142 protein-coding genes and 3 pseudogenes are annotated in these 170,314 nt (G+C 65.5%); 60 read left to right on the top strand and 85 right to left on the bottom strand.

Annotated features, from left to right (window positions below; translation table 11 throughout):
• Nucleotides 1-877 (bottom strand): phytanoyl-CoA dioxygenase family protein (locus P8R42_19140; protein ID MDG2306724.1); only part of this gene is annotated, 877 nt, incomplete at its 3' end.
• A gap of 17 nt (nt 878-894) precedes the next feature.
• A complete protein-coding gene (locus P8R42_19135; GenBank protein MDG2306723.1) occupies nt 895-2,886 on the bottom strand; it encodes an alkyl sulfatase dimerization domain-containing protein in 1,992 nt (663 codons plus the stop codon).
• Between the two features lie 178 nt (nt 2,887-3,064).
• On the opposite strand from P8R42_19135, the gene P8R42_19130 reads away from it, so the two are divergent.
• Together P8R42_19130 and P8R42_19125 are read left to right on the top strand one after the other, a co-directional pair.
• Nucleotides 3,065-4,501 (top strand): hypothetical protein, encoded by a 1,437-nt coding sequence (locus tag P8R42_19130; protein MDG2306722.1) that lies wholly within the window; start codon nt 3,065-3,067, stop codon nt 4,499-4,501.
• 12 nt (nt 4,502-4,513) lie between these two features.
• Nucleotides 4,514-7,840: a hypothetical protein gene (locus tag P8R42_19125; GenBank protein MDG2306721.1), complete on the top strand. Its 3,327-nt coding sequence runs from the start codon at nt 4,514-4,516 to the stop codon at nt 7,838-7,840.
• Nucleotides 7,841-7,873: 33 nt separating this feature from the next.
• On the opposite strand, the gene P8R42_19120 is transcribed toward P8R42_19125, so the two are convergent.
• The 7 genes from P8R42_19120 to P8R42_19090 all read right to left on the bottom strand — a co-directional run bounded on the left by P8R42_19120 (nt 7,874) and on the right by P8R42_19090 (nt 13,319).
• Nucleotides 7,874-8,800, bottom strand: coding sequence for an NAD(P)-dependent oxidoreductase (locus P8R42_19120; GenBank protein MDG2306720.1), 927 nt, complete (start codon nt 8,798-8,800; stop codon nt 7,874-7,876).
• Nucleotides 8,797-10,275, bottom strand: a complete 1,479-nt coding sequence (locus P8R42_19115; protein ID MDG2306719.1) for an FAD-dependent oxidoreductase — start codon at nt 10,273-10,275, stop codon at nt 8,797-8,799. Before P8R42_19115 ends, P8R42_19120 begins: the two co-directional genes overlap by 4 nt.
• Before the next feature lie 225 nt (nt 10,276-10,500).
• The gene (locus P8R42_19110; GenBank protein MDG2306718.1) at nt 10,501-10,644 is read right to left on the bottom strand and encodes a hypothetical protein; all 144 of its coding nucleotides are present in this window, start codon (nt 10,642-10,644) and stop codon (nt 10,501-10,503) included.
• 64 nt (nt 10,645-10,708) lie between these two features.
• Nucleotides 10,709-10,951 (bottom strand): hypothetical protein, encoded by a 243-nt coding sequence (locus tag P8R42_19105; GenBank protein ID MDG2306717.1) that lies wholly within the window; start codon nt 10,949-10,951, stop codon nt 10,709-10,711.
• Between the two features lie 39 nt (nt 10,952-10,990).
• Nucleotides 10,991-11,371, bottom strand: coding sequence for a hypothetical protein (locus tag P8R42_19100; protein MDG2306716.1), 381 nt, complete (start codon nt 11,369-11,371; stop codon nt 10,991-10,993).
• Nucleotides 11,372-11,417: 46 nt separating this feature from the next.
• On the bottom strand, nt 11,418-12,386 hold the full coding sequence (locus P8R42_19095) for a phytanoyl-CoA dioxygenase family protein (GenBank protein ID MDG2306715.1): 969 nt from the start codon (nt 12,384-12,386) through the stop codon (nt 11,418-11,420).
• Nucleotides 12,387-12,569: 183 nt separating this feature from the next.
• Nucleotides 12,570-13,319, bottom strand: coding sequence for a lysophospholipid acyltransferase family protein (locus tag P8R42_19090; protein ID MDG2306714.1), 750 nt, complete (start codon nt 13,317-13,319; stop codon nt 12,570-12,572).
• A gap of 127 nt (nt 13,320-13,446) precedes the next feature.
• Between P8R42_19090 and P8R42_19085 the strand changes: the two genes are divergently transcribed.
• Nucleotides 13,447-14,550 carry an LLM class flavin-dependent oxidoreductase gene (locus P8R42_19085; GenBank protein MDG2306713.1) on the top strand — a complete coding sequence of 368 codons (1,104 nt, stop codon included), beginning with the start codon at nt 13,447-13,449 and terminating at the stop codon, nt 14,548-14,550.
• Nucleotides 14,551-14,616: 66 nt separating this feature from the next.
• Here the strand turns inward: P8R42_19085 and P8R42_19080 are convergent, their stop codons facing one another.
• The gene (locus P8R42_19080) at nt 14,617-15,285 is read right to left on the bottom strand and encodes a peptidylprolyl isomerase (GenBank protein ID MDG2306712.1); all 669 of its coding nucleotides are present in this window, start codon (nt 15,283-15,285) and stop codon (nt 14,617-14,619) included.
• A gap of 111 nt (nt 15,286-15,396) precedes the next feature.
• Between P8R42_19080 and P8R42_19075 the strand changes: the two genes are divergently transcribed.
• Together P8R42_19075 and P8R42_19070 are read left to right on the top strand one after the other, a co-directional pair.
• Complete coding sequence (locus P8R42_19075) at nt 15,397-17,175, top strand: AMP-dependent synthetase/ligase (GenBank protein ID MDG2306711.1); 1,779 nt, start codon at nt 15,397-15,399, stop codon at nt 17,173-17,175.
• A gap of 9 nt (nt 17,176-17,184) precedes the next feature.
• Nucleotides 17,185-18,450 (top strand): amidohydrolase family protein, encoded by a 1,266-nt coding sequence (locus tag P8R42_19070; GenBank protein ID MDG2306710.1) that lies wholly within the window; start codon nt 17,185-17,187, stop codon nt 18,448-18,450.
• A 15-nt stretch (nt 18,451-18,465) separates the two neighbouring features.
• Here the strand turns inward: P8R42_19070 and P8R42_19065 are convergent, their stop codons facing one another.
• Nucleotides 18,466-19,266: an enoyl-CoA hydratase/isomerase family protein gene (locus P8R42_19065; GenBank protein ID MDG2306709.1), complete on the bottom strand. Its 801-nt coding sequence runs from the start codon at nt 19,264-19,266 to the stop codon at nt 18,466-18,468.
• Between the two features lie 62 nt (nt 19,267-19,328).
• Here P8R42_19065 and P8R42_19060 point away from each other — a divergent pair, with 62 nt between their 5' ends.
• On the top strand, nt 19,329-20,012 hold the full coding sequence (locus tag P8R42_19060) for a YkgJ family cysteine cluster protein (protein ID MDG2306708.1): 684 nt from the start codon (nt 19,329-19,331) through the stop codon (nt 20,010-20,012).
• A 470-nt stretch (nt 20,013-20,482) separates the two neighbouring features.
• Here P8R42_19060 and P8R42_19055 read toward each other — a convergent pair whose 3' ends face one another.
• Together P8R42_19055 and P8R42_19050 are read right to left on the bottom strand one after the other, a co-directional pair.
• Nucleotides 20,483-22,813 carry an Ig-like domain-containing protein gene (locus P8R42_19055; protein ID MDG2306707.1) on the bottom strand — a complete coding sequence of 777 codons (2,331 nt, stop codon included), beginning with the start codon at nt 22,811-22,813 and terminating at the stop codon, nt 20,483-20,485.
• Between the two features lie 203 nt (nt 22,814-23,016).
• Nucleotides 23,017-23,385 carry a hypothetical protein gene (locus P8R42_19050; protein ID MDG2306706.1) on the bottom strand — a complete coding sequence of 123 codons (369 nt, stop codon included), beginning with the start codon at nt 23,383-23,385 and terminating at the stop codon, nt 23,017-23,019.
• A gap of 102 nt (nt 23,386-23,487) precedes the next feature.
• On the opposite strand from P8R42_19050, the gene P8R42_19045 reads away from it, so the two are divergent.
• Nucleotides 23,488-23,829 (top strand): nitroreductase/quinone reductase family protein, encoded by a 342-nt coding sequence (locus P8R42_19045; protein MDG2306705.1) that lies wholly within the window; start codon nt 23,488-23,490, stop codon nt 23,827-23,829.
• A gap of 4 nt (nt 23,830-23,833) precedes the next feature.
• Here the strand turns inward: P8R42_19045 and P8R42_19040 are convergent, their stop codons facing one another.
• The gene (locus P8R42_19040) at nt 23,834-24,571 is read right to left on the bottom strand and encodes an alpha/beta hydrolase (GenBank protein ID MDG2306704.1); all 738 of its coding nucleotides are present in this window, start codon (nt 24,569-24,571) and stop codon (nt 23,834-23,836) included.
• 175 nt (nt 24,572-24,746) lie between these two features.
• Here P8R42_19040 and P8R42_19035 point away from each other — a divergent pair, with 175 nt between their 5' ends.
• The 4 genes from P8R42_19035 (at nt 24,747) to P8R42_19020 (ending at nt 27,443) form a co-directional block, all read left to right on the top strand.
• On the top strand, nt 24,747-26,087 hold the full coding sequence (locus tag P8R42_19035; protein MDG2306703.1) for a CHRD domain-containing protein: 1,341 nt from the start codon (nt 24,747-24,749) through the stop codon (nt 26,085-26,087).
• A gap of 54 nt (nt 26,088-26,141) precedes the next feature.
• Nucleotides 26,142-26,375: a hypothetical protein gene (locus tag P8R42_19030; GenBank protein ID MDG2306702.1), complete on the top strand. Its 234-nt coding sequence runs from the start codon at nt 26,142-26,144 to the stop codon at nt 26,373-26,375.
• 303 nt (nt 26,376-26,678) lie between these two features.
• Nucleotides 26,679-26,831: a hypothetical protein gene (locus tag P8R42_19025; protein ID MDG2306701.1), complete on the top strand. Its 153-nt coding sequence runs from the start codon at nt 26,679-26,681 to the stop codon at nt 26,829-26,831.
• Between the two features lie 93 nt (nt 26,832-26,924).
• A complete protein-coding gene (locus tag P8R42_19020) occupies nt 26,925-27,443 on the top strand; it encodes a cyclic nucleotide-binding domain-containing protein (GenBank protein ID MDG2306700.1) in 519 nt (172 codons plus the stop codon).
• 51 nt (nt 27,444-27,494) lie between these two features.
• Here the strand turns inward: P8R42_19020 and P8R42_19015 are convergent, their stop codons facing one another.
• Nucleotides 27,495-28,718, bottom strand: coding sequence for an FAD-dependent monooxygenase (locus tag P8R42_19015; GenBank protein ID MDG2306699.1), 1,224 nt, complete (start codon nt 28,716-28,718; stop codon nt 27,495-27,497).
• Nucleotides 28,719-28,771: 53 nt separating this feature from the next.
• Between P8R42_19015 and P8R42_19010 the strand changes: the two genes are divergently transcribed.
• On the top strand, nt 28,772-30,001 hold the full coding sequence (locus tag P8R42_19010) for a CoA transferase (GenBank protein MDG2306698.1): 1,230 nt from the start codon (nt 28,772-28,774) through the stop codon (nt 29,999-30,001).
• Between the two features lie 60 nt (nt 30,002-30,061).
• Here P8R42_19010 and P8R42_19005 read toward each other — a convergent pair whose 3' ends face one another.
• Nucleotides 30,062-30,229, bottom strand: coding sequence for a hypothetical protein (locus tag P8R42_19005; protein ID MDG2306697.1), 168 nt, complete (start codon nt 30,227-30,229; stop codon nt 30,062-30,064).
• A 224-nt stretch (nt 30,230-30,453) separates the two neighbouring features.
• On the opposite strand from P8R42_19005, the gene P8R42_19000 reads away from it, so the two are divergent.
• Complete coding sequence (locus P8R42_19000) at nt 30,454-31,341, top strand: alpha/beta hydrolase (GenBank protein ID MDG2306696.1); 888 nt, start codon at nt 30,454-30,456, stop codon at nt 31,339-31,341.
• Nucleotides 31,342-31,472: 131 nt separating this feature from the next.
• Here P8R42_19000 and P8R42_18995 read toward each other — a convergent pair whose 3' ends face one another.
• The 7 genes from P8R42_18995 to P8R42_18965 form a co-directional block, all read right to left on the bottom strand.
• A complete protein-coding gene (locus P8R42_18995) occupies nt 31,473-32,015 on the bottom strand; it encodes a response regulator (protein MDG2306695.1) in 543 nt (180 codons plus the stop codon).
• Nucleotides 32,012-33,340 carry an ATP-binding protein gene (locus P8R42_18990; GenBank protein MDG2306694.1) on the bottom strand — a complete coding sequence of 443 codons (1,329 nt, stop codon included), beginning with the start codon at nt 33,338-33,340 and terminating at the stop codon, nt 32,012-32,014. Before P8R42_18990 ends, P8R42_18995 begins: the two co-directional genes overlap by 4 nt.
• Nucleotides 33,341-33,345: 5 nt before the next feature.
• Nucleotides 33,346-33,876 carry a TlpA disulfide reductase family protein gene (locus tag P8R42_18985; GenBank protein MDG2306693.1) on the bottom strand — a complete coding sequence of 177 codons (531 nt, stop codon included), beginning with the start codon at nt 33,874-33,876 and terminating at the stop codon, nt 33,346-33,348.
• Complete coding sequence (locus tag P8R42_18980; GenBank protein ID MDG2306692.1) at nt 33,864-34,916, bottom strand: hypothetical protein; 1,053 nt, start codon at nt 34,914-34,916, stop codon at nt 33,864-33,866. Before P8R42_18980 ends, P8R42_18985 begins: the two co-directional genes overlap by 13 nt.
• A 32-nt stretch (nt 34,917-34,948) precedes the next feature.
• Nucleotides 34,949-36,178: a di-heme enzyme gene (locus P8R42_18975; protein MDG2306691.1), complete on the bottom strand. Its 1,230-nt coding sequence runs from the start codon at nt 36,176-36,178 to the stop codon at nt 34,949-34,951.
• A 6-nt stretch (nt 36,179-36,184) separates the two neighbouring features.
• Nucleotides 36,185-37,900 (bottom strand): metallo-mystery pair system four-Cys motif protein, encoded by a 1,716-nt coding sequence (locus P8R42_18970; GenBank protein ID MDG2306690.1) that lies wholly within the window; start codon nt 37,898-37,900, stop codon nt 36,185-36,187.
• 125 nt (nt 37,901-38,025) lie between these two features.
• The gene (locus P8R42_18965; GenBank protein MDG2306689.1) at nt 38,026-39,090 is read right to left on the bottom strand and encodes a hypothetical protein; all 1,065 of its coding nucleotides are present in this window, start codon (nt 39,088-39,090) and stop codon (nt 38,026-38,028) included.
• Nucleotides 39,091-39,314: 224 nt separating this feature from the next.
• Here P8R42_18965 and P8R42_18960 point away from each other — a divergent pair.
• A pseudogene (locus tag P8R42_18960) lies at nt 39,315-40,028 on the top strand (SDR family oxidoreductase).
• A 379-nt stretch (nt 40,029-40,407) separates the two neighbouring features.
• Here P8R42_18960 and P8R42_18955 read toward each other — a convergent pair.
• The 10 genes from P8R42_18955 to P8R42_18910 form a co-directional block, all read right to left on the bottom strand.
• Nucleotides 40,408-41,418 (bottom strand): ABC transporter ATP-binding protein, encoded by a 1,011-nt coding sequence (locus P8R42_18955; protein MDG2306688.1) that lies wholly within the window; start codon nt 41,416-41,418, stop codon nt 40,408-40,410.
• Nucleotides 41,415-42,401: an ABC transporter ATP-binding protein gene (locus tag P8R42_18950; GenBank protein MDG2306687.1), complete on the bottom strand. Its 987-nt coding sequence runs from the start codon at nt 42,399-42,401 to the stop codon at nt 41,415-41,417. Before P8R42_18950 ends, P8R42_18955 begins: the two co-directional genes overlap by 4 nt.
• Nucleotides 42,398-43,429 carry an ABC transporter permease gene (locus tag P8R42_18945; protein MDG2306686.1) on the bottom strand — a complete coding sequence of 344 codons (1,032 nt, stop codon included), beginning with the start codon at nt 43,427-43,429 and terminating at the stop codon, nt 42,398-42,400. The genes P8R42_18950 and P8R42_18945 overlap by 4 nt, the downstream gene beginning before the upstream one ends.
• 4 nt (nt 43,430-43,433) lie before the next feature.
• Entirely contained in the window at nt 43,434-44,399 is a 966-nt protein-coding gene (locus tag P8R42_18940) for an ABC transporter permease (GenBank protein MDG2306685.1), read from the bottom strand.
• Complete coding sequence (locus P8R42_18935) at nt 44,396-46,414, bottom strand: ABC transporter substrate-binding protein (protein ID MDG2306684.1); 2,019 nt, start codon at nt 46,412-46,414, stop codon at nt 44,396-44,398. Before P8R42_18935 ends, P8R42_18940 begins: the two co-directional genes overlap by 4 nt.
• Nucleotides 46,415-46,431: 17 nt before the next feature.
• Nucleotides 46,432-48,063, bottom strand: coding sequence for a hypothetical protein (locus tag P8R42_18930; protein ID MDG2306683.1), 1,632 nt, complete (start codon nt 48,061-48,063; stop codon nt 46,432-46,434).
• 105 nt (nt 48,064-48,168) lie between these two features.
• Nucleotides 48,169-49,104, bottom strand: coding sequence for a hypothetical protein (locus P8R42_18925; protein MDG2306682.1), 936 nt, complete (start codon nt 49,102-49,104; stop codon nt 48,169-48,171).
• 33 nt (nt 49,105-49,137) lie between these two features.
• A complete protein-coding gene (locus P8R42_18920) occupies nt 49,138-50,106 on the bottom strand; it encodes a hypothetical protein (protein ID MDG2306681.1) in 969 nt (322 codons plus the stop codon).
• 117 nt (nt 50,107-50,223) lie between these two features.
• Nucleotides 50,224-50,493: a hypothetical protein gene (locus P8R42_18915; protein ID MDG2306680.1), complete on the bottom strand. Its 270-nt coding sequence runs from the start codon at nt 50,491-50,493 to the stop codon at nt 50,224-50,226.
• A gap of 59 nt (nt 50,494-50,552) precedes the next feature.
• A complete protein-coding gene (locus P8R42_18910; GenBank protein ID MDG2306679.1) occupies nt 50,553-52,187 on the bottom strand; it encodes a UDP binding domain-containing protein in 1,635 nt (544 codons plus the stop codon).
• 149 nt (nt 52,188-52,336) lie between these two features.
• Here P8R42_18910 and P8R42_18905 point away from each other — a divergent pair, with 149 nt between their 5' ends.
• Nucleotides 52,337-53,521 carry a CoA transferase gene (locus P8R42_18905; GenBank protein ID MDG2306678.1) on the top strand — a complete coding sequence of 395 codons (1,185 nt, stop codon included), beginning with the start codon at nt 52,337-52,339 and terminating at the stop codon, nt 53,519-53,521.
• A gap of 160 nt (nt 53,522-53,681) precedes the next feature.
• On the opposite strand, the gene P8R42_18900 is transcribed toward P8R42_18905, so the two are convergent.
• From P8R42_18900 to P8R42_18890, 3 genes are all read right to left on the bottom strand, one after another.
• Nucleotides 53,682-54,080 carry a hypothetical protein gene (locus tag P8R42_18900; GenBank protein ID MDG2306677.1) on the bottom strand — a complete coding sequence of 133 codons (399 nt, stop codon included), beginning with the start codon at nt 54,078-54,080 and terminating at the stop codon, nt 53,682-53,684.
• 240 nt (nt 54,081-54,320) lie between these two features.
• A complete protein-coding gene (locus tag P8R42_18895; protein ID MDG2306676.1) occupies nt 54,321-56,276 on the bottom strand; it encodes a zinc metalloprotease in 1,956 nt (651 codons plus the stop codon).
• Between the two features lie 187 nt (nt 56,277-56,463).
• Nucleotides 56,464-57,774, bottom strand: a complete 1,311-nt coding sequence (locus P8R42_18890) for an acetyl-CoA hydrolase/transferase C-terminal domain-containing protein (protein MDG2306675.1) — start codon at nt 57,772-57,774, stop codon at nt 56,464-56,466.
• Nucleotides 57,775-57,869: 95 nt separating this feature from the next.
• Here P8R42_18890 and P8R42_18885 point away from each other — a divergent pair, with 95 nt between their 5' ends.
• Entirely contained in the window at nt 57,870-59,042 is a 1,173-nt protein-coding gene (locus P8R42_18885; GenBank protein MDG2306674.1) for a DUF3089 domain-containing protein, read from the top strand.
• A gap of 5 nt (nt 59,043-59,047) precedes the next feature.
• Nucleotides 59,048-59,512 carry a DUF1499 domain-containing protein gene (locus P8R42_18880; protein ID MDG2306673.1) on the top strand — a complete coding sequence of 155 codons (465 nt, stop codon included), beginning with the start codon at nt 59,048-59,050 and terminating at the stop codon, nt 59,510-59,512.
• Nucleotides 59,513-59,519: 7 nt separating this feature from the next.
• On the opposite strand, the gene P8R42_18875 is transcribed toward P8R42_18880, so the two are convergent.
• Complete coding sequence (locus P8R42_18875) at nt 59,520-63,317, bottom strand: hypothetical protein (GenBank protein ID MDG2306672.1); 3,798 nt, start codon at nt 63,315-63,317, stop codon at nt 59,520-59,522.
• A 334-nt stretch (nt 63,318-63,651) separates the two neighbouring features.
• Between P8R42_18875 and P8R42_18870 the strand changes: the two genes are divergently transcribed.
• From P8R42_18870 to P8R42_18845, 6 genes are all read left to right on the top strand, one after another.
• Nucleotides 63,652-65,277 (top strand): peptide chain release factor 3, encoded by a 1,626-nt coding sequence (locus P8R42_18870; GenBank protein MDG2306671.1) that lies wholly within the window; start codon nt 63,652-63,654, stop codon nt 65,275-65,277.
• Between the two features lie 278 nt (nt 65,278-65,555).
• Nucleotides 65,556-67,256 (top strand): VWA domain-containing protein, encoded by a 1,701-nt coding sequence (locus tag P8R42_18865; GenBank protein ID MDG2306670.1) that lies wholly within the window; start codon nt 65,556-65,558, stop codon nt 67,254-67,256.
• A gap of 45 nt (nt 67,257-67,301) precedes the next feature.
• Entirely contained in the window at nt 67,302-67,826 is a 525-nt protein-coding gene (locus P8R42_18860) for a TerB family tellurite resistance protein (GenBank protein ID MDG2306669.1), read from the top strand.
• A 92-nt stretch (nt 67,827-67,918) separates the two neighbouring features.
• Nucleotides 67,919-69,565 carry a glycosyltransferase family 39 protein gene (locus P8R42_18855; protein ID MDG2306668.1) on the top strand — a complete coding sequence of 549 codons (1,647 nt, stop codon included), beginning with the start codon at nt 67,919-67,921 and terminating at the stop codon, nt 69,563-69,565.
• A 10-nt stretch (nt 69,566-69,575) separates the two neighbouring features.
• On the top strand, nt 69,576-71,030 hold the full coding sequence (locus P8R42_18850; protein MDG2306667.1) for a thioredoxin family protein: 1,455 nt from the start codon (nt 69,576-69,578) through the stop codon (nt 71,028-71,030).
• Nucleotides 71,027-71,548 (top strand): UGSC family (seleno)protein, encoded by a 522-nt coding sequence (locus P8R42_18845; GenBank protein ID MDG2306666.1) that lies wholly within the window; start codon nt 71,027-71,029, stop codon nt 71,546-71,548. Before P8R42_18850 ends, P8R42_18845 begins: the two co-directional genes overlap by 4 nt.
• Before the next feature lie 21 nt (nt 71,549-71,569).
• Here the strand turns inward: P8R42_18845 and P8R42_18840 are convergent, their stop codons facing one another.
• From P8R42_18840 to P8R42_18780, 13 genes and pseudogenes are all read right to left on the bottom strand, one after another.
• A complete protein-coding gene (locus P8R42_18840; protein MDG2306665.1) occupies nt 71,570-72,718 on the bottom strand; it encodes an acyl-CoA dehydrogenase family protein in 1,149 nt (382 codons plus the stop codon).
• On the bottom strand, nt 72,715-73,932 hold the full coding sequence (locus P8R42_18835; protein ID MDG2306664.1) for an acyl-CoA dehydrogenase family protein: 1,218 nt from the start codon (nt 73,930-73,932) through the stop codon (nt 72,715-72,717). The genes P8R42_18840 and P8R42_18835 overlap by 4 nt, the downstream gene beginning before the upstream one ends.
• 4 nt (nt 73,933-73,936) lie before the next feature.
• Entirely contained in the window at nt 73,937-75,004 is a 1,068-nt protein-coding gene (locus P8R42_18830; GenBank protein MDG2306663.1) for a DUF2855 family protein, read from the bottom strand.
• 54 nt (nt 75,005-75,058) lie between these two features.
• Entirely contained in the window at nt 75,059-75,937 is an 879-nt protein-coding gene (locus tag P8R42_18825) for a phytanoyl-CoA dioxygenase family protein (GenBank protein MDG2306662.1), read from the bottom strand.
• A 5-nt stretch (nt 75,938-75,942) separates the two neighbouring features.
• Entirely contained in the window at nt 75,943-76,602 is a 660-nt protein-coding gene (locus tag P8R42_18820) for a TetR/AcrR family transcriptional regulator (protein ID MDG2306661.1), read from the bottom strand.
• A 104-nt stretch (nt 76,603-76,706) separates the two neighbouring features.
• Nucleotides 76,707-77,390: a glutathione S-transferase N-terminal domain-containing protein gene (locus P8R42_18815; protein ID MDG2306660.1), complete on the bottom strand. Its 684-nt coding sequence runs from the start codon at nt 77,388-77,390 to the stop codon at nt 76,707-76,709.
• A gap of 3 nt (nt 77,391-77,393) precedes the next feature.
• Nucleotides 77,394-78,374, bottom strand: coding sequence for a glutathione S-transferase family protein (locus P8R42_18810; protein ID MDG2306659.1), 981 nt, complete (start codon nt 78,372-78,374; stop codon nt 77,394-77,396).
• Between the two features lie 33 nt (nt 78,375-78,407).
• Nucleotides 78,408-80,048: a CRTAC1 family protein gene (locus P8R42_18805; GenBank protein MDG2306658.1), complete on the bottom strand. Its 1,641-nt coding sequence runs from the start codon at nt 80,046-80,048 to the stop codon at nt 78,408-78,410.
• A 119-nt stretch (nt 80,049-80,167) separates the two neighbouring features.
• Nucleotides 80,168-81,193 (bottom strand): LLM class F420-dependent oxidoreductase, encoded by a 1,026-nt coding sequence (locus P8R42_18800; GenBank protein MDG2306657.1) that lies wholly within the window; start codon nt 81,191-81,193, stop codon nt 80,168-80,170.
• 28 nt (nt 81,194-81,221) lie between these two features.
• A pseudogene (locus P8R42_18795) lies at nt 81,222-81,314 on the bottom strand (thiolase).
• 172 nt (nt 81,315-81,486) lie between these two features.
• Nucleotides 81,487-82,803: a DsbA family protein gene (locus P8R42_18790; protein ID MDG2306656.1), complete on the bottom strand. Its 1,317-nt coding sequence runs from the start codon at nt 82,801-82,803 to the stop codon at nt 81,487-81,489.
• On the bottom strand, nt 82,803-83,876 hold the full coding sequence (locus P8R42_18785) for an MBL fold metallo-hydrolase (GenBank protein MDG2306655.1): 1,074 nt from the start codon (nt 83,874-83,876) through the stop codon (nt 82,803-82,805). The genes P8R42_18790 and P8R42_18785 overlap by 1 nt, the downstream gene beginning before the upstream one ends.
• Before the next feature lie 20 nt (nt 83,877-83,896).
• Nucleotides 83,897-84,514, bottom strand: a complete 618-nt coding sequence (locus P8R42_18780; protein MDG2306654.1) for a TetR/AcrR family transcriptional regulator — start codon at nt 84,512-84,514, stop codon at nt 83,897-83,899.
• Nucleotides 84,515-84,644: 130 nt separating this feature from the next.
• Between P8R42_18780 and P8R42_18775 the strand changes: the two genes are divergently transcribed.
• The 9 genes from P8R42_18775 (at nt 84,645) to P8R42_18735 (ending at nt 95,693) form a co-directional block, all read left to right on the top strand.
• On the top strand, nt 84,645-85,832 hold the full coding sequence (locus P8R42_18775; protein MDG2306653.1) for an acyl-CoA dehydrogenase family protein: 1,188 nt from the start codon (nt 84,645-84,647) through the stop codon (nt 85,830-85,832).
• Nucleotides 85,829-86,908: an acyl-CoA/acyl-ACP dehydrogenase gene (locus P8R42_18770; protein MDG2306652.1), complete on the top strand. Its 1,080-nt coding sequence runs from the start codon at nt 85,829-85,831 to the stop codon at nt 86,906-86,908. The genes P8R42_18775 and P8R42_18770 overlap by 4 nt, the downstream gene beginning before the upstream one ends.
• Nucleotides 86,909-86,921: 13 nt before the next feature.
• Nucleotides 86,922-87,788: an LLM class F420-dependent oxidoreductase gene (locus P8R42_18765; protein ID MDG2306651.1), complete on the top strand. Its 867-nt coding sequence runs from the start codon at nt 86,922-86,924 to the stop codon at nt 87,786-87,788.
• 26 nt (nt 87,789-87,814) lie between these two features.
• The gene (locus tag P8R42_18760; GenBank protein MDG2306650.1) at nt 87,815-88,096 is read left to right on the top strand and encodes an antibiotic biosynthesis monooxygenase; all 282 of its coding nucleotides are present in this window, start codon (nt 87,815-87,817) and stop codon (nt 88,094-88,096) included.
• 398 nt (nt 88,097-88,494) lie between these two features.
• Nucleotides 88,495-88,638 (top strand): hypothetical protein, encoded by a 144-nt coding sequence (locus tag P8R42_18755; GenBank protein ID MDG2306649.1) that lies wholly within the window; start codon nt 88,495-88,497, stop codon nt 88,636-88,638.
• Nucleotides 88,639-88,926: a hypothetical protein gene (locus P8R42_18750; GenBank protein ID MDG2306648.1), complete on the top strand. Its 288-nt coding sequence runs from the start codon at nt 88,639-88,641 to the stop codon at nt 88,924-88,926.
• Nucleotides 88,927-88,929: 3 nt separating this feature from the next.
• Nucleotides 88,930-90,936, top strand: coding sequence for a wax ester/triacylglycerol synthase family O-acyltransferase (locus P8R42_18745; GenBank protein MDG2306647.1), 2,007 nt, complete (start codon nt 88,930-88,932; stop codon nt 90,934-90,936).
• A gap of 81 nt (nt 90,937-91,017) precedes the next feature.
• A complete protein-coding gene (locus tag P8R42_18740) occupies nt 91,018-91,809 on the top strand; it encodes an SDR family NAD(P)-dependent oxidoreductase (GenBank protein ID MDG2306646.1) in 792 nt (263 codons plus the stop codon).
• 182 nt (nt 91,810-91,991) lie between these two features.
• Nucleotides 91,992-95,693, top strand: coding sequence for a DUF4215 domain-containing protein (locus P8R42_18735; GenBank protein MDG2306645.1), 3,702 nt, complete (start codon nt 91,992-91,994; stop codon nt 95,691-95,693).
• A 39-nt stretch (nt 95,694-95,732) separates the two neighbouring features.
• Here the strand turns inward: P8R42_18735 and P8R42_18730 are convergent, their stop codons facing one another.
• On the bottom strand, nt 95,733-99,131 hold the full coding sequence (locus P8R42_18730; protein MDG2306644.1) for a carboxyl transferase domain-containing protein: 3,399 nt from the start codon (nt 99,129-99,131) through the stop codon (nt 95,733-95,735).
• A 246-nt stretch (nt 99,132-99,377) separates the two neighbouring features.
• Between P8R42_18730 and P8R42_18725 the strand changes: the two genes are divergently transcribed.
• Nucleotides 99,378-99,680, top strand: coding sequence for a hypothetical protein (locus P8R42_18725; protein MDG2306643.1), 303 nt, complete (start codon nt 99,378-99,380; stop codon nt 99,678-99,680).
• A gap of 17 nt (nt 99,681-99,697) precedes the next feature.
• On the opposite strand, the gene P8R42_18720 is transcribed toward P8R42_18725, so the two are convergent.
• The 6 genes from P8R42_18720 to P8R42_18695 form a co-directional block, all read right to left on the bottom strand.
• The gene (locus P8R42_18720; protein ID MDG2306642.1) at nt 99,698-100,534 is read right to left on the bottom strand and encodes a thioesterase family protein; all 837 of its coding nucleotides are present in this window, start codon (nt 100,532-100,534) and stop codon (nt 99,698-99,700) included.
• A 71-nt stretch (nt 100,535-100,605) separates the two neighbouring features.
• The gene (locus tag P8R42_18715; protein ID MDG2306641.1) at nt 100,606-100,989 is read right to left on the bottom strand and encodes a Rap1a/Tai family immunity protein; all 384 of its coding nucleotides are present in this window, start codon (nt 100,987-100,989) and stop codon (nt 100,606-100,608) included.
• Nucleotides 100,990-101,024: 35 nt separating this feature from the next.
• Nucleotides 101,025-101,444: a MaoC/PaaZ C-terminal domain-containing protein gene (locus tag P8R42_18710; protein ID MDG2306640.1), complete on the bottom strand. Its 420-nt coding sequence runs from the start codon at nt 101,442-101,444 to the stop codon at nt 101,025-101,027.
• Nucleotides 101,441-101,929 carry a MaoC family dehydratase N-terminal domain-containing protein gene (locus tag P8R42_18705; GenBank protein MDG2306639.1) on the bottom strand — a complete coding sequence of 163 codons (489 nt, stop codon included), beginning with the start codon at nt 101,927-101,929 and terminating at the stop codon, nt 101,441-101,443. The genes P8R42_18710 and P8R42_18705 overlap by 4 nt, the downstream gene beginning before the upstream one ends.
• Nucleotides 101,926-102,630, bottom strand: coding sequence for an EthD domain-containing protein (locus P8R42_18700; GenBank protein ID MDG2306638.1), 705 nt, complete (start codon nt 102,628-102,630; stop codon nt 101,926-101,928). The genes P8R42_18705 and P8R42_18700 overlap by 4 nt, the downstream gene beginning before the upstream one ends.
• 18 nt (nt 102,631-102,648) lie before the next feature.
• Entirely contained in the window at nt 102,649-103,884 is a 1,236-nt protein-coding gene (locus P8R42_18695; protein ID MDG2306637.1) for an amidohydrolase family protein, read from the bottom strand.
• A 96-nt stretch (nt 103,885-103,980) separates the two neighbouring features.
• Between P8R42_18695 and P8R42_18690 the strand changes: the two genes are divergently transcribed.
• From P8R42_18690 to P8R42_18680, 3 genes are all read left to right on the top strand, one after another.
• Nucleotides 103,981-106,560: a glycoside hydrolase family 3 C-terminal domain-containing protein gene (locus P8R42_18690; GenBank protein MDG2306636.1), complete on the top strand. Its 2,580-nt coding sequence runs from the start codon at nt 103,981-103,983 to the stop codon at nt 106,558-106,560.
• Between the two features lie 198 nt (nt 106,561-106,758).
• Entirely contained in the window at nt 106,759-108,339 is a 1,581-nt protein-coding gene (locus tag P8R42_18685; GenBank protein ID MDG2306635.1) for a long-chain-fatty-acid--CoA ligase, read from the top strand.
• 84 nt (nt 108,340-108,423) lie between these two features.
• Entirely contained in the window at nt 108,424-108,924 is a 501-nt protein-coding gene (locus P8R42_18680; GenBank protein ID MDG2306634.1) for a cyclic nucleotide-binding domain-containing protein, read from the top strand.
• 69 nt (nt 108,925-108,993) lie between these two features.
• Here P8R42_18680 and P8R42_18675 read toward each other — a convergent pair whose 3' ends face one another.
• The 3 genes from P8R42_18675 to P8R42_18665 are packed head-to-tail and all read right to left on the bottom strand — an operon-like array spanning nt 108,994 to nt 113,088.
• Nucleotides 108,994-109,752: a metallophosphoesterase gene (locus tag P8R42_18675; protein MDG2306633.1), complete on the bottom strand. Its 759-nt coding sequence runs from the start codon at nt 109,750-109,752 to the stop codon at nt 108,994-108,996.
• A complete protein-coding gene (locus P8R42_18670; protein ID MDG2306632.1) occupies nt 109,749-110,552 on the bottom strand; it encodes an alpha/beta fold hydrolase in 804 nt (267 codons plus the stop codon). Before P8R42_18670 ends, P8R42_18675 begins: the two co-directional genes overlap by 4 nt.
• Before the next feature lie 19 nt (nt 110,553-110,571).
• Nucleotides 110,572-113,088 (bottom strand): TonB-dependent receptor, encoded by a 2,517-nt coding sequence (locus P8R42_18665; GenBank protein MDG2306631.1) that lies wholly within the window; start codon nt 113,086-113,088, stop codon nt 110,572-110,574.
• Between the two features lie 184 nt (nt 113,089-113,272).
• Here P8R42_18665 and P8R42_18660 point away from each other — a divergent pair, with 184 nt between their 5' ends.
• On the top strand, nt 113,273-114,043 hold the full coding sequence (locus P8R42_18660; protein MDG2306630.1) for an SDR family oxidoreductase: 771 nt from the start codon (nt 113,273-113,275) through the stop codon (nt 114,041-114,043).
• Nucleotides 114,044-114,399: 356 nt separating this feature from the next.
• Here the strand turns inward: P8R42_18660 and P8R42_18655 are convergent, their stop codons facing one another.
• Nucleotides 114,400-114,549, bottom strand: coding sequence for a hypothetical protein (locus P8R42_18655; GenBank protein MDG2306629.1), 150 nt, complete (start codon nt 114,547-114,549; stop codon nt 114,400-114,402).
• 189 nt (nt 114,550-114,738) lie between these two features.
• Between P8R42_18655 and P8R42_18650 the strand changes: the two genes are divergently transcribed.
• Entirely contained in the window at nt 114,739-116,322 is a 1,584-nt protein-coding gene (locus P8R42_18650) for a hypothetical protein (protein MDG2306628.1), read from the top strand.
• Between the two features lie 17 nt (nt 116,323-116,339).
• Here P8R42_18650 and P8R42_18645 read toward each other — a convergent pair whose 3' ends face one another.
• The 4 genes from P8R42_18645 to P8R42_18630 form a co-directional block, all read right to left on the bottom strand.
• Nucleotides 116,340-116,762, bottom strand: coding sequence for a hypothetical protein (locus tag P8R42_18645; protein ID MDG2306627.1), 423 nt, complete (start codon nt 116,760-116,762; stop codon nt 116,340-116,342).
• 94 nt (nt 116,763-116,856) lie between these two features.
• Complete coding sequence (locus P8R42_18640; GenBank protein MDG2306626.1) at nt 116,857-117,147, bottom strand: hypothetical protein; 291 nt, start codon at nt 117,145-117,147, stop codon at nt 116,857-116,859.
• Between the two features lie 160 nt (nt 117,148-117,307).
• Nucleotides 117,308-117,763, bottom strand: coding sequence for a hypothetical protein (locus tag P8R42_18635; protein ID MDG2306625.1), 456 nt, complete (start codon nt 117,761-117,763; stop codon nt 117,308-117,310).
• A gap of 528 nt (nt 117,764-118,291) precedes the next feature.
• Entirely contained in the window at nt 118,292-120,034 is a 1,743-nt protein-coding gene (locus P8R42_18630) for a hypothetical protein (protein MDG2306624.1), read from the bottom strand.
• Between the two features lie 156 nt (nt 120,035-120,190).
• Between P8R42_18630 and P8R42_18625 the strand changes: the two genes are divergently transcribed.
• The 11 genes and pseudogenes from P8R42_18625 (at nt 120,191) to P8R42_18575 (ending at nt 130,603) form a co-directional block, all read left to right on the top strand.
• Complete coding sequence (locus tag P8R42_18625) at nt 120,191-122,731, top strand: TonB-dependent receptor (GenBank protein MDG2306623.1); 2,541 nt, start codon at nt 120,191-120,193, stop codon at nt 122,729-122,731.
• A gap of 242 nt (nt 122,732-122,973) precedes the next feature.
• Nucleotides 122,974-123,093 (top strand): annotated as a pseudogene (locus tag P8R42_18620) (hypothetical protein).
• Between the two features lie 449 nt (nt 123,094-123,542).
• On the top strand, nt 123,543-125,990 hold the full coding sequence (locus P8R42_18615; protein ID MDG2306622.1) for a hypothetical protein: 2,448 nt from the start codon (nt 123,543-123,545) through the stop codon (nt 125,988-125,990).
• Between the two features lie 521 nt (nt 125,991-126,511).
• On the top strand, nt 126,512-126,862 hold the full coding sequence (locus P8R42_18610) for a sugar transferase (GenBank protein MDG2306621.1): 351 nt from the start codon (nt 126,512-126,514) through the stop codon (nt 126,860-126,862).
• Nucleotides 126,859-127,185, top strand: a complete 327-nt coding sequence (locus P8R42_18605) for a sugar transferase (protein ID MDG2306620.1) — start codon at nt 126,859-126,861, stop codon at nt 127,183-127,185. The genes P8R42_18610 and P8R42_18605 overlap by 4 nt, the downstream gene beginning before the upstream one ends.
• Nucleotides 127,186-127,228: 43 nt before the next feature.
• Nucleotides 127,229-127,504 (top strand): glycosyltransferase, encoded by a 276-nt coding sequence (locus P8R42_18600; protein MDG2306619.1) that lies wholly within the window; start codon nt 127,229-127,231, stop codon nt 127,502-127,504.
• Complete coding sequence (locus P8R42_18595) at nt 127,501-128,100, top strand: acyltransferase (protein ID MDG2306618.1); 600 nt, start codon at nt 127,501-127,503, stop codon at nt 128,098-128,100. Before P8R42_18600 ends, P8R42_18595 begins: the two co-directional genes overlap by 4 nt.
• Before the next feature lie 237 nt (nt 128,101-128,337).
• Nucleotides 128,338-128,661, top strand: coding sequence for a hypothetical protein (locus tag P8R42_18590; GenBank protein ID MDG2306617.1), 324 nt, complete (start codon nt 128,338-128,340; stop codon nt 128,659-128,661).
• A complete protein-coding gene (locus P8R42_18585; GenBank protein ID MDG2306616.1) occupies nt 128,658-129,542 on the top strand; it encodes a class I SAM-dependent methyltransferase in 885 nt (294 codons plus the stop codon). The genes P8R42_18590 and P8R42_18585 overlap by 4 nt, the downstream gene beginning before the upstream one ends.
• Nucleotides 129,543-129,689: 147 nt before the next feature.
• The gene (locus P8R42_18580) at nt 129,690-130,052 is read left to right on the top strand and encodes a hypothetical protein (GenBank protein ID MDG2306615.1); all 363 of its coding nucleotides are present in this window, start codon (nt 129,690-129,692) and stop codon (nt 130,050-130,052) included.
• 254 nt (nt 130,053-130,306) lie between these two features.
• A complete protein-coding gene (locus P8R42_18575; GenBank protein MDG2306614.1) occupies nt 130,307-130,603 on the top strand; it encodes a glutathione S-transferase family protein in 297 nt (98 codons plus the stop codon).
• Here P8R42_18575 and P8R42_18570 read toward each other — a convergent pair.
• The 5 genes from P8R42_18570 to P8R42_18550 all read right to left on the bottom strand — a co-directional run bounded on the left by P8R42_18570 (nt 130,594) and on the right by P8R42_18550 (nt 135,977).
• Nucleotides 130,594-131,769 (bottom strand): lipid-transfer protein, encoded by a 1,176-nt coding sequence (locus P8R42_18570; protein MDG2306613.1) that lies wholly within the window; start codon nt 131,767-131,769, stop codon nt 130,594-130,596. The genes P8R42_18575 and P8R42_18570 overlap by 10 nt on opposite strands.
• A gap of 1 nt (nt 131,770) precedes the next feature.
• Nucleotides 131,771-132,193 (bottom strand): Zn-ribbon domain-containing OB-fold protein, encoded by a 423-nt coding sequence (locus tag P8R42_18565; GenBank protein ID MDG2306612.1) that lies wholly within the window; start codon nt 132,191-132,193, stop codon nt 131,771-131,773.
• Nucleotides 132,194-132,478: 285 nt separating this feature from the next.
• Nucleotides 132,479-133,105 (bottom strand): hypothetical protein, encoded by a 627-nt coding sequence (locus tag P8R42_18560; GenBank protein MDG2306611.1) that lies wholly within the window; start codon nt 133,103-133,105, stop codon nt 132,479-132,481.
• Between the two features lie 39 nt (nt 133,106-133,144).
• On the bottom strand, nt 133,145-134,581 hold the full coding sequence (pyk, locus tag P8R42_18555; GenBank protein ID MDG2306610.1) for a pyruvate kinase: 1,437 nt from the start codon (nt 134,579-134,581) through the stop codon (nt 133,145-133,147).
• A 73-nt stretch (nt 134,582-134,654) separates the two neighbouring features.
• Nucleotides 134,655-135,977, bottom strand: coding sequence for a TIGR00366 family protein (locus P8R42_18550; protein ID MDG2306609.1), 1,323 nt, complete (start codon nt 135,975-135,977; stop codon nt 134,655-134,657).
• Between the two features lie 83 nt (nt 135,978-136,060).
• Here P8R42_18550 and P8R42_18545 point away from each other — a divergent pair, with 83 nt between their 5' ends.
• Nucleotides 136,061-136,333: a hypothetical protein gene (locus tag P8R42_18545; GenBank protein MDG2306608.1), complete on the top strand. Its 273-nt coding sequence runs from the start codon at nt 136,061-136,063 to the stop codon at nt 136,331-136,333.
• Nucleotide 136,334: 1 nt separating this feature from the next.
• Here the strand turns inward: P8R42_18545 and P8R42_18540 are convergent, their stop codons facing one another.
• Entirely contained in the window at nt 136,335-137,165 is an 831-nt protein-coding gene (locus tag P8R42_18540) for an LLM class F420-dependent oxidoreductase (protein ID MDG2306607.1), read from the bottom strand.
• 86 nt (nt 137,166-137,251) lie between these two features.
• Here P8R42_18540 and P8R42_18535 point away from each other — a divergent pair, with 86 nt between their 5' ends.
• From P8R42_18535 to P8R42_18525, 3 genes are read left to right on the top strand one after another with little or no spacing between them, the layout of a single operon-like run.
• Entirely contained in the window at nt 137,252-138,448 is a 1,197-nt protein-coding gene (locus tag P8R42_18535) for a DUF1214 domain-containing protein (protein MDG2306606.1), read from the top strand.
• Complete coding sequence (locus tag P8R42_18530; protein ID MDG2306605.1) at nt 138,445-139,680, top strand: sulfotransferase; 1,236 nt, start codon at nt 138,445-138,447, stop codon at nt 139,678-139,680. Before P8R42_18535 ends, P8R42_18530 begins: the two co-directional genes overlap by 4 nt.
• Nucleotides 139,680-140,699 (top strand): TIGR03617 family F420-dependent LLM class oxidoreductase, encoded by a 1,020-nt coding sequence (locus tag P8R42_18525; protein ID MDG2306604.1) that lies wholly within the window; start codon nt 139,680-139,682, stop codon nt 140,697-140,699. Before P8R42_18530 ends, P8R42_18525 begins: the two co-directional genes overlap by 1 nt.
• 17 nt (nt 140,700-140,716) lie before the next feature.
• On the opposite strand, the gene P8R42_18520 is transcribed toward P8R42_18525, so the two are convergent.
• Together P8R42_18520 and P8R42_18515 are read right to left on the bottom strand one after the other, a co-directional pair.
• The gene (locus tag P8R42_18520; protein ID MDG2306603.1) at nt 140,717-141,574 is read right to left on the bottom strand and encodes an NAD(P)-dependent oxidoreductase; all 858 of its coding nucleotides are present in this window, start codon (nt 141,572-141,574) and stop codon (nt 140,717-140,719) included.
• A complete protein-coding gene (locus P8R42_18515; protein MDG2306602.1) occupies nt 141,571-141,939 on the bottom strand; it encodes a carboxymuconolactone decarboxylase family protein in 369 nt (122 codons plus the stop codon). Before P8R42_18515 ends, P8R42_18520 begins: the two co-directional genes overlap by 4 nt.
• 172 nt (nt 141,940-142,111) lie before the next feature.
• Between P8R42_18515 and P8R42_18510 the strand changes: the two genes are divergently transcribed.
• The 3 genes from P8R42_18510 (at nt 142,112) to P8R42_18500 (ending at nt 147,239) form a co-directional block, all read left to right on the top strand.
• Nucleotides 142,112-143,308 carry an acyl-CoA dehydrogenase family protein gene (locus P8R42_18510; protein ID MDG2306601.1) on the top strand — a complete coding sequence of 399 codons (1,197 nt, stop codon included), beginning with the start codon at nt 142,112-142,114 and terminating at the stop codon, nt 143,306-143,308.
• 10 nt (nt 143,309-143,318) lie between these two features.
• Entirely contained in the window at nt 143,319-144,107 is a 789-nt protein-coding gene (locus P8R42_18505; GenBank protein ID MDG2306600.1) for an SDR family oxidoreductase, read from the top strand.
• Between the two features lie 363 nt (nt 144,108-144,470).
• Entirely contained in the window at nt 144,471-147,239 is a 2,769-nt protein-coding gene (locus tag P8R42_18500) for a sigma 54-interacting transcriptional regulator (GenBank protein ID MDG2306599.1), read from the top strand.
• A 479-nt stretch (nt 147,240-147,718) separates the two neighbouring features.
• On the opposite strand, the gene P8R42_18495 is transcribed toward P8R42_18500, so the two are convergent.
• Nucleotides 147,719-148,399, bottom strand: coding sequence for a TetR/AcrR family transcriptional regulator (locus P8R42_18495; GenBank protein MDG2306598.1), 681 nt, complete (start codon nt 148,397-148,399; stop codon nt 147,719-147,721).
• A gap of 219 nt (nt 148,400-148,618) precedes the next feature.
• On the opposite strand from P8R42_18495, the gene P8R42_18490 reads away from it, so the two are divergent.
• Nucleotides 148,619-149,590 (top strand): LLM class flavin-dependent oxidoreductase, encoded by a 972-nt coding sequence (locus P8R42_18490; GenBank protein ID MDG2306597.1) that lies wholly within the window; start codon nt 148,619-148,621, stop codon nt 149,588-149,590.
• 59 nt (nt 149,591-149,649) lie between these two features.
• On the opposite strand, the gene P8R42_18485 is transcribed toward P8R42_18490, so the two are convergent.
• The gene (locus P8R42_18485; GenBank protein MDG2306596.1) at nt 149,650-150,753 is read right to left on the bottom strand and encodes a Rieske 2Fe-2S domain-containing protein; all 1,104 of its coding nucleotides are present in this window, start codon (nt 150,751-150,753) and stop codon (nt 149,650-149,652) included.
• A 31-nt stretch (nt 150,754-150,784) separates the two neighbouring features.
• Here P8R42_18485 and P8R42_18480 point away from each other — a divergent pair, with 31 nt between their 5' ends.
• Complete coding sequence (locus P8R42_18480) at nt 150,785-152,824, top strand: DUF3604 domain-containing protein (GenBank protein MDG2306595.1); 2,040 nt, start codon at nt 150,785-150,787, stop codon at nt 152,822-152,824.
• Here P8R42_18480 and P8R42_18475 read toward each other — a convergent pair.
• The 3 genes from P8R42_18475 to P8R42_18465 form a co-directional block, all read right to left on the bottom strand.
• A complete protein-coding gene (locus tag P8R42_18475; GenBank protein MDG2306594.1) occupies nt 152,748-153,899 on the bottom strand; it encodes a hypothetical protein in 1,152 nt (383 codons plus the stop codon). The genes P8R42_18480 and P8R42_18475 overlap by 77 nt on opposite strands.
• Before the next feature lie 102 nt (nt 153,900-154,001).
• Nucleotides 154,002-155,858, bottom strand: a complete 1,857-nt coding sequence (locus P8R42_18470) for a metallophosphoesterase family protein (GenBank protein ID MDG2306593.1) — start codon at nt 155,856-155,858, stop codon at nt 154,002-154,004.
• Nucleotides 155,855-156,697: a tetratricopeptide repeat protein gene (locus P8R42_18465; protein ID MDG2306592.1), complete on the bottom strand. Its 843-nt coding sequence runs from the start codon at nt 156,695-156,697 to the stop codon at nt 155,855-155,857. Before P8R42_18465 ends, P8R42_18470 begins: the two co-directional genes overlap by 4 nt.
• An 84-nt stretch (nt 156,698-156,781) precedes the next feature.
• On the opposite strand from P8R42_18465, the gene P8R42_18460 reads away from it, so the two are divergent.
• Nucleotides 156,782-157,663 (top strand): zinc metallopeptidase, encoded by an 882-nt coding sequence (locus P8R42_18460; GenBank protein MDG2306591.1) that lies wholly within the window; start codon nt 156,782-156,784, stop codon nt 157,661-157,663.
• Between the two features lie 28 nt (nt 157,664-157,691).
• On the opposite strand, the gene P8R42_18455 is transcribed toward P8R42_18460, so the two are convergent.
• Complete coding sequence (locus P8R42_18455) at nt 157,692-160,100, bottom strand: glycosyltransferase (protein MDG2306590.1); 2,409 nt, start codon at nt 160,098-160,100, stop codon at nt 157,692-157,694.
• Between the two features lie 91 nt (nt 160,101-160,191).
• On the opposite strand from P8R42_18455, the gene P8R42_18450 reads away from it, so the two are divergent.
• A complete protein-coding gene (locus P8R42_18450) occupies nt 160,192-162,738 on the top strand; it encodes a glycosyltransferase (GenBank protein MDG2306589.1) in 2,547 nt (848 codons plus the stop codon).
• Here P8R42_18450 and P8R42_18445 read toward each other — a convergent pair.
• From P8R42_18445 to P8R42_18420, 6 genes are all read right to left on the bottom strand, one after another.
• On the bottom strand, nt 162,700-163,791 hold the full coding sequence (locus P8R42_18445) for a glycosyltransferase family 4 protein (GenBank protein ID MDG2306588.1): 1,092 nt from the start codon (nt 163,789-163,791) through the stop codon (nt 162,700-162,702). The genes P8R42_18450 and P8R42_18445 overlap by 39 nt on opposite strands.
• Before the next feature lie 11 nt (nt 163,792-163,802).
• Nucleotides 163,803-166,637, bottom strand: coding sequence for a glycosyltransferase (locus tag P8R42_18440; protein ID MDG2306587.1), 2,835 nt, complete (start codon nt 166,635-166,637; stop codon nt 163,803-163,805).
• A gap of 730 nt (nt 166,638-167,367) precedes the next feature.
• Complete coding sequence (locus tag P8R42_18435; GenBank protein MDG2306586.1) at nt 167,368-167,790, bottom strand: DnaJ domain-containing protein; 423 nt, start codon at nt 167,788-167,790, stop codon at nt 167,368-167,370.
• On the bottom strand, nt 167,787-168,665 hold the full coding sequence (hflC, locus tag P8R42_18430) for a protease modulator HflC (GenBank protein ID MDG2306585.1): 879 nt from the start codon (nt 168,663-168,665) through the stop codon (nt 167,787-167,789). The genes P8R42_18435 and hflC overlap by 4 nt, the downstream gene beginning before the upstream one ends.
• Nucleotides 168,665-169,744, bottom strand: coding sequence for an FtsH protease activity modulator HflK (gene hflK, locus P8R42_18425; protein ID MDG2306584.1), 1,080 nt, complete (start codon nt 169,742-169,744; stop codon nt 168,665-168,667). The genes hflC and hflK overlap by 1 nt, the downstream gene beginning before the upstream one ends.
• A 50-nt stretch (nt 169,745-169,794) precedes the next feature.
• Complete coding sequence (locus P8R42_18420) at nt 169,795-170,202, bottom strand: SCP2 sterol-binding domain-containing protein (protein MDG2306583.1); 408 nt, start codon at nt 170,200-170,202, stop codon at nt 169,795-169,797.
• Nucleotides 170,203-170,314: the final 112 nt, after the last annotated feature.

Here is a 170,314-nt window from a genome sequence, read left to right as displayed (position 1 = left end):
CCCACCGTGGCCATCTCACCCCCCACAAAAACACACACCCCCGCGACAACCCACCGTCCCCACCCCAGAGCAGCGGGTTTAGGGGAGTTGCGGCGAAGGTGCCGGGGGCGCAGCCCGGGAGCCACGTGTCGCGGTCGAATTTACGGTTGGGATGGTCGAGGGGGGCGACGCGGGTGCCGTCGGCGAAGTAAATGACGGTCATGACCTCGCGCATGGTTTCGGTGGCGTTGAGCGGGGCGCAGTGGAGGGTCCAGCCGGCGTGGAAGCTCGCGTCGCCGACGGCCAAAGCGCCGTCGCTGCGGCAGGGGAGCCTCCGGTCGTGGATCAGCCGGTCGAACTCGCGCTGCGAGTCGTCGCCGATGGGAAAGTCGCCGAGACTGCCGAGGAGGTGGGAGCCCGAAGCGAACGTCATCGGGCCCATCTCGGGGCGCACGTCTACCAGCGGCAGCCACAGTGTGATCGTGTGCCGCGTCTCGAGTGGCCAGTAGAACTGATCCTGATGCCACGGGGTGAAACCGCCGCCCGGCTCCTTGAAGAGCGCCTGGTCGTGATAGAGCCGCACGGCGTCGACTCCCATGAGGTCGGCCGCGACCTTCGCGAAACGCCGCGCGAAAACGAGCGCCCGAACCACCGGGTCATGCCGCCAAAGATTGAACATCTGGATGAACGCCTTGCCGTAGGTCTCACGTTCCTCGAGCGGACGGTGATCCACCCGCCCCTTCTCTCCCACCGCCAAAACAGCCGGGCGAAACGACTCGATCTCCTCGGCCTGCGCGAGGCCCCGAACGACGACGTGCCCGTCGCGCCGAAACGCCGCTACCGTGGAGCGTTCGACATCGACGACATTGGAGAGATTGGGGAGATTGGGGAGCGCCACGATTCTCTACCTCCCGGCTACGGCGTGACGATCGGGAAGTTCGCCTCTGGCGACTCCAACAATCCAAAGAAGCCCAGAAGTGTCATCCGACTTCCCTCGACGCTGAGGTCGTCGGAGAACACCAGCTCCTTCACGCCGGCCTGCCCCGTGGCCAGCTGAAGCCACAAGTCACGCGTGAGACTGAGGGTCGCGTCGGCGTCGGGATCCGGGTCGGCCTCGCGATAGTTCAGCACCCCGTTCTCCAACTCGAGGACGAACGAGCGGTCCAGGTCCGTGAACACGAAGTTGATCTTCATCTTCTTGCCGTCGGCCGCGGAGCCGTCGATGCGTGCGGCCATCGAGTCGAAAAAGCGATTCACCGGCATTTCCCGCAGCAGGTTTCCGGCCGTCTTCAGATCGATGGCACTCCCGCTCACCCCATTGCGGAGTTCGTACGCACCGGTCAGATACACGTCCCGCCAAGGCCCGGACTCCGCCTGGTATCCGAGTTGGTCGTACGTCTGCGCCAGAAGGGCCCGTGCCGCCGCGTTGCCCGGCTCGGCGAAGACGACCTTGTCGAGCGCGGTCGCAGTGAAGCGATACTCCCCGGCATCGTAGGCGACCTGCGCCTTCTGGAGCACCGCGTCCGCGCCCCCCATGAACTCGACGTACTTCTTCGCCTCCTCGACCGGCGGCAACGGATCCAGATTGGCCGGGTTTGCGTCGTACCACCCGAAGTAGAACTGATAGACAGCCTTCGAGTTGTGCCTGAGCGTGCCGTAGTAGCCCCGGTTCGGGAAGGACTTGGCCAGCGACGGCGGCATCTCGATCTGCTCGGCGATCTCGCGCGGGGTATTCCCCGCGTTCGCCAGCCGCAACGTCTGATCGTGGATGAACTTGTAGCCGTCGCGCTGCTTCTTCAGGTAGTCGATCGATTCCTCGTTGCCCCAGGTCGGCCAGTGGTGACTGGCGAACACGACCTCGGCATCGCCAAAGCGGTCGATCGCCTCGCCGATGTACCCGCTCCACAACAATGCGTCGCGGACCTTCGCGCCGCGCAGCGTGTAGAGGTTGTGCATGTTGCGCGAAACGACCTCGGCTCCGCAGAACGCCTTCCTCTCCGGGAGGTAGAACGTCAGCTCGGCGGGCGCCTCGGACTCCGGCGCATACTGAAAAATGAACTCGACCCCGTCGATCTCCATCTTCTGCGGCGTGTGGTCGATGATGTCGGTCGGCTGGAGGATGCCAAAGCTACCTCGAGCAGGAGACTTGCCGAGCCCCGAGTCGACGTGCCCGCGAGGGCCGCGCTCCAACGCGAAACCGTACATGAACGACGCGCGCCGCCCCATCGCGATGCCCGCGAGCACGTTCTCGCTCGTCGCCTCGTCGGCAAAGTCCTTCGGCGCGATGACGCGGATCTTGCCAGACGCGGCATCTTCCGCCGACACGACAGCGGGCATCCCTCCGAAATGATCGATGTGACTGTGCGTTAGAATCACCGCTTTGATCGGCGCTTCGCCGAGATGCTTCTTCGCAAGGTCCAACGCCGCCTTCGCAGTCTCGACGGTAGTGAGCGGGTCGACAATGATCCACCCTTCGTCGCCCACGATGATCGACATGTTCGAGAGATCGTAGCCGCGCACCTGGTAGACGCCGTCCGCGACTTCGTAGAGACCGTGCTTGTTGTTCAGCTGGGCTTGCCGCCACAAGCTCGGGTTCACGCTATCGGGCGCCTGCCCCTCTTCGAACGCGTAGGCCGACGTATCCCAGACGGTATTGCCGTTCACATCCTGGATCACCACCTGCGGCTCGCGAGCGATCAGGCCGCGCTCGGCATTCTCGAAGTCGGCCTGATCCGAGAGATCGATCGCCTTCGCCGCTGCTGTGTTGGCCCGGCGCGTGTGCTCGGTGGGCGCCACGTTGCCCTGCGTCCCAGATTCTCCTGGACTGCTCGGCCCAGACGAGTCCCCACTACAGGCCGACACGAGGAGAAGACCCGTCAGAAGCGCGGCAAGATTGCGTGATTTCATCCTGATGCGATAAGGCCGAGGTCGGGTCGACGCAAGGAGCCCAGCGGCCACCGAAAAGATCGACGCAACGCGACGTCAATTCCTTCATACGCAGACACCACTTTGTAGTCCGCCGCCGTTTGCCAGCGTCCATGCGGATAAAACAGCGACCGCAAAGCCATTAGGGAGGTTAGTCCCGATGCTCGCACGAACTACCGCACTCTTATCCGTCGCCGTACTCTTCTTCACGGCGTCATTTCCCGCGTACGCGCAGGAGACGCCAGACGAGCTGACTTCCAACGAATGGCGGTGCGAGCGTCAGACCGCCCGCTCGACGGTCGACGCGGCGGCCGGAACGACGGATTGCATCCTCGAATGCGAGCAAGCGGCGAAGACCAATCCCCTGCGGAACTGCCAGGGACCATTCGGCTTCGACACGACGACACAGCTCTGCCTCTCTCGCGCGCAAGCACAGCCCGAAATCCGAATGCTGCGGAAGTGCGCCGCCGAAGATTGCCCCGAGTGCTACAATGGCGGAGACTGCAGCTCGTTCCGCAACTTCTCGCTCTTCCAGGGCGTCTCCCACAGCTCGGAGCGGATGCGCCTGATCGCGTGCGACGACACCGCCTCGCCGGACGGTCTGAATCCGAAGGAGGAGCGCTGCCGACACCAGCTCGCGCAGGCGGCGGACCGACTGCAAGTCCAACTCCGCCGCTGTTTCGACGATTGCCAGGGACGCCGGCGCCGAGGGACGGCCACCGAGGAATCCTGTCGCACAGACGCCCTTCTCACGGGAGACGCCGACGACAAGCTCGAGCGCTGCGCCTACAAGGCTCGCGTCCGGTTCTTGCGCTCCTGCCTCGACTGCGACGACGAACCCGAGTGCTTCAGCCCGCAGTTCCCCCGCGGCAGCTGCCCCGACCTCCTCGCACTAGTCGAAGACCAGGCGCAGGAAGACGAAGAGGCGCTCTTTTGCGTCGACCAACCACGCTGCGGTGATGGGTTCGTCTCCGGAACGGAGCAGTGTGACTTCCTGTCCTTCCCGCACTCCTGCGGCCAGAACGAGGAGTGCAACTCATCTTGCGAGTGCGAAGCCTTCCCAGTCTGCGGAGACGGTCTGATCAGCGGCTTCGAGTTCTGCGACGCCAGCGCAACGCCGACCGGATGCCCCGCCGGCGACGCGTGCGTAAACTGCGACGGCTGCGCGCCGGATGTTTGCGGGTCAGCCACCACCGTCGGGCCAAACGGCGGCCGGTTCTTCGGCTCCACGTCCGGACAGAACTCCACAACCGGCTTCTGCGGCGGAAACGGCCCCGAAGACGCCTACCGCTGGACGCCGGACCGGAGCGGCCTCGCTCTCATGGATACCTGTGGCTCCAACTTCGACACCGTGCTGCACGTCCGCCAGGACCGGTGCGACCAGTTCGGCCCGCACCGAGCCTGCAACGATGACGCGTGCGGACTGAGTTCCCAGGTCGCCTTCAACGTCCAAGCGGGAACGACCTACTACGTCTTCGTCGACGCATTTAATTCGGACGGAGGCGGCTCGTACACGCTGCTGATCGATCCCCCAGGCGACATCTACGGCTCTCCGCAGCGGGCGTTCCTACAGAGCACAGCCTGTCTCCTGGACTAGGCGGGGAGCGACGTGCGAACCCGACGACCCCCCTCTCTCCGAATCCTCACGGCCACACTTTCGCTGGGCACCGCGCTCTGCCTCGTTACGAGCGCCGGCGCGACCTTCGAGAGTGGCCACGTGCGCCCCCTCGCCCTGTCGCCGGATGGCAGCCGACTCTTCGCCGTCAATACGCCGGATCATCGCCTCGAGATCTTCGACGTGACACCCGGCGGCCTCGTTCACGCCGGCTCCGTCTCGGTCGGGCTGGAGCCGGTGGCCGTAGCGGCCCGAACCGACGACGAAGTCTGGGTCGTGAACCACCTCTCCGACTCGGTCAGCATCCTCGACGTCGGCTCCACCCCGACGCGCGTGACGCGCACGCTTCTCGTCGGCGACGAACCCCGCGACCTCGTGTTCGCAGGTCCGACCGATGGTGCCGGCCACTTCGAGCGCGCCTTCATCACCACGGCCCGACGCGGACAGAACTCTCCCATCGACCCACTCCTCACCGCCGAAGGCACGCCGCGAGCACTCGTGTGGGTGTTCGACACGACCAATCTCGGAACGAGCCTGGAGGGAACGGCGGAAACAATCCTCGAACTCTTCGGCGACACCCCCCGGGCGCTCGCCGCTACCGCCGACGGCAGCACCGTCTACGCCGCCGTCTTCCACTCCGGCAATCAGACGACCGCGCTGTCGGAAGGCGCGGTCTGCAACGGCGGGAGCGGCGCAGGCGCATGCGCCCTCGATGGGATTCAGATTCCGGGCGGCCTCGGGGGCGCCCTAGTCCCCGGAGGGCTCCCCGCGCCGAACTTGAACACGCAAGGAATCAACGGTCCCGAGGTCGGCCTCATCGTAAAGCTCAACCGGAGCAACGGACTCTGGGAAGATGAGCTGGGTCGCAACTGGACAAACGCGGTGCGCTTCGACCTGCCGGATCTCGACGTCTTCTCGATCGACGCGGACGCGGGAACGCCCGTCGAGACCGCAAGCTTCGCGCACGTCGGAACGATTCTCTTCAACATGCTCGTGAACCCGGCGAACGGAAAACTCTACGTGACCAATACGGAAGCGCGGAACGAAGTGCGCTTCGAAGGCCCCGGCATTCTTGGCACGACGGTTCGTGGTCGACTTCACGAAGCCCGCATTACGGTGCTCGACGGCACAAACGTGGACGCGCGCCACCTCAACAAGCACATCACCGCTCTGCCTCTCGGCTACGCCACGAATCCGATGCCCGCTGCCGTAGAGGACAGTAGCCTCGCCACCCCGATGGGCATGGCCCTCTCGAGCGCAGGCACGCTGTACGTCGCGGCCTTCGGCTCCAGCAAGATCGGCATCCTCGACAGTGCGGCGATCGAGAACGACACGTTTGTTCCGAGCCCGGCGAGCCATATCGAACTGTCCGGCGGCGGCCCGTCCGGCCTGGTGCTGGACGAGGCCAACGGCAAGCTCTACGTCCTCACTCGATTCGACAACGCCGTGAAGGAAATCGATACAGCCAGCGCGACCGAGACCGCCGCCCACTCGCTACACAGCCCGGAGGCCGAGGTGGTGAAAGACGGTCGACGGATTCTGTACGACGCGCGCTTCACTTCGAGCAACGGCGAGTCGTCCTGCTCGAGTTGTCACGTGTTCGGCGACTTCGATAGCCTCGCGTGGGACCTGGGAAACCCCGACGATGTCGTCGCTCCCAACCCGAACCCCTTCTTCTCCATCGGCACCGGCGTGCCCTTCCACCCGATGAAGGGCCCGATGACCACGCAAACGCTGCGCGGCATGGACGACCACGGCCCGATGCACTGGCGCGGAGACCGCACCGGCGGCAACGCGACACCCGCCGGCGACCCACTCGACGAGAAGCTCGCCTTCGAGGCGTTCAACCTCGCATTCGAGGGCCTGATCGGGCGCGACGAGGGCGAGATCCCCGAAGCCGACATGTCGGACTTTGCCGACTTCATTCTGCACGTGAAGCTCCCGCCGAACCCGATCAAGAGTCTCGACAACCAGGATTCACCAGCCGAGGCCACCGCGCGCGCCCTCTGGTTCGGCCGAACCACGGACGTCGTGAACAACTGCAACGGGTGTCACGAGCTGAATGCCACGCAGGGATTCTTCGGCGGGAACGGCGGCTCGAGTTTCGAGAACGAAACGCAGGAGTTCAAAGTCCCGCACCTGCGCAACATCTACCAGAAGATCGGAATGTTCGGCATGCCCGGCATCCCGTTCCTGAGCGTCCCCGTCGCAGGCCGCCAACATCAGGGGCCGCAGGTGCGTGGCTTCGGTATGCTGCACGATGGCGCGATCGACACCGTCTTCCATTTCTTCCGCGCGACCGTGTTCAGCCTCAGCGAGACCGAGCAGCTTCAACTCGAGCAGTTCGCGCACGCCTTCGACACGACATACGCCCCGATCGTCGGCCAACAGGCCACGCTCACGAGCACGAATGGAGCGACGGTCGGGCCGAGAATCGATCTGATGATCGCCCGCGCGCTAGCCCCGTTCGACCTCGTGAACCAACCCGGGGCGACCGAGTGTGATCTCGTCGTGAAGGGCAACGTCGCCGGCGAGGCCCGCGGGTTCCTCATGAACCCCGTAGGGATGTTCGAAGCCGACAGACTCTTTGACCCGTCGCTCTCCGACGGTGCGCTTCGAGCTCTCGCCGTCGGCGGACAGGAACTGACCTACACCTGTGTCCCGCCGGGGGCGGGTCTCCAGATCGGCATCGATCGCGACGGCGACGGTTCGTTCGATCGCGACGAGACCGACGCCGGCACCGACCCAGCGGACCCGAGCAGCTTCCCGGGCGCCACGAACGACAGCATGCTCATCGGCGATCGGATCCAGATCCAGAACCGGGCACCGGACGACGAACAGAAGAACAAGATCGTCCTCGTATCGAAAGATCCGACGATCACGACCCCACCCCCGGGCGGGCCAAACGACCCGCGCTGCGGCGCCGACCCCATCGGCACCGTGAAGTCGCGCCTACAGGTTTCGAGCGCGACGAGCGGCCAGAGCCATCTCACCGACCTGCCCTGCCAGAACTGGGCACTCCTCGGCTCCACCGCGAACCCGCGCGGGTACCGCTACAAGGATCCGCAACTCGACGACGGCACCGTGAAGAGCGTGGTCTGGCGCAACGGCAAGGTGTGGAAGGCGGCCCTGCGCGGCAAAGGCCCGAGCGTACTCGACTACGATCTCAAAGTTGCCGTATCCGAAGGCGAAGTCACGGCGTCGTTCCGCAGCGGCCTCGAGCGCCTCTGCATCGCATGCACTGCACCTCTCGGACAAGACGGTATCCTCGGAAAGCTGTTCCGCGGCCGCACCTGCCCCGCACCACCAAGCTGTTCTTGAGCTATGGCGCGAGCGCGGAAGAGGGACACCTCTCTACGACGCTCTGCCCTTGATGAGTTCGGGATGGAAGGTCTCAGCCATCCGCTTGAACCCGTCCTTCCAACCGACCGTCGTCGCGCCGGCGATTTCCACCATCTTCGTCGTATCGACCGCCACACTTCCGATCGTGCGGTCCGTTACGACGAAGGACGCCTCGAGGCCCGTGAGCTTACCGAGATAGCCACACCAGTCCTCGATGCTCACGGTTTCGGTCCCCGCCCAGTTCACGATGGTCGCGGGCACGGCCGCCGCCTCGAGCAGCGCCGGCACCTGCGCGATGATGTCGTCTTCATGAATCGGGTTATAGACACACGGGCGCTCGGGGTGGAGCGGGATCGGCTGTCCCGCGATCATCATCTCGAGATGAAAGATCGGCCAGCCGCCGTTTTTCCCGTACGGAACGTTCAACCGAGCGATCGTCGTCGGCAGATTCCACTGCCGCGCCGAGAAACGAGCGACCGCTTCCGCCGAGATCTTCGCGATGCTGTACGTCGGGATCATCACCCGGTGATTGTCCCCGAGGGGATCCGTCTCCCGCAGCTTGTGAGCTCCGGCATGTTCGTAGACGCCCGTCGTCGAACAGTGGAGGAACGCTTTCGCGCCACGGCAGCGCGCCATCAGGAGTCCGACCCCCTCCGCATTCGCGGAGAGATCCGCATCGAAATCACCCTTGGGGCTCTTCGCCACCGCGAAGTGCGCCACGTAGTCGACGTCTTCCGGAACCGTATCGAGATCGCCCGATGCCAGATCCCCCTTCACGCAGGTGACTCCGACCGCTTCGAGCCGTTCCCGATCGGCGTCTTTCGCAAAGCGAGCGAGCCCGAACACCTGGTTGTTCTGCGCGAGTGCTTTCGCGACGGGGAAGCCGACCTGCCCCGTCGGCCCGGTCACGAGGATCTTCTTTCCTTCGAGCGTCGTCATTTCGTTCTCCCTGAGTCGTTTCCGTGTGCGCCGCGTGCCGCCGCCGTGGCTCCGGCGAGGCGACCGAACATCAATCCATCACCGAGCGAAACGCCGCTCACGTATCCATCGGCCGCGATCCCCGACGTCGTGCGGCCCGCGGCGTACACGCCTTCGACCGCGCTACCATCGGGGCGAAGCACCTCCCCGCTCGGCAGCGTGTGTAGCCCACCCAGCGTGAACGCGGCGTAGACGCAGCCGCGCGTCGTCACATTGATCGCTCCGAACGGCGGTTTATCGAGCGGGACCACCAAACTGTCTCGCTTGTGAAACACGGGGTCCTTTCCATCGCGCGCGTGCCGGTTATAGAGCTCCATCGTTGCGACGAGTGCCCCGGCGGGCAGATCGAGCGCCTGCTCCAGCGCTTCCCAGCTCTCCTCGACGACCTTGGCCTCCATGAAGGCCTCGTTCACCACGTAGGTCTCGGCATCGACCAGGTGCCAGCATCGCCCTTCCTGCTCCCGGAGAGCCCGCTGACCGATGAGGCCGGCGTAGGCATCCTCGTTGAGGAAGCGCTGGCCGCGCTGGTTCACGAGAACGCCTTTACAGATGTTCTTCGGCGGGTACAGAGGGATCGTGATGCTCGCGGCATCCATGCGAATCGCGTCGGCGCCAACCGCCATCGCCAACAGGATCCCGCTCCCGTCGTCGTTCTCCGTTCCGACCTTGTAGTTCGCCTTCGCGACCTGGGGTGCGTACCGCTCGATCATCTCGGGATTCGAGATGAACCCACCCGCCGTGAGGACGACACCGCCCGCCGCACGCACGCAGACGTCGCCTTCCACGCGATGGGCGACAAGTCCAACAACGCACCCTACCTCATCGACGACGAGCCGATCGACGCGCGCGTCTTCCAGAAGCTCCGCACTCGTGCGACCGAGCGCCTCGAGAAGCTTCTGCATGAGGAATCCGCCGCCCGCGCCCGGCGTCTGTGCCTTGTGCGCGCGCGGAGCCGGCTTCGCGATCTCCTCGTAGGGCCAGCCGTCTTCTCCGCCGGAGTATACGAGACAATCGTCGGTCGGCGGCTCCTTGCCCGGCTCCGGATAGGTGCTGCGCTTGAACGGCACGCCGTGGCTCTCGAGCCAGTCAAAGAGCTCGACGCTGCGGTCCGCGAAGATGCGAATCTTCGCTTCGTCCGGCCCCGGTCCGCAGGACGCCATGAGGAAACGGAACATGTCTTCCGCCGTATCCTCGATCCCGCACGCCTTCTGCACCGCGGTGCCGCCACCAAGGTAGATCAGGCCACCGGAGTTGGCCGACGTTCCGCCACCGCCGCTCGTGCGCTCGATCGCGAGGACACGAGCCCCGCTCTCGCTCGCCTCGATCGCAGCCGCAACGCCGGCGCACCCGAGCCCGACGACCGCCACATCGACCTCGTAGTCCCAAGAAGTGATGGACGAGGCGGCGACGGCCTCTCGGTCTCGAAGTTCTCTCAATGTCGGCTCTCCCTGGGGGCGTTCGTTGCTTTGCGTCGCGCCCTCGCGGCGGTCAGGCGCCGAGAGAGAGTGACAGGGGGGAAATCGCAACGAACGCCCCCGAAATCAACCCGGCCGAGTCGACGGGAGAGCCCCACCCCCAGGGCCGCGGGTGGGGTAGCGCTGCGCGGGGGCGTCCGGCGAAGCAGGCGGCCTCAATGGTGCGGTGGATCGAAGACCAGTTTCCTATACCGCCAGGCGCGCCGCCGGAGATGCTTGATGAGACAGGAGACCACCCCCGTCGTCGTTCGCGTCCTCGGCAGGGATCACGAGGGAGGCGCCTCGTACCGCGCCGACGTTGTCGAACCAGTCCTGATCGGTCGGGAGCACGGCGTCGCCTCCGAAACTCACATCCCAAGTCGACTTACCGGAGCCGTCCGGCGACGAAGACCAATTACCAAAAGCCGTGGATCGAACCGGGGACCGATCCACAAACCGGCTGGTCGCAGTCGGTAGGGATACCGCGCAGCTCTTCGACCGAGGGGACCCGCCAAACGCAATGCCCAGCGAAGCAGCCCGAGCTCTGGACGCCATTCTCGCCGCGGCTGGTGTTCAGTTGGCGCAGGAACAGGGTGAACGCAGAACCGTCGGGGTGGTACGGATTGTTCGGCAGCGACCACTGGTACCGGTTGGTCACCAGGTGCGGATCGTTGCAGGGCCCGCCGGTGCCCAGCTCTCACTGCACCGCCTGACCGGTGTGGTGCCCGGTCTTCAGCTCCCACATCAGCCCGGTCGTGTTGTCCGTCGCGGCGCTATCGCCATTGTCCTTCCAGCGATCGACTTCCTCGCAGAAGCTCGACTGCTCAAAGCCCGGCGACCCCTTGTCCCAAGTGAAGCGAACCTCGCCTTCGCAGAGCTCGGTGCTCGAATCCTCATTCAACCAGCGGCGCAGCTCTTCACCCCTGGCGAGGGTGATCTCGTAGATCTTTCGAACGCGACCGTCGATTACCTCGGTGTCGTGGACCAGGACGAACGCATCCTTGGAGAGCTCACATAGCGCATAGGCATGCATTGGGGCCCAATCCAGCAGACCGAGAAGCGTGTGGCGGATCGACATGCGCGGTCGACGACTCTCAGTTCGACCCCGGTTGTCACGGAAGAGCCTACTCGGAGCGCTCCGAGTCGAGGAGCGGCTTCTTCTCGAAGCCGGCACCGAAGCCGGTCTCTTCGAGATGTGCCAGGAATGCGGCGACCGCCCGGTCGCTAGGAGCCTCCGGCCCCGCCCAGCGCGTCGCGACTTCCGATTCGAGCACCTCGGGCAATACCTGCGGGAACAGCGGCCCTCCGAGCCGATCGCCCGGTTCCAGCCCATGGTCCCACAACAGCGGCATGGTTGCGTGGCGCGGCGCGAACGTGACGTCGTCTCCGCAGTACCGAAACGCCAACGCGCGGCGGTCGCGGTCCTGCGACGCGTTGCCCCCAGAGCCGTGCGCAACGAGCGGGCCGAAAACCAGTACGTCACCGGGCTCCATGTCCCAACCGAGCAGTTCGTGCTCCCGGCGCAACTGACTGAAGTCGGGCGCGGCCTCGAGATCCGTATCGGCCATGTACGGGTCGTGGTTCGGGGTGACCGCCTTGTAGCGCTTCTCCCACTTGTGCGACCCGCGGACGAACTCGAGCCCACTGGACGCGCGCGACACGGGGTCGAGAGTGATCCAGAACGACGCGACTTGCGTCCCGGCGACCGGCCAAAACGGCAAGTCCTGATGCCAAGGCGTGTCGATCGGGCTACCGGCTCTCTTCACGAAGAACTGCTCGTAGAAGAATTGGACCGAAGTCGAGCGCAAGATCTGATTGGCCAGCTCGGGCAGGCACGAGAAGAGGGCCAGATCGCGAAAGGCGTCGTGCAGCTTCCACACAAAGACGTCACCGTGGAAGCCGTCATCCGGCATGCTGAGCGGACCGCCGATGACCCCGGACTGAGCGAGAACGTCCTCCAACGCATCCCGCATGTGGTCTACCGTGGCCTTATCGAGCAATCCCCGGGCGCAGATGGCCCCGTCGGCCTCCAGCGCGGTCAATTCTTCGGGGCGGAGGCGTCGCCTCGGTGCCGCTCTATCCGGGAATTTCATCGCCAATTCGCCGCCCTCCTGCTTACCCCATATCTGCTTAGGGAAAGGCAGAGCAAGGTCCCGCGGCGCCGCAGGGTCTGGGGAAGGGGACGTTGGTTAGTCTCGTGATTTTTGTTTAGTCGCGATGGAACTTCGTCCGAGCCCAGAACGATGGTCGACCGCGACTAAACAAAAATCACGAGACTAACCAACGTCCCCTCGGATCGACTCGAACAACTGACCAATCACCGCCTGGGTCTGCACGCGCAGCTTTTCGACGCGCTCGGCATCATCGCTCTCGGCAGGCAACGAAATCGGCGTCCCGAGGCGGACTCGGACGACCTTATCCTGGTTGCCGGCGTTGAAGTCGCCCTTGCTCATCATCGCGAATGTCCCGTCGAGCGCGACCGGAACGATGGGTGCGTTGCCGCGAATCGCCGCTTTGAAGGCACCGGCCTTGAAGTCCTTCAGCTCGCCGTCGACGCTGCGGGTTCCCTCCGGGAAGATGAGGAGCGGCTTCCCCTTCCGTAGAACTTCCGCGAAGCGCTCGATCACGTCGTCGGCCGCCTTCGCGCCGCCGCCCCGATCGACCGGCACATGCCCGGCGAGTCGGAGATGCCAGCCCAGAAACGGAATGTTCAACACCGAACGCTTGGCCGCCCACTTGTAGTCGCCGGGCAGCGCCGCACCGAGCACGAGGATATCGACGAGACTCTGATGGTTCGAGCAGTAGACAAACGGACCGGCCACCGGAACGTTCTCCACGCCGGAGAGTTCGAGCCTGATGTCGAGATGCCCCAGGCTCGACACGCACCACTTCCGCATCGCCCAAAGACTCGCGGAATGCTCCTTCGTAAACGGGCCGATGAAGCACGAGACCGACCCGTAACCGATCGTTCGGATGGCAAAGGGCGTCCACTGCCGAATCGCCGTCCAGATCTCCCCCACGTTCATGGCGCGCTAGCTTACGAGACGAGAGGTCGCTGCGCGAGCCTCACAGTCTTGCGAAACGGCCGTTCACGGATGTCTCAAAGCCACCCTGCCTTGGCGTTGGGACGCCAGCGATGTTTTGCTCGTAACCATGAAATTCGCACTGTTCTACGAGATCCCGGTCGCGCGCCCCTGGGACGAGGACAAGGAATACCGCATCTACCAGGAGACCCTCGAGCAGGGGATCTTCGGCGACCAAATGGGCTTTCACGCCTTCTGGACCGTCGAGCATCACTTCCTGGAGGAATTCTCACACTGCTCGAACCCCGAGGTGCTCTACGGGGCGCTCGCGAGTCGGACCAAGAACATGCGGCTGGGCTACGGCGTGCGGCTCCTGCCCAAACCATACAATCACCCGGTCCGGTCCGCAGAGTCCGCAGCGGTGCTCGACCTCATCAGCAACGGGCGGGTCGACTTCGCGACGGGGCGCTCCGCCACGCGCAAAGAACTCGAAGGTTTCGGGGTCGATCCGCGCGAAACCCGAGAGATGTGGCAAGAGGCGCTCGGCCACATCGTCGGCTGCTGGACGAACGACGAGTACGAGTTCGAGGGCAAGCACTGGTCGATGCCGAAGCGGCGCGTGCTCCCCAAGCCTCGCCAGCGCCCTCACCCGCCCCTGTGGGGTGCCACTACGAGCGACGAGGGCCACGAACTCATGGGTCAGCTCGGGCTCGGACTCTGCTCGTTCGCGGTCGGAACGCCGCCGTCCGAGGTGAAGCGCAAGATCGACCTGTACCGCGCGTCGATCGCGAAGTGCGAGAAGCCAATCGGGGCCGAGATCCACGACGAGGCCGCAACCTTCACGATGATGTGCTGCGCCCCCACCCGCGAGGAGGCTCTCGAAGCCGCGAAGGAGTCCTTCGAGTGGTACCCGAGCTTCGGTGCGAAACAGATCGCCGAAGTCGCCGAGTGGATGGCCGAGGAGAACCGCGAGCTCGGCACCTACAGCTACGCGGCCGACATGAAGAAGCACTCGGATGAGGGCTCGCTCGACCTCATCACGATGGACTACCTGACCGAGGCCGGAGCCTGTGTCGTCGGCACCCCCGAGGAGTGCCTCGAGTCCTGCCGGGACTACGCCGGTGCCGGCGTCGATCTCCTTCTGTGTCTCGTGAACCCGTACAAGGTCCCGCACGAGAAGGTCATGCAAACGATCGAGCTCATCGGGAAGTACGTCATCCCGAATGTGAGCTAAAGCGGACGACCAGGGATGCCGCCGGCCCACGCTTCAAGCGGGGTCGGCGGCATCGGGTCGTGTGGATTACTGAACTTCGATCGTTGCCTTGGTCATCGACAGCGGCTTCTTGGTCTGGCCGCTGCGGCTTCCGTTGTCCTCAAGCTGCTTCACGACGTCCATGCCCTCGGTGACTTCACCGAAGATGGAGTGCTTGCCGTTGAGGTGCGGCGTCGGGACGAATGTGAGGAAGAACTGGCTCCCGTCGGTTCCCGGACCGGCGTTCGCCATACTGAGAAGACCCGGCTTGTCGTGCTTCACGCTCGGGTCGTACTCACCATCGTACTGGTAGCCCGGGCCACCGGTTCCGTTGCCGCGCGGGTCGCCGCCCTGCGCCATGAAGCCGTCGATCACGCGGTGGAACGCAAGGTCGTCGTAGAAGCCGAGTTTGGTCAGGTAGATCGTGCTCGTGACGTGCATCGGAGCGGTCTCCGGGAGCAACTTGATCTTGATCGGGCCACCAATGTTCGTGTCGATGACCCAGTAGTAGGTCTTCGACGGGTCGAACGAGGCGACGGGCGGCTTCGGCAAGCTGGTCTTCCAGTTGCCGCTCTTGTCGATTTTCTGCTCCGCGATGAACGCGTCGATCTGAGCGATGGGGTCGTTCTGACTCACCGGTTTCTTCTCCTCAGCTCGTGACGCAGGCGCGGCGAGCAGGCTGATCGCAAGGACGGATGCGAGTATTCTAATCATCATCCAGCCTACCTATCGGTGCACGGCGGGCGGGTCCAGTCCGGCCAGGCGACCCCGACTCCCGGCGCCGACCGGCCCGTTGCGCACAGCGCGAGGATGCTCCATATCCAGCCCATGCCCCTCGGAATGATCGAGTCCCCGACCTTCGCCCGAGGCTTCCGCGATGCGGTGGCTGACTCCCCTGAGGCTGTCGCGGTCAAGACGCTCGACGGGGCCGTCTCCCTCACCTACCGCGGGCTCGCAGCCCGGGCGGACGCGCTGGCCGGCGGCCTCGCGAAGCTGGGTCTCGAGAAGGGCAGCACAATCGCCCTCATGACGTCGAACCGTCCCGAGTTCCACATCGCAGACCTCGCCGCCGTCACCCTCGGCGCGGTTCCGTTCTCGATCTACCAAACGCTCTCGGCCGAGCAGATCACCTACGTCGTCGGGGACTCCGGAGCGCGCATCGCGATCGTCGAAGGTCCCTTCCTCGAAAGCTTCCTCACCGCCCGCGCGGATCTCCCCGCGCTCGAGCATCTCATCGTGCTCGACGGAGAGGCGGAAGGCGCACTCTCGTTCGCCGAGGTCGAGGCGTCGGGAGTAGGCTTCGACGGCGAGGCAGCGACGAAAAATGTCGCACCGAGCGATCTCCTCACGTTGATCTACACATCCGGCACGACCGGACCGCCCAAGGGCGTTCAACTCACGCACGCCAACCTCGAAGCCGTCGCTGGGATGCTCAATGCGACCGTCCCACTCCCGGCGAACGGTCGCGTGCTCTCGTGGCTCCCGACGGCGCACATCGCCGAGCGCGCACTCAACTACTACATCCCGATCCTCTGCCGCTCGACGATCACGACGATCCCCGACCCTCGGCAGATCGCGGCGGCGCTCCCCGACGTGCGGCCCGACTTCTTCTTCGCGGTGCCGCGCATCTGGGAAAAAATCAAAGCCGGCTTCGACGCGCGCCTGTCCTCGGGCCCCGCGGACGAGCGTCGAGCGATGGAGACCGCGCTCGCCGCCTCTGTAGAAAAGCTCCGACTCGAACAGGCGAGCCAGTCGGTCCCCGAGGCCCTCGCCGGCAAGGTCGCCGAGTTCGAAACGAACGTGTTCAGCCCTCTCCGCACGGCACTCGGATTCGACAAGCTCGCGTTCGCATCGGTCGGTGCCGCGCCGACTCCGCGCGAGGTACTCGAGTTCTTCCACGCCATCGGCATCGAGCTCGCGGAGGGCTGGGGCATGTCGGAGACGACGGCCATCGGCACGCTCAGCAAACCCGGGACCGTCCGAATCGGCACCGTCGGCAAGCCCGCTCCGGGGGTCGAGATCAAGCTCGCGGGCGACCGGGAGGTGCTCATCCGGGGCGCGAACATCATGCAGGGGTACCGCAATCTCCCCGACAAGACGGCCGAAACGATCGATGGCGACGGCTGGCTCGCCACCGGCGACGTCGGCGAATTCGACGACGACGGGTACTTGAAGATCGTCGACCGCAAGAAAGAACTCATCATCAACGCAGCCGGCAAGAACATGTCGCCAGCCAACATCGAAGCCGCTCTGAAAGGCGCGTGCTCCCTCATCGGCCAGGCCTACGTGATCGGCGACGGGCGACGCTACAACACCGCGCTGCTCGTACTCGATCCGGACTTCGCCGCGGCCTGGGCCGGAGAACAGGGCCTCGGCCACAAGAGCGCCGACGAACTCGCCAGCGAGCCTCGCGTCCATGCCGCCGTGAGCGAAGGCGTAGAGGCGGGAAACCAAAGGCTATCGCGCGTCGAACAGGTCAAGAAGTTCACGATCCTGCCGGAGGACTGGCTCCCCGGCGGGGACGAACTGACGCCCACCATGAAACTCAAACGCAAACCAATCGCCGCCAAGTACGCGACCCAGATCGATGCCATGTACGAAGAATAGGACGGACCGGTGAAAAAAGAAGAAATGATCCTCGTCAGCGTGGACGACCACATCATCGAACCGCGCGATCTCTTCGACCGTCACCTCGCCAAGAAGTGGGTCGGCCGGGCGCCCCGCCTCGCTTACGACAAGGAACGAAAGGCCGAGGCGTGGACGTGGGAGTACGGCGCCTCGTTCCAGTCCTTCATCAACGCTGTCGTGACTCTGCCCAACGAGGAGTGGGGCTTCGATCCCGGCACCCAGTCCGAGATCCGGCCCGGTTGCTACAACGTCGACCACCGCGTGCGCGACATGGACGCCAACGGAGTCCTCGCGTCGATGTGCTTCCCGTCGTTCCCCGGCATGGCCGGCGGTTTCTTCTCCAAGTCGGAGGACCGGGCCCTCGGGCTCGCGTGCTTGCAAGCCTACAACGACTGGCACATCGACGAGTGGTGCGCCGCGCACCCCGGCCGCTTCATCCCGAATCCCATCTCGCCGATCTGGGACGGCGAGGTCGCGGCGGACGAGGTCCGTCGCGTCGCCAAGAAGGGCGCAACGGCGATCACGTTCACCGAAGACCCCGAGGCCTTCGGGCTGCCGAGCATTCACTCGGGATTCTATGATTCCTTCTTCCGTGCCTGCGCGGAGGAGGGCGTCGTCGTGACGATCCACATCGGCTCCGCCGCACAGGGATTCCCCGGCAGAGAGACCGAGCCGGTCCACGTGCGCTACACGATGCCCACCTGGAACTCGCTGCCCTGCGCGGCGAACCTGATGTGGAGCCACGTCGTGCGCGACAACCCAACGCTCAAGATCGCACTCTCCGAAGGCGGCACCTCGTGGATCCCCGGCTTCCTCGACCGGATGGAGCGCCACTACCACGTACAGCGCTGGTCGAACCCCGATCTCGGCGGTCGCACGCCGACCGAGGTCTTCCGCGACCAGTTCCTCGCGTGCTTCATCTCGGACCCCTCCGGCCTTCTGCTGCGCGACCGCATCGGGATCGACAACATCGCGTACGAGGTCGACTACCCCCACTCCGACTGCACGTTCCCCGGATCGTCCGACGAACTGTGGGAGTGCATCGTCGAAGCGAAGTGCAACGACGCCGAGATCAACAAGATTACCTACGAGAACGCGATGCGTTGGCTGCGCTTCGACCCGTTCGCGCACACACCCAAGGCCGCGGCCACTGTCGGCGCGCTGCAGACACGCGCCGCCGACGTGGACCTCTCCACGCGCAGCAAAGCTGAGTACAAGGCCGAGTGGGAAGCCGCGAACGGCCCGCTCGGCTAAGCGAGAACCCCAGAACTAGAGACGCTTTCCGGTATCGATGCCCTTCGGCATCCACGCCGGAGAGCGCTTCTCGGCGAACGCCTTCATCCCCTCACGAGCTTCGCCCCCGCGGAAGATCGACCAGTACATCGACATGCGATCCGGGTGGCCGTAGTTGTCGTTGACGATGCGCTTCACGTGCATGCGGGCCTCGGGCGCGGTCTTGAGGATCGATTCAGCGACCGCAACGGCCTCCGTCTTCAAATCGTCGTGCGGAACGACACGGGTGATCAGACCCATCTTCAACGCCTCGTCGGCAGTGACCTTGCGACCGGTCAGAAGCATGTCGCGCGCCGCCGCGACTCCGATGTGCGGCGGAAGGTACGCCGCATACCCGGTATCGGCGATGCCCCGCAGCAACTCCGGGGCTCGGAAGGTGGCTCGCTCGCTGCACACAGCGACGTCCGCAAGCATAGCGATCAAAAGTCCGCCGCCCTGGCAGATCCCGTTCACCGCGGCGACGACCGGAGCGAAGCTGTGACGGACTTCTTCGAACGGCGTCACGTCGCCCGACACGACGTAGTCGAGCGCGGGGTTCGCGTCCTCGGTGTTGCCCCGGAGCTCACCTCCCGGCGCGAAGACATCGTCGACGCCGGTAAAGATCAGTGCCGTCGGCTCCTCGAAGGAGTTCACCAGATGAACCGCCTTCTTCACTCCGTAGTACATCGCCGACGTCAGCGCATTGCGAGACTTCGGCCGGTCGATCGTGCACCAGGCGATGTGCCCTTCGCGCTCGAAGCGCAGAAACTTGGTTCCGACGTCGTAGGTTTCGGCCATAACTGTTCCTCCGGGGTTGAATGGGGATCGCAGTTGGGAGCGCCAGATGCCAGTGTGAGGACGTGAGCCAAGATCCCGAAGAGCGAATGCGCGCGATGCTCCAGGCCGAGCTCGAAGACTTCGACCTCGACGAGGAGGACTTCGAGGCCGCCACCGACCTCGCGGAGCAGGTGCAGTCCATGTCGGAAGTCGTCGCTCGGGGGACGGACCGTTCCGTACCTCTCGCGGTGTCAGAGACGGCGCAGCTCCTCGCCACGGCGTCAATCGACGAAGAGATAGAAGAGGACGAAGAGGCCGGCCAGGGACCCGCGTGCGCTGCCGGCTGCTCCGCGTGCTGTCACATCCCCGTGTCCGCGACCGCCGCTGATGTCGCTTCTCTGCTGGATTGGCTCCAATCCCAACCCGCCGACGTCCGGGACGACGTCGCGCGTCGTGTCGACGAGGGTTTGCCGCGCGTGACCGGAGCGGCGCCGCGTGGGGTTCTCGCTTGCCCCATCCTGGACGTCGACGCGGGCACATGTCGCGCGTATGAAGTGCGCCCGCTCGCGTGCCGAGGCTGCTTCAGCGATGATGCGAGTCAGTGCGTGCCGGGCGGTGAGATCTCGGCGTTCGTGGTTCCGCAGGTGATTGCACGGAGCGCCGCGGTAGGTGTTCGGATGGCGCTCGGCACTGCAGGCGAGGACGACGGCTGCGACGACCTGATCGTGGCTCTGGCGCGGGGGCTTGGGCGCTCAGTCTCGGCCTAGGGGCTTTGGCTCTTCGAACCATCGGGATCTGATCTCTCTCAGGGGGCCGGGCTTCAGGCCTGTTCGCCGGGAACTCGATGCTCGAGGGCGGCGGCTCGTCTTGAAAGTGACAGCGCCGGGTTCGGAGGGGTACCGAAGGGGCGCGAGGTGTTCTCGTGCATCAGGTTTGAGGGGGCGCGGGGTCGGCGTTCAGATGCTGGTGGCGCGAGAAAGACGGGGCGTCTGTAGCCGCGCACGACTCAGCGGGGAGGTGCGAGGTCGTGGCGGGTGTGCCGGGAGTGGGTAGCCGTCGAGCGGTGCGATCGGCCGTGCGAACGAAACCCGTCGCCTCGGCAAACTGGACGCCGTCGTCGAAGAACCGCACCTAGTGCTGGCCCGTCCCGTCGAGGCATCAGAGGTCCCAGGTTCATGAGGAGAGGGCTCCTGGGAGCGGACCCGAGGAAGCGCCCACCGTCAAGCAGGCACCCACATCACTTGTCGACGGTGGCGGTACTCGTGCCGACATGACCGGTCGCGTCGACGGCGAAAATCAAAGCTTCCCCGAGTTCGTGGAACGTGACGCGGCCCTTCAAGACCTCGTTGTCGTTCTCGACAGTCGCGACATCCGGGTTCGTCGAAGACCAATCCACCTCGCGCGTCACGTCGTCAAAACCACCGCCGGAGAAGTTCACACGGGCGCGGAGTTGCTTCGTCTCACCGACGGCCCCGGTGAACCCATCAGGCTGGATCGTAACCCCGATGACGTCCCCGACGACCTCCACCAGACCCGAGGCCGTAAGACCATTGCAGTCGATGTGCACGGTCGTGCTTCCCAGACGAACACCGGTGACTCCACCCTTCTTCGGAAGCACGTTGTCCACTGTCGCGATCGACGTATCATCGATACGCCAATCGCACTTGTCGCTGATGTTCTTCTTGGAGCCATCGCTGCGCAGGGAGCGGGCCTTGTACGTCTCCGTCACGCCGGTCGCGACCTCGCCATCATTGCCCGGCTCGACGACCACCGAAAGATCGCGAACGGACGGCGGTTCGATCGGGGCCGGATTCGCGTTCGGGCTCGGCGGGTCTTCGGCGCGGCGCACGACGAGGTTTCCGGCCTGCTTCGATCCGAGGCCGGTGATCGGTTCCACTGCCGTGAGGCGCGTCGTGCCGATCTCCCGACCGAACACTTCACCGGAGTCCAACCGTCGCTCTCCCGCCACCGCCGGCCCTCCGTTGCCAACCTGCGCGACCATCGCATTCTTCACCGACCAATCGACGACCAAGCGGAGATCGCTCGTCTGAAGACCGCTCGAGAGATTGCCGTAAGCCTTCGCCTTCTTCTCGTCGCCTTCGTCGACTCGGACGGTCGGAACCGTGAGGGATGTCAAACGGCCGGCGACCGTGACTTCGGCCGAAGCCCCGAGCCCAGTCTTCGGATCGGTCGCAGTAACGGTCGTGACGCCGTTCACGAGGCCGGTCATTCGCCCGGCGTCATCGATCGAGACCACGCCGTCGGGGTCCGTCGACCAGTTCACACTCCCCGAGATGTTGCTGCGCGTCGAATCGTCGCGATTCCCATACGCGCGGAGGAGGTACTCGAGTTCGAGGCCGATAGTGGCCTCCGTCGGCTCGAGGGTGACGCTCTCGACACGTCCGCGGACCACGAGATTGTCGATCGCGGTCGAGACCACATCGAACTCGTCGTAGCGCGCCAAGAGCGTGGTGGTCCCGGCCTCTTTCCCCTTGACGGTACCGACATCATTCCCGCTCTTGCCGACGCTCGCGAGTTCCGGGTCCTCGACGAACCACTCGACGAGCTTTCGGAGATTGCCCGTTCGGAGCCCCGACGTGAGCAGACCGAAGACCGACGCGTTGCGCACATCAGCCGCGTTCACCTTGAGCGGATTCGGAAGAATCTCGAGCTCTTCGAGGACACCAGCCACGACGATGACGACGGCGCGGCTCTTCGGAGTCCCGATCTTGCGCGCACGGTCGTACACGCGAACGGTGGTGATGCCGTCTTTCAGCGCCGTGACCTGCCCGGCATCCTTACCGGTGGCCACGAGGTCGATCATCTCGCCGCCGTCGGTCGAGAACTCCAGATCCTCGGTCAGGCCTGTGCGAACGTCGAGGTCCCCGTGCTGGCCGAGCACGCGTAGATCGGTCGTCATCCCGCGACCGAGCACGATCGACTTCTCTTGGAACCGCACCCTCCCGATCGCCGGCAAGACCTGCGTCTTCCCGTCGGTATTCTTGAGACCCGTTGGGGGATGGCGCACACGGATGAACGTGGTGCCCAGCGATCGCGGAAGGACCCGCCCCGGAGTGCCTCCGTTCTTCACGCCCGCGACGTCAGGGTTCCTCGTGGTCCAACGGGCCTCGTCGGTCACATCGCGCTGGTAGCCGCTCTCGTGAACGAGCCGTGCCGTGAACGCCATCGGACGGTCGATCTCGACCCGTTTCGTGCCGGGCCGCGTGATCAACTCGACGACGTCGCCCGGGTCGATCGTGATCACCGCCGAGGCCGTCTTCCCGAGAACGGAGGCGGTGATCTGCACCACCCCGGGCCGACGCGTACGCAGCGCCCCCGGATCACCCGAAATGAAGCGCGCGAGGTCGGCGTCGTCGGTCTTCCAGGTCGCATCGGCCGTGACGTCCGAGACGGTCCCGTCGGCCATCGTGGCGACCGCTGCGATCCGGATCGTTCGCGCCGGCGCGACGGTCTGGTCGCTCCGGTCCAGCCGCAGGGAACTCAGCGTGGCGGCCTGGAGCAGCCCGGGGGCCGCCAGCGCACAGAGAGCCACCGCCACCCCGATCATCGGGGCGAGCCGACTCGCCCACGCACGACTTCCAGGACGCAGCCGCGCTCTCGTGCCTCCTTGCCTAATTGTAAAGATCCTCCTGCCGCCGAGTGAACCTTATAGCAAGAGCAGTGCCGCGAGGCCGCCGAACCTAAAGGGTAATCGGAGGCTTTCGGCGTGCGGCCGCGCAAGACGACCGCAGCCGTGCAAGAGGCGCGCGGTCAGGTCGCCCGAGATGCTGCGAATAGCAGCAGCGCCGTCGAGACGATCTCGCTCACGATGAAGACTACCGCGAAGTCGGCGCCGTGCATCGCCCAGGCGAGCATCCTCATGATCGCCGCGCCCCCGAAGAGGAGCGCTGCGGCCTGCAGCCAATGGGCCTGGGCCGTTATCGCCCCGAGCAGTATGAGAGTGCCCGCCGTGAGGAAGAAAGATCCGAGGTCCCCGATTAGCGTGCTGCGAGCGAGCCCTTCGGGAAGCGCCACTCCCAGCCCTTGCGCCGCGGCGGCCGGATCGATGATCCAGTTCAATCCACTCAGAAAAAAGAAGCCTCCCAGGACTCCGACCACGATCCGCAAGCTATTCGGCATGCGCAGCCCATATCCCATCCCCGACGACCTCTCCAGACCAACGAGGCTGCGCGGCCGACTCCTTGAGGCCTATCCCGGGGCAGGAGATACTGCCGGCAGACCATGGCCACGAAAAAGAAATCGAGCGTCGAGCTCACGCACTTCGGTCGCAAGAGCGGCAAGCCCTTCAAACTCACCGTCTGGTTCGTCGACCTCGACGGAGACGTCTGGATCGGGACGCGCGACACGGCGCGAAACTGGGTCCGGAACGTCCAGGCAACCGGACGCGCCGAACTCGATTTCGGCGACGGTGCGGTCGCCTACCGGGGCACGGTTGGAACGGACGCAGAGCTCGAGCGTTTCAATCGTGCGATTCTGTCCGCGCACCCGGTCGGCGCACGGATCATCAACTTCATGGCCCGCGGCAAGCCGCCCTGCTGCTTCCGACTCGTTCCGGAAGGCTAGCCTGCTAAGACACCGCTTCGAGGAACGTCCGCAGCCGACGGTTGAAGTCCTCAACTTCGCGGCGGAAGGGGTAGTGCCCCTGGCCCTCGATGATCTGTAGTTCCGCACCCGGAACGGCGCGACTCGCTTTCACCGATCCTCCGGGGCCGAAAGGATCCTTCTCCCCCACCACGAACGCCGTCGGACAGCGGATCTCACCGAGGCGCGGCGCGAGGGGCTCGCCCACCATCTGGCTGACCGCACGACAGCTCTGCGCGAACCCATCGCCGTGCTCCGGGCGAATCCCGGCGGGGATCGGAAGTCGGGCGTCCTCGAGCGCCGCCTCGAGCCCACTCTTCTGCGCGAGGCTCGCCCAGCGGAGGTAGCTCTTCTCAGCGATCTCCGGCTTGAGCTCGGCCGACGTCCCGACGAGGAAGAGGCTCTTCACCCGCGTGGGATGATCGAGCGCCATGCTCATCGCGAACACGCCGCCGGCGGAGTGCCCGACGACATGGGCCGAGTCGAGTCCGAGTTCGTCGAGCAGACCGACGAAGTCGCCTGCGAAGTCGGCGATCGTCCAGGGCCCGGGGGGCACCTCCGATTGGCCGTGCCCGCGGGCATCGACCCGCAGGGTCCGCCAACCTTGAGAGATGTCGAGCGTCTGGCGCTCGAAGACGCCGTGATCTCCGGCGAGGCCGTGGAGGAACAGGACGGGAGCGCCCTGCCCCTCGTCTGTATGGAAAAGCTTTGCCGTTGTGGTCACGGGCCCTTGATAGCGACCCCACCGGGGGATCTCACGCTCGGCCCCCTGTGCGAGGGGGAGTCCGTTTTCGCTGCGTAAAATCCCGAACGAACATTCACCGGAAGGCAGATCTTCTGTTGCCAGTCATCCCGCCACTGCGGCACAATAAGGCAACCGTCTGAGGAGATTTCCACCCATGTCCCGCGTTCGATTGCCCTTGCTTGCCGCCCTCTGTGGGCTCCTGCTCCTGCCCGCTACTTCCGGGGCAGAGACCTATGTCTGGGACATGGACGCCAGCGAGGATCAGGTGAACAACTCCGGCGTCGGGGACGGCTCGACCGAGAGCGCCGCCACCGGGCACGCGAACATTTCCTACGACCACACGACAGGCCTCATCTCGTACACGGTGGACTGGACCGCCCTCGAAGGCCAGCTTTCCGCCATCCACGTGCATGGACCGGCGACCCCCTCGCAGAGCGTGATGCCGCACCTCTGGAACGTCTTCAACGACGCGTCCGACGTCGTCATCGCCGGCGTAAACCGCACGACCGACTCCTACTCCGACACGGTTCTACTCACCTCTATCGTTCCGGGCACGCCGGGGCTCGTCGCACCGATCAACCTGCAGGCCATGGTGGATGAGCTCGGCTACGTGAACATCCACAGCGACATCTGGCCGACGGGTGAGATCCGAGCGAATTTAGTCCTCGTCACCGAGAACGTTCCTGTGACGGGCGACCACACAAAGTGCACACAGAAGCTCCAGAAGCAGTTCGAGAAGCTCTCGAAGTCGGTCGGGCGACGCGTGTACAACTGCGTGCGTCTGATCGCGAAGGGACTTCTACCCGGGCCGATCGAAACCTGTGTCGCCACCGAGGACCCGAAGACGACCGCCGCCGTCGTCAGCACCAACAAGGCGTGGGACGGAGCCTGCTCCGGTTTCGACGGCGTGGGCTATCTTCGCTTCCCCACCTTCGGCACCGGCCAGCCTACCGAACTACAGGAGGCCGCCGAGCAGCGCGACCTCGACCTCACGCATGCGATGTTCGGACCGGATCTCGACCTGGGCATCATCCTCGAGTCGGCCGATCGCGACGCAGCGAAGTGCCAGCAGCTCGTGATCCGGAAGGCTCAGAATTGCGAATCGGCGATGCTGAAGGAGTTCCGGCGTTGCTCGACTCTCGGCTTCAAGGGGACCGCAGGCCCGGCTGGCGCGGACGTCCCGTTCGACGACCCGACCGACCAGGCGCTCTGCGCGGGCGACGACCCCAACGGAAAGATCGCCAAGAAGTGCGATACGGCCGCGGGCAAGATCGACCCGATCCGCAAGGCGATCGCCAAGCCCTGCGTTGACGGCGGCGTCGACATCCTCTCGGCGTTTCCTGCCTGCGGCACGAGTGACGGTGAGGTCCTGCACGGCTGTGTGCTCGCCGCGTCGCGATGTGCGACCTGCAAGGCGATCAACACCGCGAGTGAAGACCTCGCAATCGATTGCGACGTCTTCGACGACGCCACCTCCAACGCCAGCTGCAGCTGAGGCGCTCACAGAACCCTTGTGGCTCTGAACCGGCGCGGTCGGTAGATTCCTCCCATGCCCCGATCCCCGTATCGCCCTGCCGACGCCGTCTCGGAGCAGAGGTGGGAGTTCATCTGGTGGGGATTCGGGAAGGCCGCCCGCCGGCAGCGCGGTTTCGAGGCCGACGCGCCGGTCCACAAGAGTTGGCGGCTCGGCCCGGCGGAGATCCGGATCTACCTCGAGGCCCGCAAGCCCAAGGCCTACGAAGAGTCCGACCGTCCGGCCCGCCGGCTCCGCGGACCGGAGTGACCGACGCGGAACCGCAGGAGTAACATGATCAGGTGATGGACCGCTCCCCGGCGGCGGCGGTAGGGGTCGGCATGGAGAACCTCGCAGCCCTTCGGAAGCATGTGCGCGACGACCTCGGCAAGACTGCGGTTCAGAAACTCGCCGAAAGACTCGGCGATGACGCAAAGGCCATTCGGTTCGTCGCAGGCAGGCGAAGTCGTCGCCGGGCTCTACTTGCGAATGTTCCGTGAACTCGGAGGAGAAACCGCTTCATGCGCCTGAGCGTCCTTCTCCCCAAACGAGGCCTGCGCGACGGGGGGCTTCATGCTGGATCCGAAGCTCCGTCACGGCACCGCGATCCTTCGACTCATGAAGACCGCCTTCGAGGCGGCGCACGAGCACGGCATCCGGCTGAACTACGGGGACTGCAGCCCGCATCTCCTCCCGTTCGACGAGCACCTCGGGTTCCGCCGCTAGGAAAGCGCGTTCAACCACGGCTCTTACGGCCTCAAGGTCCCGATCCTCATGCTACTTGGAGACCCACAGAGGCTCCAACATGTACGGTCGCTATTGGCGCGCGTCGCGAAGAACGGCCCGGACGACACCCAAGCGCGCGCATGGTTCGACAGGACGTACCCGCGCGCAGACTCCTTCGACAGCGCCCAACTTCTTCCCGAGGGCGTCTTTTTGGAACTTCTCGGCGAGCGAATCGCAAGCGACCCACTGCATTCGGTCGGTCTTCTTCACGGACTCGACAAGGGAGAATCTGAGCGCTTCCTCGCGAAGACCACGGTCGTCGAAGCACAGCCGGGCGGCCACATCGTCCGACAAGGAGAGCTCGGGGAGACCCTGTTCGTCGTCTCGAACGGCGCGTGCGAGGTCCTAGGGGACGAAGCCCCCGAGCATGCCCTCTCGTTTCTCGGTTCGGGCGACCCTTTCGGCAAGATCGGCTTTCTGACCGAGGGCCGGCGTACCGCGAATGTGATCGCGCGGACGCCGTGCGGGGTCGTGGTGCTGTCCGCGGGCTTCCTGCGCGCCTTTCTCAATCGCGAGCCGACCGTCGCGGCGAAGGTCCTGTTGAATCTCTAGCGCGTCCTGGCCTCCCGACTGTCGGAGACGAGCACGCGGGCGTGAGCAACCTCAGACGCGGAGTCGGACTTCGTCGACCCCGAAGAAGAACTGACGCATGATCCTCCCGGCCAGCGGCGGCGTCCATCCGTGGTTCACGAAGAAGGCGCCGATCCCCATCACGATCCCCGCTGCGCTGCGTTGACTGAAGAGGATCCTCGGGGGCAGCGCCTGGAGGCGCTGGATCGTGGAAATCTCCGGCGTCCGTTCCTGCTCGGCCGCGAAGGTTGCGGCGTCGACCGCGCCCCCGTCGAGCGGCCCTGCGCTCGTAAGGACGGGGACGAGGTGATTCGCGGCCACCGCAGCATCGCGAAGGGCGTGGTTCAGACCCTGCCCCCCTACGGGGCTCATCGTGTGCGCGGCATCGCCGATCACCATCATACCCGGACGAGTCCATTCGGAGGCGCAGTCCGAGACCGTGCTCAAGAGAAACGGCTCCATCGCACCCGCGCCGGTCTTCTTGAGATGATCGGAGAGGTCGGGCGACACGTGCCTGGCCATCGCATCCACGCAGGCTTCCATCCCGCGACCCCGTACACCGCCGAAACCGCCCTTCGGAATGATCCACGCGATCTGCAGCCGGTCTTCATTCACCGGTGCGGCGAGCAGGAGGTGCCCGTCCCCGACGTAGGCGCGCAAGTGCGGATCGTTCTCCAGGAACGCGGGACGAGGAACCTTGAACCACACGATGTCCATCGGCGCCGGGTCTTCGTGCACCGTTAGCCCCGCGCGCCGACGCACGACAGACGAGCGCCCGTCGGCACCGATGACGAGGTCCGCGCGAATGTCGTGCTCGCCGTCCGGCCCGACACAGCGAAGTCCGACGACGCGACCATCCTCGCGCAGAAGATCTCGCACGGTCATCCCGCGCTCTAGAGAGAAGGACGGATGCGCCGCGGCTTTGGCGACTAACATCTCGAGAAAGTGCGCCTGCGAAATCCACCGCGGGGCGATGTCGCCCATGACGGAAGGATCGAACTCGACTCGAACCCGCTGCCGACCGTTCACGAAGGCCGCGATCGAACGGAGCTCTACCTGCGGAACCGCCTCATAGGAGTCCCACAGTCCCATCTGCTGCAGGATCTCGAGGCCGCCAGGGAGCAGCAGCTCGCCGCGAAACTCGCGTGCAAAATCGGTGTGGCGCTCCAGGAGAGTCACGTCGATCCCACGGCGCGACAGCAGGAAAGCCAGCGCGGCCCCTCCCGGGCCCGCACCGGCGATCAGAACCCTCGGCATGTTTCCGCTCTATCCCATTTCGCTCAACGGTCGCCATCGGATAGGCGTCCAGCATGCTAGATATCCTCGAAGGAGTTCGCGTGCTGGAAGTAGCGGAACACGGCTTCGTGCCGTCCGCCGGCACCGCCCTCGCCGACTGGGGGGCCGACGTCGTGAAGGTCGAACACCCCGAGCGTGGGGACCCGACGCGTCAACTGGTCGGGTGGGGCGTGATCCCCGGAACCGACCCGGACGTGCCGAGTTTCATGACGGAATCGTTGTTCCGCAGTAAGCAGTGCATCGCGATCGACGTCACGAAGCCCGAGGGGCACGCCCTGCTGCTCCAGGTCGCCGCAAAGGCCGACGTCTTCCTGACGAACCTGCTGCCGGGGAGCCGGCAGCGACTGGGCATCGACGTCGACGACATTCGACGGGTAAACCCGAAGATCATCTACGCGCGCGGCCATGGCCAGGGAGCGAAGGGCGACGAGGCGGACGCCGGGGGCTTCGACGCCGTCTCGTTCTGGGCGCGCGGCTCCGTCCAGGAACGTCTCACCCCGCCGGGCCAGCACCTCATCGGCCAGCGACCGGCGACCGGCGATTTCACGAGCGGCCTCACACTGGCCGGTGGCATCGCGGGTGCGCTGTACAAGCGCGAGCGCACGGGACACGCGAGCGTGGTCGACGTTTCTCTACTCGGCGTCGCGACATGGATGATGTCGCCCGACATCAACGCCGCGATGCAATACGGCCGCGACCTCCCAAAGATGGAGGCCGGCGGCATGCCGCGTTCGGCCGTCGCGACGACCTACCTCACCGCAGACGAGAAGTACGTGACGTTGATGATGTGGCAGGACGAACCACGGTTCTTCCCGATCTTCGCACGGGCCGCCGGCTACGAAGATCTCCTCGACGACGCGAGGTTCGCTTCCCCTGAGAAGCGCGCCGAGAACCTCGCGGAGCTCGTCGGCGAGATTCAGCGACGATTCAAGGAGCGCCCCCGCGCGGAGTGGGTCGAGCGTCTCACCGGCACGGACTGCATCTGGGGTCTGAATCAGAGCCCGATTGACATTCCGGACGACCCACAGGTCCGCGCGAACGGCTACATCCTGAATATCGACCGCGACGACGGCACGACGTTCCGCGCCGTCGGTGCGCCGATCGTGTTCGACGGCGAGGCACCGCAAGCGCGGCATGCAGCCCAGTCCCTCGGACAAGCCACCGATGCGGTCTTGCGTGAATCGGGTGCCACCGAAGAGGAGATCCGGGCCGCCGAGGCGGCGAAGGCCATCCGGCGAAGCTGACGGTCAGGCGTCGCGCGGCGCTTGCAGCCAGGCGATCGCTTCGTCGTAATCGCAAAAGACCTAAAGAGCGCGCGGCGTCCGGTCCGCGAGTTGCTGGTACATCCGGCCCATGGCGAAGTCGGCTTCCGATCCGACCCGGATCGCGGTGCGGCCAGTTCGCATTCGCTCCCAGAAGGCCTCGGAATCCCCCGCGGCCGTCCGCATCTCCTCGATGGGCATCCCGCTCACGGTTCCGTCCCGCGCATCCCAGAGGACCGGAAGTGACGGATCGTGTTCCGAATCCAGATACAGCCCCTTCTACGCCTCGACGACGTCGGCTCCGCGTAGTTCCCCGGCCACCTTCTGGATGACGATATGCAGCGCGTGATCGATGCTGGGCCATGGCCTGGACAATGTGTGTGAGGCGTACAATTGGTGGCGATTCGGTCGAGGATCCGGCATTCCCATGGGCCATGGCGTTCGAAACCATCACTCTCGAAGCAAACGAGTTGCGCTTTCGGTGTCTCACGGCGGGAGACGGTGCACCCGTGCTCTGCCTCCACGGCTTCCCGGACCACTACGAGTCGTTCCGCCATCAACTCCCGGCCCTCGCGAACGCCGGCTACCGCGCCTTCGCCCCCATGATGCGGGGCTACGAACCGTCCTCCCAACCGGGCCGGGATGTGGCCGCCCACCACCCCATGCGGCTCGCGAGCGACGTGGTCCAATGGGCACGCACTCTGGGCGGGGGAGAACCGATCCATCTCGTGGGCCACGACTGGGGCGCGATCGCCGGCGCCCTCGCCTGCCTCGTCGAGCCGACCCTGTTTCGGTCGTTCACCTCCATCGCGATCGCGAACTTCCAATCCGTCGAAGACGGCATTCGCCACCACCCGATCCAGCTCCGCAACTCCTGGTACATCCTCTTCTTCCAACTCCGCGGCATCGCTGACACCATCGTCGCGCGAAACGATTTCGCATTCATCGAACGCCTCTGGCGCGACTGGTCCCCCGGTTGGGATTGGGAACCCGACGAAATGGAGCGCCTGAAACAGACGTTCCGGCAGCCCGGCGTCGCCTGGTCCGCCCTCGCCTACTACCGCGCGATGATGCATCCGTTCCTAGAGGACTCGAAACGAACACGGGAGCTGACACGCGCACCGACGCATGTTCCAACGCTCACGGTGACCGGCGCCGACGACGGTTGCATGGATACGCGGCTGTTCGACTACATCGACCCGGCGCAGTACCCCAAGGGGGTGCGGACGGAGCGGTTCGAAGGGGCCGGACACTTCGTGCACCAGGAAAAACCCGAAGCGTTCAACCCGATGTTGGTGGATTGGTTGCGGAGGTGTGAGTGAGAGGTCCGGCTTGCCAAGGCGTCCGGCGGCGATCCTGGTCTTGCGTTCTTCCGGGACCACGACGGCGCCCCGCCGAGATTAAAGAACGCCCCTGCCGATCCCCAGCCAGGGGACAACCAACTCCGCCTGTCTCACGTCTTCGGAGGCATCTTCGCCAGCTTCCGTTGCAGTGACCTGCGGTGCAGCCCCAATCGACGCGCCGCCTCTGAAACGTTTCCGTCGCAGTCGGTGAGGACACGGTTGATGTGTTCCCACTCCGCGCGGGCCAGAGACGGGGCCTCGAGGCCGGATTCGACCGGGTCGTCGGTGGGGGTGTCCGGGGCGTCGAAGGCGGCGACGACATCGTCCGCGTCCGCCGGTTTGGAGAGGTAGTTGGTGGCCCCGAGGCGCATGGCCTCGACCGCGCTCGCGATGCTGCCGTAGCCGGTGAGGACGACGATCCGGGCGTCGGGAGCGCGGTCGCGTAGGTCGCGGACGAGTTCGAGGCCTGAGCGGCCGGGCATGCGGAGGTCCACGACGGCGCGATCAGGGACACCCGTCGAGTCGACTACGGCCAAGGCCTCCTCCGCGTCGCCGGCCGCGACGACGTCGAAGCCGCGGTCGCGCAAAGCCCGCGCAAGGCGCTCACGCAGGACGCGGTCGTCATCGACCACCAGAACGCTTACGGCACTCACGCTGCGGCTCCATCCGTTTCACCCGGCGGCGTAACCGGCAGGCGAAGCTCCGCTGTCGTCCCGACGCCCGGCCACGATTTCATTTCGAGACCTCCGCCGAGGCCGGAAAGAACCGTTTGCGCGAGGAAGACGCCCAAACCCATGCCGCGGCCCGGCCCCTTCGTCGTGAAGAACGGCTCGCCGACGCGAGCGAGAACATCGTCCGACATCCCCGGCCCGCGGTCACGGACTTGGATGCGCCACTCCGCTCCCTCCAGGCCGGCGCGGATCTCGACCGACGTATCCTTGGACGAGGCCTCCAGCGCGTTCTTCGTGACCGCGCGAAGCGCTTGCACGACGGCCCTCTTCGGTACGTACAGCGAACGCTCCGGGTCGAGTTCCTCGACGAGGACGTCGAGGCGATCCACCTCGCGGAGTCCATCGGTCGACTCCGACACCAGCTCAGCAAGTCCGACCGCGACGAACGTGTCACCACGAACCTCTCCGGCATCCGCCGACATCTGATCGAGAATGTGACGACACCGGTCGACCTGCTCGCGGACCAGGCGCGCATCTTCCGCCGCTTCGTCCTGCCCCACCGTCACCCCGAGCTTTCGCTCGAGCTCACGGGCCACGACCGCAATGGTCGAGAGTGGCGTCGAGAGCTCGTGCGCCGCTCCGGCGGCGAGCGTGCCCAGCGACGCGAGCCGCTCCGCGCGCGTCCGGGCGTTCCGGGCGTCGGCGAGCTCTCCCTCTCTGCGCGCGAGTTCTCCGGTCACCCGCTGAACGAAGTACGCGATGAAAACCGCGCTCACGGCGAACGCAACGAACATTCCCTCGAAGTGCAGACCGAGACCACCATGGGCCATGTGCGACATCGCATCGTGCTCCGAGCCCGAGACCCGAAAGAGGAGCCCGAAGCATCCGATCGAGAGCACCACCAAGCCCCACGTCCACCGCGGCCGGAGAACGGCCGCCGCGAGCGCGATGTTCACGAGGTACAGGGTGCTGAACGGATTCGATGGCCCACCGGTCACCCACAAGAGACCGGTCAACACGGCGACGTCGATCAACATCACGGCCGCCGGCGCAGCCTCGGGAATCGACTCCGCGCGCCCCAGCCACAACGTCGCCGCCAGGTTCGACCCTGCCCCGATCGCGATCAGGCAGAAGAGCGGGCCCAGCGGGAGCTCGATGCCCAGCCATCCCCACACGATCAAGACCGTGAGGCTCTGCCCCGCCCCGGCGCCCCAGCGCAACAGCAAGAGCCACGAGAGGTTGATCCGATTGCGCTCGTCGGCGAGGGGATGAGCCTCGCCGGGTGCGCCGACGCCCCAGGGTTCCACGGAGATCAGTCTACGGGCCCCCGGGCGGGCGCGGAAGGGGGCGCCGCGAGGAGTGCCGAAAGCGTCTTCTCGAGATCATCGTCCCCACCCGGGCCGAAGTGGGTGTGACGGACGACGCCAGCTCGATCCAATACGTAGAGCGCCGGGATACCGTCCGCACCGAACGACGCGAGGGCATCGCCGCCCGGATCATGCGCGACCCGGAACTTCGCCTTCGGAAACTTCTCGACGAGAAACGCCTTTGGTGCGTCCACGTCGTCGTCGATGCTCGCGGCCACGACGACGAAGTCGCCCAAGGCCCCATCGCTCGAGACCCGCTGGAGACCCGTCAACTGATCGACGCACGGCGCACACCAGGTGGCCCAGAAATCCAGGACCACGACCTTCCCTCGGAACTCGGCGAGATCCATCGGCACACCGTCGAGCGCCGTCAGCTTCACCGTGGGCGCCGGATCCCCCTCGGACACCGCCGGCGCACTCGAAGCGAGGCCGACGAGCAATGCGAACGCGGCGAGCGCGCCCCTCAGAAACGCCACATCAACGCCCCGCGGATGCGGTAGTCAGGGACGATCTGGAGCGAGGTCTCGTTTCGAACGAAGGGAATGTCGCCCATGACCGCGGCCGAGAAATTCGCACCGAACGCCACGCGCAACGCGGGTCCGGCGAAGAGGTACGTCGCGGCCGTATCGCCCAGGCTCTCGCCGGCGAGCTCGTCCTGACCCTTCGTCTCGCCGGAAACCATTCCCTGCAGTCCGACGGACCAGCCGTGGTCGAGATAAGCGTAATAGCCCGGACCCGCGTTGAACGTGAGATCGTTGGCGAACCTGTAGTCGAACGAGCCTTCGGTCCGAATGGTGTACTGCGCCGACGTGGTCCAGAAGAACCGATCCCAGCTCATGAAGAGCTGTCCGCCCACGATCCCATCGTAGGACCCGGTTCCGAGGGCCAGATCATGCCCATGGATCGCGCTCGCGGCGCCGTGGCCGACATCCCCGTGTGCCACCGAACCGAGACTCGACACCGCGCCGACACCGTAGCGCTCGACAATGGCATTGTTCAGCGTGAAGGTGCCCTCGGCCGGTGGCTCGGATTCCTCCGCGAGTGGAGCCGAGTTCCCGGTCGGGAACTTCAGTCCGCCGAAGAGTGAGAGGCGGAACAGCCCGCGTTCGCTCACTGCACGAAACGGCGTGTAGCGACCGAGCAGCGCGAGATCGCCGAGCCCAGATTCGGAACCCGAAACCAACTCGTCGCTCTCTAGGCGCGTGTACGGCCGGTAGATGATCGGCAGGTTCACCTGCAGTCCCCACTCCGGACCGAAGTTGTACCCGAGCAGGATCTGAGTAATCGAGCTCTGCATCTTCTCACCGGGGTTCTCGACCTCGACCGAGTCCTCCATCCGCGTACCGAACCGCGTGTACTGTTGGGCGAGTCCGAGACGGAACCCACTGCGGCTCGGCCCGAGATCCACCGACGTATAGATCGCACAGATGTCGCACGCCTCGGCCGCCGGGACACCGACGCCGAGTACAAAGGTCACAGCGAGTGCCATGGCCGCGCGCGCTCTGCGGAGGGACATCGTCTACAAGGCCTCGAAGCTGGACGGGGGCGCTACTCTTGGTCCGGGAAAGGATTCGAGAACCGGGGATCGTTCAGGAACTCGTGGTCCGTCAGGCTCTTGAAGAACTCGATGACGTCGGCCCGCTGCCCATTGGTGAGCGGGAAGCCGGTCAGGAAGTCGCTCTTGTTCGGATTGATCCGACCATCGCCCGCGAGGGGACCCTCGGAGATCAGACGACCACCGCGCTCGTAGTGGCGCATGACGTCCTCGAGCGTCTCGATGCTGCCATCGTGCATGTAGGGTCCGGTCACCTCGATGTTGCGAAGCGTCGGGGGCTTCATCCGGCCGTGATCACGCACGCTCTGCGTGAACTCGAACAAGCCGCTATTCGGGTACGGATACTCGCCATCTTCGCGGAGGTTGTAGAGGCCGGTGTTCTCGAACGGCGCCGCGTCAACCGGGTTCCCGGCGTGCGCGAGGGAACTCGCGAAGTTCAATCCACCGTGACAGTGGTTGCACTCGAGGGTCTCCGAATCGAAGAGATCGAATCCGCGACGCGCCGCTTCCGACATGGCGTCGTCGTCGCCCTGGTACACGAACTTGTCGAAGGGCGAGTTGCCGGAGAGGAGCGTTCGCTCGAAGGAGGCGATCGCCTTGGTAGTGTTCCCGAGCGAGACCGGATCATCGTCATTCGGGAACGCGTCGCCGAACAGGACCTGGTACAGGGCCTCGCCGCGCAGACGCGCAAGCAGTTCGTCTTCGCGACCGGAGAAACCCAACTCGACCGGGTCCTCATCGAACAACGGTCCGAGGACCTGGTCTTCCAAAAGGTTCAGAAGCGGGTTCATCCACGTGAGCGTGGGATTGTACGTAACGTTCGTGAGGCTCGGAGAGTTGCGCGGCGTCTCCTCGCCCGTCGAGCCGATGGATCGTGCGCGCCCATCGGAGAACGCGAGTGCCTGCTCGTGACAGTCCCCGCAGGACTGCGTGCCGTTCTCGGAAAGTCGACGCTCGTAGAACAGGTGGCGGCCGAGTTCGACCCCCTCCACCGTCATAGGGTTGTCTTCGGGGACGAGCGGCTCGGGAAAGCCCGGCGGAAGATCCCAGACGTAGTCGGTCGTCTCACCCGGGGCCGAAGGCGGCGGGTCGACGGGATCGGTCGGTTCGCCCGGGCCCGGGTCGACCGGCCCCATTGCCGACCGAGAGTCCGATCCGCCACTGCCGCACGCGGCCAAGGCGGTTACAGCGATCAGAGCGAAAAATGTCCTCTTCGCCTGCATGAGTCCCTATTCTACGGTGAAGATCTGTTGCGAGCCACCGGGATTCCCGCCGTACGGAAGGCCCGCGCGGGCGAAAACACCAACACATTCGGGATCATCCGGCGCGGACATGCAGCCCGGGGGAGTCTCCGCCGTGTTCGCCTCGACGTTCGTTCCGACCAAGAAGGAAGCGAGGTCGATCAAAACCGTGTCGCTCGACGGGTCGAACGGGAGGTCCACATCGATGCGATTCGAGTTCCCACACGTCGCATTGCCGCGGCCGTCACCCTGACAGGCCGTGGCGCCGATGTGCACGCGGAACTCATTCCCGTTGCTCTCCACGATGTTGTCGTACCGAATGAACTTGTACCCGGCGTTCCAACTCCAGAAGAGCGCGGTCTTGTTGAGCGGTGCCAGCGCCGTCGCCGAGTCGGCGTGGTTCATGTTCTCAGGGACACCCATCTCGAAGCGGATGCGGGTATACGTGTCCCCTGGGACCATCCCGCGGATATTCGTGTTGGTCTCGGCGGTCCCGCGCTGCCCGCACAGGCCGGTCCCGTTCTCGAAGTCGAGGAGAGCCACGTCCTGCCGCTGCCAAGCGCCATCCTGATCGAGCGTCACCGGAACCTCACCCCCCTCGTCGTTCACGAGGCGGACGTTCTCGATGTACATGCGGCAATCCGTCGGCTCGACCGTCGCGTTGGTCGATCCGATGTTGGTGAAGGTGCGGTTACAGGCGAACTCCTCGCCGTTTACGCGGGCGTCGAAGTTCAGAGTCACGGGCACCGGTGCGGCCGTACCGTTCGGCACCATCGCAACCGACGGCATCCGCTGCCCCGCAGCAAACGTCGAAATCGACTGGCTGAAGAGGCCTAACACATTGCCGCCCTTCGCATCGATCTCGAAGAAGGCTTTGCCGCTCGATCCGTCGAGGTTCGATTCGCCGGCCATCGACTGCAGATCACTCAGGAGCACGCCGTTCACACCGACGGTGTTCTGGGCGATCCGAAGCCCGGTCGCGTTGAAGAAGCTGCCGACCGCATCCGTGCTGACGGGCAAGAGTCTGTACCCACCGTCGTAGTCGTCGGCGAACGCGGCGAGAAGGACACGATTGCCGTCGTCCTCGGGCCGCCCGAGATCCGCCGGATTGAAGTACACCGGGATCATGAGGATGCCGGGATCGAAGCGCTGGTAAACCGCATTGTTCCCGTCGACGGCCGTCCCCGGCGACGCCGGGCTATTGCCGTCCATCGCCAGCCGCGCGAACGGATTCTGCCCGAACCCCGCCATCAGCGTCAGGTTCGCGAGAGTGAAACCGCCGGAGATGGGCTGCCCCGGAACGACCGGCGTCGTGTCCGACATGCTCATGACCGGCGTGATCACGGCCAGTCCCGCACTACCGTTGGCGCCGCCACCGCCGAAGCTCGTCGGGTCGATGACCAGATTGGAAGCCGGGCCGAGCGAGACGGTCTGCCCGGCGATCTGGCTAGCGAGGTCCTGCCCGTAGAGGGCGATGTCGAGGAAGATCGTGTCGTCCGACGGATTAGCGACCGTGAGGAACGCCGTGCGATTCGTTCGCGCGTCGTAAAGGAAGATCAGCTGGTCACCGCTGACGTCGGGCGTGCCAATGGTCTGGCCGTGTGACATCGACGGGACGACGAGCATCGACGCGGCCGCCACAAGGGAAACGATCCATCTCGCGCGGGCTGCCGAACGTACACTGTCTACGAATCTCGTTGCCATCCAGGAGTTCTCCTCTTTCTACAGTGGCTTCCAGGGCTCTCTCCGGGGCCTTCCTACAACTCTAGCGGCCGGCTTCCGGGGCCTACAATGCGTCAAATCGTCGCGGGTCGGGGTGAACCGCGCGCCTATGCGTGGTCTTCGTCCTCACCGCCGTGTTCCTCGCCACCTTCCTCGTGGCCGCCCTCTTCCCCGCCGTGCTCCTCACCACCTTCTTCGTGACCGCCTTCGCCGTGGCCCTCGGCCTCGGAAACGATGTTGAACAACACCTCGCGAGGACCGGTCGGCCCGAGCTCGAGGACGAAGTCTCCGCCCGCGTGGATGTGCACGCGCGTGTCGACGAGGATGTCGTCCGGGCACACCGGGCTCGGAACCAGCGGTGAGATGCCGAAGATGCCCACGTCAGGGTGCGACAACGAGAACGCGACATCTTCCTCGCTAACGAAGACCGCCCAATCCGTGTGGTCAGTCGGCAGATGCACGCCGACGTAGCTCGAACCCTCCGGCAGCACCAGGTGGTAGAAGTGGCCGCCGGTCATGACGAAGTTTCCCGCAAGCGCTTCGTCCGCCGCCGAAGAGGCCATCACCGTCTGGATCTCGCCACCGAGCGCCTCACACGCACCCGCCGAAACCGGATCAGCATTCGGGTCCGCGTACTCGCCTTCTGGGAGAACCTGCAACGTAACCTCGCGCGCACCTTCTGCGGCGAACTCGATCGTGTAGTGCCCACCCGCGGGGATGTGGACGCGCGCGTCGACCTGCATGTCGTCCGGGCACGACTCGCTTGGCGAGTGCGGATTGATGTCGAAGCGCGTGCCGTCATGGGCGGTGACCGTCACCACGACATTCGGCTCGTCGACGAAGAATCCCCAGTCCCCATGGTCGTGCGGGATCATGATCCCCGCAAAGCCCGACGCGCCACTCGGAAGGTGCACGACGGTCGTCTCGCCCACCACGACGCGGGCGGACTCCGCACCCGCGTGATCTGCGGCAGCTTGGAGATCGACCGACTCGCCATGAAGCCCGTGGCACGCGCGCTGCGCCAGTTCATCCCCGCCGTCCGTTGGCGGCTCCGGCATGTGCTCGTGTTCGCCATCTCCGCCCTCGTGTTCGTGGCCCCTTCCGCTCGACGCGGAATCACCACAACCAATGGAGAAGGTGGCTAGGAGGCCGACCATGACGAGAGATTTCATGAGTTCTGGTTGCATGCGAGTAACCTCGAATTCAGTGCGCTGACTCCTGAACCGTAGGGGAACCTGGCGAACTGAGAAATGCGGCATAGTGTCGCAGGCCGATCGGCCCCCTACTCGACTCCCCCAATCGATGCTTCGATTCCCTTCCGGAATCGCTTTCTTCGCGTCATTGCAGGAGAATTCGGATGCCTCTATGAGCCCCGGACCTGGAAAGGGGAGTCCGAATGGCGACGTTTTTGACTGGAGGATCGGGGTTCTTGGGGAGTCATCTGCTGCGCGCAATGCTCGAACGAGATGAGGAGGTGGTCGCCCTGGTGCGCGCCCCCGATTTGGGCACGGGCAGAGCGCGGATCGAGCAGGCACTCGCGCGCGCCGGCCTGGAGTCCCCGCCTGAACCCGGCCGGCTTCAGGTCGCGGTCGGCGACCTGTCCAAACCCCGGCTCGGGCTCGGCACCCGCGGCTCCGACCGAGTCATCTCGGAATGCGATCAGTTTCTGCACTGCGGCGCGACCGTCCGCTTTAATGAACCCATCGAACGAGCGCGCGTCGTAAACCTCGGTGGAACAAAGTCGGTCATCGAACTCGCACACCTGCGAGAACGGCGGGGCGGCGTCGCTCGAGTCGATCACGTGAGCACCGCCTTCGTCGCCGGAAACCGAACGGATCTCGTCCACGAAGACGAACTCGATGCGCGCGAAGGCCACAAGAACTCCTACGAGCGGACGAAGTTCGAGGCGGAGATGGCGATGCGCGCGGCGGGCCAGAAGCTCCCGGTGGCGATTCATCGACCAAGCCTCGTCGTCGGCGAATCGGCGCGCGGTCGAACGTCGAGCTTCCGAACGATCTACGGCCCGATCCGCATCTACGCACGCGGACTCTGGCGCACCTGTCCGGCGAATCGCGGGATGACAGTCGACGTCGTCCCCGTGGACTTCGTACGGGACGCGATGATGACCTTGCGCTCCCGACCCGACACGATCGGAGGCTGCTTTCATCTCGCTGCCGGACCGGAGAACTCCGCGACGATCGGCGAACTCGCCGACGTGCTGCACCGGGTGTTTCCGGATCGCAAGCCAGTGCGCTTCGTCCATCCCGAGAGGTGGGCGCGGTACGCCCACCCGCTCCTCCGTCACCTTCGCTTCGGCCGGCTCGCGCCCGTCGTGACCGAAGGTGCCCTCTACCTGCCCTACCTCGCCCGCATGCCACGCTTCGACGTGACGCAGGCGGCCGCGTTCGCCGGGCGACCACCACGGGTGCAGGAGTACATCGAGAAGATCCTCGCCTACTGCGTCGACACCGATTTCGGACGTCGGCCGGTCACGTCGAGTCCGGCCGCTCCTCCCGAAGGAAACAGCGGCTCATCCCAACGTCGTCCCCCTCGGCACCCGCGGGGTACGTCTTGGGTGCCTCGACCGAGCAACGAGAAAAGGCCACCGGACAACGCGTATGAAACCGACAACCGGGAGGCGGGCGGGCGGGGGACGGCACGTCGCCGCGGACGATGACCGGGCGAGCGGCCCGATCGGGGTCCAGCGAGGGCGCCGCCGCGAGAAGGCCCTCCGTGTAGGGATGGGCCGGCGCATCGAACACCCTCTCCACCGGCCCGTCCTCGACGATCTGCCCGAGGTACATCACCGCCACGCGGTCGGCGATGTGACGCACGACGCCCAGGTCGTGCGTGATGAAGAGGTATGCGAGTCCACGCTCCTGCTGGAGGTCAGCGAGGAGGTTCAGGATTTGCGCCTGAATCGACACATCGAGCGCAGAGACCGACTCGTCACACACGATGAGGTCCGGATCGACCGCGAGAGCGCGCGCGATGCAGACCCGCTGGCGTTGTCCGCCCGAAAGCTCGTGGGGATAGCGCGACATGTAGCCGGGATCGAGCTTCACGCGCGTCAGAAGCGCCGCGATCCTCTCGGTCCGCTGGCCAGGAGTCGCGCCGACCCCAAACGCCCGCATGCCCTCCGCAATCGCGTCTCGAATCCGCATGCGCGGGTTCAGCGCGGCCGCCGGATCCTGGAAGACCATCTGGATTCGCTTTCGGCGCGTGCGGAGATCCGCGGGGGCCAGACGGAGAAGATCCTCGCCGTCGAACCAGATCTGGCCTGCGTGCGGCTTCTCGAGCCCGAGAATCGAACGCCCCACGGTCGTCTTGCCACAACCGGATTCGCCGACGAGCGCGAGGGTCTTCCCCGCCTCGACCTCGAGGTTCACACCATCGACGGCACGCACGGCGCCGGCCACACGCTGGAGCGGGCCCGAGCGAACGTCGAAATGGGTCGCGAGCCCCTCCACACGCAGCAACGCCTCCCGGGCACGATTCACGAATCGACTCCGCCGTCGCGCTTCAAAGCATGGCACCACGCGCCGTGGGTCTCGTTCAACGTGAAGCGCTCGGGCTCTGTGTCCGCACACGGATCGAAGACGATCGGACACCGGTTCGAGAACCGGCATCCTCGTGTCCATTCGCCCGGAGGCGGCACGACGCCTTCGATCTCGTCGAGCCGATCGCCCCGCTCGACGACCCCCGGCAACGACCGCAGGAGGCCGCGCGTATACGGATGCCCGGGCGCGGCGAGGACCTCGCGCCGTTGTCCCTCTTCCGCGATCCGGCCCGCGTACATAACGAGGACTCGGTCGGCGAGCTCGTTCACGACCCCGACGTCATGCGTTATGAGCAGGATCGCCATCCCGAGATCACGCTGTAGGGACCGAAGAAGATCGAGGATCTGCGCCTGGATCGTCACGTCGAGGGCCGTAGTCGGCTCGTCGGCGATCAAGAGCTTCGGCCGGGACGCAAGCGCCATCGCTATCATCACGCGTTGGCGCATCCCACCCGAAAGCTGGTGCGGGTAGGCGTCGAGGCGCTCGTCCGGATCGGGGATCCCGACTTCTCCGAAGAGGTCGCGTGCGCGCGTGCGCGCCTGCTCTTTCGATTCCGCGTGATGTAGTCGGATCGCCTCGACGATCTGACGTCCACACCGCTGAACCGGATTCAAGCTCGTCATCGGCTCCTGGAAGATCATCGAGACCTCGCCGCCGCGCACGCGACGCATCTCGGTGACGGGCAGAGCACGCACATCCTGATCGCCGACGTGGATCGTACCGGACGCCACCCGGCCCGGCTTCGGCACGAGCCGCATCACCGAGAGCGCGGTCATCGACTTTCCGCAGCCGGATTCCCCGACGAGCGCGAGAGTCTCACCCGCATTCACGTCGAACGAAACGCGATCCACCACGTTCAGGCGATTCCCGCCCTGGGGAAAGCTCGTGCACAGATCCCGAACGGTGAGAATCCGCTCGCTCACGAACGCTCTCCCATGGTTCGCGGGTCGAGAATATCGCGCACCGCGTCGGCCACTTGGTTCACCGCGAGTATGAGACCGAACAGAGCCACGGAGGCCGTCGAGAGATTCCACCAGATGATCGGCTCGCGCGAGAGTTCCGTACGCGACTGGTCGATCATCCGGCCCCACGATCCATCAATGCCGATCCCGAGCCAGGAGAGCACGACTTCGGAAAGCACTAGGCTCGAGAACAACAGCGCGAACGTGATCACGACCAGATGCATGAGGTTCGGCAGGACGTGCCTCCAGACGATCCGCAACTCCGACGTCCCAAGAACCCGCGCCGCATCGATGTAATCGAGTTCACGGATCTTGAAGGTCTCCGCCCGCACGAGACGCGCGAGCCCCACCCACCCGGTCACCCCCAGTGCCACGCAGACCTGTACGGTGCCGGAGCCGAGCACCATGATGAGCGCGATCAGCAGCAGCAGACTCGGCATCGACGCCAGCGTCGACACGAGGAAGAAGACAGCGTCGTCGAGTCGGCCCCCCACGTAGCCGGCAGACACTCCGACCAGCAGCGCCAATGGGAGCACGATCAGGCTCGTGAGGCCCCCGATGATCAGGGCGACCCGCGCCCCTTTCAGGGCGCGATGCAGGACGTCCCGCCCAATGATGTCGGTGCCGAGCAAGTGAGCGCCTGGATGGCGGAGCGGCTCACCGCCGTACAACTCGTGGTCGGCGAGCGGGGCCGAGTAGCTCGCTTCCTGGAAGTCCGTCGGAAAGAACCGGTCGAGCAACGTCCGCGCCGCTCCGAGGAGCGCCGTGTCATCCGCCGCCACCTCGCCATGCGGGTCCGTCCACGCAATGGAGTCGAGTCCCGCGACGAGCGCGTAGACCGCAACGACCGCCAGCGCCACCGGGCGCCGATGCACCAGTTCCCGACCGGCCTGACGCCACAAGAAGCTGCGACCCGCTGCCCAGAGAGCCAAGGCGAGCCCAAGCACGAGGACGGCGGTGACGAGATTCGAGAAGACGTACGGCTCCACCACGCTACTCCAGACGAACCCGAGGATCGGCGAGCGTGTAACAGATGTCCGTCACGATCTGGCCGACGATGAAGAGAACGGAGCCCAAGAAGACCATGACGCGCAAGGTTGCGAAGTCGTTCGCATGGATCGCATCGACGGTCATCGACCCCAGCCCGGGGATCGCGAAGAAGGACTCCAGGAGGATCGATCCAGTGAAGAGAAAGGGAATCGCCAGCACGACCCGCGTGATGACCGGAATCATCGCGTTGCGGAGCACGTGGTTCCACATGACCCGGCCGTCTCCGCAGCCCTTCGCCCGAGCCGTACGTACGTAGTCCTGGTTGGTCTCCTCGACGAAGACCGTCCGGTAGAAGCGCACCTGCTCCCCTACGCTCGCCGCGAGTCCCACCAGGACGGGCAAGACGAGAAACCGACCGATCACGGCGGGCGACGGGTCGAACCCCGAAACCGGGAACCATTTGAGCAACCTTCCGATCAGAAACTGCCCACCGATGATGTACAGGAGAATTGAAACACTCATGGCGAAGACGCACGCGGCGACGCCGGCCCGGTCGATGTAAGTCTCACGAAAGGTCGCGACGAAGAGCGCCAGGCTGATCGAAATGAACAGGCCACCCACGAAGAGCGGCACCGTGAGAGACAGGCTCGGTCCGACCCCCTTCCGGAGGCGCTGCGTCACGAGGACGTCGTCCGCGTCGCTTCGCCCGAAGTCGAAGGTCAGCATCCGTCGGAAATGGTCGGCGATCAGCGTCTTGCCCGGATCCTCCGGATTCCAGAACCGGGGATGGTGGTACTCGTGGTTCACGATCCACTGCTCGAGCGCTTGGGGCGGCGCCTTCTCGCCGAGCGCACGCCGCGCCATATCTTCGGGCGTGGCGTACAAGAAGAAGAGGACGAACAGGAAGGCGAGCACGCCCAGGATCGTCGCGAAGCCGTAAGCCAGACGGCGAAACACGAACGCGATCATTGGCGCTCCCGCAGGAACGTGACGACGGCGGGCACGACCGCCGCAACGACGAGCGCGGCGAGGACCCACGCCGGCCACTCCACTGGCTGATTCCACGCGACCCTGCGTTCGGCGCGACGCTCTTCTTCGACGTCGAGGTACTGCATCATCGGCACCGACATCCCGAAGGATTTCAGGTTCTGAAGCCAACCGTGCGAGAGCACGTACTCCTCGGGCGTGAAGATCTCGATCCACGGTCTCTCGACCCGCAGGATCTCGAGCATCCGCCGAATGACGGCGAGTCGCTCCGGCCCGTCCGGCATGTTGCGCATCTCGAGGAAGAGCCCGTTGTACTCCACGTTGTCGAAGTTCGCCGAGTTCGACCCGCCGCTCTTCGACTTCCCGAGTTCCCCCCAAAGCTGAACGAGGAAGTTCTCGGGATCGGGATAGTCCGCGGCCCACCCGAAAAAGAACACCTGGTAGGCGCCGCGCCGCAAGACGTCCTGGAACTGATTGTAGTTCGTCGACGAGATCTCGACGTCGACCCCGATCCGCCGCCACGAATCGACGAGGAACTGGTACCGGAGCCGGGATCGCGCGCTCGTGTCGCCCGTCGTGAGGACCAAGTGGAGCGGCCGAGCCGTCTCGGGGTCCAACCCACGCGGGTATCCCGCTTCAGCCAACACCTCCCGAGCGCCGGCGAGGTCGAACCGCCGAAACGGATTACCTAGACCATCCTCGTGACCAAAGATCCCTGGGGGCAAAGGGGACTCGGCCGGAATGCCCCGGTCGTTGAAGAAGAGACGGATGAACTCCTCGCTATCGATTGCGAGGCTCATCGCGTGGCGGAGGAGGCGCGACCGCGAATCGCCGTCACGCCCGACGACCGGATCGTCCATGTTGAAGCCGACGTAGTAGATGGACGGGCTCGGCGCCTTCGACAGGCGGACACCCATCGCCTCCATGCTCGGAGTGAGTCCGCCTTCCGACACGACCTGATCGAACGTCTCCTCGATGATGGCGGAGTAGTCGTAATAGCCCTGGAGGAACTTGTTGAAGCCGGGGATCTGCTCGTTCTCGAAGACCAGCTCGACCCCGTCGAGAAACGGGAGGGGCCGTCCTACGTAGCGCGGGTCGAGCAACCCGCGCGCGCGGTCTTCCGCGCTCCCACGCGTCGGATAGATCGCGCCGGGCGCACGCCACTCCGGATGTCGCACGCCGTACCAGTTCTCGTTTCGCACCAGAGAGATGCGTGCCCGCTTGTCGTACCGCGTGAGACGAAACGGCCCGGTCGAAACGGCGTGCTCCGAGAAAAGGTCCCGGCCGTCCTCCCCGTCGTAATACGCGACGGCCTCCCACGGCACCGGTGTCGTGAACTCCATCGCGAACCAATACGAGAGCTGGGGGAAGGACTCCGTCAGAACGATCTCGAGGTCGAGATCGGAGTGCACCCGAGCGCCATCGATCCCTCCCGCCTCGCGGTACTGCTCGTCGATGCGTCTCTGGGCAAACGCCGGATCGGCATCGCGCAAAGCCTGCAGGCGCGCCGTGAAGTCTTCGAAACCCCGAACCCGCGAGAAGACGGCCCCCACCGGGCTCCCCACGGAGGGATCCGCGATCCGCATTAGCTCGAACGCGACATCCGCAGCCAGAATGTTCCGCGTCGGTGCGCCCGGGCGGCCTGCCTCAAAGCACTCGTCATCGGAATACAGGAGATCCGGACGGAGGCGAAAGGACAGGGACCAGGTCCCATCATCATTCGCGACCTCGACCGGGATCTTCTCGACGAGACCCGGAATCAGCCGGTACGGGCGCGCGAGGTAGTCGTAGTCCAGCAGGGTGTCGTACACGGAGCCGGTGACGATGTGATCGACGACCGAGTAGGCCACGGCCGGATCGAGGGTCTTGGGCGGGCTCTTCCGCATGGTGCGGTAGAGCACCTTCCGACCAGAGTCCGCGTCGGGATACGGATTGTTGGTACACGCCAGGAGCGCCCCAAGGACGATGATCCCGACCGCCGCGACCGCCTTCCCCATCCCGCCTCGTCGTTAGCTCAGGGGAGAGCCTGAGGCGAACGAACGGGCAGCGGCTCCGCACCCATGAGCCGATCGAGCTCGGACCGGCTCAGCCGCGCCCAGCGGATTGCGCCCACCTCCCGTACGCGGAGAGCCTCGGCGTACGCGCCGACCCCCGGGCCATCGGGGTCGATCGAAACGAGCACAAAGGGCCCGGGATGGCCCGAATTCTCGGCCGCCCAGGCCTGCACGTCGCGCAGGGACGAGGCCACCCGAACCCGCTTCATCGTGTACGCGAGGAGGTGGGGCGGATGGCGACGGATCACGAAGTCCGGCGAGAAGACCGCATCCTCCCAGCCCACGTGCTCCTCGAAGAAGGCTGCGAGTTCCGGCAGGGCTTCCCACGGCTCAGGGAACGACGATCGACGATCGGCCGCGGAGAAATGCCAAAGAGCGACGGCCACCGGCAGGACCAGGACCCAGCGGAGTCTCGGCGCCGAGAACGACCGCTCGGCGAAACGGACGACCGCCGCCGGGATCAAGCAGAACGGCCCCAGCGCGAGCGTGGGGCCGAGCTTCAGTGCGCTGAAGTCGTGACCGACCGTGTGAATCGGAACGACCATCGCGTAGATCACGCACGGCAGAGTCGCGAGCACGAGGAGGCGAACCACGAGCGCCACCCCCGTAAGCCGGTCTGCACCCTCGCGTTCACCCGAAGCCTCGGCTGAAGAGGATCCAAGCAACCTCGTCACGAGAAACACCGCCAGCGCGATGCCGACAGCGATCGCCACCAGCGCACTCGAGCCGTACCCCGAATCGACCTGCGTCACGAACACGGCGTACGCCAGTTCACCAAACGACGGAGGCACCCCCCCTCCCAGGCCGGCGACCACACCGAAGCGGCCCGACAACGTATCCAGCTGACCCGCCGCGACCAGTTGAACGGCGAACAGTCCGAGAGCGAGGACGACCGGCGCGAACAGGATCGCGGACCGGCGCACGATCTGCGCGAGGCCACGACCGAGGTCCCCGCCGAACAGGCGCACGAGCCAGAGCGATGCCGCAATCGGCAGGAACAGCCAGTCGGTGAACGCGCCCCAGAACAGTGCCCCGGCCATCGCCACATCGGCGGCCGTCGACGTGCGCCCGGCCATCCGTCTCGCCTCGAGAAAGAGCACGAGCGCGAACGGCAGGATCACGGCCTGGTCTGCGAAGTAGACGTTCTGGTGAAAGTAGAACGGCGCCGGAGCGTACAAGTAGAGGAAGGGAGGAACGCCGCCCAGAACGAGTCTCCATACACCGGAGACCCCGAGGGCGCGCAGGCTGACGAGCGCCGTTGCCGCGAGCAGCAGCAAGATCCCCAGCTGATTCGCCAGACCGAGCGCCATGATCGACGATGCCGAGGGCTCCTGGCCCGTCACGCGCGCGAGCAGGTAAACGGGCACGACCGCACCGGGCGGGAACGACACATACGGAGAGCGGTCCGCGATCCCCTGCGCCTCTCCCGAGCGGGGCTCCTCGAGCATCATCATGCGCAGCGGCACGACGCCCTCGCGGTACCAGTTCTTGCTGAACAGGAGGGTCGACGCGGTCAGCCACTGGTGATGGTGGAGCCCGAGCTGACCACGCCACGGCGCGCGGAGCTGAACCGACCGTCGCGAACAGCCCAAGAACGAGCAGGAACAGCAGTATCGTTCCGCCCCGACCACGATCCCTCATGCCACGACCCCGTACCACGACTTCGGCGTGTGTCCGCAGCGGCGGAGCTCAGGAGATCAAGGCAATCGGCACTCGCCAGACGAAGTCGGGAACATCACCCAGCAGATCTCGCCGCACCCGGTGTCGTAGGTCGTGCCCGTCAAGCAGTCCTGGCTCACACAGTCCAGGAAGAACGTGTTCGGAACGCAGGCGCACAACGTGTTCATCTCGAACTGCTCGTCGGTACTGAGCGTCGCGGTTCCGTCGTGCGGGGGCAGCGTGTCGTACAAGGCCAGGTAGCAGTCGACCGCACTGGTCGTTTCAATTCCCGCATCGGCAAGCGCCTCACGGAGAGGCAGCGTCCCGCCGCACACCTGGCTGCAGAGGCTCAGCCGCTCGTCGGTCGCCTCACTCGACGCACAGCCTTCCTCCCACGCTGCGGTCACCTCCGCGACCTCGACTCCGTCGCGTTCCCAGAGAACCGGCTCCATCTCTTTCCCATTCAGGAAATTCTCGGACTGGGCGACCTCACTCGGACACGCCTTGGAGAGGCTGCGGGACGTGACGTCGATGCCATCGACGGTCACGGTGCCCGGTACCGCTGCGGCGAGCATCCAGGCATCCGACGCGTTGCAGTCGTACCGAAGGACGAACGTCGTGTCGTCGCCATCGGTTCGTCCCCCCACTTCGCAAAGCTCATCGGAATCGTAATTCGGGTCGGTGGCGTCGAGGAGGAGGCGCGGACAGCTGGACGTGTCGGCCTGCCAGAGGTCCGCACTGATCAGGTCAGTGTCGCGGCCCAACGTGCACTCGGGGTTGGGCGTGGCCGTCGGGGTAGGCGTCGGGGTGGCCGTCGCATCGACACACGGGCCCGGCCAGCAGGGCCCACACGCGGAGATCGTCGCGCTCGAGATGACGACGCTTACGATGACGAGCGCGGCGCCGGCGATTCCGACGGCTGCAACGACATACTCGTCGAAGCGCTTGGGACCCTCGATCTGATTGTGCTTCATCGATTTCCTTCGGGCCTCGGCTCGAGGCCGTGATCAGGGCGTCGTGCAGGAGCCGGACTCGGTGCCATTCGCCGACCAGCAGGTCGCCCCGCAAGATCCATCGTATTCTTCGGACCCCGTGAAGCACGGCGTCGAGTCCAGACAATCGACATACTCCGCATTCGGCCGACAACCGCAAACGGAGACTCCCGTCACGTTCCCATCGGTCGAGGGGATGTCCGCGTCGATCACGTCGGTAAAGCTGTCGAAGAGCTTCAGGTAGCAGTCGACTTCGGGCATCAGCGTATCCAGCATGCCCAGGCTCTCGAGCCCCTCGCGCACGGTCCGGTCGCCGGCACAGACCGCGGCGCACTCGGTGTACGCGTCGGTACCCTCGACGGCGTCGAAGCACATGTCTTCCCACGCGGCGACCGCGTCGCGGATGTCGTTCCGGTTCTCTTCGAAGAGGATCCCCTCCAGCACGATGCCATTCACGTAGTCCTGGTTCTGCGGGATCTCACCCTCGCAACTCAGGTCCAACGTGAGTTCGTCCGGGTTCTGGGTGTCGAAGACCGGCACGGCGAGCTTCCAGGGCCCTGAGGCATTGCACGTGTAGCGGAAGAACGGCGCGTCCCCTTCACCGCTGACGCGGAGGCCCGACTCGCAAAACGCGTCGGTGTCGAACCGCGTGGCGTCGGCGGAGAGCTGAATCCGGGGACACCCCTCGGCCCGGCTCTGCCAGACATCCTCATCCACGGGCTGCGTCGTTCGGGTGAGCTCACACTGCGTCTCGCCGACAGGCGTCGGCGTCGGGTCGTCGGTGGGGGTCGGAGTCGCGCTGTCGTCCGTCTCCGTCTCGGCGTCGGCGCAGGGCCCCGGCCAGCAGGGGCCACAGCCCGACATCGCCGTGCTCGAAAGGAGCACGCTGGCCATCACGAAGAGCGCGCCGGCAAGCGCAACGCCCGCACCCAGCAGTTCCTCGAAGGTTCTCGTTTTTCGGCTGGGCTGCTCGGGATCGCGCATCAGGGCCTCTGGGTTGACGGCGCGGAAAGCCGCACCATTCAAATCAAATGCATGCCCGATCGCTGCGGCGCAAGCTGAGGCGACCTGCGCACTGCCATGCGCCCTACGGGAGCCGGCCTACGGCTCCGGCCCCGGCTCTTCCCCCGAATCGTAACCGAGAAGCGCGCGAACGAGCCGGACGACACCGCCGATCGCTGCAATCACCACGAAGATGAGCAGCGTCACCGAGAGCGGCAGGAGGAGATGAGCGAGGAAGCTCGCCTCCTCGGACGCCTGCGTCGCGTCCGTGCCCGAGGGAAACAGGCTCAGCACGTGCTGCGTGGCGAAGATCGTCGCCACCGCGATGGCGGCGCCGGCAACCAGAATCTTGATCGTCGATCGCGTCATCGCCCCTCGAACGAAAAAAGGGGCCGCCGGTTTCCCGGCAGCCCCTTGAAACGGTGTCGCTAGCCGCGAACTTCGGCCTTGATGCGCTGAATGTGCCCGCGACCGAGGCCTTTGACCTCACAGCCGAGCTCGAAGTACTTCCGGATGTCGGCGTCGCTCAAGATGCCGAAGCAGTCGACGACCGCGATCGGTCCACCGGCCATCTTCACCACCTTCGCCGGCGTGAGCTTCAGGTACGGCTCATGCGGCACCGCCAGCACGACCGCCTCGACGCCCTTGAGCGCCTTCGCGATCGACGGCTCGACGCGAAGATCCGTCAGGCCGTCCTGGTTGCGGAAGAAACGCGAGAGCGAGTGGCCCGGTGCCGGGTAGGTGCTCTGCGACTCGAACTCGAACCAGTGGTCGACGTACGGGTCGTTCACGCGGACCTCGGCGCCCATCTCCACGAGGCGCCGAACGACGACCTCGGAGCCGGAGTACCGCGTATCTCCGACGTCCTGGCGATAACTCGCCCCGAGCACCGCGATCTCGGCGCCCGCGATGTACCGAGCCATGTTCCGCAGAGCGTCACGCGTCAGGGTTGCCACGTGCAGGCCGCGCGTATCGTTGATGTCGATGGCGGTCGTGCTCATCTTGAACACTTCATCGCCGTCGTCGAACCCGAGAATGTGCTTGTAGGCCCAGTAGCCGAGGCCACCGTCCTTCGGCAGGCAATACCCACCGATGCCCGGGCCGGGGAAGATCATGTTGTTGTGGGTCGGACGGACCTTGATCGCATCGATCACCTTCGTGAGATCGACCCCGTTCCGCTCCGAGAACAGGCTCCACTCGTGCATGAACGCAAGGGTCGTCGCCCGGTACGAGTTCTCCACGATCTTCGCGGTCTCGGACTCGATCGGCCGGTCCATGACGGTCAGCGGGAACTCATCCGTGTTGAGCACCTCGGTCAGGAACTTCACGACGCGCTTGCGGGCCGGCGGCGTGCAACCCGAGCACACGCGCCAGAAGTCACGGATACTCGCGACGTACTGCTTGCCCGGCATCACGCGCTCGTAGCTGTGGGAGAGGAGCGGCGTCGACGACATCTTTCGCTTCGCGAAGCACTTCTGAAGAATCGGCAGCGCGACGAACTCCGTCGTACCCGGAGCCACCGTCGTCTCGATCAGGGTGAGACACTTCGCGGGGATGCGTTCGCCGATTGTCTGGATCGTCGCCTCGAGCGCGGCCATCTCGACCTCGCCGGTACGCATGTTCCCGAGGTCGTTCTTCGAATAGTCGCACTGCACGTCGACGACGACGCAGTCCGCGAGCTTCAAACAGTCACTGTTGAAGGTCGCCGTCAGCGTCTTCTTCTTGAGAACCGTGCGCGCGATCATCGGATCGACTTCCGGATCCTCCGCTTTGACCGGCGATTCACCCTTGTTCAGCAGCGGGATCTTCCAGAAGCTGCGCGGGCTCGGGCGCTGGCAGCCGATCACGAACTTCGAGGGCTTGCCCTTCTTGTCCACCGTGTCCGCGACGATGGCCGCCATGACCGCGCCAACGAAGCCCACGCCCATCACGACGACGACTTCTTTTCCTTCTTTGCGAGCCTTGTCGGCCAGCTTCTTCAGACGTTGAAACTCGGCGGCATACTCGGACTGCTGCGGCAGGTCGAACTTCTCGCCTGCCGGGCTGATGGACTGGTCGGACATTCGGGACTCCTCCTGTTTGGAATTTGGCGAAGAATCCGCAGTGTCGCGCCTCCGGCAGGGTTAAATCAACAGGGGAACCCACGAATCCGAGCGGAATTCTTGTACCGAAGCGATTGGCCCACGGGTTCAGCGCGCGATAGGAACGGTGCATGCCAGGACCCCTCGAAGGCGTTCGCGTAATCGACCTGACCACGATGATTTCGGGCCCTGTATCGACTCGGATTCTCGGCGACCAGGGGGCCGACGTCATCAAGGTCGAAGCCCCGGGCCTCGGGGATCTCGTCCGCCATATGGGCGCCATGAAGAACGGGATGTCGTCGACATTCGCGACGTCGAACCGGAACAAGCGCTCGATCATCATCGACTTGAAACGTAAGGAAGGCCGCACCGTCCTCGCGGGTCTCGTTCGCCGGGCGGACGTGCTCGTGCAGAACTTCCGGCCGGGCGCCGTCGAGCGCATGGGGATCGGTGCGGACGTTCTGCGGGCCGCGAACCCCGAACTGATCTACGTCTCCATCAGCGGCTTCGGCGAATCCGGCCCCTACGCGCACAAGCGCGTTTACGACCCGGTCGTTCAGGCGCTGTCCGGCCTCGCCGCAATCCAGGCCGACCGCGCCACCGGGCGGCCGCGCATGATGCGACTCATCGTGCCCGACAAGCTCACGGCCATCACCGCGGCCCAGGCGATCACCGCCGCGCTCTTCGCAAGGACGCGCACCGGCAAGGGGCAGCACCTCCGCCTCTCAATGCTCGACGCGACGGTCGAGTTCCACTGGCCCGAGGGGATGGCTGGCTACACGTGGGTCGGCAACGACGTCAGCCACCCCGGCGCGCGCTACGCGCAGGATCTCGTTTTCGAGACGTCCGACGGCTTCATCACCGCCGGCGCCGTTTCCGATTCCGAGTGGAAGGGCCTCTGCCTGGCAATCGACAAGCTCGACTGGCTACAGGACGAGCGCTTCGCGACGCCGGGGGGGCGAGTGGCGCATGCCGGCGAACGACTCACGATGCTGCAGGACGTCCTTCAGACGAAGACGAGCGCGGACTGGCTCGAGCGGCTCGAAGCGGAAGACGTCCCCTGTGCGCCCGTTCTCGATCGCGCCGGACTCATCGCGCATCCCCAGATCGCAGAGAACGGCTTGGTCGTCGAAGCGGAGCACCCAATCGGCGGTCCGATGCGGCAGGCACGACCGGCCGCCCGGTTCGACGAGCAGAACACGGAGATCCGGCGACACGCTCCCGGGTTTGGCGAGCACACCGATGAGCTCCTCGCCGAAGCGGGCTTCGACACGAGCGAGATCGCGCGCCTACGCTCCGCCGGCGCGATCGCCTAAACGCCGCCACTGCGCCCCGACGAACAAACGTAGACTCGGCGTGAGCTGCTCCCCGTCCGCCAAAGCAGCGAAGACACTGACGAAGAAGACCACCCGACCGCTTCATGGCGCCCCCCCAGAAGTCGAGTCTTTCGGGAAGAGCATTGGGGAGACCTTGGGGCTACGATCTCCCGGCGGAACGTCCCTTTGCTAGGAGTGGCTCTTCTACCTCACGCTGTTCGAGCACGTGCATCAGGCGCTCCACCTCGGCCGACGAGTCGGCGGCCGGAGGCACCGGAGGATCCCCCATGGCGACCGCATCCGCTCCGGGGTTCTTCCGCGGCCGGCCCGGAGGGGGACGGCCGGGCGCCACAGGAAACGGCAGTGAGACCCCTGCGGAGCCCCGCTCCACCTCCAGATGATCGATCTCGCTCTCAACCGCCCGAAGAATGAGAGACTTCAGTGTCTCTCCCGGACGACCGTGCACTGCGGCATCGATCCGATCACTCAGCTCCTGCGGCACCGGAATCGTAATCCGACGCTCGGGCGAACCGCCCTGGCTTCCATACTTACGCGGCATATAGAGAACGCTACGCCAGAAACATGCCGAGCGACACCGCGCGCTTCGCCTCAAGCCGCGTCAAGCTTCTCGAGAAAACAGCAGTATTCGCGGGCACTTCGAACGCCGACCGCCGGGAACTGCTCCACGCGAAAGAACGAACATTTGACTGCGCACGTGCAATGAACTGCGTTCATGCACGATTCGGGGCCGAATATCCGCAGTAAAGAGCTTCGCCTGCACCGCCCCGCCGGCCGCGAATCACGGGCCCTTCGCCTTCACCTGGACCGCATCGTTCCTGAGAGCCGTGCTGAACTCGCTTTCCCAACAACTCGTCGTCACACCATCGTCGATCAGGAACTGGACCGTGACGGGGAACTGGAGCGGAAGCGCCGGCGTCTCGAGGAGAGTCCCCTTCGCCTTGGCCTGAACCTGCGCCTTCCCCGCCATGCCCTGCTTCAGCTGGAGGGTCGTGATGCCCGACGGGTCGCCGCTCTTGTTCACGTACTTGAAGCCGGTCGTCGACCTCGGCTTCCAACAGTCCTTGCCGGCGCAGACGCCGCCGCTCGCCACCGATGCCCCGAGCAGAGGCTGCGTTGTCGCAGAGCTGTCGTAGACACACAGGCTCGCCGTGCTCCCTGCGGTGAGTGGGTCGAGAAAGTCGGCAGTGGCCGTGGCGTCGCCTCGCTTGATCTTGAAGATCAGCTTGTCCTTCGCGTCGTTCGCGCTGTCCTTGATCGTGAGGGTGGCACCCAGGGGTGAGGTATCGCGACAGGGAGTCGTCGGGGTGCTGCCGCAGGTCGCGACGAGCGAACATCCGATGGTGCAGGCCGAACACGCGTCCGCACAGCAGTCTCCCAACCCGACGCAGCCCTCATCGCAGTAACAACCATCCGGGGCCTGTACACCACACGCGCCAGGTGCGGCACAGCCGCAGTCGGCGGCGCAGATGGTCGCATCCTCGCCCGCGTCGCAGACGCCGTTCCCACAGGTGGTCGGGCACTCGCAAGCGCCCGTGCATTCTCCAGGACACGCCGCGTCATCGGTCCCATCGCAGACCTCGCCGACCTCCAGGACGTTGTTGCCGCAGACCGGGTCCTCGCAGGTACAATCCGGATCGCAGACGCCCGTCGGGCAGTTGCCGGGGTCCGAACCATCACAGGCCTCGCCCGGCTCGATGACATCGTTCCCGCAGACCCCCGGATTCGAGATCGCGTACAGGTCCGAGCGGTAGTTCAGGAGGCTGCACCGGATGCGATGCGACTGCTCGTCGGTGAAACGATCCATGCAGGTGTCGTCGCTGTAGTCCATGTAGTTCTCGATCGGATCGAGGGAACTACAGCTGTTCGCGCCGACGGAACAGCCGAAGTTCGAGCTCGCCTCGGAGTTCGTGTCGCAGATGAGATCGCCGCTCGAGTAGCAGTTCGGCGGCGTCGCCGAAGCGCATCCCCCGCTGAACGTGTGCTCGAGGCCCAGGTAGTGACCGACCTCGTGCGTGAGCGTACGGCCCTGATCGTAGGGCGGGCCGCCGAGCGAGTTCCGACCGAAGGCACTCCAGAGAATGACAACACGGTCCACGTTGCTCCCCGCCAGACCACCCTGCGGCAGATTCGGAACGTAACCGAGATACCCTCCCGCGTCGTTCGTGTAGATGTTCATGTACTCGGCGGTGTTCCACGCGAGGGTGTCGTAATACGTGCCACTGTCGCCGAACCACGTGTTGTTCACCGTACGGGTGATGCCTGTCGTCGGGTTTCCGCTCGGATCCGTCGACGCCAATGCGAACTGAATGCCCACGTCGTAGCCCGGCGCGCCCGGCGTTCCGGCCAGTGCACGGAAGTCCTCGTTGAGAACATCGATCTGGCTGTTCACCAACGCATCGGAGATCTGCCCCTGACCGTTCGAGTGTTCGATGATGTGAACGACGACGGGAACCTCGTAGATGTCGACGGTGTCGTAGTCTGTCGACGGGATCGTAAGCGAGAACGTACAGTCCGACGGCGCCACCGACTGGGGGATTACCGACTTCGGCTTCCCGCAGCGCTTGCCGGTCTGCTCGAAGTAGTTCGAGGTGTAGTAATCGCGCCAAGTCGCGAAGGACTCGCCGCCGACCGCAAAGGCCGGCTCGCTGGGCGCCGCCTCAGCCCGAGTTATCAGCAAAAGGAGTGCGCAGACAATGAACACGGGCGTGACGCTCGAAACTCGGCAAAGGCTCATGGCCCCTCCAGGGGGAGTGGGTCGGCACCCGGCCCAGAAGACAGTCATTGTGGCCCCGCTAGCATTGCGAAGTCCACAGCAGGACGCCGATTACTCCCCATAATGTCGGGTCGGAGCGACTACCGCGCTCCGATCGTGCACGTCACCCCCTGTCTCGAAGCCGGGACCGGCCGAGTTGCAGGGGGCCCTAGCCCGCCAGGTAACCCATTTCCGCCGCCGATCGGGTCAGATCCTCTCGGAACTTGGGATGCGCGAGGGAGATCAGGGCCTCCGCGCGCTCCCGGGTCGAGCGGCCCTTGAGGCGGGCGACGCCATACTCCGAAACGACGTAGTGCACATCGGTCCGCGGCGTGGTCACGACCGCACCTTCGGTCAACCTCGGCACGACGCGCGATACGGCGCCGTTCTTCGCCGTCGAGTAGAACGCGATGATCGACTTCCCTCCGGCGTCGAAGGCGCCTCGAACGAAGTCGAGCTGACCGCCGGTCCCGCTGAACTGCGCGGCGCCCATGGATTCCGAGCAACACTGTCCGGTCAGATCGATCTGAATCGTCGCGTTGACCGAGATCAGACCGTCGTTCTTCGCGATGTTCGCCGGGTGATTCGTGTAGTCGACCGGGTGCGCTTCCAGGCAGGGATTGTCGTCCAGGAAATCGTACATTCGCTTCGATCCGGCGGCGAAGGCGAAAATCGCCTTGCCTACGTGGGTCGCCTTTCGCGAACCGTTCGCGACGCCCGACTCGATGAGATCCGCCATCGCGTCTACGAACATCTCCGTGTGGATGCCCAGATCGCGGTGCTGCATGAGGCTCTTGGCTACCGCGTTCGGGACGCCGCCGATCCCGAGCTGAATGGTCGCACCATTGGGGATCATCTCGGAGATGATCTTCCCCATCGCCGCATCCTCTTCACGCTCGGGCGGCACCGGGAGCTCCATCACCGGCTCATCGTGCTCGACGATCGCATCGAACTCGGAGACGTGAACCCAGCCCGAACCGTGAACCCGGGGCATGTGCCGATTGACTTCGGCGATCACGTAGCGGGCCTTCTCGATCGAGGCGAGGTTCGTGTCGACGTTCGTCCCGAGGCTCACGTAGCCCCACTTGTCGACGCGCGAAACGCAAACGACTGCGACGTCGACCTCGGTGTAATCGCGGATCACACGCGGCATCTGGTGGAACTGAACCGGGACGAACTGGGCGGCGCCGCTACCAATCCGCGCCCGATCGACGCCGCTCGAGAAGAAGGACGTCCACTCGATCACTTCCGCCAGGTCGGGCGCGAAGATCGTCTCGGCGCTGTGCTTCGTCGGCAAGAGCGATCCCATGCGGATCTTGCGCCAACCGCCAGCCCGGGCCCGGCCGGCGATGGCCCCCAGCACAGCTCGAGGCTCCCCTACGGCATTGCCCTGCAGGATCAGGGACCCGTCGGGGATGGCGGCAACCGCCTCCTCGGGACTCTGCAAATTGCTCTCGTAATGGTGGCGCCAGTCACTCATGGGATGAGTCCTGCCGGGCCGATCGCGGCAACGCAAGACCGTGAGCCGGCGACGCCCCGGATTGCCCAGTTCGGCCAGTGCTGGTAAGCGCGGGCATGCGCTCGATCGGGATTCTAACAGTATGCGCCCTCCTCGCCGCTTGCGGAGACGGGGCTTCGACCAACTCGGGCTTCGCGTCTGCACCGACCATCTTCTTCGCCGACCACGAAAGCGACATCTACGAGGTCGACGAGCACTGGCTGTGCCGCAAGGACCTGCCGGGTGACGTCTGCGACACCAATCTCGACTCCACCGAGGTCCAAGCCGACGGAACTCTGACCGCCGAACCGCACGTGCCCGCCAGCGATCCGACCTTCGACTGCTTCTACGTCTACCCAACGGTGCGACTCGGAGCCGAAGGCAACGCTCCGTTCGATGGCAACTACAAGGAAGAGATCTTCACGGTTCGCAACCAGGCCGCACGGTTCGGACGCTCCTGCGAGATGTACGCGCCGATCTACCGCCAACGGACGCTAACAGCGCCGGCGGGCAGCACCTCCGGACAGGCGTACGCCGATGTGATCGATTCGTTCCGATACTATCTGGGGCACTGGAACCAGGGGCGACCGTTCATGCTGATCGGACACTCCCAGGGCGCAGGCCATCTCCGGCGCTTGATCCAAGATGAGATCGACGGCAACGACGCCCTCCGCGCGCAGATGATCTCCGCGATGATCCTCGGCAGCACCGTCGTGGTCCCGGCCGGCGAAGACATCGGCGGTTCCTTCCAGAACATTCCCGCGTGCCGGTCCGTCGATCAGTTCAACTGCGTCCTCTCATACGCCTCGTTCCGCGCAACCGCGCCGCCTCCCGACAACTCGATCTTCGGCAGATCCCGCGAGGAAGGGACTCAAGCACTCTGCACGAATCCGGCCGGGCTCGGCGGTGGCCTCGGAGACCTGACGTCCTACTTCAATCTCTTCGAGAACTCCCAATTCGCGGTGGCCGACCCCGACCGCGCCTGGGCCGACGACGTCGTAGACCCTCCGGCGATCTCGACGCCGTTCATCTCCTTCCCCGGCCTCGTGAGTTCCGAGTGCGTCGCCGACGACCAGTTCTCCTACCTCTCTCTCGTCATCAACCCGGACCCGGGCCCGCGCGCCGACGACGTCGGCGGCGATCTCACACCCGACTGGGGGATGCACATCATCGATGCAAACGTGGCGCTCGGGAACCTGATCTCGATCGTCGAACGCCAGGCCGATGCCTGGCACGCGGCACGGCGGTAAAATTTATGACTTCACGCTGGCCGATCTGGGTACTCGCCATGGCTCTCTTCTCTTGTGCAGGAACACGCCCTACGGACATCGGCGTGATCGATGGCCATCTGGCCCCGTGCCCCTCTTCGCCGAACTGTGTGTCGAGCGACGCGGACGCCGACGACTCGACGCACTACGTGGCACCGTTCGTTCTGGCGACGGAGCCCGCCGCCGCGTGGAAGGCAGCCGAAACGGCCGTCGCGGCGATACCGCGCACCGAGGTCTTCACCCAGACTCCCGACTACCTCTACGCGGAGTGCACGAGCACGCTGATGGGCTTCGTCGACGACCTCGAACTGCAGCTCCGGGCCCACGACGGCATCATCGCCGTCCGCTCGGCCTCGCGAATCGGGTACGGCGACATGGGAGTGAACCGCACGCGCATCGAAGACTTGCGGAGCACCCTCCTCGCCAAGGGCGCGATCAAACCAGCGAAGTAGTCGCCGCTCAGAAAATCGGGCTGTCGATTGTCGCCGGGACGCAGAGCTCGGCTTCACGTCGCGTGTCGAGTTCCAATGTTCCGAACTCGTCGACGACGTGGATGCGTTTCCGTACCTTCTGGTGCTTCGCTTCGGAAGACAAACGCGACACACGATAACACATCAGGTGCGCGTTCGGGTTCATCACCCCCGCGCCGTCCGAATCGACGGCGAGGCAGAGACGGCCCGGCTTCAGAACCTGGTACGTCCGCTGCTCGAGAGACTCCGCCACCTCGACCGTCGTGCCCTTTGGATACTTCCCTTGCGACATGCGCGCCGTGTAGCACTCATGGTGGTCGATGATGCCCGTGCCAAGAGGCGCAGCCGGGCCGTCCAGCTGGTACCCGGCCGGGGAGAGCAACCCGGAAACCTTCAGAGGATCTACCACGATGGAGCCGAAGCGGTCCGTCACCACAATGGCCGGAGGACGCGGGCGGGACGTGCGCTCCTTCATCTTGTAACCGACGAGGTGCGCGGCCGAGGAGAACACCGGCTCCGATTCGACCGAGCCCGGAACACAGATCGATTGTGCGAGCCGGATGTCGGACTCGTTCGCGCCGAATGCGTCGGTCAGGGGATGCCTGGAGACCGGAAGGAACGGGAGCGTCCCTCGCGTCACGGCCGCCTTATAGCACATATAGGAGTCACCACAGCTCAACGGCGACCGGTCGGCCCCGATGCAGGATCCGGCAGCGCACGCGCTGTCTGAAGTACAGATGTCTCCGTCGTCGCACACGGCCCCGTCCGGCTCGAGCTGACACGTCCCCGAGCAGCAGTCGCCACTCACTCCGTTGCCATCGTCGCATTGTTCGCCGGCCTCGATGATCGCGTTGCCGCAGAACTCGCCATCCGCCGAGGTCAACGTGTAGGTCACGCGACCTTCCGCGTTGCAGGCGTCGTACACCGTGAACTCGACTTCATTCGGGCCTGCCTGGAGGGAAATGGTCGCTTCCCAATCCTGGAGCACGCCCGGATCCAAGTAGCCCCACTTGTCCGTCGTCTTGTTGTTCCAACGCGGCGTGTCCCCGCCGATCACGCCGGTCTGATCCAACGCGACGACGATCGTCGAGCCGATGGCCCCCTGGCTCGCGGGCTCCACGAGGTTGGCCTGCGGGGCAACGAGGTCGGGGCCGTAGAGAAGCAGGCGAGGTGCGCGCGCGAAGGCCTCGTCGGGCGGTGTCGACGGATCGCTCTCGGCGATGAAGCGTGCGCCGTCGCGTTGATAGAGCTTCACGGATCCGGAGCTGACGAGCGTCTCGTCGGTCACCTTCAGCAGCCAACTCACGGGACTTGCGCTCGCCACGAGGTCGTCGGTGACGTTCCACCCGAGCGTCCCCTGCGAGGGCGTGAGGTAGGGCGCGTCATCGGTTGCGGTCGTGGAGTAGCACGTGCCAGCTCCGCAAATATCGCCACCCGACCACATGTCTTCCGCGGCGCAATCGCTCGAGTTGCTCGCTGCCAGGTCCGTGTCCACGCGGCAGTTCCAGGTCGTACCCGAACCGCTGCCCGGGAACGATCCGAGACTTTGCCCCGACCAGCTGAAGCTATCGAACGCTTGATTCCCCTCGACCCAGTCGACGTTGAGTCGATACGCGGAGAATGTCGAGCCGGCTATGGTCGGTGTCCCATCGTGAATCGACGCACCCAGCAGACCGCAGTCGAGCGTTTCCATGGCGGCACCCTGGCAGCTCAGATCGAAGCCGATAAGGCCACGGACGTTGGGGGATCTCTTCAGCCAGAAGAGACCGGTCGCACCGTTGTTCGAACTGCGGTGCGTTTCCATCGTCCGCGCGTCTCGGGTCGCGCGCAGCGTAAGGCCGGCCTCGACCGGGAAGTTCACGTCGATCGGACACCACTCGTCCGGCCCACCCGTGCAGCGCTCACTCGCGTCACAGGTGAAGACCTCGCCGTCGAAGCTACCGGATCCGGCACGGCACACTTCGTCCGAGTCGGACAGAGCATCGGGAGGACAAACGCCCCCGGCGCCACCGGGGCACTGCTCGTCCGGGTCACACACGAAGCCGGAGCCGTTGGGGTCACCGCCGCCCGCGTTGCAGACGGTACCCGCAGGCGAGAACTCGTCGGTCGGACAGGCTTCACCGGCGACCGCGGTACAGACCTCATCGGGATCACACACGAAGCCGCCGCCGCTCGGATCGCCACCGCCGACGCGGCAAACCGTCGTATCGGGTGCGATGTCATCGGTCGCACAAGCGGCTCCCGCGGTTCCGGGACAAACCTCGTCGGGATCGCACACGTCGCCCGAACCAGTCCGACAGACGGTCGTCACCGGCTCGAACAGGTCGGTCGGGCATTCCTCGCCGGCCGCACCCGTGCACGTCTCGTCTGCGTCACAGACGATGCCCGAGCCGTTCGGGTCTCCCGAACCGGGGCGACACACCAAGGTGGCGGGCGAGACGACGTCCGATGGGCACTCCTCGCCGGCCGATCCGGTGCACAACTCATCGGGATCGCACGCATCGCCCGAGCCCGCACGGCACACCTGGGTCGCAGGAGAGATCGCATCCGAAGGACACTCTTCGCCCGCGCTTCCCGTGCACAACTCCTCGGGATCGCACGAGTCACCCGACCCGTCGCGGCAAACCTGGGTCGCGGGAGAGATCGTGTCGGTGGGGCAGGCCTCGCCGACGTTTCCGCTGCACAACTCGTCGGGGTCGCACGCATCACCCGAGCCGGAGCGACAGACCTCCGTCGCCGGAGAAACGGTGTCCGATGGACACGCCGCCCCCGCGCTTCCCGTGCACAGTTCGTCGGGGTCGCACGAATCACCCGAGCCGGTACGACAGACCTGCGTCACAGGGGAGATCGTATCGGACGGGCACGCCTGTCCGGCGCTTCCCGTGCACAGTTCGTCGGGGTCGCACGAATCACCGGAACCCGGGCGACAGACCAGCGTCGCCGGGGAGATCGTATCGGACGGACACGCTTGACCAGCAGCACCCGTGCACAGCTCGTTCGGATCGCAGGCGTCGCCGGAACCGGCGCGACACACCTGCGTCACCGGGGAGATCGTATCGGACGGACAAGCCAGACCGGCGGCACCCGTGCAGAATTCATCAGGATCGCACGAATCACCGGAGCCGAAGCGACATACGGTGACGGGCGGCGACACTTGGTCGGCGGGACACACTTCACCCGCGTTTCCGGTGCACAACTCGTCGGGGTCGCACAGATCACCGGAGCCTACCCCACAGACCGACGTTGTCGGTTCGGTCGTGGCAGCGGGGCAGGCTTCCGTGGCGACGCCCGTGCACTCCTTCGCAGGATCACACAGATCGCCGGAGCCCGCGTAGCACTGCGTCCCGACCGACAAGACGACGTCACCCGGACACGCTTCGAGGGCGTTCCCGGTGCACATCTCTCCGGGATCGCACAGGTCGCCCGAGCCGAATCGACAAACGGTCGTCAGCGGTTCGATCGTCGCTGCGGGACACGCCTCGGTTGCGACGCCCGTACACTCTTTCGCCGGATCGCAGAGGTCGCCCGAGCCCGCGTAACACCCGGTGCCATTCGGAAGGACGGTGTCGCTCGGACACGCGTCGGAACTCCCCGTACACATCTCGGCGGGATCACACGCATCCCCGGATCCCGCGAGACAAACGGTCGTCGCGGGCTCGAATAGACACGTCGCGGCATTGCAGCACGCGTCGAACGGAGCTTCGCACTCCTCGCCTGCATCGAGCATGGTATCCCCGCAGACCTGCGCGGACACTTCCGGAGCAAAACCTAGAAGAAAGATCGCCATGAGGACGATCATCCAGACCGTGCTCGCAGGCTCCGATTGGCTCTCGGGACAAACGCATGCCTGGTGGTCGGGGGAAGAGGGGGGGGGGCATTCGGGGGTTTCTCCGGAGTGTCGCGGCAGGGGGGGACAGGTGACAAAGTGTTAGCTTCTTGGCAGATGCTTGGGCAAGTCCGTTCTTGCGAAAATGCCTTATCTTCAGTCACTATGCCGCAAGGACACAGGTTGTCGCCCTGCCAGTTGAGACACAGTGGGCGCCCTGGCATCCCCTACCCCGACTGCGCGCAGGTCCCCTCGGGCGGCCGCAGCTACCGTCCGCTAAGCTCCCGCTTTCGCCATGGATTCCATCGCCCACCTAATTTCACAGGAGATCGACCGACGCCGGACGTTCGCGATCATCTCGCACCCCGACGCCGGCAAGACGACCCTCACTGAGAAGATCTTGCTCTTCGGGGGCGCCGTCCGAGAGGCCGGGGCGGTCCGAGCCCAGCGCGCGGCGCGACACGCCACGAGCGACTGGCTCGACATCGAAAAACAGCGCGGCATCTCAGTCTCGAGCTCGGTCATGCACGCCGAGTACGAGGGGATCCGGATCAACATCCTCGACACACCGGGGCACCGTGACTTCAGCGAGGACACGTACCGCACGCTCCTGGCGGCGGACAGCGTCGTCATGCTCATCGATGCCGCGAAGGGCGTCGAGCCGCAAACGAGGCGACTGTTCGAAGTCTGCCGCATGCGGGGCCTGCCGATCTTCACCTTCATCAACAAGATGGACCGTGCAGGACTCGACCCACTCGAGCTCCTCGGTGAGATCGAAGAGGTGCTCGGCATCGAGGCCATCCCGGTGAACTGGTCAGTCGGCTCCGGACGCGAATTCCGTGGTGTATACGACCGACTCGGCCGCAAGCTGCTTCTCTTCGGCGGCGGCAATCACGGCGCAACCGAACTCGACGAAACCGAGATCGCCGGTGAGGTCAGCGATGCCGCCGTGCGAGCCGGCATGGGCCCCGAGGCCGACGCGACCACCGAAGCTCTCGAGCTTCTCGACGGCGCCGGCACGGAATTCGACCTGGGACGCGTGCGTGCCGGCACGCAGACGCCGGTGTTTTTCGGAAGCGCACTCACCAACTATGGCGTGCGGCCCTTCATCGAAAGATTCCTCACGATGGCGCCGTGCCCCGGACCGCAGCTCGCGGCGAGCGGACCCATCGACCCGGTCGAGACCCCGTTCTCCGCGTTCGTCTTCAAGATCCAAGCGAACATGGATCCGGACCATCGAGACCGCATCGCGTTCGTCCGGATCTGCTCCGGACGCTACGTGCAGGGTCTGACCGCGAAGCATCAGCGAACGGGCAAGACCATCCGCCTCGCGAAGTCGACGCTCCTCATGGGTCGAAGCAGAGAGGGCGTCGCCGAGGCCTTCCCGGGAGACGTGGTGGGTCTCTTCGATCCAGGCATGCTCCGCATCGGCGACACGATCTGTGAGAGCGGCGACATCTCCTTCGTCGACTTCCCTGCGTTTGCCCCCGAGCACTTCATGCGAATCGAACTCGGGCTCGTCACCAAACGGAAAGCGCTCGCGAAGGGCCTCGAGCAGCTCACGCAGGAGGGAGCCGTGCAGTTGTTCCGTGATCAAGACGGCTCGTCCGCCACGATCGTGGGTGCGGTCGGCCCCCTGCAGTTCGACGTCCTGAAACACCGCATGGCGGCCGAGTACAAAGTCGAGCTGCGGCTGTCTCCTCTCACGTTCAAGGTCGCGCGCTGGCCGCAGGCCGGATTCGATGAGGACATGGTCCGCCACTCGACCATGACGAAGCTCGTCTTCGACCGGGACTCCCGGCCGGTCATCCTGGCCCAGAGCCAAGCATTCCTGGACAATCTGGTGCAGCGCCACCCGAAGCTCGAGCTGGCCGACACGCCCGACCCGAGCCTTTTCCAGCGCACGCAGAACGCGGCCTAGGCGGCACGCCTCACTCCGGGACAAGAAACCCGCCTTCGCCGAGGATCGCTCAGACCCGACAGCGACTCCCGCGCCCGGCCAAAGTCCGCAGGAGCCCCCGGGGAAAACCGCAGATCAAGACGAACGGCCAACGCCACCCCCGACGATCCGCGCCCACGAGTTTTTCGACGGGTTTTCGGTCGGGGGCGGTTCCACCCTCCGAAACCAGCGTTCCGCATTGGGCTTAGGGGAGGAAGCGGGACCGTCGATAGTTCCCAGACGGAACGGAGGATACGTCCATGAACTGGTCCCGACATGCCCGCGACTTGCCCCTCGCCATCGGCGTTGCGCTAGCGATCGCCCTCGCCCCGACACCCGTGCGCGCCGAAGCGCCCGCGCTCTACTACATCCTCGACGGATCCGGCTCGATGTGGGGGCGCGTCGACGGCCAAATGAAGATCCAGGTCGCGAAGGACGTGATGGGCAAGCTCATCGAGGGCACGCCAAACGAGCTTCACGCCGCCGTGTCCGTCTACGGCCATCGCCGCAAGGCCGACTGCACGGACATCGAAGAGATCGTGGCTCTCGGGCCACTCGACCGTCCCGATGCGATACGTGCAGTGAAGAAGATCACACCACGCGGCAAAACCCCGATCTCCGAGAGCATCAAGCGCGCCGCCGAGCGCGTGAAGGAGCGCGAGGAGCAGACGACCATCGTGCTCGTGAGCGATGGCATCGAGACATGCGACTCCGACCCCTGCGCCGTCACCCGGGCACTCAAGGAAAGCGGCGCGAAGTTCGTTCTCCACGTCGTCGGCTTCGCCGTGGACGATGCGACGCGCGAGCAACTCTCGTGCGTCGCCGAGGCGGGTGGCGGAAGCTACTGGTCGACCAGCGACGCGGACGAGCTTCTGTCCACTCTCTCCCGCATCCAGGAGAGCGCCGTGACGCAAGTCGCAATGGCCACACCCCAACCGGCTCCCGAGCCGACCGCGTCCCCCAAGCGCATCGTGCAGGAGTCCAGCGGCGGCTCAACGTCGATCAAGATCAAGGCCGCTCGACCGGGCCGGATTCGCTTCGCACACGACGAATGGGTCAAGCGCCCCTACTACTGGAAGCTCGTCGACGCGGAGACCGGTGAAGAGAAGTTCAAGGCGCACGATCTCTCCGAACAGATCGTCCCTCCCGGCACTTACCAACTCGTCTGGCGCGAGCGGGAACACGGCGCCGGCGAGGTCCTGCTCGGAGAAGTCATGACCGTGGCCCCCGGCGAGGTCGTCGAGGTGCCTCTTAGGACAGCAATTCGTCTCAACGTGCCGACGTGGGTCGACGATCCGTATTATTGGATGCTCCGCGATCCGGACACCGACGAAATCGTCGCGCGCTTCCGTTCTCTGGTGCCGCAGCTGGTGCCGCCGGGCGAATGGGATTTGATCTGGCGCCAGGTGGAACACGGCGCACAGGAGACGCGTCTCGGCAACATCAAGGTCGACCCGGACGTGACCAACCAGGTTGAGATCGCCACTTCGATCCAGCCCGCACGAGCCGATTGGGTCCACGAGGACACCTACTATTGGGGACTCCAGGACCCCGAGTCCGGGAAGTGGATCGCGCGGTTCGGTAAGAAGATCGCGCGCCAGCTGGTCGGCCCCGGCCAATACCGACTCGTGTACCGGCGGAGCGAACACGGCTCGTCCGAGTCGGACCTGGGCCTGGTCGAGATCTCGGAGGGCCAGTTGAACGAGCCGACGATCAACACCGGCGTGAAAATCGTGCCGAGTCCGGATCTCGCGCCTCCCTACCGCATCGAATACATTGAGCTCGACGAGGACGGGAAAGAGATCCGGATGGTCACGCAAGGCGGCCGCTGGGAGCCGATGCCCCTCAAGCCGGGCAAGTACCGCGTGAACTACCACCAAAAGGAACACCAGACCGAGAAGTTCACGTTGGTGGAGTCGTTCGACCTGCCGGCGGGCGCCCTGGTCGAGATCGACCTCTGACCGCTCGACTTCCGAACACTCCGCAGATCCTGTAGCTCTTCTCGGATGGTCAGCCTTCTCAGAAAAATCGGGTTCCAGGGCGACGGCCCTCCTACCAAGAAAGGCGAGGTGCACGACCGCATCCACGCCGAACTCTCGCGGCTCGGCGAGGAACGCGTCGAATACCTCGCCGCGTTCGCTGGCTTGCTCGCGCGAGCGGCCTTCGGCGACCTCGAGATCTCCGAGGAGGAAGAGCGCGCGATGAAGGACTGCCTTCGGAAGACCGCGGGCCTCGAAGACAAGGACGCAGAACTCGTCGCGCACATCGCGCGAAACGCCACCGAGGCATTGGCCGGAGTGGAGGACTACCTCCTCACTCGGACGTGCAACGACCGCGCGACGCCACAGGAAAAGGAAGTCCTCCTCGACTGCATGTACGAAGTCGCCGCCGCGGACGGAACCGTGTCGAATGCCGAGGACGAGGAGATCAAGCAGATCGGCTCCGCGCTGATGATCCAACATGCACGCATGATGGACGTCCGCGCGAAGTACCGGGACAAGCTCTCGATTCTGCGCAACCTCCCGTCCTGACGAGCGACCCTATGGACGTCGCTCACGAGCCGCGGCCTCCATTGAGCCCACGCTCGTGGCCGAGAGCCGCAGTCGGGCTCACCGCGGTACTCGTGCTCGGACTCTACGTAGGTGTCGGCGTGTTCGACCACGAGATCTGGGCGCCGGTCGAGCCCACGATCGCGGGCGTCGTCTGGAACATGGTCGACACCGGGAACCTCGCCGTCCCGTTCGTCAACCACGACGCCTGGGTCGAGAAGCCGCCTTTCTACTATTGGCTGGCCTGGGCCAGCGCGGGCTCCCTCGGAGGACTCGACGCGGGAACGCTGCGGCTACCGGCGGCGCTCCTCGGCCTCGGATGCCTAGGGTTCGTCTTTTGGACCTCCCGACGCACCTGGGGCACGGAGGTCGCTTGCATCACGACGCTCGCCGCCGCGGCATCGGTGATGCTTTGGGATACCGCGCACCGCGCGTCCTCGGACATCTCCGCGACCTTCTTTACGTTCCTGTGCTTCGCACTCTTTACGCGCAGCCTCCATCGGACTCAGGGAAGCACGCCGGACCGACGGCAGCCGTGGGACCTCGCGTTCTGCATCACGCTCGCCGCGTCGTTCTACGCGAAGAACGTCTTCACGTTCCTGCTCGTTCTTCCGCCCGTGGTGGTCTTCCTGTTATTGGCCCGGCAGCCGCGCCGACTGGCCACCCTCGGCATAATCACCGCGGTCGCCCTCGTCGTCCTCCTCACCCCGTGGATCGTGGCGGTCTACCTCGAAGGGGGCACGGAACCTCTGCGAATCATCTTCTACGACAACACCCTCGGGCGCTTCCTCCCGATGGACGAGGAGTATGCGCTCCAGTTCACGACCACGATGTCCGACGCAATGATCGCCGAGAAGGAACCCGCTCTCTTCTACGTCCCGAGATTGTTTGCCTACCCGCTTCCGTGGACGGCGATCTTCCTTGTCGCCCTCGTGGATCTGTTCCGAACCCGGCGCGCCCACGGAGACTTCGAGCGCTTCCTCCTCGTGGGCGTCCTAACCATGCCGATCGTTCTGACTCTCTCGAGCGCGAAGTCCACAGACTACATGGTCCCCATCCTGTTCTTCGACGTGCTGATCATCGGCCGTCTGGTCGCGAGCCTCATCCGGGGTCGGCCGCTCGAAGCGTGGGAGCGTGTCCTCGTGCTCGCCAACGTGCTCGTCGCGCTCGTGTTGATCGCCGTCTTTCCGATCGTGCTCGCGATCCTCTTCGGCAGCGCCACGACCCTCGTTTTCGCGCCACCCGCCGCGCTCACCGCGTGGTGGCTCTGGAGCCGGCTTCGCCAGGACGCACCGAACGCACGCTGGTGTTTCGACTTCGGGGCGAGCGCGGTCGTGGCCGCGACACTCGGTCTCGCGATTGCGATTCCCGCCGTCGACGTCGACAAGTCCTACGGCCCCTACTTCGACGACGTTCAACCACTCGCCGCCAATCGCCACCTCGTCACGACCTTTCACGAGATCAATCGCCTTCCGCTCATCAACTACTACCTCGAGCGACGCGCCGAGACGTTCGAGACGTTCGCGCCCGTCGCCACCCTGCTCGAAGGCAACGATCCCATAGCCGCGTTCGTCCGGTGCCACCGATACGCGGAGCACCGCGTACGCCTCGAAGCCACCCCGGGTATTTCGATGCTCGCCGAGCCCGAGCGGAAGGACATCTGCTTCGTCTGGAATCACGCGCGCGCTCCACGCTTGCCCCTGCGTCGCACGGGCAGCTAGACGGGAAGTCGTGGATAACGCGGAAACGAGAAGCGAATTGCCCTCCGGGCTCGTCGCGTTCGTGAAGCGAGATTGCCCGACGTGCGAGCTCATCGTTCCCGTGCTGCAGCAACTCGCTGCGGGCCAGGACCTCACGATCTTCACACAGGATGATCCGAGCTTTCCCGAAGGCCTGGAATCGCGAGACGATACCGACCTCGGGCTCTCCTACCAGCACGCCGTAGAAACCGTCCCGACGCTACTGCGGATCGAATCGGGCACGGAGAAAGCCCGCGCCGTCGGCTGGCATCGAGGCGACTGGGAGGCACTGACCGGCCTCACGGATCTCGGTTCGGCGTTGCCCCCGTTCCGCCCCGGATGCGGCTCTCTCTCGGTCGAGCCCGAGAACGAAGCCGAGCTCCGCGTCCGGTTCGAGGGGCACACTCTCGGCGCCCGGCGCGTCGAGATCGCCTCCCTCGAAGACGAGATGGAAGCCCTCTTCGACCGCGGCTGGACCGATGGGCTTCCCGTCGTGCCGCCGACCGAGCGTCGTGTGCTCGCGATGCTCGAAGGCACGACACGCGTTCCCGGCGAGGTCGTCGCAACGGTCGCACCCGACCTCGTAGAGTGCACCGTCGAGAAGGTCGCCATCAACGCGGTGCTGGCCGGGTGCAAACCGGAGTACCTGCCGGTCGTCCTCGCCGCCGTCGAAGCGACGTGCACCGACCGGTTCAACATCCACGGCGTCCTCGCAACGACGATGGGCGTCGGCCCGACGTTGATCGTGAACGGACCGATCCGCAAGGCACTCGGCATGAACGCGGGCATCAACGTGCTCGGCCAAGGAAACCGTGCCAACGCCACTATCGGACGCGCCCTGCAGCTCGTCATCCGAAACGTCGGCGGCGGTCGCCCCGGCGAGATCGATCGGGCGACGTACGGCAATCCCGGCAAGCTCGGACTGTGCTTCCCCGAGGACGAGGAAGGATCGCCCTGGGAGCCTCTGGCGGCAGACTTCGGCTTCGAGACAGGCACCAACACTGTGACTGTGTTCGCCGCCGAAAGCCCCCACAACATAGTGGACCAGCTCTCGCGCGAGCCCGAGTCACTCGCGCGATCGCTCGCCGGCTGTCTGCGCGCCGTGCATCATCCAAAGCTCATCATCGGCTTCGGCGCGATGTTGGTCATCGGCCCGGAGCACGCTCGCGTGTTCCGAGAGGGCGGGTGGTCGAAGGCGAAGCTGAAGGAGCGGCTCCACGAGATCCTCCGGTTCACGGGCGCCGACCTCATGCGCGACGCGGGCGGCATCACCGAGGGCATCTCTCTCCCACCCGAGATGAAGGATGCCCAGCTTCCGAAGTTCAAACCCGACGCGCTCCACATCGTTCATGCCGGCGGTGGCGCCGGCCTCTTTTCCGTCATCCTGAACGGCTGGCTCACCGGAACTGAGGGCAGCGAGCCCGTCACAAGGGAGATTCGACCATGAACCGACGACGCATCGTCCTCGATCCGACCAGCGAGCGAAACCTCGCCACCCGCGTGCGCCTTCCCCGGCTCGATACCCTCGAAGGGAAGAAGATCGGGCTGCTGGACATCTCGAAGGCGCGCGGGGACATCTTCCTCGACCAACTGCAGATTCGACTGCAGGAGCGCGGCGCCACAGTCGAACGATTCCGGAAGCCTACGTTCACCAAGCCCGCGCCCGAGGATCTTCGGCAGCAGATCACCGTCCAGTGCGAGGCGGTCGTCGAAGCCCTCGCCGATTGAGGAAGCTGTACGTCGTGCAGTGTGCACGACATCGTAGATCTGGAAGGACGCGGCATCCCCGGGGTGTACCTGGCAACGGTTCAGTTCGAGGACGCCGGGGCCGCGCAGGCAAAGGCGCTGGGTGCGGACCCGGCGGCCGTCTTTCTGCCGCACCCCATCCAGGACCGAACCGACGACGAGATGCGCGCCTTGGCCGATGAGGCCGTCGTGAAGATCGTCGCCGGGCTCGTCGCCTAGGAGCCTGACCCAAGAGGGCTCCTAGTCCAGCGCCGTCGCCCCGGCGGCCGACGGTCCGAGGACCAGGTCGGCGATCGCGGCTCGGTGATGGTCCGGGTCGCCGAGCGCGGGACGCGAGGCGAGCGCGCGACGGCGGAAGAGGTGTGCGTCGCATTCTTCTGTGAAGCCGAATCCGCCGTGGAATTGGATCGCCCGCGACGTGGCGAACCCGTACGCATCGCTCGACCGCGCCTTCGCCATCCGTGCGAGCAGGACGGCATCGTCGTTCGATTGATCGATTGCGCACGCCGCCGCGTACACGAGCGAGCGTGCTTGTTCCGTATCGATCAGAACGTTCACCAGAGGATGCTTGATCGCCTGAAAGCTCCCGATGGCCTTGCCGAACTGCTCGCGCGTGGCGGCGTAGGCCGCCGTCCTGTCGAGCGCGGCCGCCGCACCGCCGACCGACTCCGCTGCGATCGCCGTCCACGCGAGCGGCAAGAAGTCCTGCTCCACCTCCGCCGCAGGGCGCTCGAGGAGTCCGACCGGCTCGGCGTCCACCAACACGAGGCGGCCTTGTCGCCTCGTTCGATCCAGCGTCTGCTCGGATTCGACGCGCACCCCGGCCGCGTTGCTCGGAACGAGCGCGATTCGAACTTCTTCGTCGACCTGCACGGGGACGAGGAACACGTCCGCGGTGTTGCCGGCCCAGACGAAAGCCTTCGTACCGTGGAGCCGCCCACCGGCGGAGGCAACCGAAGTGTCGGCAACACGCCACGCGCCATTCGCTTCCACGTGAGCCCACGTGGCACGCAATTCCCCCGTGGCCAGACGCGGAAGCCACTCTGCCCGCTGGGAGGTCGAGCCGCCGCGTGCGAGCACCGCCGTCGCGAGCAAGTGAGCAAGGATCGGCGTGGGGAGCAGGGTGCGGCCTGCCTCCTCGGCGAGGATAGAGAGTTCCACCGCGCCTAGACCGGCGCCTCCGTACTCCGCCTCGGTGAGCAGGCCGAGCCAACCCATACGGCCGAGCTCCGCCCAGAGCGCCGGATCGTCCCCGCCGTCGTCGTCGAGCAGCGCACGCACCGCTTCGATCGAAACGCGCGCCGCCAGCAGACGCCGGGCTTCGTCGCGCAGGAGCGCCTGGTCCTCGGTGTACACGAGGCGTGTCGAAATCGATTCGAGAGCGCTCATTTCGTTTTGGGAAGGCCGAGGACCTTCTCTCCGAGGATGTTTCGTACGATCTCCGACGTCCCGCCCGCGATCGTGAGGCCGTAGCTATTCAAATAGGCGCGCTGCCATTCGCCCTCGTCAATCGCATGCCGATCCCCCTTTGTGAGGGTCCCCGCATAGCCCTGCAGCTCGCAACCGAAATCCGCGAGACGCTGCGCATGCTCGCTCCCGACGACCTTTCCCATGAGCGGGAGCGCGAGGGGCCGGTCCGCGACCAGCCCTGGAATGCGCGTCCGCACACGGTCGAACCGGATGGCCACCGCCTCGATCGCGAAGCGAGCCAGACGATCCCGCACACTCGGATCGTGGGTCGCCGGGCGGCCGTATCGCTGCGTCCGGCGCGCCAGCTCGATCGTCCGAGCCACGTCGAAATTCGAGCTGTTGCCTCCACCCGCCGCGCCCTCGGCGGCACCCCGCTCGAAGTTGAGCGTGGCCAGAGCGATCTCCCAGCCCTGCCCTTCCTGCCCGAGGAGACGATCCGCGGGGAACTTCGCGTCGGCGAAGAAGATCTGATTGAAGCCGCCCTCACCCGTGATCTTCGTGAGCGGCGCCACCTCGACTCCGTCGGTCTTCATCGGCGAGAGGAAGAAGGAAATGCCCGCATGCTTCTGCGCACCGGGGTCGGTTCGCGCGAGCAGGATCATCTGGTCGGCGAAGCGGCCGAGCGACGTCCACACCTTGTGGCCGTTCACGTTCCACTGATCACCGTTTCGCACCGCGCGCGTCTGCAGCGACGCGAGATCGCTGCCCGCGGACGGCTCGCTGAAACCCTGGCACCAAATCTCGTCGGCGCGCAGGATCTTCGCGATGAAGCGTTTCTTCTGCGCCTCCGTCCCGTAGGCGAGAATCACGGGGCCGGCCCACGCGAGCCCGACCAGGTTGATCAGAAACGGCACGCCGGCGCGGGCCATCTCCTGGTCGACGACACGCTGATGTCCGCGCGCCCGCCCTCCGCCTCCGTACTCGGACGGCCACTCGACCCCGACGAAGCCCGCGGCGTAGACCTTCGCCTGCCAATCGCGCAGGTATGTGAACTGCTCCTCCGTCGTGACGAAGAGCATCGTCTGCGGAAGCACGAAACCCGGTTGGGGCGGACGGTTCTGCTCCATCCACGTCCGCACCTCGGCACGAAACGCATCGAGGTCCTCCGCGGCTGAGGTCGTCTCCGGTGCCATCGGACTACTCGAGCGAGAGAATGTGGCCCTGCTTGGGCGAAATGCGACCTTCGACGGTATCGAGATAGACGCGCTCGACCGCTTCAGACCCGCGACCATGGACCATGTCGAGCCACCCACCCGTCGCACCGAGGAAGCCCTGCCAGGCATCCGCACTCCGCTTCTGGAAGCCCGCGGCGCCCCAGTCCTCGCGGCGCTTGTCGACCTGGGACGGTGCGAAGAAGAACTGCGGCTTCACGCCGGGGAGGTCGCCCCCGCCTCCGCCCTCTTCCCAGTGCGTCATGCCGACCTGGCAGCTGTACTTCACGGCGTCACCCAGATGTTCGTGTGCGGCCCGAAGGACCGTGGCGTTGCCCGCCATGTCCACGATCACCGTGGGGTCGGACGCCGGCAGGCTACCGATGTCGGCGTACGAGACGACCTGATCGTAGCAGCCGAGGCCCTCGACGAAGTCCACGTTGCCCGCAGACGTGAGACCGATGACGTTGCAGTCACGATTCTGGCTGAGAAGAAACGCAAGAGAGAATGCCGTCTTGCTCGAAGCGCTGAGCACCACCACGGTCTTCGCGCCGAAGAGGTCGTTGTCGTCGAGGAAATCGTCGATCAAGAACGAGGTCAGGAAGAGCGGGTGTAGGAGCATGCGGCGATCGTCTTGCGCCCGGTCGTAACCGGTCTCCGCAGCGAGGCGCGTGTACTGGTTGTAGACGACGGGCAACTCCGCACGGTGCGCCGAAGCATCGAAGAGGCCGTGACCGGTTACGCCACCCGGCTCGATCACGAGCTCGGTCGACATCGGGAGGTAGCCGTACAACCGCTCGCCTTCGGGAAGATCGGGGTTGCGCGACTCGTCGACGGCAGCGATGCCCCAAACGGGGATTCGCCCCCAGCCCTTTTCGGCCGGGAAGAAGTTCCAGTAGCCGATCATCTCACCGACGGCGCCGTAGGTGACGTTGTTCGCGGTGAAGGCGAACTTCTTGATCCGAAGACGCGCCTGGCCGTCCACCAGCTCTGGGGCCGCCTTCGTTTCGAATTTTCCCTCGCGCAGGTTCTGTCGGTTTACGATGAAATCCATACGGCACCCATGCCACGGGAACGGTCCGATGTGCCAATCGGGTGCCCGCGCCGGCTACGGGCCCGCGTTCGGGAGGCCGATGTCGAGGAACTCCAGCGGATCGATGTCGCCCCCGCCCTGCTCTCCGGCCCACAACGTACCGGCCCGATCACCTCGGACGATCCGGAACTTGCGGCCACCGAAGATCTCACCGGTCTTCCACACCCAGTCGAGGTCGACCGCGGCGTAGTGCGCCGAGATGGCACGGCGGAAGCCCTGAGTGCGGTTCCGGCCGGAACCGTGGAGGAGAATCGGGTGGAAAAAGACCGTATCCCCGGGCTCCATTTCCAGATGGACACGCTTTTCCTTCTGATCACCGATGTCGAGCACGCCCCAGTAGCCGCCGTTCAACCATTCGAGATCGGGCGGATTGCCGTGCGGCAGGAGCTCGCCCTTGTGGCTGCCGGGTACGACGACCAGGCATCCATTCTCACGCGTCACCTTCTCGAGCGCAGTCCAGCTTGCGACGAGCTTCTCGGCCGGGCGGAACGGAAAGTACAGCAGGTCCTGATGCAGCGGGTGATGCCCCTGCACGTTGGGGGGCTTGTTGATCAGCATCGTGTGGATCGCCTGCACGTCGTGGCCGACGAAGCGCTCGATACAATCGAGGATCTGGTCGTGGGTCGTATAGGAGTCGAGGACGGGGTCGTTCTCGTAGAACTGGATCTTTGCGACGGCTTCCATGTCGCCCCCCGGAATCACGGCGCCCTTTGCGACCATGACGTCCTTCATCACAACCATCCCGTCGGCACTCGGCACGGTGCCGGTCACGATGGCCTCCAAGCGTTCGGTCAGGCGGTCCAGATCGGACTGCGGGATCAAGTTGCGTGCGACGACGTAGCCATCGCGCTTGTACGACTCCACCATTTCATCGGTGATCTGATTTTCACCCATCGCATTCATCCTTTCGCCTTCTTGCGTGTCACCGCGGCGGTCGCCTTCGGCGCGAAGGTTTCGTTCACCATTCGCTCGACGACATCGAGCGCTAGCGGGCGACGTCCGTCGTCGCCAAAGACCAACCTCTGCAACGCGAGCCCCGTCATCATCGCCTGCAGCGACTCGAGCAGGCCGTCGGCATCGTGATGTGCGAGGTCGGGGAAGTACGTATTCGCTCTCTTGCGGACGTCCTTCTGATATCCGCCCGAGGTCTCCTGCAGCGCGGCACGAAGCTCGGGGTCGGTACGCGCCGCGAGAAGAAGCTCCAGAACCGCGGCGAACGCCGGGTCCTTGTAGGTGTCCCACAGAAGGCGGTAGCCCTCGTGGAATCGATCGCCGTCGGGATCGACGTGCTCGATTGCTTCCGCGTATCGAGCGGCAATCCGCCCATAGAGATGCGCGACCGCAGCGCTCAAGAGCCGCGCCTTCGTCGGGTAGTAGTGCAGCCGTGCGCCGCGCGATACGCCCGCACGGCCCTCGATTTCGGTGGTGGTCGTTCCGGAGTAGCCGCGCTCGATCAGGCACTCGAGCGTCGCGTCGAGAAGCCGCGCATTCGTCTCCGTCCGCCTCTGCGTCTGATTCCGCCGGACCCGCTTCGGGGTGCTTGCCGCTGCCTCGACCATGAGCTGAGGCTACCCGATCTCACACAAACCGGCAAGCCGGTTTGTTTGTGCAAGAGATCGATGGGGACTAAACGAAAAAGCCGAGACTAACCAACGTCCCTACCTCAGCGTTGGAGGATTTTTTGGGCGTTCTTGGCGAAGGCGGCCTGGGCTTTTTGGTCCTTGGCCATGCTGGGGACCTGAACGGGGATGTCGATTCCGCGGCGGAGGGCCGGGCGCTCCTTCAGGGTGTCCATCCAGCGCTTGAGATGGGGGAGGCCGTCGCGGGAGACGCCGGACCACTTGTAGGTTCGCATCCAGCACCAATTGGCAATGTCGGCGATCGAGAAGTCGTCGGCGAGCCACTCGTGGTCGGCGAGGTGGGTGTCGACGACCTCGAAGAGGCGGCGGCATTCATTCTGGTAGCGATCGATCGCGGGCTGAAGCTTCTCGGGGAAGTACCGGAAGAAGACATTCGCCTGGCCCATCATCGGGCCGACGCCACCGATCTGGAACATCACCCACTGGATGACCTTGGAGCGCCCCTTGGGATCGGTCGGCAGGAGCTTACCGGCCTTCTCCGCGAGGTAGATCATGAGCGCACCGGACTCGAAGACCGCGAAGTCGTCCGCATCGCGATCGACGATCGCTGGGATGCGGCCGTTCGGGCTGATCGCAAGGAACCAGTCTTCCTTCTGGACGTTCTTGCTCAGATCGATCGGATGCACCTCGTAGGGAAGCTCGAGCTCTTCGAGAGTACAGGAGGCTTTCCATCCGTTCGGCGTGGGCGAGGTGTAGAGATCGATCATCCTTCAGTCCTCCGGTCGGAAGCAGTCGGCGAGTCCACAGGAGTCAATCCAAGCGAGGACGTCCTTGCGCTGCGAGTCGTCGAGCTGCGTACGAATGCGTTCTATCACGTACTGACGGGATTGCTCCGGGTACGGACGCGCGAGGTAGCTCACCTCTTCTCCGTAGGTGTCGACCGTGAAGGCCTTGCGTCCCTCCGCCAGGGCCGCCCGGGTTCCCAGCACGAACGGGGCGTATTGATCACGCGCGATCCGCAGGATGTGCTCGGCAAACGGCGTCACTTCGGGCGGAGGAGCAATCGAACCCGTGCCGTCCCATCGATGGGCCCCCTCAGTGTCCCACGCGAGGATGCGGGGAAACGCGCTCAGGTCGGGGATCGGGTCATTGTTGGTATGCGCGCGCAGGCCGCCCAGAAGAATCGCGTCGGCGGCGGTCGGACGATCGCCGAGGGCGTAACGCGTCGACCCGAGCTGCTCTTCAAGCGCCGAGAGCATCGCGAGGTACTCCGTCTCGGCCGCCTTCTGTTGGTGCTCGCTTTCCGTGCCGGTGGCTCGGCACGCGCGCGGGCCCCACTGAGCAAGGGGAAACGCGCGCGCCTCTTCGACCGTGACCTCCTTACCAAGGAGCTCGCTCACCGTGTGCACCGTGTTCACCTCGTAGTGCCAACGGTAGTGCACCATCGTTCGCGCGAACCACTCGTCGAGGACCTCCTCTACGATGTGCGTGAGGACGCCTGCAGGCCCTGCGGGGAACAAGCGACGCGCCGGAAAGCGCGCATCGAGCGTGCCGAGAATCGGCGTCGTATCGGCGATCGCCCAGTTCTCCGGAGTCAGCAGAACCGGGACCTGGTGCGTCGCCGCCCGACCTCCGATGTCCTGGTCCGGCATCTCAGTGCGGAAGGGGACACCGTAGAATCGAAACGCCGCCTGGAGCTTCCGCGTAAAGAGGCTGATCGACGGTCCATAGATCACGTATTCGTTGGCCACGGACCGGAACCTGACATAATGGCAGGTTTTGTGTCAATTCCTCGCGGCGCGCGCCCACGCGATCCAACCGGCGCCCATCGACGCGAACAGGAGGATCAGAAGCCATGGCCCCGGCCCCGGAACGGCCGCCGGCGTCTCCTTCAAAATCACGATCTCCTGTCCAACCGCGACCGACATCTGCGTCGTGATCTGACCGTCGGGCCACTCGACCTGGATCGCATCGACCGTCGTGGCAGCACCCGTACCGAAGTGGGCAATTGCAGGGGACGCCGAGGCGAAGTTCGTCCCGGCGTGGATCTCCCGCATCTGCGTTACGGCGCCGATGGTCGCCCGCACGACCGCACCGATGCCCTCCGTATTCCCCGAAGCGCTCGTGAGCCGCACCCGCAGGTAATTCCCGGTCGGGTCGTCGTTGCGATAGAGCGTCGGTGCGCCCCCGTTGTTCGCCACGAACACGTCGAGATCACCGTCGCCGTCGTGGTCGAAGCAGAGTACGCCGCGCCCCTGGCCGGTGTCGACGATGCCGAGCGCGGCCGAGGTCTCGGAGAACGTGCCGTTCCCCTGCGCGTGAAAGAGCCGGGACGGATCCGCGACGAACTCGCCCGCCGCTCCCTCACCGAAGCCATTGGTGTGAAACACGTCCATGTGGCCGTCCTGGTCGAGGTCCTGCGCGCAGGCGCCCCAACCCCAGTAGCCCTCGCGCACACCGGCCGCGGTGGTCCTGTCTTCGAAAACGCCGTTGCCGAGATTCCGGTACAGGCGGTTCCCGCTGATGCCCCAATTCCCCTCGGAAGTCTGGTTCGGATCCCAGATGCTCGTCACGAGCCAATCAACGTCACCGTCGTTGTCGTAGTCGAACGCGGCCGCGCCCATTCCGTTCTCGTCGTCGATCATGGCCGTCGTGGTCTCCGTGAAGGTCCCGTTCGTCAGGTTGCGGAACACGCGACTGGTGCCGAAGTCCGCACCGACGAGAAGATCCACCCAACCGTCCCCGTCGATGTCGGAGAACGTCGGAGAGAAGCCATAGATCTGGCCGACCTGAAGCCCCGACGACGCCGTGATGTCGGTGAAGACGCCGGCGCCATCGTTCTGCCAAAGCGTGACGCGGAGATCGAAAAGCCAATGGACCGCGGCGATGTCGAGGTCGCCGTCATGGTCGAAGTCACCGAGCGACATCGAGAATACGGCGCCGAAGGGCGTGAAGCCGGCGGTGCCGGTCACGTTCTGGAACGTGCCGTTTCCGTTGTTGCGGTAGATCACCGACGCGGAGCCGTCGACGCCCCCGACCAGAAGATCCGGCCAGCCGTCGCCGTCGATGTCGGCGAACACGGGACCAGAGCCGGCCACAGGCGCCCCCGAGACGCCGGCCGCAGCTCCCACCTCGGTGAAGTTGCCATTGCCGTCGTTTTGGAAGAGCAGGTTCGCACCCACGTCCCCACGAACGGCGTACACGTCGATGTCTCCATCGCGGTCGTAGTCCGCGGCCGCCGCACCGCCCGAAATCGTCCAGGTCTGCGCCTGCGCGATGTCGATGGGAATGCCGGTGAAGCCGTGCTGGTAGACGAACCCGGAACTTGCCGCGACCTCTGTAAAGGTCCAGGCGGCTGCTGCCGGACGGACCGCCACGAGGACGACAACGGCGGTCAGGAGGGTCAGAATCCGGGGGAAGCGCATGCTCCCGACATTAAACCGCACCCCGGGGCATCCGCCTACTCCCTTTTTCCGGGGCGACCGAGCGAAGGCTGTAGCCCACGCGCCGCGGGGAAGGCGACGCGTGGGCCGAAGGGCCAGTATTACAGAACCATTTCAGCGAGGGTCTCGATCGAATTCGGATCGCCACCGACGAGCAGCGCGGTGGCCTTGCTCTCCTGCCACTCCGCGACCTTGTCGCGCACACGCTCTTTCGGACCGATGAGCGCAACACCATCGACGAGCGAATCCGGCACCGCCGCGGCGGCCTCCTTCTTCTTCCCGTCGAGGAACAAGTCCTGAATCTTCTTCGCGTCCTCAGGCCAACCCTGGCGCGTGACGTGATCGTTGTAGAAGTTCTTGTCCCGGGCACCCATGCCGCCGACGTAAAGCGCGAGATGCGGCTTCACCATCGAACGCACAGCCTCGAGGTCATCGTTGATGATGACGGTGACGGTCGGCATGATCTCGAAGTCGTCCCAGCTCTTGCCGTTGCCCGCCTTCTTGAAGCCCGCCTCAATGCTCTCGGTGAACGTGCCGAGGCCCGACGGCGTGGTCCAGATGGGGATGAACCCGTCGGCGACGCGCGCCGCCGTTTCGATGCCCTTCGGGGAGATCGTCGCCGTGTAGATCGGAATGTCGGCGCGACCGTGCAGGATGCTCTTCAAGGGCTTCCCCAAACCGGACGAGCCCGGACCGTTGTACGGCATCTGGTAGAACTCACCCTGGAACTCGACCGGCTTCTCGCGCTTGAAGATCTCGCGCATGATCGTGATGTACTCACGGGTGCGCTTGAGCGGCTTGCCGTACGCCTGGCCGTGCCACCCCTCGATGACCTGCGGGCCCGAAGGTCCGATCCCGACGAGCATGCGACCGCCCGAAAGCTGATCGACCGTCATCGCCTGCATCGCGGCCATCGCCGGCGTGCGGGCCTGCATCTGCATGATGGCCGTACCGAGCTTGATGGTCTTGGTCTGTGCCGCGATCCAGGCGAGCGGCGTTATCGCATCGTTGCCCCAGGCCTCCGCCGACCAGACGGAGTCGTAGCCGAGCTTCTCAGCCTTCTGGATGCGTTCGATGTCGATGCGAATCTGCGGGCCAAAGCCGCCCGCGTTGAGTCCGAGCTTCATGAAATGTCTCCTTCGTCGTGGAGGTCGCTCAAGCGACTTTGAAGAGGCCGGCCGCGCCCATACCGCCGCCGACACACATCGTGATCACAACATACTGGGCGTTTCGTCGCTTGCCATCGATCCTCCTGGGCACGGCGTCGATACGAGGACGACTTCTCTCAGGGGGGCTTCTTCTCGTTGACTGAGCCCAGGACTGGAGGGTCTCAGTATTGGCATTTCTTATGCTATTTGGCTGCGAGCCGTTCAAGTTCGAGCGGAGGCCCCTGCGACACAGAGCGCGCGTGGAGGAGTCTTCAGGCGAGGCGACGCTGGATCTCGCGCTCGACGAGCCAGATCCGGTCCTGCCCCCACGTGGCGAACTCGGCGTGCCCGCCGCCGGCCAGAAGCCGGAAGCTCGGGACGCCCCACAGGCCGGCCTCGAACATCGCGGCACGATTCTCCTCGAGCTCTTCCTTCCAACTTTCGTCGGAACGGCCCTCTTGCGCCGCATCCCAGTCGATCCCGGCGCGCTCGGCGATCCGACGCAGGCCATCTTCCGTCCCGGCATCGATCCCTTCGGCAAAGACGCCGCGCGCAAAGGACAGGAGGTACTCCCCGCCACGACCCAGGCGGCACGCGTGCGGGTACAGCGCGAACCCTCGCTCCACCGGCTCGCCGACCGGGTCGCAGACCCGACCAAAGGGCACGCCCTCGTCCTCGGCTTCTCGCTTGGTGTCCAGGGTGATGTACATCCGCTTGGGCACCGGCACGGTCATGCCCCGCATGACCATCGGAAGGACCGGCCGCAGCCGCAGCTCGATGCCGTACCGTCGAGGAAGGTCGTACACCCGCTCCATGGAGATGTACGTGTATGGGCTGCGTAGAGAGGGGAAGTACTCGAGCACGGGTGGCGCATCCGGCTCCGCGCCGGGGAGATACCCCGGGCCGGGACGACGAACGAGGTCCGACACGTCGGAAGCGTCGCGCGCCAAGCCGAGCAGACGAAGCCGTTCTTCGAGATGACCGAGACGATCTGCTCCCCAGTACCACTCCCCACCGTACGCAAACATCGCTCCGGAATAGTGGCCCATACGCTTTCGCAGCGCCGTTCCGGCCGTGACCGCAGCGCGCGCCGTGTCCGCGTCCGCGGCCTGCATCTCCTGCGAAAGCTTCTCGAGAGCGCCCCGGTCGCCCGACCACAGCGCCGTGCCGACAGACGCTGCACGCGCCACGAACACCTCCGGCGAAACGTCGGCCAGAAGTCGTGTAGCGGTGCGAACGACATCCGCCTCGGGGGGCGTCGCGTCCCCCGGAAACTCCATACCGTACCCCGGAGCGATGTCGGCGGCATCCTTGCGCGCGTACGCCACCAACATCTCGGGCTCGGGGACCGCGTCGGCATCGCCCACGAGGTGCGGCACGAGATCAACCTCGTACCGCGCGACGAGAGGCCCGAGAAGCTGCGCGGCCAGGTGGCTGTAAGGGTCGTCGACCTGGTGAAAGTAGTGAACCTGATGTGTCTTGCCGCCGATCCGCCGACGCGTCTCGGCGACACTCCGCCGGAAGTCGCGCAGCCCGCGACTGGTCAGCCCGGCCGCAAGCTCGGTCCCGATGCGACTACGAAGAGACACTACAAGAGGTCCTGGTGTGCGATCTCTTTCGAGCCGGTCGGCAGGCTCAGGAAGGTGCCGTCCTTTCCGACTCGGACCGGACCGCTGTAGGTCTCCGCGACGCCTTCCACGAAGATCTCTTCCATCGTGGGCAGAAGCAGCGGCGGCACGACGTGGTAGAAGAGCAGCTCCTGGGCACCCGAATCGCGTGCGATCTCGGCCACCTCGACCGGAGTCGCGTGGTACGTGAGGATGTCCTCCGTGATCTTCTTGATCTTCGGGCGCCCGGCGTTCGCGGCCCCGTCGCTGAGTAGGCCCACGAGTTGCGGCGCCAGAGCCTCGTGCACGAGGAGGTCGACCCCCTCGGCGAACTGCGCCAGGTTCTCGGACTTCGAAGTGTCGCCACTGATGAGAACCGACCGATCTTTGTAGTCGAACCGGTAACCGACGGCCGGACGCACCGGCTCGTGATCGACGGCGAACGCCGTGACGGTGAGATCGCCGTCTTCGATGATCTTCACACCCTGTCCGGGAGCCGGCAGAGGAAACGGATGGGCCATCGCCCCCGTGCCCGAGGGCGGAACGATGTCCTCGCCGTGATGAGCGGTGCGATACACGGCGTCCTGCGCGTACGCCTGGTTGAAGCCGGCCGCAATCGCTTCTACGCCGCGTGGTCCGTGAAGCGGGGTCGGGAGGGTGTGCGAACCGTTCACCCAGCGCTGCATCAGCAACTCACCGAGCCCATCGATGTGGTCGGAGTGGAAGTGCGTGAGGAGGATCCCGTCGATCTGCCCCTGCGCCATACCCATCTGATTCAGGTTCCGGCTGCTTCCGGTACCGCTATCGACGACGAAGAACCGATCGCCGGCAACGACTGCAACGCACGGCCCCGAACGGATCGGGTCCGGCAAGGGCGAACCCGCACCGCAGAGCCCCACATGCAGACCATCCGGGAGCTTACCGATGAAATCGACCGCCATCCGGCCCGCAACCACCCGCGAGATTGCGACCATGGTGAGCGGCCGGCGAAAGGCGTATGCGAGCGCGCCCACGACGAGGATGAGAGCCAGCAGGCCGAAGAAGATCTTCTTCATGAATTCCTCCTTGGGGTCGACTAAGCGCGTGGCTTCAGAGATGCCGCAACCACCGCACCCACCGCAGTTTCCATCGCTTCGCGCGTATCCTTCTGATTGAGCTTCTGATCGGTACGAAGCCGATCCCAACATTCGAACGAAACCATCGCCTCGATCGCATTCGCGACTCGCGGCGTCGCGGCTCCGACCTCGGGCAGCCAGCGTTCGAGATCGATCCGGAAGTCGCGAATCGTCGCCCGGTGGGCCTTGCGCAGATAGGGCGAGCTGAACCGTTGCAGATTCCCCGAACGCTTGTACGGCCCAATGCGCTCGTAGATGTCGCAGCGAACCGCCACGAGTCCGCTCGCGCGCCTGGCCACCGAACCCGTCGGCACCTCGACCGACAGAAGGGGAGCGATGGTGGCCCGCAGCCGTTCGCTCATCTCGGCGAAGAGCCGATCCATCTCATCGAAGTGGCGGAACACTGTCCGGATGCCGACGCCCGCGCGGTCTGCGATTCGCTGCGCAGAAGGCCGTAGATCGCCCTCGCCGATCAGCTCGAACATCGCGCTCACGATCGCCTCACGGCTGTGCTGAGAGCGACGACGCCGGCCGTCGGCCTCCTCGCCTTCGTGCCCGTTCTTCTGCGATACCGTCACTGTTCCTCTTTCACGCTCGTCCGCTAAACCGAGCCCACCCGGGCCGCAAGCGCGGCCAGTTGCGAACCCCATATATTGGCAGTACGCCCGCCATAAAGGATCTGTCCCACAGAATCAAAAGGAGCACGCATTGGACCTGACTTACGACAGTGAGCTCGAGAGTTTTCGCGAGCAGGTAAAGGCCTTTCTCGCCGAGAACTGGCCCCGCAAGGGCGACGACGCGGTGCAGAAGTTCCGGCAACTCGCGATCGAGGCCGGTTACCTCTACCGCCACTTCCCGAAGCAATACGGCGGCTCCGGGCAGGACGCCCACCCTTTGAAGGCGCAGATCATCCGCGAGGAATTCGGCCGCGCCCGCGCCCCGGGGGAGCCCCTGGGAATCGGGCCCTCGATGCTCGCACCGACGCTGCTCGAGCGAGGCACCGAGGCGCAGAAAGAGAAGTTCATCCCGTCGACGCTCACGGGAGAGCTGATCTGGTGCCAGGGCTACAGCGAGCCCGGCTCGGGGAGTGATCTCGCCTCGCTTCGAACCAAGGGCGATCTCGACGGCGACGAGTGGGTCATCAACGGCCAGAAGGTGTGGACCAGCGGCGCACACCTCGCCGACTACATGTTCTGTCTCGTACGCACCGAGCCCGACGCGCCAAAGCACAAGGGCATCTCCTACCTGCTGATCGACATGAAGCAGCCGGGCGTCGAAGTCCGGCCGCTGCGCACTATGACCGGCACGGCGGACTTCAACGAAGTCTTCCTGACCGACGTTCGTACTCCCCGCGACTGGATCGTCGGCGAGCGAGGCGAAGGCTGGCTCGTATCGCGCACGACGCTGAAGCACGAGCGCAACTCGATCGGCGGCGCGCGTCGCACGGAGGAGTCCCTGAACGCACTCGCGCGGCTCGCGAAGGGCACACTGCGCAACGGACGACCCGCGATCGAAGACCCGGGAATCCGGCAGCGCCTGGCGACGCTCGAAGGCTACGTGCAGGCCCATAAGTACTCCGGCTTCCGTCAGCTGACGAAGGACGCGAAGGGTGAGGCCGTCGGGATCCTGCAGCTCATGATGAAGCTCTTCTCGACCAACATTCAGCACGACGTCTCGCGGCTCTCGATGGACCTCCTCGGTGCAGACGGCATGCTCTCGGCCGGCGGGGCCCACCTCGGCACGCCCGCGAAGGACAGCCAGAGCTGGATCGGCGCCTATATGTATTCGCTCGGCATCGCCGTCGCCGGCGGGACCGCGAACATCCAACGCAACGTCATCGCGGAACGCGGCCTCGGCCTGCCCCGGGACGCCGCCGCCACGAGGAGCTCCAAGTGAACTTCGATCTGACCGACGAGCAGCGAATGCTGCAGGAAACCGTGGGGCAGCTCGCGGAGAAGCAGTGCCCCGTGACGGAAATCCACAAGAGCCTCGAATCGGGCGAACACGATGCCACCCTCTGGAAGGCGCTCTCCGATCTCGGCATCCCTGGCCTCGCCATCAGCGCCGACTACGGCGGTGCCGCGCTCGAAGTCCTCGACCTGGCGGTCGTAGCCGAGACTCTCGGCTACCACGCCACACCCGGGCCGTACCTGGGCCACGTGCTCGCCGCCCACGCCATCTCGCTCGGCGGTAGCGACGAGCAAAAGAAGCGTTGGCTCCCCGGACTCGCTTCCGGCGAGCGGATCGGCACGGTCGCTCTCGCCGAAGCCGGTAGCGTGTGGGAGCCCGATCAATGGGCCCTGTCGGGCGAGGGTCCGCTCTCGGGCACGAAGGAGTTCGTAACGTCCGCGGATGCCGCCGACGTGATCGTCGTCGGCCTCGCCGGCGGACAACTCGGTGTCGTGGAGAAGGGCGCCGCCGGCCTGACGCTCGAGCCCGTGGATTGCGCGGACCTCACGCGGCGGGCGAATCACGTCCGCTTCGAGAACACCCCGTGCGAGATCCTGGCCTCCGGTGCCGCCGCCTCGAGCGCGGTCCGCGACGTCGGCCTCTCTCTTCTCGCCGCCGATGCCTTCGGCGGCTCCCAACGTCTCCTCGATATGTGCGTCGAGTACGCAAAGACCCGTGAACAGTTCGGCGTGACCATCGGCAGCTTCCAGGGTCTGAAACACCAACTTGCCAACATGGCGGTCGAAGTAGAACCCAACCGCGGGCTGTACTGGTTCGCCGCCTACGCCCAGGACCACGTTCCGGGCGAAGCCGAGCGCGTCGCCGCGATCGCGAAGGCGCACATCACCGATCGCTACATGCAGATCGCACGCGACAGCGTCGAAGCGCATGGCGGCATCGGATTCACCTGGGAGTGTGACGTCCAGATCTGGTTCAAGCGCGCCATGTTCGACCGCGCTTTCCTGGGCACCCCCTCCGACCACCGCGAACGCTCGGTCCAACTCGCCGCCTGGGCGTCTTGAAGGAGACCACCCCATGAAGATCGGACTCATCCCCTGCAACGTCGGCGTCACGAACGTCGACATGATGATCAAAATGGCACAGACCGCCGAAGAGGTCGGCCTCGAGTCCATCTGGACGTTCGAGCATGCTCTCGTTCCCGAGAACTACGAATCGGCCTATCCCTACAGCGCGGATGGGAAGATGGGCGCGACACCGGAGACCAACTTCGTCGATCCGCTGATCGCGCTGTCGGCCATAGCGCAGCACACCAAGAAGCTCCGCCTCGGCACCGGCGTGAACATCCTCCCGCAATCGAACCCGCTCATGCTCGCCAAGCAGGCGGCCAGTCTCGACTTCGTGTCGGGCGGCAGGTTCATGCTGGGGATCGGGATCGGCTGGCTCAAAGAAGAGTTCGAGGCGCTCGGCGTGCCCTTCGAGCGTCGCGGTGCGCGGTTCGCCGACTACGTCGAGGCCATGCGCAAGGTCTGGTCCGGCGACACCGTCGAGCACGAGAGCGACTTCATCAAGTGGACCGGCTTCAAGAGCTACCCCGTGCCCGTCCAGAGTCCCCTCCCGCTCATCATCGGCGGATCGAAGAAGAACGCCCTGAAGCGCGTCGCGCGCTACGGGCAAGGTTGGTACGCACCCGCTGCATCGGCCGACCAGGTGGCCGCGCTCCTGCCGGCGCTCGACGAAGCGTGCGCAGCCGAAGGTCGCGATCGCTCGACGATCGAGATCAGCACGATGTACATCCCGGTGATGGAGCCGGTCGAAGAGGCCCTTCCCCGCTACCGCGATCTCGGCGTCGAGCGCCTCATCATCCCTCTGCAAGCACTCGGCGAGAAGCCCATGGAAGGCCTCGCCCGCCTCGGCGACGACGTGCTCGCAAAGATCAACTGACCCCAGGACAACGAAAGGAACTCGTCATGCCCAGCATCATCGCGAACATCAAAGTGAAGGAAGACAAGGTCGACGAAGCGAAGACGTTCTTCAGCAAACTCGCGACCGACACGCTTGCCAACGAGGAAGGCACGCTCGCCTACGTCGCGCACCAGCGCAAAGACGATCCGACGATGTTCGTCTTCTATGAGAAGTACGCCGACGACGCCGCCTTCGCGAAGCACGGCGAGAATCTCGGCGCTCACGGGAAGGCGTTCGTTGCTGTCATGGCCGGCCCGCCCGAGATCATCTTCATCAACGAGATCTAGGCGCGCCCGCCCACATCGCCGAGCCGGTGCCTTCCCCGCAGAGTGCGTAAGAGCCACGCACTCGCGAGCCCGAAGGCACCGGCAAGTGCGATCACCAAACAGATCCTCCAACCCCAGGGGGGACCCGGACCGAGTTCGGCAGGGTGAGCCAGAAGAACGAGCCCATCGTTGTTGGTCCGTACGATGGCGCATGCGACACACCCCACCGAGATTGCATCGCCCGTGCCATTGCGAACCCCGATGAAAGAGCCAGGAGTTTCCTCCTCGAGCACTCGCCCGAGCACGGTGCGGCCCTACACCTGTGCCACCTTTGGCGCACTGCTGTGTCAGCCCGGCCCGCACGGACGCGACGCGGCACCCCAAAAGCCGCGCCCCAAAGCCGCACCCAGTGCAGTGAGATGCCCACGCAACCGACACAGGAACAGATCGAGGCTCTAGCCAATCACGCAGGCGACGGGCGGGTCGTCATGCTGAACATTGTACGCTTCAAGCAGGACGGCGGCGAAGCTGCCTACGCGAAGATCGGCGCCAAAGCGATCTAAATGGGCAGCTTCGATTCGACCGTGATCGGCGACTTCGACGAGACCTTCGACTCGATCGCGCTCGTTCAGTGCCCGAACCGCCAGTCCTTCCTCGACGTGATCGCGTCCGAGGAATACCAGGCCGCCCGGGGCCGCCGTTCGCAAGCCAAGATTAGGCCTCACACCCGTAGCTTTTCGCGGGGGCCATATGGAAGCCCCCGCGAAAGCCTGGTATTGTCGTGGCGTCTTGAGTCGGGGATGTCGGCAACCAGGGGGGATGCCGGCAGGCTCTCGAGCGGTGTGGGGTGAGGGATGAAGAAGGTGGACCGCTCGCGGGGCGGCTGGAAGGTCGTGGGTCGTGGGGCAAAGGTAGAAGTCGCGGAGGAGCGATCGGGCTCTAGACCGGCAGAGCCGGAGGCTGCTCCGGCGCAAGAAGCTCCATTCTCTTGGGTGACGGATGCCGTCGAAGCCATCACCGCCGAGGACGAATCGGGCGACGAGAAGCTCAGCGCACTCGATGCCGGCTTCCTTTTTCTGGAGAAGCCCCACCAGAACTTCCAGATCGGCTGCGTGGCCATGCTCGACACCTCGCCGGGCCTCGATGCCCTGGTGGAGACTCTCGACGAGCGCCTCGCCGAGTTCCCGCGCTTCCGCCAGATGCCGATCCGCGCGAAATTCGACCTCGGCTGGCCTGTCTGGCGAGACGACCCGGAGTACGACACCCGCCGACATATCCGACACGTCGCGATTCCCCGGCCGGGCGATCGCGAAAAGCTCTCGCACGTCCTCGAGACGCTGGTCACGACGGCCCTCCCTTCGGATCGGCCCCGCTGGGAAATCCATCTGATCGAGGGACTCGAGCACGGACGCGCCGCGCTGTTGTGCAAGGTCCATCACAGCATGAACGACGGGATCAGCGGCTTCCACGTCCTCGAGACGATCGCTGACGGCGTGGCGAAGGTCCCCGAGAAGCTGGCCGCCATCCCTCTTGCCGCGGCCGACCCGGCCGACGCACCGACGACCGAGCGCCCCGAGCGCAAGCCTGACGGCGGCCTCGTGGGACTGCTCTCCGAAGCCCTGGCCGATCCACGCGGCACCGCGACGCGCGGAATACGCGATCTCGCCGAAGCCGCCGAGACCATCGCATCGTTCCTCGAGGAACCGCCGGCCAACATGCCCTGGAACGGAAGCCTCGGACAAGGACGCCAAATCGTGTGGCGCTCGTATCCGATGGACGAGTTCACCTCGCTGAAGGTCGCCGCCGACGGCACAATCAACGATGCCGTGCTCGCGATCGTCTCCGGTGCCCTGCGAACGTACGCGCTCCAGAACGGACACTCGGCCGACGACGGCGCCCTGCGTTGCATCGTCCCGGCGAGCATCCGTGAGAAAGGCGACGAGGCGAAGCCCGGAAACCAGGTCACAGCGATGTTCCCACGCCTGCCGGTCGACGTCGCGGACCCCGCCGAGCGCCTGTACCGCGTCCGCGACGAGATGCGGAACCTGAAAGAGCGCAAGCAGGCCCGCGCCACGACCATGGTCCTCGCGGTTGCCGGGGCCCTGCCCTCGTTCACTGAAGCGTCTCTTCTGAGCGCCACATCGGATCTCTCGATGGTGAACACGCTGTGCACCAACGTGCCGGGGCCGAAGCAGGCGCTGCACGTCTGCGGCAAGAAGATCACCGAGATCCACGCAATTGCGCCACTATTCCTCGACGTAGGCCTCGCATTCGCAGCCGCGAGCTATGCCGATCGCATCTCGATCTGTGCCGTGGCCGATCCCGCACTCGTCCCCGACATCGAACGGATCGGCAACGCACTCGACGCCGCACTCTACGAGACGCGCCGTGCGCTGTGGAGGAAGTCCGAAGCCATGCAAGCCGCCTCGCGCCTTTCGCGCGGACCGACGGTCGCAGACCTCATGAGCCGGAACGTCGCCACGGTCGGCGTGGACGACTCGCTGCAACGGGCCCACGAGCTCATGCGCGGCCGCCGCCTCAGCCACCTTCCGGTCGTCGATCGCGAGGCGCGGCTCATCGGCGTACTCACGCAGCGCGATCTGCTCTTCGCCTCGCCGCAGGTGCCGGCGAAACTCAACACGGAAGACCGTGCCCGCATGCTGGGACGCTTTGCCGTCGGTCGGGCGGTCGACGCGAAGCTCACCACGGCGAGCCCCGATGAGCCCGTGCTCGACGCGGGCAAGCGCATGGTGGAGAACCAACTCGACTTCTTGCCGGTCGTCGACGCGGCCGGCCAGCTCCTCGGCCTCGTCACCGAAGACCACATCGTCCGCTGGACGACACGCACCCAGGCACACTAGCTCGGGTGCGCGGCGGGCTTCTCTGGGATATCCGATGTGGAGGTCCCAACTCGGGGACCATCACCGGGAGGAGAAGCGAGCATGGGTCGTCTAGAAGGGAAGCGCGCCATCGTCACGGGTGCCGGCAGCGGCATCGGTCGAGCAACCGCGAAGCGCTTTGCGGAAGAGGGAGCCTCCGTGTTGGCGGTCGACCTCGCCGAAGAAGCGATCGGCCAAACGGTGAGCGAGATCCAATCCGCCGGCGGCACCGCGGCGGCGGCGACGACCGACGTCGGCGACGAGGCCGCCGTCGAAGCACTCGTCGATCGATGCGTGAAGGACCACGGCGGGCTCGAAGTCGTATACGCGAATGCCGGCGTCCCGGGGCCGCCCGCCCCCTTCTTCGAACTGACGGCAAGCGACTGGGACAACGTCCTGCGGGTGAATCTAATCGGTCCGTTCCTCGCGATCAAGTACGCTTCGAAGGTGATGCGTGAAGCCGGGAGCGGCTCGATTCTGTGCACCGCGTCCGTGGCCGGCCTGCGCTCCGGCGCCGGGCCGACGCCGTACTCGGCGAGCAAGGCCGCCGTGGTGAACCTCGTCGCCACCGCCGCGAACCAGCTGAAGGGCACAGGCATCCGGGTGAACGCGATCTGCCCCGGCCTGATCGAAACGGGCATGACCGCTCCGATCTTCGAGTTCGCGCGAGCGGCCGGCAAAGAACACAAGATCGGGCAGCTGAACCCGATGCAGCGCTACGGACAACCGGTCGAGATCGCGAATCTCGCGGTGTTCCTCGCGAGCGACGAAGCCAGCTACGTGAACGGCCAGGCGATCGCAGCCGACGGCGGACTCTCGAGCAGTCTTCCGGTGGTCCCGGGACACTTGTTCTAACTCACCTGGAGTGACGTCCGAGAAACGCCGTTTAAGACGGGGGCTTACAGCGCCTGCCCAATCGTAAAACCCTGAAATATCAGTAGACTTTACCGCGGCCTCACTGATAGAAGAGCAAGCGTTCACGCTCATTATTATTTATGCGGAGCAAGTAGCTCCCTCGACCTGAAAGGGGCACCTCCGTGGGCATCTCCCGCTTTCCCGCTCGGCTCTGGATTCTCGTCACCTCGCTCCTCATGCTCACCACAAGCCCGGCCCTCGCGCTGGTCTCCACAGACGAGCGCAAATGCATCGACGAGATCAACAAGGGCGGTCGCAAGATCGCTCTTGTGCAGAACAAGGCGATCCAAAGCTGTGTCCGCTTCTTTTCGAAGGGGCTCCTCTCCACGACTCTCGACGACTGCATGGTCGAAGGCTTGCCGCCCAAGGTCTCGCTAAACGTCGACAAGGTCGAGGCCAAGGCCGACAAGGTCTGTGACGGCGCCCCGCCGTCCTTCGGCCCGTCCAGTACGACGAGCCAGACGGCAACGGCGATCACCACGTCGTTCGACCTGTTGTCTGACGTGTTCGGAGCCGCACCGGTCGAGCCCATCATGGCGACGTCCGATCCCGAAGCAAAGTGCCAGAGCACGATGCTGAAGGACCTGCACAAGTGCGAAGACACCCGACTGAAAGAGTTCCGCAATTGCGTGCGTGACGGAATCAAGTTCGGGCAGATCGACAACGAAGCCGACATGGAACTGCTCTGCCTTCAGGCGCCAGGTCAAACTGAACCCAACGGAAAGATTGCTGCAAACTGCATCAACAAGCCGACCGGCCACGTGAGCGGACGATGTGTGAGCAAGGGGGTCGCTCTCGACACCGCGTTCCCGGGCTGCGGCACGACGGACGCCGGCGAACTCGTCGAGTGCATCGACGAGGCGGCCCGATGCCGACTCTGTAACTTCGCGGTCGAAGTCGACGGCCTCATCACCGATTGTGATCTCTACGACGACGAGACGGCCAACTTCAGCTGCGCGACGCCGAACATCTGCGGAGACAGCACCATTCTCGAGGCCGAGACCTGCGACGACGGAAACCGGCTCTCGGGCGACGGCTGCGACTCGACTTGTCAGAGCGAGACCGGCTACGACTGTACCGGCGAGCCCAGCACGTGTGACGAAATCTGCGGCGACGGCCTGATCGTCGGCGGCGAGACCTGCGACGACAGCGGCACGGACGCCGGCGACGGTTGTAGCGCCACCTGTCAGATCGAATCCGGCTTCAACTGCTCCGGCCAGCCCAGCACCTGTGCGGAAGTCTGCGGTGACGGCCTGATCGTCGGAACCGAGACCTGCGACGACGGCGGCACGGCGGCCGGCGACGGCTGCGACGCGAGCTGTCAGCTCGAGTCCGGCTTCAACTGCTCCGGCCAGCCCACCGTTTGTACCAACGTCTGCGGTGACGGCCAGATCGTCAGCGGCGAGAGCTGTGACGATGGCGGCACAGCGCCGGGCGACGGCTGCGATGGCAGCTGTCAACTCGAATCGGGCTTCAACTGCTCCGGTCAGCCCACCGTTTGTACGAACATCTGCGGCGACGGCCTGATCGTCAGCGGCGAGATCTGCGACGATGGCGGCACCACGCCGGGAGACGGCTGTGACGGTGTCTGCGCAATCGAAAGCGGTTACGCCTGCGCCGGCCAGCCCAGCGTCTGCGGCGAAGTCTGCGGCGACGGCTTGATCGTCGGAGCAGAAGCCTGCGACGACGGCGGCACGACTCCGGGCGACGGCTGCAACGGCAGCTGCCAACTCGAAGTCGGCTTCAACTGCTCCGGCCAGCCGACCTCCTGCTCGCCGATCTGCGGCGACGGCCTGGTCGTCTCTGGCGAGACCTGTGACGACGCCGGCACCACGCCGGGCGACGGCTGTGACGCCTCGTGTCAGACCGAGACGGGCTATGCGTGCGGCGGTCAGCCGAGCACGTGCGCACCGGTCTGCGGCGACGGACTCGTGATCTCTCCGGAGACCTGTGATGATTTCGGCTCCGCGCCGGGCGACGGCTGCAACGCCACCTGCGGCGTTGAATCGGGCTGGGCCTGCTCCGGCGAGCCGAGCACCTGCAACATCTTCACGGTGGTCATCAACACGCCGACGCACGGTTCCTTCACGACGTCGGCGACGACGAACGTGGCCGGTGTCGTGAACTTCCTCAATCCTGCTCAGGCCGCATTGACCATCAACGGCGTTTCGGTGCCGGTGGGCGGCGGCGGCACGTTCTCGACCACGGTCACTCTCGACCAGCCGGGAATCTTCACGCCGATCCGCGCGACCGTCACCGACACGACCTTCGGCGGCAACGCGCACGACCGAGTCGTGGCGATCTTCGGACCTTCGGTCGCCGACGGTGCGCTCTCCGCGGAGAGCGTTGCCCTACGGCTCAACGATAGCGGCCTCGACGAGGCCGAGCCCCTAGTGGCCCAGTTGGCCGGCAGCGGCCTCGATCTCGCGACACTGATTCCGGTCGGCACGACGCTGATCAGCGACACCTGCTTCTTGGACTCCTTCCTTGGATGTGTCGGCAGCGGGAGTGTGAGCGTCGTAAACCCGGCGCCTTCGATCAGCGGGTTCGGCATCGCGATGGACTCGATGACGAACTTCGTCGAGGGCATCATCACGGTCACCGACATCGACGTGAACGTTTACCTGAACGGCTCCGGCCTCGTGCCGAGCTGTGACATCAACATCAGCGCGAACAGCGCGACATTCGACGGAGACTACGCCCTCCAGCCCGACCCGGGCGACGCCAGCACCATCGACGTCAACCAGGTCGGCACTCTGGGCGTCAGTTTCGGCGGGTTCAGCACGAGCTTCGGCGGCATCTGTGACGCTCCGATCATCGGCGACATCATTCAGGCCTTCCTACCCGATGTGGAAGCTCTGACGATCGACGCGATGAAGGACTTCCTGTCGGATCCCGATGGTGCGGGCCCGGCGGATGGTCCGATCGGTGATGCCATCGAGGCGGCTCTTGCCGACATCTCGATTTCCGGGCCGATCGGTTCCGGTCTGGGCGTCATCCTCGACACGCCGCTCTTCGACGTGCTCGAGGACACCAACGGCATCACGATCGGCACCAACTCCTCCTTCACGACTGAAGTCGGATCCGGCCCGGGCCAGTGCATTCCCCCCGCCGGAGCGCCGGACCTGACCGAGTCTCTCGCGGTCAACCAGCTGTTCCCGACCTTTGGGCTGAACACCCCAGTCGGCGGCCTGCCGTATGAGTTGGGGCTGTGCATCTCGTCCGAGGGCTTCAACCAGCTGCTCAAGGCCCAGATCGAGTGTGGCCTGCTGGTCAGCAGCATCACGGAACTCGACCTCGGTGGCGGCGCGATCCCCCTCACCGCGAGCACACTGGCGCTCCTGATTCCGGAATTCGGAATCTTCCCGCCGACCACCCCGTTCCGGATCGACATCGTGCCGACGATCGCGCCAGTCGTCGCGGGCAACGGTCCTTCGGGAGAGCTCACTGAGCTCAAGGTCGCTCAGGTCCTTGCGAACATTGTCCAGAACGATGGCAGTGAAGAAATCGTGCTCTCGGGTGCGTTCGACACGAACATCGGAATGGATCTCGAGTTTGCGCCGGGTGGTCTCGGCATCGTCCTGTCGGCGCCTCTGGCGGGCGACATCACGGTCGCCATCATCCACAACCCGCTTGGGGTGGACGAGGTCGCGCTCGAGACGACGGTTCTTCCGCCGCTCGTGAGTGTCCTCCTTCCCGACCTGGCCTCGTCGCTGGCGAGCTTCCCGCTGCCCGAGTTCCTCGGGCTGAATCTCTCCGGAGTCGAAGTCTCGAAGAACGACGAGTTCCTGTCGCTCTTCGCCGACCTCAGCCCGGCACCGTAATGTGAGCCGCGGCGGGGGCCTTCGGGTCCCCGCCGCGCACTACCAGGTGTCGACGAAGCGCTTCTTGCCCGTACGCGGTGCGGGAGGCGGTGACGACTGCAGAGCGGTCGTCACCCACCGACGAGAGTCGATCGGATCGATCACCTCGTCGATCTCGAAGTGCGAGGCCATGTTCACGGCCTTGCCGTGCTCGTACATGCGGTCGACCATCACCTCGAAGGTCTTCCGCCGCTCCTCGGGGTCTTCGATCGCCTCGAGTTCCTTCCGGAAACCGAGCTTTACGGCACCCTCGAGTCCCATGCCGCCGAACTCGGCCGTTGGCCAGGCAACCGTGAAGAGTCCGGCCTTGAAGCTGCCCCCGGCCATCGCCTGCGCACCCAGCCCGTAGCCCTTGCGCAAGACGATGGTGAACAGCGGGACGCTCACCCCGGCGCCGGTGACGAACATCCGCGCGGCGTGTCGGACGAGCGCGGTCTTCTCGACCTCCGGCCCGACCATGATTCCCGGGGTATCGCACAGGAAGAGCAGCGGAATGTCGAAGGCGTCGCAGAGCTGCATGAAGCGAGCCGCCTTGTCCGCACCATCGCTGTCGATTGCGCCGGCGAGGTGCGTCGGATTGTTCGCGACGATGCCGACCGGGCGACCCTCGATTCGCGCGAGCGCCGTCACCATCCCGAGACCGAACGAGCGTCGCAGCTCGAGGACGGAGGCGGTGTCGGCGAGCGTCTCGATCACTTCACGAACGTCGTAGATCCGACGCCGGTTCTCCGGAATGATCCCGCGAAGTCGCCGCTGATCGGCACACTCCCAATCGGACGTCCGGCCCTGGAAGTACGAGAGGTACTTCTTGGCGACGACGACCGCTTCGGCCTCGTCCGCGACCGCGATGTCGACCACCCCGCCCGGCACCTGGACGTCCATCGGCCCGACCTCTTCGGGACGGAACACGCCGAGTCCGCCGCCCTCGATCATCGCGGGTCCTCCCATGCCGATGTTCGAGTTCTTCGTGGCGATGACGACGTCACAGCAGCCGAGAAGGGCGGCGTTGCCCGCAAAGCAGCGTCCGGAATTGATGCCGACCAGGGGCACGAGGCCGGAGAGACCTGCGAAGTAGGCAAACGCCAGACAGTCGAGCCCTGCGACCCCGGCACCGTCCGTGTCGCCCGGGCGTCCACCGCCGCCCTCGGTCAAGAAGACCACCGGCAAGTGGGACTTCTCTGCGATCTCGAACATGCGATCCTTCTTGCGGTGATTCTGTAGCCCCTGCGTCCCCGCGAGGACGGTGTAGTCGTACGAGAGAACCATGCAGCGAGCGGCTTCCGGCTCGAACACGTCGCCGTTCACGGTTCCGATGCCGGCGACCAGGCCGTCCGCGGGCGTCTTCTCGATCAGATCTTCCACGGAGCGACGGCGGCGCTGCGCCGCGATCACGAGCGGACCGTACTCGACGAAGCTGCCCTCGTCGCAGAGATCATCGACGTTCTCGCGAGCCGTTCGTTGGCGCGTCTTCCTCCGACGCTCGACCGATGCGGGCCGCCGATCGTCATATCCGACGGCGTGCCGCTCGTGCACTTCGGCGAGATCGGGGCGGATGCGATCGAGATCGACCTCGTCGACCTGCTCGTCTGCTCGCACATCCACCGACGCCTCCTCGACGAACAGAAGCGCGTGCCCCTCGAACACCGCATCCCCTACGGAGACACCGAGCCTTCGCACGAGGCCGGCGACCGGAGCGGTGACGACGTGCTCCATCTTCATCGCCTCCATCACGAGAAGCGCCTGACCTTCGTAGACTGCGTCGCCCTCGGCGACCTCGATGGCGAGGATCGTCCCCTGGAGCGGAGCCCGCACGGCCTGGGTCCCCTCGGGGGCCGCGACCTCTGCCGGACCGGCCGCCGGGATCGGCGCGCCGCCCACTGGCGCCCCCTCGCCGCCCTTCCCGTGGCGCAGCACCGCGAGCGGATCCGAGGCGTCCACCTGCGCGCCGGCGAGTGCCGGCGCCGCGCCGCTGGGTGCCTCCTCGAAGGAGGATCCCGCCGCACTCGGCATCGCTGCGAGCAGATCCGAGGCGTTTTCTTCGACGAAGCGCGTGTGGACACGGTTCGCGAGGACGTCGGGGTGGCGGAGAAGCGCCCGGAGAAAGCCGACGTTGGTCAGAACCCCGTCGACCTTCAGTTCTCCGAGGGCGCGCTCGGTGCGCGCGACCGCTCCCGCAAAATCTCCGTCCGGATGCGATACAACGAGCTTCGCCAAGAGCGAATCATAGCGGGGGCTCGTCGCGTAACCGCCGTAACCGAACGTATCGACGCGAATTCCCGGTCCCGACGGCATCTCGAACGCCTGCAGCGTTCCGCCCGCGGGACGGGCTTCGCCGTCGGCCGTCATCGTCTCCATGTTGATCCGCGCCTGAATGGCGAACCCTCGCGGCGCCGGGATGCGGGCCGCCTCGAGCCCGAGGTCGACCAGGGTTCGCCCGCCGGCAATCTCGAGCTGTGCACGAACGAGGTCGATACCTGTCACCTCCTCGGTCACTGTGTGCTCGACCTGGAGACGAGCGTTGGCCTCGATGAAGGCGATCCGCGGATCGTTCGTCGCATCGGCGCCGACGAGGAACTCGAACGTCCCGAGGCTCTCGAAGTGCGCCTTCTCAGCGAGCGTCAGCGCCGCGGCGACGAGACGCTCCCGCACGGCATCGGGCAAGCCGACGCTCGGCGCGATCTCGACGATCTTTTGGTGGCGGCGCTGAAGCGTGCACTCGCGCTCGCCCAGTGCGCTCACCTGCCCGGTCGCGTCCCCGAGGACCTGCACTTCGATGTGGCGCGCGGGAGCCAGGAGCTGCTCGACATACACCTCACCGCTTCCGAACGCGGCCTGCGCCTCCGAGCTGCAACGCTCGTACGCGGCCGGGAGCTCGCTCGCATCGCGGACGATGCGCATCCCACGCCCACCACCGCCCGAGACCGCCTTGAGAAGAACCGGCGTGCCCCCGTGGTTCTCGAAGAACGCGCGCGCGTCGCCGAGACTCGTCGCACCACTCGTGCCCGGGAGAAGGGGGACACCGAGTTCCTCAGCGAGGGCCCGCGCGCGCGCCTTGTCGCCGAAGAGATCGAGCGTGTCCGGCGTCGGCCCGACGAAACGCAGGCCCGCTTCGCCGCAGAGCCGAGCGAACGCACCGCTCTCCGCCAGGAAGCCGTACCCGGGATGGACCGCGTCGCAGCCCGCGTCCTTCGCCACCGCGACGACCTGCGCGGCATCGAGGTACGCAGCCGGGCCGACCCCTGCGAGGGGACGCGCCTCATCGGCGCGCAACCGGTGAAGGCATCGGTCGTCGTCCTGCGAATAAACGGCGACGGTTCGGATCCCGAGGTCCGCGGCGGCGCGGCAAACGCGAATCGCGATCTCGCCTCTGTTGGCGACCAGTAGGCTTGCGAGAGTCATTCCAAAGCTCCTCGTTTCCCCGAGGCTTTAACAGTCCCAGTGAACCCTGCGGTATGGATTGGTTAGCACCGGGCGCTAACCCCACTTTGCGGCTCGCTAATTTTCCTTAGCGGCAACCCTCGTAGCCCATGTCCGCCGAGCCGCAATATTCTCAGTAAGAACAGGCCTTTGGAATTTCAGGGATCTCTGGCCTACGCTGGCATACTGCCTGCAACTGTCCTCTCCGCAAGAGAACAGGAGACGACAATGAACACGACAATAAACACGACAACGACCCAGTCCCCGAACTTCATCGAGCCGCTCCGTGGGCTCTCGAACGACGCCGAGATGCCGAGTAGGAGGCTCCGCCGCGCGGTGCTCCTGCAAGCCTTCGACGACGTCCGTCAGGGCGGTCGGAACGGATCGGACGCGAGGCGGTGGCTCCTCAGCAACGAGGCCACCGAGGGCGCTCTCAACGCCCAAGACCTCATGGAAGAAGCCGGTCTCGATGTCAGCCAGGTCCGTAGGAACCTTCGCCAGCGCACGAATCTCGGTCTACGGGCAGCGTGAAGCGGCCGCCGTCCGCGTCAACGCGGGCGGATCTCCCGCAGCAGGCACTCCTGAGTGACCGTGGCGACGTGGTGGCCGCCTTGGTCGAAGAGGTCTGCGATCGAAAGCCCGCGTCCCCCTCGCATGCCTCGGGCCCGGACGTCGTGCAGAAGCCAATCGTCGGCCCGGAACGGTCGGTGGAACCAGATTGCGTGGTCGAGGCTCGCCGCCATGAAGAGATCGTGGTGGTGGTTGCCTTCGTCATCCGGCGCAGGGCACTTCGGATGGCAGCGCGCCGCCGCATCGATGAGAACGTCGTCGGACGCATACGCGAGCCCGGCCGCGTGCCCCGTGGGGTCGTCTCCTAGCCGCTCGCGTACGCGAATCCAGTTGCGCGCCTGACCGAACCACTCCTTCATCGGCACCGGCTTGTTCTCGAGCACGCGGCTCCAACTATCGGGTGCCACGGGAAGATCGTCCGGGCCGGGGACGCCCCCGGGGAACGGGACGTTCTGAGCATCGGCCGCCTCGTCCTCGGCGACCTGGAAAGACGCCGACAGGTTGAGAATCGCGCCGGACGACTGTCTGGCGACCGCCCGCCGGGTGCAGAACGAACGGCCGTCGCGGATCCGATCGACCTCGTAGCGGATCTTCTCATCGGAGTTGCCGCCGCGAATGAAATAGGCGTGCAGGGAATGAACTCTGTACCTCTCCTCCACCGTTCGCGCCGCTGCCGCGAGCGCCTGGGCAACGACCAGTCCCCCGTAGACCCGGCCCCACGGATAGTGGGCCGCGGACGCGAAAAACTGGTCGGCACCGTCGTTCTCGAGCGTCAGGAGGGTCGTGAGATCTTCGGCTTCGAAAGCAGGATCCATCTCCTAGAGGTACTCGACCAGTGAGCCGCGCCGCAACGCGGTTGGAACCGGCGCGTCCATCGCCCACAGCCCTACGGACGGCAGGGAAACGACTCCTTCACCGCCGTCAGCACGAGGTTCGCGGCTTGCTGATGCTGGCGATCCGGGTGGCTCTCGAGCCACTCCTGCACGAGGAGGCTCAGGTGCTGCGTCGGCACCCCGCTTGGCAGGCAGATCGGCGACTTGAACTTCGCGACCGTCGAGACGATGTTCTCGCCGTCGAGGACGCCCACGATGTACGCCGACTGTTCGGCGCGGCCCTCATCACCCATGTTGAACTGGCGAACCAGATCTTCACCGGTCTTGAAGCCACCTGCCGCCAGAGCGCTTCCGCTGCCAACCGCGAGGCACAAAGCCATCGCAACGAGCACCAGAAGGCGCACTCCTCCGCACCACGTCTGCCGGATCTCGTCCATGAGTCCTCCGAGCTTCTCTGAAGGTCTGGGCTGGGTCAATCGGCCCGCGCCGTCGCCCGGCCGGAGAGAACGACGACGTCGTCCTGCGTGCGCGTTTCGATCTCGAGTTCGACCCGCGGAGATCCAGAGTCGTCGTCCAGACCAACCACCGTCGCTCGGGTCGTCAGCGTATCGCCGGGCCAGATCTGACCGATGAAGCGAGCGGTGTAGGACGTGAGGCGGCCGTCGCCGACTGTGTCGGTCAGCAGTCGGCCCGTCACGGCCATCGTGAACATCCCGTGTCCGAAGACTCCGCGAGGCGAACCCGCCGCCTTCGCGAAGATCTCGTCGCTGTGGAACGGATGGAAATCGCCAGAGGCACCCGAGTACATCACGAGCTGCGTGCGCTTGAGGTCGTCGACGACCACCCGCTCGAAGACGGTCCCAACCTCGAGGTCCGCGGCGCGCAGCGTCATCCGTCCACTCGCTTCTCGGTCGTAACTCCGACGAAGGTCGCCGTGACGACGAGCGCCCCGCTCTCATCCCGAAACTCCTGAACGGTCTCCGTGAACTTGAGCTTGCCGCCGCGACGCCCGTCCTTCTCCCACATGTTGCCCGGCTTCACCTCCACGGTCAGCATCTGCCCCGGACGAACGGGCTGGTGATACTCGAACCGCTGCTCAGCGTGGAATCCCGAACCTCCCTCGGTGTTGAACGCACCCTCTGTCGCGCTGATCGGCTCCGTACCGGAACCGAACCACGCAACACCGGGCTCTGGGCGACGAATGTACCCGGGCTCGTAGTGATCGGCCGCTTGCGTGAACGTCGGCGGCGCAAGAACACCTCCCGCCGCCTTCGCTGCGGGCGAGTCGGGGTCCGTGTACACGGGGTTGGAATCTCCGATGGCGCGCGCGAACTGAAGCACCTGACCGGCTTCCACCGGGAACCGAAACGTCTTCATCCGTCGAGGCCGTACACGTACTCACTCATCGGATGCGCATCGACCTTCTCGAGAGAGAGGAACTGCTCGACGCTCTCGAACATCTTCCGCGCGTTCTCTTTGAAGCGCTCCTCGGAGCCCTGCGCGTCGTAGAACACCCGCGGGTCATTCAGCGCCCCGATCGGGAACGTCTCTTCGACGATGGCCGACCAGCCGGGTGCGTCGTCGGTCAACGGCCGGACGATCTCGTTGCGGACGTACCCCGTGCTGCTCTGCGTATCGATCGCGACCTGACGGTGGACTCCGTACCAGTGGGACAGGAACTGCTCGTACGAGATGCCGTCCTTCGGTGCGATCCCCGTGACCTGGACCCAACCCGGCGAGCGCGCCCCGCGGCCGTCGCCCGGCGCAGCGACCATGGGCCGCGACTCGACCACTAGATATCCGGCGACCCGCGACGCGACCTTCGCGATCCTCTCTTCGAGCTTCCCGCGGTCCTGCGATGTCTCGAGCCAGAAGCTGACGAAACCCTCCTTGTGCGCCTCGAGGCCGGAGAGCCGCAGGCCGGCACCAGCCGCCACGTCCCCGTCGGCAACGAAGATCCGCAGCCGGATCGCGCCTAGGGCCTCGAGATCGTCGGCAAGATCCGTTCGAAGCGACGATGCGAAGTCCGGTGGGGCCACAGCCTCCGGGCGCCAAAGACAGTACACGAGCTTTTCCATGTCGACTCCGATTTCAGTTCAGCCAGGCAGCGGCTTCACGAACCGCCCGCCCTTCAGGATCGCGTGTAGGCGACCCTGGTCCTGCAGAATCGTGATGTCCGTTGTGGGATCGCCGTCCACGACGACGAGGTCGGCCAGCTTCCCGACCTCGATCGTGCCGACATCGTCCCACCCCGTCATCGCGCCGCCGTTCTTCGTCGCCCACCGCAGCACGGTCTGCGCCGGAATGCCGGCGTAGCGCACATAGACTTCGAGTTCCTTCGCATAGTCTCCGTGCGGAACGCCGACGGAGCCAAAGTCATCCCCGGTCGCGATCCGCACGCCGGCCGCATCGGCCTTTGCCAGGACCGAACACATGTAGGCGAACTCCTGCCCACCGGCGGTTCGATATTCGGTCTTTCCTTCCTCGGCAGGGTCGCCCATCAGCTGCATCATGCAGAGCGGGAGGTACAGGCTCGGCAGGATGAACGTCTCCGTCTTCACGATGCGCTCGATGCACTCGTCGTCGAGACCGTCGGCGTGATCGATGATGTCGACCCCCGCATCGAGACACTGCAGGATCGCACGCTTCCCTGCAGCGTGCGCTCGGACACGCGCGCCGCGGCCGTGCGCCGCCTCCACGACGGCGTCGAGTTCCGCCGCTGTCATCGCGACGTGATCCTGCGGGCGCGAAACGTAGTGTCCGCCACTCGCGAACACCTTTAGCATCTCGACGCCTTGTTTGATCTCGTCGCGAACCGCGTGGCGGAACTCGTCCGGACCATCACACACCCGGGCCGCTGCCGTGTTGGATACGTGCATGTAGCCCGGCCGGTTGTCGGTCGTATCCCCGGTTGTCACGAGATCGTGACTCGACGGGACGACTCGGGGGCCTTCGAGGAGGCCGTCTTCGATCGCATCACGGAGCGACGGGTCGACATCCCAAGCGGCGCTCGCCCCCACGACGCTCGTGAAGCCCCAGAGCAGCGCGCAACGGGCGTTCTCGGCGGCGATGTAGCCATGGTAGATCGGTGCCTTCTCGAAGCCGAACACCCACTTCTGGGCTCCGATGTCGCGGTAGGTCGAGTGGAAATGGCCCTGGACCATCCCCGGCATGAGGGTCCGCCCGCCGAGGTCGATCTGCTGCCCGTCTGTCGGCACGGATGGCGGGTCTAGAGCCGCAATTCTGCCGTCCTCGACGACGACGGTCGCTCCGGCGCGCGGCGCCGAGTGTCCGTCAAACAAGTTCGCATTCGTAAAGACGATCCGATCCACTCGAGGTCCTCCCCGCGGTCACTCTACGTGGAACGACGGTTCGATCGCCACCCGGCGGAATTGCATATGGGCGGCGGAGTCGTGCTACGAAAACCCATGGCCTACAACAAGCTCCTAGACGACCTCACACTCGACGAGAAGGCACTCCTGACCGCCGGGGCCGACATGTGGAACACGGTCGCGATCGAGCGCCTGGGAGTCCCAGCCCTGAAGATGACCGACGGGCCCAACGGCGCCCGTGGCGACGCCCTCCTCGGTGCCGGCGCCGCCACCGCCGCCTGCGTTCCCTGCGGATCCGCCCTGGGCGCGACCTGGAATCTGGAGCTCGTTCAGAAGATCGGAGCGATGCTCGGCGAAGAGGCACGCACCAAGTCCTGCCGCGTTCTGCTCGCCCCGACCATCAACATGCACCGCTCACCTCTCGGCGGACGAAGCTTCGAGTGCTACTCGGAGGACCCGCTCCTCTCCGGCCAGACCGCCGCGGCCTTCGTCCGCGGGGTCCAGTCCTACGGTGTCGCGGCGACGGCCAAGCACTTCGTCGCAAACGACGCGGAGTTCGAGCGCTACAGCATGAACTCGGTGGTCGACGATCGAGCCTTGCGCGAAATCTACTTGCTCCCGTTCGAACTCGCCGTCCGCGAAGGCGGCGTCCTCGCCATCATGACCGGCTACAACCGCGTGAACGGCACCTACTGTTCGGAGAACGACTGGCTCCTCACGAAGGTGCTCCGCGACGAATGGGGATTTCGCGGCATCGTCATGACCGACTGGTTCTCGGCCGGGGACACGGCCGGCTCGTCGCGCGCCGGGCTCGACCTCCAGATGCCCGGGCCGGGTCGGTTCTTCGGTGCCGTGATCGCGGAGGCCGTCCGCAACGGCGAGCTCGAAGAGAGCGTCGTCGACGAGATGGCGCGGCGGATTCTCGGCGTGGTCGACCAACTTCGCGCCTGGAAGGATTCCGCCGACAAGCCGGAGCGCTCCGAAGACAGGCCCGAGCATCGCACCCTCGCCCGGCAGGCCGCGTCCGAGTCCATGGTGCTGCTCCGCAACGATGGGCTCCTTCCCCTCGACGCGTCCACGCTCGGCACCGTCGCGCTCGTCGGCCCCAACTGGGGCCGAGCGCACATCATGGGCGGAGGGTCCGCCGCGCTGCGCCCCCACTACCGGGTGCCGGCCCTCGAGGTGATGCAGGAACGGCTTGAAGGCAAGGCAACCCTCCTGCACCACCGGGGCTGCGATATCGACCGGACGGCGCGACCAATCACGCGGTCCGTCCTCACGACACAAAGCGGAGAGCCCGGCCTCGCGGTCGATCTCTTCACCAACCTCGACTGCGAAGGCGAGCCCGCCGCCCACCTCGTCTACGACGACGCCCGCCTGATGTTCTTCGGGTCGCCCGCAGACGGCATCGCCGCCGACAATTTCTCGGTGCGAGCCACGGCGCGCTTCACCCCCGACGTTTCGGGCGCGCACGTCTTCACGCTCGTACAGGCCGGACAGGCGCGAGTGCTGATCGACGGAAAGACCGTACTCGACGGTGTCTCCGTCCAGCCGCCGCGAGGAACGCAGTTCTTCGGGATGGGCAGCGAAGAGATCGAAGCCCGGGTCGACCTCGAAGCCGGCCGGAGCGTCGACCTCATGATCGAGTACAGCACCCGTGACTCGTTCCTTCTGCGCGGTGCCCAAGTCGGACACCGCCCACCCGTGGAACAGGACATGGTCGGGAAGGCAGCCCAACTCGCGGCCGACGCCGACGTCGCGATCGTGATGGTCGGCACGAGCGACGAGTGGGAGTCCGAAGGGCACGATCGGCGCTCGATGGATCTCCCCGGCGACCAGGATGAGCTCATCCGGCGCGTGCGCGCGGCGAATGAGAAGACCATCGTCGTCGTGAACACCGGCTCGCCCGTCACCATGGATTGGGCCGACGACGTCTCCGCCGTCCTGCATTCCTGGCTCGGAGGCCAGGAGATGGGCAACGCGATCGCCGATATCCTTCTGGGCGAAGCGGAGCCGGCCGGACGACTTCCCACCACGTTCCCCGAGCGGCTGGAACACAATCCCTCATACGGGAACTTCCCCGGCGAGAACGGCGAGGTTCGATACGGCGAAGGCGTGTTGGTCGGGTACCGGTGGTTCGATACCCGGAAGATACCCGTCCGCTACCCCTTCGGCCACGGCCTCTCCTACTCCACGTTCGAGATCAGCAAGCCGGAACTCGCCTCGAGCGGCCATGCGCCGGGCGGGCCCCTGCTCCTTCGCGTCTCGGTCAAGAACACCGGCAAGCGACGCGGCGCCGAGGTCGTCCAGGCCTACGTCGCCCCGAAGCGGCCGCGACTCGTTCGGCCGGAGAAGGAGCTGAAGGCGTTCGCGAAGGTCTGGCTCGAGCCCGGCCAACGCGCGACGGTTACGATGTCATTGGAAGATCGTGCGTTCGCGTACTGGGACCCCTGTGCGCCGGACCAAGCCGCGCTGAAAGAAAAACTCGGGGCGATCGCGAACATGCTCCCCGGTGGCGTCGCGGACGCCGAACGCACGGAGCCCGGCTGGTACATCGACGCAGGCGACTACGAGATTCGGGTCGGCCGATCGTCGGCCGACATCGCACACACGATTCCCCTCACGATCACAGAGGACGCCTTCCTTTCGGCGAAGGGGCCGACGGCCGAGTCGTGACCAAGTGGATCGTACGGATCGCGCTCGCGGCGGCCGACGGCGTGGGCATCGACCCCCTCGACGCGCCCGCTCCAATCGACGTCGTCGACCGAATCGCGCCGCGACCATCAATTCCTACCCCGAGGAGTTCCGCGAGCGCGTGATCGGATTCTTTGATCGTTCGCTCCACGGCGGCTCCTGAAATCCTTCGGAGGTTCCATGCAGGTCCCACTCCTGATCAACGAATTCCTTCACCGCGCCGCGCGGCTGTACTCCGACAAAGTCGCGATCATCGACGGCGAGCAACGGTTCACCTACACGCAGTACCAAGAACGCGCGAACCGCCTTTCGAATGCGCTGCTCGCGCTCGGCGTGAAGAAGGGGGACCGCGTCTGCATCCTCTCTCCGAACTCGCACTTCTTCCTCGAGAGTATCTACGGAACCAGTCAGATCGGAGCGATTCTCGTCCCCCTGAACTACCGCCTGGTGCCCGAGGACCACGAGTACATTTTGAACCACGCCGGCGTGAAGGTCGTCCTGGTGGATCGGGAACAGACGTCGGTGGTCGACCAGATCCGATCGAGCCTCTCGTCAGTCGAGCACTGGATTTCGGCATCGCAGCCGAACCACGAACCGGCGGCGGAGGGCTGGCAGGATTGGGAGACGCTGGTCGCGGCGGCGTCGGACGCGGCACCCCCGACACAAGAGTTCGATGAGAACGACGTCGTGTCGATCAACTACACCTCCGGAACCACGGCTCGGCCCAAGGGCGTGATGCTGACGCACCGCGGCCTCTATCTGAACGCATACAACCTGATCGCGCACCTCGGCATCGAGCACCACGACGTCGAACTGTGGACGCTCCCCATGTTCCACTGCAACGGCTGGGGCGGCGTGTACGCCCTCACCGGCGTCGGCGGCACCCATGTCGTCCTGCGCGCCGTCGACGGCGGCGATATCTGGCGCCTCATCGAAACCGAGAAGGTCACGTTTGCGTGCATGGCGCCCGCCGTCCTGCGGGCGGTCCTCGACTACCCCGACGCGAGCAAGCACTCGATCACAACCCGACCTCGATTCGTCGTGGCCGGCGCGCCGCCCCCCTCCGCCTTCATCCAACGACTCGAGAAAGAGCTCGGCTGGGACTTCATCCAGATCTACGGCCTTACGGAAACGTCTCCCCTTCTCACCGTCTCCCGGCCGGATCATCACACCGAGAAGGAGAACTGGCCTCGGCGATCTCGCGCCGGCGTCCAAGGACTCGGCGTGGAGATCGTCCTCCTCGACGACGACGGCAACGAGGTTCCGCAGGACGATGAGACCGTCGGGGAGGTCTGCGCCCGCTCGAACGTCGTCTTCGCCGGGTACTGGGAACAACCGGAGGAAACCGCCAAGGCGATTCGGGGCGGCTACTTCCACACCGGCGACCTCGGCGTCTGGGACGCGACCCGGAGCATCCACATCGTCGATAGGAAGAAGGACGTCATCATCTCCGGGGGCGAGAACATCAGTTCACCGGAGATCGAGGACGCCCTCTTCCAACATCCGGCCGTACTCGAGTGCGCGGTAATCGGCGTCCCCCACGAAAAATGGGGCGAGACTCCGAAGGCGCTCGTCGTGCTGCGCCCCGGGGAAGCTGCCACCGCAGACGACCTGATCGCCTTTTGCCGCGAACGGCTCGCGCACTTCAAGTGCCCAACCTCGATCGACTTCCCGGCGGAACTGCCCCGGACCGCGACCGGGAAGCTCCAAAAGTACCGGCTGCGCGAGCAATATTGGGGAGACCGGCGGAAGGTGAACTGAGGCCGGCGACCGCTGGCGCGTGGCCTCGCGCCAGCGGAAAAGCCTTCGTTCGCCTCACGCAAGAACGAAGGCTAGAATCGCTCCGTGCCGATCGTTCTCGACCTCTGTGCCGGCCTACCCGAGCGCCAACTGGCGCCCGGTGAAGTCCTCCTCAAGGAAGGCGACTCGACCAAGAAGGAACTCTTCATCCTAGCCGAGGGCTGCCTCGAAGTCGTCAAGGGCGAGGAAATCTCGATCACGATGATCACCGAGCCGGGCTCCGCCATCGGAGAAATCTCCGTGCTCCTCGGCATTCCGTTCAGTGCCTCGGTGCGCGCCGTTGAGCCGACGCGCTGCTTCGTTGCCGCCGACGGAGAAGCGTTCCTCCACGCACACCCGGAAGCGACCTTCGCCGTGGCGAAGCTCCTCGCGCGTCGCCTCCACCTCGCAACGACGTACCTCGCGGACATCAAGCGGCAGTACGAAGACCACGATGCGAGTCTCGCCATGGTCGACCAGGTCCTCGAAACGTTCGTCCATCATCACGAAGACGAGAACCAGGACGTCGAACCCGGCTCCGACCGCGAGCGCGAACCCAACTACTGAAGAGCGACCAAAAGCCGGACCCAAGATAGCTCACGACGACCTGGCGCGGACCCTTCTTGGGTCAGGCTCCTAGTACGGCAGTTCACGGGGCGTCGCCGTCGCGTTCGGCCCGACCAGATCCACGATCTCCGAACCCGCGAGCGAATGCCACGTGGCCGAGCCGTCTTCGGTATCGAATACGATGTGACACGGTACGGGGCCGATCTGCTTGCCGGCGTTGAAGACCCACGTCGACCCGATCCGATCGACCCACGAACCACCCTTGCGGAAAGGCGACTGGTGGATGTGGCCACAGAGCACGACGTCCGGCGAGTGCTCCTGGATCCACTCGATGAGCGAGTCGTCGCCGAAGTGCTTGGTTCCCGCCCAACTCGTCGGCGAGTCGGACGGCGGGGCGTGGTAAACCCACACCCAGGGTCCGGTCCTTCGCGCCGCATCCCGAGCGAGCTGCGCTCCGACTTCTTCCCGACTACTGGGGCCGTCCCACCAAGCGCAGACGGACACGAGCGCCCCATCCAGCTCGAGGCAGTCGCCGTCCGTCGGGATGCCGGCGTGGCGGACCTGAGACATCCAGCGCGCCACCTTCTCTCCGGCTTCGTTTCTTCCGTTTAGATCGTGATTGCCGGACGAAACGACGAGGCGAGTGTGTTCGTGAAGACGCTTCAGATGGTTCAACACGACCACGAGTTGGCCCTGCAGGGGCACGGTCGAGACGATGTCGAGATGATCGCCCGCAAGGACGACGACGTCGAAGTCCGGTGCGACCGCATGAAGCCAATCGAACTGCTTCAACGTGTAGTGCAGGTCCGCGACGAGAAGGATCTTCATGGTTCCGACAGGAACTCTACGATACGCGAGAACGCAGTGCGATCCTGGAGCAGGAACATGTGCCCGCCATCGAAGAACGCGAGTCGAGAGCCGGAAATCTGCGACGCGAGCGCTTCCTGGTTCTCCGGGGGCGCGATTCCATCTCTCTCGCCCGCGCAGATCAGGGTCGGCACATCCAGCCCGGGAAGCCGATCCCAGGTGTCGTGGCGGCTTCGGGCGTCGAGCTGCAAGCGGGCCCCCGTGAGCGCAGCCGCGTCGTCCGGCGACGGCTGCCGCTGAACAACGAACTCGATCATCGCGTTCGCCGCTTCGGGGTTCTCGCGCTGCCACGCCTTGTCGTTCGCCCGGTCGCTGATCGAGATCTGCGTGCGGGCTCGCTCGCGCGGGTCGAGATCTCCGAGCCCATGGAGCGGGTACGATGCGCCTCCCCGGCCCCCGCTCGACGTGCACGCCAGAACCAGACGGCGAACGCGCCCGGGGTGTCGCAGCGCGAGTTCCTGCGCAACCATGCCACCGAACGAAACACCGATCACGAGCGCGCTGTCCCACCCAAGGACGTCAAGGAGCCCGGCAACATCGTCACCGTAGTCCTGCATCTCGTACGGGCCCTCGGGCTTGCTCGTACGCCCGAGGCCACGCTGGTCAAAGACGAGCACTTCGAACTGCTCAGGTAGCGGGCCGTCGAGGACACCCAGCCCCTGACGCAAATCGCCTCCAGTGCCGCCAATGAAGAGCAAACGGGACCCGGCGCCGGCGACCTCGTAGTAGATATCGATGTCGCCGACGGCAGCGATGGGCATGGGCCGAGCCTCCTACGCGTTAAAACCGGTGGGAGATCTCGACGCCCATGGTGCGCGGCTGCGCCCAGTAGCGCGTCACCACACCGATCGTGCGCGGAATCGCGACCGTCTCCTGGAAGTACTCGTGATCCGTCATATTCGTGCCCCAGAAAGCGACCTGCGACTGGTTGTCATTGAAGTCGTAGGCGATCCTAACGTTCACGATGTTCCGGTTCGGCTCGAGCACCTCGGGCAACTCTGGTACCCAGTACTGCGTCTGGCTCTGGAACGACCAGTCGACGCGCGGCGTGACGTAGCCGTCGAGCCACGTCGGGCCGAACTCGGGAAGCTCGAGCGAGTACTGCAAGCCCAAGTGTGTCTGCCAGCGAGGTACGAACGTAATCTGCTGACCATCGCGGTCGAGCGGTGCGCCCGTCCGCGCGTTCTGTGCCCCCGGGAAGCCTCCGAAAACGCCGTTCAAGAAGCCCATCGATCCGTCGATGCGGAGGTTGTCGATCGGGTTCGTCAAGAACTCGACCTCAACGCCCTTGGTCGTCGAGTCGGCCGCGTTTCGGGTCAGGACGTCCGTCTGATTGACGCCCGACGGCGTCGGATACGAGATGATCTGCGGAACCTGTTGGTCCTCTCGCGCTGCATAGAAGACGGCAACGTTAAAGCTGAGCCGCCCGTCGAAGGAGATCGTCTTCGCGCCCAACTCGTACGAATTGATGAACTCCGGCAGGAACGGCTGGATGGACTCCGGGTTCTCCGTCCGAGCGCCACCGTTGAAACCACCACCACGGAAACCGCGGGAATACGTGAAGTACCCCATCAGATGCTCGAGAGGAGCATCGTCGAGCCACTCCTGGGGCATCGTCAGCGCCAGACTCGCCATCGGCGTCCAGGCGTCAAACTTCGCCTTGCCTTCGAAGTCGACCGAGATGAAGGGACTACCGACAGCCGGCGCGTACGGCGACATCAGAAGCCGCCCCAGTCTCTTGGTTTCCTCGGTGTACCGGACGCCAGCGGTCAGACTCGACCAATCCGTGAAGTCTGCGGTCGCCTGACCGAAGAGCGCCCAGTCGTTGTTCTGCGTGTTGACCAGGTTGTTACTGAGGCCGAGGGCGAGCACGTTGGCTTGCAGCGCGCTGTCCGAGTTCTCGAAGAATCGGAATCCACTGTCAGTGCGGGCCCGCTCCCAGAATAGGAAAGCGCCGCCGACGAAGTTGATCTTCTCGTCCCAAGCGGCGCCATTCACCTGCAACTCGGTCTGAATCTGGTTCTGCCAGTTCGGACTGCCGTTGAACTGGCTCCCGCCCCCGCCCGCGGTCGAAGTGATCGCGACCGGCGACGCAGTGCCATCGAGGTCGTCACGGTTTCCTGCGATCTGCTGCCGCCACGCACCGGTCAACCTTATGGCGAGATCATCGAGATAGCCGACGGACCCGAAGTCGTAGTTCGCGTTACCCCAAACGCCATAGCTCTGAATGGAGGTGAGCCGCGCCACGTCGGACTCGCCCTCGAACCTGCCCGACTCATTGCAACGACGCTTGAACTGCTCGCCGGTCTCCGGCGAATAGACGATGCCTATTTGATCGCTGAAGGCCGGCTCGATGACGCGACACTGCCCGCCGAGGCCCTTGGTGTGCGAGACCGAATAGGAACCCGTCATATCGAGCGTAAAGTCCTCATTCGGCACGAAACGCGACGCGACCATGAAGTTCTGCGAGTTCCGATCGGAGAGCTTTTCGCCGTTCAGAGTGTTCGTGAAATAGCCATCGCGTTGGAACGAGGCGAAGTTGAGCCGCAGGAAGAGCTTGTCTTCGATGACCGGCAAGTTCAGCATCGCCCGACTGTCGAAGGTGCCGTACGAGCCAGCCCGAATCGACGCAGAGGCCGAGAGCTCCGGCTGCGGCTTCACGGTCGTGATGCTGACCGCGCCACCCACCGAGTTCTTGCCAAAGAGCGTCCCCTGGGGCCCCCGAAGCACCTCGACCTGCGCGATGTCGACGATGTCGAGAACCGAACCTGCATTCCGCGACAACACGACGCCATCGACGTACAGCGGCGTCCCCTGATCGTAGTAGGCGAACGGGAAGTTGCCGACACCGCGGGTAACGATCGAGATGGTCTGCCCGCTGCCGGTCCGGAAGATCGTGAGGTTCGGAACGAGATTCTGGATCTGGTTCAACTGAGTCGTGCCGGTATCTTTCAGCATCTCGTCACTGAGAACCGTGACGGAGATCGGCGTCTCCTCGAGGAGTTCTGCGCGACGCCGCGCGCTGACGATGATCTCTTCGACCCTCTTCCCTTCGGATGGCGAAACGCCGGCCGATGCCGCCCCACCCTTGTCGATTTGCTCGGCGATCGCAGCCTCCGCCGACGATTCGTCGTCACGCCCGGGCGCCGTCGTACCGAGCGACTCCTCGACCTGCTCGGCCGATCCCTCGACGGGCATCGGCGAATCATCGACGACTTGTGCGCCGACCGCCGTCGCGACACTCAGGCAAGCGAAGACCGCGCAAAATGCAAATGGAAGGGGGGTTTCTCTCGACATCGCCGCTCCTCAATCCCCGGCTCGTGCCGGGCATGTGTACATGAGTCCTGTGCGTGCACTGCGGTGGCCTAGCGTGACTGCGATGCCCTCAAGTATCGCCGTCAATCCGAGCGTTCAAGGCACGCGCCACCATTCGCCAGAAACTTGGGAGCGCTGCGTCAATCTCACATGCTAAGACAGCCGGATGACTACTCCGGGCACGAACGAACAGCGAATCGACGGCAAGGTCGCGATCATCACGGGGGGGTCCCGCGGGATCGGATTCGGAATCGCGAGAGCGTTCCTCGCAGCCGGCGCGAAAGTGATGATCACGGGCCGCAAGGAACAGGCGCTCGAAAAAGCCGCGAAGGAACTGGGCGGAGACATCGCCTACCGGGCCGGCCACGCCGGTCGACCCGAAGACATCGAAGCCTGCGTCGAGGCGACCATCCAGCAGTTCGGCCAGGTCGACATCCTGGTGAACAATGCCGCTACGAACCCCTACGCCGGAGCCACCATCGACGTCGACCTCCCGCGCTGGGACAAGACGTTCGAGACGAACCTTCGTGGGCCGCTCGTGTGGACGCAGACGGCCTGGCGGAGGAGCATGCGCGAGAACGGCGGCTCGGTCATCAACATCTCGTCCGTTGGCGGCCTCTCCACGAATCCCATCCTCGGCGTGTACGACGTCACGAAGGCGGCGCTCATCGCCCTCACGCGACAACTCGCCGCCGAACTCGCACCGAGCGTCCGGGTGAACGCGATCGCACCGGGCTTGATCAAGACAGACTTCGCCCGGGTCCTGTGGGAAGGCGATCGGGGAGACGACGTCGCAAAGAGTTATCCGCTGAAGCGTCTCGGCGAGGTGGAGGATATCGCGAGCGGGGCCCTCTTCCTGGCCGCAGAAACCAGCGGCTGGATGACCGGGCAGACGCTCGTGTTCGACGGCGGCGGGCTGATCAAGTTCTCGACATGAGGCGCCGCTCGGTCATATCTGCCAACGCGAGCGGACCGGGCGTATAGGAGGCGTCGGCAGGAATGCCCGCACCGCCAACACCATTACGCGGAGATCGCAGAGTTCGTATGTACCCGGGCTGAACGTCGGGTGTCCGCCCGGGCGAACCGTCACCTTCAAGTACTGCCCAGGCCTGAGCACGAGCGCCTCGCCGTCATGCACCTCATGGCTGATGAGCCCGCAGCTGACGGGCCACGACGCGGGTTAGTGCGCCGGATGGAACGGGCTTGGCTCGATGAGGACTTCTGTGTCGTACAAGGGCGGAGAAATCGGCGCGACCAACATCCCGTTGACGATCGTGGCCGCCGGCTTGAAGCTCAAGCGATTGGCGTGGGGCCGTGGCGTGACTCGCGGGGTTGGGCGCCCGCAAACACGACGGTCGTAACGACGAACAGTGCGGCGAGAAACCCGCCCGCCAGTCGGCAATTGGGCGTGGTCGACGAGGGCGAAGTCAGAGTGCGGCTCATGCGTCGGTCCTCCGGTGGAAGTGGCTGCAGGAAAAAGGTGTTTCGGAGCCAAAACGCGGGAAGCCATCCCGCGAAGGGACTCGTTGAAACAGGAGCCCCCTATGACACGTGCGTTGAATAGCGGGGTCCCGTGGCCCGGGTCAAAACCCAGACAAAAACTGTCTCACGAACAGGGCCGAAAAAGAGCCGGTGGACCTCCGCAGGCCGGTCTGGCATCTCCCCGTGGACGTGACTATCTCGGACCAGGCCCCGGCCTCCATCAGCGAACGGCTCGGAACGTGGGGGGCCGCCCTTCTCGCAACGGCGATGCTCGCGGCCCTCCAGATGTCCTTTCCCGGACTGTACGACCTCGATAGCTATTTCCACGCACGCGCCACGACCGACCTCGCCGTGCACGGAGTGCAGACCAAGTTCCCTCAGGCTGCGTTCAGCACATGGGCCGAGGTGTACAGCGACAAGGACTTCCTTTTCCACGCCATCCTCACGCCGCTCATCAGCCACGACTCGCTCGTACAAGGCGGCAAATGGGGCGTGATCGTATTCGACCTGCTGCTCTTCCTCTCCGTCGCGTTCGCAGTGCGGAGCCTCCGCATGCGATTTGGATTCGTATGGGTACTGCTGCTCGTGGGAGCGAGCGCCTACTACGTCACTCGTTTGGTTTCGCTGCGTCCACACATCTTCGGTTTGGCCTTCGTCGCGGTCGAGATCGCCCTCGTGGCGCGCGACCGTTGGAAGGCGCTCTTCGTCGTGAGCGCGCTACACGTATGGGCTCACAGCTCGTTTCCCATCGTGGCGGCGCTCTACGGAATCCGCCTGCTCGTGGCGCTGCTCCAACGTGAAACGTGGCCCATCCGATCGGGCGTCGCCATCGTCGCGGGCTTCGTGGTCGCGTCACTCGCGCACCCCTACTTCCCAAACAACCTCGACATTGCCTACGCGGTCGTCTTCCGACTCGCGGGACATCTCTGGGGAGGCGCTGCCGAAATCCCCACCGCGGCTTTCGGCAGTGAGCTACGCCCGATGGGAATGCCCACGTTCCTGCTCGCGGCGCCCGGCTGGGTACCGGCGGCACTCGGGCTAGTCGCGATGGTGTTTGCTCGACGCGGCCGCGGCTGGTCGACCCGGGACTTGTTCCTGCTCTTCGCGACGCTGGCGTTCACGGCGCTAGCCTTCGCCTCGCGCCGCTTCCTCGACATGTTCGTGCTCTCCGCCGTGCTGCTGGCAGGCGGCCTGTGGACCACGCTCTCCGCCGACCGCTCATTGCGCGAGCTGATCGTATCCAAGCCGGTCCTCGCTGGCGGTAGCAGCGTCGCCGTCGCCGCCTGTCTGGTGTGGGGACTGACCGTCGCGTGGACGGATCTCCCCGAGAGCTTCGCGAATCAGAGTTACGCGGACATCTTCCGTCCGACCGTGGCCCAGCTCGACTTCTTCGCCGACCCGCAGGACGTGGTCTACCACCCCACGTGGCGCGAGTTCTCGTTCCTGTACGCCTTCCGTCCGAACGGGCGCTACATCTCGGGGCTGGACCCGATGTTCCTACACGCGAAGAGCCCGGACCTCTTCAAGAAGAGCTGGCGTCTCTCGCGCGGCTTCTCGAAGCAGCCCCACCTTGTCCTGGCCCGAGACTTCGGCGCACGATGGGTCTTCGTCACGACCGAGAAGCGTTTCACCGCCTTCCGGCGGCTCCTCGCCCGAACCCCCGGCATCGACCGCGTCTTTGAAGGACCCGGTGCGGAGATCTGGGCCGTTGCGCCACTCGAGCCCCCCACGTGAAACGCGGAGACGTCGGTTCAGCCACCGAGCTGCTTTACCGCGGCGACGTAGAACATGTTGTCGCCGGCGTAGAGCCAACCCTCCACCGCATACTTCTTCCCCTTCACCGCGCTCTCGATGGGGTCGAGTCGATGCTGTGGCCCGAGGAACTGAAGCATCGGCGGGAAAATGTGGTTCACGAGCATCATCCCCGGGTCGCTCCCCTCGTACGAGCCGACGTCGGTGATGTGGAAAAAGAACTTCTTGTCGCCGACCGTGACCGCGAGGCTCTCGGGGCCACCGGCCGTATCCTTCGCCCACGGGGTGAAGGTGCCCACGAACCGCACCGTCATCGGCGCGCCGAGGCCCATGGTCTGGGCCGCCACCGGCCGCACTTCGGCGAACGCCGCTAGGCACAGCAGCACCGCCACAAAAATTGCCGCCATCGTCCTCTGTCTCACGGCTACCCCTCTCCGGTCAGCGAGCCGGCATTGGCTCGAACCGTCGTCATCCACCGCCACGCGACCCGGGTCAAGCGACGGTCCGGACGCTCTCCTAGGGGAACGCCGGGTCGATGTCATTCGCAATCAACACCGGCTGCGTTCCGCCCGGAGTCGTCACAGCCAGCTTGTACGACCCTCCGCCGCAACCATTCGCGAGGTCCGCTTCGACCACCAAGTAGAAGGTCCCCGAGAACGGGAAGCGACGCTTGAACGCCGAGCGCTGCTGGGAGCAAGCGTTCGACACCACCTGCGTGTTCATCACGGTGCTGGTGCCATCCCTCGAGAGGTACGTGAGCTTCGGCTGCAGACCGGAGACTCCTCCGAGATCGTCCAGGAGCTTCACGCGAACGGTGATCTCGTCGAGCGATGACAGTGGTCGGAGTCATGGCGCGTCGGATCATCGTCCCTCCCTCCAGAGCCCAGGACACCAGTGGTCTTTGAAGGGATGCTTCCACGCACCCCAAGCGGGTGGCACGCCTTATTCGCGAACCAACGCGAACTCTTCAGGTACTGCGCGTATCCTCGAGCCAATCCGGCAGTTCGATCGGAGGATTCGGGAGTTTCTCGACCCCACGCTCCGCCAGAAGCTTGACGAAGCCGTCGGGATCCGCCGCCCAAGAGCGGGGGTCGCCCATCATTACCTCGAACAGCTCGACCCCTTCCGGCCCCGCGATGAAGGGACCGAAGGCCGCACCGTGCTCGAGCGTGATGTGCATGCCCTTCGTGCAGCGAACGTCCCCACAGGTCATCTCACCTTCGAGCACGTACAGGATATGGTCGCTGTTGTGGCCGTGCTTGTGGATCATCATCCCCGGGTCCCACTTCGCGTGAAGCGTGAGGAACTTCGGGGTAAATTCGAGCCACTTCTCGCGCACTGACATCCGACGTTCCCCGTCCTGCAGGGCGCGAACCTCGTGCCACTTCTCCTCGTCTGCGTGCCGGAACTTCACCTCGGGCATGTCGATCTCCTTCGTACATCAGATGAAGGAGACTGAAACGCGGACCGGCCGCCGAGGCAAGCCGGGCTGCCCCCAAACTCGGCGGGCGCGACTCCGAGACGCCGGCTGATGTTCACGATCGGGGCACGGGAGGCGCGACGAGAGTGACGATTAAACAAACCGCCGAGACTAACGAACGTCCCTACCGGTCAAGCGGCGGCGTGAGCGCGGCGGGCCACAGAGGCCGCGGGGCGCTCGAAGACCATCCGGCGGACGGCCGAGCATCGGGGGTCGGCGCAGGGCACGACGTACCACCGATAAACCCCGGCGGCGCCGCCCGCGTCTTCGATGTGGAAAGCTGCGGACCAGGGAGATCGCAGCCGGCCAGAGGAGTAGGCCGTGACCGCGGTGCAACCGGGCGAATGCGTACCGTCTTTTGGGAGTTCCATTCCGTGATTCCCTCCGAATGGGCCGACCCGTGGGCCGGCCACATCCGTAGGACGCACGACGAAAGTGGTTTGTTCAACTCAGCGGAGTCTGAACCGCGAATCAGGGGACGTAGAACCCACCCAACGGCAGAAACATCTCGTTCTCGGTGCTCTCGCCGCCGGTGATCCGGCAGGCATCGCACCAGCCGTCGCCGGCGCCCGGGCTCGTGTCACACGAGGCATCGTCGTTCTCGCCACTGCAAGGCTCGCCCACCATTCCGTCGTTGACGCACGCCACCGGGCGACAACGTCCGGGCACACCCGGCAGGAACACGCTCTGCGGCAGGTTCGAGAAGCGCGTGACCTCGTCGACGTTCGGCGAGCCATCCGGATTGCGACCGTTGTTGTAGAGCGAGCAGAACGTAAGCGTCCGCTCGGCCGGGTCCTCGGAGTCGAAGACCATGGGCGGAGCGAAGCTCAGGTTCAAAGGATCGTTGTACACGAAGCTCTCATAGATCCGCGTGCCGTCCGGGAGATCCGCCGTGAAGTACTTGCCGCGCCCGTGCGTGTGCGAGCCCAAGGCGTAGAGATGGGCGTTCTGCGGAAACGTGTAGTCGCTGCAGAGCGTCGACTCTTCGAAGGGTGCCGCGTCGGGGCCGAAGATGTTCCCGATGTCGAAGATGCCGCTCGTCTGGATGTCGGCATTGTCCGGGCCGGCGAAGTAGACGTTCACACGCGCATTCATCATGTGATCCTTCGTCGTGAGATTGAACGCGTGCGGGTTCCAGACGATGATCCCGCGCACCGGCATCGTAGAGAAGACCCCGGCAGGGAATTCGCGGAACGACTGCGCCGCCTGCGCGCCGCCGGGCAAGCCTTCGGTGTCGAGGAAGCCCAGTCCCCGAGGGCCGAAGTTGAAGCAGGCGAAACCATCGACGAAGCCCGTCGCGCAGTTGCCGCCACCGCCGCAGGCCGCGAGATCCAGCGGGTCGCACGACTCACCATCCTGCGCGCCACCCTTACAGGTCCACGGACCGAAGTCGGGATCGTAGATGTCGACGCGATCGGTGCTCGCATGGCTCACGAGCATGTGGTGGCTCTGTGCGTCCTGCCGCATCTCCTCGGACCAGTAGCGGAACCGGGTTCCGCCCGCGGTGAGCGCATCGGCGGGAACCTGATCGGAGATGTCGTAGTACGATGCGAAACAGCCCTCATGCTCGCTGGCGGCCGGAAGAAGCCACGGCGGCATGACGAGCTGGATGCCTTCGCCGGGCCCCGGCGCCGGCAACGGCGTGATCGTAATGGGCTCGATCTCGGGCAAGCAGCCGTCGACCAGCTCTTCGGTCTCGAGGCTCGTGCCGGTCTCCGGCGCGCCGCCGTAGATCCACCGGCGCAGAAGCTCGAGCTCGTCCTCACTGATCGCCGGGCCCCCGCTCGGCATCGGCGTGCCGACGTTGCCGTACATATCCGGGAGAGTCTTCGCAGCAAGCTTCAGCCAGAGGTAGCTGCGGTCGTTGTCACCCGGCGTGATGCGATCGAACCGGAACCCGGTCGACGACGCTTCGACGAGGTTCGCGTGGGCCACGTCCGGTCGGAGATCGAGACCACCCGCCGCGCTGCTCCCGTGACACACTTCCGTGGCACAACCGTGACGCGCGAAGATGATCTCCTGCACGGCTTCCCAGGTGCTCCCGTAGCTCTGACCGTCCTCACAGGGCTCCGCCGGGGGCTCGGTCGGCGGCTCCACGGGCGGCTCCGGCATCTCTGTGGGCGGACTCGTCGTCGTACCGGAACCGCCGGAACCGCTGCTGCCACAGGCAGAAACGAAGCCGGTGAGGAGGAGGAGGACAACCACCGCACGCAAATGGTCTCGCATCCTTAGAAAATGGGGGTTGGCACCGCTGTGGTCAAATCAGTTGGGCCGAACGCTCGCTCAAGCCCGCTTTCCGGGCCCGGGGAGCAGCCAACGGCCCCCACCCGGAATCCTTGGTTTTGCAGCCAGTTCGTGTGCATTTGCCGCATGCCTCAGTTCGAACGCTCGTCATTCGGAACTCTCTTCTGCCTGGCCCTGGGCCTGGCGGCCCTACTCCCGGCGATCGCCGGAGCTCAGACCGCCCCGTCCCAGATGGTTGAGGAGATCCAGACGCCGACCGACACCGGCGGGATGGAGAGCGAGTCGGGCGCCGAGGAAGCCCAGGCAGACGTGATCGAGAACGAGGGTGCGGCGGCGGCCGGACTCAGCCCTCGCGCCGGCCGAACGGTCGAAGAGATCGTCGTTTCCGCACGGAAACGTGAGGAGCTTCTCGAGGACACCCCCGTGTCCGTCAGTGCGCTCGGGCAAAACCTACTGCGCGAAACGCAGGTGCAGAGGATCGAAGAGATCGAGTACCTCGTCCCGAACCTGAGCTTCCGCAACGGCCGGAACGGGCAGGACGCGAACGTCTACATCCGCGGCGTCGGCACGCAGGACGAGAGCCTGTTCTTCGATCAAGGCGTCGGCGTGTACGTCGACGGCGTCTACCTCTCACGTTCGCAGGGCTCGATCATGGACATCGTCGACATCGCCCAGATCGAGGTACTGCGTGGCCCGCAGGGCACGCTATTCGGCAAGAACACCGTCGGCGGCGCCGTGAGCATTACCACGCAGAAGCCGACCCCCGAGCCCCATGCCTTCGCGATGGTCCGCGCCGGCAACTACAACCTCGTTCAAACGCGAGGGATGATCAACATCCCGATCATCGACGACATGCTGTACTCCCGTTTCAACGTCGCCTCCACGAACTCGTCGGGCTACACCTACAACTCCTTCCTCGACGAAGACTGGGGCAACCAGAACAACCTGAACTTCTACGGCGCGTTGCGCTTCGAACCGACCGACGACATCACGCTCGACATCGCGGGCTCCTGGGTGAAATCACACTTCAAGCCTCGCGGCGGCGATTGCGTCTTCCAACGTCTCTCGAATTTCGAAGGCATCCCCGGCGCCCCGACGCAGGGCTACTACGACTACTGCAGCCAGCAAGAGGATCCGTTCACTTTCGAATCCGATGTCGCCACGATCACCGGCATCGAGAGCTACGGGGCATGGGGCACGCTCGCGTACGACATCGGCGACATCGACGAGCTCGGAATCGAGGACTTCACACTGAAGGCGATCGGTTCGTGGCGCGAGCAGTTCCCGAAGTACCGCGAAGACGTCGACATGAGCCGCTACGATCTCTGGCGCTGGTCGTCCACGAACAAGGGCGGCGACATCGGGGAGACGAACGGAACTCCCGGCTTCCAGCAGCAAACCAGCTTCGAGCTTCAGCAGAACGCGACCGCCTGGGACGGCAAAATTCAGTGGGTGACGGGCGCGTTTCTGTACTGGGAACACGCCAATTCCGAGTTCGACTTTCGGGTCTTCCCCGGTTCCGGCGTCATCGGCGCAATCGGCGGCGCGAGCACGCGCAGCATCATCGCAACGGACAACTTCAACTGGGCACTCTACGGCCAGGCGACGGTCGACTTCACCGACTGGCTCTCCCTCACCGGCGGTCTACGGTTCACGCACGAAGACAAGGAGGCGTTCCGCTCGCTCACGAACCTCCTGTTGTGCGAGAGCGGCTCGCCGCCGCCGTGCACGGCCACGGACCCGCCGCAGCTGCGCGCCTACATTCCCGGCGACACAGTCAGCTTTGAGCGCTGGACCCCGATGGGCACTCTCGCGATGCGCCTCCCCGAAGAATACATGCCCGACGCGATGGACCATCTGATGGGGTACTTCACGTACTCGCAGGGCTTCAAAGGCGGCGGCATCAACGCCGGCGCACAGACGATGGACCCGGCGGAAGCATCGGAGTTCGCCCCCGAGGTGCTCGACTCCTTCGAGCTCGGCATCAAGACGATCGGCTTCGACCGCCGGGTCCGCGCGAGCCTCGCGGTGTTCTACGGCGACTACACCGACCTCCAGCTCCCGACCGTGCAGCTGCAGCCCTGTCCTCCCGACGAACCGGACTGCATCAACCAGGCAATCGTCATCATCGACAACGCCGGCAAGGCGCGAAACCAGGGCGTCGAGTTCGAACTCCAGGCGGAGCCAGTCGATGGCCTGCAAGTTCTCGGCTCGGTCGGCTACCTCGATGCCAAGTTCACGGAGTACCAGGCGGTCAACATCGTCACGAACGACCCGATCGATCGCGACGGCGAGCGCCTTCCGTTCGTCCCCGATCTCCAGACGCACCTCGGCATGCAGTACTCGATGCAGGTCGCCACCGAAGACCTGCCTCCCTGGATGCAGGGCTGGCTCACTCCGCGCGTCGACTGGGCGTACACCGCGGCCGTAAAGAATTGGGGCCGCGAACTCACGGGCGGAACCCAACCTGGCTACAACCTGGTGAACCTCCGACTCGGCTACACCTTCAACGACGACCGGTCCCAGCTGGCCCTGTGGTCGAAGAACGTGGCGAACGAGACCTACTTCGACGAAGTGTACGCCGTTCAGGCCCAGATCCTCGGGACGATCTCGCGGTTCTACGGCTGGCCGCGGACGTTCGGGGTGGAGTTGAGCCACAACTTCTAGCCCGGGCGGCCCGGCCCGATTCTCGTTGTTTGATCGATCGTTCTCCTGCAGGGTCGGTCCAGCCCGCACCCAACCACCGGCCCGACAGAGAAAGAGAACGAGGGGAATGGATGCGACGCTCCGCGCCAGCCAGGAACGGTTGGAGGTCGACCTCGAGAACAGCACCATCCACGCCAGCCCGACCACGGCGGCACTCATCGGCCTGACACAAGGAGGGCGAACCGACCGACTTCGCGAGTTGGCAGAGCCGGCTCCATCCCGACGATCTCGAATGGGATACCGCGCGTTTCCAGACCACGGGCGCGGACCAAAGAGACGAGTTCGCCGCCGACCTCCGGGTCCGGCACCGCGACGGCAGTTACCGATGGAGCCGCCGGACCGATCGCCGAACGCATGCAGCAAGTCTCGCTGGCAACGGAGCGCGCCTCCGAACTCACCCGGCAGATGTTGGTCTATGCCGGTCGCGGTGCGACCGAGCCCAAGGTGCTCGGACACGGGGGGGCGGGATGACGCCGCAAACCCGACTCAAGATGTCCGTCCCCTTCTTCACGACGAAGCCCACGGGCCGCGGGCTCGGAATGGCCATCGTCATCGGCGCGGTGACCGGGCACTGCCGCAAAGCGTCCGGCAGTCGGACGCGTCTAGCCGGTAACCGCACAGGCGCAGCAGCAGGCCCGGTAGGCCACGGATCCAGTGCACCGCCGTCGATCTAGAGCCTTCCCTCGCCCTCCGCGGGTCTGATACAAACAGCGGGCCCTGTCGCGCGCCCCGAACGCGCTGCACCACTTTCTTCTCGTCGGGAACTCAAATCATGGACAAGCCCACGGTACGCTTCGCAGCCAGGCTCCTCGCCTGCGTGGTCCTGCTCTCCCCGGTTGCCGCCTCGGCCTTCCAAGGGGAGATCACGACCTACGCGGGGGCGGGCTCGGGCGGAGAAACCGGCGACGGTGGTCCCGCGACCGTGGCCAAGATCCAGGGCCCCGGCGGGCAGGCCATGGATGCAGCGGGCAACCTTTTTTTCGCCGACACCGACAACCACCGGGTCCGGCGGGTCGATGCCTCGACCGGGGTCATCACCACCGTAGCGGGCAACGGCTCCCAGGGCTTCTCCGGCGATGGAGGCGCGGCTACCGCCGCCCGACTCCGCTTCCCGCACGGTGTCGCCGTCGCGACCAACGGTGACTTCTACATCGCCGACAGCGACAATCACCGAATTCGTTTGGTAACCGCGGCCACCGGCGTCATCACCACCACGGCCGGGGACGGGAACGAAGGAGCTTCCGGTGACGGAGGGCCTGCCACGGCGGCCAGCCTAGACGAACCCTTCGACGTCGCCCTCGACGCGAGCGGCCGGCTCACGATCGCCGACACAGGCAATCACCGCATCCGCCGCGTCAGCGCGGCCGGCATCATATCGACCATCGCCGGCACCGGCAGCGGCGGATACGGCGGCGACAATGGCCCCGCTACGGCGGCGGATCTCCATAGCCCCAGCGGCATTGCCTACGACATCTCCAGCGACCTGTTCATCGCCGATACCGAGAACAACCGTGTTCGAAAGGTCGACATCTCGCTGGGCACGATCCGTACGTTCGCCGGTGACGGCAGCAGCGGATACGGCGGCGACGGCGGCAGCGCATTGAACGCGAAGCTCAAGAAGCCGGGTGCGGTCGCTCTGGACGCCGACCGACATCTCTACATCGCGGACACGCAGAACAATCGCCTGCGCCGCGTCGAGCACGGAGCCGGTGTCATCATGACCATCGCCGGCACCGGCCTCGCAACCTACGACGGCGACGGCGTAGCCGCTGTCAGTGCTTCCTTGCGCAACCCGGCCGGGATCGTCGTGAGCGCAACCGGCGACGCTTTCATCGGCGATACCGGGAACCACCGTATCCGCCGCGTCGAAGACCCGGCGTTCACCGAATGCGGGGACGGCGTGCTCGAGATCGGCGAGGAGTGCGACGATGGCAACACATCAAGCGGCGATTGCTGCTCGTCGTCCTGCAAGACCGAGTCGGCCGGGACGCAATGCCGCGCGGAAATCGACGCCTGCGACGCCCCCGAGGTCTGCGACGGTGTCGCTTCGACCTGCCCCACTGACTTCGTCCGCCCCGCGGGCACCATCTGCCGCACCGCGGCCGGACTCTGCGACATCGCCGAGACTTGCAACGGCCTCAGCGTCAGCTGCCCCGCCGACGCGACCGAGGCTCCGGGGACCGTCTGTCGCGGCTCCGCCGGCACGTGTGATGTCCAGGAAGTCTGCACCGGTGCTACCATCTGCCCCTCGGACTCATACGTGAGCGGCGAAACAACCTGTCGGGCTTCAGCGGGTACGTGCGATCCCGCCGAAACGTGCACCGGCGCCGGCCCCGCCTGCCCCGGCGACGCGCTCCACAATTCGTCTACCGTCTGTCGTCCCGGGGTCGACCTTTGCGACGCCATCGAGCTCTGCAGCGGCGCCGATGCCACATGTCCCGCCGACGGCCTGCACGCCGCCGGGACCGTCTGCCGTAGCGTCGCCGGCGTCTGCGACATCGCCGAAATCTGCGACGGACTCATCGTCGCGTGCCCGTCCGATGCGCTCATCCCCGCCGGAACCCAATGCCGCGCCTCGACCGACCTCGGATGCGATCCCGGCGAATCCTGCACTGGCGCGAACGCGTTCTGCCCGGGCGATTACATGGAGTCCGACGGCACGATCTGTGACGATAGCGATCCGTTCACCGAGAACGAGTCCTGCATCGACGGCACATGCGGTTGCCTCGGCGGCGATCTCGATGGCGACACGATCCCGGACAGCTGCGACCTCGAGGACGCTCTGATCGAGGTGAACAAACTCACCGCGCGCTGGGGCAAGCTCGGCAAGGGCCAGGTGTCCGGCAAGGGCACGTTCGAGATCGGACCGCTCGGGCCGTTCGATGTGTTCGACGTGTCCGACGGCCTCACGTTCACTGTCGGCGACGCTACCCAGACGATCTACGCGCAGGTGCAGTTCCTCGCGCAGGAGTGCGGGACCGCGCCGAACGGTTCGGTGAAGTGCAAGACCACCGACAAGAGCGCGAACGCAAGCTTCAGGCGGAAAGAGGTTTCCGAAGGAATCTTCGAGTACAAGTTCAAGTTCAAGATCGGCAAGCTCGATCTATTGACCGACCTGGCCACGCCGGTTCGTGTCGCAATCGAGATCGGCGTACTCGATCGGACCGGAGAGATCCCACTCTGCTTCCCGAAAACGGCAGGACTACGCTGCAAACAGTAAGAGCGTCACACGTCACACGAAGCACGCGGCGGCGGCAGCCGCTGTAGAAACGGCGACTGCGCGCCCAAGGTCGCTCGCCCTGGCACCAGGCGGTAAAATAGTTCCTGTCCGCCGAAGATCGGACGTGGTGCGACAAGGCTCCTTTGCGAAGCCGCTTCCCCGCCGCTCCCTAAGTAGGAGTCCGCCCCAAGCATGATTCGCTCGGCCCAAAGTTCGACCCCTACCAAAAGGACCGCCCGCCTCCTCCTGGGCGCCCCGACCCTCCTGCGCTACCGCCCAAAGCGTTGATTCCACGGGGCGGATGGCCCCACCTCGGAATGCCGTGGATACTCACCTGATGTATCCGATGACTTCCAGGGTCCGCCTGCGAACGGTTGCGGAATCAGAGGCCAGGCGATGTGTAGAATCGCAAGCCTCGCTGCGCGCGATGGCTAGAAGGTCATCGAGCAGATGGCCGACGCCCTCATCCACCGGGGACCGAGGGCATCCTCAGCCGCAACGACTCGGCTTCCGTCGAGATCGTGGACCCGGCGGCGGACGAAAAGCTCGTCGCTTCCCTGCGTCGCCGCACGCGGGCAAACAACCGGGCCGTCACGGAGGCTATCCAGGCTGCTCCGGCCGCCGAGATCGACTCTGCCGACACGACGGCTCTCTCTCCGATCATGGCGCTCATCGCTCTTGCCGTCCGCATCGACTCCCGCGGCCTGATGCTCTTCTCGCAGCCTCGCGTCGGCCTCAACCGCCGCCGCTTCAACGCCTACAAGTTCAGCACGATGGTGCTGGACGCGCCTGCCCTAAAGGTGCCCCTAGAGCACATGGACGAGGCCGGCGGCCCCTTCTTCAAGGTCGAGAACGCCCCCCCCCCCGCGTGACCCAGGTCGGCCGCATCCTGGGGAAGGCGAGCCTCGACGAGCTGCCGCAGCTCTGGAACGTCGTGCTCGGCGAGATGAGCCTCGTCGGCCCGCACCCTCTGCCGGTTCGCGACGTCGACCGGATCGACGTCCGTTGGCATCGCCGCCGCTTCAGCGTGAAGCCGAGCCTCACCACTCTATGGCAGGTGCGTAGTCGGACGCCTCAGTTCGACGCCTGCCTCGGCTCCGACATGGAATACGTCGACAACCGGCCCTTCGGTCTGGACCTCCAAATCCTCCCGCAGAAGACCCCGGCCGTCCGCTCCGGCCACGACGCCCACTAATCAACGCATTCCCCCACCAAAAACCTCAACTCCCAATAAAATTATGACGACTTCTCCAGTGACCGTGATCGTTCCTGGTTTCGATGAGCAGGATGGGATTCCTGCGCTTCTCGCACGCCTCGAGGCGCTGCGAGAGGGCCCAGCCCACGATTGCCACTTCCTGTTCGTGGACGACTGGAGCAGCGATGGCACCTTCGCAAAGCTCCTCGAGGCCTCGCACGATGCCGATTGGATGAGCGTCGTCCGCCACCCGAGAACCTCCGGTTGGTCCGGAACTCGGCGGCCGCTGCGACCGGCTGAGGCAAAGGGAGGGTCATGAGAAACGCTGCTCGAATTCACGCTACCGCGATCATCGAGCCCGAGGTCGAAATCGGACCCGGGAGCAGCGTCTGGGACGGCGTCCACGTCCATGGCCCGAGCCGGATCGGCGAGCAGTGCGTCGTCGGTGAGAAGACGTACATCGCGTGCGGCGTCGAGATCGGCTCGCGCGTGAAGATCAACGCGTCGGTCTACGTTTGCACCGGCGTACGCATCGAAGACCGGGCGATGATCTCGGTCGGGGTTGTCTTCACGAACGATCGACATCCGCGCGCCTTCGATCCGGAAACGGGCGAGCTCCCCTCTTCCGACCCCGATGAGAACACGCTCGCTACCGTCGTCGGAGAGGGCGCAACGATAGGTGCCGGCGCGATCATCGGACCGGGAATCCGAATCGGAGCGTACGCGATGGTCGGGATGGGCTCCGTCGTCACCCGCGACGTGCCCGCGTACGGCCTCGTCTTCGGGAATCCCGCGCGCAACCAAGGCTTCGTTTGCCTCTGCGGGACCCCTCTGGGCCGATCGCAGAAGTCGGGACGCTACCGCCAACCGGGCGAGGCCTCGTGTGAGCAGTGCGGAAGGAGGCTTGCTGCGTGAACGTCGGCCTCATCGCACCAGAGCCGCTTTCGGCCCTCGGCGTCGCGGTAATGCGCGACCTGGAGCGGATCCCACTCGCGCCGGTCTGCGCGACCGTCCGGCCCACCGGATCGGTTCGTCGCACGTCTACATCAGCACGACCGTACAAGCGTACCCACGCGTCACCGCGTGGAACACCAGCACCGGCCTGGCGCGCGATGCCACCGACGAGCTCATCCAAGACCTCGGAGAACACGCATGACCCCCACCCTTGCTTCTGACGCGGATCACACCGGCCGTGACCTCGGGGGAGAGGAGCGCCCGCTCCTGCGTGAAGCCATCGAGTCTGGGACCCTGAACGGGCCTCGCGGCGACGTTGCGACGTACAGAATTGTGTACAAGTTCGGCATGCTAGTGGAGATCGGCCTCGTCTGGCCGTTCCAACTCGCGGGGCCGGCGCTTGTGCTCGCCTCCTTCCCAATCTTCCTCGCAACTAAGGGGTTCGTCGCCCCGGGCGAGTGGGAGAGCCTGCGCCGCGGCGTTTCACGCCTTCCGCCCTTCGCCTCGGAGAAGCTGTCGTGACGGCCCACCCGATCCCCGCGACTCTTCTCGAGTACCTGCACGCTTGTCCTCTCTGTGACGACCCGCGGCTGGCCCACTACTGCCGTGTGCCGTCCCGTTTCCACAACGGAGAGTTTATCCGGTACGAGCGCTGCCGCGCCTGCGGCCTCGTTCTAAGGAACCCACGCCGTCTGGAGCACGAGCGGGTCGACCGATACCGCACGGCAAGCTTGGCGCCCCCGCCGCCGGACCCCGAGACGGGCCTGCACCAACGCTACATGCTTCGCGTACTACGCTCGTACCTCGGCAATCTCGATCGGCCGCGCCTCCTCGACTTCGGCTGCGGTGGTGGAACGTTCCTCGCCGAAGCGCGCCGAGCCGGCTTCGACGGCACGGGCATCGAGTTGAACCCGTCCCTCGCCAACCATGTCGAAGCGATGGGGCTCTCGGTGTTCCGGGGGCTCCCCGACGACCCCGCGTTCACGGAGCCTCCCTTCGACATCCTCCTGTCCTCGCAGGTCTTCGAACTCCTCGCTGATCCCCGTGCGACGCTGCTCGGCCTGACGAGGCACCTCACGGAGGGCGGGCTGGCGTTGATCGAAGTACCGAACCTGAACGACTTCCGGGAGAAACGGCGACGCGGATCGACGATGGACGATTCGCATCTCTTCTACTTCTCGGCGCGGAGCCTCACGGCTCTCCTACGCGGCTGTGGCTTCGAAGTTCTGGAAGTCCATCAGGGAGCACGGCCCTTCCGGCTTCTCAGAGAGCACGCCGAGCGTCTCCCAATCTACGTACTGCGTGCGCTCGAGAAGCTCGCCGCAGCGAGCCAGGTCCGTACCGGCCTCGGCATCGTGGCTCGGAAGAAGGGTTCGCCCGCCCTCTCCTCTCGCATGAGCTAAACGGCTCGGCTCTCGGCCGGCTTACGGATGCCGCACTCCGCCGGGTGCCGACCCGCGTCGCGCTTTCATACGCCCCCTACAAAGGCGCCCAGGGCACCCCTCAAGGGAATGGAGCTTCCGGCCGATGACCCCATGAGGAGGCGCGACATGAGCGATCTACTGGGGCAGACTGAGGCACTTCTCGGATTCTCCGTCGATCTCGAACAGAAGCTGTCGAAAGGCGGCCTGGGCGGGGTTGGAGGCGTCATCGATCGATTCGTCGAGCTCCGCGGAGTCCTCGACGAAGTGAGTACGGAGCAGTTGGAGTGGGCGAAGAACATGACCCACGAACTCGTCACGACTCTCCAGGGCGTCGCCAAGCAACTCGAACAGTTGGAAGCGATCAAGCGAGCGCTCCCGGCCGCCCCAGGCTCGGCAACCGCCGGCATCGCCGCCACAACCAGCCCGGCACCAACCCCGGAGCCCGTTTCGATGGTCACTCCGTCGCCCTCTCAAGTCTCGAACTATTAGAATAAGAATGGACCGCGAGAGGGACGTACGAAATCGTACGTCCCTTTTTTTGTGAAAAGCACCGCTCCAAGAAGGGCTGACCTCGTGGACGCCCATGGACTTAGCGTTGACGGCGCGAAACTCGAGAGAGGCGACGTCGTCACAGATCGTGACAGACGAGCAACGCGGCCCGAACGCGAGGCCCGGAACCACGGACTTCGTTCCCTGACACGAAACGCACTGCAACCGTTTCGCCAACGGGACAGAAGACCAAGATGGTTCAACTCTACGATCACCCCCTCAGTCCTTTCAGATTCAAGGTTCGCATCCTTCTCTACGGGAAGGGGATCGAGTTCGAGAACAAGGAGCTCCACAGCGAGGGCCAACGCGAGGAATTGCTGAAGGTGAACCCGCGCGGCGAAGTCCCGGCGCTGCGCGACGGCGATGCCGTCGCACCGCACATCATCATGGTCGCGGCCCGTGGCTCCTCGAGGATCTACGAAACTGCGGAGCGTTCCTGCCCGAACTCTAGCGAGGCCTACGACGGCCTCCCCCGGGCGCGCTACGGCTGACCGAGAACCAGAGCGCTCGTCGGCACGCCGCTTCCGCCGGTGACCAGAACGTTGTCGGTGTCGCCGGGCTGGTTCGACGACGTTCCGCGAATCAGGCGGACGCCCTCGTTCACGCCGTTCATCCCGTGGATGTAGGCCTCGCCCAGTTGGCCACCGTTGGTGTTCGACGGCAGCCGCCCGCCGGGATCCAGGTGCCCGTCTTTGATGAAGTCGGCCGCCTCGCCCGGCTTCACGATGCCCATCTCCTCGAGGGTAATGAGCACGAACGGTGAGAAGGCGTCGTAGAGCACCCCGGCCCCGATATCGTCGGGACCCACGCCTGCCGACTCGTAGGCCTCGCGGATGGCGAGACCGAGCTCGGGGAGCCCCGTGATGTCCGGGCGATAGTAGCTCGTCATCATGTGCTGCTGGTTTGCGGCCCCCTGGCCGGATCCCTTGATCATGACCGGCTTCTGCTTCAGGTCCTTCGCCCGCTCGGCACTCGTGATGACGACGGCGACGCCACCATCACTTTCCTGACAGCAATCGAGCAGGTGGAGCGGCTCGACGATCCAACGCGACTTCTGGTGCTCTTCGAGCGTGATCGGTCGCTCGTAGAACCACGCGTCCGGATTCTTCGCAGCGTAGCCGCGACTCGAGACGGCAACGCGGCCGAGATCCTCAGACGTCGCGCCGTACTGGTGCATGTAGCGCTGCGTGTACATCGCCACCCACGAGCCCGGGGTGGTGAGACCGAACGGCGAGTACATCGCGTACTGCGAGCCCTCGGCCGAGGCTTCCTGTTTCCGATCCTGAACACCCGAGCCGAAGCGGCGACCCGACCGCTCGTTCATCGCGCGGTAGCAGACGACGACATCCGCCGACCCAGTAGCCACGGCCATCGCCGCGTGGTGCACCGTCGCGCACGCCGCGCCACCGCCGTAGTGAATCCGACTGTAGAAGCGCAGGTCGCCACCGCCGATATTTCGCTGCACCTGGATCTCGGGATTGTTCTCCATTGTGAAGACGCACATCCCGTCGACGTCCTTCGGGCTGAGCCCGGCGTCGTCGAGGGCGGCCGTCACACATTCCACCGCCAGGGTCATCTCGGTACGACCCGAATCCTTGGAGAACTCCGTCTGGCCGATGCCGACGATCGCGGCCTGGTTCTTCATCTTGTTCGGCATCTCAGCTCTCCTCCACCGGTCGGAACTGGTGGAGCGTCAGCTCCGGGTCGGTTGCGACGAATTCCGCCTGCACCTGCATGCCGATCTGAACCTTCTCCTTCGGCACGCCGATGATGTTTGAAACCAGGCGCACGCCCTCATCGAGTTCGATGAGCGCGATCACGTTTGGGTATTCGAACGCGGGAATCGGCGGGTGGTGCATGGCAACGTGACTGTAGATCGTCCCGTGGCCCTTCGATTCTACCGTGGTCCACTCGAGCGATTGGCAGTGGGGACACATCGGCTCCGGCGGGTGGCGAAGCTCCCCACAGGGCTGACATTTCTGGATCAGGAGCTTCCCGTTCTCCAGCCCTTCCCAGAAATGCGCAGTGTCGCGCGTGATGCCCGGTCTCGGGCGCGGTGGCCGCTGCTTTTCTTCAGACACGGCCTATTGAGTAAGCGACGGGGCCCGCGTCATGCAACTTTCGGCGCAATCGGGCCGGGTTGCATTTCAGCCGGAGAGTGCGACGAACGCCCCTGGAGGAACACCCCAATGAGTGAGCTCACGGCGCATCAACAGAAGCTGGTCGACTTGTGGGGAACGCACATCGGCTAAGAATTCGAGCAGCACGGCGAAAATCTCACCGTAGGTACGATGGTCGAGGGTGCCTACGTGAACCACTATCCCGAGGATCACGGGCGGCCGGGGCAAGGAGGCCCTCCGGGCGTTCTACGGAAGGCACTTCGTCCACCAGGTCCCGCAGGACTGGAAAATCGTCTCGGTCTCGCGAACCGTCGGGCACGACCAACTCGTCGACGAGATGTACACGGAGTTCACCCACGCGGTGCAGATGGACTGGATCCTGCCCCGTATCCCCCCCCCCCGACGGGAAAGAAGGTGAAGGTCGGCACTGTCGTCATCGTGTACTTCCGCGGCGGGAAACTCGCCCACCAGCACATCTACTGGGACCAGGCATCCGTGCTCGTCTAAATCGGACTGCTCTCTCGAGACGGCCTGCCCGTCGTCGGAGGCGAAGGCACCGAGAACCGCGCCGTCGTCCGGGTCCATCGGCGGATAGACACCGTCGCCATCCGTATCCCAGCCCGCCAGGAGAACCGGAAAGCGCGCACGCTCAAAACCCTCCAACGTCGCCTGCCCGACGGCGCCCGAGCGGGTCGGCCGGACGGTCTCGGTACACGTGCCGCGAAAACACACGGCCTGGATCGTTTCCGCATCCGGAGACGCGAGCGACCCCAGCGCCTGTCCGATCGTCGCGTATGGGTTGTCCAGAGCTCCATCCGCGTTCGCGGCCGTACCACCACCGCCGCCACCCCACCCGAGTGCGGTGCGACACACGACGAGCGTGAGCGCATGGCAGGCCGCAGAAGACGAACGCTAGACCTCTTCGATCCGCACCACGTTCGTTTCGGAGGCGCGTGCGAACGGGAGGCCAGCCGTGAGCACGACACGGTCGCCACTCTTCAGCTTCAGCCATTCACTCAACTCCGGCGCGACCCGGTCGCAGGCGGCTTCGAAGTCGTGCCCGAGATCATCGAGGTGCATCGGCTCGACGCCCCACACGAGACTCAACATCCGGCACGCGTGTTCGTCCGCCGTGACCGCCACAATCGTCTGCGGCGGCCGCCACCGCGCGATTGACCGTGCCGTCGCTCCACTCGTCGTGAGCGCGAGGATCGCTTTGGCCTCCACCGACTCCGCCGCGAGGCACGCGCTGCGCGACGCAGCACCGGAGATCGACAGGCCGGTCACCACGCCCCGTTCGAGATCGGCGCGCGCTCTGTCATAGGCCTCAGCCCGAGCGACAATTCGACACATCGTCCGAACGGACTCCAGGGGATACGACCCGTTTGCCGTTTCTCCTGACAGCATTACTGCATCGGTGCCATCGATGACTGCGTTGGCCACGTCCGTCGCCTCGGCACGCGTCGGAACGGGCGCGTGCACCATCGATTCGAGCATCTGCGTCGCCGTAATCGCCGGCTTCCCTTCCCGCCGACAGGCACCAAGAATTCGCTTCTGCAGGATCGGCACCTCCTCGATGGCACACTCCACGCCCAAATCCCCGCGCGCCACCATCACCGCGTCACTCGCAGCCACGATCTCATCGATGCACGCGACCGCCTGCGCCTTCTCGATCTTCGCAACAATCCCCGTGCGAGCACCGTGGGCGACGATCTTCTCGCGAAGAAGGCGCACATCCTGGGCCGAACGGACGAACGACAGACCGACGTACTCCACACCGGCGGTGAGAACGACGTCCAGGTCGGCCAGGTCCTTCGCGCTGAGGCTCGGCAGGCGCGCTCCCCCGGCCGGAAGAGAGAGACCCTTGCGATCATCGAGCGCTCCTCCGACGATGACCCGCGTACGCACGACCGGCGGAACGACATCGATCACTTCGAGCCGCAGAAGACCGTCGTTCAGGTGGATCACGGCCCCCGGCGCAGAGTCCTCGCAGAGGTCGGCGTAATTGACCGAGACGCGTGTCTCATCCCCGAGGACTTCCTCGGTGGTAAGAACGAACTCCTCTCCCTCGACCAGGTCCACCGGCCCCTTCGCAAAGCGACCGATCCGCAACTTCGGCCCCGCCAGGTCCGCGAGAATCGCAAGGGGGTGTTGCTTGGCCGCAGCCCGCGCCTGCAACGTGCCGATCATCGTGCGCAGGCTGTCCGGTGTGCCGTGTGCGCAGTTCACCCGGGCCACATCGATCCCGGCGTCCAGGAGCGCATCGATCCGTTCCGGCGAATCCGACGTCGGCCCGATCGTGGCGACGACCCGCGTACGCCGGACCCGAGGTCCATTTCGCGAAAGCATGATCCCTTCGACAAGAAACGAGCACCAATCGCAAGGCGATACCGCCCTCGAGAATCCCCGGAGAGACCGCGCCTTAGAACAGCAGGAGCGATAGCGAAAACACGGCACCCGTCCAGAACAAGGCGACGAACGTGTAGCCCATAATCTCGCGGGCGCCGATGCGTGCGATCATCAGAACCGGCATCAGGACCAGTGGTTGAATCAGATTGGTCCACTGATCGCCCAAGGCAACGCCCATCGCGACCCGCGGCAGATCCGCGCCCACCTCCTGCGCCGCCGCCATCATGATCGGTCCCTGCACCGCCCACTGACCGCCACCCGACGGGATGAAGATGTTCAACAAGCCGCCGGACAGAAAGGCGAACACCGGGAGAGTGGTCGGGATCGAGATCGACACGAAGGCCTCGACGACCATTCGCGCGAGCCCAGAGTCGCCCATCAACCCCGCGATCCCGGCGTAGAACGGGTACTGTAGGAGGAACGGCGCGACGACCCGCCCCCCATCGGCAATCACCTCCGCGTACTTCACAGCGGAGCCGGCAAGCGCCAAGCCGGCGATCAAGAACGCGAAGTTCAAGATATTGAGTTCGAGCCCTTTGTCGCGAGCGAAGAAGTGGACGCCGAGAAAGAAGAGCCCCATCGCGACGATTGGGAGACTCACTGCCGGCGAGCGCTCGAGAAAGCGCGCGGGCGTCACCTCGGTGTTCTCGCGCTCCTGCGGGACCACGTCTTGCGGGACGTTCATCTCCTCGATGTCCTCGTCGGCCGGACGAAGGGACGCCATCACGAGAGGCAACGTGAACAACACGAACAGCGCGACCGCGATATTCCACGGCGTGAACACCGTCTGCGACGTCGCGATCAGACCGATCTGCTCTTCGAGGAAGTTGCCCGGCGTGGCGATCGCGAGACCGACCGAACTCGTGAGCCCCTGATGCCAGATCACGAAGCCCGAGAACGACGACGCGACGAGAAGCGGGTAATGCACTCGGATCCCTTTGCGCAGGCACGCCTCTCCGACCGCCCGCGCCATGATGCCCGCCGCTACGAGACTCAGCCCCCACGAGAATAGCGCAAGAACGCCGGTGATGAAGCACGCGAGGCCGTACGCCATCGGGGCCGATGTGACGAGTCCGGCAATGCGCAACAGCCCGCGACGAACCGGGGGCGTGTTCGCGAACGCGTAGCCGAACAATAACGTGAGGCTGATCTGGTTCGTGAAGGTCAGGAGATTCCAGAAGCCGTCGCCCCACGCTTCGACAGCAGACTTCAGCGGGTAGTCAGCCACGACGACCGCTAGGACGACGGTGAGCAGGGTCAGGAGGATCGCGACGGCGAAGGCGTCGGGCATCCAGCGGATGAAGACGCGGACCAGGTGGGCGACCAAGCGGTTCATCGGCCCGACCCTACAACCCAGAGCGCGAAATACCACGGCCCTGTCTCCGGGCGCCCGCAAAGAGACCCGCCGGCGGGGGGAGGATGATCAACCTTCGCCGACGACTCGGTAGCAGATCTGTTCCTACCCCGGCGTCGGGGATCACGAAAATTCAACTCGTCGGCGGCACAGCCGGCAAGTCCCGCATCCTCCTGAAGGCTAAAGGTGCGGTCGTTCCGACTCTCCCCCTACCCGCGTCTCTCCCGTTCACCATCCAACTCGTGAATCGCGAGACGAACGAGTGCTTCACCTCGACCTTCGAGCTGGACGACGTCCGAAAGAACAATGCGACCGCGTTCAAGAGCGTCGCGGAATAGCTCAGCCGACGAGCTTCGCGTACCCGTCCAGAGCGGCGAGCGCGGAATCGCGTCCGTCGGACGGTAAGCCGAAGAGCCCCCGCGTGATTCCGGCGTCGCGGCATCGTCCGAGATAGTCTTCGTCCGCCGGACAGAAGTAGATCGACACCTCGAACCCGTCGGGGCTCCTGCCGGCCTTCTCCAACTCGGTGCGAAGCTCCTCCATCCGGTTCACCGGGTCCCCGTCGCCGAGTCCGGCGAGGGGAATCCAGCCATCGCCGTAGCGCACTGCCCGCTTGATCGACGTGCCGCCGACGTGGATCGGCGGATTCGGCTTCTGGAAGGGCTTCGGCCACGCGAAGCAAGGTCCGAAGTCGACGTGCTTCCCGTGGTACTCGGCCTTCTCCTCGGTCCACAGCACCTTCATCGCCTCGATCCGCTCCCGCATCACACCGAAGCGAACCGCCGGGTCGGTCCCGTGGTCCTCGATCTCCGGAGCGTTCCACCCACCGCCCACGCCGAAGAGAAAGCGACCGCCCGAGAAGAAGTCGATCGTCGCGACCTCTTTCGCGAGCTGGAACACGTCGCGCTGCGGAACCAGACAGACGCCGGTGCCCAGCAGAAGCTCCTCCGTCGCACCCGCCATGATTCCCAGGGAGACGAACGGATCCGCCACCGCGTAGTACTCCCGCGGTAGTCCCGGACCACCGGGGCCCGGCGTCCCATCCGTGACCGGAATGTGTGAGTGCTCGGCGAGCCACACCGACTCGATGCCACGCTCTTCGGCCGCGGTCGCCAGCTCGGCGGGGTGAATGGAATCATCGGTGGGGAAGAAGCAGAGCCCGATCTTCATCCTGGAGCACTTCGCTTTCCGGGGCGCTCCGGTCAAGCCCGCTCCTCCTTCCGGTCCCCCTTCACCTCGGATACACGAAGAACGTCATGAGCGAGAAAAACACCGAGGCTGAACGGCGACTCCTCTCCGGCGACGCGTGGCGCGAATTCTGCGACCGCCTCAAAAGCGTCGGCGAACGAATCCTCGAGGACGACTTTCCGAACGACCCGACGCTCCGCGCCGAAGGCTTTCGACATCTCACGCGGCTCACCACGTACGCCCTCCAGTGGTACGTCGACTTCCACGACCCCGAGTTCCCGACCTTCCACCGATACGACGACGACACGATCAAATGGGGCGGTCCCAACACCGACAACCACTACCTCCGCGCCAAGATCGACCCACGCGGGACCTATCGCGTGCGACTCGACACCACAGGCCTTCGAAATCTCATCCTGTCGACCCCCGAAGGAGAGATGCAGCTCGAGCAGTACCGAGTCTTCCAGGAGCGCAGCCTGCAGGATCTCGCCATCGACGATGACGGCAACCTCGAGATCTGGCTTTCGTCGGACGAGCAGCCGAAGAACTGGGTCCCGCTCCATCCCGACGTAGACCATGTACTCGTCCGACTGTACGTCACGGACTGGGAGAACGACGCGGTCCCGCCGGTCTCGATTGACCGTCTCGGGTTCGAAGGAAAGGCGCCGGGACGCCTTGAGCCCGCGGTGGTGAACGATAGGCTCGAAAAAGCGATCCATTGGGTCGAGCAGAGCGTCGTCTTCTGGAACCGCTTCCTTGCCGCTCGTCGCGAGAGAAGCGGCGACAACGCACTCTCTCCTCCGTCATCGGTCCCGGGAGGGGCTGCCGACATTCTGTACGGAGGCGGCTGGTATCGCCTCGAAGACGGCGAGGGTCTTCTCATCGAATGCGACCGCCCGAACGCACGCTACTGGTCCTTCCAACTCTACTCCGCGCCCTGGTTCGAATCGCTCGACGTCACCAACCGCATCTGCAGCCTCAACGGTGAGCAGATGCAGGTCGATGCGGACGGTCGCTTCCGACTGGTCGTATCGGCGACCGATCCTCACATCCCGAACTGGCTCGACACCGAAGGTCGGCCGGACGGCATGGTCTCGTACCGCTGGATCTGGTCGGACGACGCCGCGGTTCCGCAGGCATCCGTCGTCCGGCTCGAAGACCTTCGTCGTCACCTCCCCGCAGAAACGCCCTCGTTCGGCGGCGACGAGCGGCGCTCGCAGATTGAGCGACGGCGGGCCGGCGTGACGAGGAGATTCCGGCGATGAAAGAGACCCCGCGCCCGAACTGGGTCCAGGACCTCAACACGATCGGTACCAGCCTGGGCGGCAGCGAACACGTCGTCCGCCTCGACGCCGACTCGCTGCTCGAGTCCGCCACCGCCGAGACCGGCCTCGACGATTTCGGCGACGACGGTTGGCGAGAACCGTTCGGCGTCCTCCTGGAGGCGATCGAGAACGAGGCGCGATTGAACCTGGTCGGCCGGTTGCTCACGCGCTCCGAGATCCTCCGCGTCCTCCAGAACCGGCTGCGCATCATCGACACCCTGAAACAGAACCCGGAGATCACTGACGGCGCGATCGAGCGCCCGGTCATCATCACCGGAACCGGCCGAAGCGGCACGTCGATTCTTCACGAGTTGCTCGCGGAGGATCCCAACAACCGCACCGCGCTCGCCTGGGAAGTCATGTACTCGGTTCCGCCACCACAGAGCGCCACGTACGCAACGGACCCACGGATCGAGAATGCCGATCGCGAGCTCACGCTCTGGCACGAGGTCGCGCCCGAGTACAAGACGATGCACGAGAACGGCGGTGCACTCCCGTTCGAGTGCATCTTCCTCATGCTGCACGAATTCGCCTCCCCGCACTTCTCCGGCGTACTCGACGTCCCCAGTTATTCGAAGTGGCTCGTCACGAACGATCTCGCACCGGCGTTTCGCTTCCATCGCCGCCAACTCCAACTCCTCCAATGGCGCTGCCCCGGCAGTCCGTGGCTTCTCAAGGCTCCCAGTCATCTGACGATGCTGCCAACCCTCTTCTCGGTCTATCCCGACGCGCGGCTCGTGCTCACCCACCGCGACCCGGTGAAGACCGTCGCCTCGATCGTGAGCCTGGTCGCGACCCTTCGACGCATGCGAAGCGACCATGTCGACGTCGCGACACTCGTCCAGCAATACACCGAAGGAATCGCGATGGGCTGGGACGCCGTCATCGCCCAGCGGAAGAACGGAGCGATCCCCGACAGCCAGATCGTGGACCTCCGGTTCACGGACCTGATGAGAGATCCCGGCACCGCCCTCCGCACCGTCTACCGGCAACTGGATCTGGAACTCACGAAGGACGCCGAGGAGAAGATGACCCGATACATGGCCGAAAAGCCGCGCGGGAAGCACGGCGCCCACCGCTACTCGCTCGAAGACTACGGCATCGAGAAATCCTGGGTCCACGAACGCTACGCGGCCTACATGGATCGCTACGGCGTCGAGGCGGAGTCCTGATGCTGATTTACGCGAACACGAACCAGCGCATTCCGCTCGCCGACATCGCCGAGCACGCGCGTCGGGCCGAGCGCATCGGGTACGACGGCCTGAACGTGCCCGAGGCGGTACACGATGGCCTCCTCGCCTCGTCGCTCGCCCTACAAGCCACGACGACCCTGCGAGTCGCGACGAGTGTGCTCGTCGCCTTCACCCGCAGTCCGATGACGACGGCCGTCGCTGCCTGGGATCTGCAGGCGTACTCCAAGGGCCGCTTCGAGCTGGGCCTCGGGGCGCAGGTCCGAGGCAACGTCGAAGACCGGTACGGTGCCGCATGGTCACCGCCGGTCGCGCGCATGCGGGAGTTCGTAGGTGCGATCCGGGCGACGTTCGCGTGCTGGCAGAACGGGGAGAAGCTCGCGTTCGAAGGCGAGCACTACAAGCTGACGCGCATGCAGCCGTTCTTCGCACCAGAGCCACTCGACGTGGGCCCCGTCCCCATCTTCCTCGGCGCGGTCGGCCCTCGGATGACGACGCTCGCCGGCGAGGTGGCCGATGGACTCGTGACCCACCCGACCAATACCCACCCGCGGTACCTGCGCGAGGTGATCCAGCCACGCCTCGCCAAAGGAGCGACGAGGGGGCAACGCGGCGATGCAAAGGTCTCCCTGAAAGTCGGCCCGATCTGCAGCGTAGGCCGCGACCAGGCCGCGATCGACGCCCAGAGGGAGGAGAAGCGCCGAAGCCTAGCGTTCCTCTATTCCACGCCGCAGTACTGGCCGAGTCTCGACCTCTTCGGGTGGGGCGACCGCGGCAAGGCGCTGCACCAGCTCACGCGGGAGAACCGTTGGAAGGATCTCCCGGAGGTCCTCGACGACGAAATGCTCGACACCTTCCTACTCGCGGGCACCTACGACGAGCTGCCCGGGATCCTTCGGAGCACCTACGAGGCCCTCGCCGAGGCGATCGTCTTCCCCATGCCCGAGGACCCCGCGGACGACAACCTCGCTGCCCGCGCGATCGCGGTGCTGCGCGGGTAGGAGCCTTACCCAAACGCTCAGCGCGCGCCGAAGACGTCCTTCATCCGCGTCACCGCGATCGCGGTGAGGGGGAGATCCAACTTGAGATCCCTCGCGAGGCCCAACGCCGCGCCGAGGTCCTTCTCGGCAATGTCGGCCGTATATTTGCCGGCAGCAATCATCTTCTTCCCGAAGTCGGTCGCCGGGTCCGCCATGTGAGCCGTCCCGCGCATCCACAACATCTCCTGAACGCGGTTCAGCTTGTTCGCCTGCTCGACCATCTTCCCCAACTCCGGCAGATCCACACCCGCCGCCTCGGCCAGTCGCATGCCCTCGTGCAGAGCCGCCGCCTGCAGGAACAGGATCACCTGCCGTGCGACCTTCGCCCGCATGCCGGCGCCCAGGTCTCCCATGCGCGACACGATCGCCGAGTAGCAATCGAGGACCGGACGACACTCTTCGAGCACCTCGGGCGCGCCACCGACCATCGTCGCGAGTTGACCCGTCTCCGCACCCTCGACCGAACCGGTCACGCCGGCGTCGAGGAGGGGCACACCGGCGTCGGCAGCCGTGGCAGCAACTTCGAGTACCGTCTCGACGTGAATCGTCGAATGGATCACCACCCGCAAACCGGGATGAGCCGCGGCCAGAATCCCGTCGTCGCCTCTGAGCACACCGCGGACCTGATCGTCGTTCAGCACGACGATCAGGACGAGGTCCGAGGCGGCCGCTACCTCTCGGGGCGAGGACGCGACGGCCGCACCCTCTGCGGCGAGAGCCTCACACGCCTTGGCGTTCGGGTCATACACGGTGAGGGGGAAGCCTCCCCGCCCGACAGCTCTCGCCATCGCGGCGCCCATGTTCCCGACGCCGACCACCCCGACACGCGTGCTCACTCCGACTTCCCTTCCGGATTTGCCGCTGCGATCGCCGCGCCGGCCGCCTGGACCGCAGCCGTTCCCCGCGGCCAGCCCGCGTAATGCGTGATCTGCACCGCGGTCTCCTGCAACTCGGCCGCGGTGAGGTCTCCCCGCTGCAACGCCTGCTGCATGTGGAGCGTGAGATTCCCCGAGTCCCCGAGCGCACCGAGGACTCCGAGAACGATCAGGCGGCGGTCGCGAACCGAGAGGTCCTCGTTGCCCCAAACGGTGCCGAAGAGATGATCCACGGTCATCTCGACGAATCGTCCCGAGACGGGGATATCGATGCCGCAGACGTCTTTCATCATGCGCGAGCCTCGCTCGCGGGTGCTTTCACTCATCGCAGTACTCCCTCTGGTGTAGACAGATCTCCCTGATCGCGTAGCAGCCGAAGGCGCCGACGCACACCACATGGCCGCTGCGCGATGAATCCTCTCGGTTGCGGGCCGCTGCACCCCCTTCTATACCAGCGTGCACCGCGCCTTCTTACGGAACCGCGCGAGCACCTGCACCATGGACCTGCACTTCAGCGAAGAAGACGAAGCCTTCCGCCGCGAGTTTGCGAGTTGGCTCGAGGCGGAGCTGTCCGGGTCGTTCTCCGTTGTACGCGGACGCGGCGGCCCCGGCGACGAGCACTCTCTTTTCGAAGAGCGGCTCGCCTGGGAAAAGCGACTCGGCGAGGCTGGCTGGATCGGCGTCGGCTGGCCCAGAGAATATGGCTGCCGAGATCTCCCCTTTACCCAGCAGGTCATCTTCCACGAGGAGTACGCGAAAGCCGGCGGTCCCGGCCGCCTGAGTCAGGTCAGCGAGAACCTCCTCGGCCCAACGATCCTCGCGTTCGGAACCGACGAGCAGAAGAAGCAGTTCCTCCCCGGAATCATCTCGGGCAACGAGCTCTGGTGCCAGGGCTACAGCGAGCCTAACGCGGGCTCTGACCTCGCCAACGTCCAGACGAAAGCCGAGTTCGTCGGCGACGAGTGGGTGCTGCACGGACAGAAAGTCTGGACCTCCGGCGGCGAGTGGGCCGATTGGTGCTTCGTCCTGTGCCGGACGGAGCCCGACGCCGCGACGAACCACAAGTCGCTCTCCTACCTTCTCGTGCCCATGAAGCAGCCTGGCATCGAGGTACGACCGATCGTTCAGATCACGGGCACGTCCGAGTTCAGCGAGGTCTTCTACGATGGCGCGCGCACTCCGGCGGTCAACATCGTCGGCGCTCGCGGTGACGGATGGAAAGTCGCGATGGGCACGCTCGCGTTCGAGCGGGGTGCCTCGACGCTCGGACAGCAAAGTCTGTTCGCCAACGAGTTGGAAGAGATCTTCGAGATCGCCCAGCGCAACGGCAAGGCGAACGACCCCGTGATGCGTCAGCGCCTGATCGACGCATGGATGGGTCTCAAGATCATGCGCTTCAACGCCATCCGCACACTGGGCAACGCGAAGAGCGCAACACTCAATCGCGGAGCGATGATCACGAAGATCTACTGGGCAACGTGGCACCGGGAACTCGGAAAGCTCGCGATGGACGTGCTCGGCCCCGAAGCGGAAATCGCCGCCGCCGCGCCGTACGAACTAAAGCGATTGCAGGCCATGTACTTGTTCGCCCGCTCCGACACGATTTACGCGGGAACGAACCAGATCCAACGCAACATCATCGGTGAGCGGGCCCTCGGCCTGCCGCGCGAGCCGCGCGCAACACCAACAAAGTAGAGGAGATGCCATGCCCGCCCCGCCCCCACCCTATCCGGAGGGTCGCAACCTTCTCGCGGGCAAGACCGTCCTCGTGACTGCAGCCGCGGGCACCGGGATCGGTTTCTCGACGGCCAAGCGTGCACTCGAAGAAGGCGCCGAAGCGGTGATGATCAGCGACATCCATGACCGTCGGCTGGCTTCCGCCGCCCAAGCGCTCGAGGAAGTCGCAGGCGGCCGAACCGTCCATCAGAAAATCTGCAACGTGACAAAGGAGGCCGACGTCCAGGGATTGATCGACGCGGCCGCGAGCGACCTCGGTCGGATCGACGTCCTGGTGAACAACGCAGGGATGGGCGGCACCACCAACCTCGTCGACATGACAGACGACCAGTGGAACCTGATTCTGGACGTCACGTTGAACGGGACCTTCCGGATGACTCGTGCCGCACTGCGTTACATGCAGCCTCGGGGCGCCGGCGTCATCGTGAACAACGCCTCCGTGCTCGGATGGCGGGCCCAGGCCGGCCAGGCCCACTACGCCGCGGCCAAAGCCGGAGTCATGGCCCTCACCCGCTGTGCCGCCGTCGAAGCGGCCGAGGCCGGGGTGCGGGTCAATGCGGTGGCTCCCAGCCTCGCAATGCACCAGTTCCTCTCCAAGGTGACTCCGGAGGACCTCCTCGAGGAGTTGGTCTCCCGTGAGGCCTTCGGCCGCGCCGCGGAGACCTGGGAAGTGGCCAACGTGATCGTGTTCCTGGCCAGTGACTACTCGTCCTACATGACCGGCGAAGTCGTCGCGGTCTCCAGTCAGCACCCATAGCTTCCTGAGGTTGATCCCACTCCACCACTGCAGATAGAGGGGCGTAGGGGTTCGTAGCCTTAGCTTGACTTCCTGTGGAACGAACGAAGCGGCGAGTCCTTCGCGCCGGCAGACCCACGCCGCAGCTCCCTCCGAGCTGAGTCAACTAGCCCCCCGGAAGTCGTTGATTTTTCAGGGTTTTATACTCCTCAGCAACGAGCCGTTTCGGAAGCGATTCGTTGCGCGCGAAATGTTTCCGAGCCCGATGCCCTCCCCACCCGCCCGGAGCTCGGCCCGATCAGGCCCGCAACATTTTGTTCCAGGGCGTTCGGCGCCGAACATTCGCACCGAACCGACCCCATCAAATAGGGTAGGATGCCGACCATGACGGTTCTCAGCCCTCGCGTCGTCCGAACCGCGGTCCTCGTCCTCACACTGGCGGGCCTCGGTATGGCGCTCTTCAGCTGGACGCAAGGCATGGAGCGGATCGGCCAGCCCTGGCCGGGCTTCGGGATCCTGCCGAACGGCGAAGTGGGCCCGTCGCTCTTCGTGCCGCTGGCTCTGCAGCAGGGCAAGACCGCTCCCCGGTTCCAGGAGCGGGTCACCGCGGTGAACGGCCACGAGGTCGACAGCGCCGCGCAGGTCGAGAAGCTTCTCCAGGAGATCCCCGTGGGCGCCCCGGTCCGCTACAGGCTCGAGAGCCCCAAGCGAGCGGAGCGCGAGGTCACGCTCCCCGCGGCGGTCTTGAGCTCCGCAGAATGGCAGGCGCTGTTCCTGCCACTCCTCATCGGGGGCGTCGTCGGCCTTCTGGTCGGTGCCGTCCCTGCGCTTGCACGCCCGGACCTGGTCGCAACACAGATCTTCTTCCTACTGAACCTCGGGCTTTCGACGAACTTCGGTTTCGCCACGTTCGACTACTTCGTCGCGCACGAGCTCACGCCGTGGACCGTCGCGTGCGGAGCGCTCGCGTCGGGCAGCCTCATGCTCTTCGGGCTGATGTTCCCGAGCCGGATCGGCCCGGCGCGCGCGCATGCCGGGATCACCGCGGCTGCCGTGTACGCACTGAATGCCGCGTACTGGGTCGTCTTCGCCGTTGCGTTGATGCGCAACCCGCAGCTCCTCCGAACGCTGGACTTCTCGCAGATGATCTTGTTCCAGACCGCCGCGCTGATGATCTTCGGGAACTTCGTGTGGTCGGCTGGGAAGGGCCCCGACCAGATCACGCGGCAACAAGCGCGCGTCGTGCTGGTGAGCCTAGCGATCACGGCCCCCGGCGGGCTTCTCTTCTCGGCAAGCGTCCTCGGCTTGCTCCCGTTCCATCTCCCGCTGTTTGTCTACCTACTCCCTCTTTGGCTGCTCGGCGCCCTACTCGTGTACTCGATGATCGCGCACAACCTCTTCGATCTCGACTCGGTGGTGCGACGCGGCCTCACGGCCGCGGTGATCGCCGCCGGCGCGATCGCGGTTCAACTCGTCTTGCTTGCCACGTTGTCACGCTGGACCGGAAGCGCAGTCGCGTGGGCAGTCTCGGGCACCACCACGTTGCTTCTCGTCGCCGCCATTACCGCGGCCATCCCGCTTCGACAGAACATCGAGGACCTCGTCGAGAGGGTGCTGTTTCCGCGACTCGCAGAGGCACGGGTCGCCGTACACGAGGCGAGCCGTCAACTCGTTCGCACGCACGGCGAGGCCGACATCGCCCGCGTCCTCCGCGAGGCCGCATCGCGCAGCGTCGCCGCCCGATCCGCGCGCCTGGTCACCGGCCCGGCCGGCGGCGAACTCAAGGAACTCAGCCCCCTGCCCGGCAGTGAGGCCATCGTGCTTCCGAGCTCCGACCCGCTGCATGCGCTCATCCGCCGCGGGACCTCGACGAACTTCCAGACACCGCGACCAGGACGCCGCGCACCGGCGAAGTCAGCTGCCACCCGCGCGGAGGAACTCAGCATTGCTCTGAGTGTGCCGCTCCCGCCGAACGAATCACGCGTCGGTGCGCTCCTTCTCGGAACTCGAACGGACGGCCGGCTTCACACGCGCGACGACGAGATTCTGCTCGAAACACTTGCCGCGCAGACCGTCGCCGCGCTCGAGAATGCTCGCGCATGGAGCGCGGTCCAAGATCTCGAGAAGAAGCTCCGTGCCGAGAACGTCTACCTCCGCGAAGAGATCGATCTCGCCACCGACACCGGTGGGGAGATGATCGGACGAAGCCCGGCGTTGAAGAGCGTCCTGGCGCAGCTCGAACGCGTCGCACCGACGGACGCGGCCGTGCTCGTCCAGGGCGAGACCGGCACCGGCAAGGAGCTCCTCGTCAGGATGCTCCACGAGCACAGTAAACGCGCGGGCCGAATGCTGGTGAAGGTCGCGTGTGCCGCACTGCCCGACTCCCTCGTCGAAAGCGAGCTCTTCGGGTTCGAGCGCGGCGCGTTCACCGGCGCAACGAACGCCAAACCCGGTCGCTTCGAGATCGCCGACGGCGGTACGCTCTTTCTCGATGACGTCGACACTCTTCCACAGGGTGCACAAGCCAAGCTTCTGCGCGCCCTTCAGGAGGGGGAAGTGCAACGCCTCGGGAGCAACCAGGTGCGGCAAGTCGACGTCCGCCTCGTCGCGGCGACCAATCGCGACCTGATCGCCGACGTTCGCGCAGGACGGTTCCGCGAAGATCTTTACTACCGACTGAATGTATTCCCGCTCCAGCTTCCATCGCTTCGCGAACGAATCGAAGACATCCCCCGCCTGGTCGAGCACTTCATTCGCGAGGAATCCCCGCGCCTCGGCCGCGAGGTGAAGAGTGTCGCCTCCGAAAGCTTGGAAATCCTGCAGCGACATCAGTGGCCGGGCAACATTCGTGAACTCCGGAACGTCATCCAGCGTGCTCTGGTCTTGAGTGACGACGAAGTGCTTCGCGTATCGGGACCGCTCGATGGGAGCGCGGCACCCGGCCGCAGAGACGTCGACGAGTCCCTCGACGGCATACCCCTCGCCGAGCAGGTCCGGATGTTCAAGAGGCGCGTCATTCGGGGCGCACTCGACAAGGCCGGCGGGAACCAACGGGTCGCCGCGGAGATGCTCGGCATGCACCGCCAGAGCCTCACACGGATGATTCGCGATCTGGGACTACAGGAACCCGGCCACGCCGCGCGTCGCTCCTAGTGTCCTGAGCCCGAAGTTGTCCGCCACTTCCGGTGAGGCATCGAGGCTCCCGACCAGGTAGGGCGGCGAAGGAGACTCGCGATCATTCGCGCCCGGGCGACTCCGTCAGTGGCATCGAGGGACGTCGAAAGTAGCGGAGGATCTCAGGACGACACGGCCGCGAGAACCGCCGTTACGAGCCTTTTAACCACGGTGCGGGCCCTGGTGGCCGAAAGGCGCTCGAGTTCCAGAGTAAAGAGGCGATCAGCCTCATTGTGTTCACGCCAACGGAGCGCGAAGGGGCGGACTCACGGAGCAAAGACAATGCAAGGCTCGAACCGCTGGCACATGAGAACGGCACCAAGCGCGGAAGTCCTTTTCCCTCGAAGATCGTCCAGAATTGCGGACGACACAGTCCGATCTTCCGGACGATTTTCCAGCGGCGCTACGCAGGCCTAGCCGTGGAGGGAAGAACACCCCGCGCGGAGACCCCACCGAGATCAGGCGACGGTGAGGACGGCGCGAAGCTCGCGCTCGAGCACTTTGCGGGCACGCGGCGCAGCCAGGTGCTCGTGTCGACGCAGCTCTTCCCAGTGGCTCCAACTCGAAGTGGCGGCCAGTGCACAAATCGCCTCGCGACGCTCGGCCTGCGGAAGCTCCGCCAGTTCTGCTTCGAACACGCGCGCGATCTCATCGCGGTCCCGCTGACGGAGACGCTCATTGCAACGCGAGATCGCGGTCGAAACCGGCTCGTATCGCTGGGCACCGCGGCGCACCGGCGAGATGCGCTCGTTCAGGCGAGCCTGCTGTACGACGAAGGCAACCACGCGATCCGCAACTGCCCCAGCGGCCTTCACCCTACGCAGCGAGCGAAGAACGCGATCGTACTGAAGCTCACAAACCGCCGCGAAGAGCGTCTCGAGATGATCGAAGTGACGGAAGACGGCTCGCACCGAAACACCGGCACGCTCGGCGACGTGTCGCGCGGTCGGGTGGACGTCGCCCGCCTCGAGACAGTCGAGCATTCCCTGCGTGACGGCCTTCTGCGTTCGCTCGGCGCGCGCGTGGCGGCCGTCGTGGATGACGCGGGGCTGGTCGACGAAAGCCCCGACCCCGACCGATGCCCCCCGGCCGTCGTCGGATCGAACCGCAGGACCCGTTGTCTCCTCAGGTATCACCATCGTAGCTCCAGTCGTAAAACGAGCGTGAGATCACAGCAAGTACAGTAGTCTCAGCCTTCCAGAATCGGACGTACGTCCGACGATTTTCGTACTTTATACTAAAGTAGTCCGGCTGGCGTGTCGATGGTCCGGCGAATCGTCACACGCCTTCCAACGGCACTCCGCGCCGTCATACGAGATCCTATAGTGCCCGCCCCACCCCGCATGTTAACGCGGGTCATGGATCTCGCCGTACAACTCGCAGGCCAGCCCGCGCCCCAACTGATCAAACTTGCCCAGACAGCGGAAGAGCAGGGGTTCTCGTCCGTCTACGTCCCCGACCACTTCGCGAACGAACCCCCGGGCAGCGGCCAACTCGACGAGACCATCATGCAGGAGGCCCTCGCGATGCTCGGCGGCATGGCCGCCTCGACGAAACGGGTCCGGCTCGGCGGGCATGTGCTGTGCAATCTGTTTCGTCACCCCGCACTGACCGCGCAGGCCATCGGCACGATCGATCAGATCTCCGGCGGACGAGCCGTGCTCGGTATAGGCGCCGGCTGGACCAAGAACGAGTTCGCGATGACGGGCATCGACTTCCCCGACATCAAGCCCCGACTGCGAATGCTCGACGAATCCACGCGGATCATGAAGTCGCTCTGGACCGAGAATCGCACGACGTTCGACGGCGAGTTCTACCAGCTGAAGGACGCCTTCATCACGTCGAAGCCCGTCACAAAGCCGCATCCTCCCGTCGTAATGGGTGGGAGCGGCAAAGGCCTCCTGCGGATCGCCGCCCGCGAAGCCGACGTCGTGAACATCATCATCGACATCGGCAAGGCCGGCACGGCGCTCCCGAGTGAGATGGCGAAACTCACCGAAGACGGTTTCCGTGCGAAGGTGGACTTCGTTCGAGAAGAAGCACACAAACACGGCCGCACACTCACCATCTCGACGACCGTGTTCGTTCCATTCCTCGCCGAGAACGAAGAAGCCGGCATCCAGATGGCCGACGAGCTCGCCGCCGGGTTCGGCCTCACCGGCGACCAGGCTCGGCGCATGCCCCTCGCACTGATCGGAACACCGGACGAATGCGTCTCCGAACTAAAACGCCGCGAGCGCGAATGGGGCGTCGAACACCTCATCCTCTCGGGCGGCGCCAGCGCCGACACGATCGTTCGATTCGGCCAAGAGATCATCCCGAACGTCTAGCGCTAGGCGCCTGCGCCGAAATCCGGCCAACGTCCCCGCTGAGCGTCGGTTCGCCGGCGTCACCGGTTCGCGGCGCGGGAGTCTCCGTCGACGTAGAACTGCTCGGCCCATTTCCGGAACTGAACGATCGGCGCGTCGACAGCCGATAGCTTCGGGGCCGGCACGTGGATCTTGTGATCGAAGATGACGATGTCTTCCGCCTCTTGCTTCTTCAACTCGGCAATCATCGCTTCGGCGAGGCGCTGCGTTTTCTCGAGTGCATCCGGGGTGTCACCGAACTTCTTCACCATGTAGTTGAACGACACCTCGGTGTGCTCGAAATCGATTGGCGTGCTCACCGCGACGAAGAGCGCGTCCTGGATACCGCTGAAGCGCGCGATGCTGAACCCGGGCCCCCAGGAGTCGGTATCGATGCGCCCCTCCTGTGGCCCGCGCGGCGTGACGAAGCGCACACTCGCACGCATGCGTGCCAGGAACCCGTCACAGTCGTAGGACTCGAGCTCGGGCACCTCTCCGGCCCCGTGCACGGTGCGGAGGTGAACGAAGTCCGGCCCGTTCTCCGCGAGTTCCTGCCAGGGCGCGCGGACCTTCCAGAGAGCCGGATGGTATTCCGTCCAGCCGGCGTCGCCGAACTCGGCCAACTCCGGGATCTCCCACAACGGCGCTTCGCCAAGCGGGTGATACCAGAAGAACACGAAGCCGTTTCGGTCCACCGTCGGGTACGAGGGGATCCGCGCCGCAGAGTTCCGCGTGCCCAGGTACGGGATGAGGGTATTCGTGCCGTCCCCGTCGAACTGCCACCAGTGAAACGGGCATACGATCTCGCACCCGGCGACACGACCGCCGTACCCGAGGTGCGCACCCAGGTGAGGGCAATAGGCATCCATCACGTGCGCCGCCCCGTCCTCGCCCCGCCACACGACGAGATCACGGCCGAGGTACCGAACGGGCCTCACCGCGCCGACGGGCAGCTGGGCCGACGGACACGCGCGATACCAAGAGAACGGGAAGCTAGTGTAGTACGGAAACCGTTCGATCGAACGGAGCGCGGTCGGCTCACCCGTGACGCCCTGACTCACGAGCGCCTGCAGCGGGGTATCGCCCTCCATCTCGCGATCACGAATTCGTGCGACCGCCGCGCGTGTTGCCTCCCGATCCACCATGGGGCCGAGACTAGCCCAAACGGGGCATCCCATGCGATACGAGGGAATGTCCCTGCGGCACATCGGCGTCCTGCTGCTCCTCCTCAGCGCCTGCAACCTGAACGAGATCGAGCAATCGAAGTGGAGGCCCCCCGGCGGGCCGGCCCTCGCCGCCAACCTTCTTTCGCGCGAAGCCTGCGCCGATCGCGACCCGAACCGGAGGGCGTTCTTCGGAGACCTTCACGTCCATACGGGGCTTTCGATGGACGCACGGACCCGAGACGTCATTCTCTCGCCGAGCGACGCCTATCGGTTCGCGAGCGGAGAGACCATCTCGCTCCCCCCACTCAAGGCGAATGGAGAGGGAACTCGTCCGGTACGAATCGGCCGCCCGTTGGACTTCGCGGCCGTGACCGACCATGCGGAGTTTCTCGCCGAGGTCACCCTGTGCACGACACCGGGCTCGGCCGCGTACGACACGAAGGACTGCCGAATCTACCGCGGTGAAACGACCGGATGGCTCGCCTGGCTCATCGGCGCCAAGGGCGTCGGGGCGAGGATCACCGGCCTCGTTTCGCTCTCCGGCCGCGCCACCTCGATCTGTGGAGACGACTTCGAGCGATGCCGACCCGTCACGGCGGCCGTGTGGCAGGAAACGCAGGAAGCGGCGGAAGAATGGTACGACCGGTCGAGCGACTGTCGCTTCACCACCTTCCCCGCCTGGGAATACAGCGCGTCGCCTGGGCAGTCGAAGGTCCATCGGAACGTCATCTTCCGCAACGAGATCGTTCCCGAGCTTCCGATCTCATGGATCGATGAGCCGCTCGCCGAGGGGCTCTGGAGAGAACTTCGCGCGCTCTGTCTCGACACCGATACGGGATGCGACGCGCTCGCGATTCCGCACAACATGAACCTGTCGAACGGCCGCGCATTCGATCTCTGGTACCGGGACCGACCCATCGCCGCGCAGCAGGAAGCCGCGCGACTCCGCGCCGGCATCGAACCCATCGCCGAGATGATGCAGATGAAGGGTGAGTCCGAGTGCAGGAACGGCCTCTGGGGCGTTGCGGGGGGGCCCGACGAACTGTGCGACTTCGAGAAGATCCGCACGCTCACGAACCCCGACGACTGCGAAGGGGAGATCGGAAAGGGAGCGATGCGTGGAAAGGGGTGCCAATCCCGGGTCGACTTCGTCCGCTACGCGGTGATCGAAGGGCTGCGCGAAGGCACCCGACTAGGCGTCAACCCGTTCCAGATCGGGTTCATCGGCAGTACCGACACCCACAACGCAAATCCGGGTGCCGTGCAGGAAGGAGACTACCAAGGCAGCCGAGGCGACCAGGTGGCGACGCCCGAGCAACGCCTCGCCTTCTCGACCGAGAAGTCACCGATGCAAAACGAGATCCTGCGAAACCCCGGTGGCCTCGCCGGTGTCTGGTCGGAAGAGAACTCCCGCGACGCTCTCTTCGACGCCATGCGCCGCCGCGAGACGTTCGCAACGAGCGGACCACGCATCCAACCGCGATTCTTTGCCGGCTGGGGTCTCCCGAACGACCTGTGCGATCGACCCGACTTCGTGGAGGCCGGTTACGCGCACGGCGTACCGATGGGGGGCGAGCTCGCCCCGCGACCGGACGGCGCCGACACGCCCTCGTTTCTCGTGAGTGCGGCGCGCGACCCCGGTGACGAGAACTTCCCCGGCGGACTTCTGCAGCGCATGCAGATCATCAAGGGATGGGTGGGCGACGACGGGCTCTTTTACCAATCTGTCCACGACGTGGCCGGAACGCATCCCAACGGAGCCGGCGTCGACCTCGGCACGTGCGAGGTGAGCGGCCCGGGCTACCACAACCTGTGCGGGCAATGGCGCGATCCCGACTTCGACCCGGATCGCCCCGCGGTCTACTACGCGCGAATCGTCGAGAACCCTTCGTGCCGCTGGTCGTGGCGGCAGTGCCTCTCCCTGCCGGAGAACGAGCGGCCCAGCGGCTGCAGCCTCGCGGCGGTCGACAAGGTCATCCAGGAACGCGCCTGGACTTCACCGATCTGGTTTTCTTCCGGGATGCCGACTGCCCCAGAACCTTCCGCCTGAACTCGCGGATCACCGGCAGCTGCTCGAGCCATGCCGACGCATCCGCGCGCGCAGGATCCTGAACGCTCTGCGGTCCGACGAACCCCTTCGGGATCTGCGACACGAACACCGGCGGGTCCTGGCTGTGATCCATGAAGTGATACTCGAATCCCGGCACGCACAGGTCCTCGGCTGCCACGACATCGATCGTGCGAAGACCGAAGCTCGACAACTCCGTCGTGAGCGCCTGAGGCGGGATGACCCACGCGTGGCTCGGGCCAGCGAAGAACATGTACTGAGCGCGCAGGTTCTTCGACAAGATCCGAACTCTCTGCAGTTCGCCTCCGTACATCACACTCCGTGACGACGTCGCTTCGAGGACGCCCCGTGCGAAGTCCGGCTCGAAGCCCGAAACGAACGCGAGCGACATCGGATCGCTGCGGCGACCGAAGCGCGCCACCGAGCGGCCACGATTCACGAGGTTCCGAGGGTCGGCTCCGGCGCGACGGCGAGGCCCGGTGAAGTCGGGATACGGCCGCACCCGGTCGCGCTCCGAGCGGCGCAGGACCAGACGCACGGCCTTCTCATCGTACCGTGGGTTGCGCACCCGACGACTGAGACCATCGAGTGCCGCCTGCATCTCCAGCGGCAGATCCGTCGTCTCTTCTCTGGACGCCGTGAACTCGTAACCGCCCCGGTGGACGACATCGACATCGCCCTTCCCCACCCAGTAGTCATCAACCGGACCGGCGAGATGAGACGGCGAGCGCCAGATCAAGGAGACGTCCTTGTAGAAGATCCGCGGGTAGATCTTCGTCGCGGCCGCGGACGCGTCTCGCTGCACGACGTACGCAACGAAGAACCGGAGGTCCGGGTTCTGCCGTAGGCTCGTGAGGTAGAAGGTCGTATCGAAGAGTTGGAGCTTGAACTTGGGCAGGTAGCCACCGCGAAGAAGGCGGGACGGCCGCTTCTTCGCTTCCCCAGACGGGAGTACGGTCGCGCCCCCGGCGAGGAGCGCCTTGAACTCGTTCGTGATCCGCGCGGGAGACTTCTCGCTCGGCTCGATGCTCGGAACGATCTCGGTCGGGATCGGCATCTTCCGGTCGTACCCTGGGACGACGGCGAAACCCAATCAAACCGGCATCGGTGGCAGGGGGAGTGAGGCCACTCCTCACCCGGCCACCGACCCGAGGAAGACCTACTTTGCGAGGAAGCGCACGCTGTCGTTCTTGACGATGTCGCCTGCGGTGAACGTGGTCTCCCAACAGCTGCCCGTCACGTCGTTCTTCGCCTGCGCCACGACCGGCGGCGTGAGCGGCAACGTCGGAAGCCGAAGCTGGCGGCCCTTGCCCGTGGCGAGGATCAGCCCAGTCGGAATCCCGGTGACTTTGAACTTCGCTCTGCCCACACCGAACGGAAGCGAAGCCTTGTCCTTGTACCGGAATCCGACATGGCCGAGCGCCTTCCAGTTCGCGTCGCCCGGGGTGAGACCGCCACCGAGAAGGTAGCCGTTCGCGTCGTACATGCAGACGTCGATCTGCGCGTCCGACGGGCTCGTCGGATCACCGAAGTCGCCCGGATCGATGTTCGCGTCCCTTGCGCGCCAAACCAGCTTGTCTTTCGCATCGGTCGTGCCCTGCCTCATGAGCAGCTTCGCCTCGATGACGTTGGTGCAGCCGGCGGTCGGCGTCTCCGGGCACGACGTGCCCTTGTTGATCGTGAAGGTGTCCAGGACGGTTCCGGTGCTATCGAGGAACGTCGTGACCGCCGTCTGGCCATCCACATCGACGATCAGAGAGCCGAGCTCCGACATCGCGACCGCCATGACCGGGTGGGGGTAGTCCACCACGGCATCGTTGGGGCGCTTCTCGCTCGCGCTGCCTGCGACTACGTAGACGGCACCCTGGTGTGGCACCTGCCCACGATTGGTCTTCTCGTAGGCGTGGTCGACGAGAGGGTCACCCGTACCGCCGTCGACCACATGCTCGGGACCGAACGTAGTTGAAAGGCCATAGTGTCCGTCGATTTGGTAGCTGCGCTCGTAGTTGTGACTGTGACCGGTGAGAACCAAGTCGACGCCGTAGTCGTCGAGGATGGGCAGAGCCTCTTCACGAATGTTGACCTCGTTGAGCTCCACATCCGAGTCGTGGAAGAGCGCCTTCGTGTAGGGCGGCTGGTGCCAGAACGCGATCAACCAGTCCGCATTCGTCGAGGCGAGATCCGCCTCGAGCCAGGCCTTCATCGCGTTGGTCCTCGACCGGTTGAGGATCGAGTCCTCGGCGTCGAGCACGACGAAGTGGATGCTGCCGTAATCGAAGGCGTAGTAGGCCTCCGTGCCGGAGGCGATTCCGCCGGCCTCACCACCGGTCGGGAGCGTGAAGTTGTCGAAGTAGGGGCCAGTCTGCGTGAGTCCGTTGGACGAGAACCCTTCGTGGTTGCCAAGGCAGGTCCACGGAGCGACGGTCTTCAAGAACTCCGGATACTGCTCGAACAGCGACGTCTGGTAATCGACGTCCGTCGCTAAGGTGTAGGCGTTGTCGCCGAGGAGCAGCCAGATGTCGGCCGTCGCGGAACCGCCGTTGAAGGCGGTGTACGCGTCGCGCACGGCATCGCCGTCTCGCTCCCAGCCCGGGGCGATGATGGCGGGCTCGGGATAGCCGGAATCACCGATCGCCCAGATGCGAGTCGGCACGGCGGTGCCGGTCGGCGGAGGCGTCTTGAAGTAGTGTGTCGCATCGCCACCGGCGAGAAGCGTCGTCGTCGACCCGATCTCGTAGTAATACGTCGTGGAAGCATCGAGCCCCGTGAGGGTGACCTGATGCTCGGTCGTGACAGTCGCATTGTCCTGCGTGAAATCGGGAGCGCCGATGGTGGTGCCGTACCCCACGCGGCTATTCTCCGCGACGTCGGTGCGCCACCGAAGGATGATCCCCGAGGAGGTTGCCTGCTGCAGGTACGGTCCACGGGTCAGGGCCGCGTCGGCTGCAGTCACCGCCACGAGCAACACGAGGCCGGCAAGCGCAGAACGGAGAATGGGAAGTCGGGAGCTACTCATGGGTTGGTCTCCTGCTTGTCGGTGTTGCGTGCGATTGCGGCCCGTACCTGACCTTCGAGTTCATCGAGACGACGGGCGCGGCGGCCGGTAGTGCGGACCTGAATGTTCTGGAGTGCGTCGGCGTACGCGAGGCGCGCCTCTTCGGTTCTTCCGGCGCGTTCGAAGATCTCACCCCGACGCGCCGTCCAGACCGGGTGGCCCGGGCTCGTCGCGAGAAGAAGATCGAGGCGGCGGAGCGCATCTTCGTACTCCGCGGCCTCGACCTGAACGTCGATGGCCGCGAGTTGAAGCGACGGGACCTGCCCGAGGCGAGCGATCCCGACGTCGAGGGCGGCGACGGCATCGTCCCCGCGCTCCGCAGCCATGAGCGCCTCTCGATACTCGAGAACGTCGCCGGGCTGCAGCGTCGAGATGGTCGCGACGACAATCTCGTAGTCCTGCGCGGCCTCTTCGGGATGCTCGAGCTGCATCCATGCGCGAGCGCGCCCGAGGTGAGCCTCGGGGTTCTCCGGCTCGCCTGCGAGGATGACGTCGAAACGTTCCTTCGCCATCTCGGGCCAGCCGGCGTCGAGATAGGCGGCTCCTTCGAGCAGGGCGATTCGGTCCGGCTCCGCGCCCAGCTTCTGCGCCCGGGAATACGAGGCGAGGGCCGCATCGTATTCCCGCTTCTCGCCGTGAATTCGCCCACGAGAAACGTGCCTATCGGGATCCTTCGGGCTCTCTGCGAGCGCCGCGTCCACCTGCTGCTCCTGCTCGTGCAGCCCGGGGTGCGCAGCGGCCGGCAAAGCGGCCAAGAGCACGACGAACACAGAAGAAACAAAGGGCCCCGTAATCGACATCCGGTTGATCATCCACCAAGTGGGTGTGGAACCCAAGAGAAAAAATCGCTCCCCGGTAGACCATCCTGTACAGTCTCTCGGGCCATGCGCTGGCGGGGAAAACGACGGAGCATCAACATCGAGGATCAACGAGGCGCCCCACGGGCTCGGGGCCGCCGCGGCGGCATCGGTCTCGGCGCGATTCTTCTCGTCCTGGCGGTCGGCTGGGTGCTCGGAGTGGACCCGGAGACGCTCCTCCAGAGCGTGCAACAGGCTGGAATTGCTACGGATTCCGGCCTGGACTTCCCAGACTCGCCAACGTCTCCTCCCGGGAGCGCCGGCGCCCCACCAGATGACCAGAGGGAATTCGTCTCGGTCGTGCTCGCGGACACCGAGGTCACGTGGCAGGCCGCCTTCGAGCAGGCGGGGCGGACCTACGAGGAGCCGACCCTGGTCCTCTTCTCCGGTAGCGTGAACTCCGCCTGCGGGCTCGCTGGCTCCGCGACCGGCCCGTTCTACTGTCCCGTGGACCAGAAGGTCTACATCGACCTCTCGTTCTACGACGAGTTGCAGGCCCGACTCGGTGCTCCGGGCGACTTCGCCCAGGCCTATGTGATCGCCCACGAGGTCGGTCATCACGTGCAGAACCTGATGGGTGTGAGCGGACAAATTCAGCGGAGGCGCCAGAGATCGAGCGAGGTCGAATCCAACCGACTGTCGGTCCTGCTGGAGCTGCAAGCCGACTGCCTGGCCGGCGTGTGGGCCTACAACGCCGACAACGTGCGCCGACTCCTCGAACAGGGCGACGTCGAGGAAGGCCTGCGCGCCGCCGCCGCGATCGGCGACGACCGGCTGCAGCAGCAAGCAGGCGGGAGCGTCGTGCCGGACTCATTCACGCACGGGAGTTCCGCCCAACGCGTGAAGTGGTTCCGCACCGGCCTCGAGACCGGCAACGTCGGCGAGTGCGACACGTTCAGCGCCGAATGACCCAGGGGCGACGCTTCCCGATCAGGGCTCAGCCGCCGAGCAGTCGCCGCCGCACCGAGGCCACCGCGCCGCGCAGGCGGTGCGTAAGCCGCAGCTTGTTCAGCAACTGATCGACGCTGCCCGCAGTGGCGTCGATCTCCCCGCGTAGTGCGCCCAACTCGTACGTGAGGCTCCCCGCCTGGCGAAGTGCCTGCTCGCGTTCGCGGGCAAGGTGCAACGTCGCTCCGAGGCCCTCGCTGCTGTCGGCGACCGCAGACCGAAGATGCGCGCGGGACGCGGTCGCCTTCGTCTCTCGTGCCCCGCGGAGATCCGTTCGCACCGAAGCCCGCGCGGCTGCGGCGCGACCGTGCGTCGCGACAGTCCGTCCGAAAGCCGCGGCATAGCGCGAGAGGATGTCGGCCGGCGCGAACGCCTCCGACAACTCGGCCCCCCGGCGCCGGGCGCGTTGCTGCATCGCGGGGAGATCATCGAGGACATCGCCGAGTGCCTGCGCGAGTGCCGCCGCGTGCGCAGGATGATCCGCGGCCGCAACACGAAACAACTCTTCACCTTCGATCTGCACCGGATCGACGACCGGTCCGTCGATGAGCGCGCCCGGGAGGCCGTCCGGCGCGCCGTCGCCGAGAAGCCGGGCCGCGTCGCCCGTCCGCGTGAGAACTGCGGGAACACCAGCGGCCAGCGCTTCGATGACGGACAGGCTCAAGCCTTCGAGTACCGACGGCATGGCAAGCACATCCGCCGCGGCCAGAAGGCGACCCACGTCGTCGCGCTCGCCGAGGAGCGTGACCGCACCGGCCGCACCGCTACGCGCGATACGCTCTTCGACCCGCGCCGCGTAGGACGGATCTCCGATACCGCCCGCGATCCAAGCGCGGAGACCGGGCCGCTGCGGCCCAAGCCGGCAGACCGCATCGACGAGCGCGAGTTGGCACTTGATGGGGTCGATGCGTCCCACCTGGAGCACCAGAGCGGCATCCTCGGGAAGATCCAACTCGCGGCGGGCCGTCCCGCGATCCATCGCCCGTCCGGCGCCCCCCGCACGATAGGCATTCGGGATCACGCAGAGCCGCCGCTGATCGATCCCGAACCGCGCGGCGGTGAAGTCCGCTACAAACTGTGACACCGCCGTGTATCCGTTTACGAGCGGGTCCAGGGCACGGAACTCATCGACGACACTCGCGCCCACCCACCCGTAAGCGTTGTGCAACGTGGGAACGACCGGGATGCCACGCGCCACGGCCGGTCGTACTCCGATCATCGAGAAATGTGGATTCAGGAGATCGACCCGCCGAGAATCCAACACGTCCCCGAGTTCACGTACGCGGTCGCCCGCCCGCAAAACGACGACGTCGATCCCCACGGCGCGCAACTCGGCCGCGCGCGCGCCACCCCGTTCAGTGCAAACGACGACCGGGTCTATGCCGACAGCGCCGAAGCCCAGGGCCAACTCCGCAACGACGTTCTCGAGTCCGCCGCGATCCAGGGACTGCACCTCGAGCGCGACGCGCAACCAGGGTTCGTCCCGCGCCTGGACCCGGCCGACGGGCGAAGATACCACGTGCGCGAGTGCCGGCGCCTCGGGCAGCAGCACACTCAGGTCCGGGTCCGCGGAGACGTCGATTGCGGCGCCGGCAGCGCACGCCGCGAAAACGAGTTCGACCGCGTGCGCTCGCAGTTCCAGGAGTCCTGTGCGAACGACGGCGCGCGCAACTTCTAGTTCCCTTTCTCCTCCACCCGTAGACGATCCGGTGAAGTCCTCCGGATGCAGAGTCGCGAGCGCCCTGTCCAGTACGTGTGCGCGCTCCCACCGACTCGCCTCCGCCTCCGGTTCGCCCGGTTCGCGTGCGCGCGAAGGCTCGTTCACCACGGACGTCGGCGAAACGACGAGTGCGCCCGTCTCGAGAAGACGCAGCCACAGATCGAGGTGGTGACTGAAGCGCAGGCTCGGATCGAATCCACCCGCCGCCCGAACGGCCGTTGTCCGAAGAAGGGCCCCGCCGCCCGGCGGCACGACGTCGGCGAAGAGCACCCCCGGTAGATCGGCGGGCCGACCGGACACAGCGCCCCCCGCCGCCAGACTCAGGACACCGACGAGCGCCGGGTCGGCCGAGGCGATCGCGAGCTGCCCGGCCATCGTCTCCGGCAACCAGACCTCATGGCAGCCGAGGCCGACCAGCCACTCTCCCCGCCCCACGGCAGCCCCGAGCGCTAGCGCCCGCGCGACACCCTGAGGCGGATGGGCGAGCACGCGGACCCGGTCCGGGGCCTGCGCCGCCAGGCTGGCCGCTTCGTCCGGCGCGGATCCGTCATGGAGGACCAGCAATTCGAGGTCGACACCCGTCTGCCCCAGGACGCTCGCCGCAGCCGAGGAAGAGCGCCCGAACTCCGCCCCGATCGGCAGAAGGACACTCACGCGTGGTGCGTTTCCCATCTCCATTCCCCGCGACTCCTATCCACCGCGGTGTTCGCTTTCAAATCGGGCGGTGGCTGGGTAAGTCTCCCTTGTCCTGCAGCACGACACGAGCGAGATGAAGCCGGAGCCGTCCGAGGCGCAAACGACGCCCCCAGCCCCCGCTGGCATCCGCCGTCTGTACAAGACGGCCGAGGACGCGATCGGCCCACTTCTCCCACGAGGCCTGCGCGACGTCTGGCGCCGGATGATCGGTCGGCCGCCTCTGCCCGTGCGAGCCGAGGCGCCCACAGCCGCAACACCACTGCCGGCGGCACCCAAGACCTTCGATGTCGTCTGCTTCCCGATCATCGCGTGGTCCTTCCGGTTCCAACGTCCGCAGCAGCTCATGCGCGAGCTCGGCCGACAGGGCCACCGGGTCTTCTGGGTCGATCCCGACTCGATCAAGGACGGAATCGGCGGACACGTTCGGGGCGAGCTCGCAGCGAACGTCTTCGACGTCGGACTCCGCGGTGAGGCACCCCGAGACCCGTTCCGCGACAGCCTGCGCGACCCCGATCTCGACGAACTGATGCTACAGCTCCGGGCGCTCCAACGGGACGCGGGGCTCGCTTCCGTGATCGCGATCGTGCAGCTCCCCTTCTGGGCACCCCTCGCGCGCCGCGCACAGGACGAGCTCGGCTGGACCATCGTCTACGACTGCATGGACGACCACGCCGCATTCTCGACGAACGACGACCAGATGCTCGCCGGCGAGGATTGGCTGATGCGCAAGGGCGCTCTGGTCGTCACCACCTCCCGCCGCTTGCGGGCACGAGCCGAGTCCAAGGCACGTCGTGTCGTGTCGATCCCGAACGCGTGCGACTACGACCACTTTGCCCGCGCCGCGCAAAGTCTCCCGAAGCCTGCTGCCCTCGACGGAATTCCGAAGCCCATCGTCGGGTACATCGGCGCGATCTCCGAGTGGTTCGACTTCGATCTCCTGCGGCACGCCATCGGGGCCCACCCCGAATGGAATTTCGTGTTGGTGGGCTCGACCTGGGGCGCGGGCCCGCACGAGGATCTCCAGCGGGCCGCTAACGTGCACTTCCTCGGCGAGCAGCCGTACGTCGACCTTCCGCCCCTCCTCTCCGCGTTCGACGTGGCCTGCATCCCGTTCCAGCTGACTCCGCTCATCGAAGCCACCGACCCGGTGAAGCTGTACGAGTACCAAGCTGCGAGGAAACCGGTCGTCGCGAGCCGACTCCTCGAACTCGAAGCGCACGCTGAGCGCGTCGCCCTCGTCGACACGCCCGAGCAGTTCACCGATGCGATCGAAGCGCAGCTCGCCGCCGACGGGCCGCAGCAGCGCCAGAAACGCGCGGCGTTCGCCGAAGAGAACACCTGGGCGAATCGCGCTGCAGTTCTCGAGGCCGCTCTCGAAGCCACTTTCGCGCCGGTGAGCATCTGCATCGTGACGTGGAACAATCTACCCCTCACGCGTGCGTGTCTCGATTCGGTTCTCGCCGACCGTTCCTGGCCGAACGTCGAAGTCATCGTGGTCGACAACGCGTCGAGCGACGAGACCCCTGCCTACCTCTGCGCACTCGCCGAGCGTGACTCTCGCGTACGCATCGAGCTGAACGACGACAACCGCGGTTTCGCGGCCGCCAACAACCAGGCGATCGAGATCTCGTCCGGCCGCTGGGTCGTGCTCCTGAACAACGACACCGCCGTGCCGCGAGGCTGGCTGTCCGGCCTGATCCGCGTCCTCGAAGACGACCCCACGATCGGTCTCATCGGGCCCGTCACCGACGGAGTGTGGAATGAGGCGCGCGTCGATGGCGTGACCGTGAGGGCCGATCAGGTGGACACGTTCGCCGCACAGTGGGCGCGCGAGCATACGGGCCGCGTCTATCCGATCGGGATGTTGGCGATGTACTGCGTGGCGGCCCCGCGAGCCGTCGTCGAGCAGGTCGGAGCTCTCGACGAACGCTTCGGAATCGGCATGTTCGAAGATGACGACTACGCGCACCGCGTGCGACGGGCCGGGTTCCGGCTCGCGTGCGCGGAAGAGGTCTTTGTCCACCACGCCGGCCAAGCCAGCTTCGACAAGCTCTCACGCAAGAACGCGCTCTGGGAGGAGAACCGGGCCAAGTTTGAAGAGAAGTGGGGCGCGGCGTGGCGCCCACCCGGCCTCGGAACCCGCACGCGCGTCCTCGCCCACCGCGAAGAGCTCGCACGGCATCTCGAGCCGTACGACGGCCGGACACCGGTCGTTCTTCTTTCCGGGACCGACGGGGTGGACCCCGAGGCCGCCGCGATCGCCGAAGGGCTCGGCGCGCAAGGTCATCCGGTCCTCGACGTACGCCTTCCCGGGACGAACGAGGAGGAGCGCGGGATTCAGTCCACAGGCAGTCGGCTCGTGAGCACACTCCCGCTCGAAGCGTTCGATGAGCTTCCCGGCGCGATCGTTCTCCCGAGCGCGTCCCGCACGTTCGACCTCGCCTACTTCAGACGTGCACGTGTCGTCTACGTGGACGAGCCGGAAGCCTCGTACGAGGCCCGACAGGACCTCCTCGGCCAGGCCGAGATCGTCGTCGGCGAGGGAGCGACGGAGGCTACGCGGGTCCCGCGCGGCGAGACCTCACGCGTCCTCGCCCTCCTGGGCACCACTGCCGGCTGACACGGCCTCGACGTACGCCCGTGCAACCGGCTCGGCCGCGAAACGCGCATTGATCGCGTCGCTCGCGCCGTTGATCACGGCGGCCCGGAGCCCCGCATCGTCCAACACCCGCAGCACTTGGCGCGACGCGCCATCCGTATCATCGACCTCGAAGCCGAGGCCCGTGGCCCCCTCGACGACGAGTTCCGCCAGACCACCCGTACGCGAAGCGACGACCGGGCAGCGACACGCCTGCGCCTCGAGGACGGTCATGCCGAAGGGCTCGAAGCTCGACGTCGGCACGAGAGCGCCGCCGCTCGCGGCCAGAGCCGAGTAGAGGGCCGGCATCCGGCCGTAGGCAAGAGAGGGGATCCAACGGAGCCGCCCCATCAGGTCGAGCGAGGCGACGCGCTCGCGGAACTCCCTCTTCACCACCTCCGGCGCCGCCAGACCACCCACAACGACGAATTCGGTCTGCGGACGACGCCGGGCGACAGCGCCCGCCACCTCGAGGAAGTGACGCCAGTTCTTCTGGTCTTCCAATCGTCCGACCCACCCGATCATCGGCGCGAGGGCCGGCCGATCCGGCAGCGTGAATCGGAACAGCTTCGTATCCACCGGATTCGGCACGACGACGCTCGGAAGCGCGGCCGCCGCAACGGCCGGATACTCACGACGAACGAGCTCAGCCTCGTAGGCGGACGGGAACAACAGCAGGTCGGCCCCGCTCGACGCGACCTCTCCGAGGTAACCCATGTTCGCGAAATTGTTGGAGTGCACTTCCGCAACGGTGCGCCCGCGAAAGCGACTCCGTGCGATCAGCGGAGCCACGCTCGGCGTGTCGATCGTCGCGACGACGTCGAGGGCCTCGTCTTCGAGCAGGTCGCGCAGACGCGCTTCGCCCGGTGCGATCTCGACGTCTTCGAGACCGGCAAAAACTGCCTGCCCGCCGAGATCTTCCAAGAGAACGATCCGCGGCTCATGACCGAGCCGGCGAAGCCCGACGGCTCGGTTGCGCAACACGGTCTCCACCCCCCCGAAGGAGCAGATCTGGTAGACGAAGAGGATCTTCACGGAACCGTTGCTCAGAGCGCCTTCAAGAGATCCGACGAGTCCGCACTCGCGAGCGCGTCGCACAGCGCGTTCACGCGCTCGCTCCATCGACTCACCTCGACGAAAGCGGCGACAGCATCCACATCGGGCTTCGAGGAAAGCGCCCGCGAGAGAGCCGGGGCGAAATCCGCGCGATTGCAGACTTCGACGGACGGCACACCGGCGAGATGCGGCATGTCGACCACGACCGACGGCAGCCCGAGCGCCAGGTATTCGTAGAGCTTGATCGGGTCCACCGCCTGCGTGAGCGGTCCGGGAAGAAACGGCACGATCCCGACGTGCCAGGAGCGCGTTCTCTCCTCGAGTGCCTCGTGCGGCACGGGTCCCGGAACGTCCACGTTCGCAGGCAGGTCGAGGTCGTCGGGTGCGCCGTGCCCGATGATCTCGAAACGCCACTCCGGATGGGCGCGCGCGGTGTCCCGGACCAGATCCCAATCGAACCACGCGGGCGTCAGATGGCCGAAGTAGCCGATCACCGGCTCACCGGTTCGGGACCGGGGCTCCGCACCCGCGAACGACTCGACCGCGACACCGTTGGGCAACACGGGAACGGAGTTTCCGCGACGACCCATGGCTTCCAGCCGCGCTGCGAGGACCGGGTGCGTGGCGACGACGAGGTCCGCGTTCTGTGCCAGATGACGCTCGACTCCCGGGTCGTACCAGTGCGCCTGACCGACCCGGGCGAACTCTTCCCAATCGTCGACGCAGTCATAGACCGTCGTGAAGCCGTGAGCGTTTGCGAGATCGATCTGTTCGAAGAGATAGGCGTCGGGGAATTCCATCAAGAAGATCTTCTCGAGCCCGGGCGCAGCGAGATCCATCAGCGGACGCTGCAAGCGGAAGAACTGATCGATGGGAACCGGAAGCAGCCGGTCGTGGGGCGCCGCCGCGATGGCCTCCGAAAGCTCCCAACGCCAGTAGAAGAAGACCACGAAGTCTCCGCGCGCGAGGATCTCCCGTGCGAGCCAGGTGGAGCGCTGGCCCTGCGTCTCCGAATACGGGTCCGTCGTGTAGAGGACCCAGAGGCGGGCCTCGGCTTCCGAAGTCACCGACCCAAGGAAGCGCTGCGCCCCCGCATCATCGAGCGAAACGACAGGCGCGACCGTCTCCGAAGACGATGCGCCGTTTCTCTGCAGCGTCGAGCGAAGTCGCCGCCCGATCCGGAGCTTATCGAGAGCCCTCTCCGCGAGGGCCCCGCCATCGCGCGCGCGTCGCCCTGCCGAGTCCGCCGCGCGGCGCGCGTCGGAGAGACGCTCGACGAGGCTCTCGCTGTCGACCTGGGATCGCACCGCGGCCCCCGCGTCCCCGAGGGCACCGACGAGAGTGCGGAGGGCCGCGTCTTCGGCGACACCAGTGTCCGCCGACCGAGCGACGGCTCGGTGCTTCGAGAACGCGTCGCGCCGAAGCTCCGCGGCATGGGAAGCGGCGGCGCGAATGACGTCCTCCGCCACCTGACGTTCCGAGTCATCCCCCTCGGGCCAACCCGACCACGTCGGCACACCGAGGGCGACCGCCACATCGACCGCCGGATGAGACGGATCCGCGATGAGGAGCGCGACCTGATTCCGAGCCAGGGCCGCTTCCAGTTCGGCGTTCGAGCCGTCGTGTCGCAGGATTTCGACGGGAAGATCCGCGGCAGGTGGCGCATCGCCCCGCGGGCCCCGGGCGTGCAACAGGATCAACCGCACGCCCCGCTGCTCCAGCGCCTCTGCAGCCGCCGCTCCAGCCTTTGCGAGCTCCATACCGAGATCGCTTGCGGTGCCGAGCGCGACGCAGATCGGCGCGGGAAATGCTCCCGGCGGCGGGCTGTGGAGTTCCTCGTCCACCGCAGGAGGGGCCGGCGGTGGTGCGAACCAGCCCTCCGCTCGAACCAGCTCCGGCATGTGAAGACCGAGAACCTCGAACGGCGCGTCGCCCGGGAAGTACGCTCCGGCCGCCCGCGCCTCACCCACGAGCCGGCCCGCCAGAGGGCGAAGCTCCGCCCGCTCCGTTTGCAGCAGGCGGCGAGCGAGTTCCGCGCGCGCGATCCCCTGCGCGGGCGAGTCGCGCTCTGCCCCGCCGAGTGCGGTCACGGCGGCTTCGAGCGGATCACCGCGGAGCGTCCGCAGAAGCGCCCGCGCGTGCTCGGCACCGTCGACCGAGGCGTCGATCGCACGGGCGGAGGCCTGCAGGCGTCGAAGGCCCGGCGCCGGGAGCACTAAGACGGATTGACCCTGCACCAGGCGGAGCCACAGCTCGTATTCCGGGCGGGCGACGAACGACGAATCGAAACCGCCGAGTTCGAGGAACACCTCGCGATCGAGGAGTGCACTCCCAAGCGGCCAGGGATGGCGGCCGACGAGATCCGGAAGAAGCGAGCCCGCTGCGTGCCGCCCCGGCGAGAGTGGTGCGTCGTCCGGACGCGCCTCGGTCGACACGGCCCCCGCCTCATCGACGTGCTCGACGGCGGAGAACACGGCCGCAACGTCGGAGTCGGCCACCGCCTCAAACTCCGCCGCGAGACACCCCGGTGCGAGGCGATCGCCGGCCGGAAGGAAGCGGATCCACTTCGTCCGGAGGGCCCGCGCACCGACCGAGAGACGTTCGGCGGTTCCCGACGCGGCGCACGTCAACGAGCGGACGCGCTCGTCCTCGACCGGCAGGGGGAGCGCGGTGGGCTGCACCACCACGACATCCATTTCGGAGTGCGTCTGATCCCGCAGGCTCTGCAACGTCGCGCGCAGCGCGGCCTCGTCCGCGGCCCCCCCGTCCGTCGACGAAGAGGGCACGACGATCCCGATCCGATCCTGCCAATCCCCGCTCGCCATCCCCGTGCTTCGCCTAACCCGGTGAGGCCCGGGGCCGCAACCGTAACCGTAACCTTCGGTCCCCGATTCACGTACTTCTCCCCTGAGATGAGCCGCTCCCCGCCGAATTGAGTCCGCGCCGCGGTGCTGGGGTGCCTCCTGCTGCCCCTCGTCACGGGATTCGCGCTCGAGAACAGCACCGTCCCGCGCGAGGAGATCCAAAGCCGCGGACCACCCAAGGACGGCATTCCCGGCCCTGCTCCAACCGAAGCCCGTCGCGGCCGGTGAGGCCGGGTCCCTGCAGAAGGACGACCTGCTCGTCGGCCTCAGGAGCGGCGATCTGACCCGGGCCTATCCCCTGCGGGTCCTCAACCGGCCCGAGGTCGTGAATGACTCGGTCGGCGAACAGGACATCGCCATCACATGGTGTCCGCTCACGGCGAGCGCCGTCGCCTTCGATCGCCGGGTCGAGGGCAATCTACTCACCTTCGGTGTCTCCGATCAGACGGGCCATCGCCGAAACTACGAACGCGACCCCTACGCCGACTGCCACGCATCGACGGGCCTGATGTTCGCGCTGAAGCGACACGACGCCCGCCTTCCCGACAAGACGCTCGTGTTCGGCCTCACCGTTGGGAACGAATCCGTCGCGTATCCGCTGAGCGCGCTGGAACGGGTGCGCGAGCTCTCCGACCGCATCGGTGGCCGCCGCGTCCAGACCTCCCGAGATGCCTCGTCAGGCGCGAGCGGTCTATCCTCGCTTCAGCTCATCGTAGGCCCGACGGATGTCGAGCGTGCGGCCATGCGCGAGCTTCTGCAGCTCTTCACCGAGATCGTCGACCTTGTCGGGGTGATACTGGCGAAGCTGGTCGTGGTACGCTTGGCGGATCTCGCCTTGCGAGGCGCTGCGCGAGATGCCGAGCACTTCGTGCGGATCGAACCGCCCCGCCGTCGTCCCGCCGCCGTCACTCCGTGCAGAAGAGGACGACCCCCCGCCCCCGCCGCTCTGAATCGTCGGCAGGCGTTTCCAGAACCACCACACGGCGACCCCCATCGCGAGCAGATCGTCGAGGAGCCCCACGGCCCCAGCCCGATCGGGGATGAGGTCGATCGGGGATCGGACGTAGAGCAGAACCCCTACCGCCACGACGACCCCGAGCGCGAGCCTGTTCACTGCGGTGGCGACTCCGGCTGCGACCCCTGGTTCAGCAGTTTGAAGAACTCGCTGTCGGGCGAGAGCACGACCGTGGTGGTGCCCGGCAGAGTGCGGCGATACGCCTCGAGCGTCCGGGTGAACTCGTAGAACTCTTCATCCCGGCCGAACGCCTCCGCGAAGATCCGAACGGCCTCGGCATCTCCCTGACCACGCAGGATGTCAGCCTCTTTCTGCGCTTCGGCGGTGAGCACCTGGACCTGCTTGTCCGATTGCGAGCGAATCTTGCGCGACTCCTCATCACCTTCCGCACGGAACTTCTTCGCCAGCCGCTCACGTTCCGTGCGCATCCGGCTGAAGACGTTCAGCTCGTTCTTCTCGGGGAGATCGGCGCGCTTGATCCGGACATCGATCACTTCGATTCCGTAGTCGCGCGAACTCAGGTCGCTCTTGGAGGTGATCTCCGACATCAGCGCAGCCCGCTTCGCACTGACGATCTCGTTCAACGTCTGACGGCCGAAGTTCTCACGTAGGTTCGAGTAGACGATGTCGTCGAGACGGGACTGTGCGCCGGCCTCATTGCGAACCGCGCGATAGAACTGGAGCGGATCGACGATCCGCCAACGCGTGTAGTTGTCGACGACGAGCTGCTGCTTGTCTCGCGTGAGCAGTTCCTTGGGCGCCGCATCGTAATCGAGGAGACGTTTGTCGAAGTAGATGACGCTCTGGATGAACGGGAGCTTGAAGTAGAGCCCCGGGTCTCGCACCGTGCGGACCGGCTCGCCCAACTGCAACACGACCGCCTGCTCCCACTGCGGCACCGTGAACGTCGCGAGACTCCACACGCCGATCACGGAGCCAAGTACGGCAAAGATTCCTATCCACCTGCGATCCATCACTGGTCTCCCGTCGGTGCCGCGGCCGCGGCCTTGGGCAGTCGATCGAGCGGCAGGTACGGCACGACATTGCCGGCCGATCCGTCGATGAGAACCTTGTCGACGTTCGGGAGGATTTCTTCCATCGCCTCCAGGTAGAGCCGCGTGCGCGTGATGGTCCTCGCCTTCGAGTATTCCTCGAACAACGCGTTGAAGCGCTCCGACTCACCGGTGGCTCGTTCGATCTTCGCCTGCCGATAACCGTCCGCCTGGTTGATCAAGCGAGCCGCCTGACCGCGCGCCTTCGGCAAGACGTCATTGGAGTAGCCGCGCGCCTCGTTGATCATCCGCTCCTTGTCCTGCTCGGCGCTGATGACGTCCTTGAAGGCGTCGGAGACCTCGTCCGGCGGTGCGACGTCCTGCAGCTGCACCGTCACGATCTGAATGCCGCTCTTGTAGCTGTCCAAGATCAACTGCATCGCTTCCTGGGCTTCGGTCTGGATGCGCTGACGCTCATCGGTGAGCGCGTCGTCGATCTTGTTGCTGCCGACCACCTGACGCATCGCCGCTTCCGAAGCTACGCGGAGTGTCGCGCGCGGATCACGAACGTTGAACAGGAAATCCGTCGCGGCATCGGGCTCCGGCTTCACTCGGTACTGCACGATGAACTCGAGCTTGATGATGTTGCCGTCGCCGGTGAGCATCAACGACTCCGGCTCGACCTGCCGGTACCGTGCGGGCGGACCGACGTCGACGGTCCGGAATCCGAACTCTTCCTTCCGGATCTGCGTGACGGACGGCTTCAGCACCTCTTCCATCGGCCAGGGGAGATGCCAGCCCGGCCCCGGGCCGACCTCACGGACGGCCTCGCCGAAGCGCAGCACGATTCCACGCTCGTCGGGACCGATGATGAAGATCCCGCTCGCCATGTAGAGAACGGCCGCCACGGCGAGGATCGGCCACGGCGAGAGGTTTCGCCCCCCACCTCCGCTACCGCCTCCGCCGAACTTCTTGCGGAACTTGTCGACGACCTCGCGCAACTCGCGCAGAGGATCGTCTTCGTTGGGATGATGGGCGCCATTCCCGAAGCCGTCCGACATGGGTGACCAGTACGGTCAGCAGTGAGTGGGGTCAAGCGGGATGGGGCTGGTCAGACCGTGAACTCGCGGATCCGTGCCTGCAACGCTTCAGCCTCCGGCGTCGGTGCGCCGCCCTGTTGAAGGCGCATCAGGACGGAGAGATCGCCTTCGAGCTTGATATCGCCCTGCACCATGGCCTGCATGGCCATCTGATCGTCGCCCTCAGCGAACATCTTCTTGGCCACGTCGAAGGGCATGCTCATCCGCGTCAGAGCCGCCTCGTCGGCACCCGGCAGGAAGCGCCCGGCGGTCATCCGCGCATCGATGTGGCCGTCGGGACCATCCGTGATGTGGACGTTGATCGTGATGTCGCGCACCTTCTCGGGCACCGGGGGATCGATCTCCTCCCGCAGAGCCTCGACCAGCGAGAACCACCCGTTCGAGAGGAAGGCCTGCGGCTCGTGTGCGGCCAGAGGCACGGCACTCTTTGGCGCGGCGGGGGCTGGATCCGATGCGGCCCCCGCCCCGCCCCCGCCCCCCCCCCCCGCCCCCCCCCCCCCGGGTTAGCGGGCCCGCGCCCGGGGCGCCCCC

Source organism: Candidatus Binatia bacterium (assembly GCA_029243485.1).
Lineage (GTDB): Bacteria > Desulfobacterota > Binatia > UBA12015 > UBA12015 > VGTG01.
This window is presented reverse-complemented; position numbering and strand designations above follow the sequence as displayed.

Excerpts from the sequence above, each read along its gene's own strand:
- P8R42_19135 (MDG2306723.1), bottom strand. The coding sequence starts at position 2,886 with ATGAAATCACGCAATCTTGCCGCGCTTCTGACGGGTCTTCTCCTCGTG.
- P8R42_19130 (MDG2306722.1), top strand. The coding sequence starts at position 3,065 with ATGCTCGCACGAACTACCGCACTCTTATCCGTCGCCGTACTCTTCTTC.
- P8R42_19120 (MDG2306720.1), bottom strand. The coding sequence starts at position 8,800 with ATGACGACGCTCGAAGGAAAGAAGATCCTCGTGACCGGGCCGACGGGG.
- P8R42_19100 (MDG2306716.1), bottom strand. The coding sequence starts at position 11,371 with ATGTCGATCCGCCACACGCTTCTCGGTCTGCTGGATTGGGCCCCAATG.
- P8R42_19095 (MDG2306715.1), bottom strand. The coding sequence starts at position 12,386 with ATGAAATTCCCGGATAGAGCGGCACCGAGGCGACGCCTCCGCCCCGAA.
- P8R42_19090 (MDG2306714.1), bottom strand. The coding sequence starts at position 13,319 with ATGAACGTGGGGGAGATCTGGACGGCGATTCGGCAGTGGACGCCCTTT.
- P8R42_19085 (MDG2306713.1), top strand. The coding sequence starts at position 13,447 with ATGAAATTCGCACTGTTCTACGAGATCCCGGTCGCGCGCCCCTGGGAC.
- P8R42_19080 (MDG2306712.1), bottom strand. The coding sequence starts at position 15,285 with ATGATGATTAGAATACTCGCATCCGTCCTTGCGATCAGCCTGCTCGCC.
- P8R42_19075 (MDG2306711.1), top strand. The coding sequence starts at position 15,397 with ATGCCCCTCGGAATGATCGAGTCCCCGACCTTCGCCCGAGGCTTCCGC.
- P8R42_19065 (MDG2306709.1), bottom strand. The coding sequence starts at position 19,266 with ATGGCCGAAACCTACGACGTCGGAACCAAGTTTCTGCGCTTCGAGCGC.
- P8R42_19055 (MDG2306707.1), bottom strand. The coding sequence starts at position 22,813 with ATGATCGGGGTGGCGGTGGCTCTCTGTGCGCTGGCGGCCCCCGGGCTG.
- P8R42_19050 (MDG2306706.1), bottom strand. The coding sequence starts at position 23,385 with ATGCCGAATAGCTTGCGGATCGTGGTCGGAGTCCTGGGAGGCTTCTTT.
- P8R42_19045 (MDG2306705.1), top strand. The coding sequence starts at position 23,488 with ATGGCCACGAAAAAGAAATCGAGCGTCGAGCTCACGCACTTCGGTCGC.
- P8R42_19035 (MDG2306703.1), top strand. The coding sequence starts at position 24,747 with ATGTCCCGCGTTCGATTGCCCTTGCTTGCCGCCCTCTGTGGGCTCCTG.
- P8R42_19030 (MDG2306702.1), top strand. The coding sequence starts at position 26,142 with ATGCCCCGATCCCCGTATCGCCCTGCCGACGCCGTCTCGGAGCAGAGG.
- P8R42_19025 (MDG2306701.1), top strand. The coding sequence starts at position 26,679 with ATGCTGGATCCGAAGCTCCGTCACGGCACCGCGATCCTTCGACTCATG.
- P8R42_19015 (MDG2306699.1), bottom strand. The coding sequence starts at position 28,718 with ATGCCGAGGGTTCTGATCGCCGGTGCGGGCCCGGGAGGGGCCGCGCTG.
- P8R42_19010 (MDG2306698.1), top strand. The coding sequence starts at position 28,772 with ATGCTAGATATCCTCGAAGGAGTTCGCGTGCTGGAAGTAGCGGAACAC.
- P8R42_19000 (MDG2306696.1), top strand. The coding sequence starts at position 30,454 with ATGGCGTTCGAAACCATCACTCTCGAAGCAAACGAGTTGCGCTTTCGG.
- P8R42_18980 (MDG2306692.1), bottom strand. The coding sequence starts at position 34,916 with ATGTCCCTCCGCAGAGCGCGCGCGGCCATGGCACTCGCTGTGACCTTT.
- P8R42_18975 (MDG2306691.1), bottom strand. The coding sequence starts at position 36,178 with ATGCAGGCGAAGAGGACATTTTTCGCTCTGATCGCTGTAACCGCCTTG.
- P8R42_18970 (MDG2306690.1), bottom strand. The coding sequence starts at position 37,900 with ATGGCAACGAGATTCGTAGACAGTGTACGTTCGGCAGCCCGCGCGAGA.
- P8R42_18965 (MDG2306689.1), bottom strand. The coding sequence starts at position 39,090 with ATGAAATCTCTCGTCATGGTCGGCCTCCTAGCCACCTTCTCCATTGGT.
- P8R42_18940 (MDG2306685.1), bottom strand. The coding sequence starts at position 44,399 with ATGATCGCGTTCGTGTTTCGCCGTCTGGCTTACGGCTTCGCGACGATC.
- P8R42_18935 (MDG2306684.1), bottom strand. The coding sequence starts at position 46,414 with ATGGGGAAGGCGGTCGCGGCGGTCGGGATCATCGTCCTTGGGGCGCTC.
- P8R42_18925 (MDG2306682.1), bottom strand. The coding sequence starts at position 49,104 with ATGAAGCACAATCAGATCGAGGGTCCCAAGCGCTTCGACGAGTATGTC.
- P8R42_18920 (MDG2306681.1), bottom strand. The coding sequence starts at position 50,106 with ATGCGCGATCCCGAGCAGCCCAGCCGAAAAACGAGAACCTTCGAGGAA.
- P8R42_18915 (MDG2306680.1), bottom strand. The coding sequence starts at position 50,493 with ATGACGCGATCGACGATCAAGATTCTGGTTGCCGGCGCCGCCATCGCG.
- P8R42_18910 (MDG2306679.1), bottom strand. The coding sequence starts at position 52,187 with ATGTCCGACCAGTCCATCAGCCCGGCAGGCGAGAAGTTCGACCTGCCG.
- P8R42_18905 (MDG2306678.1), top strand. The coding sequence starts at position 52,337 with ATGCCAGGACCCCTCGAAGGCGTTCGCGTAATCGACCTGACCACGATG.
- P8R42_18900 (MDG2306677.1), bottom strand. The coding sequence starts at position 54,080 with ATGCCGCGTAAGTATGGAAGCCAGGGCGGTTCGCCCGAGCGTCGGATT.
- P8R42_18895 (MDG2306676.1), bottom strand. The coding sequence starts at position 56,276 with ATGAGCCTTTGCCGAGTTTCGAGCGTCACGCCCGTGTTCATTGTCTGC.
- P8R42_18890 (MDG2306675.1), bottom strand. The coding sequence starts at position 57,774 with ATGAGTGACTGGCGCCACCATTACGAGAGCAATTTGCAGAGTCCCGAG.
- P8R42_18885 (MDG2306674.1), top strand. The coding sequence starts at position 57,870 with ATGCGCTCGATCGGGATTCTAACAGTATGCGCCCTCCTCGCCGCTTGC.
- P8R42_18880 (MDG2306673.1), top strand. The coding sequence starts at position 59,048 with ATGACTTCACGCTGGCCGATCTGGGTACTCGCCATGGCTCTCTTCTCT.
- P8R42_18875 (MDG2306672.1), bottom strand. The coding sequence starts at position 63,317 with ATGGCGATCTTTCTTCTAGGTTTTGCTCCGGAAGTGTCCGCGCAGGTC.
- P8R42_18870 (MDG2306671.1), top strand. The coding sequence starts at position 63,652 with ATGGATTCCATCGCCCACCTAATTTCACAGGAGATCGACCGACGCCGG.
- P8R42_18865 (MDG2306670.1), top strand. The coding sequence starts at position 65,556 with ATGAACTGGTCCCGACATGCCCGCGACTTGCCCCTCGCCATCGGCGTT.
- P8R42_18860 (MDG2306669.1), top strand. The coding sequence starts at position 67,302 with ATGGTCAGCCTTCTCAGAAAAATCGGGTTCCAGGGCGACGGCCCTCCT.
- P8R42_18840 (MDG2306665.1), bottom strand. The coding sequence starts at position 72,718 with ATGAGCGCTCTCGAATCGATTTCGACACGCCTCGTGTACACCGAGGAC.
- P8R42_18835 (MDG2306664.1), bottom strand. The coding sequence starts at position 73,932 with ATGGCACCGGAGACGACCTCAGCCGCGGAGGACCTCGATGCGTTTCGT.
- P8R42_18830 (MDG2306663.1), bottom strand. The coding sequence starts at position 75,004 with ATGGATTTCATCGTAAACCGACAGAACCTGCGCGAGGGAAAATTCGAA.
- P8R42_18825 (MDG2306662.1), bottom strand. The coding sequence starts at position 75,937 with ATGGGTGAAAATCAGATCACCGATGAAATGGTGGAGTCGTACAAGCGC.
- P8R42_18820 (MDG2306661.1), bottom strand. The coding sequence starts at position 76,602 with ATGGTCGAGGCAGCGGCAAGCACCCCGAAGCGGGTCCGGCGGAATCAG.
- P8R42_18815 (MDG2306660.1), bottom strand. The coding sequence starts at position 77,390 with ATGATCGATCTCTACACCTCGCCCACGCCGAACGGATGGAAAGCCTCC.
- P8R42_18805 (MDG2306658.1), bottom strand. The coding sequence starts at position 80,048 with ATGCGCTTCCCCCGGATTCTGACCCTCCTGACCGCCGTTGTCGTCCTC.
- P8R42_18800 (MDG2306657.1), bottom strand. The coding sequence starts at position 81,193 with ATGAAGCTCGGACTCAACGCGGGCGGCTTTGGCCCGCAGATTCGCATC.
- P8R42_18785 (MDG2306655.1), bottom strand. The coding sequence starts at position 83,876 with ATGAAGAAGATCTTCTTCGGCCTGCTGGCTCTCATCCTCGTCGTGGGC.
- P8R42_18765 (MDG2306651.1), top strand. The coding sequence starts at position 86,922 with ATGAAGATCGGACTCATCCCCTGCAACGTCGGCGTCACGAACGTCGAC.
- P8R42_18760 (MDG2306650.1), top strand. The coding sequence starts at position 87,815 with ATGCCCAGCATCATCGCGAACATCAAAGTGAAGGAAGACAAGGTCGAC.
- P8R42_18755 (MDG2306649.1), top strand. The coding sequence starts at position 88,495 with ATGCCCACGCAACCGACACAGGAACAGATCGAGGCTCTAGCCAATCAC.
- P8R42_18750 (MDG2306648.1), top strand. The coding sequence starts at position 88,639 with ATGGGCAGCTTCGATTCGACCGTGATCGGCGACTTCGACGAGACCTTC.
- P8R42_18745 (MDG2306647.1), top strand. The coding sequence starts at position 88,930 with ATGAAGAAGGTGGACCGCTCGCGGGGCGGCTGGAAGGTCGTGGGTCGT.
- P8R42_18740 (MDG2306646.1), top strand. The coding sequence starts at position 91,018 with ATGGGTCGTCTAGAAGGGAAGCGCGCCATCGTCACGGGTGCCGGCAGC.
- P8R42_18730 (MDG2306644.1), bottom strand. The coding sequence starts at position 99,131 with ATGACTCTCGCAAGCCTACTGGTCGCCAACAGAGGCGAGATCGCGATT.
- P8R42_18725 (MDG2306643.1), top strand. The coding sequence starts at position 99,378 with ATGAACACGACAATAAACACGACAACGACCCAGTCCCCGAACTTCATC.
- P8R42_18720 (MDG2306642.1), bottom strand. The coding sequence starts at position 100,534 with ATGGATCCTGCTTTCGAAGCCGAAGATCTCACGACCCTCCTGACGCTC.
- P8R42_18715 (MDG2306641.1), bottom strand. The coding sequence starts at position 100,989 with ATGGACGAGATCCGGCAGACGTGGTGCGGAGGAGTGCGCCTTCTGGTG.
- P8R42_18710 (MDG2306640.1), bottom strand. The coding sequence starts at position 101,444 with ATGACGCTGCGCGCCGCGGACCTCGAGGTTGGGACCGTCTTCGAGCGG.
- P8R42_18705 (MDG2306639.1), bottom strand. The coding sequence starts at position 101,929 with ATGAAGACGTTTCGGTTCCCGGTGGAAGCCGGTCAGGTGCTTCAGTTC.
- P8R42_18700 (MDG2306638.1), bottom strand. The coding sequence starts at position 102,630 with ATGGAAAAGCTCGTGTACTGTCTTTGGCGCCCGGAGGCTGTGGCCCCA.
- P8R42_18690 (MDG2306636.1), top strand. The coding sequence starts at position 103,981 with ATGGCCTACAACAAGCTCCTAGACGACCTCACACTCGACGAGAAGGCA.
- P8R42_18685 (MDG2306635.1), top strand. The coding sequence starts at position 106,759 with ATGCAGGTCCCACTCCTGATCAACGAATTCCTTCACCGCGCCGCGCGG.
- P8R42_18675 (MDG2306633.1), bottom strand. The coding sequence starts at position 109,752 with ATGAAGATCCTTCTCGTCGCGGACCTGCACTACACGTTGAAGCAGTTC.
- P8R42_18670 (MDG2306632.1), bottom strand. The coding sequence starts at position 110,552 with ATGCCCATCGCTGCCGTCGGCGACATCGATATCTACTACGAGGTCGCC.
- P8R42_18665 (MDG2306631.1), bottom strand. The coding sequence starts at position 113,088 with ATGTCGAGAGAAACCCCCCTTCCATTTGCATTTTGCGCGGTCTTCGCT.
- P8R42_18660 (MDG2306630.1), top strand. The coding sequence starts at position 113,273 with ATGACTACTCCGGGCACGAACGAACAGCGAATCGACGGCAAGGTCGCG.
- P8R42_18655 (MDG2306629.1), bottom strand. The coding sequence starts at position 114,549 with ATGAGCCGCACTCTGACTTCGCCCTCGTCGACCACGCCCAATTGCCGA.
- P8R42_18635 (MDG2306625.1), bottom strand. The coding sequence starts at position 117,763 with ATGCCCGAGGTGAAGTTCCGGCACGCAGACGAGGAGAAGTGGCACGAG.
- P8R42_18625 (MDG2306623.1), top strand. The coding sequence starts at position 120,191 with ATGCCTCAGTTCGAACGCTCGTCATTCGGAACTCTCTTCTGCCTGGCC.
- P8R42_18615 (MDG2306622.1), top strand. The coding sequence starts at position 123,543 with ATGGACAAGCCCACGGTACGCTTCGCAGCCAGGCTCCTCGCCTGCGTG.
- P8R42_18600 (MDG2306619.1), top strand. The coding sequence starts at position 127,229 with ATGACGACTTCTCCAGTGACCGTGATCGTTCCTGGTTTCGATGAGCAG.
- P8R42_18595 (MDG2306618.1), top strand. The coding sequence starts at position 127,501 with ATGAGAAACGCTGCTCGAATTCACGCTACCGCGATCATCGAGCCCGAG.
- P8R42_18590 (MDG2306617.1), top strand. The coding sequence starts at position 128,338 with ATGACCCCCACCCTTGCTTCTGACGCGGATCACACCGGCCGTGACCTC.
- P8R42_18580 (MDG2306615.1), top strand. The coding sequence starts at position 129,690 with ATGAGCGATCTACTGGGGCAGACTGAGGCACTTCTCGGATTCTCCGTC.
- P8R42_18575 (MDG2306614.1), top strand. The coding sequence starts at position 130,307 with ATGGTTCAACTCTACGATCACCCCCTCAGTCCTTTCAGATTCAAGGTT.
- P8R42_18570 (MDG2306613.1), bottom strand. The coding sequence starts at position 131,769 with ATGCCGAACAAGATGAAGAACCAGGCCGCGATCGTCGGCATCGGCCAG.
- pyk (MDG2306610.1), bottom strand. The coding sequence starts at position 134,581 with ATGCTTTCGCGAAATGGACCTCGGGTCCGGCGTACGCGGGTCGTCGCC.
- P8R42_18550 (MDG2306609.1), bottom strand. The coding sequence starts at position 135,977 with ATGAACCGCTTGGTCGCCCACCTGGTCCGCGTCTTCATCCGCTGGATG.
- P8R42_18545 (MDG2306608.1), top strand. The coding sequence starts at position 136,061 with ATGATCAACCTTCGCCGACGACTCGGTAGCAGATCTGTTCCTACCCCG.
- P8R42_18540 (MDG2306607.1), bottom strand. The coding sequence starts at position 137,165 with ATGAAGATCGGGCTCTGCTTCTTCCCCACCGATGATTCCATTCACCCC.
- P8R42_18535 (MDG2306606.1), top strand. The coding sequence starts at position 137,252 with ATGAGCGAGAAAAACACCGAGGCTGAACGGCGACTCCTCTCCGGCGAC.
- P8R42_18530 (MDG2306605.1), top strand. The coding sequence starts at position 138,445 with ATGAAAGAGACCCCGCGCCCGAACTGGGTCCAGGACCTCAACACGATC.
- P8R42_18525 (MDG2306604.1), top strand. The coding sequence starts at position 139,680 with ATGCTGATTTACGCGAACACGAACCAGCGCATTCCGCTCGCCGACATC.
- P8R42_18515 (MDG2306602.1), bottom strand. The coding sequence starts at position 141,939 with ATGAGTGAAAGCACCCGCGAGCGAGGCTCGCGCATGATGAAAGACGTC.
- P8R42_18510 (MDG2306601.1), top strand. The coding sequence starts at position 142,112 with ATGGACCTGCACTTCAGCGAAGAAGACGAAGCCTTCCGCCGCGAGTTT.
- P8R42_18505 (MDG2306600.1), top strand. The coding sequence starts at position 143,319 with ATGCCCGCCCCGCCCCCACCCTATCCGGAGGGTCGCAACCTTCTCGCG.
- P8R42_18500 (MDG2306599.1), top strand. The coding sequence starts at position 144,471 with ATGACGGTTCTCAGCCCTCGCGTCGTCCGAACCGCGGTCCTCGTCCTC.
- P8R42_18495 (MDG2306598.1), bottom strand. The coding sequence starts at position 148,399 with ATGGTGATACCTGAGGAGACAACGGGTCCTGCGGTTCGATCCGACGAC.
- P8R42_18490 (MDG2306597.1), top strand. The coding sequence starts at position 148,619 with ATGGATCTCGCCGTACAACTCGCAGGCCAGCCCGCGCCCCAACTGATC.
- P8R42_18485 (MDG2306596.1), bottom strand. The coding sequence starts at position 150,753 with ATGGTGGATCGGGAGGCAACACGCGCGGCGGTCGCACGAATTCGTGAT.
- P8R42_18480 (MDG2306595.1), top strand. The coding sequence starts at position 150,785 with ATGCGATACGAGGGAATGTCCCTGCGGCACATCGGCGTCCTGCTGCTC.
- P8R42_18475 (MDG2306594.1), bottom strand. The coding sequence starts at position 153,899 with ATGCCGATCCCGACCGAGATCGTTCCGAGCATCGAGCCGAGCGAGAAG.
- P8R42_18470 (MDG2306593.1), bottom strand. The coding sequence starts at position 155,858 with ATGAGTAGCTCCCGACTTCCCATTCTCCGTTCTGCGCTTGCCGGCCTC.
- P8R42_18465 (MDG2306592.1), bottom strand. The coding sequence starts at position 156,697 with ATGTCGATTACGGGGCCCTTTGTTTCTTCTGTGTTCGTCGTGCTCTTG.
- P8R42_18460 (MDG2306591.1), top strand. The coding sequence starts at position 156,782 with ATGCGCTGGCGGGGAAAACGACGGAGCATCAACATCGAGGATCAACGA.
- P8R42_18455 (MDG2306590.1), bottom strand. The coding sequence starts at position 160,100 with ATGGAGATGGGAAACGCACCACGCGTGAGTGTCCTTCTGCCGATCGGG.
- P8R42_18450 (MDG2306589.1), top strand. The coding sequence starts at position 160,192 with ATGAAGCCGGAGCCGTCCGAGGCGCAAACGACGCCCCCAGCCCCCGCT.
- P8R42_18440 (MDG2306587.1), bottom strand. The coding sequence starts at position 166,637 with ATGGCGAGCGGGGATTGGCAGGATCGGATCGGGATCGTCGTGCCCTCT.
- hflC (MDG2306585.1), bottom strand. The coding sequence starts at position 168,665 with ATGGATCGCAGGTGGATAGGAATCTTTGCCGTACTTGGCTCCGTGATC.
- hflK (MDG2306584.1), bottom strand. The coding sequence starts at position 169,744 with ATGTCGGACGGCTTCGGGAATGGCGCCCATCATCCCAACGAAGACGAT.